This is a genomic window from Ruminococcus sp. HUN007 (genome assembly GCF_000712055.1).
GTDB lineage: Bacteria > Bacillota > Clostridia > Oscillospirales > Ruminococcaceae > HUN007.
Genome location: NZ_JOOA01000002.1, coordinates 2,018,507 through 2,249,192 on the forward strand (window position 1 = coordinate 2,018,507; position 230,686 = coordinate 2,249,192).

Below are 230,686 nucleotides of genomic sequence, written 5' to 3' on the forward strand. Positions count from 1 at the left end.
CCCAGGCTGATTTATGAATAAATCAGCCTATCCTTAACTGTTTCTCCGTTTATCATTACGAAATCAGGCGAACTCATTACGTCAAGCGGATCGGAACTGTAGAGCTGAATGTCTGCGTCCTTACCCTTTTCAATGCTTCCCACCCTGTCTGAAATGCCGCATATCTCAGCTGCGTTCACAGTGACCGCACGAAGCGCCTCGTCACGGTCGAGTCCGCCCTTTACAGCAAGTGCCGCGTTAAGAGCCAGATACTGTATCGGCACCACCGGATGATCGGTGCAGATGGCGACCTTCACTCCGTTTTTATGAAGCACACCGGCAGTTTTTATGTCCTGACCTGCAAGTTCCGGCTTTGACCGGTCCCCTATGACCGGACCGATGACCGCACATGCACCGTCTTCAGCAAGAAGATCAGCGATCTTATGCGCCTCGGTCGCATGTATGAGAACCGTGTCCAGTCCGTACTGCTTCGAAATGCGCACTGCCGTGAGAATGTCATCAGCACGGTGACAGTGGAAATGTGCCTTTATCTCCTTTTTCAGAAGCGGCACCGTTGCGTCAAGCTTGGCGTCGAACTCCGGAAGATCGTTGTTTTCGCTGTCCTTTTCGTAATCATTCAGATCGTCGAGATATTTTTTCGCCTTGACCAGATGCTCCCTTATAAGTCCGGCTGTGGCCATTCTTGTAACCGGAGTCTCGTCGCGGTCGTTGTATGCCGTTTTCGGATTTTCACCGAGCGCAAACTTCATACCGGCGTTTTTTATCATCATCTTCTCGATGCGCCTGCCGTTCGTCTTAAGCGCACATATAACGCCGCCGATGGCATTTGCGCTCCCCGGAGAGCTCAGAACCGTCGTCACGCCGGCCTCCCTGGCCTCCTCAAAACAGAAGTCAAAAGGATTGATACCGTCTGCCGCCAGAAGATTCGGTGTTACCGGATCAGTTTCCTCATTGCAGTCGTCAGCCTCGAAACCGAGCGCGTTTCCGACTATTCCGAGATGAGTGTGTGCGTCAATGAATCCCGGGACAAGAAGCCTTCCGCCTGCGTCGATATCAGATGAAGAAACTTTCGTCTCACCGGCACCCGTACCGGTTATTTTTCCGTTTTCAATGCTCACCCAGCCGTTTTCAATAACGGTGTGCTGCTTATCCATAGTGCATATTCTTGCGTTGTATATTATCAGTGGTATCACCCTGTTTCTTTACAATAACTTATGAAGACCCGGTCAGTCAGTGATCAGTACAGGGAACTTCACCCTGCGTTCCTGCCGTATCCTTTATTTATCAGATATACGGATTATCTCGTCACAGATAAGTTCCGGTGTCCTGTCAGCATCCACTCTGACTGATGCGTTTTTCAGATAAATATCATGTCTTTTATCAAAGATCTCATGAAGCTGATCCTTTGTGTTGTTTGCCACCAGCGGACGGTGCGGGTCGTCCTTTATTCTGTCATAGCATACTTCAAAAGGAATGTCGAGGAAGAAAACTGTTCCGTTCTCCCTTGCGATGCGCGCACTGTTGTCATTAATAATAGTACCGCCGCCGCAGGCAACCACTGAATTTTCAGCAGACAGATCCTTTACGGCTTTTGCTTCCTTTTCCCTGAAATATTCTTCACCCTTCGAAGCGAAGATCTCGGGAATGGACATCTTTTCAGTTTCCTCGATGTAGTCGTCAAGATCAGTAAACTTAAGATCTGTTTTCTGTGCGAAAAGCTTTCCTACAGTTGATTTTCCGCATCCCATAAACCCGCAGAGATAGATCGTCATTTAAACTCCCCCGCAATTATCTTATTGGTCTTTTCAATGATTTCCTGTACCTGTGCCTCGGTGTAGGATGAGCCGTTCCAGATCTCGTGAGCCTTTACTGCCTGGTAAACGAGCATTGCAGTACCGTTCACAGCAGTCTTGCCGAACGATTCAGCTATCTGAAGGAGCTTTGTCTTTACAGGATTGTAAACAGCGTCAAACACGCCGCCGCATCTGCCGATAAGTTCAGTAGAAACCGGGCATGCGTCCGTCTTAGGATACATTCCGACAGGAGTAGCGTTTACGATGAGATCAAAAGAGCCGTTGATGCTGTCGATGAGCTTTACGTAGATCTTGCTGTCAGGAGCGAGAAAATGGATCTCGTCGGTAAGAGCAGCTGCTGCCTGTGCAGCTTCCGGAATTATGCCGATAGTAAGCTCCGCACCGTGAAGTGCAGCCTCGATTGCCATCATTCTTCCGACACCGCCGCATCCTGCAAGAAGCACCCTTCCTGAAAGATTAAGGTTCTTCGCCTTTACTGAAAGAAGGAATCCGTCACAGTCAGTGTTGTAGCCGACAGCCTTTCCGTCCCTGTTGTGAACACAGTTTACTGAATTGTAACGCTTGGCTGAAGCATCAAGTTCATCAACGTAAGGAATGATATCTCTTTTATAAGGGATAGTAATGTTGTAGCCGTTGAGCTTCCTGAGATCATTCATTCTGTCCGCAAAGTTTTCAGCAGGGATATCAGTACAGTCGTACTCAGCCTCTATTCCGCTTATCTTAAAAAGTTCATCGTGAATAAAAGGCGACATTGAATGTCCGAGAGGATGGCCTATTAATGTGTATTTCTGCATTTTAAACGATCCTTTCAAATTTATTTTTTATGCAGGGACCGGAGAACTGTCATCACAGTTCCCGGCAATATGTTCAGACTATCAGAACTCAGCGTTTTCGATTGATTCGGCAGTGTCACAGTTGAATGCTGTCACGTCTTCAAGAGTCTTCTTTACAAGACCTGTAAGTGTTCTGCCAGGTCCGAGTTCGATGTATTTGTCAAAACCGGCTTCCTTTACAGCAGCGAGTTCATCGGTAAAGAGAACAGGGGAAACAACATGCTTTGCAAGAAGTGAAGGCATGTCAGAGAAATCAGTAAGTTCAGCACCGAGAAGGTTTGAGAAGAACTTAACTGAAGGAGCATTAAACTTAATATTCTTTATTTTCTCATGGAATTCTTCACTTGCAGGCTTCATGATCTCAGAATGGAAAGCTGATTCCGTCTTAAGCACAGCCACTCTTGCCTTGAGTTCGGCAAACTTTTCACAAGCCTTGTCAACTGCAGCGCTTTCACCGGCAATTACAGTCTGGGCAGGTGAGTTGTAGTTTACAGGAACTACATATCCGTCAACAGATTCGCACACTTCGCGTACTTTGTCAGCCGTGAGCTTGAGGATAGCTGCCATTTTTCCGTCAGTTGCGGATGCGACTCTGTCAAAAGCTTCAGCACGGGCCTTTATTACCCTGAAACCGTCTTCGGGGGAAAGCATGCCTGAAGCCACGAAAGCAGCGTATTCACCGAGTGAGTGACCTGCAACGGCGTCAAACTTAAGCCCGTTCTTCTTTGCAGCCTCAAAGCACATAAGCTCCATGGCCATGATAGCAGGCTGTGCGTATACAGTTCTTGAAAGTTCAGTAAAGCTTTCGTCGAAGCATACCTTTTCAAGATCGTAGCCGAGGATCTCTGATCCTGTCTTCATTACTGCAGCAGCTTCAGGATATTTTTCAAAAATATCCTTGCCCATTCCTGCGTACTGTGCACCCTGGCCTGCAAATAGAATTATGTTCATAAACAATATCCTTCCTTATAGTTATATTGCACTATTTTTTTTATGCTCCGTAAGTCAAATTTTACAGAACATTTAAACTTAATTGGTTTTAACAGCATTGCGTCGCTGTCCGGTTGCAAATATTTCAAAAATAGTATAAAATAGAAGTTGAGTAGTGTTTACTCTTGGAATATATTTGCAAAGGTTTGTTAATAACAAACTACATTAATTATCATAACACAAATCGATAGATAATACAATCTATAGAAAATGAAAATATTTTTCGTTTTCTGTCAGCCGGCAGACACAGAACACTCATATCGTCTGCACAGGTGCCGGCAGTAAATTATCAGTGAAACCAGAATACTTCTGATATTCACTGCATCACAGGAGGAAATTTTATTGCAGGGTATAAAAATTTCAGGCATTGCTTCATATATTCCTGAAACCGTCATTGAAAACAATGATTTTACATCATTCATTGAAACAAACGACGAATGGATCACAACACGCACAGGTATAAAGACCAGACACTGTGCAATGAACATGCCTACGTGGAAAATGGGCAGCCTCGCTGCCAGAAAGGCAATAGAAAGATCCGGTATTTCCGGCGACGAAATAGATCTCATAATCTGCTCGACTGTTACACCGGACACACTCATTCCTTCAACTGCCTGTCTTATTCAGAATGAACTCGGTCTTAACGGCTGTCAGGCTTTCGATATAAACAGTGCCTGTTCCGGTTTTGTTTATGCCGTTGACATGGCACATAAATATATTTCTGCCGGCTCCGCAAGAAACGTTCTTGTAGTCAGTGCCGAGTCTCTTTCCAGAGTCGCTGACTACACAGACCGTTCATCATGCATACTCTTCGGCGACGGATCAGCAGCTGCTGTAATTTCACCGTGCGAAGGAAAATTCAGCAGTGTTATCGGTGCTGACGGAAGCGGTGCAGGATTCCTCAGAGCTTCAAGTGTGCACCCGGTCACACATCCGCTTTTTGCAGTAAAAGGCATTGAACCTGAAACAGATGAAAACGACCACGGCCAGCTTTATCAGGACGGCAAGGAAGTATATAAATTCGCAGTGGCAACTCTGCCGAGAATAATCGGAGAAGTTCTTGAAAAAGCCGGACTTACTGCTGATGACATCGACAGCATAGTCCCTCATCAGGCAAATATCCGAATCATCCAGACAGCTGCATCAAAGCTCGGTCTGCCGATGGAAAAATTCTTTTTAAACATAGAAAAATACGGTAACACTTCAAGTGCAAGCATCCCGATAGCACTTACGGAAGCTGTTGAGACCGGATTTATAAAACGCGGTGACAAAATAGTTCTCGCAGGTTTCGGTGCAGGACTCACCTACGGCGCAATATGCATGGAATTCTGATCACAGATCACTGTTCCGCACATAATCACAAAATAAATACTGCCGTATGCACAGCGCATGACGGTATACGGTAAGGAAAATCAGATTTTTTATTACCGAATCACAAAGGAAAAACGGAGGATCAGACAATGGCACGTACAGCAATTATTACAGGTGCAGCCCAGGGTATCGGCGCTGCAATCGCAAGAAGACTCGCAAAGGACGGCATCAATATAGCTGTCAACTGCATCAATCAGGAACAGGTAGACACACAGGGAAATAAACTTGCAGAAGAACTCCGCAGCTACGGTGTTGAAGCTGAATGTTTCATTGCAGACGTATCTGACTACGATCAGTGCGGTAAAATGGTCGATGCTGTAAAGGAACGTTTCGGTACTATCGACTGCCTCGTAAACAACGCAGGTATCACACGCGACGGTCTTCTCGTAAGAATGTCAGAAGAAAACTACGACAGCGTTATCGCAGTAAACCAGAAGAGCGTTTACAACATGATGAAGCACGTAAGTGCTGTAATGATCAAGCAGAAAGGCGGCAGAGTAGTAAGCCTTTCATCAGTTGCCGGCGTACACGGCAACCCTGGTCAGTTCAACTATTCAGCTTCAAAGGCTGCTATAATCGGTATGACAATGTCAGCTGCAAAGGAACTCGGTTCAAGAAATATCAATGTAAATGCAGTTGCTCCGGGATTTATCGAAACACCAATGACTGACAAACTTACTGACGAACAGAAGAAGGGCATTTTAAGTGCAGTTGCAATGAGAAGATACGGCAAGGCTGAAGAAGTGGCAAACGTTGTTGCATTCCTTCTTTCTGACGATGCTTCATATGTAACAGGCCAGGTCATCGAGATCTCAGGCGGCCTTTCAATGTAACAGTCAGTGTTCCATTTAATTTTAGTTTTGTAAGGAGATGTTTTTTTGAGGCGGGTAGTAATCACAGGAATGGGTACAGTAAACTCTCTTGGAAAGAATAAAGATGAGTTCTGGGACAGTATCTCGCACGGTAAACTCGGATTTTCATATGTTGACAAATTCGATGTTTCAGATTTTGATGTAAAAATAGTAAGTCAGGTAAAGGACTTTGTACCTGATGAATGTATAGACAAGAAAGAACAGCGACGCACAGACCGTTTCACTCAGTTTGCAGTAACAGCTGCAATGGAAGCAATGCGCGACTGCGGTTCCGACCTTAAAGATCTTGATCCTTACAGAGTAGGCGTTATCATAGGATGCGGAATCGGCGGACTCGAACTGACAACTGAAGAACATAAAAAATATCTTGAAAAAGGTCCGGGCAAGATCTCAGTATTCTACGTTCCGATGATGATTGGCAACATGGCTGCAGGTACAATCGCCATGAAGACAGGCTTCAAGGGCGACAACTTCGCTACAGTAACAGCCTGTGCATCATCAACACATGCTATCGGCGAAGCTTTCAGAAAGATCAAGGACGGCTACATGGATGCTGCGCTCTGCGGCGGTACTGAAAGCTGCATAACAAAATTTGCCCTCGGTGGATTCAACAACATGAAGGCTCTTTCAAGATCAACAGACCTCGAAAGATGCTCTATTCCGTTTGACAAGGAAAGAAACGGCTTCGTACTCGGCGAAGGAAGCGCCGTACTTGTACTTGAAGAGTACGAACACGCAAAGGCAAGAGGCGCAGAAATCTACGCTGAGATTGCTGGATACGGCGCAACAGGCGATGCATACCACATGACCTCACCTTCACCGGAAGGCGATGCAGCCGCACGTGCAATGGTAAACGCATACACAGAAGCCGGTCTCAAGGCTGAGGATGTCGTATATGTCAATGCTCACGGTACATCAACAGGTCTTAACGACAAGTACGAAACAACAGCGATCAAAAAGGCTTTCGGCGACCATGCTGCAAACCTTAAGATAAATTCAACAAAATCAATGCTCGGTCACCTTCTCGGTGCTGCCGGAGCAGTTGAAGCCGTTGCTACAGCCCTCCAGATGCAGAACGGTCTCATACACCAGACAGTTGGCTACAAAGTGCCTGATGAAGAATGCGACCTTTTCTACTGCACTGAAGGCAATATAAAGACAGATATAAAGGCTGCCATTTCCAATTCACTCGGATTCGGCGGTCACAACGCGACCCTGTGCTTCAAGTCAGTAAAATAATCGTTGGAGGACGTTATGGCAGATAACAGAATTTGCAGTCTCACATTTGCTGAGATCAAAGAACTTGCGGAACTCGTTTCCGACAAAAAACTTGGTAGAATAGAAATCAAAAACGGTGACAGCTCGATCCTGATCGAAGACAAGAAGCTTCCTCCGGTTCCTCCTGTAATACCGTCCGCTTCACCGGTAACAGCTGCAGTGCAGACAGCAGCAGCTCCGGCAGTTCAGAACACTGAAACCAGACCGGCTGATGAAAAGATCACAGGCAACGTAGTAAAAGCACCTATCGTAGGTACATTCTACGCTTCACCTTCACCGGACAAGCCGGCATTTGTTAAAGTCGGAGACCACGTTAAGAAAGGCGATGTAATATTCATAGTTGAATCAATGAAGCTCATGAACGAGATTCAGAGCGAATTTGAAGGAACTGTTGAACAGATACTCGTTGAAAATGCATCAGCGGTCGAATACGATCAGCCGATCATGATCATAAAATAAAAAGGGGATAATGATATGAGCATACTTATGGATCAGGAACAGATCAAGGAAGTAATTCCTCACAGAGATCCGTTTCTTCTCATAGACGAAATAGTAGAAATGGAACCGGGCAAAAGAGTCGTAGCAAAGAAATACATCAAGGCTGACGATTTCTGGTTCCGCGGTCACTTTCCGGAAAAGCCTGTAGTACCGGGCGTTCTCATCATTGAAATGCTTGCACAGGCAGGAGCCGTTTCAATGCTTTCACTCGACGAGCACAAGGGCAAAATAGGCTTCCTCGGCGGAGTTGACAAGGCAAAGTTCAGAAGAATGGTAGTACCGGGCGATGTTCTTACACTTGAAGTTGAGATCATCAAGATAAAGGGACCTGTCGGTGTAGGCAAGGCTGTTGCCCACGTTGACGGCGAAAAAGCTGTTACTGCCGAGATCTCCTTTGTTTTAAAATAATTTTATGGAGCATAACAGAATGTTCAGAAAAATATTGATAGCAAACCGCGGCGAGATCGCTGTCAGGATCATAAGAGCCTGCCGTGAACTCGGCATCCGCACAGTTGCAGTATACTCAACAGCAGACAAAAGCTCGCTTCATGCACAGATCGCAGATGAAGCAGTGTGCATTGGTCCTGCTGATTCATCAAAGAGTTACCTGAATATTGAAGCTATAATCTCAGCCTGCATGATCACAGGTGCTGACGCTGTTCACCCGGGATTCGGCTTCCTTTCGGAAAATTCAAAGTTTGCAAGAATATGCGAAAAATGCGGCATAACATTTATCGGCCCTTCACCTGAATCCATCGACATGCTCGGTGACAAGGCAAATGCAAAAAAGACCATGGAAGATGCCGGCGTACCGGTAATTCCGGGATCAAAGGGCGAAATAAAAACACTTGACGAAGCACGTGAACTTGCCGAAAAGATCGGTTACCCGGTACTTATAAAAGCTGCTGCAGGCGGCGGCGGACGCGGTATCAGAATAGTTAACAATTCAGAGGAACTCGAAGCCCAGATAACCGCAGCAAAACAGGAATCACTGAATTTCTTCAGTGACGATGCAGTTTATCTCGAAAAATTCATCGAACGTCCGCGTCACGTTGAAATACAGATCGTTGCTGACAAAGCAGGTCACGTTGTACACCTCGGTGAACGTGACTGCTCTCTCCAGAGAAGACACCAGAAAGTTATCGAAGAGAGCCCGAGCCCTGTAATGACGGAAGAACTCCGTGCAAAGATGGGCAAAGCGGCAGTTACAGCTGCAAAGGTAAGCAATTACTACAATGTAGGTACAATAGAATTTCTTGTGGACAAGAACGGTGACTTCTACTTCATGGAAATGAACACAAGAATTCAGGTAGAGCATCCGATAACCGAATTCGTTACAGGTGTTGACCTTGTAAAGACACAGATAAAAATAGCAGCCGGAGAAGATCTTGGTTTCACACAGGACGACATAAAACTCAGAGGTCACGCTATCGAATGCCGTATCAACGCTGAGTGCCCTGAAAAGAACTTCAGGCCTTGTCCGGGCGTTATAACAGCACTCTACACACCGGGCGGTCCGGGCGTCAGAGTTGACAGTGCTGTCTACCAGGGTTATGCGATCACTCCTTACTATGATTCCATGATCTCAAAGCTTATCGTATACGGAAACACACGCGAGGAAGCTATAAAGAAAATGTCATGGGCACTTTCCGAATTCATAGTAGGCGGGATCGATACAAACATCGAATTCCAGCTTGATCTCATCAGAAATGAGACCTTCGGCAGCGGAGCCTACGATGTTGGTTTTATCGAAAAATTTCTTGAACAGAGATAAGTAAGCCACGGCTTGCAAAAAGGAGTCATAAAAGATGTTTGAAGATATCTTTCAGGTTGTAAAGACAAGATTTAACGGCAACAGGGAAAAAGAACAGGATGTCGTTTCAGATACGACTATTCCTGAAAACATCATTTTCAAGTGTCCGCGATGCAGGACAACACTTTTTGAAGATGACTATATCCGAAACAACAAGGTTTGTCCTTCATGCAACTATCACGGAAGACTTTCAGCGAGGGAAAGGATCAGGATCACGGCTGACAAAGGCAGTTTCACTGAATTTGACAAGGACATGATCAGCAAAAACCCTATCGAATTTCCGGGATATGAAAAGAAACAGGAAGCGCTGCGCTCCCAGACAGGCCTCAGTGATGCTGTTATAACAGGTGAATGCCGTATAAGAAAGATAAGGGTAGTTATTGCGGTAATGGATGCATCCTACATGATGGCTTCAATGGGAAGCGTTGTCGGTGAAAAGATAACACGCGCCATTGAATATGCGACCGAAAACAAACTTCCGTTTATAGCATTTACAGCATCAGGCGGTGCAAGAATGCAGGAAGGTATGGTCTCGCTCATGCAGATGGCCAAGACCTCAGGTGCCGTTGCAAGACACGGTGATGCAGGACAGCTTTACATAACAGTCCTCACAGACCCTACCACAGGCGGTGTTACAGCCTCTTTTGCATCGCTCGGCGACATTATCATTGCTGAGCCGAAGGTGCTTGTAGGATTCGCCGGCAGACGTGTTATCGAGGGAACTATAAAGCAGAGACTTCCTGACGATTTCCAGCTTGCTGAATTCCAGCTTGAAAAGGGATTTGTTGACATGATTGCTGAGAGAAAAAAGATGAGAAGCGTACTTTCACATCTTATGATACTCAATAATTACCGTCCTGAAGAGATATAATGCGGAGGTCTTTACAGAACATGAACGACTGCGAAAACACACTGACACCGTGGGAACGTCTCCAGCTTATAAGGCTCAAGGAACGCCCTACTATAAACGACTACATACCACATATTTTTGACGAGTTCTACGAACTTCACGGAGACCGCTGCTACGGTGATGACGCGGCAGTACTCTGCGGTCTTGCAATGCTTGAGGGAAAGCCCGTAACTGTTATTTCACACGTCAAGGGAAGAAACTTAAACGAAAACAAGAAAGTAAACTTCGCCATGCCTCATCCTGAAGGCTACAGAAAGGCTCTGAGACTTGCAAAGCAGGCTGAGAAATTCGGCAGACCGGTTATATGTTTCATAGATACCCCGGGCGCATTCTGCGGAATAGAAGCAGAGGAACGCGGCCAGGGTGAAGCAATAGCAAAAAGCATATGCGAATTCATGGAACTGAAAACTCCTGTTATTTCAGTGGTTCTCGGTGAAGGCGGAAGCGGCGGTGCCCTTGCCTTCGGCGTATGTGATGAGCTTGCCATGCTTTCAAATGCCATCTACTCAGTTATCTCTCCGAGAGGATTTGCAAGCATTCTCTGGAAAGATGCTTCAAGAGAAAAAGACGCATGCAATATGATGAAAATAACAGCTGAAGACATGCTCAGACTTGGTATTGCGGAACACATAATTGATGAACCGCTTGGCGGCGCACATATTGATTTGTGCAAAACTGCCGAAAACATTAAAGAATATTTGTTAAATGTTATAGCGGAAAAATCCCAAAAAAGTATTGACGTTTTACTGAATGAACGATATACTAAGTTTAGAAAAATCGGCGAGTTTGAAATCAGACAAAAAGAAGAATTACTCGGCAAGGAATAATAAAGCTTATTTTGGTGATTAACGCCATTATAATAAAACACTAAAAACACATACGGAGGACACAATAATGGTTTTTGACAAACTTAAGGAAATTATTGCAGACCAGTTAGATGCTGACGCAGAATCAATCACAATGGAATCTTCTATCACTGATGATCTCCATGCAGATTCACTCGACGTTGTTGATCTCATCATGACAATCGAAAGCGAATTCGATATTGAATTCCCTGACAGCGATGTTGAAGCTATCAAGACTGTAGGCGATATCGTAAATTACATCGAAGCAAACGCAGCAGAATAAAAAAATGTTCACCCGACATTTAAAACGTCGGGTGATATTGATTTTTAATCAGACTGCGGTCGCAATCTGAACGAAAGGATCTTCAATGAAGAAAGTAGAAGAAAAAGCATTGATCTTCAGTACTTTCACTTCTGTTCTTTTGTCGTTTGCAGTTGTAATAGGCGCTGTTGCTCTGATTACGCTGAGGACAAAACAGAATCGTGACTACGATGAGAAGTGGAAAGATTATGATGAATGCGGCGTATAAAAAAAGTTCACATACTCTGTAAAGAAGTATGTGAACTTTTTTGTTTATCTGCCGCGCTTTGTATTTCTGCGCTTTCCGTCCATATTCTTTTTGAGATCGCTCATTTTCTCTTCACTGCTCTGCTTGAAGCGTGAAAGCATATCTTCAAAAGAACTGTTTCCGCTCTCCTGCGGCCTTGCAGCCTGCTGAGGACGGAACTGCGGCGGTGGTGCCTGATCCTGCTGTGAAGCACTGCCTTCCCTGTTTTCCCTGAAGCCGCGCTGAGGCCCTCTGTTTTCAAAGTTTCTCTGAAAACCGTTTCTGTCATTTCTCTGACCCTGAGGTCTCGGTGATCTTGAAGCAGGAGCTTCTGAAGCCTTCTTTATTGAAAGGCTCATCTTACCGTTTTCATCTGTGCTGAGAACCTTTACCTTTACTTCCTGGCCCTCTGTGAGGTGATCCCTTATTTCTTTTACAAAAGTATTGGCAACCTCAGAAATGTGTACCATACCTACGTATACCTTACCTTCTTCGGTTATCTCAACAAAAGCACCGTACGCAGCAATATTGCGTACCTTGCCGTCATATATCTTTCCTGTTTCAAGCGACATAAAAAAATTTTATCCTCCTGGTTATATTTGAGCAGAACACTGATAAAGCCACTCTGTCTCTCACTCCGGATCTCCGGCCCTGATCAGCCTCTCCTTAGTTTCGTGAAGTGTCGTAAAATCTGATCTCGTTTGGATAAGCGTAGTTCATATTTTCAATAGCCAGTTTTTCCTTGTAGCTGTTGATATCATCAGCATTGAATAAACGCTGATATTCTTCGTTCTGGCTTTTTATTTCTTCCGTTTTCATTTCAAGTTCATGAAGTTCCTCGCGCTTTTCCGCAAGGGAAGCCTGTGTGGAAATTATAGAACCGAAACACGCAAGAACCGTTATGATCATGATGGCCAGTGTACAGCCTTTAAGAACGTTCTTTTCTTCTTTTTTCTTTTTTGTCACCGCCATCACTCTCCTTTACGATGATCTGTTTTCGCTTATTATAATATCTTATTATACTACAAATCCGTCTGTCATTCAAGGGTTTTACGAATATTTTCTGTTATTCGCTGTATACGATTCTTGCTATATCAACAGTCTGCTTTGCGTCACGGGAATAGAAATCCGCTCCTATCTTTTCAGCAAACTCAGGAGTAAGCACAGCTCCGCCGACTACGACCTTTATATCCGGTCTGCGTTCCTTCACAAGCTTTATCGTATCCTCCATTGATTTAAGCGTAGTGGTCATAAGTGCTGAAAGACCAACAAGCTTTACATCTTCAGGCGCTGCAGCTTCAGCAACAGCTTCGTATTCAACGTCACGTCCGAGATCGATAACGTCAAACCCGTAGTTTTCCAGCAGTACCTTGACGATATTCTTTCCTATGTCATGAATATCGCCCTTTACCGTGGCAAGAACAACTTTTCCCTTTGATACCTTTTCACTGTCCGCCGGCATTTTCGATTTGATTACCTCGAAAGCCGCCTGTGCGACACCGGCTGAAAGAATAAGCTGCGGAAGGAAGATAGCACCCTTTTCGAAATCCGCTCCCGCCTTGTCGAGTGCAGGTATCAGAACTTCATCGATGATCTTCATGGCATCAGTTGTTTCAAGAAGTTTTTCAGTAATACGTGCACCGTCCTGCTTAAGTCCGCTCTGGACCGCATACATAAGTCCCTCCGGCGTTGCCTCCATTGCATTCGACGGAGGCGGTGCTGCCTGCGGTGCAGCAGTATTGTATGCTGCAATGTATTCGCGCGAATCCTTGTCAATGTTGGCGAGCACCTTGTAGGCACGTACCGCACCTGCAATTACCGCAATATTCGGATTGATGATAGGAAGATCCAGTCCGTTTGCAAGACAGATCTGAAGGAACGAGCTTGTTATGAGCTCGCGGTTCGGCAGTCCGAATGATATGTTTGAAACGCCGAGTGCTGTTTTCAGTCCGAGTTCGTGCTTTACCCTGTGGACGGAGTTTACTGTTACCATCGCCGCTGCCTGTTCCGTCGAAGCTGTCATGGTGAGACAGTCGATAAAAACATCACGCTTTGGTATGCCGATGGCTGTCGCTCTGTCGAGTATCCTCTTCGCTATTGCAAAACGTTCCTCAACAGTTGCCGGAATACCGTTCTTGTCAAGTGTAAGTCCGAGCACACAGGCTCCGTACTTCTTGACTATCGGAAGGATCTTCTGAAGTGATTCCTCCTCACCGTTTACCGAGTTTACTATCGGCTTTCCGTTGTATACCCTTAATGCAGCCTCAAGCACCTCCGGAATGGTGGAGTCCACCTGAAGCGGAAGGTCAGTAACACCCTGAAGCGCCTTGACCGTGCGCACCATCATTGCCTTTTCATCTATGTCAGGAAGACCTACGTTTACGTCAAGAATGTCGGCACCCGCATTCACCTGCTCGATGGCCTGACCGAGAATGTAGTTTATGTCGTTGTTCACGAGGGCTTCCTTGAAACGCTTCTTGCCTGTCGGATTGATCCTTTCACCGATTATTCTCGGCTGGTCTATAACGACAGTTCTTGAAGCGGAGCAGATCGCTGTCGGTATCTCAGAACCGCCTGTCACTTCCTCTTTTCGCGGAACGAACTTCTTTCCTGCAAGCACCTTTTTAAGTTCAGCTATGTACGCCGGTGAAGTTCCGCAGCATCCGCCGAGGATCTTTACGCCAAGATCAGCAAACTTAACGACCGTGGCAGCGAAATCTTCCGCGTTTACATTGTAGCGTCCGGTGACCGGATCAGGAAGTCCGGCATTTGCCTTGGCTATAAGAGGAATATGGGTCCAGTGTGATATCTCCTCAACAATAGGGATGAGTTCGGCAGGACCGAGCGAGCAGTTTACACCGATTGCATCGGCACCGAGAGCTGTAAGCGAAAGCGCCATTGCTGAACATGAACATCCGGTAAATGTTCTTCCGTTAAGTTCAAAACTCATAGTACACATTACCGGCTTGTCGGAGTTTTCCTTTGCTGCAAGAAGAGCAGCACGCATCTCGGTAAGATCAGTCATCGTCTCGATAACGATAAGATCGGCGCCTTTTCCGGCACGGACTATTTCGGCAAAGACATCGTACGCTTCCTCGAACGAAAGATCTCCGCCGGGTTCCATGAGTCTTCCGAGAGGACCCACGTCAAGTGCGGCATAGGCTTCCTTTCCGCTCTTTTCTATAGCACGCTTAAGATTTGCGATTCCGGCTCCTACCACCTCGTCTACGGTATAGCCGCTTTCTTCAAGCTTGTATCTGTTTGCGCCGAAAGTATTGGAGTAGAGTATCATACTTCCGGCATCAAGAAACATACCGTGTATCTTTTCGAGAACTTCAGGTGAAGTCAGATTGAGCAGTTCCGGTATTTCACCCGTTTCAACACCAAGATCGAGAAATGTTGTTCCCATTCCTCCGTCAAGAAAGACAAATTCATTTTTATCAAGTAGTTTTCTGAAATCCACAGTGGAGCCCCTTTCTTCTGAGCGAACATCCTTCAAAGGAACGGCATTCAGCACATCCCATACGTTTTTTTTCAACCGGATCTTCCGAAATTCCGATCACGGCAGTGACCGATTTCATCGGAGACATCATATTTTCTTTCTGCAGCACTATTCCCGCAGTCTTTCCTGCATTCAGCACGTTCAGCAGTTTCGGCTGAACGGTAAGCGGAAGATCTCCGTATCCGGGCGAGTAACGCCACGTAAAGAATTTTCCGGGGAGACTCTTCCTTATTTCCTCTTCCGCAAGATCTGCAGCCTGTTCTGCTGCAGCACTGGCAAGAGCATCTGTCATCACGCTCTTTGCCATGTCAGTTATCTGAAGACGCCGTATGAGCATGTCAACATCAGCACCGACAGTAGCAGCAAACAGTGCAGCGTATCCGCATCCTTCAAGATGCTCCGAAAGATCTTTTCCCTCTAAAACGAGTCCGTTTTCAAGGGTCAGAGGAAAGAATCCGTTTATCTTAAAAACACGGTACACGCAAACCGGCCGTATTGTTTCAAGCAGCTTCCGTTCACACTCTTCAAGTTCCGTAAGTGCAGTATCGCTGATGGCGCCGCCCTTATATGACATATATCTGAGTGCCTGCTCTCTGTCGATCTGTTCAATTCTTATCATTACACATTACCATTTTCAAATATTTGTACGTTTTTCGTGCTGATTTATGCAGATCAGCGTTTCTGGTCACACATCTTTATTATACCATAACGGCAGGGCATTATCAATGCTGACAGGGTGACAGCAGCAGGGAATTTTAACGGCCGGCAGGCATCCTGAGCCCTTTCATATCAATTATTTGCCTTAATATAGCACTATGATAACCGTTATTATGTCTTTATTATGTTTTCATATTGACTTAGTACAGTTTTTTTCATATAATTTAGGTATAGTCGTGTATTTTATATAAAGTTGTATTTAATTGCGGTGACTTTAAAAATACACATTTGTTTGATTGTATTGTAAGTGTAAAGTTATTTGAAAATGGAGATGGATTGAATGAAAAGGAACAAACAGATTGCCTCGCTTCTGCTTGCATCTTCAATGATGCTCTGCAGCACTCCTGATGTGACACTTCCTGTAAAAGCAGCAGGAACCTCATCGGAAAACCTTGCGCCATGCATAAAAGCTGACGTAAACAAGCAGAAATTCTCACACAATGAATGGACCGGAAAAAACGGCGCTGAAGATGTCTTCGGCATAAACCGTGAAGAAGCAGCCGTTACCCTCATACCTTACCAGGATACTGCCGCCGCAGCTGCCGCAGTATGGGACTACAATGCCCGTGAGGATTCTACATATCTGCAGATGCTCACACGCGAAGCAGGCGGCAAGTGGGATCTCACTGTGGTACAGAACCAGCAGCAGGCTGATTCCTACCTGAAAGACGGCTTTATGAATCCTGACTACAACTCATCCGGCGGATCATGGAAGAGCGTTTCAATGCCTGACAGCTGGACCCGTCAGGGATTCGACTTCTCTATCTACACAAACGTAGGTGAACCGTGGCAGAGCAGATACGACGGCAACGTACCTGTTCCGAATGCTCCGACAAACTACAACCCGGTAGGTCTCTACAGAAAGAAATTCACCCTTGACCCTCAGATGACCGAAAACAACAGGAGGGTATGCATTCAGTTCGACGGCGTTGAATCAGCCTACTATGTATACGTAAACGGAAAAGAAGTAGGCTACAGTGAGGACACATTCAGCCCTCATAAATTCGATATCACCGATTATCTTACAAGCGGGGAGAACACACTCGCAGTCAAGGTGCACAAATTCTGCGACGGTACCTGGTTCGAGGATCAGGACATGATCTACGACGGCGGTATTTTCCGTGACGTATTCCTTACAAGTGAACCGCTCGTAAAAATATCTGACTATACGGTAAAGACTGATCTTGACGATTCATACACAAATGCGACCGTACAGATCTCGGCAGATATCCGCAACAACTCAAAAACAGACCAGTCCGGCTGGAGCGTAAAGGCTGAGATCCTTGATGAATCCGGCACAAACATCGTTCCTGATGCCGCAATTTCAGTTGACTCGGTCGCTTCAGGCAAAACAGGCACATTCAAAGGCGACATAAAAGTAAATTCGCCGAAGCTCTGGTCTGCTGAAAAACCGAACCTGTACGCTCTTGTTCTCACACTCACTGACGGACAGGGCAATGCGGTCGAAACTGTTTCAATGCAGCTCGGCTTCAGGGAAGTAAACTTCACACCGGTTCAGGTAGACGGTTCCTACAAGCGTACCACAAACAGCTTTGAACCGATCAGAATAAACGGCAAGCGTCTTCTTCTCAAGGGCGTAAACAGGCACGACACCGACCCGTTCCACGGCAAGGCTGTTACACAGGAGTGCCTCGAGGAAGATGTACGCCTGATGAAGAACTACAACGTAAATGCCATCAGAACGTCTCACTACAGCAACGACTCCTATCTCTACTGGCTGTGCAACAAGTACGGTCTGTACATGATGGCTGAGACAAACATGGAATCCCATGCCCTCATGAACAACAACAACGCCAAGGGTCTGTTCTACGAACTCGGTATGGACAGAACGAATACAACTTTTGAGCGTCTCAAGAACAATCCGTCCATCGTTGCGTGGTCTATAGGAAACGAAATGGTATACACGGGCGATGCAAACACATCAAACGGTATGTTTCGCGACATGATCTGGTACTTCAAGAAGAACGACGGATCACGTCCTGTACACAGTGAAGGTCAGGGCGACGCAATGGGCGTTGACATGGCAAGCAACATGTACCCGGGTCAGGACGGAATAAAGAACCGCGCCGGAAGAGGAAAAATGCCTTACGTTATGTGTGAATACGTTCATGCAATGGGCAACTCGGTAGGCGGACTCAAGGAGTACTGGGATGTTATAAGAAGCGCTGACAACATGCTCGGTGCCTTCGTATGGGACTGGGCTGACCAGAGCCGTGCAGTAAGTCTCGGAACCATTCCGAGCAGCACCGGTATAAACGACGCAACAGGCGTACACGGAAAGTGCTCCGGTGATATCTCTCGTGGTCTCGGCGAAGGTACACTCAACGGCGGTGCCGCAATAAAGGGCAATACCGTAATGGACAATAATGCAAAATACAATGCCGCACTTTCCGGAACAGGAAAGTCATTCACCTTTGAGGCTGTCGTAAACCCTGCTACTACTGACAAGAACAATGTCATTCTTGCCAAGGGCGATACACAGGTCGCACTCAAGACACAGAGCAACGGTACAGGCCTTGAATTCTTCGTTTACGACGGCAAGTGGAAATCAGTTTCGTGTGACTTCCCTTCAGGCTGGACAGGAAACTGGCATCAGGTAGCCGGCATTTACGACAAGGGTAATATTACTATCGCTGTAGACGGCAAGGTGCTCAAGACCGGATCAGTTGCAGACGGCATAAACGGAGGAAACACACCTGTCGGCATCGGTATCGACCCTGAAACAGGAAGAAAATTTGACGGTCAGATCTCACTTGCAAGGATCTACACAAAGGCACTTTCAATCGACGAACTCAACGGACAGCGTTCCGCAAATCCGAAGATCGGTGCAAACGATCCTTCCGTTCTCCTTTGGCTCGACTACAATACAGAAGACATCACAAGCGAGGGCGCATGGGACTACTATGCACAGGATAACGCCCACAAGAATCTCTACCAGGATCTCAGTGCAGGAAACTACTTCGGCTACGGCGGTGACTGGGGTGACAGACCTAACGACAACAGCTTCTGTGAAAACGGTCTCGTTACACCGGACAGAACACCTCAGCCTGAGCTTACAGAAATAAAGTACCAGTACCAGAGCGTATGGTTCTCAACTGACGACGGCGGAGTACAGGGCGGAAACGTCAATGTATACAACGAAAACAACTTTACCAACCTTAACGAATACGACATCAACTGGAAACTCCTTAAAAACGGTGTTCCGTGTGATGAAGGCACACTGACTGCAGACGTTGCACCGCTTTCACGCGGAAAGATAACCGTTCCGTATACAATGCCGGCAGACAGACAGAACACAGACGAATTCTGGCTTGATCTTTCCGTAACTGCCAAGAACACATCCGGCATGATCGAGGAAGGTCATGAGGTGGCATTCGGACAGTTCAAACTCAACAACGCTTCACAGCCGTCACATCCTGTTGACAGCAGCACTGTAAGCGTAAAGGATGAAGGCGGATCATATTCCGTAAAGGGCGGAAACTTCGAATTCTCTATAAATAAATCCACCGGAACGATGCAGATGTACAAGTACGAAGGAAAGACTCTGATTGAAAACGGTCCTGTGCCTAACTTCTGGAGAGGTTTCGTTGAAAACGACAATAACTCAGGCAACTACAAACTTTTTGACCGCAACTGGCAGAAGGCTGAAGGCAAGGCAAAGGTGTCAGGCGTAAAGGTGACTGACAACAGCAGCGGCCAGAAGGTGATCGAGGTTTCAATGTCATTCCCTGATACAGGAAATGCGACACAGAAGACCACATACACAGTAAACGGCAACGGCGAAGTTAAAGTATCGATAAGCGTTGACGCTACAAAGGCAAACATGGGCAACTTCCTGCGTGTAGGTTCACAGCTTACACTTCCTGCAGGATTTGAACAGCTTTCCTGGTACGGAAACGGTCCTGTCGAAACATTCAACGACAGAAAATCATGCGGAAGAAAGGGTGTATGGAACAGCACAGTTTCAGACATGTTCTTCCCGTACATGAAGACTGACGACTCAGGAAACCTTACTGATGTAAGATGGATCGAAGTAAGCAACGCAAAAACAGGTGCATCACTCAAGGTAGAAGCTACAAGTCCGCTTGAAGCACAGGCTCTCCACTTCACACCTGATGATATCAACTCAACCAACCACGTTTACGAGCTCACACCTCGCAACGAAACAATACTCGGCATCAACTACGGTTCAATGGGCACAGGTACAGCAACATGCGGTCCTGGTACTCTCGGTAAGTATCAGCTGCCTTCAAACAAGGTATACAACTGGGAATACACTCTCATGCCGTCAGTATCTGATCCTGTTGCAGATCCGGATCCGACATCGGAACCAACAGTTGAACCGACATCTTCACCTGATCCGGGAACAGATGAATACATGACCGGAGATGTAAACAACGACGGCAAGGTAGACATTACAGACTTAAGTACAATGGCTATCAACCTCGTTGACCGTAAAAAGTTCAGCGAAGCTGCAGCTGCAAAAGCTGCTGACGTAAACAAGGACGGTGCATTTGATCTTACAGACCTCGCAACATGCCGTCAGTTTATCTCAAAAGTTATTACAAGCTTCTGATCACTCCATTTAAATAAAACCACAGTAACACAGAAGAAAACCGAACCTTCGGGCTTTGTCCCGGTACGTGGACTTCCGTTCACTGTAATATCGCCGCAGTTTTCCGTAACAGGAATAACTGCGGCGATATACTTTTTACCGAAAATCGCACACGTTACCTTGTTGATTATTTTATGATTTTAATGTATAATAATTTTATAACTAAGAAAATACTGATTATATCGGAAATCCGGCGAAGCCGGATTTCCGGAGGTGGGATTTGCGGGGCTTCGCCCCGGAGCCCCACGCTGATTTATGAATAAATCAGCGTTTCCATAAGGAAAAGGAGATCACAATGGAACCGGAACTTGAAATAAAAAAAGACGTGAAAACAGAACTCAGACACGATTCTGCAGTCAATGCAGTTCTTCTGCTTGTCTTCTGGGCAATATATTTTGGTGCAGCATTTTCACTGCCGGTGTTACTTAAAAAACTCACCGGAACAGTGGACACAAATCTCGAGGCTCTTTTATTCTACATCGTTCTTTATCCGATAGGATTCTCGCTGATTTTTATCATCAACAAAATCTTATACAAGGGGAAACGGGAAGTGAAAATATTCGAATGCTTCCGGAAACCTGTAACTTCACCGGGATGGACTGCAAAATGGATATTTCTGACCATCGGTGCGACCTACTCTGCAGCTCTTCTCTCATCTCTTATATTCATGATAATAGAATTTGTCACGCACAGCAAACTGTCGGAAGCTGATATGAGTTCGGACAATTCTCTGCTCGGAAATCTTGTCGTTATGATCGCCGCACCGGTATTCGCGCCGATATTCGAAGAACTTTTCTTCCGCGGAACACTTTACAGAAATGTCCGCAGTCACAGCACCACAGGGATGATGGTCATATGCGGAATAACATTCGGCCTGTGGCACGGAAACTACCCGCAGTTTCTCTTTGCTTCGGTCATGGGATTCTTTTCATGCTTTCTTTTTGAAAAAACAAAATCTATCATCCCGTCAATGATCGTGCATTTTATAATCAACACGATCGGTTCATGCCTGACACTCCTTATAAGCAGCGTCGGACTTACACAGGCTGACATTACAACAGCAGACTCATACGACCTGATGTTTGAGCATCCTTTTGTATTCCTTATTCTTTTCGCAATGGGTATGTGTGTTATCGCTGCACTCGTAACATGGCTCATATTTTTTATTATCGAGATCGCATACTACAAAGACAGTTTCATTATCGAACAAAAGAATCCGGAAATATCAGAAAAGAAAAAAGTCTGGATATATCTTTCCTCACCTCTTATGGCACTGGTCATGCTCGGAATGCTTGGATATACAGTTTTCCGTGCCTTAGGCGGTAATGTCTGACCGGAAGGCATATTTCAAACTATTGAAAATCAATATATTTTCTCAAAATGCTGTTGACAAAATGGTGAAAATGAACTATAATATCAGTATATCGAGGAAATGGAGGAAGAACTGAAAATGGAGAAAATAAAGATCATCACTATTGGCAGAGAGTACGCAAGCGGCGGCAGAACGATCGGGAAACTGATCTCTGAAAAACTCGGCATCCCGTTTTACAACAAGGAAATACTGCACATGGCAGCTGAAAAATTAAACCTGTCAGCCGATGATGTTAAAAACGCAGATGAAACAGCAGCAAACAGCCTTCTGTACAGCATGTCGCTGATGAGCAATCTTAATTCTGCTTCATCACTTCCTATAAACGACAGAATTTTTATCGAAGAACGTGAAGTTATCAAGACTCTCGCTGAACAGGGACCGTGCGTTATAGTAGGAAGATGCGCAGACAGCATACTGAAGGAAATACGCGACGACGTACTCAATGTCTTTATCTACGCCGACTCTGACGCAAGAGCAAAAAGAGCAATAGATGAATACGGCGAGTCTCCTGACAGCGTATACTCTTCGCTCAGGAAACACGACAAGAAAAGATCCACCTACTACAATCTCAATACAGGACAGAAATGGGGAGCAAAAGACAATTACGATCTGTGTCTGAACAGTTCAAAGCTCGGCATCGAAATGTGTGCTGATCTTATAATACATACTGCAGCAAACATGTAATTTCTCTTGATCCATCCTAAAATATAATAATATACAGCAAAGAACCGGAGCTAACGTAGAAATAGGCCCCGGTTTTTTGCTGTATGGAAACGGAACAGCCCGCTTTTCTTAATAATGAAAAGCGGGCTGTATTTATTATATTGATTTATCAGACCTTTGCCTTTGCCTTTGCACGCATCTGGTTTGAAAGAATTCTCTTTCTGATTCTGATGTTCTTTGGTGTGATCTCGAGAAGCTCGTCGTCTGCGAGGAATTCAAGGCTTTCCTCAAGGCTTAACTTTCTGCACGGGATGAGTCTGAGTGCGTCATCGCTTCCGCTTGCACGTGTATTTGAAAGGTGCTTCTTCTTACATACGTTTACTACAAGGTCTTCTGACTTAGGTGATACACCTACGATCATGCCTTCGTATACCGGAGTACCTGCACCGATGAAGAGTGCGCCTCTTTCCTGTGCGTTGAAAAGGCCGTATGTAACTGCTTCGCCTGTTTCGAATGAGATGAGTGAGCCTGTCTTTCTTCTCGGAATGTCGCCCTTGTACGGTTCATATCCGTTGAACACGCTGCTCATGATGCCTTCGCCCTTTGTATCTGTAAGGAATTCGCTCTTGTATCCGAAAAGTCCTCTTGCAGGAACAGAGAATTCAAGACGCATTCTTGCTCCCTGCGGATGCATTGTGAGCATTTCTGCCTTTCTTGTACCCATCTTTTCCATTACTGCGCCGACGCTTTCTTCCGGTACGTCAACAACGAGGAGTTCCATTGGTTCGCACTTTACGCCGTCAATTTCCTTGAGGACAACTCTTGGAGTTGAAACTGAAAGTTCATATCCTTCACGGCGCATGTTTTCTATAAGAATTGAAAGGTGCATTTCACCGCGGCCGCATACTGAGAATGAATCAGCGTTTTCTGTTTCTTCAACACGGAGTGAAACGTCACGGAGAAGTTCCTTGAAAAGTCTGTCGCGGAGCTGACGTGATGTTACGAACTTGCCTTCACGTCCTGCGAACGGGCTGTCGTTTACTGAGAATGTCATTTCAACTGTAGGTTCACTGATCTTGGCAACAGGAAGAGCCTTGAATTCTGATGCTGCGTCGCAGATAGTATCACCGATAGTGATGTTTTCAATACCGCTTATCCATACAATGTCGCCTACAGTAGCTTCCTGAACAGGTACTCTCTGGAGTTCCTGGATCTGAAGAACGTTTACTACCTTTGCATTGTAAGGCTTCTTTGAGTCGAAGTGATCGCCGACTGTTACGTTCTGGCCTACCTTGACAGAGCCGCTCTCAATACGTCCGATACCGATACGGCCTACGTAGTCATTGTAGTCGATAGATGAGATGAGCATCTGGAGAGGAGCATTTTCGTCGCCTTCCGGAGCTGGAATGTAGTCAAGGATTGTTTCGAAGAGAGGAGTAAGATCCTTGCCCGGTTCGTACTGGCTGAGTGAAGCAGTGCCGCTTCTGCCTGAACAGAAGAGGATAGGGCTTTCGAGCTGTTCGTCGTTTGCGTCGAGGTCGATTAGGAGTTCGAGAACTTCGTCGCCGATCTCATCGAGTCTTGCGTCCGGCTTGTCGATCTTGTTTACTACGATGATGATCTTCTGTCCCATTTCAAGAGCCTTGGAAAGAACGAATCTTGTCTGAGGCATAGGACCTTCAGCTGCGTCTACGAGAAGGAGAACACCGTCAACCATGTTGAGTACACGTTCAACTTCGCCGCCGAAATCAGCATGGCCAGGAGTGTCGATGATGTTGATCTTTGTTCCGTTGTAACAGACTGATGTGTTCTTGGCAAGGATAGTGATACCGCGTTCCTTTTCAAGATCGTTGCTGTCCATTACTCGTTCAGCAACAGTCTGATTCTCACGGAAAGCACCGCCCTGCTTGAGCATTTCATCAACGAGTGTGGTTTTACCGTGGTCAACGTGAGCAATGATCGCGATGTTTCTTAAATCGTTTCTTACCATAAATAACTCCTCCTGAAAGTCGTCTTCGTAAACTTTACTAAAAAATCACTAATTCATTAGTGAAACTTGCCATAAACCTTTTCGATCTGTGAAAAGTACTAATTATATTGCCAAAAAATTTTTGCATAAAAAATTTCCTGCATGAAAATGCAGGAAATAATGTTGGTGGAAGAGGGTGGATTCGAACCACCGAAGCTGAAAGCAACAGATTTACAGTCTGCCCCCTTTGGCCACTCGGGAACTCTTCCATATTTAATTGAGAGCTGGTGAACGGACTTGAACCCCTGACCTGCTGATTACAAATCAGCTGCTCTACCAACTGAGCTACACCAGCACAGTATCAAACAATCATATTAAAAACATTCAGAAGCTGGTGAACGGACTCGAACCCCTGACCTGCTGATTACAAATCAGCTGCTCTACCAACTGAGCTACACCAGCATCTTATCGAGGCGACAGGAGTCGAACCTGCGGCATCTTGGTCCCAAACCAAGCACTCTACCAAACTGAGTTACGCCTCGTCGTTTTCTCTACTGCTCGTTTGACAGCTTCTTAATTATACACTATCCGAAGCCGTTTGTCAACACTTTTTTGAAAAAAATTTTCAAAACGGTTATTTACAGCTAATGCCCCTCCTGCAATATTGAATCTGCCTGGTTTATATGATATACTTAAGGAAACACTGATTAAAACGGACATCCGGCTTCGCCGGATGTCCGGAAGTGGGATTTGCGGGGCTTCGCCCCAGACCTCCACGCTGATTTATGAATAAATCAGCGTTTCCTTAAGGAAATACTGATCAAACCGGAAATGGCACGGAGAATAAAACATGAGACACTTGAAACTTTCAGATAAAAACGCAAAGATAACTGGCAGATATTCAGCTGACGGAGATATTCTCTGGCTTATACACAGCGGATCAGCCGCCGCATTTGAGCTCACGGCCTCAAAAGCTGAACTTACACTTAAGAGCGATAAGGATTCAGGCGCCTACAAGGACGGCAAACCCCGTTTTGCGGTATTTGTAAACGACGAACTTGTTTCAGACGATGTGACAGGCTCTGAGGGCGTAAAGATCACCGTTCTTGACAGTGACATTGAAAAAACTGCTTACGTAAAAATCATACATCTTTCCGAAGCACAGTCGGGAGCAGTCGGCATTGCGGCACTTGAAGCTGAATCGGAAGCTGCCGATCCGGTAAAACCGCTTCCGGACAAAAAATACAGCATCGAATTTATCGGTGATTCCATAACCTGTGCATACGGCGTTGAAAGTGAATGTGAACTTGATATGTTCACTACAAAGACTGAAAACTTCATGAAATCGTATGCTTATCTCACTGCGCAGAAACTTGACGCGGACTGCAGCGCAGTTTCATTCAGCGGATTCGGTGTCGTTTCAGCCTACACTGACACCGGAATAAAAGATGCTGCACGTCTTGTTCCGGACTTTTATCTTTACGCAGGTAATCTTCCTGAGTTCAGAATACTGTGGAATTTTGAAAGAAAGCATCACGACATAGTAGTTGTTTTTCTCGGAACAAACGATATCAACTACGTTGCCGCCGCCAGTGAACATGAGGATGAATTTAAGGAAGGCTATCTTTCATTCCTTAAAACAGTCAGGGAAAAGAATCCGGACTCCTTCATAGTCTGCACAATGGGCACGATGGGAACCGGGAATGTCTATAAGGAAATCGAAAAAGCCGTTGCAGAATTCAAGACATTTTCCGACGAAAGAATACTCTGCTTCCAGTCTGAAGAACAGAACGGGGCTGACGGATACGGTGCCGACTGGCATCCTTCCGCCATAACACAGCAGAAATGCGCTGACAGGCTCTCGGAAGTTCTGAGGGGAATTCTTCAGAACAGATAAGGAAACAAACACAAACGGGCGTACCGGTCACCGAACCGGTACGCCCTTCTTATTCTGAACGTGCTTATTTACGGGTGCTCTGTCCGACAGACGCCCGTTTTCAACGATCATTTATTTGTTCTCTTCAAAATAGTTGTAGCAAGGCATGAAGCTTAACTTAAAGAGGTTACGCTCGTGAAGTGTGTCTATTCTCTCCTTTGTAGCCGGATCAGGTTCGATGCCTTCGCGGATGTACTTGTCCAGTGTAAGGTAAGTAAATCCGAGATTGTCCTCATCTGTCTTGCCGCAGAGGCCGTCAATAGGCGGCTTTTCAACGAATTTTTCAGGGAGTCCGAGTTCACGTCCCATAGCCTTTACTTCCTGAACCGTAAAGAACGAAAGCGGGCTTACGTCACCGGCAGCATCGCCGTATCTTGTTGAATAGCCCACCCAGTCTTCAGAGAGGTTGCATGTATTGATAACACGGCCGTTGTTTGACTGTGAAACTGCGTACAGAACAGACATTCTGAGTCTCGGAGCAAGATTTGTTCTTGTCTGAGTGCTTATTTCAAGCTGTCCTTCCAGCGCGCCCATAACACCTTCAAATGCGTCCTTTATATTAACAGTGAAGTTCTTTATATCAAGATGCCTGCAAAGGTCGATAGAGTAGTCTATGTCGTGCTGTTCGCCGTTTGGCATCATTACACCGATAACTCTGTCTTTGCCGAGTGCCCTGCAGCAGAGAGCAGCAGCAACGGAACTGTCTTTGCCTCCGGATATTCCGATAACAGCATTGCATCCTTTTCCGTTTTTCTCAAACCAGTCTTTAAGCCATGCAGAACATTTTTCCACAGCATCGGCAGCATTAAAACTATACATACGATATCTTCCTCTCTGAAAAATAATTTATACTTAAATTATATTTTTTTCTGCGGTAAATGTCAACAGTAAATACCCCGTAACGGGACATCACCGGGACATGGTAATATTCATCACTTCGTGATGAATATTGCTATAGAAAAACGGGAAATGAATTTCGAAAATAACCGAAATCCATTTCCCGTTTATTTTTTAAGAGTATACATATCAGTAAAGATCAAGGGCATCAAAGAACTTCTATCTTCTTTGAAACATACTGTCTTAATCTTGCAAGATCAGCAATTGTAACTTTACCGTCACCATCCACATCAGCTGACTTCAGCTGATCATCATTAAGACTGATATCTCCTATCAATGCAATGGACAGCGCTGTCAAATCAGTAGTATCTACACTCTGATTCGATATTATATCGCCAGGAACTGATGATGTTTCCCCGTCTGAATATAAAATTTCTGAATTACTCACTGACTCAGAAGAATGATAAACACCCCATATAGGATGATAACCAAGTTCTTTGTGGACAGCTTCAGCAAGATCGATATAAGTTTTAATTTTAATATCTTCTTTATCCCTGATGGAAACCTTGCATATAATTGAATCAGATTCCTCATATTCAACAACGACATCCGCATCGATTTTGATCTCGGAAGCGATTTGTTTGATCTTACTTACATCACCCACATCAGAAATCCTGTAACGATCAAATGAAGAACTTAAGAGTTCACCGGCAAAGTAGCACTGTTTTCTGTAGTGAAATTCTCTTATGTATTCTTTCTCTGTAAGATAGGTACATAATTCATCAGCCAGATTTTTGGTTATAACATCGAGTTCAGGTGAGGTAATAAGAATATTTGGATATCCGCTGATTTCGATCTTTTCAGAAGATATTCCTTTGGCGGAGATAAAATCCGCTATTACTTCTTTCGTTTCCGGTTTTGCATCTCTGACAAGAATAATTGCAGGTTCTTTATTAAGCATAAACATCTGTCTATGTTCTTCATCATACAGAAGCACCAGATCACGATCTTTATTATATTGTTTAATGCGTTCTAGTGAAAAAACACCGTTTACATCTTCATACACCTGAAAAGACTTGAATTTTTCAGTATCAGTAAACGCTACAACATCTGAATAATCAACTGCGCTTACCACCGATATTGTGTTACCGCTAATCGCCAAAAGCGAGACCAGTAGCGTTAAAATTCTGTTCTTGTTCATTGAAAATCACCTCTATAATATCATTGTAAATACGGATTATTCAAATAAAACGTTAAATGAACCGGACCCGATTTTCATAAGTCAATAAATACACGGGTTAGTTCTTTTTTCTTGCGTAAATTATAACATTATCAACGTTATTTTTCAATAGTTCATCGAAAATTTATTTACTGACAATCATTTCCTTAATAGCCGCATTTCAACCACCTACTTCTTTATATCATGATTATGTTTTAAAGAACTATTACATAATTTTAATGAATCAAAGCTTTTTATGATGAATCATTTAAAGTATTTTTGTTCTCTGCTTATTATACACATGAAAGTCGGAATTATCTTACCTGATTTTTAAAGTTTTTTGGATATTCCGAAAGTTTGTTTATCATGTACATTTTCACGCTTGGTTAATATTAGATTTGCCGATAACCTATATTAAAACCGTGTGCCGTTGAACAAAAAAGCTGCACAAGTGCAGCTTTTTTCTATAGCAGTCTTCGGCCCGCACATTTACAATTTCTGAAAAAAACATTTCATTCTCATCGTTTTCATGGTATAATATAAGCAGAAACATATTTATCAGATATCCGATGAGGTGATTATCATGACATATATTCAGGAACAGGCAATCGAACTCATTCAGCAGTTACCAGATGAGAAAATACAAGCTTTCATCACACTTGCTTCCGATGAAATAAAATTAATGGATCTCAAACGACAGGAACAGATTTCAAAAAAGAAACAGGCTTTTGAAAAACTTGAATCCCTTCACCTTGATTTACCTGATGATTTTGATGCAGATACCGAACTTGCTGCAGCTATGGAGGCTAAGTATGGTACTATTGCTTGATATAAACATCATACTTGACTATCTTTTAAAACGTGAGGAATTCTATTACAATGCCAAAAGAATAATAGAAAAATGCAGCGACGAAAATATAAATGGTTGTATTGCTCTTCATACCATTACTACTATGTGGTATTTACTTCGTAAGGTTCCGGATGATCAGCGAAGATCTGCTCTTAAATCTATATGTGAATTATTACAGATAGTCGGAACAACACACGACGAAGTAATAAAAGCTCTCGACACTCCGGAATTCAAGGATTTTGAAGACTGTATTCAAACTAAATGCGCCAAAAACGCTAAAGCTGATTTTATTATATCAAGAAACAAACAAGATTTTTCTGAATCTGAAATTCCTGTGCTAACACCTCAGGAATGGTTAGAACTACAAAAATAATGCGCCTTCGGCGCAATTACAAACCGGGCTGCCGAAATGGCGGTCCGGTTTTTCTATAGCAGTCTTCGGCCCGCAGGGGTGAAGACTACCATTTACAAAACAGCGGGAGCATCGTTTTTTGATACTCCCGCTGTATTTATTTTTTATCAACTGCACAATGGCATCCGGCCTTGCCCGCATACGGGCAGCCCACGCATTTGCCTTTTTTCTTCTGTCTGCGGATGTATACAAGTGCTGCGCCGACAGCGGATATTACTATAGCTGTACAGATTACATTTACCATAACTTTATACCTCCGTAAATTCATATAACGCAGCCATGTGTGCACAGGAAAACATCCATGCACACGTAAGCTGCGTCTTAGTGTATCACATGAGAATTATGTCTGTATATATCTTACTTTGCTTTTGCAAGCTCGTATTCGGAATCGAAACGTTTGTTGTTTCTTATTATTATTCCGGCAATTATTGCTGCGAAGGCGATAACTGCAATAAGACCGCCTGCGAAACCTGCACCGAAGTGACCTTCCGTGAAGAGTGTGCCGAACTGGTAAACGAGGAATCCGATAGTGTAACCGGTTGCAAGCTGGAGGCAGATAGCTCCGGCAAGCCACTTGCCGCTCTTGAGTTCTGAATTGAGGGCACCGATAGCTGCAAAGCACGGCGGTGTGTAAAGGTTGAACATGAGGTATGCAAGAGCTGCGACCTTTGTAATACCCATTACAGCTGCAACTTCATTACCGCTTCCTACAAGTTCAAGTTCTTCTGTATCGATAAAGTTTGTTATTGCATAAACAGATGCTATTGTACCAACAACGTTTTCCTTTGCTATAAATCCTGTAACAGCCGCTGCTGCAAGCTGCCATGCTGCGATTCCGACAACTGGAATGAGTACATAGGCAAAAGGTGAAGCGATGGCTGCGAGGATAGATGTATCTTCCATGCCTTCCTCAACAGCTTCAAAGTGAGTATTGAATGACTGCATGATCTGAACAACCGTGTTGCACACGAGAATAATAGTACCGGCCTTGATGATGTATGCCTTGCCTCGTTCAAGCATTGAGCCAAGAGCAAACTTAAGGCTCGGAACCTTGTACTCAGGAAGTTCGATGATGAAGAATGACTTTCTGTACTTCATTCCTGTTATTGCCTTTACCAGAACGGCACCGAGGAAGATAAGACCTATGCCAACGAAGTACATAAGAGGTCCTACCCACTTTGCATCCGAGAAGAACGCACCTGCGAACAGCGCAATTACCGGAAGCTTAGCACCGCACGGCATGAATGTTGCAAGCATTGCGGAAGTTCTTCTTTCACGTTCGTTCTTTATAGTACGGCATGCCATAATTGCAGGAATACCGCATCCTGTACCGATTACCATCGGGATAACTGTTTTACCGGAAAGACCGACACGCTTGAAAAGCGGATCGAGTACGACTGTTGCACGTGACATGTATCCGCAGTCTTCAAGAAGAGCGATGAGGAAGTACATTACCATTACAAGAGGGAGGAATCCGACAACGGCACCTACACCGCCGATTATACCGTCAACGATAAGTGCATACAGAAGCGGATTCGCGTCTTCCATTTTACCTGCCACAAATTCCTGGAAGGTCTCTATCCAGCCGACAAGGATATCAGCAAGCCACGTTCCGACTGTTGACTGTGAAATGTAGAACACGAGGAACATTACTCCTGCAAATACCAGAAGTCCGAGAATAGGATGGGTGAGTACCGCATCGATTTTATCGCTTCCGTTCTTTTCCTTTGTAAGCACCTTTCTTGTTTCGACCTTGCCTACCATTTCCTTTACAAAGTCAAAACGCTTGCGGTCTGATCTTTCGACTTCAGCCTTGTCGTGAAGATTTATATTTCCTTCGGAATACGGAGCTTTCTGTTCAGTGCCATTGAGTTTTACAGCTGCTGAAACAACTTCCTTAAGTCCTGAATCATTTACTGATACCGTCTTGATGACCGGACAGCCCAGCATTTCCGAAAGCATTTTCTCATCTATTTTTGTGTCCTTCTTTTCGTTTACGTCACTCTTGTTGAGTGCAACAACGACCGGAATTCCGAGTTCCAGAAGCTGAGTTGTAAAGAAAAGACTTCTGCTTAAGTTCGTTGCATCCACAATGTTGATGATAGCATCAGGATGTTCATTTTTTACATAACCACTTGTAACACTTTCCTCGGAAGTGAACGGTGACATTGAATACGCACCCGGAAGATCGACTGCAATAAGTTCCTCCGAAGTATCCGAATAATTCTTTTTGATCGCAAACTCCTTGCGGTCAACTGTTACACCTGCCCAGTTACCTATTTTTTCATTTCGCCCTGTGAGTGCATTGAACATAGTGGTTTTACCGCTGTTCGGGTTACCTGCCAAAGCAATTCTCATGGTACTTATCCCTCCGTTAAATTAATATTTCCGCGCACTGATCAGCCGGTCAGTGTACAGCAAGAAAACTCAGACCAGTGATGTTTTCTCAAATAATTATAGCTTCAGCCAGCTCACTGTCGATGTTGTATCTTGCATCCTTGATGGATACAACGCAGTTTTTCTTTCTGCGTGATACTACTGTAACAGGTTCGCCGCTGTAACAGCCAAGTGAAAATAAAAATTTTCTCATTTCCTCGTCATCTGTCAGTATGTCACTTACGACATACTCCTTGCCTTCAACCGCACTGTTAAGGGTCATTATGATCATCCTTTCGTTATCTGAAGCTTATTATAGCCAAACTGTAAAATCCATTGATATATTATTGTAACAGGGTACGCAGTTATTTCATGCTAACCCTATATATATTATAGTTACCGAGCGGTAACTTGTCAATAGGATACGGTGAATATTTATTCCGTTATCTGTTATTTTCAAAATAATGCATAAATCGTCATTGATTTATGTAAGAAAGTATGGTAAAATATAAACAGATTATCTAAGTTTATAGACAAGGAGGATGTTATATGTCTATTCAGGAATCAGGCGAAATGTACCTCGAAACAATACTCATTCTCTCCAAGGAGAAAAACACTGTCCGTTCGATCGACATCGTAAACCACATGGGATTTTCAAAGCCGTCAGTAAGCCGTGCAATGGGAAAACTCCGTGAGGAAAAATACATTATAATGGATAAGGACGGATACATTGCCCTCACAGGAAAAGGCAGGGAAACTGCTGAAAAGATATATGAACGTCACATTCTTCTGACCGACTTCATAAAGCGTCTCGGCGTTGACGAGGAAACCGCTTCGGAAGATGCATGCAGAATAGAACACGTTATAAGTGACAAGACCTTTGCAGCAATGAAAAAACATGCAGCGGAAGGGAAGCTTCCGAAAACAGATTAAAACATGCATTTAAAAACAAAACCAGCATATCCGGCCCGCGTAAGTACGCGGTTTGTCCGGATATGCTGGTTTGTTTTTACGGAGCAGCCGATTTAATCAAATCAGCTCAGGGCACGGGGCGGAGCCCCGCATTCTCCCCGTCTTAACTTTTTTATTTATAGTAAATATTCTCTTTTCCGCAGAATTCGCAGAAACGCTGTGCTGAAGTTATTTTCTTTCCGCAGTTTGCGCAGAAAATATCCTTTTCAAAAATCGTGCCGACTATGTTCTGGGGTTTTCTGTCAACCTTTCTGCGTCCGTCAGTATTGTACACTCTTGCGTAGTCGCCGTTGTCGTACCAGGACTTCAGTTCCTTGGCACGCATTACCGTCCACGGATGTGTCTTGTAAAGCACACTGAAAAGCTTAAGAAGCTTATCGAAAGCGTTCTTGTCAAAGTTTTCAAATTCAACAGCCTGGTCGAGGAAAAGATCATTGTCGATCTCATCGTAGCGTGACGGCGGGTAACCCGAAAGCTTTGCCATTACGGAAACAGCCGCATCAATATTCTGGCACGCAAGAAGGCCTGCGCGGTCAGCTGTTATCTCGGACATTCTGTACCACTGATACAGAAGAATGAGAACACCCTTTACCGCGATCTCACCGATGCCAAGAGTAAGGTTTCCTATCACACCCGCAATGTACGGAATGAAATTGCCTATTGAATGATAGAGAACATGCTGGCTCTTGATGTGACCCACTTCGTGACCGAGAATGAAAAGAAGCTCGTCGTAAGAAAGAAGGCTGAGCGCAATGCTCGAGATCACGATTATCGGCTTCGAGGAACCGACCGTCATTGCATTGAGCGAACCCGGAGCAACGTAAAGCGGCGGCATATCCTTCACATCAAGCACTTCGCACACTGTCTTCAGTGCATTGTAGAGATAAGGTATGTTTTTCGGTGTTACACGGATGTTCGAACCAGTGTACTGCACCAGAAGTATTCTTTCAAAATTATATTCGGAATAGAGCTTTATAAGCTTTTCGATCACAACATTGGTGTTGAGCTTGTTGAGATAGGACCTGTCAGTAGGGTGCTCATACTCAAAAGACGACAGATTTTCAAGTATCTTTCTGTCTTCAGGCATTTCATCTGTTACTGCCTCAACAAGCATTTTTTCTATATATGACTCATTATCACTGAATACATCGGCGAAACTCTTTCCCGATGATTTAAATTCCTCACGGATAAAATCGACCCGTTTTTTTTCCGATGTGTTTAAGGCTGTTCATGTAAACCGACTTCGGAAGGCCAAGTTTCTTTCTCACGCCTGCAAGACTGTTTCCCGTTCTGCCTGCCAGAGCAAAGTAAAGATAGCAGCAGTGATAGATAAGTGCTGCCTGATTTCTGGAATATTCTTTTCCGGAAAGTACTGTGTCAAAATGTGTTTCTGACATTTCCCCGAAATAGTTATAGTATTCTGCGATACCGTTAAGTTCGTCCTTTGTCACGATCAGCGAAGCTGCTGCAAGGATCACCGGTACTGTATTCATTTTATCCCTCTTTTCATTCGTCATCATCGTCGCAGCTTTTTACATAAAGCTCGTCCGGAGTTTCTTCTCTCATATTGAAAATTTCTCTCTTTTTCTTTTCATATCTTTCTTTTTCAACGATACTATCAATGTTATCCAGCAATTCGTTAAATTTCACTATTATTCTCCCCTTCTTACCTGTTTTTTTGAAATAACAGACTGTGATCCGCCCGGATCTGTAATCAGCGATCACCGGTGGTGTTGTCATATTATATAAAAATTATAGTATTTCACGGCTGTTTTGTCAACTTATTAATTAGAATTATTTCAGTACGGTTACATAACAGTAATAACCCGACTACAATCAAATACAATACAAATACAGCTGATAATTTGTGAAAAATCACACTTGATTTTTCATGATAATAATACTATAATAAAGACACAGACAGAAAAAGATCTGAAAAATAAAATAGATTATAAAAAATCCAGTTCCGGAATCAAAGCCTCCGAAACTGGTGTTTTTTTTATATATACGCACCACGCTGATTTATGAATAAATCAGCGTTTCCTTAGAAGACCGGTATATGTTCCCGTAAACCCGTTCCCATAAATTTTTTTAAAAAAACTCAGAAATCGTGTAACCTTTTCTCTCCGCTCTCTGTCATTATTAGTGAAAGGGCTTTTTCATCATTAAAACTTTACAGACCGGGAGATCGTTAAGGAAGACAAAACAGGGTGATAGTTATGGAAGATAAAGCAATTATATCTCTGTATATAAACAGATCAGAACAGGCTATTTCCGAGACCGACAGAAAATACGGAAATTATCTGAGGACCATCGTCGGAAACATTCTTGGTGACAAAGGTGAAACAGAGGAATGTCTGAATGACACATATCTTAAGGTGTGGAATGCAATTCCTCCTCATGTTCCCATTATCTTCAGAGCTTTCACAGCAAAAATCGCAAGAAACACAGCACTTAACATCTATGAAAAAAAGAAAGCTTCCAGAAGATTCAGCGGTCAGCTCGATTTGTCACTGGACGAACTCGCTGAATGTTTTGAGGACGGTGAAGACATTGAAGCCTGTGCCGAGAGTAAAGAAACCATAAGTGCACTCAATGAATTTCTTGAAGGTCTCGATAAGAAAAAGAGAATATGCTTTATGCAGAGATATTTCTACATGGAATCAATAAAGAATATTGCCGCCATGAACAATATTTCCGAAAGCGCACTTAAAACCATGCTCTGCAGAATACGGACAGATCTGAAAGAATTTATACAAGAACGAGGACTATACTGACGGGAGGACGATTACGATGAGTGATAAAATGAATAAAAACAGAAAGCTTATGCATGACTTAAGCGGAGTTTCAGATAAGTTTATAACAGAAGCTGCTCCGAAAAAGAAAGCCGTAAACATAAGATTACCGTGGGGATATATCGGCAGCGCTGCCTGTGCAGCTGCAGTACTGATACTTTTCGGAATGAATCTGCCTGAACGTTCCGATAATGAAATATTCTCACCTGCAGCAACTGACATTACAACGGTGGCTCAGACTGAAAGCATCACAGATTTTACTGTAACTGAAAAACCGGTCACAGCACAGAAGGTCGTTGTTACAGTTCCTGTAACAGGAACTGCAGGCGATATTCTTCAGAGCGTAACTGCTGAAACATCATCGGCAGTCTCAGAAACTGCAAAACAGAATGCAGAAACACAGAAGAAGCAGGAGAATAAGCCGGCTGAAACTGAAAAGAAACCGGAAGTAACTGAAAAAGCTGAAACTACAGCATCAACTGAATACGAGCACATGGAAGATATAAATGATGCCGCCGTAACATCAGTTACCAAAAACCCTGACGGCTCAATCCGTATCGTTATCAGAGACGGTCAGTTTGCCGTAACACTGCCTGCAAGCTGGAACGGCCATTTTGTATTAAACGGACACAACGGCAATGACTACACCGAATTTCCGGACGAACTTGCACTTGTCGAAATCAACAGTAAACTTGCCTATCAGACTGAAGACTACTACGATTCAAGTGTTCTGGGTTTAACTGTAGCTTCTGAAGTAGACTTTGATTATCCGATCCACTACGATACAGTCGGCTATTCACGAGGAGAATACATGCGTCAGTTCTCAAGCATGCCGGTTGACCGCTGCAGCTGTACTGAAGAAGCATATCAGGAAAAACTTGCACTTCTTGATACGAGAGATCAGATCATATACGAAAGCTATTCCGAGAAAACCGGAAAACTTGAAAGAACATTTACCGTCCCTGAATGTCCTATTGAAGCTGTATCAGGCGAATGCGGAAATACCACAAAATGGGAATATGACAGTGAAAGCAAAACTCTGACAATACTTGCAAAGAGCGATGATGAAACTGACTGGATGCTGAGAACCCAGGGTTATTCAGTTACCCGTGCACCATGGAAAGAAATGAGCTGGTACAAGGAAATTGAAAATGTTGTCGTTAAAGATGGTGTACAGCATATCGGAATCGACGCTTTCACAGACTGTACATCTCTTAAGTCAATAACCACTCCTGATGATATAGCGGGCGTAACATACTTTACAAACTGTACATCACTCACTTCAATAACTGTACCTGAAAATACTGAATGTATCGGAAACGATGTTTTCTCAGGCTGTACAAACCTTAAGGAAGTAAAGATCGGCAGCAAACTTACTGAGATCATGCACGGTTCATTCCAGGGATGCACAGCACTCGAAACTCTCGATCTTCCTGAGACCGTAACGAAGATCAGCGACTATGCATTCAAGAACTGCAGCCCTGACCTCGTACTCAGATGTAAGGAAGGCTCTTACGTTCAGCAGTATGCAGAAGCTCACGGCATAAAGTTTGAAGCTGTTGCAGAATAACCGAAACGACCATAAAACAATTAATCTCTATAAAATACCTGAAGCCGGACATCAGATCTTTATTCCGATGTCCGGCTGTTTTTTTAAGTGTTCCCTGTAAAATAAAAAGGAGTGCAGAACGGGATCCTGCACTCCTTTTAATGTTTCACCGTAACTCCGGTCCGTGATATTTCAGTTCACTACAGCTGGGCTGTAAATTCAGAAACGGTGTATTTTCTGCTTACCGCGTCAAGTATCTCATCAGGCATAAGTTTATGCGGTGCACGTACAGTCATGTTGATCAGTACTGTTCCGTCCTTTTTCTTCTTGATGCTCAGTCTCAGGACCTTGACGTGAAGCTCATGCATGTACTCGTTCACATCGGAAATAATACCCTGCTTGTATTCCGTACGGAAAGATATTTCCGAGACCATCATGTTTTCAGAGCTCGGAAGAGACCAGTGAAGAATGAGCTGCAGTATTATTATCATAGCCGTGGCTACGATCCCGACGACATACATTCCGGCTCCGATCGCACATCCTACGCCGCAGGTGGACCATATGCCGGCGGCAGTGGTAAGACCTTTAACGTATCCTCCGCGGAGGAATATAACACCGGCACCAAGAAAGCTGACTCCGGTTATTACATTGGCCGCTATTCTCGAAACATCGACGTTTATGCCGGGCGTTCCGACAATGTCGATAAAACCGTACTTGGATACTATTACAAGAAGAGAGGCTCCGAGTGTGACCATTATATGAGTTCTTATACCGGCCTCCTTCTGTCTCTGGCTTCGTTCAAAACCAATTGCCGCACCGCATGCGGCAGCAATTACTATTCGCAAAACAAGGGTCAGTTCATTTGTCATAGACCTGATACCTCCTTCCGGTGAATACTGATTTCATATTTTACCAGTACTTTCATGAGTTATACTTTATATAAATTATACCATATTCTGTGCTTTCAATCAATATACCGCTGATAAATACGCAATAATGCAAATCCAACTTTGGATTATATTCTGAAAACTGCCATAACAAAGCCATAAAATTTAATTTTTCTTTGTATGTACTTACCAAACCTTGTTTACATGGTTGATTTAGCTAATTTCAAATGATATAATTGTATGAGTGACTAAATTTGAAAAGGAGCTTATTAAATGGCAAAACTAGTAAAGTACGATGTCGGTACAAACTTTGACAACAAGTTATTCGACATAATCAAAGAATGTGACAAAGATCACAGAATCAAAAACCTCTATGGTAAACTCAAGCAGGACGGTCTTCCGGGTGGTCGTGCTACTTCAATAATCCCTGAACTTTCTGATGATCAGTTCGTTCAGTACATCAAGGACTGCAACAGCCTTGGCATCACTTTCAACTATCTTATCAACCCTCTCTGCATGGGTCAGGCTGAATATGATCCTGTAGAAGGAAAGAACATCAGAAACACACTTCACAAGCTTTATGACATGGGTGTACGCTACTTCACTATCAACTCACCTTCACTCATCAAGTACGTAAAGAGCGAGTTCAAGGATGTACAGGTAACACTTGGTCTCTATGCTTATCCTGTTTCCATCCAGCAGATCGAATACTGGAGAAACTGGGGCGTTGACGAACTCACTCTCGACCACGCATTCAACAGAAACTTTGAAAACCTCAGAAACGTAATGAAGACATACAAGGACAGCGACTTTGGTATGCGTATCATCGCTAACAACTTCTGTCTTAAGGAATGTCCTTACCGTCTCAGCCACGGTTCTTTCGTTGGTCATTCAGATCCGACTGCTATTTCAATGGACTTCAGCCTTATCAACTGTACATACAGAAAGATCTCAAATCCAAAGGCTATGCTCACAGCTGAATGGGTAAGACCTGAAGATATCCATTACTATGAAGAACTTGCTGAAGAAACAGGTTACAAGAACTTCTCAATCAAGCTCGTTGACAGAACAAGAGCTACTGCATTTATCGAACGGGTAATAAGAGCTTATCTTGCTGAATCATACGACGGAAACCTTCTCGACATCATTAACTGGCCGGAAACAAGAAATATGTTTGGTGTCAAGGGTGCTCCGGCTGGTATGCCTGCTGGTGGTCCTCCGGCTGGTATGCCTCCTGTAGGCGGTCCTCCGGCTGGTATGCCTCCTGTTGGCGGTCCTCCGGCTGGCATGCCTCCTGTAGGCGGTCCTCCGGCTGGTATGCCTCCTGTTGGCGGTCCTCCGGCTGGTGCTCCGAAGATCAGATACATGGATAAGATGAACATGACATTCGCACCTATCTACGGAAGAGTAATGAACTTCCCTAAGATCTATATCGACAACAAGAAGCTCGACGGATTTATGGATCACTTCATCAAGCACAACAACTGTGCTAACTCACTCTGTGCCGGAACTATCATCGAAGACGGCATGAAATGTGACCACGCATGTGACCGCTGCGGCGCATGGGTAGATAAAGTAATCTCATACGACAAGGCTGAGGTTGAAGCATGGAAGCAGGTTGCTGAACAGCTTCTCAACGGTCTCCCGGCTGGTGCTCAGTACGAAAAGTAATTAACTGACCGAAACTGATCAGTTCCGTCAGAAAAAGGCTGCAGATTTTGTCTGCAGCCTTTTTTATATGTTAATGACAATTCTCCTTAAAAAACAGATCAGCATATTCTGATCCGCGTACATCATACGCGGACAGAATATGCTGAATCTTTTGTACTGTTATTTTAAAGAAACCGCTGATCTATGAATAACCCGGTTTTATGATCTTTTCCTTATTCAGCTGAATCAATGAATGCGCTGTAGATGCATCTGATAGCATCTTCAAAATCACTTTCGCCGATACCAACGATGATGTTAAGTTCGCTTGAACCCTGGTCGATCATCTTGATATTGATACGTGCGTGTGAGAGCGCTGCGAATACTCTTGCAGCTGTACCTCTTGTCTTGTACATTCCGTGACCAACGACTGCGAGGAGAGCGATGTTATGTTCGATCTCAAGGTGATCAGGATCAACTTCCTTTCTGATCTGTGAAAGGACTGCTTCTTCCTTGCCTTCAAGCGAAGCAGCACTGAGCACGATACTCATTGTGTCGATACCTGAAGGAATGTGTTCGAATGAAAGGTCGTTCTTGTAGAGGATGTCGAGGATCTTCTTTACGAAACCGACCTCGCTGTTCATCATTGACTTTTCAATGTTTATTGCGCAGAAGCCCTTCTTGCCGGCGATACCTGTAATTGTGTTTCTGCTTGTTTCTTCTGAATTGTCCTCAGCAACAATCATTGTACCCGGAGCAGAAGGATCGTTTGTGTTTCTGATATTTATCGGAATACCTGCTGTTCTTACAGGGAAAATAGCATCTTCGTGAAGAACTGTCGCACCCATGTATGAAAGCTCGCGGAGTTCCTTGTATGTGATAGTCTTGATGACCTTAGGATCTTCAACTATTCTCGGGTCAGCGATAAGGAAACCTGAAACGTCTGTCCAGTTTTCATATATCTCAGCGCGTACTGCACGTGCGATGATGGAACCTGTAACGTCAGAACCGCCGCGTGAGAAAGTCTTGATAGTGTCGTTGAGTGTGATTCCGTAGAAACCAGGGATAACAGCACATTCAACATTCTTTATTCTTTCACGTACAGCTTCGATCGTCTTGTCGAGCATGAATGAACCGTTGTCGTCAAAGTAGATAACTTCAGCAGCATCGATGAATTCGTAGCCAAGGTATGCAGCAAGGATGATACCGTTTAAGTATTCACCGCGGCTTGCAGCGTAGTCACGTCCGCTCTTGGCCTTAAGGCAGTATTCGATCTCTTCGAATTCCTTGTCGAGGCTTAAGTCAAGTCCGAGGTCGCTTATGATACCATTGTAGCGTTCTCTGATCTTTCCGAACTGATCCTTTATGTCTTTTCCGCTCTTTACAAGCTCGTAGCAGCTGTAGAGCATATCAGTTACCTTTGTATCTTCCCTGAATCTCTTGCCCGGTGCTGAAGGAACAACGAATTTTCTCTTTTCATCAGACTTTATGATATCAGCAACTTTTCTGAACTGGTTAGCATCAGCAAGGCTGCTTCCGCCGAATTTTACTACTTTAACGCCCATTGTAAAAACTTCCTTTATATAATCAGATTATAGTCATTAAACCACTATATTATTATATTAAAACCAGTGTTTAAAATCAATAGATATATAATATGAATTTCCAAAAATTATAACCTGTATTTTTGTCAAATACGACTGTTCTTTTCAGAAAAACAACAATAAAATAAAAAGGGCATGCGGTCACGCGGCCGCACACCCTTGTTTCTATTCTTCATAAATTCTCGGAACTCTCTTTGAGATCCCGCATACGACCTCATATCCGATGGTTCCGTACCATGAAGCAAGCTCGTCTGCTGTTATCATGTCATCGCCGTCCCTGCCAATGAGTGTGACCGTGTCTCCCGGCTTTGCATCAATGCCTGTGACATCTATCATAAGCTGGTCCATGCACACGCGTCCGGCTATCGGGCAGCGCTTCCCCTTGAGGAGTACCTTTCCCTTCGAGGAAAGAAGTCTTGAATATCCGTCAGCGTAGCCGACCGTTACTGTTGCTATCTTTCGTTCTTCAGAAGCCGTGTATGTTCTTCCGTAGCTTATGCAGTCGCCCGGTTCAACTGTCTTGACATATGAAATGACAGCCTTGAGTTCCATTACAGGTTCAACCTTATAAGGCAGCGGCAGCGGATAGTTAGGAAGAAGTCCGTACATCGTGATGCCTATTCTTGCAAGTGTGCTTGCACCGTCAAAATGATAGGCAGCTCCGGCACTGTTGAGGAAATGTACATGCGGAAGGCTGATCCCGCGGTTTTTCAGTTCACAGTAAACACCCTTTATAAACTCAGCCTGTTTTTCAGTATACTTCACGTTTTCAGGATCGTCACTGTCTGCAACTGCAAAGTGTGTGAACAGACCCTCTGCGGCAATGTTTTCAAGTGAAGCTATCCTTTCAGCGCAGTCTGCACACTCTGAAACAGTTTTAAACTTAAGTCCTATTCTGCCCATTCCGGTGTCAAGTTTAATGTGGCATCTTACCGGAGAAGGCGCAAGTCTGTTAAGTTCCTTTGCGTAATCTTCCGAAACCACACACTGAATGATATTGTACTTTATAAGCTCATCAGCATATTCCGGAGGAGTATAACCGAGAATGAGTATTCCGCAGTCAGAAACAATTTCTCTTACACTTATAGCCTCGTCAAGGTTGGAAACCGCAAAGTAACGTATGCCGGTGTTATAAAGTTTCTTTATAACTTCATTTTCACCGTGACCGTATGCGTCAGCCTTTACAACTGCCATTATTTCAGTTGATTCAGCAAGATGTTCCTTTATAGTATTTATATTTCTTTCCAGTGCGGACAGATCTATTCTTGCCCACGCTCTTTTATGATTTTTCAAAAGAATGCGCTCCTTGTCTTGATATTTGTGCCTGATTGTGATAAAATAGTGTATTGAGAGATACTATTCTGAATTTTATTTCATGGAGAAAATGATTTGACAGAAAAAGCAGTTTGTTTTTCAGGACACCGTCCGGAAAAACTTCCGGGCAGAGGCATAGCAGACAGATCTGAAACACTGTTTATAAAAGAACTGCTGCGCACCAAAATTGAACAGAGCATCCGTGAGGGATACACCAGATTCTATTCAGGTGTTGCCAGAGGAATCGATCTGTGGGCAGCACTGGCTGTACTTGATCTCAGAAAAGTATATCCTGATATTAAACTCATCTGTGTTAAGCCTGTCGAAAACCAGGGATGTAATTTTCCTGAAAACGACAGACTGTTATATGAATCTGTTATAGAACGGGCTGATTCTGTAGTATGCACATCAGCCGGCTACAGCAAAAACTGCTACGCTGTACGCAACCGCTACATGGTTGAAAACTCTGACAAGCTCATTGCTTTTGTAAGCAACTACAGAAGCGGAACAGGTCAGACAATAGGTTATGCCAGAAAAACAGGTATCATAACTGACATAACTGATCTGTCCGATATTACATTCAGCATGAAGTATGAACAGCTGGAGTTTTAATAAAACGCTTTACAGTATATTATACTACTTTGAATCAGCTTTGTAAAGAAAGCTGCCGCCAAAGTTTTAAACATTATTCTTTCAACTTCTCAACAAAGTTTTCAACTGTGTGTTGAAAGTGAGTAAACAATAATGTTGATTTATAGAAAAACAGTATTACCGCATTTGCAGTGAAACTGAAAAAAAGTTACCGGAGGACTCAACAATGGCATTGTTTAAAAAAAGAAAAAAAGAAAGTGTGGCAATACCTTTTCTTATAAGCATGGTGATAACGCTTCTTGTTATCGGTATACCGGTTTTCACTCTCTACAACCAGAAGGTAAACAAGAGCAGCGCAAACAACGGTGAGATTACAGATACAGTCTTCATGCCTACCGAAGACAATGACACGACCATTCTTTTCTCATATACACCGGATGACAAGTCACTTCGTCCGTCATTTATGATTCTGCGTACATCAGCAATGAGCAGAACGTTTACATTCATCCCTGTTTCAAACGATCTTCTCTGCGGAAGCGAAAAGATGATCAACATATTCAAAAAAGGCGGTATCATTGAACTTACCAAGGCTGTCAACAAGACATTTGACACTAAGATCGACAGGTATGTAAACTTCGATGACAAATCTCTTTCGATCCTGTGCGATACTCTCGGCGGTATCAACTTCAACGTACCGGAAGGACTAAAGGGTCTTAACGCAGGAACCCAGTTCCTTGACTCAACATTCATCATTAAACTCATTACCAACCCTAAGTATGCTGAAGACGCACGTACAGTTGCAACGGGAAACCTTTTTGCAGACATGCTCGGCGGTACTTCGACAAAGATATCAGCAGACATGATCGAATATGCATACACCAAGGACATAGACCTGGTTGAAACAGATATAACTGCACTTGACTACGACAATCAGAAAAGTGCAATTGAATACATGTTCAGTTCAACACAGTACGTTTCAACATACCGTGTACCTGCTGCCAAGGGAAATGCCGAACAGGGACTTACCCTCGACAAGGATACGCTCAAACAGCTCAAGGCTGATTCAGGATTAAAGTAATATCAAAAGGCTGCCGGCACGGCAGCCTTTTTAATGGAAGGATAATAACATGTACTCAGACATTTTCGATACTCATTCACACTATACTGACCACGCTTTTGACGAAGACAGAATGGAAGTTATAAAAAACATCCATGAAAACGGTGTAAAATACATCATGCTTGCAGTTTCAAGCTATGAAGACTCGGTACGTTCCCTTGAACTTAGCCGTAATTTTGATTTCATGTACTGTGCAGCAGGTATCCACCCTGAATGCGTCGACACAGCAGAAGGCGACTACATAGGAAAACTTGAAAAACTCATAACGGAAAACCGCGGCAAAATCAAAGCTGTCGGTGAAATAGGCCTTGACTACCACTACGAAGGCTTTGACCGCGAAAAACAGATCGAAATCTATTCACGTCAGCTCGAACTTGCGAATAAACTCAGCCTTCCTGTCATAATACATGCGCGCGAAGCAACAAAGGACAACCTGTACATTCTGAAAAAATACCGTCCTGCAAAAGGCGTTGTACACTGCTTCTCCGGTTCTGCGGAAACAGCAAGGGAAGTTATCGCCCTCGGTCTTCACATAAGCTTCACAGGTGTACTCACATTCAAAAACGCAAAGAAAGCACTTGAAGCGCTTAAGGAAGTACCGGCAGACAGGCTTATGCTCGAAACGGACTGTCCGTACATGGCACCTGTACCGTTCCGCGGTAAGCGCTGTGACAGCTCAATGATCGCATACACAGCAGAAAAAGCAGCTGAAGTTCTGGGCTGCGATACGCAGGAACTAATAAACAGGACCTGTGAAAACGGAAAAAAATTTTTCGGAATATAATCGGAATATAAGAAATGCTGATTCATGAATAAATCAGCGCGGGGCACGGGCGAAGCTGTATTTCCGGCTTCAGTGTTCCGGAAAAGCAAAAGAGTGAACTGTTCATCATAAAATGAAACAGTTCACTCTTTTTATATCTCATTTCTGTTTTCAATAGCACGGAACAGCGTGATCTCATCTGCATACTCAAGTACTCCGCCGACAGGAAGTCCGAATGCAAGTCTCGTGACTTTTATCCCCGCAGGTTTTATAAGCCTTGAAATATACATTGCTGTCGCATCACCCTCAACTGTAGGGTTAGTGGCCATTATTACTTCAGATATCTCAGGATCAGCCTGTAATCTGGCTACAAGTTCCTTTATACGCAGCTTGTCCGGTGTAATACCGTCAATCGGAGAAATGAGCCCGTGAAGTACGTGATAAAGTCCGTTATACTCACCGGTCCTCTCGATCGCAGTAACATCCTTCGGTCCTTCGACAACACAAATGATATTTTTGTTTCTTCGTGTATCGCTGCACAGCGGACATACCTCACGGTCTGTCATGTTCTGACACACGGAACAAAGCCTTACTTTTTTCTTTACATTGACAAGAGCTTCAGCAAAATCATTTACATCGCTCTCACTCATTGATGTAACGTGGTATGCAAGGCGCTGAGCAGTCTTCATACCTATACCCGGAAGACGTGCAAACTGCTCTGCCAGAAGTACTATCGGCAGTGCATTCGATTCAGCCATTTATCAGAATAAGCCAGGGAGTGAAACTCCGCCAGTGATCTTGGACATTTCTTCTTCAGTTGTTTCTTCGATCTGCTGGATAGCTGCATTTACTGCAGAAATAACGAGATCCTGAAGATCTTCAATTGATCCTTCCTTTACAACATCCGGCTTGATATTGAGTGACTTTATAGTCTTCTTGCCGTAGAGAACAACTTCAACAGCTCCGCCGCCTGATGTAGCAGAGAATTCACGTTCTTCAATGTCATCCTGAAGCTTTGTGATCTCATCCTGCATCTTCTGAGCCTGCTTGATCATTGCGTTCATGTTCTGGGCTCCGCCGCCCATGTTCTGCTTTGGTACTCTTGCTTTCATCTTTTCGTAAACTCCTTTATTATAATTTGGTTTATGTTTTTGCTGATCATTATAGACTATACTTCCGGATGGTTTTCCAGATTCATTTTGTTTGCCTTTTCAATCAGCCTGATAGCATTTATTTCTTCTTTCTTTGTCTGAGCATCGCACTTTACCTTTATGGCATAACGCCTTCCAAGTACGCTTTCTATAGCATCACCCAGCATAGCTGCGTTTTCCTTACTGCGGAACAGAGAAAGAAAGAAAGGATTATGTGCTATTATAAACAATCCGTCGCCGCTCACAAAAGCCTTTGAATCAATAAGACTTGCTGAAACAGCAGGATTTGTCTCTGAAAATTTTGCTAATACTTCAGTCCAGTTTGCAACCGGTTTTACAGTACTTTGATCGATTTTTGAAAAGTCCACCTGAGGATCAGAATGTTTCTCATAGTATTCATGACGCTTTGGTTCTTCTGAAACTGAAACTCCGCCTGAAGCGACCTTTCTTTCAAGCTCACTTATTCTTGCCGCAAGATCCGGTGACGGTCCGGAGGTTACCGGTGCCGCCGTCTGAATTCCTGAAGCCAGACGAATGATGCACATTTCGATCTCGACTCTCTTGTTTACTGCACGGAGCATTTTCTCGCTGCAGTCCTGAAGAGCAGAAAGTCTTGTAAATATCTCCTGAAGTTCCGTCTTCTCAGCAAGACTTTTCAGTCTTTCGAGTTCATCCGGCATGCAGGCGATAATTCCTGTATCTTTCTGACCGATTTTTATAAGCATTAAATTTCTGAACTGAAATATGAGTTCCTCACAAAGTCTGGACATATCCTTGGAACCTGCATAAAGCTCATCGATGAATGCGACGGCCTTTGCCGGATCCTTTTCCGATATTGACTCCATTATGCCGAAGATCTGATCGCGGCCAGCTATACCTGCGGCCATCGAAACAGTTTCTGCAGTTACGCTGTCCGAAAAAGCTATGCACTGGTCAAGCAGGGAAAGCGCATCTCGCATACCTCCGTCTGCTATCTTGGCGATAAGGAAAGCCGCCTCGTCATCAAGTGCAATTTTTTCCTGTGAGGCAATATATAAAAGACGCTTTGCTATGTCTTCCGGAAGAATTCTTCTGAAATCGTAACGCTGACACCTGGAAGCGATCGTTGCCGGTACCTTGTGTATCTCGGTAGTTGCGAGAATGAACTTGACGTACTCAGGAGGCTCTTCCATTATTTTCAGAAGTGCATTGAATGCATTGACTGAAAGCATGTGTACTTCGTCGATTATATATACTTTGTATTTACAGCGTTCAGGTGTAAACACCGCACCTTCACGAAGATCACGTATGTCATCAACACCGTTGTTCGACGCAGCGTCGATCTCGATGATGTCGGAAAGAGCAAAATTGTCAGCATCACGGCAGATGTCACACTCAAGACAAGGTGCCCCGCCTGAATTATGCTCACAGTTTATAGCCTTCGCAAAGATTCGTGCGCAGGTAGTTTTACCCGTACCTCTTGAACCTGTAAACAGATAGGCATGTGCCGTTTTACCGTTAATGATCTGATTGCGCAGGGTAGTAGTGATATGCGGCTGGGATACCACGTCATCAAATGTCAGCGGTCTCCACTTTCTGTATAAAGCAGTATACATCTACATTCCTTCCCTTCGGATCATTTACGTAAGACGACAGAGTCTGCCGTCTTTAGTACAGCTGAAGATCCCGGAGTTTATCATTACGAAGCAGATGCTTTCAATATAATAAAATCCGGAACATAGGTGTGCAGGCTTGCTGCGGCACACAAAACGATCCGCTTAATGCTGCTCGGTTCCCCGCCTGACATGGTTCACGGTGTCTCATTGCACAGGGCCCACACACCTATATTCCGGATAATAACTCTGTTATTGATCAGCTGTCAGAAACTTTTACTGCAGTAAAAGTCTCAAAAACTTTTATAATTATAGCACATATATTCTGAAAAATCAAGGCTTTTGAATAAAATTATGGCGAACACACAAGCACTGTTAATTTCCGGAAAATCATATCCGTAATTTTTTAAATAAAAAAGTCTTTACAAACCGAATCAAGTGTGGTATAATCCCGACTTTAACACTTCAAGAAAACAATCGAGGCGTAACTAACGCAAATGCGTTGATTACGCCTCTTTTTTCGTTTTTCAAAAATGTTGTATGAGCAATTATTTGGAAATTAATTTTATTTTTCCATTCAAAGTCTTTGGCAGATAGTATTGTTTGTCTAACTCAAGTCCCGTAATTTCGTTCAAAGCAGTACACACCTGAGAGCAAGTATAATTGGACATGTAGCACATATCCTGGATATTTGAAACGTTCATATTCCGGATTGTTTCAATGATATTGTATACTGAAAAATGATATCCTTTTTCTTCAAGCAGTTTTTCAAGAATACGATAAATCAAAAGCGCAGTATAGCATATCATAAAATGAGCAATAATTCTGTTCAGGGTACTATGGTAAACAGGTCTTGCGTCAAAATTGGTTTTCATGATTCGAAAACAGTCCTCTATTTTGTAGCGGTTCATGCTGATTTCAAGAATAGATTTTGCGTCATCATCAAGATTGGTTGCTACGGCATAAAAGCCATCGTATTTTTCTTCTTTTTCAATTGCTTCTTTGTCAAGAATGTAGGTGTCGGAACCGTTCTCTTCAGCTTTGGACTTAGAGATTCTTTTGATGAATCTGGTAACATCATGCGGCCCCTTTTTGTAAGTTTCAGGATCGATATTTTCAAGCAGCTTTTTCGCTCTTTCAATTTGCCTGTTGCGTATGTAACGCTGATATTCCATCATTTTTCTTGAAAATGAGATAATGATTTTCTGTTTAAGCGTTGCTTTGGATTTAACTTTTTTTACCTTTCCGTTTTTGCAGATTTTTTCTTCGTAAAGTCCTACATCGAACGCTTTATCCGCGTCAATTATTTTGTAGGCATGATCGTTGTAAAGACTCAGATTATCAGGATTTTTTCTGTCGAATGTCTTCATATAGTTTAGTGAAATATGCTTATTGCTGGAAAGCAGCTTGTAATCACAATCGTTAAAAACCGCCTCCTGTAACATTGAGGAAAGTTTCTTTACGGACTGTGTAACGATAAACGCACGACCACCCATAGAATTGAAATTACGGATATTCAAAGATCCAAGACCTGCATCGGCACAGTATATGAACTTTTTCCCCTGGAGCATTTTAGTAAGTTTCTTTTCCAGCGGAATAGCAGTAGTCTGCTCATTATCAGAACCTGATGAAATACACATGGATAAAGGGATACCTTCTGCATCCATGAACAGTCCCATTTCGCAGATAGGATTTGGACGATGTTCTTTTGAAGGACCATATTTACGAAGCCCTTTGATGAATTCTCCTGTTACTTCATCAACATAGTCTTCGTCTTCACATTCGGTTTCAAAGTAATAATTTGTACAGTCGTAATAGCACACCGATGTATTCCTTTTGATAATACTGCAGCTTTTTTCATACAGGTAGCTGATATATTCGTCGTAATGGTCTTTCATCAGATCCATGGTACGCATTATATGCATGTAATCAAAATCAGGCTGTTCGTAATAGTTACTCATTTTCTGGAAAGAACCGAGTTTTGAATCCGGATCAATAATTCTTGAAAACGTAATAAATCTGTTTACAAGATTAGGGTTGAATTCAATTTTTCTGTCTTCAGTGATGTTTTTGAAAAATGAACTTATTTCAAGTTTTCCGTAGATATACTGAAGAAAGAAATAGCCTATATTTTTGTCTGTGGATAATGAAGTAACAGCATCGGTAGCTTTGATCTTCTCATTAAAGTCGATTTTCAGATCAAGTGCAAGTGTTTTATTTTTCTTATGCTCCTCGTTATATATTCTGACCTGTTCTTTCGCATATGAAAGAGGATCGTCTGTAATCTTAAGAAGTTCTGAATGCTTACCGATACGAGCTACATTTTTGGTTGTTGTCTTTTTACCGTTTCTGATTCCCATCTGGATAAAATAGGTGGGATCTTTGGATTTTTTATCGTAATTAAGCTTCATATTTATATTATACCATATTTGAAATAAAAATACAACACCATACAACGAAAAAATTCAGAAAATTTGACACAAAAAAAGCCGCAATTATGCGGTTTGAATTGGTTATATTGATTTGGAAGTGTTAAAGTGCCGTCTCAAAAACTTTTATAATTATAGCACATATATTCTGAAAAATCAAGGCTTTTGAATAAAATTATGGCGAACACACAAGCACTGTTAATTTCCGGAAAATCATATCCGTAATTTTTTAAATAAAAAAGTCTTTACAAACCGAATCAAGTGTGGTATAATATTAACTGTTGTAAACAACGAGGTGTGGCTCAGTTTGGTAGAGCGCTACGTTCGGGACGTAGAGGCCGCAAGTTCGAATCTTGTCACCTCGACTTAATAATCCGATAAAACGACTCAGTGAAACAAATGTTTTACTGAGTCGTTTTTTATTATTCACTTGTATTTTCAGCGCTTTCTTCTGAAACAGGGATCTCAATTTCTGCCGATATTATATCTGCTACTTTCCTGAGAATATCATCAGGTATTTTTTCTACAAATACACAGGGTCTTGAATTAAGATCCAGTGCCCGGATATGCTCACACAAAACCACGCCAGTTGTTGCTGTTCGTTCATCAAGAGAAACGTGCAGCGGAAACTGATTGTCTGTGTTGGTAATCGGGCAGACAATAGCTAACTTTGCGTATTTATTAAAAGTATCATTACTGACTACCAGCGCAGGACGATATCCTGCCTGCTCATGTCCGCGCTGCGGATTAAGATTTACTTTAATGATATCGCCCTGACTTACCATATTTCTCCTCCAACAGGATCACCCCAATCTATTTCTTCAGGGACATAATTTCCGTTGTATCCGTCAAAAAGCTCATCTATAGTCTTTCTTTTTTTTGGTTCTGCCTGTTTGATAATAATTTTATTATCCTGAGCGATTATAACTATTTTTTCGTTGCTCGACCATTTTAAAACTTCAAGCATATGCTTCGGTAAACGAACACCCTGACTGTTGCCCCATTTCTGAATAGTTGTTGTCATAATGATCACTCCTTTTATCTTATCCACACATCTTAGTATATACATAGTATATACCAAAAATGCTGTTTTGTCAAGTCATAATAAATCAGTGTTTCAGCACAAAGAAGAAACAAGCTTCAGACTGATTTTTGCAGGATAATAAAATAGTATATTATTTTAACACGCAACTCTTAAAAGTTGTTTGCTATTTTTTATACAATAATCAGATATTGCTATAAAGAGAAAACGTTTTCCCGTCATTATTATGTGACGCATTTGTACTGATTTTTGCAAAGTTAAAATGTATGTACGGTGTGAATGTTTTATTTACTTCATATCATAATATGAGCAGGTCTGCATTGTATTATAATTACTGTCTTATACATTCAGAAGTAATCTGACCACGATTCAGAAAAATATTTGTATGATCTGATAATAATTTTAATTTCGAAAATCCTTGAATCAGAGATAATAAAATGATATAATTTATTCAGACAATTTTTTAATTTATTTATTCAGAATAATACTCTGCACATTCGTTTCTCAGACTCACTCAAATCTCATGATAATGTTTCAAAAAAATTGTCGTTATGATGATATTCGGGAACACTATTTATCTATAATCGATTTAAGGAGTTTATGATGAAACGATTCAGTAAAGTACTTGCAGCATTGCTGGCAGCACAGTTTACATTATCAGTATGCGGTGTGCTTTCAGTCAGTGCATCCTACCCTTCAGATTACTATTACGATTCCGATGATGTAAACAGCGTTCCTGCACTTTCTGTACAGGAATACGACGAACTTTGTTCTGAAATGGAGTTTTCAGCAGATCTCGCCTACGCTTCAGCTGATACCCTTCCGGAAAGCGTCGACCTGAGTGAAAGCCCGTTCTTCCCGCCGATAGGTGACCAGGGTGGACTCGGAAGCTGCAGTGCCTGGGCGACCACCTATTATCAGTTCACTTATGAAATGCATAAGTTAAACTACATCAAAAGCACAAAAAAGAATTCATATTCTCCTAGCTGGACCTGGAATTTCAGCAATCATAATCTTAATGAGGGTATTTCCATACAGACAGCCTACAGGACGCTCAGTCTTCTCGGGGCAGAAACAATGAACGAAATGCCTTATAATGCCGCTGATTATGACTACAGATGGTCCGACAACGAGGACGCAATGCTGAAAGCTCTGAAATACAGAGTAAAAAATGTAAACGTATTTGGTATAAGCGGAAAGGGTACGGCTGTGTCAAACAGTTTTTGATTCAGACCTGAACGCCTTAAAGTCAGTACTTGCAAATGAAAAAGTTGTAGTTGCGTCACTGAACAACCGCAGCTACAGCGATTCTATGAAGCATGTGATCGTGCGCGGCAATAACAGCGGTGCAAAGGCGGGTACTCATGCTGTTGCCATAGTAGGATACGACGATAATTTCACTTACGACATAAATCACGACGGTGATATAGAACCGTTTGAGAAAGGTGCACTTAAAATAGCTGATTCAAACGGAACATTCTGGGGCTATGACGGATTCATGTATGTCATGTACGATGCTCTCAACGGTGAAAGCGCCTCTTCTGATGACTGGGAAGCTGATGAAAAATACGAAAGAAAGGCTGTTTTCAATGTTATCCCGACAGATGAAGAAAATACTGAAGGATTCAATATATTCTACTGTATCGACGTGGAAAACAGAGATGTAAATTTTGTCGGAAAAATAGATATTGACACGGACCGCAGAGAAAACATGTTTGTTTCTGTACAGCATAAGAGCAGACTGGCGGCCGATCATTACACACAAATCTATCCTGTGACTGACATTTACAGCTACGTTGGATCATTCATACCTTACAGCGGAAAGCTTCTTCTCGATTTCAGCAACTGCTATAATTCAGATGATCCGTATCTTTCGCAGAACTTTGCTTCAAACCATGAGTGGAGCATAAAACTCGGAAGCGGCAACAAGGGATTCAGTGCGGAAAAGTGGATCGAAAACGAAAAGGTTTCCTGTTCAGTAGTTGATTCTGAAGGAAATCTGATCTCCGATCTCGGTAATGTAAATATTTCAGCCGGTGACAATGAAATTACAATGAAAACTGTCATTAACATGAAACCGGGCGACATCAATTTCGACGGATATGTAAACTCTCTTGATTACGTAACTGTACATCAGTACATCAAAGGAATGATACGTCTTTCAAATGTACAGCTCAGAATTGCCGATATGGACTCTGACGGAGATGTTGACGAAGAAGACAAGCAGGCTGTAGTCGAACAGTATATCAGCTGATAACCTTATCATAAACAATTACAGCATATCATGCTCACTTAACACGCTGGTGAGTGAGTATGATATGCTGTTTCTTTTTATCTTCTTGCGTTTGCAAGCATGAGTTTTATTCTGTTTTCCTGGTTTACCTTTGTGGCACCCGGGTCATAGTCTATGGCAACTATGTTTGCATTCGGGAATCCCTGCTTTATAACTCGTGCCATACCCTTTGCAACAATATGGTTCGGCAGGCATCCGAACGGCTGGGTACAGATAATGTTTTCAGTACCGGAAGATGCAAGAGCCGCCATTTCAGCAGGAATGAGCCATCCTTCGCCCATCTTCACACCCTGATTGATGTACTTGTCACATTCGCTTCTTAAATGTTCGAAGTCATGCGGCGGTTCGAAAACGCCGTGCTTCTTTATTATGTTTATCATCTGCTTCTGCTTTGCGTAAATAACGTCGTAACCTATTTTGAAAGCAAATGTTGTTTTGTTCTTAAAGCCGTAGATCTTACCGTCATTTACGTTGTTTATCGCACAGTAGAGCACGAAGTCAATGAGTGAAGGAACTACAGGTTCACATCCTTCGCTTAAAAGAAAATCTTCAAGGTGGTTGTTTGCAAGCGGTGAATATTTTACGTAGATCTCACCGACGATGCCGACCTTTATCTTCTTCTGCTTGCTTCGCTTTATCTTCGCAAAGTCGTCAAGTATCATTTTATAGTTCTTCGCAGTACCGAAAAACTGATTTTTCGAGAACTTTTCCTCGAGTATTTTCTCCCACTTGTTAAGCACCTTTTCCGATTCACCCGGAACGAGTTCATACGGACGGCACTGATTGTAGAGAAGCATGAGTATGTCGCCGTAGAGAACAGCATACAGAAGCTTCATAATTACAGGAACGGTGAGCTTGAATCCGCCTTCCTTTTCAAGTCCGCTGAAGTTGAGTGAGATCACAGGCACCTGCGGATATTTTTCCTTAAGTGCCTTTCTGAGAAGATGAATATAGTTTGACGCTCTGCATCCGCCGCCTGTCTGGGTAAGCATGAGAGCAGTTTTATCAGGGTCGTATTTTCCGCTGTTAAGTGCCTCCATAAACTGACCTATAACGAGAAGAGCCGGATAGCAGGTATCGTTGTGTACGTTTTTTAATCCCTCGTCAATAACAGTCTGAGTGGATGTACGAAGAAGCTCCATCTTGTATCCGCAGTTTCTGAGAATACTGATTATAAGATTAAAATGAATAGGGAGCATATCCGGAACGAGGATGGTATGCGTTGATTTCATATTATCCGTAAATACAGGAAATTTCGCCAATTGATATTCACTCCTTAGTCTGTTTCCGCAGCTGCCATAAGGCTTCGCAGTCTTATCTTCGCAGCTCCGAGGTTGCTTATCTCATCTATTTTCAGCTGTGTGTACAGCTTGCCTTTTGATTCGAGTATCGATCTTATTTCATCCGTTGTGATAGCATCTATTCCGCATCCGAAAGATACGAGCTGTACAAGCTGCATGTCCTTGTTCTTTGTTACGTAGTCAGCCGCTCTGTACATTCTCGAATGATAGGTCCACTGGTTAAGTACGTCAAGGTCAGGCATGTCGCCGTGTCCGCTTACGCTGTCCTCGGTGACAACAGCCATTCCGAGGCTGGTGATCAGCTTGTTGATACCGTGGTTTATTTCCTTGTCAAGATGATAAGGTCTTCCGGCAAGGACGATTATCATTTTTCCTTCCTTGCGTGCTTTTTCGATTATATCATTCGCCTTTATCTCAACTTCCTTACGGAACATTTCAAGGTCGTCAAATCCTTTTTCAAGAGCCTCGAGGGCCTGTTTTTTATTAATGCCGTATTTTCCGAGCACACCTGCCATTACATCGGCTACGTGCTCTTTTCTGTTAAGGTCAAGATAAGGATTTTTGAAATTGTCTTCGTTAAGTTCCGGAATATTTGCCTTCAGAAGTTCCGGATAGTAGGCAACAACAGGACAGTTGTAGTGATTGTCCGTGTCAGGCTCCTCAAGATTGTAGCTCATGCACGGATAGAAAATGAAGTCAACGCCCTTTTCGAGAAGATCAGCCACATGACCGTGTACAAGCTTTGCCGGATAGCATACCGTATCGGAAGGGATGGTCTGCTGACCCTTGTAGTACATGTCGCGTGAGCTTTCGTCAGAAAGGACGATCTCGAATCCGAGGTCGCGGAAGAATCTGCTCCATAACGGAAGCTGATCGAAGTAACTGAGTACCATCGGTATACCTATCTTCGCCTTCGGTGTGCCTTCCGGCTTGAGTTCAGTCTTCATAAGCAGGTCGTACTTGTACTCGTAAAGGCAGAAGCCCTCGGCAGTACGCTTCTTTCCGGCACCGCGTTCGCACTTGTTTCCTGAAATGAATTTTTCACCGTCAGCAAAGGTGATCATGTTGAGGTTGCACTTTGCAGTACATCCGCCGCACTGGAAAGCCTTTGATGTGTATGAGAAATCCTTTAAGTCTTCGCGGCTTATAAGTGAGGAATGTCCGGCCGAGTTTTCCTTCGCGTAAAGCGCCGCACCGAAAGCACCCATGAGTCCTGCGATAGCCGGACGGGTAACGTTTCTTCCGAGTTCCATTTCGAAGGAACGGAGAACGGCATCATTAAGGAAGGTACCGCCCTGAACGACAATATTCTGTCCGAGGTCGGAAGGAGACTTCGCTCTTATTACCTTGTAGATGGCATTCTTGATTATTGAAGATGAAAGACCGGCTGAAATGTCCTCGACTGTTGCGCCGTCCTTCTGAGCCTGTTTTACCGAGCTGTTCATGAAAACGGTACATCTTGAACCGAGGTCAACCGGATGCTCGGCAAAAAGTCCGAGGTTTGAGAATCTTGCAATATCGTATCCGAGGGCCTGTGCAAATGTCTGGATGAAAGATCCGCATCCTGAAGAACAGGCTTCGTTGAGCATGATGCTGTCGATAGCACCGTTCTTTATCTTGAAGCACTTGATATCCTGCCCGCCGATGTCGATGATGAAGTCAACGTCCGGGCAGAAGAAGGCAGCAGCCTTGTAGTGTGCAACCGTTTCAACTATACCGTGGTCGATGTGGAGGCCGGCCTTTATGAGGTCTTCGCCGTATCCTGTAACGGCAGAACCTGCAATGTTTACGTGATCACCGGCAAGTTCATATATCTCTTTGAGTTTCTTTGAAATTCTGTCAAGAGGCTGTCCCTTATTGGAAGCGTAGAACTGGTAAAGAAGCTTTCCGTCCGGTGTGATGAGAGCCATCTTGGTAGTGGTCGAACCTGCATCTATACCAAGGAAAGCGTCACCTGTGTATGTTTCGATATTTTCGTATTTAAGGTCGTTTTCGCTGTGCCTCTTTATGAAAGCTTCGTATTCGGAACGGTCCTTGAATAGTCTTTCTCCGGTCACAACATTGTCAGTAGTCTTTGCCTCCTTAACACGCTTTACGATCTCATCTGCTGTCATAAGGTCGCTTTCACTGTTTCCGGCAAAAAGTGCTGAACCGTATGCCACGAAAACAGGAGCTTCATCCGGAAAACGTGCACTTTTGTCGTCGAGTTTAAGTGTATTTACAAACGCCTTTCTGAGTCCCTGCTGGAAAAACAGCGGACCGCCCAGGAAAAGAACGTTTCCTTCTATTTTACGGCCTTGTGAAAGACCTGCAACGGTCTGGTCAACTACGGCCTGGAATATACTTGCGGAAATATCCTCACGCTTTGCACCCTGATTGAGAAGCGGCTGAATATCTGACTTGGCAAATACACCGCAGCGTGAAGCGATAGGGTAGATCTTTTCAGCTTCGAGAGCAAGTCTGTCAAGCTCATCGGTAGTGATGCCGAGAAGGGTAGCCATCTGGTCGATGAATGCACCTGTACCGCCGGCACATGAACCGTTCATACGCTGTTCAACACCGCCGGTGAAAAAGATTATCTTTGCATCCTCACCGCCGAGTTCGATAACGACGTCAGTATCAGGATAACTTTCCTTAACTGCGATAAATGCTGCATTTACCTCCTGAACAAAAGGAAGCTCAGCTGCATTTGCCAGACCAAGTCCGGCAGAACCAGTAACAGCAAGTCTGAATGAAGCATCCGGATATTCATTTTTGATTATCTCCATCTGCTCAGCGACAGTTTCCCTTACCTTTGAGAAATGGCGCTGGTATTTTGAATATATTATCTTTTTGTTGTCATCGGTAATAACTGTCTTGACAGTCGTAGAACCTACATCTATTCCTAAACAGTAATTCATTGATCTACCTCATCTGAAAAAATTATAGTTATAATCAGCCAAATTATATTATAACATTTATTCGGCGTGTTTAAAAGGGTTTTCAGCAAATTTTCACCTGAATGAAAATGTGGCGCCTTCGGCGCAATTACAAAACGAGCTGACCAGCTCGTTTTTTCTATAGCAGTCTTCGGCCCGCAGGGGTGAAGACTACATTTGCTACCGCTGATTATCTTTCTTATGATACCGCTCATTTTCATGCAAAGCAGTAGATTTTTAAATCAGAATATAGTATAATTTAATTGACAAAGAAATCACCGTCAGTCTTATAAAAAAGGAGGAAGTGCTATGAACTATGTTTATCCTACCGATACACCATTTACTTTACATTCTGAATTGATGACAAGAAAGCAAGCATCAGATCAGTCAAAAGCAATTGAACATTTTATTGATACTCATAATTTTTCAGTTTTAATAGACTCCAATACTGGCGAACCTATAGTAAAGGTTCTTGAAAAGGATAACAATGACTAAACTTAACATACAAATTTATACTAAAGAGCTTCAGAAAAGATTAGCTGGTGACTTTGACTGTGGTAATCCATATATAAACGAATTTATAAAATCACCTGTTTCCCTTGATAACAGCTATGGAAAAACATACGTCTATCTCTCAGACGATAACAATTTCCTGATAGGTTTTTATAACCTGGGCGTTGGTTACATAGATTATCTTAAAGATAATCAACGGTATAAAGCAGGAGGAGCGATCCATATAAATGAATTTGCTCTACATTCTAAATTTCACAGTACTTTGATTACTTATGACAATAATGGACAGAAGATTAATTTATCTGATATTTTACTTTATGATTGTCTGCATCGAATCAAAGAAATCAGAGAAAATTTCCTTGGATATGCATTTGTAACCTTATGTTCTACAGAAGAAGGGTACAGTTTATATTCAAGAAGAGATTTTCAGGAAATTGGTGACGACTATGGATTTAGCGTAGAACTGAGCGAGAAAAAATGCAAAAAAATGTACTTGTGGCTTGATGAAAATGACATAGTATGATATTTTCAAATGTTATATGAATCAAAATGTGGCGCCTTCGGCGCAATTATACAAACCGAGCTGAGCTCGGTTTTTCTATAGCAGTCTTCGGCCCGCAGGGGTGAAGACTACCATTTTACAGAAGCAAACGGGAGCACCGGATTTTTTACCGGTACTCCCGCTGTTTTTATTTATTCAGAGTAATCCTTAAGGATGAAAATTGCTGAATATCAGAATGATGCTATATCACAAATCGGTGAGCTGCCTTTGGCAGCTTATTATAGTATCATGCAGCGTCGCTGCATGATACCTTTTACTGTAACTAACTCATTATCACAGTTTATCAATCTTCTTTGAAAGATACTGCTGAAGTCTTGCAAGATCGGCAAGAGTTACTGATCCGTCACCATCGATATCAGCTGCTTTCTGCTGAACTGCTGTAAGCTCCTTGTCACCAATAAGAGCAAGTGATAATTCTGTTAAATCACTAATATCAATTATGTCATTAAGATCAATATCTCCTGTAACTATGTTATCGGAATAAAGTACTTCTATTTCTGACGGAAGCGTTACCGATGATCCGTCTGCAAAAGCTGATACTGCTGACTGCAAGCCAGTAGCTGAATAAATAAGTTCAATTGCTTTGAAAACATCCTCATACGAATTCATTATTACCACATGACAGTATTCCGATGATTCTTCTGATGTTTTTTACTTCAGATTCTATGTTGTTCTTTTTCAAAATTTCAGAGATTGTCTTACCATATTCCAAAGGATAATAAGTGCTTACTTCTATCTGTGCAGAATTATAAAATGATGGTCTATAGTATACCTTTGAAGCCATAACATTCTTTTCAAGACTTGCACATACAGACTCTGCCACATTTTCATCCAGGTAATACTCATCATTGAAACTCACAGACACTTCATCTACAATTTTACTGATATTTCCTTCTGAAACTGTAGTCTGAAAAATCTGAACTTTAAATTCTTTTTCAGAAATATCACAATCTTTTGAGATTACAGCCGATATTTCTTTGGTATTGACCGGCTTTCCAGAAACAGGTTCAAATTTCAAAACTGCTGGCATACGATATAACAGATAAAGAAAACCTTTTTTATCTTTAGCCGCCATTATCTTTATGCTTTTCGGGTTATCCGGAATGATCAAAGCGTCTTTTAGCTCCTCGCTTATTTCTATCTCATTATAATTTTCATAATAAGATTCATCTATCCAGCGTACAGGAGCTTCTTCTGTTATTGCTGCATTTACATTTGAATACAGACCCGTGCATAAAATACAAGACAGAAAACTAACTATCAATCTATTCTTCTTTTTCATAGAATACCATCCTCTCGTTCAAGTAATCAATATGAAATATGTGAATTACTCAAATAAAATTTAAGCATATCTTCGTTGATTCGTAAACCGACATTAGCATAACCTTTTTGAGCAGTACAAATTGCTACTACATCAAAATACACTTTCGAATTATATGTTTCAGTATAATAAACAGGACTTCCACTATTTCCACTTGATATATCTGTATCATAAAACATAAGTCTTCCATATGGATTTTCACCCTGATAATTCATATTAGTATAAGGCAAAGTAACTCCTGTCCCTGTATAAAGATTATGAGTTGTCTTATTATTTTTTAATACTCCATTAATATACTGTGGAAAACCCGTTACACTAACCGAAGCATTATCCGATGGATTGGTATCATTAGATGCAGGATAGAAATCATCCAAAGCAATTGAAAGATTACACTTTTTATATGAATGCAAATTTTGTTCTACGGTTATAAGTGCGTAATCATAGTTCCAATGATAATACTCATTATTTGTATGAAATGTACTGTTTGGATTCTGAAGAAATTCCATCCAATTATATGGAACATGTATTTTTACTGGTGTTACATATGTACTAACAATATTATTATTCGAATCTAAAGTCTGGATTAAAATACTATCAACTATTTTAGACGTAGCTGATGAAGTTGTTACACAATGAGCTGCAGTTGCTATAACATGATCATCAACGATAAAACCTGTGCCAAGATAATCATTTGTACCTATTAGCTTTACAACTCCTTTTTTTGAATAATCCAGCACCCTGTCATCTCCGCCAAAAACTGTACGAGACTGTTCCTGGCAATCTGCAGGTAACATCAAAGGAGTATTTGCATATATTGTATATGATCCTTCATATGAAGCATTTGATGCATTATAAATAAAATAAGTCATATTACTATTAGCCGCATCAGTAACATTTATATCATAAGGTGTAAATGTTAAAGCAAAAGCTACAACCATTATTATGACCATGGTTCTTTTAAAAAAAGACTTTGTAAAATTTCTCATGTTCTTTCACCCCTTTGTAACTCAATTTGCAAGATACGCCTGAAAAGCTGCACGATCAGCCTGACTTATAATGTTATTACCATTAACATCGAAAATACTTGGATCATAAACATAAATATCGCCTTCAAGATACAACGACAATATTGTAAGATCTGTAACATCAACCACACCATTTGAATCATAATCAAGTGCCGGATCATAAACTACTGCATTAACCTTTACCATTGGTATAAACAGCATCAAACACGCCAAACTTGTTATTCCTATTTTCAATATATTTTTCATAAAAACCTCCATTAATCTCTTTTTTCCTCATATAATTTTGTTTAGCTATCTTTATCAGCTTATTATAGTATCATGCAGCTTAGCTGCATGATACCTTTTATTTTGCTGTAACTAACTCATTATCAAAGTTTATCAATCTTCTTTGAAAGATACTGCTGAAGTCTTGCAAGGTCAGCGAGTGTAACAGCTCCGTCACCGTCAACGTCGGCTGCTTTCTGTTGATTAGCTGAAAGTTCTTTATCGCCTATTAGCACAAGTGAAAGCTCAGTAAGGTCTGTTACATCGATTGAGCCATTAAAATTAATATCACCTGTAGTTACAGAAGAAGTTGCTGCAGTTGCAGCTGCAAGAAACGAAACAGTAAATTTGTTGGAAATGAAAGATGAATCTACGTTATTCTCTTCTAAATATTCAGCCATATTCCAGTAAATGATCTCACCGTCGAACTCTTCTTCACCGATAGCTGTCTTTCGGAATATCACATCCAGACTGCTATCTTTGTCATTAATTGCTACTGTCGCATCTCCCGGATGGTTTTCATCTATATAATTTTTTAAGAGACCGGCTATCTGTTCAAGGTCGGTTATCTTATTGGTATCAGAGGATAATGCTGTGTCATATATCTTTTCAGGCTCTGTGCTAGGTTCTGTTTCCGCACTTACAGGTAGTATGAATGAAGAAAGCAGCATTGACACACCAGTCACTAATGAAATTACTTTTTTCATAAAATCATCCTTTCAAATTATGTGTTTTAATTAACGCTGTTTATGTACTCATTATCCATATAAAATCTAAGTACTGGAGTTGTAATTCTAACGCCTTCACTATATCTTACACCAGAATCATAGTTATAATAACCACATATTCCAATAGCAGATCGAAATGTATCATTACCAAGAGTATATTCAATATACATCGGACCACCGCTATCTCCGCCACTTGCGTAAGCGGTTGTTTTTAATAAATCGTCTGTTGATGTTGATAATACACTACCGGTTTCAAAATATCTTACAATTCCAACTGGCGATCCAGACACTTCTCCAGGAAAACCGCTTATTGATACATCAGAAGAAGTGGTCATAAAATAATCTGTTGCGGTTCCTAATGCAATATTACCATAGCTTGACAGACTGGAATCAACATAAATCAAACCATAATCATTAGATTTAGATGGGTTTGATATATAAGCACTTGGAACATGAAGCTCCTTGGCATAAAGTGTATTTAAAAGTGTTGTTCCATTAGAATCATAGATTTTGATTGTATAATTGTCGAAAAACGAAGTACCATTATAAATACAATGCGCACACGTAGCAATTATGTGCTTATCTATAATGAAGCCTGATCCTCGCCATCCTTGACCATTATTATCTTCGAACTCTAAATGCACAACACTTTTAGCATTAGCGGAAGAATCTATTTGTCTTCCGTCGTAGTTTCCAGTACGAGGCATATAATTAGGTAACGCATTTAAAGGATATGTTGATGTTGTTCCTGTAGAGCATTTATATTTTGTATAGTATCTTAGAGAATCACTCGGAAATACATAATTGTTACAATTACTATAAGTGTTGCCACTCTCGCTGTAAGGCAGGTATGAAAGTGAATGGTTAATGTATGCTTTTAAAGTTTTTAAATCACATACATCTAAGGAAACGCTGATTTAATCGACGTTAGTATTGACAAATTGTCGTATATATGATATAATGTAGTTAATAAAATATATTATGCGAGGTATTTTGATATGAACGGACAGTTAAGTTTCAGCGATATGGAATATTCCCTTAGAAAGCGTCAGGGAAAAAAAGAAGCGTTTCTTAATAGAATGGAAGAGATAATTCCATGGGATTCATGGATTCAGATAATCGCTCCTTACTATCCGTCAGGTAATCATGGCAGACCTGTAAAAGGTATCGAGACCATGCTTAGAATGTATCTTCTTCAGGATTGGTTCAATCTATCAGATGAAGGTGTCGAAGATGCTATTTATGATAGCTATGCAATGAGAAAATTCATGAAAATAAATTTTATGCATGAACAAGTTCCGGATGCAACAACATTACTGAAGTTTCGACATCTTCTTGAAGAACATAATATCGGCGACGCTATTTTCAAGGACGTTAATGATCGACTTGAAAAGGCAGGACTTATCATGCATGGTGGTACAATTGTTGACGCAACAATAATTGCAGCACCAAGTTCAACAAAGAATGCCAAGGGAGAACGTGATCCTGAAATGCATCAGACTAAGAAAGGCAATCAGTGGTATCATGGAATGAAGGTACATGCTGGAGTAGATGCTGGAACAGGATATGTGCATACAATAACCGGAACAGCGGCAAATGTGCATGATTCCACTGAAGCATCTAAGCTTATTCGCAATGATGATGAAATAATGTACGGCGATTCTGGTTATCTTGGTGTTCCGGCACAGAATGCCATAAAACAGGATGAGCATCATAAAAACATGAAGTTTGAAATCAATAAAAGACCGTCAAGTTTAAAAACCTCAGATGACTATAACGGTATTAACTGGGATAAAAAGATGGAGCATGATAAGTCATCAGTAAGATGCAAAGTGGAACATGCTTTCCTCATTGTAAAGAATACATTTGGATACTCAAAAGTAGCATACAAAGGAATAAAAAAGAACATGAATAGATTCAATTTTCTATTCGCATCAGCAAATTTGCTGATGTGTTCTCGTGCAGGAAGAACTGCAGAATTTTGCAAGGGGTAAGTGTACCCTAATGCGGATTAATTCCGCAAAAAATAATAAAAAAATGAGGTAAATGCTCGAATAGCGATTCGCATTTCAATATTATTCCAATATTACAAGGATATTTTATTATATCACGACTTATTCAGCGTTTCCCTAAAACAGTATTCTGATCAACATCAGCATATTTTTTGTTGATGCTTGAAGCAGAAACCGAGCCTTCTAAATACAAATTCAGTAAACTTACATCAGTCAAATCTACGGTGCCGCTATTGTTTACGTCTCCGTAAATTGTTGTTGCACTTACTTTTACACTTGGCATTGTACAAACATTGCCAATGCTGTAAACATCGATAACATCCCTTTAAAAATCTTCATGATAAATTCCCCCGTTTAATTTTTTCTAATCCAATTTCTTTTCTCACAAAATTTGCATACTAACAGATTTTTACTCCACTGGTATCATCTCCTTTTTCTACTCAATACATCAACTTATCCTAATAACATTTGATATATTTGGTATAGTTTGCGTTGTTCCTGAACCATTATTTGCATAATGATTCAATTGTACTCGATAATAACGGTTACCAACAACAGAAACCGGAAATCCCGCTAAAGTCTTACCTGTACTGTTATAGTTCAACTTATCAGAAACATGTACTTCTTCTGTCCAGTTTATACAGTCTGAGCTATACTGCACTGAAATATTTTTAAATCCAATAACAGCCATAACGCTGTTGGATTTTGTCTGTGCTGTTATTGATACATCACCGTTATCATTATCAATCGAAAGATAATACTTTGAAATTAGTCCTTCTGCTTTTTCAAATTCGCTTTCTTCATACTGCAGCCCCGTATTCAATTCACTTGCAAATACGTTCAATGGCTGAGTTCCAGCCATTACCGCCATAATAAACGCTGTACCTAAAGATAAAATTTTCTTTTTCATTTCCTTTTCCTCCATATCATTTTATTGATTCAATTATTTTATCACATTCCTCGTAAGGAACATTGACCGTAAATATACTCAGCAATACATTATCCTTTGCATATGATAATGTACACTGATCATCTTCTTTTGAAACTACAGCCGGATATCCGTTTATTTCTATTTCAATTATATTTAAATCATCGCTCGGATATTTGATTTTCTTTATTTCTTCTGGATTATCAAATACATCATAATAAATACCTATTGTCATATCATCTTTATAATATAAAAAATCCAGAGTTTTCTCCTTTCCAAGATCTTCATGATTGATTTCCAATACCTCGAATCCTTCCGGTATATACTTTGGATATTCCGGATAAATTTCATATTTTGCACATTCAGCTTTTATACCATACGGATCTTCGAGTTTTTCATCGGTTGTATATTCTATGAAAAATCCTTTTTCTTCTTTATGAACTATAGCCTTAAATATATTTACACCAAAAGCCGCAGTAGAAACAACATTTGCAGATAATACTACAGCTACTGATGCTGCTATCGCAGTCAAAGTTTTTCTTGTACGATGCTTTCTTTTCTGTTTTACCTTTGAAGCTTCGCTAATAATTTTGTTTATATTTTCCGCTTTTCTCTGCTTTATTATTTCATTAACACCGGTAATGCTGCAGTATAACTCTGAAAGATGGTCTATTTTATCATAATCCGGAGATTTTTCTGACATTTCTTTCTCGATAAGTTCGGAAATGAAAACTGAAAATTTATTTTTAAAATCCGGATCTTTTTTTAGCATTTCCATGATCTCTTCATCCGTCATATAGAACTCCTCCTTAATTATAGTGAACGTGTAAATTTTTATGCGTTCACTATATATATCCCGAATTTTCTTCAGAATCTGTCGCCAGTGAAAAAAGTTTATATACATTTACAAATTCACTCTATGGTTTATGTTTATTTTCACCCTGGTTCTGTGATTCTTTCAGTCTTTTTTTAATTCGTTTTACTTTGCTGTAAAGAGCATTAACTGATAATCCATTCTGAGAAGCAAGTTTCTCCTTATCTGCTCCGTAATAATATTTTTTGAGCAGATCAAGTTCTGAATCTGACAGCAGCTCAAAGATGTTATCTTCAGGTTCTGTGATTTCCTGTTCCGGCAGGTCAACTATCTCTGTGATGTCTTCGAACCATGGATTTTTACTCAGATATTTCATGATCTTGTAATTTGCGGTTTTATACAGCCATGATTTAATATTATCATTAAGATTTATATTCTCTTTAAGACTAAGGGCAAGGAAAACTTCCTGTACAACATCTTCAGCTTCCGTATAACCGCGATGCATTCGTGCCATACAATATCTTATCAGAACTTCATAATAATCAGCCATAATTCTTTCTAAAAAAGTTTCTTCGATCATCTGATTCCTCCTCTATATATTAATCCCGTTTTTTCATGCTTTTCTGTCGCTGAAATAAAAAGTTTGTATGAGTGTACAATTTTATGATTGAATCATCATGCAAGTTGTCAGTGACTTTATATTGTGCTGCCGAAGGCAGCTTATAAAACAGTACCGGTCATCCAGAGGATGACCGGTACATTTTCACTGTGATGTTGTTACAAATACATTATCAGGTGTTCATTCACCTATAAGCACACGGTTTCCTTCAAATGCAAAGCCGTACTTTCGGATCCTGTCTTTCTTAATGCCCTTGTCAAGCAGTACCTGCTCGTACTTCTTGTCTTCTATCTGCTTTAGCGCAGCTGCAACGGTATCTTCAAGATCATTTTCACCTTTTCTTTTGTTTATGACCTTGAATTCAAATATCATTGCATCATCTTTTTCCTTATCAAGTGGTTCAAGAAGTACATCATATCTTCCGAATCCGCTTTCACGGTTGGATGTTACCGAATATCTTTCACGCAGGTCAACCAGAAGTCCGAGAACAAAACCATGATAGAAACGCTCAGGTTCTGCCTCATCTGACGGCTTCTTTCCAGTATCGAATGAACTAAACATTGATACCGTCAGGTCATTCATGAATTTGTTCATATAATCAAGGTCATTCTGAAGAAGCGCTTTTATGAAATTACTGTATCTGTCGCCTTTTGCAAACCAGTTAGAAATCATTCCTTCAAACATTTCCTTTGTTTCATGATTTACAAGTTCCAGCTCATAATTTTTTCCTTTTATGCTGTTTATCCTGAGGTATCCGCTCATTGTAAGCAGACTCCATACTGAATCGCGTGTTTTGTCAAGCTGACTGTAAACAAGTTCTTCATTTATCTGTTTCGTAACCGTTCCGCCTGTGAGCAGATACTCAAAATCACTTTTCAGTTCCGCATCGCCTTCACGCAACAGATCACTTACAAGTTTATTTGAACTTGTATTTGCCCAGTACGGTTCATATTTTCCTTCATCCAGAAAATTAATTATCGACCACGGATTATAAATATCTTTCTGTGTTCCAATGGTAAATCCGTCATACCAGTATTTTACCTTTTCCTTATCTGTATATCCATATTCATCAAGTGCATTAAATACTTCTTCTTCTGTAAAGCCGAAATACTCCTGATATTTCTGACTTGATAAAGAATAAACTTTCAGGTTATTAAAATCCGAAAACAATGATTCCTTGCTTACTCGTGTGATACCTGTAAGTATACTGCGATACATATACGGATTGCTTTTAAATGTAGTATTAAAGAACTTTCTCATGAAAGCGACTACTTCATCCCAGTATTTCTTTACGTACGATTCAACCATTGGAGTATCGTATTCATCGAGAAGAATAATGACTTTCTTTCCGTAATGGATAGAAAGAAGTTCTGAGAGAAACGCTATACTCTTTGTAAGTAAAGTTGTATTGACTTTTTTTTCAGAATCATCCTGTTCAGCAACCATTGTTTGGATCATAGTCCTGTTAAAAAGATTAAATTTTTCTTTTTTTGCATCCGAGATCTTATCACTGTTATTTATAAACTCTTCATAACGTGAATATACTGACTGCATTTCTGCATTCATCTGTTCAAGAAAATCCTTATGATCAACGCCTTTTATTGCTGCCATTGTAACGAAGATGACCGGCCAGTTTCCCTGCAGTTCTCTCATTTCAGCGTTGTTCCAGACATCAAGGCCTTCAAAAAGATCAGCCCTTCCTGCATATTCCGGACTAAAAAAGCATTCGAGCATACTCATATTGAGCGTTTTTCCGAAACGTCGCGGTCTGGTGATAAGGGTAACTGCTTCTTTGCTTTTCCACCATTCCTTAATAAAATTAGTTTTATCAATAAAAAAACACTTATCTTCTATGAGCTGGCTGAAACTCTGTACTCCCGTTCCTAATTCACGAGGCATATTATCCGCTCCTTTCCGGTACTCCCGTTCGTTTATTACCACTCCGGTGTTATACTCTCAATAACACATTCATGGTGCTTATCCTTATTGTAATTTATCCCCACAAGCAGGATCTCATTTTTATAACCTTTAAGGGCTCCGCTGTAGCGTTTTTCCTTTATCTGTTTTATTGCGGCATCCGCATCCTTATCATACTTAAGTTCTATTATCATCGCAGGTTTGTTTCCGGCTTCCGGACGCGGCAGCATCACTATATCTGCAAAACCTTTGCCTGATGGTAATTCTCGTATCACCTGATAATACGCCGGTGCTGTAAAGTATGCCATTGTTATTGCACAGCTCATGGCGTTTTCATCGTTGTACTTCAGTATCGATGAATAGGTCTCATGAGCAATTTCTATGATCTCGGCTACTTTATCTGCTTCTCCGTCAATTGTCGCCCAAAGAAGATCTTCACATCTCGAAAGTGTATCAGCAATATCTTTCCATGATCCTGTCTCCAGTGCCGACTGAAACGCAGTCTTTACTTCATAATTTGGTATAAACGCTTTTCTTCTTTCGGCGTCATACCCAAGATATCCGAGGTGAATAAGTGCTGTAAGCGCATCATCTTTTGAATTTATCATTGACAGATCGTTTTGGAATGTATTTACATTCACACGAATCTTCTGATCATTAAGCATTGCAATAACTGCTTCCTTAAGTCCGTCAAAATTCAGCGTTATATAAGTATTTATTGTATCAAACGCAGATGTATTTTTCCAGTATGAATCAAGTCGTCCGGCATGCATAGCTTCCGTTACCGAATTCGGATTATACATATGCTCTTCATTTATAAGATAGCCATTGTACCATGCCTTTACTGACTCCTTATTAATATTGTACTTTTCGCAAAGTCCGTCAACTTCACTCTGTGTAAATCCAAAATATTTTGTTACTGCTCCAGAGTCAGTCATTGTGTACTCTCTGAAATTATTAAGCGCCGATTCATCCTTTATCTTCTTTATCGGAAGAATTCCGGTTATATAACCGAAGCCAAGAAATGACTTTGATTCCTTGCTTTTAAACAGAGCATGAAGGAACTTCATATAATTGTGTACAAGTTCAGGAGAGTCTGAATAATTCCTTATTATGCAGTCCCACTCATCGATTATTATAACAAACTTTATACCATACGGCATTTCATCACTTACTGTTTTAAGATAAACATTATTCAATACTGAAGCTGTAGACGCACTGTAATCCACGTCCGGATAAACGGCTTTTATTTCAGCAAACAGATGCTCCTTTATTTTTTCAATAATGTTTTCCTTATAATCATCCTCAAATGAAGCTATATCAAGATGTATTGTATTGTACTTATTCAGATGTGTTTCGAAGTTTTCTGATTTTGATATTTCAAGCTCCGAAAACAGTCCCTTTGAATCACATCCGCGGCTGTAATATGCTTCAAGCATTTCTGCCGCCTGCGATTTCCCGAAACGGCGGGCGTGGCTTACTGAAATGCAGTTTTTTTCTTCATTAAGAAGTTTGTTTGTTACGTTTATAAGTCCGGTTTTGTCGATATATATCTCGCTTTCAGCAGCCTTTCGAAATCCTTCATTGCCCGGATTAAAATAGATTCCCATTTTCCATTCTCCCTTCTGTCTGATTTTTCACGTAGTCTTTCCTTTAAATTATACTATATTTTCACGTTTATGACAACAGAAAAACGGAATCGGTTTTTCCGGTACTCCCACAAAAGGATCCTTAAAATCCTTGCTTTTCCTCTCGTTTATATGTTATACTTTTTACTGTAAAACCAAAAGCACAGGGGGAAAAATGAAAACTACCTATTATACGATAAATACAAAGAAGAAAGTTTCATTCAGAACAGTCGTACTTTCCGATCTGCACAAGAAAGTTTTCGGACCGGGGAACAGTGCACTTATAAAAGCGGCGACGGATCTTAAGCCGGATGCATTTTTTATCACCGGTGACATGGTCAGCCGTTCGGTGAAGAATTTTGACACACTGAAGCCGCTCATTATCGAACTTAACAAAACCGCTCCGGTATACTATTCACTCGGTAACCATGAAACTGATATGGAAAATGTAAATCTTAAACTGTATAAGGAGCTCATCGCTTTTTTAAAGGAAAACTGCACTCTGCTCGACAATGCCACGGCAATTATAGAGAAAGATGATGTAAAAATAAGAGTCTCCGGACTTACAATATACCAGGAATGCTATAAAAACAACGGAAGCTATCGTAATCTCAGAGGACTGTCAGATGAGGAGATACATAATCTTCTCGGTGAAAAACCGGATCCGGAATGTGTGAACATTCTTCTTGCTCATAATCCGAATTTTCTCGATGCCTATGCAAAGTACGGCTGTGATCTCGTTCTGTCCGGACACGTCCACGGCGGATGCGTCCGTCTTCCGCTCATAGGCGGCGTACTTTCACCGGAAAGAAAATTCTTTCCGAAGTACAGTCTCGGTAAATACACTGAAAAAAACACCACTATGATAGTTACCAGCGGTCTCGGAAAATTCCGTCTTTTCAATCCGCCGGAGATCGTAGTTATCGACCTTATAAATTAAAATACTTACGAAAAAAGCTGCGCGAATAATTTTCACGCAGCTTTTCATTTACTTAAACGTTGATTTATAACATCGTATGGAACGGGGCGAAGCCCCGCACACTCCCACTATAAATCCGGCAAAGCCGGATTTACTTATTATTCATCTTCGTTTTCATTTTCTGTTTCAGTTTCTTCGTCATCAGGTTCTGTGTTTTCATCTATGACTTCGTTCTTTTCTTCTTCCAGAGCCTTCTGTTCCTCAGCGAGGAGTTCTTCATCCGACGGACTTTCTACAGCCTCGATCTCAGCTGAATCGTCGTGTTCTGCACGGGTAAATGTAACTACGCGGTCATCGCCGTCAACTCTCATTACCTTTACACCTGTTGCATAACGGCTCATTATTCTTACGTCGCTTGTTCTTATTCTGATAACTACACCGTCGAGTGAGATAAGGATGATATCATCTGTTTCGTCAACGACCTTGATTCCGCAGACATGACCCTTTTCTTCCGAAACCTTGTAGTTGAGAAGACCGTAACCGCCTCTGTTCTGGATACGGTAACTGTCGAGCTCAGCTCTTCTTCCGAGACCCTTGTCCGATACAGTAAGAACCGTAGCACCTTCACGTACTCTTGCGATGGAAACAACGTAGTCACCTTCACGGAGTCTGATAGCCTTAACACCGTGAGCAGATCTTGAAAGCGGACGTACAGTGGTTTCGTCAATACGGATAGCCATACCGTTTCTTGTAGCGATAAGAAGATCAGCATTGCCTTCTGTCATACGAACGCCAGCGATCTCATCGCCTTCGTCAAGACCGATAGCGATAAGTCCGTTCTTACGTACATTCTTGTATGCTGAAAGATTTGTACGCTTGATCTTACCGTTCTTTGTAACGAGAATAAGGAACTTGCCCTCGTCAAAGTCGGAAGTCTTGATCATGGCGGCTATCTTTTCATCATCTTCAAGCGGAAGCAGATTAACGGCATTGAGGCCTCTTGAAGCCTTTGAACCCTCAGGGATCTCGTAGCACTTGAGCTTGTACATGATACCCTTTGTCGTGATGAACAGAACATTGTCGTGTGTGGATGCGATGAACATCTCGTTTACAACGTCCTCTTCACGCTGCTTCATGCCGAGCACGCCCTTGCCGCCGCGCTTCTGTGTCTTGTACGCATCAAGAGCCATACGCTTGATGTAGCCGATGTTTGTATATGTGAGTACGCAGTCTTCCTCAGGGATAAGATCTTCAATATCGACCTCACCGCTTACGTTTTCGATTGCAGTACGTCTTTCATCACTGTATTTCTTTCTGATAACAGCAAGTTCTTCCCTGATGATCTCCTTGACCTTGCTTTCATCAGCAAGTATTGCATTGTACTCAGCTATCTTAATATTGAGCGCAGCGAGTTCATCGATGATCTTCTGTCTTTCCATGTTGGAGAGCTGGTAAAGCTGCATTCTTGCGATAGCTTCAGCCTGAATGTCAGTCAGAGCAAATCTTTCGCAGAGTCTTTCCTTGATCTCAGTCATGTTTCGTGAACTGCGGCATATCTTGATAACTTCATCGATGTTGTCAGCAGCAATAACGAGACCTTCGAGAATGTGAGCTCTTTCCTGAGCCTTGCGCAGATCGAAAATAGTTCTCTTTGTAATTACCTCGACCTGGAATTCAAGATATTTTTCAAGCAGCTGCTTGAGAGTGAGTATCTTCGGTTCGCCGTTTACAAGGGCGAGCAGTATAACGCCTATTGTATCCTGAAGCTGTGTGTATGAGAAAAGCTTGTTGAGAACTATCTGCGGTACAGCGTCCTTCTTGAGCTCGATAACAATTCTCATACCGTCACGGTCAGATTCATCACGGATAGTGTGAATACCTTCGATACGCTTGTCCTTTACAAGGTTTGCAATGTTTTCGATGAGCCTTGCCTTGTTTACCATGTAAGGGATCTCAGTAACTATGATGCAGTTTCTGCCCTTGATCTCCTCAATGTCCGTTCTTGCCCTGAGGGTGATCTTGCCGCGGCCTGTAGCGTAGGCAGCTCTCATTCCGGCACGGCCCATGATGATACCGCCGGTAGGGAAGTCAGGAGCCTTGATACACTCCATGATCTCGTCGAGAGTACACTCAGGATTGTCAATGAGAAGATCGATACCGTCAATAACTTCACCGAGGTTGTGCGGAGGAATGTTGGTAGCCATACCAACGGCGATACCAACCGATCCGTTTACGAGCAGGTTAGGGAATCTTGAAGGAAGTACAACAGGTTCCTTAAGTCTGTCATCGTAGTTTGATGTATACGGAATTGTTTCCTTGTTGATGTCTGTGAGCATTTCCACAGCCATCTTTGTCATTTTTGCTTCTGTATAACGGTAAGCAGCCGGCGGGTCACCGTCGACACTACCGAAGTTTCCGTGACCGTCAACGAGAGGGTAGCGCAGTGAGAACTTCTGGGCAAGTCTTACGAGTGCGTCATAAACAGAAGAGTCACCATGAGGATGGTAACGGCCGAGCACGGCACCTACAGTATCGGCACACTTTCTGTATGCCTTGTCCGGTGTAAGTCCGTTTTCATGAAGGGTGTACAGAATTCTTCTGTGAACCGGCTTCAGACCGTCTCTGACATCAGGCAGCGCACGGGATACAATTACAGACATTGAATAGTCAAGAAACGATTTTTCCATTTCTTTTTCAATGTTTCTCTGAATCAATTTTGCATTGCTGTTGGCAATTTCAAAATCCACCTTTTATCATTTCCTTTCCTCTATGAATTTAGCTTTTCTGAAGCTTTCGGTTATTATCTTCTTTTCATCTTCGTCAAAGATATTTTTCGGCAGTACGTAAAACATCCTTTTTACAAGATAAATGATGTAGTAGTCCTGTTTTTCGAGTATTTTTACATTGTCGAGACCAAAGTCTATAACTGTTTTTACAGTTCCCGCCGGAGCGTCTGTTTCAGTCTCGGCAAAGAAGTCCTCGTCTTCAGTGCTTTCGTTTTTCTCATCAGATACAGGCTTTTCGTCCTCCGGTTCTTCAGCCTTTTCCTTTTCACCGGCAAATTCCTTCGTGAAAATACTCATGCTGCTTTCGAATATATCCACCGAATACCTGTCTCCCTGGATTCCTTCGATGGAATTCATGAGATTCTTTCTGATCATCGCAGTATTCAGCCAGATACCTGCTGTGAGAAAAATGCACACGATAACGATCAGAATACAGGTCGAATTTCCCGGATCCTTAAAAAGATAGGGAATGTAGGAAAGCCCGATAAGGGAAAAAGCACAGGTCATAAGAATATTTTTCGGGTATGTAAACTTTTTCTGAAAATCCTTAAAAGCATTTCCGAACATTTCGAGACTTATGCTGTAATCCTTTGAAACTAATGGTTTCTCATTCATTTTATATTCCTTTTCGCAAAATTATCAGATATCAAGATTCTGAACATACTTTGCGTTCTTTTCAATAAATTCTCTTCTCGGAGCGACCTTGTCACCCATGAGAATGGTAAATATCTCGTCTGCTTTTGCAGCGTCCTCCATGTCGATCCTGATCATCGTTCTTGTTTCCGGATTCATGGTCGTTTCCCAAAGCTGCTCAGAGTCCATTTCACCAAGACCTTTGTAACGCTGTACATCAGCCTTTGCTCCGCCTTCTGCTTCAAACTCAGCTATATAGCGGTCTCTTTCCTCATCGGAGAATGCATACTTGAATTTCTTGCCCTTTGAGATCTTGAAAAGAGGAGGCTGTGCGATGTAGATGTTTCCGTTTGTTATAAGCGGACGCATGAAACGGAAGAAGAAGGTGAGCAGGAGAGTTCTGATGTGTGAACCGTCGACATCGGCATCGGCCATGATGATGACCTTGCCGTAACGGAGTTTGGTAATGTCGAAGTCCTCACCAATGCTTGTTCCGAGTGCTGTAACAACAGGCATGAGCTTTTCGTTGCCGTACACCTTGTCGATACGTGCCTTTTCAACGTTGAGCATCTTGCCCCACAGAGGAAGGATAGCCTGGTATCTTCTGTCACGGCCTTCCTTTGCGGAACCGCCGGCAGAGTCTCCCTCGACGATGTATATTTCAGTAAATTCGATATCACGTTCAGAACAGTCAGCAAGCTTGCCAGGAAGTGAGCTGCCGTTAAGTGCAGTCTTTCTTCTTGCAAGTTCCTTGGCCTTCTTGGCAGCCTCACGCGCATTGAGTGCAGCCACGCTCTTGTCGAAAATAGTTCTTGCAACTACCGGATTTGCCTCAAGGTAATCCATGAGCTTTTCGTTTACGAGCTTTTCTATAAACGGCTTTACAAAAGGATTTCCGAGTCTTCCCTTTGTCTGGCCTTCAAATTCACATTCCCTGAGTCTTACTGAAATGATGGCTGTAAGGCCTTCACGGACGTCATCGCCGAGAAGACGGTCGCCTTCCTTCAGAAGACCGAATTTTTTTCCGTAGTCGTTTATTACCTTGACGAGGGCATTCTTGAAACCTGTTTCATGAGTACCGCCGTCTACTGTGTGAATGTTGTTTGCAAATGAGAGGATAACTGCGTTATAGCTGTCATTGTACTGAAGAGCGATCTCGGCAGTAACGTTTTCATCGGCTCCTGAAATGTAGATAACATCATCGGAAAGAACTTCAAGACCCTTTGTCTTGTGGATATGTTCAACGAACTGTCTGATACCGCCTTCGTAGTGAAGAACTTCAGAAACAACGTTCTCTTCGTCACGAAGATCTGAGATGATGATCTTTACACCGGCATTGAGAAATGACTGTTCACGGAGTCTCTTGAGAAGGATCTCGTAGTCGTATTCGGTTGTTTCAGTGAATATCTCACTGTCAGCCTTGAAAACGACAGTAGTACCTGTTTCAGTAGTCTCACCGATGATCTCGAGTTCCTTTTCATAATTACCCCTGTCAAAGTGCTGGAAGAAAATATTCTTTCCGTTCTTTACAGTGAGTTCGAGCCATTCGGAAAGTGCGTTAACAACTGACGCACCAACGCCGTGAAGACCGCCTGATACGGAATATCCGCCGCCGCCGAACTTACCGCCGGCATGAAGAACAGTATAAACTACAGTTGCCGCTGAAATACCTTCAGTCGGATGGATACCTGTAGGGATTCCTCGTCCGTTGTCAGATACTCTGATGACATTGTCTGGAAGTATATCAACTTTTATCTCGCTGCAGAAACCGGCAAGTGCCTCGTCTATTGAGTTGTCAACGATCTCGTAAACAAGGTGATGAAGACCTCTCGGCCCTGTCGAGCCGATGTACATGCCCGGTCTTTTTCTTACAGCCTCCAGACCTTCGAGAACCTGTATTTCATTTTCAGTATATTCTTCTGATTCAGGTCTTACTATTGACTCAACTTCAATGTTTTCATTTTCAGCCAACTTATTATCCTCCTTCTGCTATATACTCTTTAACGCCCGTCTGTGCAGTGAAGATGCCGCTATCTGCGAAATATAAACGGTCTCTCCTGTTTTTTTGTCACTGCATACGATGAAGCTCTTCGGCATTTCATAGGAAACGTTGACTACGTTTCCTTCCTTTTCCGAACGCTTCAGAAATTCTCGTGTGTCATTTCCGAGCGAAGTATTTTCTATATCAAATATACCGATAATCCCTTTCTCATTTACGGAAACATCGTTTCCAAGATGAACATACATAGGCTAACTCTCTTTTCCCGTATTTACGATGCGGCCTTCATGCATTTCAAAAATATTGTCGCATTCTGCGATAACTGCCCTGTGGTTGCAAGTGGTTATAAAGACCTGCATGTCTGCAATTATGCTGCATACGAATTTCTGCCTTCTCTCATCAAGTTCCCCCATCACATCATCGAGAAGGATGACAGGCGACTCACGCTTTTCATCGCGGTAGATCTGAGCCTGTGCAAGACGCATAACAAGGGCTGTACTTTTCTGCTGCCCCTGTGATCCGTAATCCTTTACGCTAAGTCCGTTTATTTTTAAGGATATGTCATCACGTCCGGCTCCGGTATGAGTATACCCAAGCCTTAAGTCATCACTTACACTGTTTCTCAGTCTGCTGTAGTACACTTCTGTCATCGATGTGTCAGGTGCCGCAGGATATTCAAAGTCAGAAGAAAAAATATTCGACTGATAGGAAACTGAAAGCTCCTCGCCTTCACCGGCGATCCTGCTGTAAAGTTCCTTACAGTACCTGTTAAGTATCGCAACATACTGATTACGCATAAAAGTGATGTATGAGCCGACCGCCGCAAGCTGTCTGTCCCATATTTCAAGACTTTCCTCAGTGTCCCTTCCGAGGATTATATTTTTTATCACAGCATTACGCTGTGCTGTAAGCTGGTCATATTTTCTTATAAAACTCATGGACTTCGGTTTCAGCTGTGAGTAACACAGATCAACGAAACTCCTTCTTTTTTCAGGAGTTCCCCTGATAAGTTCTATGTCATCCGGAAGAAATGCGATGCACTTGAAGTTCTCAAACAACCTGCTGCTGTTCTTCTGAACGACTCCGTTGAGTGTTATAAGCTTGTTTTTCATGTTTTTTCTTACCATGCGGTAAGATATTTCCTGAGTTCTCTGTTCGTCCTCGAACTGTATTTTTATATCAAATTCATCTTCGTCAAAGGCAAGATAATCCTTTTCCTTCGAGCCTCTGAAACTTCTGCAGCCTGTTGAGATCCAGACTGCTTCAAGAAGATTTGTCTTTCCCTGGGCATTCTGCCCGTAGATTATGTTGAAGTCCCTGCCGGGAATCAGGTCTATTTCCTTAAGATTCTTGAATCCCGATACCGTGATCCTTGTTATGTACATGCAGAACCTACCTGACGGTTATCTGGATATCGCCGTAGGTAACTGTATCGCCCGGACGTACTTTTTTCCCTCTCATTGTGCATACTTCACCGTTGTATAGAACTTCACCGTTCTGAACGGCTTCCTTGGCCTCACCGCCTGTTTCAGCAGCGCCGGCAAATTTAAGAAGAGAATCGAGTTTAATGAACTCCGTTGTTATAGCTGTTTCTATCTTTTTCATTTAAGAAAACCTTCTTTAATTTCTGAGCTGTATCGGCATGAGAAGATACATAAAGCTGTCACCAGTAACCGGAACGATCTTTACAGGTCTGTTAGGCGCAGTCATCTGGATCTTGATCCTGTCTGCCTCACATGCTCTGAGAGCATCCATAAGATATCTGTTATTAAGTCCGATAGTCAGCGCTTCGCCGTTAACCTCAGCTGAGATGATGTCGTTCACCTTGCCTATAGTGGTTTTGCAGTCAATGTGTACAGAACCGTCTTCAAAAGCACAGCGTACAGGGCATTTGTTCTTTTCACTTATGAGCAACGAGCATCTTTCGATACTTTCAGCGAATTCTCTTGTTTTTACGATAACTTCAGTTTTGAATTCTGTCGGAAGACTTGATTTGTAGTTATGGAATTCTCCTGAGAGAAGACGGGAAACCACATAATATCCGGAAATTTCGAAAGTGATATTCTTTTCACCGGCGTAGATCTGACACAGTTCGCTTTTGCTGATTTTCTCAGGAGTCTGCTCTCCGTCACTTTCTTCCTGGGAAGCTTCTCCTTTTGCAAGCAGTTTTGATATTTCATTGAGAGTTCTGGAAGGAACGACAAAACTGATTTTTTCACTGATCGGAGTATGTTCCGTTCTTATTGCCATACGGAATCCGTCGATAGCAACCAATCTGAAAATATTATCCTCAAGATCAAAAAGTTCGCCTGTAAGTATAGGCTTGGTATCAGTTACAGCAACCGCATGATTTGTATGTTCGATCATGTTTCTGAGAATATACTGAGGAATACTCAGGCTGTTTTCACTGCCTATGGACGGAAAATCAGGATATTCAATAGCAGGCATTGCTGAAATATCATATTCAGCAGCACCACCGAGAATGTTAACATTCAGTTTTTTCATCGATCGTTATTTCGATATCATCAGATGACATTCTTCTGATCGTTTCAGCAAAAAGGCGCGCGTTAACCACCAGTTCACCGGAATCTTCAGACTCGACATTAATGGATGATCTGATTCCGAATGCAAGATCATAGCCTGTAACCTCAAGCGTATCACCTGAGAGACTGAGCTTTATACCTTCCAGCGCAGCTATATTTGATTTTGCAGGAACTGCTCTGGAAACATTCGTTATTACCTCATGAAGCTTATTTCTGTTACATTTGAATTTCATGTTTTTAACATTACCTTTCTGATTAAACGCGGTTAACTGTACAGCGTTATTAAAAAAATAATAAATATAAAAAAGAAAGTTAACAGCCGTAGCAGCAGGGAGTGTTGATTTGTGTAAAAGTGCGTTAACTGACGCAGAATCCGTACAACCCGGGTCAACACTGCTCTTTTGAATGAATGTTAACTGAAGGGGAGAACATTTTTCCATGTGAAAATGTTCGAATTCTGTGGAGTTGAATCTAAAAAACTTGTGGATAATATTTTTGAAAATCTGATTTCTCAACAGTTAACTTTTCACAGTATCCAAAAACAATTTCACGTTAACCTTCAAATCCGGTTGAAATTTGGTGGGTTAACTCGCACGTAAAACCGTTAACGCAGTGTTCCGGAACAGTTGAATTTTTCAACCGACTTTTCCACATTGTGTTGAAACTGTTGTGGAAAAGCTATTGAATAGCTGTTTATTTTCCTTTGTCACGGATATTTTTTATGATGTCATCTACCATTTCACGGAGATTTGAATCGGTTTTAAGGTTATGTTCAACACTGTTTATGGCATATACTATTGTAGAATGGTCACGGCCGCCGAATTCCGTTCCGATTGAAGCAAGTGACATCTGTGTTATTTCCCTGACTACGTAAATAGCGACTTTACGGGCTGTCGAGATCTGTGATGAACGTTTCTGGGAACGTATATCTTCAGGTGTGACGTTGTATACATTAGCAACTTCACCGATTATCTTTTCCACTGTAATAGGTATAGGCTGATCGTCGTTGAGAATGTCTCTTATAACGCTCTGAGCCATGGCGATCGTCGGAGGACTGCCTGCAAGATGCTTAAGTGCCTTGAGTTTTTTTACTGCTCCCTCGAGCTGCCTTATATTTGTTTTGAGTCTGTTTGCAATGAATTCTGAGACTTCGTCAGGAAGATTCAGTTCCAGAAGTTCTGCTTTTCTTCTGATAATGGCGATTCTTGTTTCGAAATCAGGAGTGGAGATATCTGCAATGAGTCCCCATTCAAATCTGTTTCTGATCCTGTCTTCGAGTGTTTTGATGTCCTTAGGAGGCTTATCTGATGTAAGGACGATCTGGCGGCCGTCTTTGTGGAGCTCATTGAATGTATGGAAAAATTCTTCCTGGGTACTTTCCTTGCCTGCAATGAACTGTACATCATCGACCAGAAGTACGTCAGCCTTGCGGTATTTTTCGTGGAAAGTGGTGGTTTCCTTTTTCATCTTTATTGCTTCAATAAGTTCATTTGAGAAAGTTTCGCCTGTTACATATACAATGTTTATATCAGGCTTGCGGCTTTTCATTTCATTTGAGATGGCTGTAAGAAGATGTGTTTTGCCAAGTCCGCTCGGACCGTAAATGAAAAGAGGGTTATAGGTTCTGCCGTTATTGTCGTTGTTGCCTTTTGCAACTGCTGTACATGCAGCGTAGGCGAACTGATTTGAACTGCCTACTATAAAAGTATCAAATGTGTAGTCGTATTCAGCTCCCTCGAAATTTTCCTCAAGCTGTCTGCTTATGATGTCAATCTGCGTGGTATCGAATTTTTTTACGCTGCTCTGCGGATCCTGTGTTGTGATAACTATGTCAGGCTCGATGCCTGTTACCTCGAGAAAAGCTTTTTTAAAAGTTGCTTCATAGTTTGATACGAATGTGTTTTTCTGAAAATCTGTTGCAAAAAAGAGTGTTACCTGTTTCCCGTCGAAGTCACGTGCTTCGAGAGGAACGATCCAGAGTTTATACGCTGTTTCCTGTACTGCTCCTGAATCAAGACAATGTTTTTTGACTTTCTCAAAAAGCTCATCAAAAGAGTTAAAGGAATAGCCTTCCGGCATTGTTTTCATCCTCCTGTATAATATTTTCCGGATCGTTTCGTTAACTGTCTCCCACTGCTCCGGATCTGTTGGTCGTGACCTTAAAAAGGACACAATTACAATTATTATCATTATAACACAGCCAAAAGATTTTTTCAAGTTAACTATTCAGATGCAGAAAAATCAGATTTAGTGTCTTTTCCCCGAAAAAACGGGGTGCCTGCGTTAACTTTCCGTTAACCGCAGCTCGTTAACGAAATATATTTATGCAGGTTACGTTATATAGTATAGATTTTAAGCCTTGTAATTGTGGGATTGATACATTATTTTTTTTATTTCCGAAAAACACTTGACACAGCTGTTTATGTTGGGATATAATTTATTATTGCAGGGTTATGTTATTTATTCATTATTCATTTTTTCATGAATATTTAAGCTGCTATTATCAGCTTACAGCACGAATAAAACTGTAGGGCACACTACCGGGTGCCTTGTATATTAAATTAAGACACTGGAGGTAATAGTAATGAAAAGAACTTATCAGCCAAAGAAGATCCACAGAAAGAAGGAGCACGGCTTCAGAAAGAGAATGTCTACAGCTAACGGACGCAAGGTTCTTGCAAGAAGACGTTCAAAGGGCAGAGCAAGACTCACTCACTAATTTGTTTTCAGCTGGTCAGTGACGGTATCCCGTTGCTGACAGCAACAATTTATTTACTATGTCATGAAGGCCACAATTTGTTTTGATTTTGTGGTCTATTTAATTAATAAGAAAACATTTTTATGGTTTATACTGAGGTATTAAATAAAAATAAAGATTTTCTGGATCTGTACAGGCATGGAAAGTCAATAGTCTCAAAGACTGTTGTTATCTACTTCAAACCAAACGGACTTCCGTGCAACAGATTCGGCATAACAGCCGGAAAAAAAGTCGGCAATGCTGTTATGAGAAACCGTGCAAAACGAATAATAAGACAGGCTTATCGTGATAATGAACTTTTGTTTCCTGTCGGCATTGACATTGTTTTTGTTGCCAGAAGGTCTGCTGCAGAGGTAAAGGAAGATGTGCTCGACAGCTACATAAAGAAATATGCTGCCGGTCAGATAAATGCATATCTGTCACAGACGGAGGAAAACAATCAATGAGATCGTTCATGATCAGACTGTATCTGCTTCCTGTCAGGCTTTACAGGAGATTCATATCTCCTCTTTTTCCACCCTGCTGTCGTTTTACTCCTACATGTTCTGCATACGCCGTAACTGCAATAGAAAGATTCGGTATCATAAAAGGAACAGTACTTTCCGCATGGCGTATACTCAGATGCAATCCGTTCTGCAAAGGCGGTATCGACAATGTTCCGGAGGAATTCATTTTATTCAAGAAAAGAAGACAAGATGGAGGAGATAATACTTGAAAATTTTAGGTTATCCGCTTGGCTGGATAATGTACGGCATTTATAATTTCTGCAAGAGCTACGGACTGTCGCTTATCATATTTGCCATACTGACAAAGGCTATTCTGCTTCCGCTCAATATCAAGAGTCAGCAGAGTGCAGCAAAGATGCGTGCACTGAATCCTAAGCTCGAAAAAATCAAAAAAAGTTTTTCAAATAATCCGCAGCGAATTCAGGAAGAGCAGATGAAACTTCAGACTGAGGAAGGCGTAAACCCGATGGCAGGATGTCTGCCGGCGCTTATTCAGTTTCCTATACTTTTTGGTATCGTAGACGTTGTTTACAAGCCTCTGACACATATTCTGCGTTTCAGCAGGGAAACTCTTTCAGCTGCTCACGATATACTTGAAAAAATTCCTGATATCTCAAAAACAGATCTTTCTCCGAACTATCAGGAACTTGCTATTATCAAATATGCCACTAATCCTTCATACAGCAGCTATTTTTCGGAAATGGGCAGTGATTTTGTAACAAAGATCAATGACTTTCAGGAGCACAACATGTTCCTCGGATATATCAACCTTGCTACAAAGGCTGATCTTCATCCGCAGGCGTGGACAGCAGGTGCGATTGCACTTATTGTCATTCCGGTCCTTTCAGGTCTTGTAAATCTTGCTACTACATTTATTTCACAGCTCCACCAGAAGAAGACCAATCCGGCAGCTGCAACAATGGGAAGCATGAATCTTATGATGTACGGTATGTCAGTATTCTACATCTGGTTCTCATTTTCGATCCCTTCAGGTGCGGCATTCTACTGGACAGTTTCAGGACTTCTCGGTCTTATCCAGATGATCGCTTTCAATCAGTACTACACACAGGAAAGATGTGAAGCACTTCTGGCAGCTGACAAGGAAAAGAACAAAAACAAAAAGCCGGGATTTATGGCAAAGCTTATGGAGCAGCAGCAGGAAATGCTGGCTCAGCAGAACGGTACTTCTGATGTTTATTCAGGTTCTGCCGCAAAGGCAAGAGGCGGACTTTCAAAGTCTGAGTACAATGAAAAAACAAGAAATGCTTTAAACGAAGCAAGAAAGATAATTGATGTTAAATACACCGATGAGGGTACGGACGATGATGCACTTGAGGCGGCAAGAAGACGTATGGCTCAGAAATACGGTGATGACACAGAATAAATTTTTAGTTCTAATCAGTAAAAAGGAGTGATTGAATGAAAAACGTATTTATCGGCAAAACAGTTGAAGAAGCTAAAATGAAAGCAGCAGAAGAGTTTGGTGTATCAGTATCAGAGATCAGTTTTACTGTTCTTGAAGAACCAAAGAAGGGTCTTTTCGGACTCATCAAGGGCGATGCAAGAGTAGAAGCTGTATATGATCCTGCTGAACCGGCGGCAGCAGGTGCAGTACCGGTTGCTGAGGTAACTGTTAGTGAAACAGCAGTTCCTGCAGAATCACCTGCAGAGACAGAAGCACCTAAGCCTGCAAAGAAATTTGACGGCAGCAAGGCTGAAGCAGCAGTTGAGTATATTCTCAATATTTTCGATAAGATGGGTGTTAAAGCAGAGTATACTTATGAAGAAACTGAGGACGGCGTAATAATCAACCTCAGCAGTGATGACACAAGCTTTATTATCGGCAGAAGAGGCGAGAACCTTGATGCTATCCAGTACTTAGCTTCAATGTTCTGCAACAGAATAGATGATGAGTACTACAGAGTTGTTCTTGACAGCAACGGATACAGGGAAAAGAGAAAGAAGACTCTTGAAGATCTTGCAAAGAAGATCGCAAAGAATGTACTCAGATCAGGACGTTCCACAGTTCTTGAACCGATGAATCCTTACGAAAGAAGGATCATTCATTCAATGATCTCAGAAATAGAAGGCGTTTCTTCACGTTCTGTAGGTGAGGAACCATACAGAAAGATCATCATTTCATCACTTGTGAAGAAAGAACGCAGACACGGTGACAAACGCGGCGGCAAGGGCGGCGGACGCAGAGGCGGTGACAGAAAGAACAGAAACTTCGAGCCAAAGTCACTTGATCTTAAGACAAGCTTTGAAAAGGACTATAAAAAACCAAAGCCGGAGGATGACCTCAAGGCTGGTCTTTACGGAAAAATCGAAATATGATCATTGTTTCCCCGGTGAAATTATCTTTCATCGGGGAAATGTTTAGTTATATAGTATCAGAGGACGGTGCGGAAAATTTATGTCTACAGTTGCAGCAATATCAACACCTAATGCGGTCGGAGGAATCGCAGTTATAAGGATATCCGGCGAAGATGCATTTGCGGTATCTGACAGGGTGTTCAAGGCTTACAGTGGAAAAAAGGTTTCTGAAATGGAGGGTTACACCTGTGCCTACGGTGAAGTTTCGGAAAAAGGTGAAAAACTTGATGATGTTGTTCTGACGGTTTTCCGTGCACCGAAAAGCTATACAGGCGAGGACGTTGCCGAGATCTCATGTCACGGAGGTCTTTTTATAACCAGACAGATACTCAGACTCGTGCTTGCTTCGGGAGCAGAGCTTGCTGAACCGGGTGAGTTTACGAAAAGGGCATTTTTAAACGGAAAAATGTCACTTACACAGGCTGAAGCGGTAATGGACGTAATTTCGTCGACAGGAAAGAATGAACTTAAGTTTGCCGTTGCTCTGAAGGACGGAGCGATGTTCAGAAGAATTACTTCGGTAAGGGAAAAGCTTGTGAAGATCCTTGGTGATCTTGCGGCCTGGGCCGATTATCCGGAGGAAGAAGACATTCCGTTTGTCGAGCCGGATAAGCTTGAAGCAGATCTTGTGGATATCAGATCAGATCTTATGAAACTTTCTGCTACCTACGACTACGGAAAGATAATACGCGAGGGTATAAATACCGTTATTGTCGGCAGACCGAATGTGGGCAAGTCAACGCTCATGAACTGTCTGAGCGGATATGAGCGAAGTATCGTTACGAATATTGCCGGAACGACAAGAGATGTTGTAGAGGAGTATGTAAAGATAGGCGAGCTTACCATCCGTCTTTCCGATACTGCCGGCATAAGAAACACTGATGACCAGATAGAACAGCGCGGTGTCGAGATAGCCTACGGAAAAATAAAGGAAGCTGACCTTATACTTGCTGTTTTTGACTCATCGGAGCATCTTTCAGATGATGACAGAAAGATCATCGATTCACTTAAGGAAAGAAATGCGATAGCTCTTCTTAACAAATCGGACAAGGAGAGGGTCGCTGATATAGAATATCTGCGTGAGCATTTTAAATATGTTATAGAAATATCCGCCAAGACTTCCGGCGGTATCGAGGGACTTGAAGAGGTACTTGAAAAGATGTTCATAAACGAGGAGATCGATTCGAACGACGGTATCATCGCAAATGAACGTCAGAAGCTATGCCTTGAAATGTCACTTGATTCAGTGAATGAAGCTCTTGCTGCACTGAAGGCGGGCGAGAGCCTTGATGCGGTAACTGTTGTTATAGACGAAGCTCTTGCAGCTCTTCTGAAGCTTACAGGTGAAAAAGTTACGGACAGTGTGGTAGATGAAGTATTCTCACGCTTCTGCGTCGGAAAGTAGGAAAGGAAAGTTTTAATGGAATATACAATGGGAAGTTATGATGTTATTGTTGTCGGTGCGGGACATGCCGGAGTTGAAGCAGCACTTGCAGCTGCAAGACTGGGATGCAGTACAGCTCTTTTTACCATTTCTCTCGACCAGATCAGCAATATGCCGTGTAATCCTTCCATAGGCGGCACAGCAAAGGGTCACCTTGTACGTGAGATCGATGCACTGGGCGGACAGATGGGAAAGAGTGCCGACAAGTGCTTTATCCAGAGCAGAATGCTCAACCGCGGACGCGGTCCGGCTGTTCACAGCCTCAGAGTTCAGGCTGACAGAAAACTCTATCACCGTTACATGAAGCATGTCTGTGAGTCGGAAAAGAATCTTGACATAAAGCAGGCTGAAGTTGCAGCAATTCTTACCGAAGACGGAAAGATAACGGGTATAAGAACACTTCTCGGTGCGGAATATTCGGCGAAGGCGGTTATTATTTCAACCGGTACCTATCTCAGAGGCAAGATACATGTAGGTGAATCATCATACAACGGCGGACCGGATGCTACTATCGCTCCGATGAAACTGACTGATTCACTTAAGGAAAACGGCATTGAACTGAGAAGATTCAAGACAGGTACTCCGTGCCGTGTTCATAAGAGAAGCATCAATTTTGACGTTCTTGAAAGACAGGACGGCGATGAGGATATCGTTCCGTTCTCATTTGAAACTGACAAGAGCACACTGAAGAATCAGGTAAGCTGTTATGTTTCCTATACAAATGCTGAAACACACAGGGTAATAAAGGAAAACCTTCACCGTTCACCGCTTTACGGCGGACTTATCGAAGGTGTTGGACCGAGATACTGCCCGTCCATCGAGGACAAGGTGGTACGTTTTGCCGACAAGGAAAGACATCAGCTCTTCATTGAACCGATGGGTCTTGATACGGATGAATATTATCTGCAGGGCATGTCATCATCGCTTCCTGAGGATGTTCAGCTTGCATTTTTAAGAACGATAAAGGGACTTGAAAATGTTGAGATCATGCGTCCTGCCTATGCGATAGAATATGACTGCTGCGATCCTACACAGCTGCTTCCTACACTTGAATTCAGAAAATTAAGTGGACTTTACGGAGCAGGACAGTTCAACGGCACCAGCGGATATGAGGAGGCTGCTGCCCAGGGACTTGTTGCAGGTATCAACGCTGCACTTAAGATTCAGGGCAGGGAACCGATGATACTTGACCGTGCAAGTTCATACACAGGTACGCTCATCGATGACCTTGTAACAAAGGGATGTTCCGATCCGTACAGAATGATGACTTCAAGAAGTGAGTACAGGCTTCTGTTAAGACAGGACAACTGTGACCAGCGTCTTACTCCGATCGGACATAAAATAGGCCTTATAAGCGACGAAAGATATGAAAAGCTTCTTGAAAAGCAGAGACTTATAGCTGAGGAGTTTGAGAGAATAAGTGTTCTCAATGTACGTCCGACAGCGGAACTCAACGCATTCCTCGAAGCAAACGGCACATCTGCCATGACTACAGGATGCAAGATGATCGACCTTATGAGAAGACCTCAGCTCAACTATTTCATGCTGAAGGACTTTGACAAACACAGACCGGAGCTTGACTACGAAGTATGTGAACAGGTCGATCTTAAGATAAAATACGACGGATACATCCAGAAGCAGATAGCTCAGGTAGAGCAGATGAGAAAGCTCGATGGCAAGCGTCTGCCTGAGGATATCGACTACCACGAGATCAAGGGACTTCGCCTTGAAGCAGTGGAAAAGCTTTCAAAGTTTCGTCCGTTCAGCATAGGCCACGCATCAAGAATTTCCGGTGTTTCCCCGGCGGATATTTCAGTTCTTCTCATCTGGCTTGATCAGGACAGAAGAAACAGAAAGTCTGAGGTGTGACATGCTTCCAGAATTTGAATTCTGCCGGAAGGCGTTTGAAGAAAACGGACTTTCGCTTACGGCGGAAGTTTATGAAAAGCTTGATATTTATGCAGAAATGCTCGTTGAGACGAATAAGGTGATGAATCTTACGGCGATAACTGAGCCGGAGGAAGTACTGATAAAGCACTTTATCGACAGCATAGCGATAACGAGGTTTGCAAAGTTCGAAGACGGAATGAAGGTCATCGACGTCGGTACGGGAGCGGGATTTCCGCTGCTTCCGGTGAAGATATACATTCCGGGACTTAAGATAACCCTTCTTGACGGACTTAACAAGAGAATAAAGTTTCTGTCAGATGTATGTGAAAAGACCGGCATAGAAGCCGAATGTATACACGAACGTGCTGAGCTTCTTGCAAAGAAGGAAGAGTACCGTGAAAAGTACGACATTGCAACGGCAAGGGCGGTTTCGGCAATGCCGGAGCTTTCGGAATACTGTCTGCCGTTTGTAAAAAAGGGCGGTATTTTCTGTGCGATGAAGGGGCCTTCCGAAGACATAAGGACTGCCGGAAATGCGCTTAAGCTTCTCGGCGGAAAGATCGAAAAGGACGAGCACTACGAAATAAACGGTGAACAGAGAAGACTGGTTGTAGTAAAGAAAGCCGCAGTATGTCCGCCGAAATATCCGCGTGCATCCGGAAAGATAAAATCGAAGCCGTTGTAATGAAAAATATCAGGAGTATGAATTTGAAAAACATTATGACAAAACCAGCCGGAGTTACGGACAAAGTCCGCAGCTCCGGCTGGCTGTTTTTTACTTTATTTCATTCAGATAAAGTGATACTTTATTTTGTATCTGTTCCGCTGCTTCCTTTGAAGTCATCGAACCGTTAAAATATTCGCCGACTGATTCATCGATTATTGACTTAATCCTGCTGTCGGATGAATATGCTTCGTTTACGGACTTTACGATATTTACGAACTCATTTACATCTTCATCGCTCAGCGGATTTGTTTCGTAAAAATTACCGTCTGCTCTGTAGCCGAAACCTTTGCGGCGTGAGTTTTTCATAGCATTTTCAAAAACTGATGTTCTGACAGGTAAGGAAGCAGTTGACGTCACTTTTGTCTGATAGTCCTCTGAAAGCAGCTTTTTAACAAGTTTCCATGCGGCTTCCTTATGCTCTGATGATGAACTTATTCCGGCAGTTATTCTTGAATAAACAAGCGGACCGCTTTTATCATCGGACGGAACACCCTTAAGGACGATATTTTCGCCGTTAAGATCACCGTTTTTAAATCCCGCAAGAGTGCTTAAAGCCGATATTCCGGCATATTCAGTAAGACAGAGACCATCGGAAAATCTTCTGTAGTAATCTTTATACTCCGTACTGCCCTGCGGATAGGAATCATATCCTTTATAGTTTTCATCCGGAATGCCGTTTTCATATATATATTCCAGGATCTTTTCAAATCTTCCGTCATTAAAACTGCATTTTTTATTTTTCCGGTCCACAAAACCACTTAAATCAGCATAAACCAGTGAACGGAGCATAACGCCTCTGGATGTGTTAAAGAACATATTCTTTTTTTCTGCAAGGTCAAGGAATTCATCTGTCGTCCAGCCGTTTCCGGAACCAAGATCAGATTCTTTTCCGTAAAATGCGTAAATATCAAAACATACCGGAACGTACATCTGACTGCCTTCAGTTACATAACAGTCAAAAATGTTTTCAAGAAAATCAGAACGGTTTACCTCCGCATCTGACTCCATAAATTCATTAAGATCACAGAACAGTCCGCGTTCAGCATAGAACTCAAGGTCAAGTTCATAATTCCCGATAAGTACATCCGGTACTTTTCCGGAAACTACATCAAGATTAAGTTTGTCTGTGCATTCCTGCGGATCGGAGGCGGAATATTTCTGATAATCACTGACGCATAATCTGTATTCCTTGTTTTCATTTCTGAATTCTTCAAAAAGTTCCGTAAGATCTCCTCTGCCTATACCCACACCGCCTACGGTAAGTACTTTCTGATTTCTTAATTTTCCGGCAAGTTCATCATCTGCGCGTTCAAGTACCGTAAAAGATAATCCGTTTCCTGAAGTCAGACAAACGATACAGTCATCATTCATAACACCCATTGCACCTACAAGGTGGATAATGCCGCAGTCATTCCAGTTAATAAATTTACGCCCTGAAAATCCATTCGCATCAGTTCTATAAACGCTGTCTGCATCGAAATAACACACACTTCCGTCAGACAGCGAAAATACTTTTTGGGTGCCGTACTCAGGATAAACGAAATCATCAAAAGCGATCTTTTCATCGGTACAGATAATACGTTTCTCCCAGTCTGCATTTTCGTAAAGTATAAAATCAGAACCGTTCATGAAGAACATTTCTTTTATACGTCCGTCAGGACAATTGCCTGAACCTTCACGTATCTTTACAGCATTACTGTCAAAGACCATGTATGAATAGTCATCATCAGTACAGCCGAGAACATAAAGTTCAGAGTTATTTCCCGCCCAAATATCGGCTTTTTCGGTTTCTGTGTTTTCAAAAACATCGGTCTGATTTATGATTTTCCCGTCTTTATCAGTCCACGAAACAGCATAGCCGCCGTTTTCATTTTCCGAGAGAAAAACAGCATTCCCGTCCGAAAGCACATCTGCCTGCAATACTGTCATCTGATCACCTGACTCAGGTGCGTTTATGATACCGGTCTGGTTTCCGTCACGGTCGTACTTATATATAACAGGTGTTTCCGAGCTTCCGTATACCGTGGAACAGAAAAGGAGTTTGTTATCGTTTCCGGAAACATAGGCAAGCCTTCCGTTTTTTTCATCCAGCGAAAAAAACTGTCTTCTTGCTTTCATCTGCGGAGTATCTGTAAAGAATATCACCGTCAGCAAAGAAAAAATCAGAATTCTTACTTACTCTTTCCGGTGTGATAATGTTTTCATCGCCGAAATCATCATCATAACGGTTTACAATGCTGCCGTCGGTAAGTCTGATCTCATCTATGCACCGGTGCAGCATATTCGTATTATCACGCACCGATATGCAGAGATTTCCCCGTGAATTAAAGTAAGAAGCTTCATAGATTCCGTTCGTATCAGCCATGACATCTGCAAAAGATCTGACAACGTTTCCGTCTTCCGAAACAACGAACACGCTTATCTTCTGACCATCCGCCGAATTTTCAGAAGTCAGCACATAATAATATCCGGAATCAAAGAGCAGATCTGAAATGATCGTATTTCCATCCGGTATATTTTCAAAAACCGGTACCGGTTCCGTGGTGCTGTAATCATCACTGTATGAAACAATCTCCGGTCTTCCTGTATTTCCGGTAAATTGGGCAATGAGTCTGCCGTTTTCATCTTCAAAGAAAGATGTTATTCTTTTACCGGGTTCCGTCTCGATTTTCTTTATTTCTTCTCCGGTTTCCGCATCACAGACCACAAAGTACGATTCATTTTCTTTTATGTATGCGGCACATATCCTGCTTTTGCCGAGATATGCTGTCGTCACATCGCCTTTGTAGTTCCTGAATCTGTCCAGGTGTTTAAAGGTTTCAGTTTCAGCATCGTAAACCGAAAACGCATAATCTATATCCGCAGTTCCCGAATATCCGCCGATATATATCGTATTTTCCGTACAGCGTATGTTATCCGACCAGGAGATCTCATACGGCAGTGTGACTTCATTTTTTATAACATAAAAATCATCCGGTTCCGCCACCACCGGTTTTTCAGTGTTATCTTTTCTGGTGCATGAAGCCAGTAAGCAGCAGAATATTACTGCGATCAGTAACTGTATTGCTTTTTTCATAATGAAATCATCCCCCATTATTTTGCTGTGATTAACGTTCTATATTTATTATACACACTAACCTCTTAAATATCTTTCTTCTTTTTTCAAATTTGTAATAATCGTAAATTGGCGAGGCCATAAACCGTGCATTTTATACAGCAGAACCCCCAAAAAATACCGCGGATATTCTGATAAAGTATATTCGCGGCAGTTATTCCAGAAAAGGAGGCGCCTCCGGCGCAATTCTACAAAACGAGCTGACCAGCTCGTTTTTTCTATAGCAGTCTTCGGCCCGCAGGGGTGAAGACTACCATTATACAGAGCAAACGGGAGCACCGGATTTTTATTACCGGTACTCCCGCTGATTTTGTTTACATCAGTTTTTCAAATTCTTCAGTACTCATACCTGCATATTTTGCAGCTTCGGGAACTGATAACTTTCCGTCTTTAGCAAGTCTGACAAAACCATTTAAAGCTGTTTCAAACTGCTTGTCCTTTTCCGCAATGATTTTGTCCTTACGCTCACTTTCTTCTTTCAGTTGATTTTTATCTTCTTTCAACTGACTGTTATCTTTTTCAAGCTGACTAATTTTTTCGTTTTTCCTGTCATCTTCGATTTTACGCACATAATCTGAATGTTCTTTTGTATATTCTTCAATACACAATTTTACCACCTCCGCACGTCTGGATTCCAGTATTGCTTTTATTTCTGAATCTTCCGGCAGCGAATCTATTGCATTATTTATCGCATCTGCTAGTTTTTCACTTTCAATTTCTGCATCTGCGTCATATATCGCTCCGTATTTTCTTACCTGCTCCACAAACATCGCATAATCCTTAAGCGGTCTGCATGAATTCAGCAGTTTCTCATTTCTTCCGTTATTGATGTTTATCATTTTTACGGTTACTTCAATATCCGATCCGCCATCTGTCTTACCGATGTTTTTCTTAAAAGAATCACTGAGACGTAAATAAGATACATCTTCCTTATCGGCAATGCCGTTATAGAAACATAACAGTTTCGGTGTCGGTAGTTCAAGCTGCGTCGAACTGTAAATATCCAGCTGATTATCATGTATATACTTGTTGATAAGTTTACAGCTGTAAATGAACATCCTGACCGGTATATTCGGATTAAATGTTGACTGATGTTCATAGAGATTCATTACATCCTTTAACACAAAAGATATATCATTTCGTACATTAATAAACAGCACATCTTTCAGAGTGTTGATAGTCACATCATTGACATCAGTATAATCCGAACCGTTGACTGCATTGTAAAGAGCAAGTGAAAAATGCTTGTATTCTTCACTTCCGAAAATAAAGCAGAAAAGCGAATCTTTGTAATCACGCTTTCCCTTTACCACATCATCGATAATTCTGTCTGAAGTTCCAGCGTAAATGCCGTTCTCCTCCGGCTTGTTACTGTTAGTGTTTTTCTTCATCTTTATCCTCTCTTAAATTATAAAATATTTTTGCATTTAATGCAACACCAATATCTTATCATAATTATCTTATTTTGCAATAGTGTATTTTAATGTTATAGCATACCAGAACATTTATGGCTATACAGTTTAAGTATATATGTGTAAATCCTTTTTTTGTGCCATAAAACAGATAAGCTGCACCGGAAGTATGAATCAAAATACGCGACAGATAAGCTGATTTGAAAATGTGGCGCCTCCGGCGCAATTCTACAAAACGAGCTGACCAGCTCGTTTTTTCCATAGCAGTCTTAGACCCGCAGTGGTGAAGACTACCATTATACAACAGGATGGCCATATATGCATCGATTTAAAAGTTAATATTATACATCCATTCAAATTCCTTAGAAATAGTTGACATATAGTTCCGTTTGTGGTATTATAATAATGATGATAAATTTATCCATTCTATCTAAAAATTCTTATTGCCCATAGACCCGGGTCATGGTATAATAAAAAAGGAGATACCATGAAAAAAATCAAAGGTATAAACAGAAAAGCAAGTAAAAACAAACGTTACAAGAGGCGAATCGGCTACAGGGAATTCATTAGTTCCATTGAAGCACGAAAAGCACTTGTAAAAAGCATGAATCTCATGGACGACACGTTCTTTGCAGCGGTCATGGAAGATACGGAAGTGTGTACATACGTTCTCAGAGAAATAACCGGCATCGATACGCTTATCGTTAAAGCATGCAAAGTCCAGTACCATATCCGCAATCTCATATCCCATTCGGTAATACTGGATATTCTCGCTGAAGATGATACAGGACGTGTATACAATATCGAAGTTCAGAAATCAAATGAAGGAAATCACGCGAAGCGTATCAGAGCCTATCAGGCTAATCTCGATTCCGTAATGCTTGAAAAAGGATGGGATTATGATCTGCTTCCGGAAGCGTATTTCATCTTCATTTCGAGTTTTGATCCTTTCGGTCTTGGCGATAACTACTATGAAGTCGAACGAAAACTCAAAGGCCGCAGAAACAGAGTTCCAAACGGAGTTCACGAGATTTATCTGAATACAAAGATAACAACCGACAGAGACATTACGAAACTTTTGCAGTACTTCAAAAACAGCGATGCATCCTGCGAAGATTTCGGTCCGCTCTCTGATAAAGTACGATTCTATAAAAACAACGAGAAAGGTGGAGTTACTATGTGTGAGAAAGTTCAGAGACTTATTGATGAATCAAATGAAGAAATTCGTATTAAATACGAAAAAGCTCTTAAAAAAGAACGAGCTGAACATGAAAAAGATAAAGCTGAAATCGCTCGCCTGAAAGCGGAACTTGCCGCAGCCAAAAAATCATAGATAAATTGATAATAGTTTAAATTCGAACTCAAAAAGGTGGATCTAAAATTCCGATAAGCAAAGCGAAGTTCTTTCAACGGTCGTCCGGTCTGTCAAGGCGACCGTTTTCTATAGTACGCCGAAGGCGTTCATTTATACAGAACAAACGGGAGCACCGGATTTTGATTTACCGGTACTCCCGTTGATTTTATTTTATGCGGTGAGCTGCCTCCGGCAGCTTATTATAGTATCATGCAGCAACGCTGCATGATACCTTTTATTTTTGCTGCGATTAAATAACGTCATTATCAAAATTTATCGATTTTCTTTGAAAGATACTGCTGAAGTCTTGCAAGGTCTGCGATAGTTACATCACCGTCGCCGTCAACATCTGCAGCTTTCAGCCATTCTTCAGGTAAAGGCTTATCTCCTAAAAGATAAAGTGACAGATACGACAGATCTCCGACTTCTATTATTTTGTCTCCGTTGACATCACCTTTTTTATGGCCGTCATCTTCTGCATGTAACTTTGAGCTGTCATATGATCCTTCAGGTTTCTCTGAAAGTGCCAGCCTGTAGCCGAACTCTTCTGAAACCGGGAAGTTGTTTATCTGATCTGCTGTAAGCACTGCGAATATATAGGTCGAATAAGCCGTTTCAGGTGTTTCCTGAATTATGTCTGCATCTACGCCTGCATTACGTAATCTGTCCAGTTCTTTAAGTGTTGCTTCGCTTTCCGGTTCGCTGAGCATCTTTGATCCGTCATCCGCTCTGAAACGCACCGCAAACTTTCCTTCCGGATAAGTTGCACTCAGCGCCTGAAGCCTTAAGCTTGCATAATACTCTCCCGGCGGGATTTCAACCTCAGCTCTGTATTCATCTGCGCCCTTTATTGGTTTTCCGAATTCATTTGTGGTCTGTTTAAGGTAATACACACCATCTTCAAGATAATAACCTTTAAATCCGCTCATTACATATGCAATACCGTCCTTATCCAGTACTTCATTAGGTGCGGCTGAGCAAACCGCAGCTGTCGCATTAAATAACACTGATAAACATAAACCTAAAGTAAACATTTTCTTTTTCATATTATTACGCCTCCATCCATGCAACGCCATACTGTACTGAACCAGTATAGCTATTCGGTATCTTTTTTACATAAATTGTATAATTTCCAGTTTGAGTTGCTGTAAACTCAATGTTCTCAACATTATTATACCACGTCTGCGATTTCCAAACAACTGTATTATCAGGAGCAACTACCCACAAATCAAGATCCTGTAACGCATGTTCTATTACTGTACTTGACGGAGTATGCGAAGTGCTATTAATTGAGTTGTACTGATAAAAGTTTACTCTTTTTCATTTGAAATACCCCCATTATTATTCATCATCTCTGAATTTTTTAAATCTGCCTCATAAGCTTTTTCAAGATTATCATAAAATTCTTTTATGCTCATCTTTGAATAAACATCCGCCATTTCTTTAAGATACTGCTGCTTGTCCATGTTATGCTGTTCAAGTTGTTCATCGCTCATAAATCCGTAGGTTGTACCGTGTGATTTATTGAATTCATCAAACGCTGTTCTGTAAGGTTCAAGCAAAGCATCATAGTCGATTGCATTTTCGTCTGTTTCGATATAACTGTCTGCAGGAATATGATCTCCGACACTCGAATATTCTTCAGTTATATTATCCGGAATTGCAGTAACTTCTTCAGCTTTTTCTTCAAATCTGATATTGTCCGTATGCATGAAATCACGTAATTTTCCGTTCTCATCATATCCGTCATAACGCATTAAAACACCTGTAGCTGTATCCACTAAAAATTCAAAAGATGAAACATTCATCTGACCACCATATGACTCAGATGCTGTTCCTTTGATAACATAGCATTTTCTGTCCTGATAATTTGTTATTTGTTCTACTTCCCATAGCGACCGATCATGTAAGAAACCGAAAGCATATTCCTGAGGAAAAAGACATACATCTGACATCATAACGTTAGTCGGATCAATTTCATATGCATAACCTACAATACCATTTTTTTCAGTAATTCTGTCCTGATCAGGTACATGTACAACTTTAGTAAGGGGAATAATTTCGTTGTTTATATATTCCCATGTTTTATCTTTTGGATAAACGCTTATAAAACTTTCTCCGTCGCAATATCTTGCGTTTTCTGATTCACATTCAGCTGTTCCGGCGATGATCTTTTCTTCATTCACATTGTTCCTGTAAATTCTGTAATCAGTATACGAACTTGTCTCAGAAAGACATGTCTGAAATACCACTTCGTCATAGTATTCGCTTCTGTATGATTTATGAATAAATCTTCCTGATACTTTATCATAGTAATCAACGCTGTTTAACATCATATAAAAGATATCGTCTTTGGTCGCCTTTTCAGGATCAATGGCTTTTTTCAGTTTCCTTGTTTCCGGATCGACTGTATCTTTTTCTTTGTTCTCTGATGATGCAGCCGGTACAATTGAATGATCGCTGTCTCCTGTTTTCAGGATCCTGTTTACATTACCAGTTACCCAGAACGCAAAACAAACTCCGAGAACAGCTGCAGGAACCAAAATTATTCTGGTTGTATTTTTGCGTTTATTATCCTTATAATCCTCCCATCTTGAAAGCAGACTCTGATACATTTCATCATCAGTTTTCATATTTAAATCCGCTCCTTTCAAGCTCGGTTTTTAAAGCTTTCTTCGCGTTATAGATCAGTGATCGTATCTGCCTGTCAGTCTTTTTCATAATAAGTGCCGCCTCGGAATTGCTGAATCCTTCAAGGCTGGTCAGATACAGTATCTGCCGGTATTCAGGCTTAAGACTGTGCAGAGCACGGTGAAGCATACGTTTGTCTTCACTTCTGATATAACTGCGTTCAATATCTTCTTCATCCGCAAGATTTTCCTGTATTTCAAGCGGTACGATATTCATTTTGGAATGTTTTTTTAAATACTTCATCGTAATATTCCGCCCGACAGAATACAGCCAGGTTTTAAAGGAACTCTTTCCTGAAAATACAGGGCGTTTGCACATCAGTTCCCAGAATGTATCTTCTGCGAGTTCTTCGGCAATATGAATATTCTGTACAAAACTGTTGATATACAGGATAAGTCCCTGTCTGTAAAGATGTATGATCTCACGGAGACCTTCGTTATCACCTGACAGAAAACGGCGGTAGCTACTTTCACCGTTATCCATAGGAGATCTCCTCCTTCCAGAAGGATCGTCCTGATCCTTTCACTTATTAGTACCTTTTTTTCTGAAAAAGTCAAAGTGGTTTTGAAAAAAATTTTTTCGTTAATCAGCAAATTTGCTCAAGTATAAATGACTGATTTTCGATTGACTAAGGAAACACTGATTAAATCGGAAATCCGGCTTCGCCGGATTTCCGGAGGTGGGATTTGCGGGGCTTCGCCCCGGAGTCCCACGCTGATTTATGAATAAATCAGTGTTTTCCTAAATTTTGCTGCTGTAATATAACAAATGGGAGTACCTTTTTTTACCGGTACTCCCGCTGATTTTATTTCAAATATTTATTCACCTATAAGCACACGGCTGCCTTCGAATGCAAAGCCGTACTTGCGGATCCTGTCTTTCTTTATGCCCTTGGCAAGAAGTATCTGCTCGTACTTTCTGTCTTCTATCTGTCCCAGTGCGGCCGCTACTGTATCTTCAAGATCTTTTTCGCCTTTTCTTTTGTTAAGCACCTTGAATTCAAATATCATTGCATCATCTTTTTCTTTATCCAGTGGTTCAAGGAGTACGTCATATCTTCCGAATCCACTTTCACGGTTGGATGTTACAGCATATCTGTCACGAAGATCCACCAGCAGTCCGAGAACAAAACCATGATAGAAACGTTCCGGTTCTGCTTCTTCTGACGGCTTCTTTCCGGTGATTCGTCATTTGTAGTGGGTAAGGCCTATCTTCAGGTACGCATTTATTCCACGATCCACTTGACAATGAGCCTCTGTCAGCATGATATTCTGTCCGCCGAGGCAGGCGCCGCCTAAAGGCTGTGCTGCCTGGCAAACAGCCTATCACACTGCCTTCTCATTATCAAGTGGCTTTCGCGGCATAAAAGCTCAGTTATACCAAAGCGAATGTTTTAATAGCATTATTAACAGCAGTGTCAATATCAAGCTTTCCGCAGTTCAGATATATCATTGTTTTGAAATACTCCATATTTCTAAAACCACGTGCTCTGCACTTAACATTTTGTATTATGCAGTTTACGCCTTCAAGAATAGCATTTGTATATCTGTAATCAAAGTAGTTAAGTATTTCAGTCCAGTGACTTTTAACGAGTTTGCAGAACCCTTTAATGTCATCAAGGCGTGAATGCATCATCCAGGAACATAGCTTTTTTAGTCTTGGTTCTGCACTTTGTCTATCTATGCACTGCTCATAAATATCCTGTAGTTCCACTCTGATAGCATATGCTCTTGCAGTCTTTAAATGCTTTGCAGACTTAAGGATTTTCTGTTTCCATTCGAGTTGTTTGTCTGTCAGATTGCCTTCGTTTTTCAGCCAAAGATATTTGCTTCCTTTAAGCTCTGACTCATACTTACTCTCTTTTTTCCGTACTTTATCAACTGCTTCATTAGCGTGTTTAATTACATGAAATTTGTCAGCTACTGTTTTGCTGTTTTTAAAGTTTTCAGTTATTCCTTTCTTGAATCCAAGGGACATATCACATGTAACAATATCTATATTGTCAGGAACTCCTTTGTGTTCCTTGAAGTCAGTTACAAACTTATCTACTGTTGTATGATCTTTTCCTTCTGTTGTATAGATTACTTTGCGTTCGTCCAGATCAACCATGACACTTATGTAGTTATGTCCTTTACGGCTTGTTTCATCAATTCCTAAGTTTCTGACTGATGAATAGTCTTCAAGCTTACGTGCGTCATCAACGTAATGCTTGATTACTCGCCAAAGTCTTTTATCGTTCACTTCCAGAAGCTTAGCAATTGATGATACGGACATATGTTTTGCATATTCCATCACCATAGCTTCAAACAGCAGCGTGAATCCTGAATTCTTTCTTGCCCACGGTACACGAGCTGTTGGACAATGGCCTTCTCCGTCACTTACTTTAGGCACTCTGGCGTGTATATATGTTTTGTACTGAAAGAAATTCAGATGTTGCCATGTTCTTTTTACGGTGTCGTGGGCGCTCTTCTCAATTGGTTTTCCATCTGCATCTACCCACTGCTTTCCATCATCAAAATAGAATATGAACCTTGCTCCTCGTTCAAAGTCTACGTCTATATGAAGTTCCATTTTCGATGAACCTTCTTTTTCTGGTTTAAGTTCTACCTTGGTGACTTTCCATGGATATTCGAGCTGAAGTGCTGCTGTGAATAAAGCTGTATTATCAAACAATTGTATGTACCTTCCTTTATTTACTGGTACTTTAAATGATACTCCATTATATGAATTTTAGCAAGTGGCTTTCATGGTCTACCCACTATAAACGACGAAAGGCCTTCTTTCCTGTAGCGAATGAACTGAACATTGATACTGTCAGGTCGTTCATGAATTTATTCATGTAATCAAGGTCATTCTGAAGCAGCGCTTTTATGAAATTGCTGTAGCTGTTTCCTTTTTTAAACCACTTTGAAATAAGGTTTCGGAACATTTTTACCGTTTCAAAATTCACTATTTTCAGCTCATATTCTTCATTCTCCTCATCACGTGATTCAATTTTCAGGTATCCGCTCATCGTAAGCAGGCTCCAGGCAGAATTATCATCTGCGCTAAGATCGCTGTACACAAGCTCTTCATTTATCTGCTTTATCACTGTTCCACCGCAGAGAAGATGCTCAAAATCACTTTTCATTTCCGCATCGCCTTCGCGCAGAAGGTCACTTACAAGTTTATTGGAACTGGTATTTGCCCAGTAAGGTGAATATACCCCTTCATCAAGGAAATTAATTATCGACCACGGATTATAGATATCTTTCTGTGTTCCGATGGTAAACCCGTCATACCAGTATTTTATCTTTTCCCTGTCCGTATAACCATATTCATCAAGGGCTGCAAATACTTCTTCTTCAGTAAATCCAAAAGAAAAGCAACCCCCTGTGTAAGCATCTCCTTGTCTGGCTTTTCATCATCTTTCTTAACAAGTACATGAATCATTTTCCTGTACATCATAGTGAACTGTTCTTTTTTTATAGATGGTATTATTTCGCTTTCATTCACTAATTTCTCGTAATATGAATACAGCGATAACATCGAAGAATTCATCTGATTCAGAAAATCATCATAGTTAGTTCCTTTTATTTTTGCCATAGTGATGAAAAGCACAGGCCAGTTCCCCTGCAACTCTCTCATTTCTGCATCATTCCAGACACTTAAGCCTTCAAAAAGGTCGCTTCGTCCTGCATATTCCGGACTGAAAAAACATTCGAGCATACTCATGTTAAGTGTTTTACCGAAACGGCGAGGACGCGTAATAAGAGTGACTTCATCCCCGGCACTCCACCAGTCTTTAATAAAATTAGTCTTATCAATAAAAAAACACTTGTCTTCTCTCAGCTGACTGTAGCTCTGTACTCCCGTTCCTATTTTTCGCGGCATGTTTTCTGCTCCTTTCCGGTTGGTTTCTTTTCAAATTTTACGGTCTGTTCTTTTTTAGTATAACATTTTTACGGGTTTTAAGCAACAGTGAACAATGCACTTTACACATCAGAAAACAAAAAATACCGCGAACATACGGAGTACATTCACGGTATTGCTTTCAAAAATGGTGCTGCCGGAGGCAGACAAAAACAGGCAGCACCGAAAGCAGGTCCTTTTGAATGCTTCGGTGCTGCGTTAAGGAGTAATTGATAATTGCGTAATAATATTATTGAATCATCAGTAAACAGTATTCTTGGCCACTTCGATCAGAATGATCCAGTAAGCTTGGTTCATTCAAGAGAAGTCTTTTTAAGAATGCTTATATTTAAAGCTCTGATCTGCGCAGGATAGCTGGTCATCACCATTCCGTCATATTCAATATTTACTGTGTCGCCGACGTCAATGCTGAGATCTGTGATCATCTGTTTGCAGTGAATGAAAACCTTATCCTCAGTAATATTCTTGTCTTCCGGTATTACAAGCATACCGTCATCGTATATTTCGGATACTCTGGCTTTAAGTTCGTACTTTTCTTTTGGCTTTTTGAAGTAGCTTATGCCGTATTTATCAAGATCGGATATTGATACCACACCTTCTGCCAGTGCTTCTCTGACATTCATCACGGTTCCGTCAGAAAAAGTACATTCAATGAGGTCTGATTCTATTGAAGGGAATTCATAAATGTAAGCGATGTCTTCATAAAACTTTTCTATTGCGGAAGAGGTCGGAAGGTTATCTCTTATCGCTGTATTCACTATATCTGTGAGGGTTATGCCGCAAAATTCATGTCTGTTTATCTTCTTTGAAATAAACTGTCTGATTCTTGCGAGGTCTGCAAGTGTAACATTTCCGTCACCGTCAGTGTCGGCTGCCTTCTGCTGAGCGTTTGTGAATTCTGCGTCTTTTAAAAGGAAAAGTGAAATGAAGGACAGGTCTGTAATGTCCACATTACTGTCAGAATTGACATCGCCGATAAGAATTTCGGCTGCGGGTGTTTCATCAGCAAAAACTGTGAGCGAACCTGACATAATCATTCCGAGAGCCGTAAGAGCGGCAATTGCTTTTTTGAGTTTTACCATAATTATCATCCTTTCATATTACCTGTATTAAGGAAACGCTGATTTCCGATTTGATCAGTGTTTCCTTAAAGAGATTTTGATGCCGATGTGTCAGGCTGCAGATCAGCCTGCATCGTATTTGGTTGTACCTATTATACACATCTCCGGAGCGATTATCTTAGTAATTTTAAAAATATTTTTTCAGAAAATGAAACTTTGTAAAAGTATACAAACTGATAATCTGAAATATGTGCACTGTTCACGGACATTATAAAGATGTTATCTCATTTTTTGATCAGAATTACTGTTTTGTGTCTTGCAAAATAATAATTTTTCGGATATAATATAAAATGTCTACAGGCGCTGAAGGGTACAGATATGCGTCTGAAAAATGGTACGAAAAAAATTTTTAAAAATACTAAGATATCCGGAGATCTCCGGTGTATAATATACAGAAGCGGAAAGCGAGAGGTGTCCTATGGGCAGAGATGCGGATTGCTATCGCCGTTATCTTGACGGGGACGATGATGGTCTGAGAGAGATCATTGACATTTACTATAACGGACTTATACTGTTTATAAATGGTATTGTAAAAGATCAGTCGGCTGCTGAGGATATCATTGAGGATACCTTTGTAAAACTTGCTGTAAGAAAATATGAATACAACGGCAAAGCGAGCTTTAAGACCTGGCTGTATACCATAGCAAGAAATTCGGCAATTAACTATTTAAAAAGAAACAGAAACAGGATTTCAGATCAGCCGGTGGAAGAATATATAATGCTTTCGGACGGAACTGATGTGGAAAAGGAATACCTTCGTACAGAACAGAACACTGAACTGCGAAGGGCGATGGAAAAGCTTAAACCTGATTACTATCAGGTGCTGTATCTTGCATATTTTGAGGATATGGACATCGAAAATACCGCAAGAATAATGGGCAGAACAAAAAGACAGATAAGTAATTTACTGTACAGTGCTAAATCATCATTAAGATCCATAATGGAGAAGGCAGGTTTTCAGTATGAGAACATCTAAAGAAATGGCAGACGCCGTGCTTAAAGCGCGGGATGCATACGAAGAAAAAAAGAGAAAAAGAATAGTACTAATTAAAAATACAGCCGGTATCGCTGCAGTTGCATGTTCATTCTTTATCATGGCAGGATCGCTGATCTACTTTAATGTGAACAAACCGGAGAATCCGGACAAATCCACTCTGGAAGTGCCGGAGGTTACTGAGACTACACTGGTTTCTGAGGATGAACCTGCAGAAACTCCTGAAGGTAATGAAGCAGTTACGGAAAAGAAAGACAGAGTGACAGAAGAAAGCAGCAACGTCACTGAGGCAGTTTCCGGAGCTTTAAGTACGGAACCGGTCACAGATGTTTCAGAGACGGTAAAGCCGGAAAGTACAGAAAGATCAGGAGCGAAAGAAAGTCCGAAACCATCTGCCGACAGCGGGAAAAAACAGGATCAGGCAGTAACGGAGAGACAGCATGTACATGAAACGGCTAAAGCTCCGGTGACTGAAAAGGAAAAGGTGCCTGAATCGACCAGAGCCGCAGTAACCAGAGCTGAAGTGACAAGAGCGGCAGTAACGGAAAAGCAGGTGCCGCGTGAGACCGCAGTTGCTGTTCTGGCGCCTGTAGAAAAGGTGACTTCCAGAGCAGTCGAAAAGGCTGAAGAAGATGCTGTAGCCGAGAACGTGAAGCCGACAAATTCTTCGCCAAAACCGATGATCACGCCTAAATCGTCAGCAGCCCCTGTGCCTGTAGCTGAAAGAGTTTCTCCGCAGCCTGTGAGTCCGCAGGAGAGACCAGTTGACATACCTGATGAAGTGGCTGCAGAAAGTCCGAAACCGGTAGCAAAACCGGAATCGTCATCAGCTCCGGCATCAATGAAACCGATATCACCGTCACCACATGGAGCCGAAGCAGAAATACTGATACCTTCTGAAGCTAAAGTAGAGGAAACTGAAAGTTCTTCGAATGTTCCTGACAGTCAGGCTGCTTTTGATGATGTTATTAATTTTACAGTTGTAAACAACACAGACTGTTATCTTTACTTCAAGGACAACGATCAGATACTGGTAATACTTTGCCAGAATGATGAGGACGTTCAGAAGATAAATGATATGATAGCTGAAAAAAGATATGATCCGGCAAAATTCGAATGCAGGATCAACGATATAGTAATTGATCTTCCTGCACAGAAGACAGATGACATGGAATTACAGCGAAAACTGATCAGCCGGTTTATGACGCAGAATAATATTTACGGCTATGCCAAAATAGAAGAAACTGACGGTGAAGAAAAAATATCAGTAAAACTCAACGATTCATCCAGCGAAAACGCAGCGAAGATCAGATACTTCCTGTCAATGTATTCAATAAGCTTTAACTCTGTAAAAATTGATTCGATTTAAGGCAGAGAAACTTGATAAGCGTCTGCCGGAGGCAGACCACACCTTTGAAAGGTGCTTTCGCTGAAAGGTAGTCTTCATCCCTGCGGGCTGAAGACTGCTATAGAAAAACCGGGCTGTTTTCACAGCCCGGTTTATAAACATAACCACTTATTATGCTAAAAAAGGTGCCGGTAATCCAGCAGGATTACCGGCGCTATATTATTGTCTGCCGCCGGCAGACCACCTTATTAAAAATTCATCCGGAGTTATTGCGGGAACAGGACTATGTTCGAAGTCTTTAATGTTTCTCGTAATAATGTAGTCTGCTGAAAACTGTTTTGCACATTCTGTCTGAAGACAGTCTTCAACATCGGAAAATTCACTGTTACTAAGTGCTGAAATAAGTTTATGACTGTCAATACCGATTACTTCAATTATCATGCATAAATCTTTGAGCGTATTACGACGAATTTCAAGAGGAATATCTTTGCGGAGAATATAGAATGCGTTTGTAACAGAATGAGCTGCTATACATCCAGTTATATTTTGCTTAGTGCAAAGTTCAATTATTTTTTCTGCAGCATCATAATATTCAGGTCTCTTTCCGTAGAAATCAATTAAGATGTTAGTATCTATCAGTACCCTCATTTTCCGTATTTCTCCTCGCGATACTCATCAAGCTCTGATTTTTCATCAAGATCAGGAATGTAGCGGCATACGTTTTTCATTCTTTCGAAAGCTGCGCAGCGTTCGTCTGTTGTATCGGTATCAGTTTTCGGAGGAAAAACTCTGTGGAAAAGAGCAATAAAACCGAGTAATTCTTCTTCGCCAAGCTGATCGATAATGCTGTATGCAATTTCTTTTGTACTCATAGAGCTCACTCCTTAGTTTGTAATTAAAATTTGTGCGTTTTTTTGTATATTCTTTATATATATTATAATATATATTTCTTAAAAAATCAATTGATTTATTTACTATAAATAGTATATAAGTATAACGGAAATGTGCCGGTAATCCTGCTGGATTACCGGCGCTATATTATTGTCTGCCTCCGGCAGACCACCATTAAAACCGGCTGATAATACAGTCGGTAATTTTTTTGAAAAAATACTGTTACCTTTAAGATCTTTTTTACACTATAAGTGTTACCGACCACCCATAATGTCGTCCAATAGGCACTGTATCTTGTCACGCAGGCAACAGTTCTGTCAAGGGAAATGTACAAGATTCTGGAAAGTCAGTCCTGCAACTGCGGCCCAGACACGGAATGCTCACGGGAAAACCAACGCGATAAACCCATCCTTCGGGCACGCGGTAACAAATAATAGAAAACGGCATCGTTCCGATTCGAATTTCGGGATGATGCCGTCTGTGTTTTTATCTATAAAAATGATATAATAATTGTATTAACCTTTAGAAAGGAATAAACGATAGCTGTTTTGATCGTCATAACTCGCAATTATGACACAGCTATCGTCCCTCAACAATGAAAAGTATATCATTTTTTCGTGAAAAAGTCAAGGACGGAATCGTCGAAATTACAGGAACAAATTCACCTGTTTGTCCAATTTGCGGCAAACCAATGAAGTCACACGGAAGGTGCAGACGGTATCTGCGCGTATCCGGCGAAGAGCGAATCACTCTGTCTCTCAGAGTTTTCTACTGCCCGGAATGCGACCGTTATCACCGCGAGCTTCCGGATTACGTTGCTCCTTACAAACATCTCAGTACTGAAATAATAGCTGAAATATATGATGGTCTTGACAACTATGATGTTGATGACAGCACGATAATACGCATCCGAAACTGGGTAAGAAAGTTCCTGAATTTTGGTTCTGCGACTGTCAGAAGACTTAAAATTGAGCATCCTGCACTGGTCGTCAGAAGCAGTTTTGAATCAACATTTGACACGCTCACCTATTTTGTCAGAATAGTCGTAAATTCCAATGAATGGAAGTTCATTAGTTCGCCTGTCATTTCAGTCTGACCTGTACTATGATAGAGATATCAACTACAAGGAGGTACCTCTATGGACATGAAAAATCAGAAACTGGCAAAAGAGATAGCTGAACAGCGTGTGATCATGATAGCGCCACTGCTTGATACCACTCTGTCTCAGGATGAGTATTACGGCAAGCGCCGGGAATTAGCTGATACGTTTGAAGTATCAACAAGAACACTCCAGCGCTATGTGGATGCGTATAACGGAAATGGAATCGACGGATTAAAACCCAAAGGGAAAGTACCGGAACAGAATACCGTGATCACTAAGGAGATCCTGGAAGAGGCAATCCGTCTGCGCCGTGAAGTTCCGTCACGAAGCGTCCCTACCATCATCCAGATACTTGAACTTGAAAACAAGGTCGAAGTTGGCATGCTGAAACGAACGACGCTTCAGCGTGCACTATCAAGGGCGGGTTATTCATCTCAGATGATGAAGACCTATCAGGATCATGGATACGGTTCACAGCGTTTTGCCAGAGTTCATCGCTGTGACTTGTGGCAGGGAGACCTGAAATACGGACCAACGCTGACTATCGACGGAAAGCCGCAGCCAACGTACATGTCGTGTCTGATTGACGATGCAACACGTTACATTGTTCATGCTGAGTTTTTATGGAGATATGGAGCAGAGCATTGTTGAGGATACACTGAAGAAAGGCATTCAGAAATTTGGACTTCCCCGTCGTATCTACTTCGACAACGGTTCACAGTATCGTACCCAATGGATGAAGCGTGCATGCAGTCTTCTGAGTATTAAACTGCTGTATGCTAAACCGCGTAATCCTCAGGGTAAAGGAAAACAGGAACGCTTCAACCATACCGTTGACTCGTTCATTGAAGAGGTAAACCTGAACCGTCCTGACAGCATAGAAGAACTGAACAGACTGTTTAACGCCTGGCTCTCTGAATGTTACCACAGTAAAATACACAGTGCACTCGGAATAACCCCGGAACAGGCATTCAAATGCGATTCCATGCCATTACGCTATCCGGATGATGCAATACTCTCAACTGCTTTCCTGCACTGTGAAACCCGTAAAGTTAACAAGTCAGGATGTATCAGCTTCATGGGTAAAGATTATGATGTTGGCGTTCTTTATGCCGGACAGCAGGTGGATGTTGTTTATGATCCTCAGAATATTGCACGTGTAAGGATTGAAGCAAAGAATCATGAACCGTTTTACGCTGAACCGGCTAAGGTAGGTACACACGTTGCTAAAAAACCGAAACGTGCTGAAATTGAAAGTATCCCAGCGGATTCTTCAAGACTTCTTGATGCTGTTACAAAGAGCGCCGGGGAAAAGGAACGTCGAGCTATTATTTCGTATTCACAGGTATTGGAGGGTGCTGAAAATGTTTGAAATGTTTTATGGTATGCAGCATACACCGTTTACGCGCGGTATTCCATCTGATCAGCTGCACAGAACACATCAGAATACTGAAGTTTTCAGTCGTCTGATCATCACTGCACAGAAACAGTCATTCGCACTGCTGATTGGTGAACCAGGTACCGGCAAGACAAGTACACTTCGTCGTTTAAAGGATGAACTTCCTGAATCAGAGTACATGGTTCTGTACGTTTCTGATTCAAAACTGACTCCGCGAAGCTTCTACAACTATCTCCTGAACCAGCTCGGATGCAAATCCGAATTTCATCGCAATGCAGCGAGAAACGCTTTGCATAAGCAGATTGAAATAATGAGGAATATGCAGAAACGTAAAGTGGTCGTGATTCTTGACGAAGCACATCTGTTGCCAAAAGAAATGCTTGAAGAGGCCCGCTTTCTTCTGAATTACAAAATGGATTCCGAAAATCCAATGGCACTAATACTTTCGGGTCAGACTGAACTCTGGGACAAACTCCGTCTTTCCGCATACAGAGCCATTCTTGAAAGAGTAGATGTTGAATGCTTTCTTACTCCTATGGATTTTTCAGAAACCAAGCAGTACATTGAATCACAGCTTCATTATGCCGGACAGGAAAATCCTGTCTTCACTGAAGATGCAATGAAATCTATTTTTACTTTTTCAGGCGGAAATCCACGACTCGTAAACCGTGCCTGCAGTCAGTCACTTATCTATGGTGCACAGATGAAACAGACCTGTATCGACAGCAAATCTGTAGATATTGTACTTGAAAACGAAGTAACCGGAGCCGGTCACTGATTATCTGATGTTGCGGTTCAACTTGATTAACGGGCTTTTGCCCACAATGGAGGATAGGGCAACGCTGGGGAGCGACCTGAGCGCCATGTGGGATTTTGCCGAGAGCATAGCTCTCTAGATTGAAATTGACACCTCCGTGCTGGGGGTGTCAGTTTGTTTTTCCAATTCAGTTGACAAAATACTGTCCCTGCCCTGACAAAATACATTCACTTTTGGATGACAGGATAGGTGGGCGCTAACATATAAGGACAGAGGGGAAAAACAGTATATAAAACCCCTTTGAGAACCGAAAGAAAGTTTTATAAAGATGAAAAATGAAAGGACTGGTTAAAATGAGAAAAAATAAGATAGTGGCTCTGATATCCGCATTTACTTTAGCTGCAGGATGCTATATATCGTTTGGCGGTTTTGATTCGGGTAATATAAAAACGGCGCAGGCTTCGGATTCATTACTGATTCCGGGTGATGTGGATCTTGACGGAAATGTTAATGTTACAGATCTGTCTACAATATCACTTGGCCTTGTGGAGAAGAAAACATTTACCGGCGACAGGCTGATCTGTGCGGATGTGACCTATGACGGAAAAGTTCAGCTTGATGACCTTGCAACGTTAAAAATGTTTCTTGCAAAGAAAATAACAGATCTGAGCAGGGAGGCTTATTTCAGTAATCTGCCTTCTCCGAAACCGCCTGCATCTCCGGAGCCGGGTTATAACTGTGATCCGACAGTTCCTCCGACTGAGCCTGCAGCTGTTCCGTCAGCAGTGCCTGATATTCAGAACCTGAAAGAAACTGGAGAGAAGATAGGTGCGGACGGATACATGGAGTTTGTATATGACTCTACGCCGCTTATTCTTCTTGAAACAGATGATGAAAAGGGAGAAATAAATAAGGTTTACTCACCGTTAAGTTATTATACAGCACTCTCTATGGCGGCAGAATGTGCAGATACTACCACCAGGGAAGAAATAGTAAATGCGCTTCGTGCAGATGACATGGAAGATCTGCGTACAGAGAACAATAATCTTCTGTCACTGTATTTTAAAGATGATAACAGCTACTGCCGCAGTACAAATTCAGTCTGGCTGAATGACCGGTATATATTTGAATATACTGGAATTAACGAGCTTAACAAACGCTATAAGGCAGCGTCGTTTAAAAAGGATTATTCCCAAAAAGAGCAGACTGAAAAAGATATACAAGACTGGATATATAAATACACTGACAATAAGATAAAGCCGCTGATCGAATTAGGAGATCCGGATAAAGAGTATCTGAGGCTTATTAATACCGTAGTTTATAAAAATTCATGGAAAGAGAGCTGCTATGACATAAAAGATGATACTTTCCGCAGAAATGACGGAACAGATGTGACATGTAAATATATGAGAAGCCTTGAAAACAGCACTGTTGGTTTTGGCGACAGATACAAGGTATGCAGCAAGAAAATGCTTCATGGGTTCAGTATGTATTTTGTAGTTCCGGATGAAAAAACTGATATTAATGATATCGTATCCGACAATGCAGCTATGGCAGATATTTACGGAAAAAACTACGATACTGCAGAATGTAAGCTGAATATGTATTTCCCTGAATTTGAAGCTGTTTCAAAATTCGATCTTCGTGACGCTTCGAAAAAAACTGGGCATTAAAGAGGCATTTGGAAAGGGCGATTTTTCAAATATTATTGACTGCGAAAAAAATGCTATAGATGGAGTGAGAATCAGTAAGATCGACCATGAAGCTGTATTAAAAACAGATAAAGACGGCTGCGAAGGTGCAGCATATACACAGATAGTTTTGGTCTCAACAGCACCGGCACCACGACCTTTAAGCTCGCTTGAAGTTACAATTGACAGACCGTTCTTCTACTACATTGCCGACAAAAACAATGTTCCGGTTTTTGCAGGCATAATCGGTGATCCGACTGCGAAAGGTGAGCAATAAACAATATAAAATGTTCCACGTGGAACATTTTAAATAGCAGCGGATGTATTTTATAAAGAAATTCTCTTCTGTATTGATTACTCTGAATAAATAAAACCAGCGGGAGTACCGGTAATAAAAATCCGGTGCTTCCGTTGCTTTGTATAATGGTAGTCTTCACCCCTGCGGGCCGAAGACTGCTATGGAAAAACCGAGCTCGCTCGGTTTATAATTGCGCCGGAGGCGCCACATTTTCATTCGGACGGCTGCAACATGGCGATATTTGCAAAAAAACTATTTTGTTTGGCTGTTGTCATAAACGTGAGAATATAGTATAATTTAAGATAACAATTACAGAAGACTAATAAACACTTTAAAATAAAAGGTATCGGGCATCATTTGAAACTGACGTTCGGTACCTTTTGTGAAAATAAAACAAACTGATAATGTTTGATTTATGACTTTCTACAAACTTAATTTTTATTTGTCACAAACGCGTGTTACAGGAAACTATATTAGTAGAGGCCTTAATAGAGTGAAAGCCGGGAGGCAAACACTCGCAACCAGAATGGAGGTGTGTGGTTCTGGAAGACGAAAAAATAATAGATCTTTACTGGGAACGTTCGGAAAGTGCGATCACGGAAACTGATAAAAAGTACAGAAGCAGATGTATGTATATCGCAAATCAGATACTGAACGACTATTCAGATGCAGAGGAATGTCTCAACGATACTTATCTGACAGCGTGGAATCTGATGCCACCGGAAAGACCAAAATTTCTTGCGTCTTTTCTGTATAAGATCATAAGGAACCATTCACTCACCAGATTCAAATATTATAACAACAGCAAGCGGAAAAAGGACGTATGCATTTCCACTGAGGAACTGGAAGAATGTATCGACAGAAGCGGCAGCACGGAAGAAAAGTACGATGAAAATGAAGTGGTGGTTGCCATCAACGAGTTTCTTGATTCGCTTAAAAAGGACCGGAGGTTCATATTTGTCAGAAGGTACTGGTACTTTGACAGTATCACTGACATATCTGAGAAGTGTTCCATGACCGAGGAAAATGTCAGGGCGATACTTTCAAGGGTACGGAAACAGCTTAAAGAACATCTTAAAAGAAGGGTGGGAGTATAATGAATGCAGAGCAGCTGAGAGATGCTATCGGTAAGATCGATGACAGATTTATAGAAGAAGCCGAGCACTATGAGCCGGAAATAAAAAGCCGAAAACTGATATGGATAATTACATCGGCATCAGCTGCGGTAATTGCTTTATGTACCTGCGTTCATTTTCATAATGCTACCGAGCATGCTCTCAGGCCAGAGATAGATAACAGCGTTGTGATCACAACGAGTGTTTCTGAAACTGAAACGTATGAGACAGATGTCGTTAAAACTGAAAAGCATGTTCAGATATCGGAGCCGGTCACAGAAAATACGGAAGCGACCGGAATGAAATCCGGAGAAGAAAGCAGTATCCCGTATGAGGTGACAGTACCGGAAAAGACAGAGGCAACGTCCGAAAACGTTGGAAGCTTAGGTGAAAAAAATGTACCAGACTTAAAACCTCCGGAAATGACAGATATTACGGCAATAGAACCGAGAGAAGTCACTCGTGAAGTTCAGACAGTAGCTCCTGTTACTGAACCTACCGTTTTCCCGCTGACCGATGTCTCAACCGTAACACCGGTCAGCATAGAAACAGTTCCTGTTCCGGTGCCGTCGCAAACATCATACCCGTCTCCGAGTCCGAAATCAACTTCGTCTCCGGTATCAACGTCTGCACCACCTGCTGAAGTTACGGATATAACCTCTTTATCGGAACCGTCGGTTTCACAGACAGGTTCTCACATTCACAATCATTCAAAAGAAGATTTTCCTGTTTATTTAAAAACTTCGGATGGAGTTAAGTATGAGCGAAATTTATTAATAACCAAAGGACATGCCGGGAAATTCATAAAAAATATTTTTCTTTCGGATGATGAGGGGAATGATTATGAAGTAAGTGAATATTCATTGAGATATGATGTAAGTGAATATCCATTGAAAAGTGTATCTGATGATCAGGTTAGTATTTTTTATTTTAAAAGCGAAGATGAGTATTTGATATATGTTAAAGAAACAGAAAATGATTCATAAAAGGAGGAATTTCTTATGAAAAAAAGAATTATAAGTGCTGTTTTAACAGCAGCAATGCTCGGAACATCAGTTTATTCAGTACCTTTTGTAAGCGCTTTAACCTCTGAAGGAACACGCACACCTGGAATAGAAATGTGGTCGAATCCGTCAGGAACGTTCAGACGTATAGAAGGTGTCAGCTTTGATGATTTGATTACTTCGTTCGGTGAAGGTGCATTTGTTTACAGATACAGCAACAATAAAAAAGCAATAGTGGTAACACCAGAAGGAATGACTTATCATTTTTCCAACTCAAATGTATGGGGGTTATCATATTCAGTTGTTACCATGCGTGAAGGAACAGAGCCGCCGGTAAGTGAGATCAATGAAAAGATCGGTGCCGGTGATGATCTTAAAGTTAAGTTTTACAAGTATGCTGACAGTAATGAATACAGGTTCTATATCTCAGGTGAGGAATATGCAGACACTGTCCTTGATATTCTGAAAAATGATAAGGATGTTCTGTCAATAGAAAACCGTCAGGAAATTACAGAAGATGAGTTCAGACTTGAAGATCTTTATGTTTCGACGGAACTTACTGAAGATGAGTTCAAAAAACAGTATCCTTCATTTGCTTTGAGTTCATTTGAAGAATTTGGTGGTTCGCTTGACGATGATAAAAAAGAACAGGGTTATACTCTTGGATTTACATTTAATGACTATAAGCATACTCCGGAACTGTATGAAGAATTGTTAAAACTTGATAACAGTGGCGTTAAATACGAAATAACTCCACTTATAGCTATGAGTTCAGGTGGATACACAGTTGCTGAAATGGCAGAGACTGTTTATAAATCCAGCAGCTCGGATGAAGCTGATGTTTTAGTTGGAGATGTTGATGAGAGCAGTACTATAGATGTAACATATATCACAGATCTTTCTTTAGCAATAATAGGTGATAAAGACCTTACAGCAAACCAGAAAAAAAGCAGCTGATGTTGACGGTGACGGTGCAGTTACCATCGCCGATCTTGCAAGACTTCAGCAGTATCTTTCAAAGAAAATCGATAAATTCTGATAATAACGTTATTTAATCGCAGCAAAATAAAAGGTATCATGCAGCGTTGCTGCATGATACTATAATAAGCTGGCGGAGGCAGCTCACCGATTCGTACTTTCGGTGCATTATATCAGGAAATACAGAAATTTAATATCTTTTTCAAATGTCCAAATGGTGCTTGCAGATTATAACAATGACGGAACAGTTGATCTTACTGATGTAACTGCATTAAAGTTATATTTATCAAGTAAAGGAATTGATGTTTCTTCTCTTGAGTCAAAACTTAATGAATACATTCAGCAGGGCCTTATATCACAGGAGGTGCTTTGATATGAAAACAAAGAGAATAATAGCTACAATTTTAAGTATAGCAATGGTGTTCACCGGAACTGCTGCCAATATGCTGCATGCATCTGCAGCTTCAGAGAATATCTTCATGTCAGAATTTTTTGAAAAGTCTCTTTCCGAGATAGAAACTGTTTTACAAGAGAAGGGTTTAGCTAAAGAACCTGCCAATCACGATATTGTGATACGCTTAACTTCAAAACAGATTAAACAAATAATTACTGAGCTTGAACCTTACAAAGAAGAGCTGACTCCAAAGAATCCAGAAGAAACTTATGAAATAAACGTTAAGCGAAAAAAAGCGTTTATTGATCTTTTGTTTGATAAACTTCATTTGAAAGGTGTTTACAGTTATATTGATCCGGAATATCAGTACGTAAGTTTGCCGTGGAATGCTGAAGATTTGTTTGATCTTGACTTAACGACAAAAACGGCGGATGTAGACGGAAGCACTGTGGAAATACCTAACGGCTACAGTATAACCATTACGATTCCCGATAATCCGGAAGGATATGGATTCAATAATGGCGATAGCAAGTCACTGACTAATTATGAAGTTGGTCAGAGAATGCTGTATGTAATAAATACATATGGAGATAAAGACTATTATGATGAAGTATATGCGCCATTACCTTGTAAAGCTACGAGATTTGCATTAGGAGATGTTGATCTTAATGACATAATTGATGTTAGCGATTTGACAGAACTATCACTTGCGCTTATCGGCGACAAGGAGCTTACAGCAGATCAGCAGAAATATTCCGACATCGACGGTGACGGAGCAGTTACACTTGCTGATCTGGCAAGACTTCAGCAGTATCTTTCAAAGAAGATCGATTCGCTTGGATAATAACGAAAATACTCTATCAATTACTCTGAAAAAAGGTGCAGGACATTTCACGGAATGTCCTGCGCTGTTTTTATTGTCTGCCTCCGGCAGACCACCGTTATTAATGCTGAATTTTCAAAGTATAACTACTTGAAAATTCTTTAAATTTGATATATAATACAATATAGAAGAATAATTCTGCTAAAATGTATTGAGAGGAGGTTGAAATAATGACAAAGATAGATGAAGTTTATGAATACCTTACTGGAATTTATAAACCAGATGAGCCGATCTTTTTATCAGAAATAAGTATTCCTGATATGGATGCTGCGGTTATGAGGCAGCAATTAAAAAAACTTACATTGGACGGAAGGATTAAAAGATTTGATACAGGTATTTATTTTATTCCGAGAAAATCTATTTTTAAGTCTGGTTCAACGCTTTCACTTGATGCGGTGATCCGAAAAAAATATCTTATGAACGGAACAGAACGTTGTGGTTATATGAGCGGAATGTGGTTCGCAAATCAGCTTGGTTTAACTACTCAGGTTTCAGCTGTATACGAGATCTATACTAACAAGGCAACAAAAGATTATCGTGAAACAAATGTGGCAAATATAAAAGTGATACTCCGTAAACCATATGTAAAGGTCGATGACCAGAATGTTTCAGTCTTACAGTTTCTCGATCTTCTTAAAGAAGTTACAATCGTATCTGAAATTGAAGGTGAGGAATTAACTCTTGCTCTGGTGAGATATATGAAGAAAAAGGAGATAAAATTCGATGACTTACGTCGTTTTCTTCCATATTATCCGGAGAAAATTTATAAAAATATGTACGAGGCAGGGTTGTTAAATGGCATATCTGCATGAAGATAAAGATGAATTTTACTTTATTCAATTACTCTGAAAAGGTGCCGGACATTCCGCGGAATGTCCGGCATTTAATTTGTCTGCCATCGGCAGACCACCACTTCGTGATTGCCGATTTTTATTGAAATCATTGATTTATAGATTAAAATACGGTATACTTTAATTAGATACAGAAATATAACAGCTATAAATACAGTGATCACAAAATTTGAATGTTAAAGAATAATCAAAATTCAGTATAAATACGTTAATTATCAGTTATCTATGAATATCGGAAGGAGGAATCAGCATGAATGGTTATGATAATGCAAAAGTCAGAGCTGTCATAGTGCCAATAGCTCAGAAATATGGTGTGGAACGAATTTTGCTATTCGGTTCAATGGCAAGAGGAGATGCCGACGAAAGCAGTGATTACGATTTTCTTATAAGCAAAGGTAATCTTAAAAGTCTGATTCAGTATATGTCTTTTGTAAGTGAACTGGAAAGTGCTTTAAATCGTCATGTTGATGTGGTTTCCGATACTTCTTCTGATGACATAATAATTGAAAATGCACGAAGGGAAGGTATTTTACTTTATGAAAGATAAAAAAAGGGATGCTGTCATAGTCGAAAAAGTTTTGCGGTATTGTGATGAGATATCGAAAACACATGAGGCATTTCATAATGACAAGGATTTGTTTTTCAATAAAGAAGATGGCTTTATATACCGTAATTCAATTACGATGCCTATTCTCCAGATAGGCGAACTTATCAAGAATCTTTCAGAAGAGTTCACATCAAAATATAATGCTATGCCGTGGAAAGCCATTGCTGGAATGAGGGATATATTTGCACATCACTATGGATCGATTGATTATGAAATGACATGGAATACTTCTAAAGAAGATATCGCTATGCTGAAAAATTATTTATTGGAAGTAAAAACAGAAGAAGCATTTTGATTTATCAGCTAAAATAAAATTCACATAAGGTGCCGGACATTCCGCGGAATGTCCGGCATTATAATTGTCTGCCGCAGCAGACCACCTTTGCTATTTTATTTAGGATTCTGTATTACTGTAGGTTTGGTCTGAAATTACGATTTTTCAGTGTTATTAATAATATATTCAATATCTCTGCCGGAATAAATAATTCTCACAATTGTAACAGATAGTTCAGAGGAATCCACCTTGTAAAATACTGTATAGTTGCTTACAGGAATTTTTCTCATATTAATACTTTTCCATGGTTCCCAATCAACAAGAGAATATCTTTCAGGTAAAGTGTTCAGTGCTTTTATTCTTTCCCTTATTTTTTTTACTTGTTTAGCTGCAGTATCTGGTGATTTTAATTCAAATGAAATATACGAATAAATATTTCTGAGATCATCTAAAGCTAATGGGGAATAAATTATTTTATAATTCATATATTGAATTCCTCAGCAAGGATTTTATCCACCTCATCAGCAGAATATCCCTGACCGTTATTAAGTGAGTCTATTCCTTTTGCAAGTTCAGAGTCCAACTCCTCTCTTGTCATTTTACCGAGTTCGAGTGGTTTTTCAGCAGGTAACTGCAGTTCAAACGGAATACCTCTTTTAATTACTATTTGACTATACATCATTTGTATAGCACTTGCCGGAGTAATTCCGAGCTGACGCAGAATATCTTCAGCTTTTTCTTTTAAATTGGAATCTATACGTGCATATACAGGTGTTGTTACTGGCATAATTATCACACTCCCTAATTATTATTATAATCTTTTTACCTGAAAAGTGCAAGCATTTGCAAGCAATTATTAATATAAAATTGATACGGAAGTATAAACGTATTGAAACATATCCTGAAATCCTTTATAATATCCATATGGAAATAAACCACAGTGAAACCGGAAATTCTGTTTATCATATGCAGATTGAATTGTAAAAGATGAATAATTCTACAACACATAATTTGTGAATAATTACAAACTTAAATTTATTTTGTCAGAAACGTATTCGGATTTACACTATATTTATAGAAGCGAAAATATAAACGAGAGGAGTGAATGATTATTGGAAGATACAGAAATAATCGATTTATACTGGGAACGATCAGAAAGAGCAATATCTGAAACGGATCAAAAATACAGAGACAGATGTTTGTATGTAGCCCGTTCAGTTCTTAATGATATTTCAGATGCGGAAGAATGTCTGAACGACACATATCTGACAGTCTGGAACCGGATACCTGAAGAAAGACCAAAATTCTTTTCTGCTTTCCTGTATAAAATTATCCGAAATCATTCACTCAACAGATTAAGATACATTAACGGCAAGCAAAGAAAACGGGATATAAGTTTTTCCATTGAAGAACTTGAAGAATGTGTTTCGGGCTCTGAGGATGTTGAAGATAAATTTGATGAGTCAGAGCTTGTAAATGCCATAAATGATTTCCTCGAAAATCTCAGAACAGACAGACGATATATATTTGTAAGAAGATACTGGTACCTTGACAGTATCGCAGATATTGCAGAAAACTGTTCGATGAGTGAAGATAATGTAATGGCTGTACTTTCAAGAACGAGAAAAAAAACTTAAGGAGCATTTAAAAAGAAAGGTAGGTGAATAATAATGAAAGCGGAGCGGCTGAGAGATGCTATCTGGAAGATCGATGATAAGTTTATAAAAGAAGCAGAGATATATGTACCTAAGAAAAGAAGCGGAAATACGATATGGATAATTACATCGGCATCAGCTGCGGTAATTGCATTATGTACCTGCATTCATTATCACAATGCAGTAAACAAAGCGCTTCGTCCGGAGATAGATAACACAGTTGCCATTGTAACGACTGTTACTGAGACTGAACTGTATGAAACAGATGTCCTTAAAACCGAAAAGCCGGTGCAGGCGTCAGATACGGTCAGAGAAAATACGGAAGTGACTGAAACGGAAACCGGATATGAAAGCAGTATTTCGTATGCGGAGACAGTTCCGGCAAAAACAGAAGCATCATCCGAAAACGGCGGAAGTTCAGGCGAAAAAACTGCACTGACTGAGCGACAGAATGAAGAGACTAAAGTTCCGGAGACAGAACCGGCTGTAGTCACCCGTGAAGTTCATACAGTAGTTCCGGTGACTGAACCGGCGGTAACTGATAAACCAGCTGAAACGGAAATGACTTATCTGACGAATCCTCAGGGTACGGCAATTGCGATGACCGAAAATATCATTACTGAGCCGCAATTTATACCGAATCCTGCAGGGGTTCAGGTAACTACAACGGAATATAAACCTGTTCCGGTGCCTGAATGGGAAAATGAAGAAAAAACAGAGACCGTGACTCAGGTATCTGCCGATGTAACTGTTATGTGTGAGACAGAACATTCTGAAGTAAGCCTGGAAGATTTTCCGCAGTATCTTATTGATCCGGACGGTGTGTATTATAAGCGTGCTGAGATCATACCTTCAGATAAAATCGGCAGATTAATTACACTGGAAGTTATGAAAGATGTTTATGGCAACACTTATACCGTTGAAGTGTATTACTTAAAGAATTTTTATGGAGATACAATACGGGTAATGTATTTTAATACGAAAAACTGTTTTGTATCGTATACAACGAGTGAAAACAACTGATAATAGAATATATTATGAAAGGATTGATTTTTATGAAAAAAATCAGAAAAACATTAGCGGGGATCATAGCACTAAGTATGCTTGCATCAAATTCAGTTTATATTTTTGCTGCAGAAGAATCTAAAAGCGAGGATAACAGCCCATCTGTTATCTCTGCCTCTAAGAAAGATGCGCCTAAACTAAATGAACGTATAAAACGGCTTGAAGACAGTGGCCTCAGTATTTCAGAAATACTTGACTGTCTTGCTGCAGATGGTACATGGGGACAGGTTGCTGTAATGTTTAAAGTTAAACCAGGTGCGGAAATTCCTAAACTTAAAGAATATCACTACATTCAGCAGTACTGGGAAGATGATGCTTATATTATTGAGACTCTTCCGGAAGATTTAAAAGAATACGTTGAACTTGATATAGTAGAAAAGGCAGAGTTCTGGTTTCCACCGACTTCCGGTGCTGCAGCCAGAGCAGAGAGAGCAAAGGAATACAGATGGCTCTTTAAAAATGGAGGATATACAGAAGATACATATATATTTCTTGAATTTTCGGATGGCTTCGATATAAACGAAGTTCTTCTCCCTGATTCGGAAATGTATAATACTTATACTATGGCTAACGATGTTGTTTATTACATTCATGCCTCGGAAGAAGTAATGAATCAGTATATTGACTGGTATGAAAACTATGAAGGTGAAGATTTAAAGGCGTTCTTCATTGATCGTCCGACTGTTCCGGAAAATGAAACTGATGATCCTGCAGAACCGGCTGTACCTGTCAATAATGATAAAGATAATGTTAAAGCCGGGGATATTTTCGCCGATGACAAGATAGATGTAACTGACCTTACCGAACTTTCACTCGCACTTTTAGGTGACAGAAATCTTTCTGAAGACCAGAAGAAAGCAGCAGATGTTGACAGTGACGGAGATGTTACACTCGCAGATCTTGCGATGCTCAGACAGTATCTTTCAAAGAAAATAGATTCACTTGGAAAAACACCGAATGCATCGGTTCCATCTCCGGCTGTTACAAGTGATATAACCGATATCAGCGACAGCTGCGAAACTGTAACAGTAGGTGTAGATGTAGATAAATGGAACTCTGATCTTAAGTCGATAATGATATCTTCGATGGAGGATTATGATGAATATATCGGCATAAACAGTGAAGAAAACAAGAAACTTGCAAAGAAAGGCATCGAAGCAAACGAGGAATTCTTTAAGACTAACAGACTTGCAGTCATGGTCGATAACTCGGAAGGATGCAACGGAGTTAAATATACTCTGACCGGAGTGAAGCTTGATAAGGATGGCAATGTTCATCTTTACTACGACAAGGAGATCCCTGAATTTATGACGGCTCTGGCGAGTGTTTTTCACTACATTACAGTAGTGCCGGCATCTGAAAACAGTGAAAGTGAAACTATTGTTCATTTCAATGAAATCAGGGAACGTACTTATATTACTGACAAGTGTACGATAGTGAACTCTACTAACGTAGGATTTAAAGGCGGAAGTTATCCTGTAGTTTCAGGAATGATAACATCGATGGAACAGTTTGAAGAAGAAATGAGCAAAAACGGTATCGAGCCTTCAGGTGTAATAAACAGACTTGATATTTCAAAGGAATTCTTCGATGATAACTTCCTCGTTTATCAGACTTTATATTCCGGCAACACCAATCCGAAAAGCTGGATATACAGGCTGAGTTTCGATAAAGAGAATAATCTGAGAATGGACTATATTACTTATACCACTGTGCATTATTATGAAGACGGTACTAAGGTATCTGTCGGAGGAGAACAGATGGTTTATAGGATGCTCGCTGCTGCAGTTCCTAAGAGCGTCATAGATCCGTCAGATGTTGCTTCCTTTGTAAGCAACGGCCATTCTCAGGAGGGTGAAAACGGATACAGGATCATTAATCAGATCAATGAAAAATCAGTAAAGTCTGCTTCGAAAACGGAAGTTGAATCAAAGGGTAACACAGTAAATATAAGTCTGATCGATTCAATGGAAGATTTTGACCGTATCAATGATCTTTACGACGGAAAATACACTCATATAAAGGACGAGTTACTGAAAGATAATTTCTTCAAGGACAATGTTCTTTACATTGCAGATCAGCCGTCTGTGAAGAAAAATATCGAATACAGGATTGAAGATCTGATGGTAAAGAGCAACGGTGTGCTTGAAGTGACTGTAGGAACAAGCATAAACAATGACGAGCCGGATGAAGATGACAATACAGAATGGCATCTGGCTGCAGCTATTCCGAGAAGTGAGCTTGTATTTGACAACATTAATGCGAATATGAAAATTCAGTAATTTTCATCCTTAAGGATTACTCTGAATAAATAAAGACAGCGGGAGTACCGGTAAATTGAGATCCGGTGCTCCCGTTCGCTCTGTATAAAGGTAGTCTTCACCCCTGCGGGCCGAAGACTGCTATAGAAAAAACGAGCTGACCAGCTCGTTTTATAACTGCGCCGAAGGCGCCACATTTTCATTCGGACGGCTAAAGTATGTCGATTTAAGAAAAAGCTATTCCGTTTTTCTGTTGTCATAAACGTGAAAATATAGTATAATTTAAAGGAAAGACTACGTTAAAAATCAGACAGAAGGGAGAATGAAAAAATGGGAATCTATTTTAATCCGGGAAATGAAGCTTTTCGCAAGGATGCTAAAAGTGAAATATATATCGACAAAACCGGACTTATAAACGTAACAAACAAACTTCTTAATGAAGAAAAAAACTGCATTTCAGTAAGCCATGCCCGCCGTTTCGGAAAATCGCAGGCGGCACGTATGCTGAAATCCTATTACAGCCGCGGATGTGATTCAAAGGAACTGTTTTCAAATCTTGAAATATCAAAATCAGAAAATTTTGAAACACATCTGAATAAGTATAATACAATACATCTTGATATATCTTCATTTGAGGATGATTACAAGGAAAACATTATTGAAAAAATAAAGGAACATCTGTTTGCTGAAATAAAAGCCGTTTATCCGGATGTTGATTACAGTGCATCTACAGCTTCAGTATTGAATAATGTTTATCTTAAAACAGTAAGTGATGAAATGCCGTATGGTATAAAGTTTGTTATAATAATCGATGAGTGGGACTGCATAATAAGGAATTATTCCGATTCTCCTGAACTTGTACACAAATATATGAAATTTCTTCATGCACTTTTTAAAAGCGAAGAATCAAAGTCATTTCTCGGCTTTGGATATATAACCGGTATTATGCCGATAAAGAAGATAAAGAACGAATCGGCACTTAATAATTTTATGGAATACACTATGATTAGTTCAAGAGATATCACGGAATATTACGGATTTACAGAGAAAGAAGTGGATGATCTCTGTGAAAGGTATGATATGTCATCGGAATCAGTAAAAGCATGGTATAACGGATATCTTATAAACGGAAAACATATGTACAATCCGAATTCAGTAGTATCTGCAGTAAAATGGCACAGTCTTGAATCATACTGGAAAAACACATCTTCATTTGAAAGCATCAACACATTCATAACACTGAACTTCGACGGACTTAAGGAAGCAGTTATTGCAATGCTAAATGATCAGAAAGTCCGTGTAAATGTGACTAAATTCCAAAATGATCTTTCCATGATAAATTCAAAAGATGATGCTCTTACGGCACTTATCCATCTCGGATATCTTGGATATGACGCCGAAAGAGGAAAAGCGTTTATACCAAATTATGAAGTAAAGACTGCATTCCAGTCGGCTCTGGAGACAGGATCATGGAAAGATATTGCTGATACACTTTCGAGATGTGAAGATCTTCTTTGGGCGACAATTGACGGAGAAGCAGATAAAGTAGCCGAGATCATAGAAATTGCTCATGAGACCTATTCATCGATACTGAAGTACAATGATGAAAACGCCATGAGCTGTGCAATAACAATGGCATACTTTACAGCACCGGCATATTATCAGGTCATCAGAGAATTACCATCCGGCAAAGGTTTTGCAGACATAGTAATGATTCCTCGTGCAGAAGCCGGAAACAAACCTGCGATGATAATAGAGCTGAAATACGATAAGGACGCAGATGCAGCGATAAATCAGATAAAGGAAAAACGCTACAGCGGAGCCCTTAAAGGATATAAAAATGAGATCCTGCTTGTGGGGATAAATTATAATAAAGACAAGCACCATGAATGTGTTATCGAAAGTATAACGCCGGAGTGGTGATGAAAAGGTGCCGGACAATCCGCGGAATGTCCGGCATTAAATTTGTCTGCCTTCGGCAGACCACCATGACAATACGTATAGGAATTCAGGTCGAAATATTGTAATAGAGTGTAACGTATATATGTACAAATACTGAAGGCGAGGAATATACACTATTCACAAACTTTAATGTTACTCAGAAAAATTTAAAAATTTACGGAGATAATCTGAGTGTTCGTGTGTATAATAAACAGAAGGGGATAAACCTTTGGTAAATTAGTCGTAAAGTTTGCTTTGATAATTATGCTTTTATCAGAGTGAGGATAGGGAGGAATTTCGATGAAAAAAAGAATTATAAGTGCAGTTTTAACTGCAGCATTACTTGGAAGTTCGGTGTCGTCCTTAACCTGTGTATCTGCAGTCGAAAGTGATTTAACACCAGGAATAGAGTCCTGGCAAGAATACAGCGGAACACGTAAAAGAATATCCGGGACAGTTGAGGATGTTATAGAATCTCTAAAATCCGGAACGGTAGTTATAGACTGTCAGGGTGCTTACGGAGATGGCTTCCTCGCATTTACACCGGACGAACGTCACAGTTACTATACTAAAGGCTCAAAATACTCCATAGTAACAATGGCTGAAGGAACGGAACCACCTGTTAAAGAGATCAATGAGAAAATCGGTGCATCAGATAACTACGAAGTTAAGTTCTACAGAATAGATGACAGCGATGAATACGGATTTTTCGTACTTGATAAAGAATATAAAGATACTGTTTATGATCTTTTAAAACATGACAGTAATGTGGTGAAAATAGAGGAATGTCAGAATATTCTTGAATGTGAATCTGCGCTTACAAATTTCTGTATAAAAACTGATCTTTCCATCGATGAGGTTTATGAGGAATATCCGGGTCTTTTACTTGAAAACGGACGTGCGCTTCGTGAATCAGATAAAGACTGGTGTGATGCTCCGGAAGACTGGAGTTATGTATTTTCATGCAAGGTAAGAAAAGATACCGAGACATATCCTTCGTTCTACAGTTCAATAAAGAAACTTCATGATAATAATGTTCCGTTCAGATATGACGTTCTTATCGCTACAGAATATGGGCGTCAGCAGTTTGCAACAAGTTCAGAACTGATTTATAACGCAGCTGATACATCCAATACTGTTATGTTAGGAGACATTTACTCTGACGGAATAATTGACTTGTCCGACCTTTCAACCTTATCGCTTTTCCTTGTTGGCGATACTGACCTTGAAGGCAGTCAGAAGAAGGCAGCTGACGTGGACGGTGACAGCGAAATAACTCTCGCTGACCTTGCAAGACTACGACAGTATCTTTCAAAGGTTATACTGTCACTAGATGAGCCACCGGCATCTAATACTTTTTTGTTTGACTCATACGATGATCTTTATGAAGCATTAACAGAACAGGATTCTTCTAAAGTATTTGGTACAGATAATAATGGGGAATTATTTGACAAGACCATAGCTGCATTTAAGAATAATACTGTTGATCTTTATGTTCCTGCCATTGATGAAGATGTAGATGTATCAAATATCGCATTAATGACAACAGATCTGTATAAATTACCGTGGATATGGTATCATTGCAAGGCGAGCGATAACGATGTTAGTGTAAGAATTGCCTATCCTGGTGTTATTGAAAACCCTGACCTCAGTTCAGCGAAAACATATTATGAAGTTCTGAAAATGATTGCTCCGGATGCACCAAATCCTGATAATTACGCAAACTATGAGTCCTATCAGAAAATATATGAATCTGAGATATGCCTTGCAAATGATAAAAAAGTTGGTGCAATGATATCAGAACTAAAAGATAATAGCAAAGTATATGTTATGTTTAATTATGAAGGTGTTCTGGTTAATGTTTATGCTGATAAGAGTGTTTTAACTGAGTCGTTCTGGAGCAGTTTTACTTTAGCTAAATATTGATTCAAATCAAAATATCAAATTTGGATCAATCAGATATCGTATCCGTGAGAGATGCTTTGCAGATGCGACAACATCAATAATAAAGGTGCCGGACATTCCGCGGAATGTCCGGCACTATCTATAGTCTGCCTCCGGCAGACCACCATGACAATACGTATAGGAATTCAGGTCGAAATATTGTAATAGAGTGTAACGTATATATGTACAAATACTGAAGGCGAGAAATATACACTATTCACAAACTTTAATGTTACTCAGAAAAATTTAAAAATTTACGGAGATAATCTGAGTGTTCGTGTGTATAATATATAGAAACAAATCAAAGCTCTGCCTGACAGGGTTGAGTGATTTTTGTATGGTTCTTATTTAATAGATCGCCGGTCTGCACGCTGACGTATGCTCCGGGCGGACCGGTGAAAACAGATTTTGACCGAAAGGATGATAAAACATGAGAAAGCGTATAACAGCAGCATTATTATCCCTGGCGATGGTATCGTCACTATTCTGTACCGTACCTTATGCATGTGCTGCAGATAACAGTGTAGCTTTTACTGCCGGAATAGAACAGTGGGATTATCCTGTCGGAGCACCTAAGCATATTGAAGGCACGACAATGGATGATTTCATTGCGGGTTTTGAGCCGGATGCATTTGTGTACAAGATAAACAATGGCAGAAAAGCTTTTGCAGTTACTCCGTCCGGTGACACTCACTATTTTGAGATCGGACAGGTTGCAAATCCGAATTCAGCACTGTATTCAGTTGTTAAAATGCGTGAAGGAACGGAGCCTCCTGTAAAGGAAATCAATGAAAAGATCGGTGCGTCTGATAAATACAAGGTCACATTCTATAAATATGATGACAGTGATGAATACAGGTTTTACATTGCAGGTGAAGAATATGAGACTGCTGTCCTTGATATGCTTAAAAATGACAGTAATGTTCTCAGCATAGAAAACAGACGTGATGTTACTGAAGCAGGTTTTAATCTTAAGTATCTGTATGTTTCAACTGAAATGGAAACTGAAGAATTTATAGAAAGCTATCCGCAGTTTTGCCTTGAAAACGTTTCTTATCAGTCTTCAGGAGATGAATTCTACAATCACTGGTTCATTTTCAGAAATAAAACAACATCACCTGAATATTATGAAGATTTTATGAAACTTAAACAGAGCGGAGAACAGTTTGAACTAAGATTTATGGTTAATGCTTTAGCAGCCATGAATCCGCACTATGTACTGACGGAAACTCTTTATACTGCAGATGGAACAGATACTCCTCCTATGCCATTACCGGCTGAATTTGTTAAAGGTGATGTCACAGCGGATGGGGTAATTGATGTGACAGATGTTTCATGTCTCTCACTGTATCTCATCGGAGATATTGAACTTTCAGGTTTTCAGAAAAAGAGTGCGGACGTAGATAATGACGGAGAGGTAAAACTCACTGACCTTGCAAAACTGCGTCAGTATCTTTCAAAAAAGATCGATACACTGGATACTGTGTTAAATGATGTTCCGAATACAGCAAGCAAAGAGGCACTTGCTCTGCCGGTATACAGGACATCGCGTATAGTTGCTGACAGGAAGAAAGCGGACAGTTATTCAGCGTTTGCAGCAAGCTTCTCTGATGATATTCTGCTTAATACGGACGATGAGAATGAAGGCGTCAACAGAGTTTATTCACCGATAAGCATCTACATGGCGACATCAATGCTGGCTGAATGCTGTGATGGCGAAAGCCTTGATGAACTTCTTGGTCTGCTTGAAGTTTCCGATAAGGAAGAACTTGCAGCTATCAATAAGAATGTATTCGATTCTCTTTATTTTGATAATGACAGCTACTGTAAGATAAACAATTCCATATGGATAGACCGTCGTTTTACCCCGGCGGAAGACGCTATAAAAAATCTTGCGGATAAATACTATGCAGCATCATTCCTGCGAGATCTTAGTTCACAGAATGACTGTAAGGAGATCACGAAATGGATAAGTGACAACACAGCCGGAAAATTTGAACCGGAAATACTTCCGAGTACGGAAGCCGTTCTTAAGATAATTAACACGGTAATTTTTAAGGACAGCTGGAATATGAAATTTACGGATACGGAAACCGGAATATTCAAAGGTGCTGACAGCGACATAGAGTGTCAGTTCATGAAGGGTTATGACCGTGCGGATATTGCTCTGGATGAAGATTTTGCGACATACATCAAGAGTTTTATTAACGGATATGAAATGAATTTTGTTCTTCCGGCAGAAGGAAAGACTGTCGCAGATCTTGTTTCAGATGAAACTGTAATGCAGAGGATCTTTGAAAGAAAAGACAGAAGTGAGTATGATGTTACTGCTTCAGTACCGAAGTTTTCATCAAAATCGAAGTTTAACATTATCGATACTTTAACTGATATTGGAGTTACAAGTATATTTGACAAAGCAGACCTCGGACCTCTTTTAGGAAATCAGACATCTGCTCCTGTTGACGAATTTGTTCATGAGGCAGTTATTGATGTAAGTGAAAACGGATGCGAAGCAGCAGCCTACACACTGATCAACTGTGATGAATGTGCGTGTCCGCAATATGAATTCAATGCAGACAGACCGTTTATCTACTTCATATCAGACGCTGCCGGCACACCAGTCTTCATCGGCATTGTTAATGATCCTACACAGAAATAAATATTATAGTGAACGCAAAAAAAGAATTTTACGTTCACGATAATTAATTCAATACAGATGATCAGCAGAAGGCAGCCGATGTTGACGCTGATGGTGCAGTTACACTTGCAGACCTTGCAAGACTTCAGCAGTATCTTTCAAAGAAGATAACATCATTCTGATATTCAGCAATTTTCATCCTTAAGGATTACTCTGAATAAATAAAAACAGCGGGAGTACCGGTAAAAAATCCGGTGCTCCCGTTTGCTTCTGTATAATGGTAGTCTTCACCCCTGCGGGCCGAAGACTGCTATAGAAAAACCGAGCTGGTCAGCTCGGTTTGTAAAATTGCGCCGGAGACGCCACATTTTCATTCGGGCGGCTGCAACATGGCGATATTTGCAAAAAAAACTATTTTGTTTTGCTGTTGTCATAAACGTGAGAATATAGTATAATTTAAGATAACAATTACAGAAGACTAATAAACACTTTAAAATAAAAGGTATCGGGCATCATTTGAAACTGACGTTCGGTACCTTTTGTGAAAATAAAACAAACTGGCAATGCTTGTTTTATAACTTTCTACAAACTTAAAAAATAGTGTCACAAACGAAATGCGTAAGGGTACTTAGTATATGAAGGGACATTTAGAAGCTTTGAAGATTCTGAAAATCAGAACAGGCTTTTGGGCATTTCTCTTTATATCCGGAATAACAGAGAGGTGAAACTGCAGGACATGGAAGATGAAAAGATAATCGAGCTCTACTGGCTCCGTTCTGAATCTGCCATTACGGAAACCGATAAAAAATACAGGGAACACTGTATGTATATCGCAAGGAATATCCTAAACGATATTTCCGATTCAGAAGAATGTCTTAATGATACGTATCTTGCAGCTTGGAACAGCATGCCTCCTGAAAGGCCGTCTCACCTTTCGGCATTTCTCGCAAAGATCACAAAGAACATTGCACTTAAACGCTTCCGCTACTATACGGCGGATAAGCGAAAGAAAAGCGCACAGGTTCCGATCGATGAGATATCCGAAAGCGCGGTCGGCACATTTGATGTGGAAGACACATCTGATTTAAAGGAGCTTGCGGGGCTTATAAGTGATTTCCTCAGAAAACACAGCAAGGAAAAAAGAGTTGTTTTTCTAAGACGTTATTTCTTCTTTGATTCCTTTGAACAGATATCCGACCTTACAGGACTTAGCGAAGACAATATCAGAAAGATCCTGTCAAGAATGCGGAAACAGCTTAAGGAGTATCTGACGAAAAGAGGTGTTAAGGTATGACAGGAGATGATCTTATCGATGCTGTCTCGATGGTCGATGATGATCTTATCGAAGAGGCGGCGGAGTATAAAAAAGAAGGAAAAGGTCATATCGTACTGATAGTTTCCGCTTTCGCCGCATCGGCAGCGGCCATCGCAGTTGTAAATAATCTGCCGGGATACACCAGTGATCCGCATGATTTTGAAGTGGATAACAGCGTGCAGACGGTGGTAACAACCGAAGCTACGACAGCCGGAACATCAGGTACAGATGCTGTTTCAGATGTATCTGCCGGTACCGTACCAGCACCTTTTACAGAACCGTCCATTCCGGAAACATCAAAGTCTTCAGATACTTCTGATTCAGTTACCGATGAAGCGACAGAAGCCAATCAGAAAACAGCATCACCTTCGTCACCAACACCTTCTGCACCCCGCCGCACAGAAGTTTATCCGGTAACAGAACCGCATTCGGTGACAGAATCATATCTTATTACTGAAGCATCGCCTGCTGCGGATACATCTGTCGTTACCGAAACAGCTGTCGAAGAAACACCTGTAACCGAAGAGCCGCATCCGGAACAAATTCCGCCCCCACGACCCGTTCCGTCACCGGATCCTCCGGTAACTGTGCCGGAAAGACCAACGCCAATGCCGACTCCGATGCCGGAAACGGCAGTTACTGTACCGCAAAGACCGACATCGGTAGGTGGTGGAGAAATCTTGACATTACCACCTGAACCGTCGTCACCAGATCCTGTATTGCCGGTCAACAGAGAAAATAACAGTTATGATCATGCTGTATTATCTGAAAAATCATACAGTAAACGCTGTGTTTATATTTTTTCAGAAGATCATATAGGTGAAAATATCGTACTTCCGTTTTTTTATTGAAGATGTATCGACCGGATCAGGATGCAGGGCAATTGCAAAAACTGTGAATGAGTTTAGCAGTGATGAAATATTCCTGCTAAAATGCGGTGCAACCGAAGGCAAATATTATGTGTTCTTAAATGACAGTCTTTCTGCTGAAGAGGAAGACAAGATTTTTAAAACTTTAGGAATAACTAAATTTAATTAGAATAACGAATATCAGGATAATTATTTGAGAAAGGATGATTTATATGAAAAAAGCAATAGCAGCAATGTGTAGCATTATCGCCTGCGCATCATTTATGACATCTGCAGTAGTCAGCGCAAAATCCGAAACACTTGATCAGATCAGTAAGAATATGCCTGAGGGAACGATGATTCTTATAGGAGATATCGATGGTTCTGAAGTAATAGATGTGACAGACTTAACACTTTGCTCACTCTGGCTTTTAGGAGATGTCGAACTGGAAGACAGCCAGAAAATATGTGCCGATACAAATATGGATGCCGCTCTTAATATCAGTGATCTGGCTAATTTCGGAGCGTACTGTGCGAAGAAAGTTCCGGAAGGTTCGGCAAATATGATCGGCGTAAAAAGAAGCTTTTCGAATAAGCAGATCGAAAGAGAACCGTTCCCGGAAGGTTATATTATGCCGGTGAACAGAGAAGACAACACTTATGACTATGCAACGTATAAAGAAAATACATACACCAAGAGATGTGTTCACGTCTTTGATGAAACTCAGTTTGATGAGAAAAAAGTGAATCCGTTTGTTCGCAGTAATAACGGAGGCGTCATGGAATTTGCAAGCACCGTAAAAGGAATAAGCAGTGATAATATGTTCCTTGTAAAATGCGGAACTGAAGAAGGAAAATACTTTGTGTTCTTAAACGAAAGCCTTACCGAAGAAGAAGCAAAGCAGATCTATGACCAGTTTGGAATAACAGAATACACAACTCCGGAACCTAAAACTTTCCCTGAACCGGAACAGCCGATTCCAACACCGGCACCTACAGCCGCTCCGAATGACGGAACAGATTACAGTAAGGTTGAACGTGATCCGGAAGCAATAGAAAACGGTTTTAGCGGAGCTAGAGAAGCAACTGAAGAACAGATTGCTGCAAGCAAAAACCAGCCGGATAAGGATAAGATGGCAGTACCGACAGCCGTACCGAATGACGAATCAGATTACAGCAAAGTTGAACGTGATTCGGAAGCAATAGAAAACGGTTTTAGCGGAGCCAGAGAAGCGACTGAAGAGCAGATTGCAGCAAGCAAAAATCAGCCGGACAAGGATAAGATGCCTGTACCGACAGCCGTACCGAATGACGAATCAGATTACAGCAAAGTTGAACGTGATCCGGAAGCAATAGAAAACGGTTTTAGCGGAGCCAGAGAAGCGACTGAAGAGCAGATTGCAGCAAGCAAAAATCAGCCGGACAAGGATAAGATGCCTGTACCGACAGCCGTACCGAATGACGGAACAGATTACAGTAAGGTTGAACGTGATCCGGAAGCAATAGAAAACGGTTTTAGCGGAGCTAGAGAAGCGACTGAAGAGCAGATTGCCGTAAGCAAAAATCAGCCGGATAAGGACTAGGGAAACACTGATTAAATCGGAAATCCGGCTTCGCCGGATTTCCGGAGGTGGGATTTGCGGGGCTTCGCCCCGGAGTCCCACGCTGATTTATGAATAAATCAGTGTTTTCCTAGATTCCTGCATCAAAAGCCGTACCGACAGAAGGATAAGTTGTTTCAATAATATCGAAATACTCATCAATTACTCTGAATAAATGCAGCGGGAGTACCGGTAAATCAAAATCCGTTGCTCCCGCTGATTGCTGTATTGTTCAGTATATCTGAGATTATTACAGTTAAGGTTACTGTTCACGGGCTAGCCACAAATACAGAATAGCAAAGATGGCGAATATTCTGACAGCTATCTGACTCCGGAAGAATATTACGCTCAAAGAGTATAAAAGCCAACTATTAGTTCGTTGGCTAAATCAACATTAACAGAACGTGAAAATGTACATGATAAACAAACTTTCGGAATATCCATAAGATAATTCCGACTTTAATGTGTATAATAAGCAGAGAACAAAAATAGTTTAAATGATTCATTGTAAAAAAGCTTTGATTCATTAAAATTATGTAATAGTTCTTTAAAACATAATCATAATCAAATCCGAACACACATTTTAAATTTTATGAAAGGATGTTCTCTATGAAAAAAACAAAAAAGATCTGTGCTTTACTGTTATCATCACTCATAGTATCAGCTTGGTCTGTTTCTACTGTTTCAGCCGAAGCTTTAAAAGAACCTGAGATAAAAGATTTGCTGGATAATGGAACAGATATCTGGCAGGTTATTGATCGCATTACCGGAGAACAAGGTACAATCTCATGCGACATTACGGTCAAACCAGGTACGGATCTTCCAAAACTAAAAGAAACTCACAGAATAGATTTCACTTCTGTGAAAGACGTGTACAATGTTGTCGCACCTCCCGAAGATTTCAAAGCATATTCTGAACTTGAGTGTTTTGAGTCTATGTCCTATCATTTTTATTCATCGTCTGTAGATACCTCGTCACAGCCTCAACTGGGTTCGCCGCAGTATTACAGGAACAAACTCGATAAAGGATTGTACAACGATAAAATGTACATTATGATTATTCCGGAAGAAAGTGCTGATATAAATGATATTTTAGTTCCTGGTTCGGCAATGTTTTATCCGAAAAACTCCGGATATGATATTCGTAAAGCAATATTTATAAATCCTACGGAAGAAGAAGTATATAAGTATCTTGACATAATAGAAGAACATCCGGATTTGATTGAATATTACATCATAAGCTTCAATGAATATCGTGGACTTGTACCAGATGGTGCCAGAGTAGATATCAAAGGTGACCTTGACGGGAACAAAACCATTGATACTACAGATCTAACGCTTCTTTCTCTTGCACTTATCGGAGATAATACTCTTTCTGATGCTCAGTTGATAACAGCAGATATTGACGGTGACGGAGCTGTTACCCTCGCTGATCTCGCAAGACTTCAGCAGTATCTTTCAAAGAAGATAGAGTCACTTGATTCCGGTTCATCTCCAGCACCGACACCGGAACCGACAGTTGCACCAACATCAACTCCTACTACTATCGACAGACCACAGATACCAGATGACTATATCTGGCCGATAAACAGGGAGAACCACACATTTGATTATGCAACCCTTAGTGGAAAAGCATATACCAAGAGATGCGTTCATACTTTTGATGAAAGTACACTGGATGAGAAAACACGGAATGCATTCTTTGAAAGTACAGTCGAAAGAACAGGACTTATGGCGTCAGTAAAAAACAGTAAGCGGAATAAGCAGTGAAGATATGTTCTTACTGAAATGCGGAAATGAAGAAGGCAATTATTATGTGTTCTTAAATGAAAGCCTTACTGATGAAGAAGCAAAGAAGATCTATGACCAGTTTGGAATAACAGAATACACAACTCCGGAACCTAAAACTTTCCCTGAACCGGAACAGCCGATTCCAACACCGGTACCAACAGCCGTTCCGATTGACGGAACAGATTACAGCAAAGTTGAACGTGATCCGGAAGCAATAGAAAACGGTTTTAGCGGAGCCAGAGAAGCGACTGAAGAGCAGATTGCAGCAAGCAAAAATCAGCCGAATAAGGATAAGATGGCAGTACCGACTGAAAGTCCGGTTGACGGAACAGATGATTGATTTGTAATGTTCCACGTGGAACATTTTTGAGGCTGATAAAGCGATATGAATACAATAATCTTCATCTATATGGATTACTCTGAATAAATAAAGCCAGCGGGAGTACCGGTAAATCAAAATCCGTTGCTCCCGCTGATTGCTGTATTGTTCAGTATATCTGAGATCATTACAGTTAAGTCCAAAAAAATCAGAAAATTCATATTTTTATTGACTTAACGTTCATAGCGGTATATAATTTAATCAGCAAAGCTCTCGGAAAACGCAGCCAGCGTCATCTGAGAGCTTTATTATTTGTTGTTATTATTCACAATTAGCGAGTGGATTACTTGTGACATCATACAAACTTAAAATTTGATTGTCACAAACGTTTCTGAATGAACACTTTATTATTAGAAGGCCTTCAAAGGAGCTGACAAGGAGGTGAGTGGCTCTGGAAGATGAAAAAATAATTGAACTTTACTGGGAACGATCCGAAAATGCAATAGCTGAAACGGATAAAAAATACAGAGAACGTTGTTTGTATGTGGCAAGGTCTATTCTGAATGATATTTCAGATGCTGAAGAATGTCTGAATGATACTTATCTTACAGCGTGGAACCTCATGCCGCCTGAAAGACCGAAAATACTTTCTTCATTTCTGTTCAGAATAATTCGTAACCATTCACTTAACAGGTTAAGGTTCCTTAACAGCAGCAAGAGAAAAAGAGACTTGAGTTTTTCCATTGATGAACTTGGTGAATGTGTTGACGGAAAAAATGATACTGAAGAAAAGTTTGATGAGACCGAGGTCTTGAATGCGCTCAATGAATTTCTTCGTTCTCTTAATAAAGACAAGCGTTTTATTCTCGTCAGAAGATACTGGTTTTTTGACAGTATCGCTGAAATTGCGGAGCGTTCTTCAATGACTGAGGAAAATGTCAGAGCCACACTTTCAAGACTGAGAAAGCAGCTTAAAAAGTATCTAAAAAGAAAGGTGGGGGTATAATGACTGGTGAACAGCTAAGAGAAGTTTTTGGCAAGATAGACGATGAATTTATAGAAGAAGCAGAAAACTATGTACCGGAACATAAATGCAGAAAACCGATATATATAATTGCACCGGCTTCAGCTGCAGCTATCGCAATATGTGCCGGTGTCAGTTATTATAATTCTGCCGGAGCTCCTCACAGAACTGAAATAAGTAACAGTTATACGGTTACAACGACATTTACAGAAAGTAAGGTGTTTGAAGAAATTCCTGAAAAAACAAATGAGCCGGATATAATTGCCGATGGCATTAATTTAACCGAATCAGAAGTTGTAAACACAGAAATAACAGCAACCGGAAATAACGGCGTTACACAACCGGACAGTGATTTTTATGAAACAACAAAAATTCCGCATGAAGCAGAAATAAGCTCAGATGAGAGTGCTGTTCAGAACGCTGAAACCGCAGCAATACTCCATAGTTATACAGAACCTGTTGAATCGAATATACCTGATGTCGGAACTGTTCCTGATACGCTAAACATTTCAGAAACAGAGGCCTATCCGAACTATCCTGTTGTTCAGGTGCAGGTAGTTACAGGTCATCCTGTATCAGATATTACAGAAATTTCAGACTCTGTGACATTATCAGAATCTGAAATCAGTATAGAGAAATTCCCGCTAATTCTGAAAACATCTGATGGAGTGATTTATACGCGTTTCTGTACAGCAGACAAAGATCAGGTTGGAAGATTCATTAAGAAAGAAACTTTTTCAGCTGATGACGGCAGTACTTATGAACTCAGTGAATATGCATTAAAAGATGCTTTGGAACAAATGATAGTGCTGTTGTATTTCGAAGAATATAACAGTTTTGTAGGGTACATGAATGATAGTTACAAACCTTCGAGACATTAAGTCAGTCATAAATGGTATCAAGGAGTGAATTACTTATGAAAAAGAGATCGTTGATTATTTCAGGTATAACAGCTGCACTGATGATTTTCCAGACAGCAGCTGTAATATATGCAGATGAAAATACAGCAAATAAGTGGAACGGTACGGAACTTGATATAAATAATCCGACGGGTCCCTGGGCACCGTATAAGTTTGTTTATGAACTTCTGAATGAAGTAACTGAACTAATGAGAAACAATCATGATATCGATATACGTGAAGCAAGTGATAAGCTTGATCTTGAAAATCCGGAGAATAGTAAGGTAGCAGTAAAAGTCGGATCAGAACAGGCGAAACAGCAGTTAGAAGAGTGTATTACTGAAAAAGGTTATAGCAAAGATTTACTTGAAATTACGGTTGCTCCGAATTTTTTACCAACGCCAGACATCCTGATAAATATTTTTGGTGATGTTGACCTTAATGGTTCAATCGATGTTACAGACCTTACAGGACTCTCACTTGCACTTTTAGGTGATAAGGAACTTACAGAAGATCAGCAGAAAGCTGCTGACGTTGACGGCGACGGAGCGGTGACACTTGCCGACCTTGCAAGGCTTCAGCAGTATCTTTCAAAGAAAGTAGATTCTCTAAGATAAAAGCATAACTTATAATTAGACAAATGGTGTATAATAAAAGTTAATAATCAAAGGCGGAAGTCTCCGATGAAGAGATTTCCGCCTTTTCGGCATATAAAAGGTATCAGGCATTGCGATGCCTGATACTATCAAATAGCTGCCTTTGGCAGCTCACCATTCATTTTCTTTCGGACGGCTGTTGCAGGATGATTTTAGGAAGAACCGATTCCGTTTTTCTGTTGTCATAAATGTGAAAATACAGTATAATCTAAAGTAAAGACTACGGAGAATAATCATTTAGAAATGATAATGTATGATTTTAAAATTGAGCCACAGCGATATCACTAATTAACTAGTGCGCGTTTTGTAAGTTGTTACAAACTTGAATTTTTTCTGTCAGAAATCTGTGCGGGAAGACACTGTATTTATAGAGGCCTTTAAAGGAAGTTTTACAGACTTCGAGTGATTCTGAATAAATACAAATCTTAGGGGGTATTTTGGCCTTTCGTCGTTTATAGTGGGTAGACCATGAAAGCCACTTGCTAAAATTCATATAATGGAGTATCATTTAAAGTACCAGTAAATAAAGGAAGGTACATACAATTGTTTGATAATACAGCTTTATTCACAGCAGCACTTCAGCTCGAATATCCATGGAAAGTCACCAAGGTAGAACTTAAACCAGAAAAAGAAGGTTCATCGAAAATGGAACTTCATATAGACGTAGACTTTGAACGAGGAGCAAGGTTCATATTCTATTTTGATGATGGAAAGCAGTGGGTAGATGCAGATGGAAAACCAATTGAGAAGAGCGCCCACGACACCGTAAAAAGAACATGGCAACATCTGAATTTCTTTCAGTACAAAACATATATACACGCCAGAGTGCCTAAAGTAAGTGACGGAGAAGGCCATTGTCCAACAGCTCGTGTACCGTGGGCAAGAAAGAATTCAGGATTCACGCTGCTGTTTGAAGCTATGGTGATGGAATATGCAAAACATATGTCCGTATCATCAATTGCTAAGCTTCTGGAAGTGAACGATAAAAGACTTTGGCGAGTAATCAAGCATTACGTTGATGACGCACGTAAGCTTGAAGACTATTCATCAGTCAGAAACTTAGGAATTGATGAAACAAGCCGTAAAGGACATAACTACATAAGTGTCATGGTTGATCTGGACGAACGCAAAGTAATCTATACAACAGAAGGAAAAGATCATACAACAGTAGATAAGTTTGTAACTGACTTCAAGGAACACAAAGGAGTTCCTGACAATATAGATATTGTTACATGTGATATGTCCCTTGGATTCAAGAAAGGAATAACTGAAAACTTTAAAAACAGCAAAACAGTAGCTGACAAATTTCATGTAATTAAACACGCTAATGAAGCAGTTGATAAAGTACGGAAAAAAGAGAGTAAGTATGAGTCAGAGCTTAAAGGAAGCAAATATCTTTGGCTGAAAAACGAAGGCAATCTGACAGACAAACAACTCGAATGGAAACAGAAAATCCTTAAGTCTGCAAAGCATTTAAAGACTGCAAGAGCATATGCTATCAGAGTGGAACTACAGGATATTTATGAGCAGTGCATAGATAGACAAAGTGCAGAACCAAGACTAAAAAAGCTATGTTCCTGGATGATGCATTCACGCCTTGATGACATTAAAGGGTTCTGCAAACTCGTTAAAAGTCACTGGACTGAAATACTTAACTACTTTGATTACAGATATACAAATGCTATTCTTGAAGGCGTAAACTGCATAATACAAAATGTTAAGTGCAGAGCACGTGGTTTTAGAAATATGGAGTATTTCAAAACAATGATATATCTGAACTGCGGAAAGCTTGATATTGACACTGCTGTTAATAATGCTATTAAAACATTCGCTTTGGTATAACTGAGCTTTTATGCCGCGAAAGCCACTTGATAATGAGAAGGCAGTGTGATAGGCTGTTTGCCAGGCAGCACAGCCTTTAGGCGGCGCCTGCCTCGGCGGACAGAATATCATGCTGACAGAGGCTCATTGTCAAGTGGATCGTGGAATAAATGCGTACCTGAAGATAGGCCTTACCCACTACAAATGACGAATCACCGGTATTTTTATGAAAAAGAAAACTTTAACTGCTGTTTTATTATCATCATTGCTTTTATCATCTGTCTGTGCAGTACCTTTTGCCGGTGCAGCTGAACAGAACAACACTGATGTTAATGAGAAACAGAACTCCGGTATATCTACGGAAAAAAGTGAATCAAAACCTTTTATGGTTACGCTTGTTGTGTACGGAAAAAACGGTGAGGAAAATCAGTATTATACCGTTACTCCGCCGTCACGTGAAAATGCAGAAAAAATGTCAGAAGAGCTTGGGCTTTCTGAAGGCGAATACGAAATCGATGAAAAATGGGGTGGCGGAGCTCCTACTGATGAAGTCACAGATACTGAAACTGTTGAATGTTACGTATTATACAGAGTCAGTGATGTGTATACTGCTCATTTTCTGAATGAATATCAGGCTTCACTTGAAAAAAGCGGAATAAGCGCTGAAGAAGCCAAAACCATGACAGGAAAGCTCAGAAAACAGATAAATGAAAACGGTGCTATAACTGATCCTGAAATTGAAAAACAGCGTCAGGAATACTATACTCAGAAAATTGATGAGGAAATGGATAAAGCGTGCCAGACAATTGGTGTCGATCGCAAAGATGTTACCATAGTCAGAAATGAAATGAGTCATTGTATTAAAGGCGAAATGACTTCTAAGCAGATCACTGCTGCTGAAACACTCACCAGAAACTATGCGATTGTAACTGTTGGTGATGAAGTAGGCAAATACAAAGGAAAGATAGCAAACAAGCTGCTTCTGGACAAAATCAGAGAAGGTGAAGAAAATATAGAAGTCTCTGTAAGGATAAAATCTGCTTCCGGAGAATTAGGAACAGTGACTGATAAAGAGCGTACCAGCTATGTAAAGGATATTTTTGATGCAGCCGGTATAGATTCTTTTGGAAGCATTAATCAGACTATGTTTAAATATCTTCAGATTGATGATGAATTTATTTACCTTCTTGAAACAGAAACTACGCTGAATGCTGAACAGCTTGAGAAACTTTGCGAAGCTGATGAAGTTCTTGAAGTAACTGCTTTACCACCTTGGCATCAGGCGAAACCAACAGTAGAACCAACAGAGCCGGTTGTAGCTCCGCCTTTAGAATCTGTCACCGGAGATCTTAATGGCGATGGCATAATCGACGTAAGTGATCTTACTATGCTTTCACTTGCACTGTTAGGAGACAATGAGCTGTCAGACAGTCAGAAGAAAAATGCAGATGTAGACAGTGATTCTGAAATAACTGTTGCTGACCTTGCAAGACTCAGACAGTATCTTTCAAAGAAGATCGTTTCATTTGATGATAAAACTCCGTCAGAACCAGTGAAAGATCCTTCTGCCGACGGATATGAGTTCAGCGTAAATTACTGTACGGCAAGTAATCATATCATCGGTCCGCAGACTGAGGTTTTCACTTCAGAGAAAGAGCTTAATGAATATCTTGAACAGAATCAGGATAAAATGATAAGGCTTAATGATGAAGCAAACTATGATGCGGAATGGTTTGAAAATCATAATCTTGTTATGGTTCTTCTGAAGGAGCCATATCTGGAGTTTGGCCATGAGATTACTCATGTCGATAGTCAGAAAATAAAAATAACACGTTTAAAACAGCGTAATGTATCACCTATGGAAAAAGGCTGGGCTATCTTTATTGAACTGGACAAAGACTCAGAAATGAGCAGTGAAAAGATAAACGTTGTGATCACAGATAAAGAAGTGGACAGCGTAAGTGCGTATTTACAGGGAAAAAGGTAATAAACGGCGGTACAGAGTTTTTTGATGTAAAGCAGATACAGGTGTGGTTTTGACGCACCTGTATCACCGAAAACGCGCCGGATATACAGAAATAAGGGAGGTGAATGGTTCTGGAAGATGAAAAAATAATTGACCTGTACTGGGAACGTTCAGAAAGTGCAATAACGGAAACTGATAAAAAATACAGAAGCAGATGCATATATGTGGCGAGATCTGTTCTGAACGATATCTCAGATGCAGAAGAATGCCTGAACGATACATATCTGACAGCATGGAATCTGATGCCTCCGGAAAGACCGAAATTTCTATCTTCTTTTCTGTTCAAGATCGTAAGGAATCATTCACTTAACAAATTAAGATTCAATAATAACAGCAGAAGAAAGAAGGATATCAGTTTTTCCACTGAAGAACTGGAAGAATGTGTTGACGGAAACAGCAGTGTTGAAGATAAATTTGATGAATCGGAAGTTGTAAATGCTATCAATGAATTCCTTGAATCGCTGAAAAAAGACAGACGGTACATATTTGTCAGAAGATACTGGTATCTTGACAGCATAGCAGATATTGCCGGACACTGTTCAATGACCGAGGATAATGTAATGAAAATACTTTCACGAACAAGAATGCAGCTGAAGGAATATCTTAAAGGAAGGGTGGGATAACAATGAATGCGGAGCAGCTGAGAAATGCTATATGGAAGATCGACGATAAATTCATAGCAGAAGCGGAGACATATGAACCGGAAACCAGAAGCATAAAGCCTGTATATATAATTGCGCCGGCATCAGCTGCCGTCATTGCTTTGTGTACCTGCCTGCATTTTCACAATTCAGTAAATCAGATGCTTGATCCTGAGATAGATAACGGTGTAATTGTTACTGATACAGTTACTGAAACCGAATCTTGTGAAACCGATGCTTCAATAACAGAAATACAAACGGAAACCTCATATTCAGCGGAAACAGGTTCAGCTGTTATGAATACGGAAACATCTTATACGGAATCCGGATATGAAAGCAGTACTCCGTATGCAGTGACAGTTCCTGCAAAAACAGAAACACCATCAGGAGGCAGCAGTTCCGTGGAAAAGACTGTGATCACTCAGGGCAGATCTGAGATCACATTACAGCCGGTAACAGAAGAAACTGATGTTCAGACGATTGTGCCTGTTACTGAGCCTGTCGTTACAGTTCCTGCAGATACAGAAAAGGTAACTACCGAAAATGCCGGTGAATTTCCAACTCCTACACTGTGGCCGACTGTAGAACCGACCCGTCCACCGACGGTAGAACCAACAATTGCCCCAACCCGTTGGCCGACAGTAAATCCGACACAGATACCGACAACTGACCCAACTCGTCTGCCGACGGTGGAACCGACAATGGTGCGCCCGACGGACGAACCAACACTTCCTCCTACGGTAAGTCCAACAGATTCGACTGTATGTCCTACTATAGCACCGCAGTGGCTTTACGGCGATGTAAACACAGATGGCGTAATCGATGTAAGTGATTTTACTATGCTTTCACTTGCACTGGTAGGAGATGTAGAGTTATCAGAACGTCAGAAGGTAAATGCAGATGTAGATAATGACTCTGAAATATCTGTCGCCGATCTTGCAAGTCTCAGACAGTATCTTTCAAAGAAGATAACATCATTCTGATATACAGCAATTTTCATCCATATGGATTACTCTGAATAAATAAAACAAGCGGGAGCACCGGTGAAGATCCGGTGCTCCCGTTTGCTCTGTATAAAGGTAGTCTTCACCCCTGCGGGCCGAATAATAATACCTTACATTTATTTTATTCTGTAATATGATGTTGCCTTTCCTTGTCCTTCTTTTTTTAACTCGCCCGCCTCAACTAATTTTCTTAAAGATCCTTCTATTGAACTTAAACTAAGAGAAGGACATAATTCACGGATATCCTGTTTTGAGAATCTTCCTATCTTCATTTGGCTGGCGTTTCTGACGATTTCAAGTGCGGATAATTTTCTTTCAATTAAAGAGAATCTTTCTTCAAAATCTTTGTAAGCACTTAATATGGTTCCAAGTATATATTTTATGAACGGGAGTATATCTTCATTTCCTTCACGCCATCCGTATTGTGACTGATTTAAAGCATCATAATATAAATCCTTATTCTTAGCGATTTTAGCTTCAAGTGAAATATATTTTCCTACATAAAATCCGTTTCGGTATAGCAGCAAAGTAGTCAGTAGTCTGCTCATTCGACCATTTCCATCGTTAAACGGATGTATACATAAAAAATCATGTATGAAAACAGTAATTGCTATAAGCGGTTCCAGTTTCATATTTCCGATAACGATATTATACTCCTCGCATATTCTGTTCAATGCGTCCGGTGTTTCATAAGGTTCAAGTGGTGTAAAGAGAATCTCAGTATGTCCGTCAGGATAAGAAGCACTTATATAATTCTGAACATTCTTGGTTTGACCAGCCATCGGATTATTCATATGACTATACATAATTTTATGTAATTGAAGAATATAGTTCTGCGTAATAGGAATGGCGTCAAAACTTTCATGGATTATGTTAAGAGCATCACGGTATCCTGCTATCTCCTGCTCATCTCTGTTTCTTGGAGTTGTTTTTTCTTCAACAAGCTGTTTTATACGAGTATTTGTAGTTACAATTCCCTCAATAGCATTAGATGCTTCTGTACTTTGAATCTTTGCAATTTCTACAAGCTTTTCAAGTTCTTCCGGACGCTGCTTCAAATATAATTCCTGTTTTCCTGTTTCCTTATATATGGCTGCAATCAACCCTAATACTTCTGAATCCCATTTATAATAGCTGTATTTTGAATAATTAAAAACTCTCATGCCCTTACCTCCTCAGGTTTTCCCTTAAATAATAGCATATTTTAAGGGAATGTTCAAGCTTGTAAGGGTAAAATCCTTATTCTTTTAAACTTTCCCTTAAATAGCGACATGTTTTAAGGGAAAGCTTGACCTCTTAATCCGGAACGTTCGTTATCTCTGCTGCTATGTCACTGTATGTCACGAGAGTAACGTTTCCGGTTTCAGCGGCTTTTGTTATACAGCCATCTGTAAAACCTGAACGGGAAAAAACATAATAGTGAACGTTGCTGTAATGAAACAGTCTGCTTCTTTTAATAAGCAGTTCAAGGACACCGGTATCAGTTTTTTCATTTGTCCATTTGCATTCACCGAAAAGAGCAGTGTTTTTGTCCTGCTCACCCATAATGTCGATCTCTGTCTGTGATCTGCTTTCAGGATCTGTACCCCACCATCTTCCGAGAGATGAAAATTCCACAGGACATCTTCCTTCAATAAGGAGTTTCCAGAGATACTGCCTGCAGATATCTTCAAAAATACTTCCCATATATTCAGAAAGATGCGGCTCGATTCTCTTATATACAAGTTCATCAGCGCCTCTGGATATCAGTGAAATATTATTCAGAACAAACCGGTACCAGAAGCGGAACATATTATCTTCCAGTCTGTACAGCGTTCTCCGGGAACGATCTTCACCGTAAGGTGTTTCTTTTACTATAATACCGAGATTGATTAGGTTTGTAAGATAAGCGGAGCAGACATTTGTGTTTTCTCCGACTTTTACCGAAATTTCTGACATCTTTGAAGCACCGCTGGCTATTGCGGATATTACAGCGGTATAGATCGCTGGTTCACGTATTTCCTGCTTGATAAGATTTACCGGTTCTTCATAGAGAAATGAAACCGGATCAAGGAAACATCTTTTTATATTTTCCTCTATGCTGGCGTTGTCGCTGAACTGCAGAAGATACTGAGGTGTTCCGCCTACAATACCGTATGCAAGCGCCTTGTCCGTATCACTCATATTTTTTAAATAAGTTCCGGCTTCAAAGAAATCGAAAGGTTCTATTTTCATCTGTGCGGTACGACGACCGTAAAGAGGAGATTTGTATGCAAGTACGTTATCAACCATATATGACATGGATGAACCGCAGAGTATCAGCATAAGTTTCGAAGAATCCTTATATTTATCTATGATCATCTGAAGTGTTGAGGACAGACTCTTGGAGGATCTGGCGACATAAGGATATTCGTCAATGACAAGTATCGTTCTTTCTTTTTTGGATAATTCAAAGACAGTTTCCAGTGCTGTCTGAAAAGATGAAAATTTGCTCTCAGTTTCAATGCCGCTGGTATATTCATTTATCTGTCGGCTCAGATTTATAAGATTCTGAGTTTCATTGCTTTCGACTCCCATAAAGTATATGGCTTTTTTTTCGCTTAAAAAATGATTGATCAGAGCGGTTTTTCCCACACGTCTTCTTCCGTATATAACGCAGAATTCAAATCTGCCGCTGCGATACATTTTTTCAAGTGAAGCAAGTTCTTTTTTTCGTCCGATAAACATGATCATCCCTCCTTATTATTACTATAACACAGCAATGAAATTTAGTCAATCGTAAATTAGTCATTTATATCTGAGCAAAATTATATTACTATGCAGCGGGACCACCGGTGAAGATTCGGTGCTCCCGTTTGCTCTGTATAAATGAACGCCTTCGGCAGACCACCATTAAAACCGGCTGATAATACAGTCGGTATTTTTTTTAAAAAGTGTGTTACCTTAGAGATTTTTTTTACACTGTATAGACAGAGATGAAAAAACAGAAACTATGATCAGGCTGAAATATCTTGTCGCAGCATCTGCGGATAAGGTGCTGCGACGGGGAGGGATGATCTGATCATCAGTTCTGCAGGCATTTCAAAAACATATTATTCTATTTTCATAAGACAAACATAAAGAATAAAGAGAAGAAAGAAAAAAGTTTGAAAAGGCGGGGATAAGCTATGAAACAGAAATTTAAAAAGATAACAGCAGCAACAGCAGCGCTGGTGCTGACATGCGGATGTGTGGTGTCGGGACTTTGCCGTCCGTCGACTTTAAGTTTCGCTGAAGGCGGCAGCGCCAAATACACTGGTACTGTTGACGAAGACAGCAAGGTGGTATTTTATGCAGGTAAAAGTGCGAATTATACTGTAATGAGTAGTATAAAATCAGATGACAGACCTGATACGTTTGTAGTACCGTCTGTCTGCATGTATGGTGAGCCGGTTAGTAATTATGAAAAAGGAGATCAGAGATTAAGAAACATATTTGCTCTTGGTTATAAATCTGTTGATCTGACCGGTTCAGAAAACGTAATAGTTTCGGACGGTATTTACGAGCTGCAGGATGTGGCGTTTAAGAATACTGATAATCTGAAAACAGTTACTCTGAGTGATACGGTTACAGTCATCGGAGATCTTGAGCTTGACAAGGACACTGTGTTCAGAGGACACCGTGGTGCCTTTGCGGAAAGATATGCGGTCAGTGCAGGCTATACCTACGAATATACCGGAGATATAAGCGGTGACGGCAAAATTGACGCTGCGGATATTCTCACGATGTCACAGTATTTTGACGGAGCGGGTGAATTAAAGGAGGACGAAGCCGCAAGAGCCGATGAAAACTTTGACGCGAAATTAAATGTTGCCGATTTTGTTCTTCTGAAAAATGAAATAATCGAGCCGAGAGTATCAGCTTTCGGAGCATCATTTGCGGGTGCTCTTGCATCACCTGATCTGAAGAATATCAGTAGCATAAGCGATAAGATCGATGCAGAAGGATACATGAAATTTGCTGCCGCTTCAGCAAAAAATGTTCTCGTTGACACCGTAGATTCGAAGGGTGAGGAAAATCCGGTATATTCACCTCTCAGCTATTATATGGCTCTGTCCATGACAGCTGAATGTGCTGAGGGCAATACAAGAGACGAGATAGTAAAGGCACTGGGCGCTGAGGATATCGAAAGTGTCCGTAAGGAAAATGACGTTCTTTTCCGTTCAATTAATTTTGATGATTTTCAGGCTTACTGTCTGCTTGCAAATTCACTCTGGTTAAATGACAAGTGGGAGTTTAAGCAGGATACACTTGACCTGATAGCAAAGGATTATTATGCTGTTTCTTTTGCGAAAGATTTCAGAAATAATACAAAGCAGACTGAAAAAGAGATATCGGAATGGATCTGTACAAACACAAGCGGAAAGATAAAGCCTGAAATTAAGATCGAGGATCCGGAATCAGAGATCATGAAGATAATCAACACTGTTTCCTTTAAAGAGACCTGGGACGAAGAGTTCAGTGAAACTAAAACGAGTGCTTTCCATAAACCGGACGGTGAAGATGAAGACTGTAAATTTATGGAGAAACGTGAAAACGGAAAAGTAGGATTTGCAGATAATTTCATGTTTTATGCTGAAGATCTTCGTGACGGATATAAAATGAACTTTGTTCTTCCTGATGAAGGCACTGATATAAAGAATATCATTTCTGACAGTGAAACTTTAGCAGGTATTTATGCAGGAGAGCTTGACTTTGCGAACTGTTCCGTTACCCTTACAGTACCTGAGTTTGAAGTTGCATCAAAGTTTGATCTCATAGACGCGACAAAGCAGATGGGTGTTTCAGATGCTTTTGATGATTTAAAAGCTGATTTCAACGCAGTTGTTGACTACGATAAAAACGGTATCCCTGGTGCCAAGGTGAGCATGATCGACCATGAAGCAAGGATCAGAGTCGATGAAAAGGGCTGCGAGGGCGCTGCATATACAGTTGTAGCAATAGCAACAACTTGTCCTGCACCTCCGGACAAACAAGTTGGATTCACACTTGACAGGCCATTCTTCTACTATGTTACTGACAAAAACAACATACCAGTATTCGCAGGTATCGTTGACAATCCGAATGAATCGCCTGAATGATCAGGGATAGCATTATGGAAATGTTCCACGTGGAACATTTCCATCGCTCCCTCTTGAAATAAAACTGAAAATCACTTATACTTATGAAAGGCAAAAAGTATGTGACAGTCAAGGAGGAAGTATGCTGGAAGACAACGAAATAATCGATCTTTACTGGGCAAGATCGCAGCGGGCGATAAGTGAAACGGACATAAAATACCGCAGCCGCTGCCTCAGTATAGCGAAAAAGATACTTAATGATAACTCGGATTCGGAAGAATGCCTTAACGATACATATCTTACTGCATGGAACAGGATGCCGTCTGAGCGTCCGGATTTTCTCAATGCATTTCTGTTCCGCATTATAAAAAATCACTGCATGAACAGACTTAGATATCTTACAGGAGCAAAAAGGAAGGCTGATGCGGTGTTGTCTATCGATGAACTTGAAGAATGTATCAGCGGAAGATCTGATACCGAGGGTGAATTTGATGAGAATGAGCTTGTAAAAGCTCTTAATGAATTTGTCGAGAGCCTTGACAGCGGAAAGAGATTTATTTTCATGAGACGCTACTGGTACCTTGATTCACAGGCACAGATAGCGGAAAAATGCTCCGTTACGGAGGCAAACGTGAAAACAATTCTTGCACGACTGCGTAAAAACCTCAGAAGTTTTCTGGACGAGAGGGGGTTCAATGCGTGAATAAGGAACAGCTTTTTGATGCGATCGACAAAATCGATGACAAGTATGTAAGTGAGACCGAAAACTACGATCCGGAAACGATGAAAATAAGAGCGTTTCCGTTTATACACATTTTGCCGGCGGTACTGGTAACAGCATCTGCGGCATCGGTATTTTTTAGCTGTTTACCTTGGTTCACAGGTGAAGCCGCCTGGAGATTTTGAAATTGATAATTCTGTAACGGAAACCACGACAAGCGTTTCAGAACAGTATACCAGTGAGGTATCTGATTCTATTAAACCGGTAACAGAACCGGAAAATGTAACGGATGCAGCGGTGAGCGGGAGTGATGGTTCTTCTCCTGCAGATACCGGCAGTTCAGTAACGGAAGTTTCTGCCGGTGCATCCGCTGATCCGAACGTTGTTATCGTGTCCGGAAATACTGCTGTAAGTCCGAAACCGTCAGCTTCGCCTTCAGGCGGAACAGGTCCTTCCGGTACCCCGTCAGCTGCGCAGACTGAAAGGTCGACATCGTCACCGACAAAGACAGCATCCCCAACAAGAACGTCTTCACCGACAATGAATCCGACAAGAACATCTGCGCCAACAATGAGTCCGACAGGAACTTCGGCACCGACGATGAGTCCGACAAGGTCGCCGAGACCAACGTCCACACCAACGATGTATCCGACGGGATCTTCGGAACCAAGTATGGATCCAACTTCGGCACCGACGATGGCACCTACAGGAACTTCGGCGCCAACGATGTCTCCGACAAGATCACCGCATCCGACATCACAGCCGACAGAGAGCAGAACAGGTGCTCCGTATCCGACATCACAGCCGACAGAGAGCAGAACAGGTGCTCCGGATCCGACATCACAACCAACAGACAGCGGAACATATGGTCCGAAACCAACAATGACTCCTACATCAGCACCAACGATGTCTCCAACCGGAACATCAGCGCCAACATCAATGCCGACAGGATCTTATCCAACATCTGCACCGACAATGTCACCGGTTGAACCGTCACTGAGTCCTACTGCAATGCCGATGGATGAACCGTGGCCGGATGCTGTGTTACCAAATTACAGCAGACTTAAGAGCCTTATAGACAGCGGCGACTACGAACAGGAAAAATACAGCAATAAGGGCCGCGAGGCATTTGAAAGAATCAAGTCGGACGGATATTTCTATGTTCCGGACGGATTTGAAAACAGCGAAGTTACTGTTGTTTCAGGTTCTGATTCTGAAGATATGTGTACGGCATACTATGCATACTGCAACAGCCGCCTGTGCAGAATTGGTATTTATACTGTTGATAAGGATATTGCCGCAGAGTCCGGCAGCAAGAGAGATTACATAAGAAACCGCTACGGTGCTTCTGACGGAAACACATATAAACTTGACAGCAGCGATGTATGGTACAACAATGACGGCGCGTTCTTCTTCATTGATGACACGCACTACTGCTATATCAGATCATCGCTTGAAGACACCGAACTTAAGAAAATTATAAATGATCTGTCATTTACAAAGATTGATGTAAATTCATGAGATGATGATTATATTGGGAGATGATCAAAGTTATGAAAAAAACGAAAAAGACCATGTTTACAGCAGCGCTTCTTTCAGCAGCATGTGCACTGAGTACGGGACTAAAGGCAAATGAAAGCCTTAAAGCTGACGGCGCTTCTGATCAGGGCAATGACGAAACTGCATTTTCGGCTGACAGACTTTCTGCTGCAGTAGCCGAAACACCGTCACCTCAGGCTATGTATGCCCCTCCACAGGCAAAGGGCGATATGGATCATAATTATGATCTGAATATCGCTGATCTTATTATAATGAAGGATTCGACCATTGACTTCCAGAGCGGCAACGTGAATGAGAGCGTGGTGTGGAGCGGTGATCTTAACGGTGATTATGGTCTGGACGGATATGACATACTGATGATGCAGCGATATTTAATGGGCGACGCAGAAAATCCTGGAGAGCCTCTTCCACCGGGCTCTCACCTTCCGGTGTATAAAGAACCCGAATCGATAGCAACAGTGTACGGACCATACCCGGCATACTGGGATAAAAACTAAACGTTCCACGTGGAACATTTAAAAATCCTCTGTGAAATTTCACGGAGGATTTTTTCATAGGATCTAACTGAAACCACAGGCAGGTACATGATGAACATTGTGCCTGCCTGTTGAAGGTACAGCCGCAGGCGTACCATTTAAATGGTGGTGCCTTCGGCACAATTGAAAAAACAGCTGCACTTTGCGTGCAACTGTTTTTGAAAAAGAGGTTTTTTCAAAATCATTTTCACTTAAAAACGTAAAATACGTTTTTAAAGTTGAAATTTAACAGATAAAGTGCTATAATCATATTATAAAATCAGTTTTTCTGTTGATATGGAGTGAAAGCTAATGAAACTTTTAAAAATATGTGCAAGTGGTTTACCTCATTTTTATGGTAACTGTGAATTTGATTTTGCTGCTTTGCAGAGAGTCAGTAAAGATGATGCTGAAGATATGAAATGTTTGTTTACAGTTGGCAGTAAAAGTTATTATCAGAACAATGTTATTTCATTTATAGGTGTAAATGCATCCGGTAAAACTACAATACTGAAACTATTGACTCTGGTGTGCCGTATGCTGAATAATGAAGCACTAAATACTATAAGCTGTTCAGAGATTCTTTCGAATCTTTCTCCGGAAAGTGAAGTGGTACTGGATATATATTTCTATGCAGATAATAATACAGTTAATTTGCTCCATACGGTTATTTCAAAGAAAGAGGAAAGACTGTATATTAAAGATGAATATCTGAAATCCAAACCGACAGCCAAAGTAAAAAGCAAGAAGAACTTATATGACTTTGATGATATTGAAACTGAAATACAAAGAGATACGGACGAAGCATTTCTTCTTGAGGATGTAAGTATTTGTGTTGCTTTTAATAAGAAAACCGGCGACAGGATCTCTTTAACAGATACCCTTCAGTTTACAAATCTTAATGAACTTAGCATACTTGATGATTGTCCTGCTGAACTGATAGAGTTCTTTGATCCGTCAGTTGAATATCTGAAAATAAAGAAAGAAGGAAAATCTTCAGATATAAGACTCAAATTTAAAAATGAAGAAGAGATTATTATGACAAAACCTCTGGAACTTAACCGTTATCTTTCATCAGGTACAATAAAGGGAATCAACATTTATATTTATGCTATGAGATCTTTCAGAACAGGTGGTTATGTAATAGTTGATGAACTTGAAAATCATTTTAATCATGAGATCATTTCGACGCTTATAGGTTTTTACAGGGATAATAAAATAAATCCGAAAGGAGCAGTGCTGATATTTTCAACTCATTATGCAGAACTGCTTGATGAATTTGATAGAAATGATAATATCTATATCGTTAGAAATACAGATGGTATTAATTCGAAAAATCTCTCTTATATTCTTGACAGAAATGATCTGAAAAAGAGCGAAGTATATCAGAGTGATTATCTTGAAGGAACATCGCCGAAATATGAATCATATATGAAACTAAAGAAAAGACTTATACGTTCTCAGAAGGAGGATGAATAGTGTCTTATATAGCATGTATTTGTGAAGGAGCAGCTGAACAGGCTGTAATTGAGATTCTTCTTGATAATGATTTGCTGATATTTACGAGAGATGATATGCTCGAAGGTGAGCCTTTACGTTGTCGAAATGCAGCAAAGTTTGAAGAGAAATATTTAAGAAAAGGTTTTTCAGAGAAAATAACAGTTTACAGGATTCTCGATTCCCGAAGAGAAAAATTCTCGCTTGGAAAAGCGTATGCAAAGAAAGTAGACGTAATTAACGTTATTACTGCACCGGAGATAGAAATGCTTGTAATATTCAATGAGAATAAATATAAAGATTACAAGAAATCCGGAAAAAAGCCGAGCGATTACTGCAAAATAAATCTGAAATATCCGGATGTAAAAAATAAAGTGTTTATCCGGAATTATTTTGCCGATGTTTCTTTACTTGTATCAGCGATAATTGAGTATAAGCGAGTTTCAAATGTACAGCCGGATGAAATTACACTTGCTGATCTGTTAAAAAAATAATAACATTAAAGAGTTCTTGTTAAAGAATCGATTCCAACGGCCGCCGAACGGTGGCCGTTTTCAAAAGCACGCCGCAGGCGTACCATGTTCCACGTGGAACATTTAAAAATCCTCTGTGAAATTTCACAGAGGATTTTTTCTTTACACTACTAATAATATATGCTATAATAATAGGTAGACTATTATTCGGAACAGGAGGAATATGAAGTGGGTAAGGTGATCGCTGTAGCCAATCAGAAGGGCGGTGTGGGCAAGTCCACTACTGTAATTAACCTTGCGGCTTTTATCGGAAGCAGGGGCAGGAAAGTGCTTTGTATCGACCTTGATGCTCAGGGAAATGTTACGAGCGGATATGGTATCAGAAAGAAAACGGTACAATATTCATCCTACGATCTGCTCATTGGAAGAGCGGGTATCGGTGAAGCTGTAATTGCTACAGAGTTCGAAAATGTATCCATTGTTCCTTCAACTTCGGCCCTTGCGGGTGCCGAGATCGAGATCGCAGACCTTGATGACCGTCTGAAGCGTCTCAAGATGCAGATACTCATGTGCCGTGACAGCTACGACTATATTTTCATCGACTGTCCTCCTTCGCTCAGTCTTGTCACACTCAACGGACTTGTTGCGGCAGACAGCCTTATAATCCCTCTTCAGTGCGAATTTTTCTCCCTCGAAGGACTTTCTCAGCTTGACCAGATAATCAGGCATGTTCGTTCAAATGAAAATCCTTCACTCACTATAGAGGGAATTTTATTCACTATGTTCGACCCGCGTCTGAACGTTACGAACCAGGTGGTAAATGAAGTGAAAAAGGTATTTCCGGATCAGGTGTTCGAAACGACGATACCGCGTAATGTTCGCCTTTCGGAAGCACCGAGCTACGGAATGCCGGTAATGTACTACGACAAAAGTTCGAAGGGAACCGAGGCATATGCGCGCCTCGGATGCGAACTTCTCGGTGAGAAATACACTGAGAAGCCGAAGAAGAAACTCACGGACATTCTGAAATCAAAGAAGAAAAACAAATCTGAAAGGAAGTGATGCGCTTGGCACCAAAGAAAGGCGGACTCGGCATGGGTCTCGGAGCGCTGTTAAATGACAATGCTTCAGAGGTACAGGGAAAGAGTACACTGAGAATATCCGAGATCGAACCGAACAGACTTCAGCCAAGAAAAGACTTCGATGAGGAAGCCATCGCTTCGCTTGCAGATTCGATAAAGGATCACGGTCTGCTTCAGCCGATCGTTGTACGGCCTTACGGAAGGGCATACCAGATAGTGGCCGGTGAAAGACGATGGAGAGCGGCAAGAGTCGCAGGTCTCGGGGAAGTTCCGGTGGTTATAAAGGAATTTTCCGATTCAGAGGCAATGCAGATAGCACTCATTGAAAACCTCCAGCGTGAAAACCTGAATCCGGTCGAAGAAGCACTGGGATACAGGGAGCTTTCCGAAAAGTATGACATGACTCAGGAGAGCATAGCCGAAATGACAGGACGATCCCGTTCGGCAGTTACCAATGCGATACGCATACTCGGCCTTCCTGATGAAGTTCTTGAAATGATCAGAAACGGTCAGGTATCTACCGGTCATGCAAAAGTTCTTCTCGCACTCGATGATGAGAAAACAATAAAGGAACTCGCTTCACAGGTCGCTGACGGTGTTCTTACGGTAAGAGCACTTGAAAATGCGGTAAAGTCCCTTAAGTCAGAAAAGAAGGGAAAGACTACTCCTAAAAAAACGGACACCTATTTCCGCGAGATGGAACTGAGCCTTAAGGAACGTCTAGGCAGAAAAGTTCTTATAAAAAACAAAAGCAATGACAAGGGCACGCTTGTTCTTGAATTCTACAACAAGGATGATCTGCGCGAGATTGCAGACAGACTTGCTGACACTATAAATACCAATAAATGAAAGAGAGTAATATATCATGTTAGACATTAAATTTGTCAGAGAAAACCCTGACATCGTAAAGCAGAACATTAAAAACAAGTTCCAGGATGAAAAGCTTCCTCTTGTTGATGAAGTAATCGCACTCGACAAGAAGAACCGCGACATCAAGCAGGAAGTTGAAGCACTCCGTGCTAACAGAAACAAGCTTTCAAAGCAGATCGGCGGTCTCATGGCTCAGGGCAAAAAGGATGAAGCCGAAGAAGTAAAGGCTCAGGTAAATGCTCAGGCTGCAAGACTTGAAGAACTCAACGCTGAAGAGAGAACAGTTGAGGAAGAACTCCGCACAAAGATGATGACTATTCCGAACATCATCGATCCTTCAGTTCCGATAGGCAAGGACGACTCAGAAAACGTTGAAGTTGAAAAGTTTGGTGAACCTGCCGTTCCTGACTTCGAAGTTCCTTACCACGTTGATATTATGGAGAAGCTCAAGGGTATCGATATCGACAGCTCAAGAAGAACAAGCGGTAATGGTTTCTACTATCTCTGCGGTGACGTTGCTCAGCTCCAGTCATGTATCCTTTCATATGCAAGAGACTTCATGATCGACAAAGGATTTACTTACTACATTCCTCCGTTCATGATCAGAAGCTCAGTAGTTACAGGTGTTATGAGCTTTGACGACATGGCTGACATGATGTACAAGATAGAAGGCGAAGATCTTTACCTTATCGGTACTTCAGAACACTCAATGATCGGTAAGTTCATTGATACTATAGTACCTGAAAGTGATCTTCCTCAGACACTTACAAGCTATTCACCATGTTTCCGTAAGGAAGTTGGTTCAAAGGGTATCGAGGAACGCGGTGTTTACCGTATACACCAGTTTGAAAAGCAGGAAATGGTTGTAGTCTGCAAGCCTGAAGAATCAATGGAATGGTTCCGCAAGCTCTACAGTTACACAGTTGAATTCTTCCGCACACTTGATATTCCTGTTCGTACGCTCGAATGCTGTTCAGGCGACCTCGCTGATCTTAAGGTTAAGTCAATCGACGTTGAAGCATGGTCACCAAGACAGAAGAAGTACTTCGAAGTAGGAAGCTGCTCAAATCTCGGCGATGCACAGGCAAGAAGACTCAGCATCAGAGTTAAGGATGAGAACGGAAACAAGTATTTCCCTCATACTCTCAACAACACAGTTGTTGCTCCTCCGAGAATGCTCATCGCATTCCTTGAAAACAACCTCAATGCAGACGGTTCAGTAAATATCCCTAAGGCTCTTGTTCCTTACATGAGAAAAGAAAAACTTTTACCTAAAGTTTAAGAAAGCGCTGATTTATTCATAAATCAGAGGGGGACACGGGGCGAAGCCCCGAAGTCGCCTAAAACAGGCAATCCGGCTTCGCAGGATTGCCGACTTAAATGAAATTTACAGCCTGTACACATTCAGGGAAAAATACGGACGTGTACAGGTAAAATCACATAAGAACGGGGTTACTTCCGGGGATATTTTTTACTTGACAAAAGTCGCAAAATAGAGTATTCTAATAGAAATACATTTTTTTAAGGGAGAGTGTTTTTATGCTTAGTGATTTCAACAATAAGTTCGTAAAAGAAGGTCTTACATTCGATGATGTGCTTCTGATCCCTGCAAAATCAGACGTAACACCGAATATGATCAAACTCGGTACTAATCTTACAAAGACAATTAAACTCAACACACCTGTAATGGCTTCTGCCATGGATACTGTAACAGAATCCAAAATGGCTATTGCTATCGCTCGTGAAGGCGGTATAGGAATTATTCATAAGAACATGTCAATTGAAAAGCAGGTTGACGAAGTAGACAAGGTAAAGCGTTCAGAAAACGGCGTTATCGTAAATCCATTCTCTCTTACAGAAGATCACATTGTCCGTGATGCTGATGAACTCATGGGCAAGTACAAGATCTCAGGTGTCCCGATCGTAGATGAAAAGGGCAAGCTCGTTGGTATCATCACAAACCGTGATATGAGATTCATGGTTGATCTTAACTCAAAGATCGGCGACGTAATGACAAAGGACAACCTTGTTACCGGTTCAGTAGGAACAACACTCGAACAGGCACAGGAGATCCTTCGTAAGCATAAGATCGAAAAACTCCCTCTCGTTGATGATGAAGGCTATCTCAAGGGTCTCATCACTATCAAGGATATTGAAAAAGCTGTTGAGTTCCCTAACTCAGCAAGAGACGCAAAGGGCAGACTCCTCTGCGGTGCTGCTATCGGCGTAACAAATGACGTTCTCGAAAGAGCTGCTGCTCTTATCGAAGCTCAGGTCGATGTACTCGTACTCGACTCAGCTCACGGCCACAGCGCAAACATCATCAGATGCTTAAAGACAGTTAAGGAACACTTCCCTGACATTCCTGTAATTGCAGGTAACATTGCTACAGCAGCTGCTGCCGAAGAACTTATCAAGGCCGGTGCAGACGCACTTAAGGTTGGTATCGGACCTGGTTCTATCTGTACAACACGAGTTGTTGCAGGTATCGGTGTTCCGCAGATCACAGCAGTTTACGACGTTGCTGAAGTTGCTCAGAAGTACGGCGTTCCGGTTATTGCAGACGGCGGTATCAAGTACTCAGGCGATATCGTTAAGGCTCTTGCAGCCGGTGCAAGCGTTGTAATGCTCGGTTCACTTCTCGCAGGATGCGAGGAAGCTCCTGGTGCTACTGAAATATTCCAGGGCCGTTCATTCAAGGTATACAGAGGCATGGGCAGTATGGGTGCCATGGAATGCGGTTCAAAGGACAGATACTTCCAGGACGGCAAGGATACAAAGAAGCTCGTTCCTGAAGGCGTTGAAGGTCGTGTACCTTACAAGGGACCTCTCTGCGATACAATTTATCAGCTTGTCGGCGGTATCCGTTCAGGTATGGGTTACTGCGGCTGTGAAACAATTCCTGAACTTCACGAAAGAGCTCAGTTTGTACGCATCACAGGTGCAGGTCTTAAGGAAAGCCATCCGCACGATATCTACATCACAAAGGAAGCTCCTAACTATTCAGTTCAGATCTGATGATCGTGCAGAAACTATAACAACAATATCTCCGAAGATCACAATGGTTTTCGGAGATTTTTGATTTACAGTCTGATAAGCATTATTTAATGAAATCTTTATTTCCTGAAAAGTGTAATTTTAAATTCCGGATGTTGTCTGTATAAGTAGAGGAAAACAGCGTTACCAGTGTGGTCAGCGTCTCATCTGTACAGACTTAAAACCAGAGAATCAGAGGTGATCACCATTACTGATAACGAAACTATAATCTCAATGTTCAATAAGCGTGATGAACGGGTGCTTGAACAGATATCCGAAAATTACGGATACACCTGCCGCAGGGTAGCAGGGAGTATCCTTGAAAATGAAGAAGAAGCCAAGGAATGTTTTAACGATGCGCTGTTATCGGTATGGAACTCGATACCTCCGGCACAGCCAGACAATTTCTACGGGTATCTTCTGAAAACGGTACGAAATATTTCACTGAATATCCTGAAGGGAAAGAAGAGATTAAAACGCGGTGAGGGAAAGAACGGACTTGTTCTTGATGAAATTGCGGAATTTCTTCCTTCAGGTGAAAACATTGAGGCGCAGCTCGAAACAAAAGAAAGGGAAAATGAGATAAAGGAAGCACTGACTGCCTTTCTGAGAAAACAGAAGCAGGATCACCGTGACATTTTCATACTCCGTTACTGGCGTTTTTCCACAACGGCAGAAATAGCTGAGGAATTCGGTATTACCGAAAATCATGTAAATGTCATACTGTCGCGGTTACGTAAAAAGCTTGGCGATTTTCTTGAAAAGGAGGGATTGATGTGACACCATTAAAGTTTACTGAACTGATGAATGAACTGCCGGATGATATGATAGAAGCGGCAAACCGTCCTCATCAGAAGAAACAAAAACGTATTATATATATAATACCGGCAGCTGCCGCCTGTTTCTCCCTGGTAGTTGCATTATCCTTTTTCCTGAAAGGAAAACAGATGACCAGTGATCCGGACTTTACAGTATCTGTAGATCCTGAAATATCGGCCGTGACCATGACGGAAACTGTTCCGTATACGGAAATACAACAGGAGGATGTGCCGGTAACTGAAGCACCGGTAAGCGGAGATGCTCTGATTATTTCAGATCAGGTAACAGATACAGCAACAGGCGCGCAGATTGAAGCAGGTACCGAAGAAAGAAAACCTGATAAAGTAACGGAAAAAAGTGCTGAAAACAGAAAAGATGATAAGGAACATACTGCCGCAAAAACAGAAAGCGTCAGAGAAACTGCCGCAGAACGGACGGAAAGAGTGACAGAAAATTACGGTGACAGGCCCGTTCCGCTGAAACCGGGAAATTCTCCGCATACAGAAGGATCTGATAACAGTAATGTAACGGAGGCTCCCGTGACCGCGCCGGATACGGCTGACGAACCGTCACCTGTAATGGCAAACCAGAATACAAAACCGGCAGACCAGAATACACAACCTGCGGTGAACGTGCCTGGCTATGAGCCAGAACCTGCCGCACCCCAGGAAACAGAACCGGCTCCCGGAGCAGCATGTCAGCCTGCATGTCCTCCGGATGCACAGTCTGATCCGCCCGGTGCCGCAGATCCGAATCTTCCGGATTACTCGCCGACCGTACAGGCTGATAATGAGAAAAAGCCCGGTGACGTAAATCTGGACGGTAAAGTCGATAAATCCGATCTGACAAAACTCTCGGAATATCTTTCTGATAAAAGAAATCCTGAAGGACAGGCGTTCCGTAATGCAGACATTAACGCTGACGGGAATGTCGATCTGACAGACCTTTCACTGTTAAGAAAACTCATTTCCGAAAATGAGACGTAATGCTCTTTAATAAAGGAACTATGAATTATGAAAAAAATTAGAATTTCGCCGGTGCATTTTATTCCGCTCAGCTTTGTGGCAGCGATAGTGCTCGGTACACTGCTGCTCATGATACCGGCAGCGACCGCACCCGGAAACAGTACTGATCTGCTTACGGCTTTGTTTACAGCGACAACGTCAGTATGTGTTACCGGTCTTGTGGTTGTTGACACATATGCGCACTGGAGCCTTCTCGGGCAGATCATCATGCTTCTGCTCGTTCAGATAGGCGGACTTGGTGTAGTAGCTGTTGCATCAATGATAATGATTCTGGGAAAGAGAAAGTTTTCACTGGGAGATCGTATTCTTCTTGAAAATTCCCTGAATGTCGAGAAAAATACCGGACTGCTTGCATTCCTTAAGCGCGTTTTCAAAAGCGTCTTTATTACGGAAGGTATCGGTGCGGTACTGTATGCAGTAAAATTTGTGCCTCTTCTCGGTCCGGCAAAGGGAATATGGGCTTCGGTTTTTCAGTCTGTATCAGCATTCTGCAATGCCGGTATGGACGTGATCGGGCCTGACAGTATGATAATATTCAACGATTCTCCGTATCTTATGATCCTCACTATGATCCTGATCACACTCGGAGGACTTGGATTCGTAGTCTGGTTTGATGTGGCTGAAGTGATCAGAAATTCGATCCGTCACAGATTCAGTCCGCGTGTCATGATCTCGAGACTTTCCGAACACAGCAAGCTGGTACTTGTGGTATCTGCAGTTCTTGTTGTTTCAGGAGCTGCTGTTGTATTCTTTGCGGAATACAGCAATCCGGATACGATGGGAAGTATGACGCTGCCGGACAAGATAATGAACAGCTTTTTTCAGTCAGTCACATTCAGAACAGCAGGTTTCGCTTCTGTTCCGCAGGACGGACTTACGGAGGAAACCTGCTTTACCGGTTTTGTTCTGATGTTTATCGGCGGATCTCCTGTAGGTACTGCCGGCGGTGTAAAAACGGTAACTGCTGTGCTGTTTCTGTTCAATGCCCTTTCGTACATGCAGGGAAAAGACGAAACAACCGTTTTCCGACGCAGGGTCACAGAAGAAATGATGAGAAAGGCTTCAGCAATAGTGTTTGTCAGTATGTCTGCCGTATTTATTATGATTTCGCTTCTTATGGCAGGAGGCGGTATTGCTCTTACTGATGCAGCGTATGAAATAGTAAGTGCTCTCAGCACGGTAGGCCTTTCAAGAAATCTGACCTCACATCTGGATACTTACGGGAGGATCATTGTGATAGTTTCGATGTATCTCGGAAGAATAGGTCCGATTTCCATGGCGGTCTTCTTCTCAAGTGACAGGAGGACCAATAATATGATCAGACATTCTGAAGGTGAATTTTACGTAGGATAAATATCAGGAGGAAAAACAATGAAATCTGTAGCTGTTCTGGGACTGGGAAAATACGGAAGAAGCCTTGCGAAGAATCTGTACAGCATGGGGGCTGATGTTCTTGCAGTTGACAAGGACGAAGTTATTATTGAAGAAATATCACACCAGTGTACATCTGCGATATGTGCGAATCTGGAGAACGAAGATGAAGTAACTGCACTTGGACTTAAGAATATGGATATAGTTGTAACGGCGATGGGAACAAGTATGGGTGCGAGTATAATGGCTGTATCAGTGGCTAAGGAACAGGGAGTTCCTTTCGTTGTATCAAAGGCTGCATCGGAACGTATGTCATCCATTCTGAAAAAAGTCGGCGCCGACAAGATAATCAATCCGGAGGGTGAAGGCGGACTTCGTTCGGCAAGTATACTTATATCCTCTTCATTTACGGACTTTTTTGAGATTGACTCAAATATGTATATGATCGAGATGAAACCGAGAAAGGAATGGATCGGTAAAAATCTGATGGAGCTGGAACTGCGCAGGAAAATGAATCTGAATGTCGTTGCAATCAGGGAAAGCGGAAAACTTTGGACTCATGCCAATCCGAAATTCAGTCTTACGGAAAACTGTGTTCTGCTGATTGTCGTTGAAAAGAAGGATATGAAAAACGTTCAGGACTGAGTTAAGAATAACAATTGAAAATATGAGGTTTATAAAGGGGAAAAATTCATGTTTTACAGATTTATTATTCTTGCGTTCATATTTTCATCAGGATGCATTTCCGGATGGATACTTGAACTTTTTTACCGTCGTTTCAAAATAACGAACAAGGAGCATATATGGGTCAATCCGGGATTTCTGACCGGACCGTATCTTCCGCTTTACGGATTCGGCCTGACGCTGCTTTATCTGCTTGCCGGACTCGAAGACTACATTCCCGTGCAGGAAACATACATGAGGCGGGGAGTGCTGTTCCTCGTAATGTCAGTCGCGATGACACTTATTGAACTGATTGCCGGTGAGATATTTATTGTGCGGATGAACCTCAAACTCTGGGATTATTCGCAGATGAAGTTTAACTACAAGGGAATCATCTGTCTGCGTTTTTCATTTTTCTGGACTCTGCTCGGCGCAGTCTACTACTTCCTGATCCATCCGCATATACTGAATGCTCTCGAATGGTTTGCACACAATCTGCTGTTCTCGTTCTTTATAGGTATATTTTACGGAGTATTTTTCATCGACCTTGCAGAAACCTTCCAGATGGTCGGACGTATAAAGAAGTTTGCAAAGGAAAACGAGATGATCATCCGCTACGAGGAACTGAAGAATCAGATAAAGCTCTATGCGATGGAGAAGAGCGAAAATTATCGTTTCCTTCATGCGCTGTATACAGAGGAGACTTCTCTTCCGGAACATCTGAAACGATATTTTGAGATACAGGCCGCTTTCCTTGAAGATGATCTGAAGAATGACTTTATTGATGATAAGATCGATAAGGTGAAAGAGAAGATAGAACGAATAAAAGAGAAGATATGATATGACATGACATGACAGAACACCCTTATCCGTGGATGATGCGGATAAGGGTGTCCTTTATGAAAATGTACGCCTTCGGCGTGCTATAGAAAACGGCCGCCCTGGCGGACGACCGTTAAAATAAATCTGGTTTGAACAGCTGAATTTAATAATGAAGTTTTTAACTTCCCTGCATTTCAGCAATCTGAGCTTTGAGGCGAGATATTTCAGCAGCCTGAGCGAAATTGATATCCTTTTCCCTTTCAAGTGCTTTGTCCTTTATTTCAAGTTCTTTGGCATATTTAATACGTAATTCTTCATTTGATTCATCAATAAGTCTCTGAACTTTTTCACACATAGAAACTCCACCTTTCTCATTGTTTTTATAAAACCGTACTTTATCAGACAGCGGACCGAAATCATCACGGGATGCATCGCTGTTTTTGAAATACTGAAGAAGTTTTGTGATGTTGCGGTCGGTCGTTATTTTTGTATTCAGATAGATCTCATGTACTCCGTTCGGAACGGTGTTGTCACGACCTTTTAGTTTTCGTTCGACTTCGTAATAGTTGTCACCAAGATCAAACGGATCAAAAGCCGATATGAAGATGAAATACGCTTCCGGAAGTGAGTCATAATCACATCCTTTTCCGAGCAGGACAGAATCAAGATTAGCCTGATAGGATCTGATACGTTTAGGATGATTGCCTTCGTTTGATTTCTGAACTTCGATATTGTATACCCGCCCTGAATCATCTTCAGCAAGGATATCAAGTATTACTGAATGAGATATAAGGTTGCGGATATGGTACTGAACTTTGCACGCTTTAACGGTAAGTGTATCAATGCCGGTTATTTCTCTGAGAACATAAGTGCACACTTCCGTATCTTCCATGACGGCAGCGAAGAATGTGTCGTCCATTAGATTCAAACTCTTTACAAGTGCTTTTCTGGCTTCGATGGAACTGATGAACTCCCTGTAGCCGATGCGCCGCCTGTATCTTTTGTTTTTACTTGCTTTTCTGTTTATACCTTTGATTTTTTTCATGGTATCTCCTTTAATTATACCATGACCCGGGTCGATGGGCAATAAAAAAATTGTTACTATTCACGACCTAATTTTCCCAGTACAAAAGAAAACAACACCACTGGACCGGTTTTATTACCGGCCTGGTGGTGCTGTATTTTTTATTATTCACATTCAGCAAATATTTCTTCGACAGTATATGGGTTACCATCACATAATCTTGTTAATGCATCATATTCGTTGATTCCATTTCTTCGGCATGTTTCAATGTATGTACGAATCATTGCATAGTTATTTGCTGTTTTTGAAGATGCGAACTGACCTGACACCTTCATTTTTGTTTTCGTCCCACGTAGTGCTCGTTCTGAGAGATTATTTGTTGTAGGCAGACTGAAATCATATACCCAGGCGAAGTAATTGCTGCGATATTTTATGATTCTGCGTATCAGAGCGCGTTCCGGACCGCCTGAATATTTTGATGTATTCGCTTCTGCCAGCGTTTCTGCTCTTTGCAGAAGTTCTGTAAGCTTGCTTTCAAAATTTTCAAGATATCCATCATCAAATCGTGTTGTTCCTGCTTGTATCAGATTCTTTCGGTCTTTTATCGTTGCTGATATCAATGCTTTTATTTCAAGCAGTACTTCATGATTGGTTTCATCTGCAAGTTTCTGAAGATCGCGCTGCAAATGTGCATTACACTCAATATTTATGAACACAAAACGTTCATTGTAATTGATGCTGTTATGATCATGCATAACAGATGTTTCAGCAGAAAGATTTTCAAGTATTCCATCCAGAAGAATTCCGTTCATATCTTTGTTTTCATGGGCTGCAAAGAACGCGATTCTTTCGTCTCCGTAAAATCTCAGGCAGATTCTTTTGGTATCGGCGTAAACCACGGTATCATCCCAGTAAATGAGCAGTCTTTTAAGTAACTCCCTTCGCAAATCATTATGAAAAACTGCCAGTGCTTTGGCGGCTCTGGCCTGTACTTTAGCTACATACCCTTCACTCGGACTGATCTCTCCGTTTGTTATGCCCTGAAAGAATACAGGAACCTTATTTATTGACGAATTCATAATATTCAGCAAAACAAGTATCATTGCCTGTACGTTTGCTCCATATCTTACTTTCGTTCTTTTTTCAGGTGCCGTTCTGCTGATCACCAGGGTCCCGCAATTCTTACATTTGTAGACGTAATACTTATGCTTCACCCTCTTTACTTTAACTTCTACTTCTATTTCATAGCGATTTTCTGTTTTTCCGGTATATTCAAACTCATCTTTTTTGCATTTCGGACAACAGTCATCTTCAGTTAAACAATGTTCCGTTATATCAGTTATTGCTTCTTCTGCAGGTGGTTCAAGCTCTGATCTTTTATGCCCTGTTTGGCCTCCTTTGGAATTATCGGTTTCTTCTCTGCTGTTTGGTCTTGCTTTTGATTTCCCGATTGGTGTCTGCGATGTAGGCAGAGATGTATTGGTTCCATCTCTGTCCTGTACCGCTTTCATATGCCGGATCTCGGCTTTAAGTGTTTCTATTATGGTGTCTTTCTCGTCAAGTGCTTTTTGATATTCTTCGTCCTTCTTAGCAAGCTTTTTTTGATACTCACAGAACAAATCATAGTTTTCCTGTCTTAATTTACAGATTGTATCTATCTTTTCATCAAGCTCTTTGGTGTGATTTTCGCATTCAATTACAAGCTGTTCATACCAGATATCGCGTACTTTCTTCACTGCATTTTTTGATGACCGAACTTGTCTGCAAAGCTGTTTTATCCGCCTCTGATATCCAAGATATATGAGATGATGATTATGCTGCAGTTTTTTATATCTCTCACCATTTTCAAATTCTTTTACCAGACGTTTAAGTCTTTTATTTTCATATTGTAATGATGTATTGATAAAAAACTGCCTGTTCATAGCTTGCTTCCTGTTCTGTTTTATTTCTGTTCCAGCGCTCTTTCTGCTGATTCCTTTATGTTCAGTAAGTGATTTTTAAGAATAGCATTTTGTTTTTCAAGTTCGCTGATTCTTTTATCTTTCTGTATACTTTCTTCTTTTAGTTTTTTTATGATTTCCTTGTAATCCGGTTCTGCTGTTACCTTCGTTTCAACAGTATTGCTATTTGATTCTGATTTAGCCTTTCGTCCCGGCTTTCCTGTAGACGGTATCAGTTCTCCCGTTACCGGATCTTCCACTCCAAGATACTTGCGTATTGGTCTTGATTGTTTGGTTACAGGGTCGTAGTGTGATGTTGATTCATAAAGAACCACTCTTCCGGTTTTCTTATCTGTGTAGCGTACAATCGACATGATTTCAGCTTCCTTTCTACACTTGGTACTTATTATTATATCACATACCAACGAAAATGTCAATAGTTTTATTGGTATCTATTTAAACAAATACCACTATGCTTTTTTGTACTTTTTTTACGTAAAAAAACAGTGCTGAAAACATCGCATTTTCAATGTTTTCAGCACCATTATCATTTTTCTATTTTACATTATTTGGCCGTGAATAGTAACAAAAAATTATAGTCTAATTGGATAAATTTATCTGCAATTCAATAATACCATAAACAGGATTACTTGTCAACCATTTTTGAGGAAGAAAATAAAATAATTAGCATTTTACCATCTGGAGATATAAACCTTTATCTGTGGATGATGCGGATAAGGGTGTTCTGCCTGAAAATGAACGCCTTCGGCGTGCTATAGAAAACGGTCTCCCTGATATCAGGACGACCGTTGAATTTGTTTTTGCTATACTTAAGGTTAATTACAATTGTTTTAGCTTAATCTTGATAAAGAATTTACTAAAAGCAATAAATGATATTTGTGATTGCAAACAAAAAAGTATCATCTTTATTGACGAGTAATGCTTTTTGCGTTATAATATACATGCTTGTTTGAAGGATACTTGTATCCTTTGAATCACGTCCACATGATGTTGGTAGCATCATGTGGATTTTTTTTGCTATGACATCAGTCTTTACCTAAAATCTCAGTTGCATCATCCATGATGATATCTTTGAATTTGCGGTTACCAATAACCGAACTTTCCAACAAATCATTCATATCTGCGTACTCGCCAAGCAAAATATACGCATTGGCATTGCTGTTATCTGTAGCCTGATATAGACCATATATCGCTGTTCTGCCATCTATAAGAATAGTATTTGTAGCGTTATACATAGAACCAGTATGCAAGCGATATACTGTATCGTTATACTTGAAATCAAGCCCGTACCAATGACCTTCTGATGGATTCCATATGCCTATGTATTCGTTGGTGAACTCGTCCAGTGTATTATATTCATTAACTCTCATAACAGATGAAACTCCTTTTTGATTTTCTTTATAAGTTCTTTCTGCTCAGTTGTCGGTGAAACACCAGGTGAATTTGGATCATGATTAAGATAAACATGAATATGTGGTTGTACGCCTTTATGAGGATGAAGAAGGTCAATACTTATATGCTGTTTGTGTTCCTGATCATAATAGGAAAGGTGTTTCAGCTTTCCGTCTTGAACAATTGCATACACTCTTCCTTCTGTGTGAGAAAACTCAGGCGCTTTAACAGATCCCTTATTTTGAATAAGAACCTTAACATTAGGGTCACTTGATAGTGTTCCAAGTGAATAATAATTCTGACCACCATCTTTAAATGTGAAATCACCCATATTTACATCTACAAATGCACCTCTTGAACCCATTTAAATCGCCTCCTTGATTTCAAAAACAGCGGAAATGCCATCAAGTTTCATTTGAACAAAATCCGCAGCGAAACTATCTGTGTATCTGAAATTGATAAATCGACCTGTCATTCCTTGTATCATGTCACCTACGACTATAATAATAGGAGGATTTAGTCTTTTCTTCATTTCATTGAAGCCTAATAAAAACTCTTCCTGCCGATTCTGACAGCCGATAGTTGAAATAATAACAGGTGTTTCTTCTTCTACTGCGCAGAAACTAATATCAAATGTTTCTTCTCCCGCCCAGCCCAGTGTTGGCAACACAATGTTTCCGTAATTCTGCCATGTACAGCCGAGCCAACGGCTTTTGTATACATTGTGACGTATATCGTTGTAATTCATAGACGGATAGATGCTGAAATCAGGTGTAGCTATTGCTGCGCAAGTACGGAAAAGAGCAATCTTTTTCAATGGATTATTCCAAAGAGCCAACAGTTTATAATCATCTATAAACATATGTACTAAGGAATTATGATTGTCACGTTTCTTTGAAAGATTCTGTATGCCCTGTATGTTCAGGTTTTCCCAATCAATGCGACTAACATCTGTTTTTCTTATAATCGGTATATGATAGGTATCGAAACTGCAGCCGCCAATTATTGGCCTTATTACTTTATACTTTTCATATTCGGATATACCTTTGATCATTTAATCCTCACTTTCCGAGGATACAAAGCGTTATGCTTGCTTGAAGGACACTTGTATCCTCTAAATTATTATGTTTTATATCAATTAAAAGATAACCCTGCATTGGTAGTACAGACCTATCTTTATAATGCAATCATAAGCATTCCTCCTTAGAAGTGTCAGGAAACAATAAATCAATGAGTGGTTGTTCGTAATCAAATATCTTATCGCCGTACGTTGCTCTGCGGTTACGTACATTTTTGATTGCATTTTCAGCAGCATCACCGCTAGCACCGTGATCAGTTATCAAGGTCAGCTCGTCATTGATATTGGCTTTAATGAGATATGGAATAGGACACATGATATATCTTGAGAAATAATTAGCCATATCATCGTTGAATTCGCTTTCTTCAGTATCATTATTCACATAATGCTTGATCTCATGAAATATGGAATACCGCTGCCTTCCGTAAGATTCAACTTTGTCATTATAGAATATAGTAGGGGGTGTATCATGTGTCGCCGGAGAATAAAAAGCATCGGGAGACCTTTTTCTGAGTAATTCCTGAGTTTCTTCAGGATACGCAGAATATGGTACTAACTTTAAACCGAGTTTTTTGCATAGCTCTTTCTCATCAACGGGAAATGATGTGATATTGTAATCAATATAAATATCAATTACCAATCGAGCCATTCTCTCATAATCGTTGCCGTTTCGATACATTTAGTCTCCGTTTCCGAGAATTAACTCAATCAGCTTATACTTTTCTTCTGCTGTCAAAGAGTTTCCGTTTCTTGCAATCGCCGTTGCTATCTCTGTATAAGGTTTTATATATGTTTGATCATCATCATTCAGCAAATACGCTGTTGTTACATCAAGAGCTTTTGCAAAATTTATGATAATATCCAAGCGAGCTGTCCTGTCACCCTTTAGATAGCGAGAGACCGATGCTTCTGTTATTCCGCTGAGCTGTGATAACTTCTTCTGTGTTATTCCTTTTGCGTCCATAAGCTGTTTAACTTTCTCTTGCCATGTCATAAGATCAACTCCTTTCTTTTATCATTATAAATTACCGTTTTGCAATTGTCAATAGCCAATTTGAAATAACGGTGAATTAGAGTTGGATAATGTGCACCGGCGGTGCACTATCAACAGCATCGGCACGTCTTTGACGTGCCGATACCTTTTCTATGGAAAGAGATTGCAATTGATGTTCCACGTGGAACATTAATTGATGTGTTCCTGCAAAAAAAATGTACGCCTTCGGCGTGCTATGGAAAAACGGCCGCCCTGGCGGACGACCGTTAAAATAAATCTGGTTTGAACAGCTGAATTTAATAATGAAGTTTTTAACTTCCCTGCATTGCAGCAATCTGAGCTTTGAGGCGAGATATTTCAGCAGCCTGAGCGAAATTGAGATCTTTTTCCCTTTCGAGTGCCTTGTCTTTTATTTCAAGAGCCTTGTCTTTCACTTCAAGAGCTCTGTCTCTTTTTTCAAGTTCTTTAGTATATTTAATACGTAACTCTTCATTTGATTCATCAATAAGTCTCTGAACTTTCTCACACATAGAAACTCCACCTTTCTCATTGTTTTTATAAAACCGTACTTTATCAGACAGCGGACCGAAATCTTCACTGGATGCATCACTGTTTTTGAAATACTGAAGAAGCTTTGTGATGTCGCGGTCGGTCGTTATAATTATACCATGACCCAGGTTTATAGGCAATATGAATTTTAAGATAAAATGGATTATATGCCGGTAAAGGTGTTCTGCCTGAAAATGAACGCCTTCGGCGTGCTATAGAAAAACGGCCGTCCTGTCGGACGACCGTATTTTTCTAAAAGTTGATCATCATTAATTATCGTATTTTAGGTTTCTTCCACGTATTCTTTGATCCGCCACAACAAATATAAAGGCAGGCTATAGACCATTGTATCATTAACCTGATTATCGCCTATATTTTTCATTGAAACTTTGAATCCATATTGCGGTTTATACTTCGATATAAAGTTACTGAAACTTTTTGCATGTGTATTTTCAGCTGATTTAACTTCAACAGGAATCATATAGCCTTTATATTCAGTCAGAAAATCGACCTCAGCCTGATTTCCCGATCTCCAGTAATAATACGGAAGATCGTTTTTTATTAGTTCTGTCAGCACATAGTTTTCGGCTATAGCCCATTTAAATCTTACATATCTGTCGTCGCCATCCAGAATGGTTCTGTAATACACGTTTGCCTTGAACCTAAGCAATCCCACGTCAGACATAAAGATTTTGAATGATGTATCATCCGACATATATGAGAGAGGTAATTCAGGCTTTTCAATCAGTTTTTGTTTATATACTAAGCCGGCATCAATCAGCCATTCAAGGGCATCTTCAAGTTCTCTTGCTCTGCCGCCTTCTTTAACATGTGAAAAAACAAACTTGTTATTTTCACGTGCTAACTGTTCCGGAATCGAGTGCCATATCTGCCTGATTTTCGCGACTTCGTTTATTGGTGCATATTTTGCAAAATCATTTTCGTAATCCTCTATGAGCTCTGCCTGAACAGCTTCGACCTCTTCGTAGCTGTGCGAATTGATCCACGTCTCTACTACAGCCGGCATTCCGCCTATGATGTAATAATTAAGCAGGTGTTTACGAAGTGATTCCGTATAAAGTGTCGGTAACTCATGAAGCTTATCTCTTAATTCAATTCCTTCAAAAAGTTTTTCGTCCCCATTGGCTGCAACAAACTCTCTGAAACTCAGAGGATACATTGTTATTCTTTCGACTTTGCCGACAGGGAAAGACAACCCGCCTCTTTTAAGTGACACTCCCAGAAGAGATCCGGCAGCTATAACATGCAGCTTCTGCATATTTTCACAAAAATATTTTAAGGATGTGATCGCCTTGGGCGATGCCTGAATTTCGTCTAATATCAGAAGTGTTTTTCCCGGAACTATTTTGCAGCTGGAAATCACCGTACTTAATTCATGGACGATTCTTTTAACATCCATGTCGTATTCAAAAACAGAATTTAAAGCTTCATTTCCTTCAAAATTAAAGTATGCAACATTATCAAACTGTTCTTCACCGAATTTTTTTGCTATATATGTTTTTCCGCATTGTCTGACACCGAGAATCATCAGCGGTTTACGATTTTTCTTGTTCTTCCATTTGATTAAATCGTTCATTACTGATCTTTCCATATGAAACTCCTTTTCTTAAGCCTGGTCAGCAATATTGTCAAGATTATTATATCATTATTACGATGCTTTTTCAAGGAAAAATCACATTATTCATATGAAAAAGTGGCACGCTCGCCAGTTATTCATATGAATTTCTGGCATGATCGCGTATTTGCGTGGTGTGGAAATATTTAGAGTGGCACTGTGGTGAGAGTATTTCACTGTAAAATGAACGCCTTCGGCGTGCTATGGAAAACGGCCGCCCTAGACTGACCGTTGAAATGGAATCTATTATCTCACGTGTTTTGACATGAGTTGATATGTTGATTTTATTATATTCCAATTACAGCCTTTGTTATAAACCTGAATTAAGGAAAATCTTTTGGAATGCTTATTTCTAAAGTCGTATATGCTGAAACGGAAAGTTTGTTTTATAATTAGCGTTCAATCAACCAAAGTACTCTTCAAAATGTAACTGACTAATCATACATCCATTGTTTCGTAAAGGAATAATAACATTTTGAAAATACCAGGAGAAATCTGTTGTTTTGTTTGATAATTCTTTTCTATATAGATTCAGCCCAAGAGTTATTTCTTGTGTTGATGATGCTAAAACAGATAATCCGGCTTTAATATTACCTTTAAAAAATAAATTAATGCCTATTATTTCGTTATTTTTCTGCTTGTGGTTGATAATATTTATAAGTGTATCTTTAGATAATTGTTCGGTTTTCCAGTTGAATTCATCTTTATCTTCAACAGGAAGATATTCGGTAAAACCATTGTAGTTATATGATTCCCAATTTAGCTTACTAAGCAATAAAATAAAATCGGAGATTTTGTTTGAAAAATCTTCACAATTTAGTGTTATAGATGCTTCATAGCTCATATGTTACACCTCGCTTGTAGAATAGAATTTCAGTGAATGGAATGCCTTTTTTAGTAAGCCATTGTTTAATTTTATCTGGTATAGGCGAATTAGAAAAAAGTTCGTATGAAGCTCCATTTTCTTTTGCTATTCGCAATCTATCTCCCATATCGGATTGAAATTTAGTATATTTTAACTTTTGATTTTATTTTGTTGTTGCGCTTTGGTTTCATAAAAAAGTTGCCTTTCTGATAAAAAATAACTTTAAACATGATTGGAGTGGTTTAACAAGTCTGCTGTAACACTCTACAATTTAATATAACATAAATGCTACTATATAATCAAGACATATTGAAATTAGAATGTGATGGATTTTGTGTCTGAAATATATAGTATAAACCACGTGGAACATTTTTATAGAGCTGGTTTGAAGTGTTTTTTTATAAAAATATGAGTTATAATAAGAATTGACCGTAAGATTTAAGACGAAATCCCGTCAGTATAAGTGAAGGGAGGAAAAATTATTGGATGATAAAACGATAATCAGACATTACTGGGACAGAAACGAGATCGCTCTTAAGGAAACGGATGAAAAATACGGACCGTTCTGTACTTCCATTGCAATGAATATTCTGAATGACAGGGAAGACTCAAAGGAATGTGTGAACGATACATATCTGAAAACATGGAATGCAATACCTCCGGCACGCCCTGCGGTTTTTCCGGCGTTTATCGGAAGGATAACGAGAAATCTTGCTTTTGACAGATATAACATGCGGAAAACGGCTAAACGAGGCGGCGGAGAGATGAACGTAGTTCTTGAGGAAATGGAGGAACTTCTGCCGGACAGAACAGCAGATCCGGAAAGTGATGAGAAAGAACTGGCGGAAGCCCTGAACGAATTTCTGGCCTCGCTGCCGGATAAAAACAGGAATATTTTTGTGCTGAGATACTGGCATGCGGAGAGTGTCACAAATATTGCAAAGATCTTTGATATGACGGAAAACAGCGTTTCAGCACTTCTGAGCCGCCTGCGTCATAAACTTCATAAATATCTGACGGAAAGGGGATTCGAGCCATGACCAGAGAAGATATGTTCAGAGTATTCGGAAATATCGATGACAGTTTAATTGTTTCTGCTGAGATAAAAAGAAGCGGAAAAGCGTTCGGATTATCTGAAACGGATAAAGGTACGGCAGAATCAAATCTGTCAGCTATAATACCACCGCAGAGTTCAGCAATGGAGAGCACTTCTGATAAAAAAGATCCAGTCGTTTCAGGTTCCGGAACAGAAAGGACGATAGTTATGGATGTTGTCAGAAAGAAAAGCAGGAAAATAAAGATCGTAGTCGTTGCTGCCCTGATCGCTGTTACGGCTGCTGCAGCGGCGGTATATCTCGGAACAAAGAAAGATAAGAATGAGAATAAAGAGAAGATAATAACCAATTATTTTAAGGAAGATGATAATTTTAAGTTATCTCTGAAAAATGCTTATCCGGAAACCTTTACAGTAAATGAAAACGGTTTTTATTTCGGCGGATATATGATGTTCGACGGTGAAGTGAATTATTTCTTAAAATTATACGACGCTTCGGAAAATAAGAAATATGAAGCAGATCTTTCCGGATATGACGGAGAATATTTTACTCCTCTTGGTGTTACAGATGACGACATATGGGTGTATGGAACAGACAGTTCCGGGGAACATGATCTTCTGAGAATAAGCCGTGATGAAATGAAAATATCCGGCAGAATCCATTTTTCTGAAAAAGAATGGATCTATCAGATAGGTGAAGATGATGAGGGAAACTTTATTGCAGAAAAATATATACTCGAAGGGACAGAAATTACTGACTGGACTGTAAGAAAGTATAATAATGAACTTCAGTCTGTATCGGAAAAATCAGTTGTTGATAAAGAAATACTTAGTGAAGAAAACACTCTTTTCAGAGGATATACGAGCTGTGATGACGGAAGGTATTTCACTGTCTACAGTAACGGATCAGATGAGTACACTTTGTATGCATATTCTCCGGACGGAGAACTTCTGTATTCAAAAGAAAATATTGAATCTGATATGGAAGGAAACTTCAGCGGAATAATGACTGACAGAAACGGAGAACCAGTAATATATTCTGATCCGAAGTCTTCTAAAGTTCAGTTTGAAAAAAACACAGTCCGGTAGTTTATATCTGTTTGATAAACTTGATCCGGATACAGGTAATGTTACCGGAAGATACGAAACAGCTATCAACAATTATATGCTGTCGGGATGGGCGAATATTTCAAGAGGTAAGGCGCCTGATGGTTTTGATTTTACATATTTTGATCAGAATTGTTTGTACGGTTGCAGTATCGAGGATGAAAAAACGAAACTGATAGTTGATTTTACCAAAATCGAAAAGGAGGGAAACGTTCCTTCTTCTGTTGCAATATCAGGTGATCTGATATTGTATTCCGGACAGAATACAAATGAAATCGAAGCAGGAATGTACATTTGCAGAACTGATCTTTCCGGAAATATTACTGCAAAGAAAAAAACAGATGATTTCGGATGCGGACCAGATGCTACTATAAGAAAAATAAGAAGTCTTGATAACGGTGATCTATGGATACTATGCAGTCTTTATGATGAAGACAGTAATGGTGAAACTTTTTTCATGGTAAACACCGATCCGGAATTTAATGTTAAGGCGACTGTGAATATTGAGAAGAAGAATGATCATTGTTACTATCAGGATTTTATTGCAGATAGTACCGGCAGAATTGCAATAATGGATAACGGGAATAATGAACTGCTATTCTGTAATAGTGACGGAACAACAAGAAAATCCGGTATTACGGCATCATCATTGTTTTTCTTTACGAGTGGTGATACATGCTGTTTCTGTGAAGGCATCAATAAAAAATCGGGGACTGAGATCAGCAGTATCGACTTCGATTCGGACAGTATTACAGTAATCGGAAATGTTGATTATAATATATCAGATATAGTTGAGTCTGACGGAAAATATGATGTATGCTTTGTAGTCAGTGATGGTATTTACGGATATAACTTAAAAGATAACAAAAGCGAAGAACTGATTAATTGGCTTGATTCGGATTTTGACTATGTACCGTATGAAAATGCAGTTCTGGATGAAAATACTATAATAGTCGGATCACATGATTTTGGTGATAACAGCAATTACAGTTATGGTATGGGGGTCAGACTCCTCAGAAGAGTTGATGAGGAAACTCTGAAAAAAATACAGGAACGACGGGTTATCAGTATAGCAGTTAGTTCATTAAGTTTTGGAATTAAAGAACTGGTAACGGAATTCAATAAAAACAATGAAGAATATCGGATCCATTTGGACGATTACGGTAAGTATATTCAGTATGATTCGTATTTTTCTGAATCAGGTATTTCAGCACTTGAACATGAGGTGATCATAGGAAACGTTCCTGATATGGTTTATTTCAATGCTGATTTTGATTACACGAGATATGTCGGATTTGATGCGTTTACAGATATTAACACGTTGCTTTCCGAAGCGGATCTTAACAGAGATGATTATTTTGAAAATGTACTTGATTCTATGAAGGTAAATGGCAGACAGTATGCTTTGCCGCTTACGTTCGCTCTTAATGGACTTGCCGGTAACAAAGAAATAATCGGTGATATCGGTGACATAAAACTCAGTGAACTTGCAGAATTACAGAGTGAAAGACCGTTGTTTTACGGTGAACCGTACAGACGGATTATTGATTCACTCATTTGTAAAAATATTTTTGAATTTGTTGATACAGAAAACTATTCTTGTGATTTCGACAATCAGAATTTTAAAAATGTACTCGAAATAATAAAAGAGTGCGGAGTTACTGAGGAAGAATATTTTAATATGGACCATGAACCACAGGAAGACGGCAGACGTTCAGATTATGAAACGAGAATAAATAAAGGAAAATGTATGTTTGAACCATTTGATTTAGCCTCGTTCAGTTCCTATGCGTCTGAAAGACAACGATATGCTCTGAAAGAAATGACATTTACCGGACTTCCTTCAGGAAGAAAAAGCGGACCTGTTATTCAACCCGTGTGTTCTCTGGCTGTATTTGACACTTCTGATAAAAAAGACGGAGTGGCTGATTTTCTGAAATTTATGCTGTCAGATGATGCGCAGATCAAAATGAACAGTTCTGATGATCTGATGTTCTTTATGTATTCACTTCCGATAAAGAGATCAGTCTACGAGCAACTCTGGGAACGTGATGTCAGAGATAAAAACACCACTTCAACTGACTGCTACGGAAAAAATTATAAAGTTAAAAGTCCTGATATCCATGTCCGTGAACTTTTTGATGATATGATCGCATCAGCCACAGTAACTTCACTTTCAGACAGCAATATAAGAAAGATCATTTATGAACAGGTGGAACTTTATCTTGAAGGAGGTCAGACGACCGAAGAAACGGCAGCAAATATTCAGAAGAAAGTAACAATGTATTTAAAAGAAATAAAGTGATATGAATAAGAGAACACCCTTACCCGTGCAGATGCGGATAAGGGTGTTCTTTTTGAAAATGTACGCCTTCGGCGTGCTATGGAAAACGGCCGCCCTGGCGGGACGGCCGTTAAAATAAATCTGGTTTGAACAGCTGAATTTAATAATGAAGTTTTTAACTTCCCTGCATTGCAGCAATCTGAGCTTTGAGGCGAGATATTTCAGCAGCCTGAGCGAAATTGAGATCTTTTTCCCTTTCGAGTGCCTTGTCTTTTATTTCAAGAGCCTTGTCTTTCACTTCAAGAGCCCTGTCTTTCACTTCAAGAGCTCTGTCTCTTTTTTCAAGTTCTTTAGTATATTTAATACGTAACTCTTCATTTGATTCATCAATAAGTCTCTGAACTTTTTCACACATAGAAACTCCACCTTTCTCATTGCTTTTATAAAACCGTACTTTATCAGACAGCGGACCGAAATCATCGCGGGATGCATCACTGTTTTTGAAATACTGAAGAAGCTTTGTGATGTCGCGGTCGGTCGTTATTTTTGTATTCAGATAGATCTCATGTACTCCGTTCGGAACGGTGTTGTCACGACCTTTTAGTTTTCGTTCGACTTCGTAATAATTGTCACCAAGATCAAACGGATCAAAAGCCGATATGAAGATGAAATACGCTTCCGGAAGTGAGTCATAATCACATCCTTTTCCGAGCAGGACAGAATCAAGATTAGCTTGATAGGATCTGATACGTTTAGGATGATTGCCTTCGTTTGATTTCTGAACTTCGATATTGTATACCCGCCCTGAATCATCTTCAGCAAGGATATCAAGTATTACTGAATGAGATATAAGGTTGCGGATATGGTACTGAACTTTGCACGCCTTAACGGTAAGTGTATCAATGCCGGTTATTTCTCTGAGAACATAAGTGCACACTTCCGTATCTTCCATGACGGCAGCGAAGAATGTGTCGTCCATTAGATTCAAACTCTTTACAAGTGCTTTTCTGGCTTCGATGGAACTGATGAACTCCCTGTAGCCGATGCGCCGCCTGTATCTTTTGTTTTTACTTGCTTTTCTGTTTATACCTTTGATTTTTTTCATGGTATCTCCTTTAATTATACCATGACCCGGGTCGATGGGCAATATTATTTTTTAGATATAATGGATAAATTTATCATCGCTATTATAATACCATAAACAGGATTACTTGTCAACCATTTTTGAGGGATAAAATAAAATAATTAGCATTTTACCATTTCGAGATATAAACCTTTATCTGTGAATGATGCGGATAAGGGTGTTCTGTTTGAAAATGAACGCCTTCGGCGTGCTATAGAAAACGGCCACCCTGGTGACCCGTTCGAATCGAATTTTTATCTTTGAAATAAAAACACTGCCAGAATGCCGAGAAGCAGCAGGGCAGCGGAGAGTATTATGATCAGTGTCCTGTTGTCGGAACTGCTCCGGGGATCATTTCTGTCTGCTCCGACAATTTTGTTGTATGCTTCGTCACGGTCGCTTTCGGATTTAAGTGGTTTTTTCTCATCGTTATGAGCGTTTGATTCTTCTTCGCCCAGCATGTGTCCGCATCGTTCACAGAAGAAGAAATCGTTATATGGTGCGCCGCATTTTTCACAGTGTATGATCATAGCTATACATCTCCTTTGTAAGAGTGTTTTACTGATAAGGCTGTTCCAGCATTTTTCTTAATTCGGTCTCAAAGATCCTGTTCTGATCAGGATCACGTTTCGGTATGTGCGGGATACGATGGCGCGTCATGCGGCTTTTTTTATTTACCGCACGTATTTCGAGAAGTCCGCCGATGTTTTCTTCAGTGTAAAGCCTGCCGTCCTGGTTTATGACGAAAGCCCCTTTTGCAAGGCACATGGCAGCAAGGCCGTAGTCCTGGGTAATTACTATATCGCCCTTCTTAAGAAGATTTACAATTCTGAAGTCGGCACTGTCCGCACCTTTTTCCACGGTTATCACCTTTGCTTCCGGAATATCGAAAACATGTGAAGTATCGCAGACTATTGTGCACGGAATGTTTTTCTCTTTCGCTATGCTGACGGTCAGTCTGGTTACCGGACATCCGTCGGCGTCAATTACTATCTTCCTCATATAATTGAATATTCAAGGTTTTCCCATTTGAGACGGCTGCCGGTGTCGGTCCCGAACGGAAGAAGTGCCATAGCGATGAGCATTGTGTCATCAGTCTCGATGTCCGTTCTTTTCAGTGTGGCATAGTCGCCGTCGATTTTGATCACTTCATAATAGTATGGTCCCATGATTTTACCTCCGTAAGTATTTCTGGCTTTTATTGTATCACAGCCACCCTGCACTGTCAATGCCGGAATGTTCCACGTGGAACAATTCAGCGGGGACACTTTGCAGTAAAATGAACGCCTTCGGCGTGCTATGGAAAGCAAGATGAATTGAAGACAGAATGAGGTGGATTTTTTATCTGAAATATAGTATAATTTATTTGACACTAAACGAAAAACATGAGGTGATATCATGCTTAAAATAATATTTGGCGATGCTCAGAATTCTGTTTACCATCCGCCGACGTATTTTGACAACACCTATGAAGATGAATGGATAACAGATCCGCTTTCTGTTGAAATGATAAAGGATATCGATAAATCTGATGTTATCAGTCCGAGAGCTATTGACAGTCCGGTACTCGGTTCGATTTCAGTAAAGGAACTTTCCGGTGGTGTCAAAACGCTTATGCTGATGCAGTTCGATGATTCCGGAAAGATATTCAATGCTTCAGCTTGCGGAGATAACTGTGCCAAATGGATAGTTGAGATAAGCAGAAAAAAAGATCTGACAATTAATCTTCATCACATAATGGATTTCAGTGACTGTGATGATTTCAGTGCATACATCGTCAATACAGGAAAAACTGTGAACAGTAACAAAGAATATATTGATGAAGCTTTCAGAATAGAGGAAAGATGACCTATGAAAGGCAAGCACCATATTATCGTTCAGAACAAGCGAGTAAAATTCGAATTTGATATAAAGAGGAATATCACAATAGTACGCGGTGACAGTGGGACAGGAAAAACGACTCTGGTATCCATGGTAGATACATATGACAGACTGGGCACAGATTCAGGTATTGATATTTCATGTGACAAAAGATGTCTTACGCTGAACAACTCGAACTGGGAAGCTGTTCTTGATGGCGTAAAGGACAGCATTATTTTCATCGATGAAGAAAACACGATGATCAAGACTGATGCTTTTGCTAAAAAGATTCGCAGTACAGACAATTACTATGTGATCGTTACAAGAGAAAGCCTGCCGAATCTTCCGTATTCCGTACAGGAGATCTACGGTATTCATAAATCCGGTAAGTATGCCGATATGAGGCAGACATATAATTCGTTTTACAGACTTTATACCTCTGACGATATGATAAGTGAAGAGCCTGCTGAACTTATAGTAGTGGAAGATTCAAATTCCGGTTATGAGTTTTTCAAAGCTGTAACTAATGAAAAAAGTGAGTGTATCAGTGCAGGAGGCAAAACGAATATACGACGCAGTATTACAGATAACGAGGGAAAAAATATACTTGTTATTGCTGATGGTGCAGCATTTGGATCTGAGATGAATGAGATTTTCAAGTATATTCAGAACCATCCGGAAGTAAGTCTTTATCTGCCTGAATCTTTTGAATGGCTCATTTTGAAATCCGGACTTATAGATGGAAAGAGAGTAGCTGATATTTTACAGCATACCGAAGACTTTGCTGAGAGTTCAGAATATTTTAGCTGGGAACGTTTTTTCACAAAGCTGTTAGTTTCAGAAACAAAGGATTCGTATCTTCAGTATACCAAATCAAAGCTGAATGAATGCTATCTGAATTCAAATGAAAAGGAAGCAATTCTTTCGGCAGCAGAGGTAATCAGAAAGTATCTGTAATATAGATTCCGTCAGGATGAAAAGGATAAACCGTGCTTCAGCACGGTTTCATTAATAGCAATTCAGAATTCGGAGAATTCTGAATTACCGATTTTATGAGAGCGATAGATAGCGTAATTGTGATTACATAAATCTATAAAATATTGAACGAATAATTGTAAAAAACTTATCTGAAAGTCAATCAGCATATCTTACGTATTTATTACTGATCGGAGATATGCTGATTTTATTTTGCTTTATAACAGAACATGGTTCTTCATCATCAAAGTTTTATTGATTTCAGATAGACGGATAATAATTCTAGTGCCGTTTCTCTTTCATGTATTGAGCAATTTGAAAGTTGATCAAAGAGTTCGTTTTGTTTTACAGTAATATTAGGGAAACACTGATTAAATCGGAAATCCGGCTTTACCGGATTTGCGAAGGCGGGATTTGCGGGGCTTCTCCCCGGACCCCACGCTGATTTATGAATAAATCAGCCTTTCCTTAGGTATATCTTCGGTTAAAACAGCATCTGGAGTAATTTTAAGCGCAGAACATATTTTTAAAATAGTTTCAATTCGCATATTAACGGTTCCACGTTCAATATCTGCATATGTTCTATCTGAAAGATTTGCTGCTTCAGCAACTTCACTTTGAGTTAAACCAGCTTTCTTCCTGATGTTATATAATTTGCACCCAATAGTTTTAAAATCAAAAATAAGCATTATTCTTCCTCCTGACAAGCATATATATGAATGATACTTCCTATTTTGCTTGACGAACAGGAACTATTGTGGTATAATCATAGGTAGAAAAGTTCCTAAATTATTCGATTATTTAGGAGAGAATTCGGTACAAAGGCACAATTTGATTGATGTAAGGGAAGATTATTGACTGTGGGGTAAGTCAATTTATAATTTTTTGCCACAGTTATTGTATTATAAAACTGTGGTATTTTTTATAAGGGGGATTAAATTATGAAAAAAATAGCGGTTTTATTTTTGACATTTTTACTTTGTACTATGTGTTGCGCTTGTAATAACGATAATAGTACAAAACAATCGGAAACAAGTATAAGTGATTCTGAAAATAATGAATATGTAAACTTAACTGTTTCTAATGAGGATTGTGTAGGTAAGGATTATGAGAGAATTAAAAGTGATTTAGTGAAACTGGGGTTAAATAACATAGAGTGTATTGCTGTATCAGAATTGGATCTGATAGATAAAAATCGAGTTAATGAAGTAGAAAAGATAACACTAAACGGAATGGAATCGTTTAGTAATGGAGAGCAGGTAAAAAGAGATTCTGAGGTTATAATATATTATTATGATTTAAAAAATATTATATATCCATATGCATCAGATGAATTTGAGCATGTGACACCAGAAGAAGTAAAAGATAAGCTTAAAGAGATTGGCTTTGAAAACATTGAAATAAAAGAAATATCTGATTTGAATCCGGATGAATTTAAAGATGAATACTATAATCAGGTTGTATTGCAGGATAATACAGTTATAAATAAAGGTGATTCGATAAAAATAGATAGTAAAATAACGATAAACAGTCATTCTACATACTTACTTTATAATGTGAATTTTGATATTGAGTTTATTGCAAATTGGTTTTTTGACAAATATAACGTTAATGTCATAATTGATGATGAAGAATATTGTACGTTAAATCATGGACAGAATGCAAATTGGACATTAAAGTTTCAAGAAGGAAAGCATAAACTTGTATTCAAGAGTTCTTCAGATGAATCAATTAATAACACTCTTTCGATAGATGTAGATGCGGATATAGATATAGGATATAAATTGTCTTGCCATACAGATAGTATAGAATTAACTGAAAAATATTTTGATCGTAAAGAAGAATTAGAACCTAATCAGGTTAAAATAAAAAATACAAACAGTAGTTTTTATGACAAAAACTATAAAGACGTAATTGCAACTTTAAAAGATGCTGGTTTTACGAATATTAAAGAAAATCCGTTATATGATATTATATGGGGAATAACGGCAGAAGGCAGTGTGGAAACAGTTTCTATTAATAATAAAACAGATTATAAGTATGGAGCTGTATTTGATAAGTCCAGTGAAGTTGTAGTTACGTATCATTTAAAACAAGAAAATGATCCGAATAAAAAGCAAGATACGAGTACTTCATCAAATACTAATAATAATGATGATAATGTTATAAAAGAAACTTCTTATGAGATGGCTAAAAGAGCGGTTATAGTAGCTATGACTAATTGTCAGGCAACAGATGTTTTTGAAAGCGATGGCTATACTTATGATGTTTCTAAATTCCATAGTTATGACGATCTAAGTAGCTTTTATTTAGAATTAGTCAGTGAAGGTAACTGGAATACACAATCGGAAAGTTCATGGCAGGTTAAAGATATGAAATTGTGTATTTCAGGCAGTGATACTTATATTAAAGTTTCAGCTAATGTGAGCCTGAACGAAGATGTATATACTGTTGATGATGTTGATCAATTTATAGGAAATAAAAATTATATTGATTCAAATGATGATGCCAGAATTAATAAAGAACATTTTAGCGTTTCTGATAATAATCCGTTTTTAAATGTACCGCTTGAATTAATGTCAAATAATAGAGGAAAAGTTCAGGATAATAATGGTGATTCATCACCGGAAGATGACCACACAAAGTGGATAGAAAATCAGATGGATTTATGGGATGGCAGTCATAAAGAATTAGCTAAATTGGTAAAAGAAAAACTTAGCGGAGGCAAATCATTTAGATTTGAAAAATTTGAATTCATTGATGTTGATAATGAAGAAAAAGCTGAAGTCGTAGATAATGTTTTGACCAAAGTTGATTCGGAATACAAATCAGAAATTGGAGATCTTTATGTTATTCAGAAGTTTACAGTAAAGGTTAATAATAAGACTGTAAGTATGACAGCGTACGGATGGGTAAAGAAATCCGATAATTCAACAACCTTGCTTTTCTTAGAATAAGCAACTTATATTTTTAAGATTTTGAAATAGGAAGGTTCAAATTTATATGACTATAGAATGAGGGGATGACATGAGGGCGTTAATATGTGAAAAGTGTGGTGCCAACTTATCCATTAATGACGATAATAGAGATTTTGCGTTTTGTCAGTATTGTGGTACAAAGATAATGCTTGATGATTACAGAAGTTCACATACACAAAGAATAATCGATGAAGCTAGAGTTATTGAAGCAGTAACAGAAAGACAAATTCGATTAAGAGAGATGGAGCTTCAAGAACGAGAACAAAATCAGAGGGAACAGGTTCAGGCAGAAGAATTAAAGCGTCAAAAAAAGATCGAGAGAAAAATCAAAAATTGGAGACGTTTTAATAAAATTTTGATAATTATATGGATTATTGTTTCACTGATATTATTGATTACTGCATTATATGTTGGTATACCGGTGATTTTGGTGGGTGGATATATTACACTTATAAGAATTCCTCACTTTATAGATAACAAAAGAATGATTATGGAGACCGGTGGTATTAGAATTCCTACTTCACTATTTCCGTGCGAAGACAGAAACTTTAATGAGGTTTTGTTAACTTTAGAAGGTTTGGGCTTCACTAATGTTAGTTGTGTAAATCTCCATGATGTAATGATTGGAATAATAAAGAGACAAGGTTCAGTAGAAAAAATTACGGTAAATGGTATAGAAGTTCAGTTCGGCGGCAGAATGTATCCGAAAAACGCAGCAATAGTAATCACATATCATGGAAGATGAAATAACAAGTAATAGATTATTTAGTTGTTTTGACTTTTAAGTGTAAAAAAATGATAAACCGTGCTTTAGCGCGGTTTCATTAATAGCAATTCAGAATTCGAAGAATTCTGAATTACCTTTTTTAAAGAGTGAGCCACAACGCGGTTCGCTCTTTTATTTATCACAGGGTGGATTTTGTGTTTGAAATATAGTATAATTTATTTATTCACAAACGAAAAAACATGAGGTGATATCATGCTGAAAATATATTTTGGAGAAACGGAAGGCGAAATTTATAATCCTCGGCTGTATTTCGCAAATCAATACGAGGATGAATGGATAACTTCTGATCTTTCAAAAGAAATGATAAAGGATGTTGACAGGTCTGAAGTCGTATCAGCTCATGTAATTGAAAGTCCTGTTCTTGGTGCTATTACTCCGCTTCACCTTTCAGATGGAGTGAAAACCCTTATTTTAATGGCTCACGATAACACTGGTTGGTTTTTCAACGCAACTGCAGGCGGTGACAACTGTGCGAAGTGGATACTTAAGATTGCGGAAGAAAAAGATCTTACCATAACGCTTCATAATATTATGAGTTTTCAGGATCTCGATATTAAGGCTGAGATACTGAACGACGGAAGATTTGTTAATAATTATACTGAGTACCTTGATGCTGCAGTTGATTTTTTTAAATGTAAGTAACGGAAGGAGAAATAAAATTTGCAGGGAAATATACTGAAATCAAAGTTTACGTGGATAATAACTACTGCAGTTATTCTTGGAGTAGCCTTAATACTGCTTTTACGTTCATTTAATTCGATCAAACTGAAGACGACAGATGATGTGCGGGCGTTTCTTGTCAGTTCAGGTTATTGTGAAAGTTCGGAAGTGCAGCAGGGAAATGGTGCTGGTATGCATACACTTGCCGGATCTTCAAAAAATAATTCGAATATAGATATGATCGTATTTTATCGCTATGATAAAGGTGAGAAATCAGCGAAAGATACTTTTGAGCTGTGTTATGATTCATTTCATGATCCGTCTATAATCACTTCGGAAAAACACGGTGCGAACTACACTATAAGTGAAGTTGACCGTGCGGATAAGAATTATATGCTGATAGTAAAAGCTGATAATACAATGATTTCAGTATCAGGACCGAGACAGGGTAAGGAAGATGTTAAGAAACTTGTTTCGGAGCTTGGATATTATAAGGAGTAAAATAATCAAACCGAGGAATGTTCCACGTGGAACATTCCTTTTTTCATCCTTAAGAAAAACTTAAGGATTATCACCGAGGGAATTTAAGAATCGTATTTTATAATATAATCATAGAGAAAAAAGCGCGCATGAAAACGCTGATTTATGAATAAATCAGCGTGGGGCACGGGGCGAAGCCCCGCAACCCCCTCACTCAGGCAATCCGGCGAAGCCGGATTGCCTGCTTAACAAAGAACAAAGGAAAGAACAGCAAAGGGGATGAAATGATGAAAACGGAGTTTGAATTTATCTGGTGTTTGTGTTACAATAAACTGGAAAGGTCCGAAAGATTACTGGAATAGCAAAGGAGATTTTCATGGACACATTAGAAGGATCAACTATACTTGTGGTCGACGATGACCACGACATAGTAAACGCAATATCCAGATTACTGGAGATGGAAGGATTTAAGACAGTAAAGGCATATGACGGGTTTGAAGCCCTTGACTGTCTGATGCAGAACGAGATACAGCTTATACTTATAGATATAATGATGCCGAAACTTGACGGACTGTCAGCTATGATGAGGATAAGAGAAAAAAAGAACATACCTATCATAGTGCTTTCGGCAAAATCAGAAGACAGTGACAAGATACTCGGACTTTCCATGGGAGCCGATGATTACATAACCAAACCTTACAATCCTATGGAACTTACCGCGAGAGTACGTTCAAACCTGAGAAGATACCTGATGCTCGGTTCGGCAGGAACAGCACAGACTCAGGACAGTAACGTGCTGAAAAACGGCGGACTTTCACTTGACAGAAACGCGAGACAGTTTTACGCTGACGGGGAGCCTGTAAAACTGACCGCAACGGAATACAAAATAGCTGAACTTCTGATGGAAAACGCAGGACGGGTGTTCTCAGCGGAAGAGATATATTCAAAAGTGTGGAACGAAACATCATACTCAGTCGAAAATACTGTAATGGTGCATATAAGGCATATAAGAGAAAAGATAGAAATAGATCCGGGCAACCCGAGATATCTTAAGGTGGTCTGGGGAATAGGTTATAAAATAGAAAAAATTCCTGGAGGGTAGGAAATGAACTTCTTAAAAAAGAAGATAACAAGGGAAATAGCTGTCATAGCAGCGATGGTGCTGGCATTTTTGTCGGCATATAACGCAGTTGACGGGTTGTTCAACTATATGAAATATGAAGACATGAAGGAAAGCTCAGGCTACGGATACGGTGTTTCGGACCGTTATGCTGATACGGCCGATCTTTCCGGAAAGCTGTGGCTAATACTTCATATGTATGAAGCAAATATCGACGCGAACGGAGAAATAAAGGGAAATGAATATTTTAAGTCGTCTCTGCAGTCGGAAATGTACAATGCAGGAATAGTAGACAGAAACGGTAAGCTTGTCGCACCTGAATCGGAAAATTACAGATATGTGATGAAGTCGGGCGGAAAGACTGTTGCGGCGAACGGCGGGGAAACAGCTGATGTAAACAGTAAATATATGTACGAGATGACCCTTGAACGCGACGGCGAAAACCATTCGTACAATGAATACGCCACATCGCTGATCCCGGGCCTCAGTTTTACGGACTGCCGTGGTTATACCAATACGAAGGGCATGTATTACTACTACAGCAACGGCAGGGGATATGCAGTGTATGACTATGACACATCAGGGCTTAAGTACTACTACGATGACCTTGGTGCGAGAATCTACATAAACCGTGACGGCACTGTCCCTATACCGCAGATGTACAATGACAGTGATTATCCGAGCTTTGATGCTGACGAACCGATCGACATGCAGAATACGGAGCTGAAAAATTCGGGTATTGCGAGTGTAAAGATCTATCCGGTCCAGAAACTTGTGGATGAGTACGAGGAATATCTTGTTGAATCGGAAAAGTGTGAAGCGGAATGGTTCCGGAAGCTGATGACATCATTTGCAGTTCTTGCACTGTCGGGCATGCTTGGTATTTACATAATCGCATCAGGCGGATATGATGAAAAAACCGGAAAGTTCGTGATGAGAACAAGGGATACTATTTACGGTGAGCTGTTTCTAATCACGGGATTCGTTATACCGTTCATGTTTGTGGTCATGGCACCGGGATTTGCATATGAATCTGTCAGCAGTTTTGACCATTACGGGATGAACAATATTTTAGTAAAGAGTGTTGCAAGTATCGGACTTACGGCTCTTTTTATGGTAGCAGTTGCTTCTGTTGATACGGTTGTCAACAGGTTTAAATGCAGAAAAGTGACCGATACGTTTCTTGTGACCGGTATGATCAAAAAGATGTGGGCGAAGGCAAAGAATGTTATGGGCAGCGTCTGGATGTCAAGAAACGAAGCTTTCACAATACGCTTTTTTATAAGAGTTGCAGAAGCAGTTGCAGCCGGTATCGTAGCAGTGGCCGCAGCTCTGCTCACGAATATTTTTCTGATAATACCTGTGGCAGCGATCCTGATACTCATATTCTATATTTACGAGAGCATGAAGGACTTAAAGGAGCTCAATGATCTGAGCCGGCAGATAACCGGCATAAGTTCGGGTGACTACACACCGAAGATCACATCAAAAACGTCAGTCACATACGGTATGGCGACACGATTAAACTGCATTTCAGACGGTATACAGACTGCAGTCGAGGAACAGATACGTTCGGAGCGAATGAAGATAGAGCTTGTTACCAACGTTTCGCACGACCTGAAAACACCGCTGACCTCAATAATCAGCTATGTTGATCTGCTGTCAAGGGAGGAACTTCCGCCGGCTGCCATGGATTATGTTGCAGTGCTTGAGCAGAAGACGGACAGATTACGCACCATAGTTTCCGATGTGTTTGACCTTGCCAAGGCGACAAGCAGTACAGACGTGAACATAGAACGTCTCGATGCAGTTATACTCATGAACCAGGTGCTGGCTGACATGAGCGACAAACAGGAACGCTACGGACGCGAGATAAAGACTGAAATAAAAGCAGATTCAGCATTTATCGATGCTGAAGGAAAGAAAATGTACCGTGTGCTCCAGAACATTCTTGACAATGCGCTGAAGTATTCCATGAACGGCACGAGAGTGTTTGCAAAGCTTGAAAAGGCAAACGGAAGTGTTAGGATCACGGTGAAAAACACTTCTTCCTACGAAATGAATTTTTCACCGGAAGAGATCACCGAACGATTCGCAAGAGGTGACAAGGCGAGAACTACTGAGGGAAGCGGCCTTGGACTTTCAATAGCCAAGAGCTTCACGGAAGCCTGCGGAGGCCGTTTTGATATAAAGATCGACGGAGATCTTTTCATCGCTGAAGTCGAATTCCCGGAGGTACAGACCGAACCGGAAGTTTCCTCAGAAAAGATCGCTGTTCCGCAGATGGTATGATATATTCAGAGAAAGTGACCTCAATTACCTCATTTAAAAACTACAGAGCAAAAAAATCTGTCCCGATGGTAGTGTCGGGACAGATTTTTTTGTTTATGGAAATGCTGATTTGTGTATAAATCAGCGTGGGATACGGGGCGTAGCCCCGCATCCCCGCCCGTAAATACGGCTTCGCCGCATTTACGATCTGATCAGTGGTTACAGATAAAAATCAAAACCGTCATTTTAACCGTTTGAGACTCCACATGGTTTTCAACTCTGTTGAAAACTCGGTTGAAAGTGTGGAAAAGGATGTTTGAAACTGTTTTTTGAAGTGCAGTTTTCATATAATTTTATAAGTTTTCGGTATGAAAACTATTAAAACATCAGTTAAACAGTTAACAAACTGTTGAAAACTATATTGAAAGTCTGAGAAGTTCAACAGCGTTTTTGTGGAAAATCAGTTCCTTTTCTTCGTCGGAAAGAGGAAGATCGTTTATCATTTTTATCTCGTTCTGCGGAGTATCCCAAGGACAGTCGCTGCCGAAAAGAATGCGGTCTGCTCCGTGCGCCTTTATTATTCTGTAAAGCTGTTCACCGGAGATTTCCTTTGCTATAACAGAAACATCGAAGTAGAGTTTTCCGGGTTTGCCCGCAAGATATTTTTCAACGTCATCCCACAGCCTCATTCCGCCGCCGTGGGCGAGGATCATTGTAAGTTCCGGAACTTTATCAAAGACTTCTGCAGCCGCTTCAGGTGTGCAGTGAGTAACATCTGGTGAAATAGGATCGTATCCTGCGTGGAAGACCACCGGAAGACCGAGCTCAGCACATTTTCTGTATATCGGGTACATGAAGTCATCGTTTACGAAAAAATCCTGATAGTCCGGGTGGAATTTGACACCGTAGAGACCGAGTGACTTTATCCTTTCAAGTTCCTCGGACCAGTCCTCCGCCATCGGATGGATGCTTCCGAAAGGACAGAAGAAGTCGTCCTTTATCTCGTGTGCCCAGTTGTTTATAATGGTCTGCTGTGTAGGTTTTGTAGCTATCGGCAGGATAACCGCCTTGTCAATGCCCTGTTCTGTAAGGACTTTTCTAAGATCTGCCACTGTTCCGTTGGTAAGCGGTTTGTAACCGCAGTCAGTGGCATTTTCAGTAAGTGCAGCTATTGCCCGTTCTGCGATCTTGTCAGCAAATGCATGGGTGTGAAAATCTATGTACATAAAATCATTCCTTTCCAACAAATATTATATCAAAAATAAATTTAAAAATCTATTGCATTTTTTTTTAACCTCTGATAGAATAATATTAGAAGAACGTCAGAGGGATGTTCTTAATTTCAATGGAGGTAACTGAATATGGCATACAAAATTTCTGACGAATGTATTTCATGCGGCGCTTGTGAAGCAGAATGTCCTGTTTCAGCAATCACAGCTGGCGATGACAAGTACGTTATCGATGCTGACGCTTGTGTTGAATGCGGTGCTTGTGCAGGTGTCTGTCCTGTAGGCGCTCCAAACGCTGAATAATATTTAAAAGAAACATATTATTTCAAATTAAAGACCGTAAGTGATGAAAATCGCAGAAGGTCTTTAATTTTTTGCTCAAATACTATTGAATACAAATCAAAAAAATGATACAATTATAATGCACGACTGCAATGCCGGAAAAAATCGTGTACCATATGAATTACGGAGGTAATACAATGAAAAATAGATTTTCAGCTCTTCTTGCTGCAGGCATACTTGCGGTGGCTTGCTTTACGGGCTGCGGCGAAAAATCAACTACAAGCGTTGTAAACAACGGAACACCTGCCCAGACAGAAGCTCCGCTTCCGCCGGGAAAAGAATATACTGCAAACAAGGGTGAGGATTACAGTTATGAAGACCTTGGCCTTAAGGTAAGCTTTGATGAACTTGCACTTACATCTGACGAACCTGATTCAAAGGGCAGATATTCATATGCAATGGTATTTACTGCTGTGAACAACGGTAATCAGACAGTTGACGTTCGTATGCTTGACGATTTTGAGATATCCATCGACGGCAGAAAATACGAGGATAATATATTCACTGCTGTGTCAGCGGCCAACGGTGCAAACGCATACAACGGCAATGAAAGATATGATGCGCAGCTTGAACCGGGACAGACAGTTTCAGGATTTATTCCGTTTGCAATAGATACAAAGGACTGGAAAGAGCTCACAGTAACATATTATCCGGACCGTACAAAGACAAACGACACTATTGTATATACAGTTGACAGTTCAGAACTCGTAAACAAATTCTGATATACACGGATCAGACCGGTCACGGTCTGCATGCAGGACCCATACAGCGACGGCATATGATACGGCCATCCGACAGAAAGGAAGTTTAAAATGGTAGTAATTGAAATGGAAAACGGAAAGAAAATCAAGATAGAACTTTATCCGGAGATTGCTCCGATCACAGTTGCAAACTTTGAAAAGCTTGTTAATCAGGGCTTCTACAACGGACTTATTTTCCACAGAGTAATTCCTGGTTTCATGATCCAGGGCGGCTGTCCTGAAGGTACAGGCATGGGCGGCCCGGGCTGGAACATCAAGGGTGAGTTCTCATCCAACGGTGTAAAGAACGACCTTAAGCATACAAGAGGCGTTATTTCAATGGCAAGATCAATGAGACCTGACTCAGCCGGTTCACAGTTCTTCATCATGCACGAAGACGCTCCTCATCTTGACGGTCAGTACGCTGCATTCGGCAAGGTAGTTGACGGTATTGAAGTGGTTGACGAGATCGCAGAAACTGAAACAGACTACGCTGACAAGCCGCTTACACCACAGGTAATGAAGTCAGTTACTATTGAGTGACCGGTTTTAAGCAGTTACTTTTCATAGTAAAAATTCCGCACGGCATAAAAACGGATATACAGACTGCGGATAAATTATAGTGAACGCAAAAAAGATTTTTACGTTCACTATAATTAATTTATTTATATTGCCTTGCAGATCCGCAAACTACGTTTGCTCCCTGCATATCGGCTAATAGTAAACGAAAAATGAATTTTTCGTTTACTATAAAATCAGATACAGTGAAAGCCGGACCTGCTCTGGCATTCACTTAAAACAAGCAAAGCCCGCCGGAGAATATCGCCCCGCCGGGCTTTGTATCGGTATGGCTTTTCTGCCTGCCGTGTCTGCTGTAAAGCGGACGGAACCAATATGAAGAAACTACCCGAATAACAAAGAATAGAAAGCTATGAAGATGAAAAAGAAAAAAAGAAGATCTCTTAAACTAAGAAATCTGCTGATCCTTCTTGCTCCGATAGCAATAGTGGTCCTGTTTGTTTTTGCCTTCAACAAGGAGAAAGTTCACACCTATAAGGCTGTTGTTACAAAACAGGGAGACTGCTCCAATCCGGGACTGAGGACTTTTACATGTGTCAGATGCGGTTACACCTGTACGGAACCTATTGTAAAGAATCACGATTACGATGAGACTCTGGTCATACCGGCTGATGCTAAAAAGTATATTTCATGCAGATGCAGGGTGTGCGGCAGCGAAAAGACGTTAAAGAACGTAGATGAGTCTGAAGGAATGAAAAATCCGTACAGTCTTATTTCAGCCAGCATAACCGGTATAGAGGAATCATATCAGTTTACCGGCAGTGGGATCACACCGGTACCGGTAATTACAGACATTAATAAAAACAAGCTTACGGAAAATGCTGATTATACCGTTACCTATGAGCACAACACCGAGGCCGGGATCGGTACGGTGAAAATTTCGGGAATGGGTATTTACAGAGATTCCTGCGAAGTGCAGTTCGCTATATCACAGGCACACTGGGATGAGGATGAAGGTCAGAAGTTCTATTACGAGGACGGAAAGGTGACCGGAGTCAAGGAAATCGACGGCGAGCAGTATTACTTTGACGAGGAAGGCGTAATGCAGACCGGATGGCAGCAGATAGATGACAGATACTACTGCTTTGACCGTCTGACCGGCGTACTTGCAAAGAATACGATGGTTGACGGTATAAAAGTTGATGCTGACGGTAAGGCAGAAGAATCTGACTATAATACCTACAAGATAGAAACTATGATGAAGGCTCATAAGATAGTTCTGGAACAGACTTCGCCGAAGGACAGCATGGAGGACAAGCGCCTTAAGCTGTTTAACTGGGAGATGAAGGAACACGGATATCACAGATGGAGAATACTCAAGAACATCTATCAGACATCTCCGGACTGGGAGATAACCTTTGCAAACGATATTTTTGACAACGGATCAGGATGCTGCGTATCGGATTCATGCGCGACGGCATTCCTCTTCCGTGAGCTCGGATACACCGACATTTATGTATGCCATGACACATCGCACTGCTGGTTTACAGTGGGTGGAAAACTTTTCGATCCGCTGTTTGCTGAAGGAAAGTCATTCTATGACAACTACGATGCGAATTTCACGGACTACAGGGAACATCCTGTCGGAAGGCGCCGTATAGACGGTGTCAGCACAGAAGACGAAGATCAGGAGGATTGACGCATGACATTTAGTTCACTTGCATTTTTATTTATATTTTTCCCTTTGACCTTCATTCTTTATGCACTCACAAAGAGCATTAAGGTAAGAAATATTATACTGGCTGCCGCGAGCATTGTGTTTTATGCTTTCGGTGAGCCTTCCGCAGTTGTACTGCTGCTTCTGTCAGTTGCATGCAATTACATTCTCGGAATACTTGTCACAAAAGGCGACGCAAAAACCAGAAAGATGTATGTGGTCACTGCAGCTGTTATAAACATCGGACTGCTTATCGGTTTCAAGTATCTCGGATTTTTCGGATCAGTTATCGGCGGACTAACGAACAGCGAACTGAATGTGCCGTACATCAGGCTTCCTATAGGCATTTCATTTTTCACGTTCCAGGGATTAAGCTATGTTATCGATGTTTACAGAAACAAAAAGCTTCTTCAGCGCAATCCTTTTTACGTGCTTCTGTACATATCATTCTTCCCTCAGCTCATTGCGGGACCTATAGTACGCTACGAAGATATCTCATATCAGCTTCGTCACCGTGAGTTCAGTTCGGACAGAGTGAGCCGCGGTATACTCCGCTTTATTTTCGGACTCGGAAAGAAAGTACTCGTTGCCAACCAGATGGGCCTCGTTGCAGACAAGGTTTTCTCGTGCAGTACAGACAGCCTTGGTACAGCTCCGGCATGGATCGGTGCTTTAAGCTACACACTTCAGATATTTTTTGACTTCTCCGGATACAGCGATATGGCCATCGGCCTCGGATGCATTTTCGGATTTGACTTCAAGGAAAACTTCAACTATCCGTTTATTTCATCAAGCATCCAGGATTTCTGGAGAAGATGGCATATTTCACTTTCCACATGGTTTAAGGAATATGTTTATATCCCGCTTGGCGGAAACAGAAAGGGAAAGCTCCGCACAGACTTCAACAAGCTTTTCGTATTCTTCCTCACGGGACTCTGGCACGGCGCAAACTTCACATTTATCGTGTGGGGCCTGATACACGGTGTATGCCAGTTCCTTGAAAACCATGACATTATACCTGTAAAGAAAAAATGGTTCAAACCGTTCAGCCACATCTATGTGCTTCTGGTCACAGTAACGGCATTCGTTGTTTTCCGTGCTGATTCCATGGCCCATGCCGCAGGTGTGCTGACAGATATGTTCAACATAAAGGCCGGCAATGCCGCTGTAAACAACGAGGTGTTTGCACTTATCTCACCTCTGTTCGTCGTATCGTTCATGTTTGCCGTACTGCTTTCAGCACCGGTATTCAGAAAGATCGAGGCGAAAATGGCGGATTCAGATTACTCTGAGGGCTGCATGATAGCGGAATATGCCTGCTCGTTACTTATCTACGTGCTCTGTATCCTTTCACTGAGCTCAGGCAGTTACAACCCGTTTATTTATTTCCGATTCTGAGAGAAGGTGTATCATGAAGAAAAAATACAAAAGGATATACGTTGCGGTATTTCTTGCTATGTGTACCGTTCCGATGCTCTTCTATCCGTTCTCGAAGTCCGGAGCTGCGCTTGAAAAACGCGAGCCGGTGAAGACACCTTCACTTACTGCAGACGGAATGGTCAACACTGATTTTTCCGAAGAATGTGAAGATTTTCTTGCAGACCGTCTTCCTTTCCGTTCGGCTGTTCTTACGGCTGCAAATGCTGTAAAGAGCGGCGTGTTCAAAAGCGATGCCGCCAATGTTATAACAGGAAGGGACGGCTGGATATTCTGTGAAGCTTCAGTGGCTGATTACATGAACACCAATGCTCTTTCAGATGAGCGTCTGCGTTCGATAACCGTTTCGCTTTCTCTTCTCGAAGAGAATGTCACTGAAAAAGGCGGTAAGTTCCTGTTCGTTCCTATGCCGAACAAGGCATCTGTTTACAGCGAGTTTATGCCGGCAAGATACAGAAAGGCAGATACGAACAATCTTGCAAGACTGCAGAAGATGCTTTTCACGAACAACGTCAGCTACATTGATATGCTCAGCGTTATGAGCGAGAAGAAATCATTCGGGCTTTACCATAAGCGTGACACCCACTGGAATTACTACGGTGCTCTGCTCGGATACTACGGAATAACCGATGCAATGGGCAAGAAACACAAGGTGTATGACAATACTGACTATATTCCGAAAAAGGTTTGGCGCGGTGATATTGACAAGATGCTTTACCCGTTCATCGGAACAAGAGATTATCAGTTTGATCTGAATATAAGCTTTGAGCCGTTTGAGTTCGTTATCCCTTCGGGAGTTACGGACATAGCCTCACAGCTTGAAAATTTCATGAGCGATAAGGAGGAAAACGACAAGAGGATCGCTACAAGGAAGATATCCAGTCTTGGAAACGGAAGCCTGTACATGGTACGTGACTCATTCGGAAGAGCTCTTCTGCCGTTCTTTATCGATAATTATGACCAGACGATGTTTGTCCGTGCCGACTATCCTGACATGTCAAACGTCACGGAAGGTACAGATATGATCTACGAAATAGTAGAACGAAACATAAACGATCTGTTCCGCACGGCTCCGCTTATGCCGGCACCGGTAAGAACGGATATCGGTGAGATCGCTGAAAGCGGTGCATCGGTCGGATTCAGCTTCAGCGAGGAGTCCTACGGTACAAGGATATACGGCGAAATGAGCCGCGAAATGCTCTCGCCGGACGGCAAAGTATATGTACGGCTTTCAAATGCTGATACGTCCGTTATCTACGAAGCATTCCCGGTTTATGAGGAAAAGCTTCTGGGCGGAACGAATAAATTCGGATTCTCGCTGATCGCTGACGCATCAGTTCTGACAGAAGGCGAGTACAGCCTTGAAGTTATTTCAGCCGGAAGATCATATACCGGTATCGCAGACAGACCGCTTTATTTCTCTGAAGCTGCTGTAAATGAGGCGAAGAGTGCAAAGACCGCTTCATCATCTGACAGCAAAACGGAGAGCGATACGGATGAAAAGGTACCGGAAGAAAATGAGAAGATCGTTTCAGAGGCAAAGTTCATCGAAGGAACGATAGCCGACAGAGCGAAGGTCATCTACAACGGAACAGAGATCACGGTCGGTGCCAATATAAACGACCTCCTTGAAGGCTTAGGCCCGCAGGCGGCTCCGTCATCGAGTGCGGAAAGCTGTCTTACGGGAAAACCAATCCTCGAATACTACTACGCCGGAATGACGATCCAGGCAGATGAGGACGGAACGATCGCATCCATTGAGATAAGCGAAAGCCTTTATCCGGGAACGGAAGCCGGAACCGCCGGCGGACTTCACTGCGGAAGCAGCAGGGAAGACGCATTTGCCGCCTTCGGCGAGCCTGCATCACCGGATTCCGGAAGCATCATTTATGAAGAGGATGGTGCTGAAGTCAAAGTACAGGTCATCTTTAAAGAAGATACTGTAAGTGTGATACTTATAACCGGTCCGGGGGCGTAAGAATAAATACAAAAATATTAAATCAGCGGGAGTACCGGTAAATCAAAATCCGGTGCTCCCGTTTGTTCTGTATAAAGGTAGTCTTCACCCCTGCGGGCCGAAGACTGCTATAGAAAAAACGAGTCCCTTCAGCTCGTTTTGTAAAATCGCGCCGAAGGCGCCACATTTTCAAATCAGCTTATCTGTCGCGTATTTTGATTCATACTTCCGGTGCAGCTTATCTGTTTTATGGCACAAAAAAGGATTTACACATATATACTTCAACCGCATAACCATAAATGTTCTTATCTCCCATAACATTAAAATACACTATTGACAAAATAAGATAATTATGATAAGATATTGGTGTTGCATTAAATGCAAAAATATTTTATAATTTAAGAGAGGACAATTATGAAGAAAAACACTAACAGTAACATGCCGGAGGAGAACGGCATTTACGCAGGAACTTCAGATAGAATTATCATAACGGAAGAAATGAAAACCTGCTGAATTCATGCAGACCGCTTAAGGATTATGCGATGTTTGTGGAGCAGGTAAGAAGATACGGAGCGATATATGACGCAGATGCAGAAATTGAAAGTGAAAAACTAGCAGATGCGATAAATAATGCAATAGAATCGTTGCCGGAAGATTCAGAAATAAAAGCAATACTGGAATCCAGACGTGCGGAGGTGGTCAAGTTGTGTATCGAAGAATATACCAAAGAACATTCAGATTATGTGCGTAAAATCGAAGATGACAGGAAAAACGAAAAAATCAGTCAGCTTGAAAAAGAAAGTGAACGCAAGGACAAAATCATTGCGGAAAAGGACAAACAGTTTGAAACAGCTGTAAATGGTTTTGTCAGACTTGCTAAAGACGGAAAGTTATCAGTTCCCGAAGCTGCAAAATATGCAGGTATGAGTACTGAAGAATTTGAAAAACTGATGTAAACAAAACAGCGGGAGTACCGGTAAATCAAAATCCGGTGCTCCCGTTTGTTCTGTATAATGGTAGTCTTCACCCCTGCGGGCCGAAGACTGCTATAGAAAAAACGAGTCCCTTCAGCTCGTTTTGTAAAATTGCGCCGAAGGCGCCACATTTTCATTCGGATGGCCGATGCACAGCATAGTGCACAAAACAGAAATGCGTCTTTTATTTATGTATACAAAGTTTCGAATCGAGTGACAGATTTTGCTCTGAAATCGTCATTACTATATAGAGGTCAATCAAAGGAGTACTCATAATGATTGAATTAATAGTTCAGAGATATCGAAAAGAACTGACAAGGTATGTTCTTTTGCATATGCACCGCGGAAAAGCAGATGCAGAAGACATTGTGCAGGAGGTGTTTTTTGCCCTTTATAAAAAGCAAAATATAAGTGTTGATGAAAATATCAGAGCGTGGCTGTATGAAACAGCGCGATATAAAATAATGGAGTATAACCGGAACAATCCTCAGTTCGATGAAGTAACTGATGAAATATCTGCACCGGATGATGGTTTTCCGGATAATATCAGCGGAAGTATTTTTGAGGGCGTTTCGGATGAAGAATATGCTCTTCTTAAAAGTTATTTTATGGGCGAAGAGAAGAATGAACTCGCAGCTCGTAATGGTATGACGGTCAACGCTTTATACTGTAAAGTTATGAGAATAAAAAAGAAAATCGAGGATCCGAGATAATGAGAAAGGATAATAATGATGATGAATATTTTAGAAGGGTGCTCTGTAAAAAAAATGGTAACTTCAAACAGCGCAGTATATAGATCCTGTAAGGAAGGTGGTTCTGATCATGACTGACAGAGAACTTCTTATTAAAATTCTGAGTGATACAGAAACAGAAAAAAAGGCAATTGAAGGGTTGAGAGCAGAGGTAGACGCTGAACTTTCAAAGGAAAATCCTGATTATGATAAGATAGCGGATCTGACCAAACTGTTTTGTGAAGTTACAGGTGCAGAAGAATATGTGCGCAACACTTCAGATGAAAAAATACTTAAAGCCATCGCAAATCTTAAAAAGACTAAACCTAAAAGAAATATTTTCAGAAAAATCGTCACAACAGCTGCCTGTACAGCTATCTTACTGCTTTCAGCAAATGTTGTGTCTGTAAAGGCATTAAATAAAAACTTATTTGAAGTCATTGTTAATTATACAAACCAGGGCTTTTCAGTCAGTTATAATGATGCAGTAGATGACGATGATAAATATGGAATAAAAAAAGAATGTGCTGAGCACGGCATTTCCGCTGAAGTACCTGCGTATATTCCAGAAGGATTTGAACTTGTTAATCAAGAGTATGCTTCATTGTACTATGTAAAAAAAGTTGATTTTGTATTTCACAATGGCGATAAGAGCCTTGCACTTGATTATATGTTGTTCAATAATAAAGAAGATTTTTCTAAAGTCGTTTATCCAAGTGATCATTATAATATCTCGGAGATCAGTTTAAACGGTGTTACTGCAAAGGTATCTAAAGAAGACGGACAATATACTTTGGTGTACGGAAAAGGAAATTTATTAACGACTGTATATGTAGCGAATGTACCTTACGATGAATGTGATAAAATTGTATTTTCAATGAAGTAAAAGGAGCATTCCTTTTTTATGAAAAAAGGGATAATTGGATTATGTATAATCTCTATGCTGTTTAACAGCAAATGCTGTAAATTATGATAATTATTATTATGGAACGGTTTCATCAACTAATACGGAAGATTCATATACTTTTAATGTTCCGACAGCGGGACTCGATGTACGAGTATCTCTTGCTTTTCATAAGTACAACTCAATTAATAGCACTTCGCATACTCCGTCAAGTACAGTAATAGAACATGCGTTACAGGATCTTGATTTGTGGGTAGTTGCTCCTGATAATACAGTTGTTTGGAAATCGCAGACGTGGTATAATAATGTTGAGAACATTGAGTTTACAGCAACTCAAACTGGAGATTATACAATTTATGTAAAAAAGATACCGAATAGCTATACTGGTTCAGTACAGTATGGCGTTGCATGGATGGAGGCGTAATAATATGAAAAAGAAAATGTTTACTTTAGGTTTGTGTTTATCAGTGTTATTTAATGCGACAGCTGCGGTTTGCTCAGCCGCACCTAATGAGGTACTGGATAAGGACGGTATTGCATATGTAATGAGCGGATTTAAAGGTTATTATCTCGAAGACGGCGTCTATTATCTTAAACAGACTACCGATGAATTAGGCAATCCGATAAAGGGAGCAGATGAATACAGAGCTACGGTTGAAATCCCGCCGGGAGAGTATTATGCAAGCTTAAAGCTTCAGGCGCTGAGTGCAACTTATCCGGAAGGAAAGTTTGCGGTGCGTTTCAGAGCGGATGACGGATCAAAGATGCTCAGTGAACCGGAAAGCGAAGCAACGCTTAAAGAACTGGACAGATTACGTAATGCAGGCGTAGATGCAGACATAATACAGGAAACACCTGAAACGGCTTATTCGACCTATATTTTTGCGGTACTTACAGCAGATCAGATAAACAACTTTCCTGTTTCAGAAGAATTCGGCTACAGACTTGCACTTTCAGAGAAACCTGAAGGATCATATGACAGCTCAAAGTTACATGCAGAAGATGACAGTCAGAAAAAAGGGGATGTCAACGGAGACAAAGTGATAGACGTCGGAGACCTGTCGTATCTGTCACTTTATCTTTTAGGAGACAAGCCTTTACCTGAAGAATGGTTGAAAGCTGCAGATGTTGACGGCGACGGTGATGTAACTATCGCAGACCTTGCAAGACTTCAGCAGTATCTTTCAAAGAAGATAACATCATTCTGATATTCAGCAATTTTCATCCTTAAGGATTACTCTGAATAAATAAAAACAGCGGGAGTACCGGTGAATCAAAATCCGGTGCTCCCGTTTGCTCTGTATAAATGGTGGTCTTCACCCCTTCGGGCCGAAGACTGCTATGGAAAAACCGAGTCCCTTCAGCTCGGTTTGTAGAATTGCGCCGAAGGCGCCACATTTTCCAGAATAACTGCCGTGGATATACTTTATCAGAATATCCGCGGTATTTTTTTAATTTATGCTGTTGTACAGACTGTACTGATTATTGGACTGAAAATATACGATTGCTACAAATCTGAAAAAAGAGGAGAGATATTTAAAGGTTTCGAGTGTATAATAAATAGAAAGCATGAAAAGAAGAAATGATATGACGGAAAAAGAAGTTTCAGGTGTTACCTGTGACTTGTTTTTTACACTGTATAGATAGAAAATCAAACATGCAACGTGCAATTTTTGCAGGGAGGAATCTTTATGAAAAATGATCAGAGAATTATCGCAGCAGTTTTAAGCTTTGCAATGTTAATTCAACCAGGCAGCATGGGTTTTGTTATGGCAGAAAATCAGGAAGGAACAGAGACAGTTTCAGAAGAGAAGGTAATGAATTCTTCAAAACTTTCTGCTGAGCTTCGTGAATTGGTGAATTCTGAAGCTGATAATATCAGAATCATTATTGAGGGAGCATCAATTGATGAGGATGAATTATCCGTTCGTATTGAGGAAAAAATCGGTGATGCTTATGAAAAAATCGAAGCAGAATATGTTCCGCCGTCACAGGAAATACTTGATGAACTGGAAGCAGCTAATGCCAGATCAGCCGAGGAATACCATGATTTACTTTTAAAGTATCACATGGATCTGACTGCAGGTTCCAGAGAGATCGAACGTAAGAAAACGCAGTTATCATCAGCAGCAAGAAGAGAAGCAATACAAGAATATTTAAATGACTGGCGTGAGGAGATATTCAAAACAGCAGGTATCGATGAAGAAACCGCAGATGTATCTGCAAGCAAGCTGATTTCTTCGATATCATGTGTTGTAAATGCTGAACAGGTAAGAAAGTTATCTATGATCGACAGTATTCAGCAGATTTCTGTTCCGGATATGACAGCAGCACCTCGTCCTACTGTTTCACCGACTGAACCTGTAAACAAAGCAACTTCGGAGCCGATAATCTTTGATCCAAGCACACCAATGCCGACACATACCACTGCACCTGCTTCACCTCTGCCGACTAATCATAACGGAGCTGTATACGGAGATATAAACGACGATAAAGTAGTGGATATAAGTGATCTTACAATGTTGTCTCTTGTACTGATAGGTGATGTAGATTTAACAGATTATATGAAGTCAGTAGCTGATTTTGACGGTGATGGTGCAGTTGCCATCGCTGATCTCGCAAGACTCAGACAGTATCTTTCAAAGAAGATAGATTCTCTTACTGACGATAAAAATGCTGAGAATGTGGTGCAGGAAAAGGAAGTAAAATACAGCGCAGCAATATCTGTCCGTGTAACAGACAATAAACTCGACGAATACCCGCAGTACAGCATTATAGAAGACCGTGCCGGATTTGAAGCCCTGTACAATGAAAAACAGAGCCTTGAAATAGAGAAAACCGGTTTCTACAGCGGCGGTATTTTTCCGATATTAAACGAGAAATATACTGATGAATGGTTTGAAACACATAAACTGTATGTAGCCTATCCGGGAAAAGGCGGTCCGACAGATCACAGATATAAGGTGGAAAGTGTAACAAATAAAGCAGTAACGATCTACCGGGATCTTCTTGGAGAAAGTCAGTCCAGAACCGAAAATAGTGCAGACTGGATCATATTTATCGAAGTTAGCAAAGATGCTGATGTAACAGATGCTACAGAGATAAAGTTCAATACAGTTTTCTAAAAGATTATAACGAAATTACCATATCAATTACTCTGAAAAGGTGCCGGACATTCTGCGGAATGTCCGGCATTTAATTTGTCTGCAACAGGCAGACCACAATTTATGAAAAAGAGAAGGTAACAGCGTTTAGTAACTTAATTAAAAATCAGAATTTCATTTATGGTATTTACTATATCTTCGAAACTTATATTTTCGGAATATGAAAATTCTTTTCGATATTTATCCCACATAACTTTAAGTTCTCTGCTTTCTGAAATATTCAAAATGATGCCGTCGATATCTGATATCTGTTCGGTAGTTCCTCTGTGTTCTGCAGTTGCATTAAGAGCATCTCTGAAAGTTTCTTTATCATATGTTTTTGTAGTTGCCAGAATATATGCATCATAAAAATCTCTTGGTCTTGTATTGAACACGGATCTTCGGAGTATAGTTTCTATTTTTTCAGCCATTATTGTTTCCACGTTATATGCCCATAAACTATATGTTTCATCACCGAATATTTCACTGAAATCATATTTTACCGCATGTGGCGTAATAACATCTCCGGTTGTAACATCAATTGACATAGGAACCAGTATGGTATCATATCTGGCGTTCAGACTGACACGGTATCCGCCATAAATGTCATCATCACGAATAGGATTTATACTGTTTATTTCAAAAATAATTTCATCGTCAGTATTAACTGAACATATTTCAGTAAGAGCAACTCTGATCTTTTCAGGTTCAAGCGGAAGACCTTTTAATGTAGTATCAAGATCCATAGTTGCCCTGTTATCGAGTCCTACTAAAGCTGCTACCAGCATACCACCTTTAATAACAAATTTATCTTTGTATGAGGAATTTGATAATCTGAATAACAGCTTTTCAAACATATAATTCTGAAGTATGACCTGTGCAGGGATTCTTTTTTCTTTAGCAATATTACGTATTCTGGCTTTTAAACTCATTGCCTTGTTCATAAAAGTACCTCTAAATAATTATTAATAATTTTCTGTATCCGGAGTTCTTTTGCATATAAATATAATTTATTAAAATCTTTATCTTTCCTTTTAACATACATTTTCATAGCAGCGTGGAAAGTTTCTGTACCTACTTTGTTTCTGCTGCGAACTATATCACAAATGGTTCTTTCAAGGTCATAGCCGATTACCTGGTTCCCCATCGGAGTAGTGAGTTCTGTTTTCCCCATGTCAAAAAGTTCAGGTTTGACAAAATAAATTTTACAAACATCACGTAAAGCTTGTGACGGCACTTTTCCGGAAGGATAGGTTATAGTGTGCTCAAACGGAGTGCGATCCGAAATCCCGTGGAGAAAAAGAGCTGTTTCGTGCGAGAATATAATATTTTTTGATCTCATGGAAACAGAAAGCATTTCGTCCTGTATTTCATTTGCAAGGATATACTGGCCATGTGCTATATGTACGATTATTCCGTTTTTACAAAGATTTAAAAGCATCATTCTTGAAATTCCGCTTTCTGATGCATTATTAGTACTGATTATACCACCGTTGTTATCTGAAATCATTTTTAATTTAACTTCATTCTCCATGTAATCATCTCCTTCAGATACTTTGATATAAATATTGTATCTTATATTTATATCATTGTCAAGATGCTGCGAAAAAAATGTGCCGGTAATCCTGCGATTACCGGCATTATTTATAGTCTGCCGTAGGCAGACCACCGATTCATTTGGACGGTTGTAATTAAAAATTATATGTAATGCTTTTGGAAAACTATTAGTTAGTGTATAATTATTGTGGGCGAAAAAACTGGAAATTTTCAAGTGAATAAAAAAAAGATGGCAAAAATAACTTGCCATCTTAGCTACAATGCTTTAATATTAAGATTGCAACAAATAAACATGAAAGTAGTGTAGCCAATATGAGTATAACATATAATATCGAATTAAACAAGGATAAAATTGAAAATTTTCACGATATAATAACTGAAGGTTACTATTCACGACCTAATTTTCCCAGTACAAAAGAAAACAACACCACTGGACCGGTTTTATTACCGGCCTGGTGGTGCTGTATTTTTTATTATTCACATTCAGCAAATATTTCTTCGACAGTATATGGGTTACCATCACATAATCTTGTTAATGCATCATATTCGTTGATTCCATTTCTTCGGCATGTTTCAATGTATGTACGAATCATTGCATAGTTATTTGCTGTTTTTGAAGATGCGAACTGACCTGACACCTTCATTTTTGTTTTCGTCCCACGTAGTGCTCGTTCTGAGAGATTATTTGTTGTAGGCAGACTGAAATCATATACCCAGGCGAAGTAATTGCTGCGATATTTTATGATTCTGCGTATCAGAGCGCGTTCCGGACCGCCTGAATATTTTGATGTATTCGCTTCTGCCAGCGTTTCTGCTCTTTGCAGAAGTTCTGTAAGCTTGCTTTCAAAATTTTCAAGATATCCATCATCAAATCGTGTTGTTCCTGCTTGTATCAGATTCTTTCGGTCTTTTATCGTTGCTGATATCAATGCTTTTATTTCAAGCAGTACTTCATGATTGGTTTCATCTGCAAGTTTCTGAAGATCGCGCTGCAAATGTGCATTACACTCAATATTTATGAACACAAAACGTTCATTGTAATTGATGCTGTTATGATCATGCATAACAGATGTTTCAGCAGAAAGATTTTCAAGTATTCCATCCAGAAGAATTCCGTTCATATCTTTGTTTTCATGGGCTGCAAAGAACGCGATTCTTTCGTCTCCGTAAAATCTCAGGCAGATTCTTTTGGTATCGGCGTAAACCACGGTATCATCCCAGTAAATGAGCAGTCTTTTAAGTAACTCCCTTCGCAAATCATTATGAAAAACTGCCAGTGCTTTGGCGGCTCTGGCCTGTACTTTAGCTACATACCCTTCACTCGGACTGATCTCTCCGTTTGTTATGCCCTGAAAGAATACAGGAACCTTATTTATTGACGAATTCATAATATTCAGCAAAACAAGTATCATTGCCTGTACGTTTGCTCCATATCTTACTTTCGTTCTTTTTTCAGGTGCCGTTCTGCTGATCACCAGGGTCCCGCAATTCTTACATTTGTAGACGTAATACTTATGCTTCACCCTCTTTACTTTAACTTCTACTTCTATTTCATAGCGATTTTCTGTTTTTCCGGTATATTCAAACTCATCTTTTTTGCATTTCGGACAACAGTCATCTTCAGTTAAACAATGTTCCGTTATATCAGTTATTGCTTCTTCTGCAGGTGGTTCAAGCTCTGATCTTTTATGCCCTGTTTGGCCTCCTTTGGAATTATCGGTTTCTTCTCTGCTGTTTGGTCTTGCTTTTGATTTCCCGATTGGTGTCTGCGATGTAGGCAGAGATGTATTGGTTCCATCTCTGTCCTGTACCGCTTTCATATGCCGGATCTCGGCTTTAAGTGTTTCTATTATGGTGTCTTTCTCGTCAAGTGCTTTTTGATATTCTTCGTCCTTCTTAGCAAGCTTTTTTTGATACTCACAGAACAAATCATAGTTTTCCTGTCTTAATTTACAGATTGTATCTATCTTTTCATCAAGCTCTTTGGTGTGATTTTCGCATTCAATTACAAGCTGTTCATACCAGATATCGCGTACTTTCTTCACTGCATTTTTTGATGACCGAACTTGTCTGCAAAGCTGTTTTATCCGCCTCTGATATCCAAGATATATGAGATGATGATTATGCTGCAGTTTTTTATATCTCTCACCATTTTCAAATTCTTTTACCAGACGTTTAAGTCTTTTATTTTCATATTGTAATGATGTATTGATAAAAAACTGCCTGTTCATAGCTTGCTTCCTGTTCTGTTTTATTTCTGTTCCAGCGCTCTTTCTGCTGATTCCTTTATGTTCAGTAAGTGATTTTTAAGAATAGCATTTTGTTTTTCAAGTTCGCTGATTCTTTTATCTTTCTGTATACTTTCTTCTTTTAGTTTTTTTATGATTTCCTTGTAATCCGGTTCTGCTGTTACCTTCGTTTCAACAGTATTGCTATTTGATTCTGATTTAGCCTTTCGTCCCGGCTTTCCTGTAGACGGTATCAGTTCTCCCGTTACCGGATCTTCCACTCCAAGATACTTGCGTATTGGTCTTGATTGTTTGGTTACAGGGTCGTAGTGTGATGTTGATTCATAAAGAACCACTCTTCCGGTTTTCTTATCTGTGTAGCGTACAATCGACATGATTTCAGCTTCCTTTCTACACTTGGTACTTATTATTATATCACATACCAACGAAAATGTCAATAGTTTTATTGGTATCTATTTAAACAAATACCACTATGCTTTTTTGTACTTTTTTTACGTAAAAAAACAGTGCTGAAAACATCGCATTTTCAATGTTTTCAGCACCATTATCATTTTTCTATTTTACATTATTTGGCCGTGAATAGTAACAACTGAAGTGATTGAATCGCTCTTTAAAACAGGAATCCAAATCATTTCAGACTTACTTGAAAGACTTGATTCGTACATAAGAGAATCCATTGATACAAGCCGATACCGAAATAAAGGTAAGAGAAAAAGCTCCGTAAAAACACGTATAGGAATAGTTGAATACAGCAGAACCGTGTATAAGGATTTAAAAGCCAAAACATATGTTTGTCCTCTTGACGATTGCATAGAAAGTAATATGATTGGAATGATCGATGAAGATGTTGTATCACTCATAGAAGATCAGATATGTGTCATGTCATACCGTGAAACTGCAAAATGCATAAGTAAACTGACAGGAATGAGTATGAGTCATCAGGCTGTATGGAACGTCGTACAGGAAGCAGGCAAACGACGTATTCAGAAAAATGAAGAACTTACAAAACTGAATCAGAGTGGCCAGCTTTGCGGGTCTGTGGAAACAGAAATTCTATACGAAGAAGCAGATGGTAACTGGCTCAGTCTGCAGGGAAAAGACAGAAAAACATATGGCTCATCAAAAGAAATGAAGATAATGATAGCATACGATGGTGTGGAATATACAGGACTTCCAAACAAGAAAGTTCGAAGAAAACTTGATAATAAGGTTGCCTACGCAAGTTTCGAACCTGCAGCTTCGTTCAGAAAACACAAGAATGCAGTCATTGCAAGTAAATACGATATGGACGTAGTTAACCTCAGAATGAAAAACGGAGACGGAGCACAGTGGATACAGAACGAGTCGGATTGCCGGACACTCTGTGTTCTTGATAAGTTCCACAGAAACAAGAAAATCAAAGAATGCATTCACGATACAGACATGGTAAAAACACTTACAGATCTTGTGAATAAGGAAAAGTTCGACGATGCCATTAACTGTATTGAGGCTTACGTAAACTCGATAACTGATGAGAAAGAAACAGCAAGTGCTAAAGAACTGTACAGATATTATACAGAAAACAGAGAAGCTCTAAGCGATTACTTTAACAGAGGTGTTACTATACCGCCAACGCGTGATCCTGAACATATACATCACGCAAGACTGGGAAGTATGGAAAGCAATGTGTTCACTCTGATAGGAAACAGAATGAAAGGAAGAAGAGCCTGCTGGAGCATTGAAGGCGGAAATAATCTTGCAATCATTTTATGTGCAAGAAACACAGATACACTTGATCAAACGGATGATTACAAAGTAACCGAACCTTTCGTAAATGAAGATATGAAATTCTCTGTATCTATGGTTCCTAAAAGCGAAGGTAAAGGATATGAATGTCCTCATAACATAAGCATACCGGCCAACCTTCAGTGGATGTCAAAGATAGCGAAGATTCCTAATATACTAAACTGAATAGCCTCAGTATACCCAAGCGTTTATGCCTCGAAAGCCGCTTTACAATGAGAAGGCAATATGATAGGCTGGTCAGCCATGCAGCACAGCCTTTAGGCTCTGTCTGCTTCTGCTGCAGAAAATCATATTGCCAGAGGCTCGTTGTCAAGCGGACCGTGGAATAAATGCGTCTGTTGTGGGATTACCAATCGGATAATCGCAGGTGAAGTATACCCTGTCGCAATAAAACGGAGCGTGCTATTAACGATATATTCCAAGCAATGTAGCTAATTTGGAAATTACAGTAAAATGCCAACGAACACTTGACACATACAAACTATTACCAATCCTTGACGGGTATTAAGTAATGAGGTATAATTAAGGTAATAAATACGTTCGTCTAACGTGAAATAACAGTCGAGAGGAAGTGAATTTATGTGTACACAAAGCGAAGCTATTGCTATTCTTGGTGAAGCATTTGAACGTTCGAAGGCGGTTTTTGGAAACAGTCTTGTAAATGCATATCTTTACGGATCTTTTGCGCGAGGTGATTACGACGACGAATCAGATGTTGATATTCTGCTGACTGTTGATAAAAGTGATAGCGATATTCGTTTGTACAATAAATCACTTGCAAAGATAGACAGTGATCTTAGTCTTGATCATAATATAACAGTGACAGTAACGGTTAAGCCTGTTGAACAGTTTAATCTTTTTGCTGAGATATCACCGTTTTACAGAAACGTGATAAATGAGGGAATATGCTATGCAGGACGTTAAAGAAATTGTTCCGAAGCTTGAAATCGAGAAAGCTAAGAATTCACTTGAAGAAGCGAAAATACTTTTTAATTCTGAAAAGTATTATGGCGCTGCGAACCGTTCGTATTATGCAGCTTTTCATGCTATGAGTGCTTTGCTGATCAAAGATGGATACAGTATGAAAAAGCATAGCGGAGTTATTTCAAAATTCAGAGAGGTTTATATTAAGACAGGTGTTTTTGGTACAGAAATGTCTGAAAAAATCGCAGAACTTTTTAAACTCAGGACGGAATGTGATTATGATTCTTTTTATGTTGTTTCAAAAACAGACGTTGAAGAACAAATCGCTAATGCCGAAGGTATTATATCTGAGGTTGATAAAATTCTTTGAATAATAAAATCAGCGGGAGTACCGGTAATAAAAATCCGGTGCTCCCGTTTGATTCTGTATAATGGTAGTCTTCTCCCTTGCGGGCCGAAGACTGCTATGGAAAAACCGAGTCCCTTCAGCTCGTTTTGTAAAATTGCGCCGAAGGCGCCACATTTTCATTCGGATGGCTGCCGGACGATGTTTTTGAGAAAAAACAATCACGTTTTTCTGTTGTCATAAAGGTAAAAATATAGTATAATTTAAAGGAAAGATTTCGAAAAAATAAAACAGAAAGGAGCTGATAATATGCCTCGAAAAATAGCGACAGGAGTACAGAGTTTCAGTAAAATCAGAGAACGCGGCAGTTTTCTGGTGGATAAAACAGAATTCATAAATGACTGGTGGAATGCAGACGATGACGTTACTTTGATTACTCGTCCGCGCCGTTTCGGTAAAACACTGAATATGAGTATGCTCGAATGCTTCTTCAGTCCGGAATATGCAGGACGAAATGATCTTTTTGAAGGTCTGAGTGTCTGGAACGATGCAGAAATGAGAGAAATTCAGGGAAGCCAGCCTGTAATCTTTATTACTTTTGCTAAAATCAAGGGGATTACTTATGAAGATTTTCTGAGACAAATGAATACGACGATGATGTCGGTGTATTCCAGTTATGAGGATTTTGTTAGTAAAAGTGAAAAAATATCAGCCGATAAAAAAGAAATATTCCGTTTTATGTATAAGGAAATGGCTGAGACTATGCTAAAAAAGACGGAGAAAAAAGTAAATACTGATCTTCTTACACAAAGCATAGCATTCCTTTCAGAATTGATGTCGATCCATTACGGAAAGAAAGTAATCATTCTTCTCGATGAATATGATACGCCGATGGTCGAATCCTATGTGAAAAAATACTGGGATGAAGTTGCTGCGTTTATGCGTACATTTTTCAATACTACATTCAAAAGTAATCCGTATATGTATCGCAGTGTACTTACAGGTATCACAAGAGTAAGCAAGGAGTCGTTATTTTCTGATTTCAATAATCTTAAGATCTGCTCTTTATCGGCAAAAAAATATCAGGAGTATTTTGGCTTTACTGAAGAAGAGGTGTTTAATGCACTTGATGAATATGGATATACAGATAAGGAAAAGGTTAAATACTGGTATGACGGGTTCATCATTGGTGATCTTAAGGACGTCTATAATCCATGGTCGATAATTAATTTTCTGGATGAAGGAAAATATGCACCTTACTGGGCAAATACCAGTTCAAATTCACTTGTGAGTGATCTGCTGCGCGAAGGTGATGCGGAACTTAAGAGTGATTTTGAGTATCTCCTTTGCGGAGGAACAGTAACAAAGCAGATAAATGAGGAACTTGTCTACAGTCAGCTTGGAAAGACCCGTGATTCAGTATGGAGTCTGCTTACAATGAGCGGATATCTTAAAATAAACAGCATAAACGGGAAAAAGTATGAGTTAGCAATTGTAAATCATGAAACGCTGGAAATGTTTGAAGACCTGATCTCTGACTGGTTCGCTGAAGGCGACAGATACAGTAATTTTCTCAAAGCCCTTCTTCAGAATGACCTTGACTATATGAATAAATTCATGAACGACCTGACAGTATCGATGTTCAGCTCATTCGATACAGGAAAGAAGCCGTCAGAAGAAGCAGAACCGGAACGTTTTTATCATGGCTTTGTACTCGGACTTCTTGTAGACCTGCGTGACAGATATGCGGTAACATCCAACCGTGAAAGCGGATTCGGAAGATATGATGTGCTTCTTGAACCACTGGATAAGGAAAAAGATGATGCAATGATTTTCGAATTCAAGGTGATCAATAAAAGAAAAGGCGAAAACAGTCTTGAAGATACAGTGGCGGCAGCACTGAAGCAGATAGAAGACAGAAAATACGAGCAGATACTGCTTGATAAGGGTATTAAGAAAGAAAGGATCCGTAAGTACGGCTTTGCATTTGAAGGAAGTCGTGTGCTTATAGGGGAATGAAGAAACAAGTACAGTAATGTTTATCCTTAAGGATTACTCTGAATAAATAAAGCAAACGGGAGTACCGGTAAATCAAAATCCGGTACTCCCGTTTGCTCTGTATAATGGTAGTCTTCACCCCCCCCGCGGGCCGAAGACTGCTATGGAAAAACCGAGTCCCTTCAGCTCGGTTTGTAGAATTGCGCCGGAGGCGCCATATTATCAGAAAAGGCACCCAGCGGGTGCCTTTTGAACATATAAGTTGATATTACTCAGTTATCAGTATGCCTTGCCCCAGTAAACCATGTGCTTAGCCGGCTTGCCGCAGCATACGCATACGTCGGAGATGTGTTCCTGCTTGAGCGGGATGCATCTTGAACCAACGCCTGTCTTTTCCTTTACTTCATCTTCACATGCTTCTTCTCCGCACCACATAGCTTTAACGAAACCGTCGCCCTTTTCTTCGAGAGCCTTGATGATCTCGTCCATTGTCTTACATGCGTAAGTTCTCTTTTCGCGGTTTTCGAGAGCCTTTGCGTAGAGACCGTCATGAACTTCGGTAAGCTTCTTCTGAACTTCTTCTGCGAGATTGTCGAGGCTTACTACAGTCTTTTCACGGTTGTGACGTGTTACGAGAACGCACTGGTTGTTTTCGATGTCCTTAGGACCGATCTCAAGTCTTACCGGAACGCCCTTCATTTCGTATTCGGCAAACTTCCAGCCTGCTGAGTTGTCTGAGTCGTCGAGTTTAACTCTGATGCCTGCAGCCCTGAGTTCATCTGCGAGAGCATTTGCCTTGTCGAGAACGCCTTCCTTGTGCATTGCGATTGGGATGATAGCGAGCTGGACAGGTGCAACTGCCGGCGGGAGAACGAGACCGTTGTCGTCACCGTGAGTCATGATGATGGCACCGATAAGACGTGTTGTAACACCCCATGATGTCTGGTGAGGATTTACCTTCTTGTTTTCCTTGTCTGTGTATTCAATGCCGAAAGCCTTGGCAAAACCGTCGCCGAAGTAGTGTGAAGTACCGGCCTGGAGTGCCTTGCCGTCGTGCATGAGCGCTTCGATAGCGTATGTTGAAACGGCACCTGCAAACTTGTCGCTTTCAGTCTTCTTACCCTGGATAACAGGCATTGCGAGATACTTTTCGCAGAATTCTGTATAAACATTGAGCATCTTTTCTGTTTCTTCGATAGCCTCTTCAGCAGTAGCGTGGATAGTGTGACCTTCCTGCCAGAGGAATTCTCTTGAACGGAGGAAAGGACGTGTTGTCTTTTCCCATCTTACAACGCTTACCCACTGGTTGTAGAGCTTAGGAAGATCGCGGTATGAGTGAACGATGTTTGCGTAGTGTTCGCAGAAGAGAGTTTCTGATGTAGGACGTACACAGAGTCTGTCCTCGAGCTTTTCGTTACCGCCCATTGTTACCCATGCAACTTCCGGAGCGAAGCCTTCAACGTGATCCTTTTCCTTCTGGAGAAGGCTTTCCGGGATGAACATCGGCATGCAGACATTTTCGTGACCTGTAGCCTTGAACATTCCGTCGAGTATCTTCTGGATGTTTTCCCAGATAGCGTAGCCGTAAGGACGGATCACCATACATCCCTTTACGCTTGTGTATTCGATAAGTTCAGCTTTCTTTACGATGTCGGTATACCATTTTGCGAAGTCTTCATCCATTGAAGTGATGGCTTCGACCATTTTCTGATTGTTATTATTCTTTGCCATTTATTCGTCCTCATTTCTGGTGGTTTTATTGTGTTCCTGAACCTCAGGAAACAGAGTTTTTAATGGTTTTTCGTCGTCAGGAGCGGGTTCGAATGCACTTCGCACCTGATAAAGTCTTTCGTCCTCACCGGGTCGTTCCTTTCTGCCGCGGTGCCGGTCGATGAAAGCAGCAAGCTTTGGTGTAAGAAGCGTCACCAGAAAGATAAGGAAGAGTATGAGCAGCAGTTTTCCGAGAAAGACAAAGGAAACTGCAATTGAAAGTCCCTCGGTTGTTTCCAGTTCAGACACCTCATTTCCGGTAAATTCTTTTTTGCATACATTATAATTATACCATAATATACGCGAAAATCAAGTGAAACACTGATTAAATCGGAAATCCGGCTTTGCCGGATTTCCGGAGGTGGGATTTGCGGGGCTTCGCCCCGAACCCCTACGCTGATTTATGAATAAATCAGCGTTTTCCAAGGGAAAAAAGCTTAACAAGGTGAAAAGCCGGTACTCTTTCGAGCACCGGCTTTTCGGGTTAGGATTGTATGTGTAAAGTTAAATGAAAATGTCATATTTAATAGAAGATTATTTTTTACTGAATCTTTGTATCTGTTTTTATCTTCTGTTATTATGATACCATAGCATATGGGTTATGTCAAATAGATAAAATGGAATATCATATATAGACAAATCAGTATAGCCGTACAGAGATACAGCAAAAGACCAGTATTTGCATGTCAGAAAAGCAATTGTGCACATGATATTTAACAAAAACTATCGCGAAATCCATAAAATCTTATATTCTTCCATAAAAATTTGTATGTTTTTTCTGTGACATTTCAGGAAGAACTGCATTAAAAACAGCTATTGAAAACATAGTAAACCTATGGTATAATAATATTATCATTTCATGAACGGAGGAGATACTGTGAAGATCTCAACAAAGGGAAGATATGCGCTAAGGCTTGTAATAGATCTTGCAATGCACGCTGATGAAGGTTTCGTAACGCTGAAGGACATTGCTGCAAGACAGAATATTTCAAAGAAATATCTCGAACAGATCGTTCCGATGCTGAACAGGTCGGGGATACTTAAGACGAACAGAGGCTATCAGGGCGGCTACAAACTGGCCCGTTCTCCTGAAAGCTGCACCGTAGGTGAGATACTCATGGTCACCGAAGGAAATCTTGCTCCGGTAAGCTGTCTTGAAAATGAGATAAACGAATGTCCGAGAGCAGGCGAATGCATGACTCTTTTCATCTGGGAGGAGCTCCATAAAAGAACTACGGATTATCTCAACAGTATAACCGTTAAGGATGTTATAGACCGTGCGAACAATAACAATGACTATGTGATCTGACCGCAGATTTTCTGAAAAATAAAGACCGTATCGCTGTTTCAAAGGGATACGGTCTTTTTGCATGTTATGTTATTTATCAGTCTTTGTAGTTCATGTCATCTGCAGTAACGTTCTTAAGTGCTTCGTTGTATTCCGCAGCATCAGCCTTTGCAGCATCGAGATCATGTTCGAGATAGTTACCGCATTCCGCCTTTGATGAACCAGGGATGGTTCCGGTAAAGTCTGCGATAAATACGAATGCTTTCTTTACAAGTTCAAGAACTTCTGCTCTGGATACGCTGTCTCGTACTATAAGATAGAAGCCGCTGCGGCAGCCCATAGGTCCGGCGTAGATGATCTGGTCGGAATATTCCGAGTTGCGGACATAAGTTGCAAGAAGGTGTTCTATAGTATGGAGTGACTTCGGTGAAATGAAGCTTCCTGCATTAGGCTTCTTCATTCTGAGGTCGTATGTAACGGCATCGCCGTCTACTCTTGAAATGTAAACACCTTTTTCAAGTGTGTCATGGTTTACTGTGAAGCTCGCGATTTTTTTCATGTATAGGATCCTCTTTTCTGTTGTCGTCAGTGCAGTGAATTCGTCAGTCAAGCTCTTCACCTTCGACTATTTCGAAAGTGTTCCCCGTTATCTTTGCAATGCTGTCGAATATCATATAGTGTTTATGCGTACACTGCATGTTGCGGTGGTAGTGCCCTGAAAACCACAGATCAAAATCAAGATTGTGATTGACTTTCTGAAAAAAGTCAGTCAGCCGGTTTGGATGATAGATATCTGTCATTTCCAGTTCCCTGAGAATAAACGTCGGAAGTGAATGTGAGATAACAATGTCAACTTTCCAGTCGTTTTTTTCAAGATTCTCGGCCCCGAGTGTCATCTCACGAAGTGACGGCATCTCCTGAGGCCAGTATGAAATGCCGGGTATACGGAACTGCTTGTCGTGACTTTCCGCCCCGCCGAATGCAAATATTTTTTTGTCATCGATGGTGAATACGCTTCCCCTGCACAGGTGATAGATGCTGTCGGTGATCTTCTGGATCTTTCCGCCCTTCCAGTCCTCTATGCGGTACCGGCCGAGAAGTGAGTAGTTTTCGTGATTACCGTCGATCCACAGCGTGGTCCACGGCTTGCGCTCCAGCCACTTCAGCCAGTAGCGTTCAGTCCGGGATTCATCCCACAGAAATCCGAAATCACCGCAGATTATCATGTAATCCTTTCGGGTGAGCCCGGACTGTGCAGGAAACTCGTCCTTGCCGAACTTGCGGAGATCGTATTCGCCGTGTACATCTCCGGTAATAAAAATCATGTTTATTAGTCCCCTCTCACTAATAATCTCTATACTAAAATTTTATCATTTTTTGCACATCAAGTCAATATAAAAATAGTGTTTACAGTAGAAATTGCGGGACTTAAGATTGTTTTTTTACGGTTCGCCCACAGATAATACAAACTGCTTTGACAAGAAATATGTTGAAAAAAGTACTTCGGATATGGTATAATTGAAAATGCGTATATAAAAATAATTACATACTGTTCATAAGTTATTATTTAACAGTATAATAATCAGGAGGTATAAATTATGGCTGTTTGTGAAAAGTGCGGACGTGAAATTCCGGAAGGCAGCGTTTGTGAGTGTGAAAATGAAATCTGCGATGCGCTTATACCGGCAGATGATAATGATATTGCAGAAAATGTGACAGGAAGTACAATATCACTTGCGAAAGAAAGTGACAAAGAAAGCGTTTCGGCTGACAGTGTTTCTCCGGAAGTTACTGCAGATGCCGAAGAGGCACAGGCTGACATTGAAAATGAGATCAGTGAAGAAGCTGCTGAAACCGCAGAAGAACCTGTTTCTGAAGTGAAAACTGAAGCAGAAACAGAAGAAGTAAAAGCAGAAGAAGCACCTGTTTCTGAGGCAGTAACAGAGGAAGTGAAAGCAGAAGAAACTCCTGCTCCTGAAGTTAAGGAAGAACCTGCAAAGAGTGCGGAACCTGCGGTGAAGGAAGAGAAAAAGGAACCCGTTAAGGCTGAAACTGCAGCGCAGACAGCTGTAACACCGGCAGCAGAATCAGGCGCTCCGGTACAGAAACAGGGCTTTATAAAGAAGAATCTTAAGGTAATAATCCCGGTTGCGGCAGCTCTTGCAGCGGTTATCGGAGTTACCGGATATGTTTCAGCCAACGCTTACAAGAAACCTGTAAACCAGTTTGTAAAGGCGTACAACAGCGGAAAAGCTGATCATGTCATTACAGCAATGCTTCCGAAGGATTCCGTCAAGGAGATCAAGAGTGCACTCAAGGAGGAAGATACTTCATGGAAAGAATTAGTGAAGGAAATGAACGACAAATTTGAGGAAGCCAAGGAAGACAAATACGGAAAGAACGCTAAAATGGAGGTCACTTTTGTAAACAAGTACAAAGCCAAAAAGGATGAGATCACCAAGAACAGTTCGTTCTACAGCATGTTAAGAACAGATGAAGAGATAGACAAGGCTTACAGAGTAAAGCTTCGTGCAAAGATCGAAGGAAAAGATGATTCGGAATCAGAGAGACATGAATTATATGTCGTTCACTTTGAAAAAAGCGGATGGAAACTCTCACCTTACATGAATGATATTGATGATTCATTATCAATCAGTAATATGTTTTATTAATGAAACGCTGATTTATGAATAAATCAGCGGGGGATTACGGTGCGAAGTCCTGTAATCTCCGCTTTCCGGGGATCCGGCGAAGGCGGATTTCCGGTTTGATCAGTTTTGGCTTAATAATAATGATATAATTATAATCCGGAGGATAAAACCATGAAGAACAGAAAAATCGTTTCAGGAATAGTTGCACTGGGTCTCGCACTCAGTCTTACAGGATGCGGTGAAGTAAACAAGATACTTGAACAGGTTGACAACAAGGATTTTGACGCTGCTCTTGATATTTTTGATTCAAAGACACTCAAGGACAAGGATCTTGATACTCTTGCAGAAGGTCTGAGAACACGTATCAACACATATGTAGACAGCTATGCAAAGAATGAGATCACTTATGAAGAACTTGAAAAGCTCATCGATTTCGCTGAACTTCTCAAGGTAAATGAGATAACATCATTCATCACAGATATTACTGACGATATCAATTCGCTCAAGACTTCAAAGACAAACTACGAAAACGCCAAGAAGAGCTACGAAGAAAATGATTATATGCAGGCTCTTGAATATCTCGGTAAGGTCATTGAAAAGGACGGCTATTACTCGGATGCTCAGCTTATGAAGGACAAGGTAATTACTTCATTCAAGGACGAGATCACTTCAAAGGTCGATGAATTACTCGGCAAGAATGACTATATGGGTGCTGTAAGCTATGCCCGTTCACAGAAGGACAGACTCGGATTCTCTGAAGAACTTACTTCAGTTGCAGAAAAGATGGAAAGCAAGGCTGTTACAGCAATGGCTATCTCCAAAGCCACTGACTACGTAAGCAAGGGAGATATTATCGGTGCTCTTGATCAGATCGCCGGAGTAACAAAGAATTATGATATCAAGGATAAGACAGACCTTACAAGCTATATCAAGACAATGGCAATGGATGAAGTCAAGGCAGCAAGCGATGAGGAAAACTATATCTATGCTCTCAAGATCCTGAACAAGGCTGACGAGATAATTGATGATGACGAGATCACAAAGGAAATCAAGGATATCGAAGCGATCAAGCCAATATATCTCTACGATCTTACATGCACAACAAAGAATCAGTTTGAGATCGTTGATTCCGGCGAAGACCTTAAGGACAGCTTAGGAAACAAGTACAAGGCAGGAAACCTCTTCACATTCACTTCAGACAGCGGATGGAGCTCAAAGAATGTTGCAAGTGCTGACTATAACCTCGGCAAGAAGTACGGCGTGATGAGCGGTACTATCGCATGCCAGGATACATCTGCAAATGACGCAAAGGCTATCTTCAGGATCGAAGGCGACGGCGAAGTTGTATTTGAGCAGGAAGTAAACAGAAAGACTATTCCTGTACAGTTCAGCGTAGACATGTCAAAGTACGAATGGCTCAAGCTTTCTCTTTCAAATCCGGAAGGCGGCGAATGCAATGTCATTCTTGCTAACTGTAAGTTTGCCAAGCCGGGTGAAGCAACAGCCGAAACTCCTGCAGTAACAGCAGCTGAGACAACCGAAGCTCCTGCTGAAACAACAGCTGCTGAATCAGAAGAAAAAGCAGCCGAAACTGAAGAAGTTACAACAGCAGGTGAATTAGTAGAAAAAACAGAAGAAACAAAGGCTGCTGAAGAAACAGAAGCTGCAGAATAATTTACGAAGTTATGCACGAATTTGCTGTTTCATCAGCGCTGAAATACGGCCATAAGGGTACAGATACACTTGAATATATCGGTCTTACGCTGAAGAACGGATGCTTTGAACGCTCCAAACTCTATCATTTTGCGAAGAATGATTTTGAAGTCCATGAGGGATGGCGTAAAGAGATATTCGAAAGATGGCTTAAGCGCATCTGCGAAAACTACGAAGCGAAGATATGTGATTTTTCTGAAGCCGGTACTTCCGATGCACCGGCTTACAGAATGATACTTCAGTTCCGGAATTTTTTCAGCATGGAAACTGCGGAAAAGCTGATTTCAGAAGAATTTCCGGATGTGCCGTGCGAAATCAGGGACAGATGCATCAGATGTATGAGAGCCCTGAAAGAAGGACTCGGACTGAAAGAATCACCACTTATGCAGGTTGGTATCGAACTTGATTCTGATATGAATTTTAAAAGTTTCAAGTATTACTTATGCGTCGAGTGGACAGAGCTGCCGAATGATAAACTGGCGGAGGCTATGAACGGATCTGCGGATGCTCTGGGAGTATGCCGCGATACTGAACGCCTGGACAGACTCATACGGGATATCTGCACATGCTGGTACAGACCGACTTTTATAGGCATCAATGACGGTACAGAAGAGACGGAGGCAAAGCTCTACTTTATCTCAGAGATATTCGGACGCGCTCTTAAAACAAAGCCTGCCGAACAGACAGAACGCATAAGCGAGGTTCTGAATCTCGATAAAGGACTTGCAGAAGAGCTCATGACCGCATGGGAACAGGCACATTTATACTCGCAGGGCATTGCAGTGACCTTCGGTGAACCATCAGTACTGAGACTGTACCTGAGAGAACTGCAGGAAGCGTATTTCAGATAGTGGTTAATAACATAATGCAGGGCCCTCACAGCAAGAGAAAAAAGCTGTGAGGGCCTTGATATGTGTATGCGATCTCATCCTGTTTTTCACTAAGTTTTTGCAGCCTTAGCGGACAAACAACGGACAAACTCATTTTTTTATGCAAAAAGAAAAGCTCAGAAACAGCGTAAAAGCAGTGTTTCTGAGCTTTTTGATTTGGTGACCCGTACGGGAATTGAACCCATGATTCCGCCGTGAAAGGGCAGCGTCTTAACCTCTTGACCAACGGGCCATATAATAGCGGCAGTGGGATTCGAACCTACGACCAATCGGGTATGAACCGAGTACTCTAGCCAACTGAGCTATGCCGCCATTTTGTGCGCTGTGCATCACACAGCTTTTTTATTATACTATATTTCCGGGCGATTGTCAAGAGAAAATTGAAATTTTTTTAAATTTCTCGTAAAATCAATAATGTGAAATGAAAGCAATATGATGTGGAAAAATATGTATGGTCTAACCGTTTTTTTTTAATAATATAATGATACTATTTGATGTTTTTGTGATATGATTTTTATATCCGTTCGTTTTTACGCGGATTGTGAATGTTAATATTTTAACCTTTTCTGTATATACAAACGGACCTCTGATTTTTTAAGAATCAGAGGTCCGTTTGCCATTGTATTGCTATACTAAAGAAAGGAGTACCAATCAATAGATAATATCATTAATTAAGCGAGAATATAGTCTTCTGCTATTTCTTTTACGAAATCCGGCTCTACTATGTTTCTTACCAGTGTTTCGATGAAGTCGATTGCCTGATCACGTCTTGCTGTGAAGCTGTGAAGTATGGTCTCACGGTGTGTGTTTGTGTCCTTTACCATGATTCCGTATACGTTCTGCTTTGTTTCTTCATCTGTTTCGCTGAAAGCTGTGTAGATGAGTTCTGTGTTACCAAGGCATTCATTATAAATTGTTTTCATAGTTTTTTCCTCCTGAAATTACGTTTTCTTTTTGATTTTTAGTTTTTATTGATTGTTTTTTTATTTGATTTTGTTTTGCTGTTTTCTATGCTTTTATTATAAAATATATTTCGGATGATTTCAAGGGTTTCGCCCTAAGAGGTAGTCTTTTCGCCCTAAGAGGTATTTTTTCTCCTAATGGTTTCCATTTGCCAGTTATATATTATGACAAACAGTCGCATAAATATTCAAAATAACACGGTAAAGTTTTACTGTGGGATTATTTTACTGCTGGATTTTGCTCTTACTTATATGTATAAGAGGGGAAAGAAATACTATAATATAAAGAAAGAATCTGAAAAAACAGTGGTTTACAACCACATTTTAAACCATTAAGCCTTTGCAACCAACTATGTTGCAACCACAAACCGGCAAACTTGAAACCACGCGGGTTGCTCGCACAGAGAGAGTTTAAAGGTTTACAGAGCTACCTTTAAACCTCATTAAACCTCGGAAATGCGCGCCGCGGGAGATGCGAAAATAATATTGTAAACTGCAAAAATCTATTGACAACCCAAACGAAAAGAGATATAATTAAACTACAGTATAATAAAGTCAGCCGCTGAGTTGACAACAGATCGTGATCCGCGGGAGGAAAATATATGGAACAAACAGAACAGCAGTATGTTACTATAAAAGAATTTGCAACGCTTGCAAATGTAACAACTCAGGCAGTTTACAAACGACTCAACCAGACAGACAGTTCATTAAACAAGTTTGTAAAGTATAACGGAAAGATGAAACTTATAAGCAAGGAAGCTCTTGAGCTTTTTGCAGATGCACCGGTAAACCAGCAGGCGGAAGGCGACGGAGTTTATGAAGATCTTTCACTTCAGGCACAGACGAACCTGTTTTCATCCTATTTTGATGCAACTTTAAAGGTTCTGTCAGAACAGATAAACTCAAAAGACCAGCAGATAAAGCAGCTTATGGACACTAATACCGACCAGCACCTTAAGATGCAGCAGCAGCTCGAAATGAAGGACAAACAGCTTCAGGAACAGCTTTCAGCCAAGGACAGACAGATAGCAGACCTTCAGAAGCTCCTTGATCAGCAGCAGAGGCTTCACCGTGCAGAACAGGAACAGTTCAGACTGATCGCAGCTGATACAACCAAGGACAAGGAAATGAAAAAAGGCTTTTTCAAGAGACTGTTTCATAAAAAAGAAGAGGAAACAACTGAAGCCTGATTTAAACGTTTAAACTGAAATTAAACACAAAAACAAGCCGTTAACCAACTGTGATGCTGGTTGACGGCTTTTGTATTATAGTTTAAAACATTGTAGAACCGTTGTAAACACCGGATACAACTCGTATAACACCGCACAGATCAGGATATGTCTGAACGTTTGTAAACCCGTTGTCAGTAAGTATCTGTGATACGTCGTCCTCCTGGTGTATACCGATCTCATAATAAATTCTTCCGCCGGGTTTAAGGCAGTGTTTCCAGAAAGTTGTTATTACTTTGTAAAACATTAAACCGTCGGAGCCGCCTGCGAGAGCCATTTCCGGCTCGTATGCAACTTCTTTCTGAAGGTTTGCCATGTCTTCGTCTGTGAGATAGGGCGGGTTGGATGTTATGATGTCAATATCACTGAAGTTTAAAAAGTATTCCGGATCAAGAACATCACCGTTGTAAACCTTAACGGATGAGCTGTTCAGGCTGATGTTCATGTTAAGATAGTCAAGTGCTGCTGAAGAAAACTCTACAGCGGCTATGTCAGCATTTTTAAGGTGCTTGTCAAGGGCGACCGGGATACAGCCGCTGCCGCTGCACAGATCGAGAATACGCGGACAGGAAAGATTTGCAGCATCGTTTAAAACACATTCAACCAGAGTTTCAGTGTCCTGCCGGGGGATAAGAACCCCTTCACCAACAAAAAACGAAAGTCCGAAGAACTCCCATTTTCCTATTATATACTGCAGAGGATAACCTTCAAGACGTCGGTTTGCCATCGTACAGATAAGAGCTTCGTCTTCGTCTGCAACCGGTTTGTCCGGGTTTGCCAGAAGCGATGCATGGGAAATGTTCAATGCACTTTCAACTATGCATCTGCTTTCGAAAGTATAGTTTTCAATTCCGGCATTTTTAAACCTGTTTTTGATTTCGTTTAATACAGAACCTGCGGTTACCAAACGTCTTCCTCCTGGTTTTCAGGTATACAAGGTTTTATTGCTGCGATTGCAACTTCTATCTGTGAGTCATCAGGTTCACGGGTAGTCAGTCTCTGGATCTGTAAACCCGGTGCAGATATTATTTTAGTGAATAAATTGGTCTTCTTACCTGCAAGTCTGATGAGTTCGTATGCGATTCCTATTATAAAAGGAAGAAGAGCGAGCTGGATCCCGAGCCTCAGGAATATACGTGCTGCTTTTCCGAATTCAGCAAAGGAAGGAATGAAGCAGAATACGAATATACTTGTAAAGAGAGTGATGAAAATAAAGCTTGTGCCGCATCTCGGATGGAAACGAACCTGTTTTTTGACGTTTGCAACTGTCAGCTCTTCGTGCGCTTCAAGGCAGGCGATAGTTTTATGTTCTGCGCCGTGATATTCATATGTACGTTTAATGTCCTTTGACATTCCTGTGACGGCAAGATAACCAATGAAAATAGCTATTTTAAGAATACCTTCCGCTGCTGTTCTGAGTACCGTTACGTTTTCAAGCGGTTTGGTGCAGAAAGTTGGAATGAACTTGAAAAGGAACAAACTGATTGCCACACCTAAAACCATTGCGATACCGGAAAGAATACTCATAAGGTTCTCTCCAAGTTTCTCAGTGAGCCATTTCTCGAACTTTGTCATTTCTTCTTCTGAATCTTCTTCAGTCATTTGTTTTTCAGCAGATTTCATAAGGCATCTGTAGCCGGTAACAAGTGATGAAACGAAGTTGAAACTTCCTCTTATAAACGGTGTTTTCTTGTACCAGGGTGCACTGCTTCCGTTGTTTTCATCCCATGTTTCCAGATCAATAGTTCCGTCCGGCAGACGGCATGCCATTGCCCCTTTGTAAACCCCTTTCATCATAACCCCTTCAATCAGCGCCTGACCGCCGATTTTTGATTTGTAAACTTCTTTGCCCATGGTTACCTCTTTTCTGATTTTTGCAGATTCGCTGATTCGGATGAAAAACGTTAATAAACTCTGTAAACCAGCATGTTTATCGTTTCATTGTTTAATTACAGTCCGGTGAGTTCTGAGGGTTCTGTCGGAAGAATTATCTGAACAGTTGTGCCTACGTTTTCTTCACTTGTAATGTTAAGGCTGCCGTGATGCATTGTAATGATCTCATCTGCAACTGCTAAACCTATTCCGGAACCGCGTTTGGTATGGTTGGCTTTGTAAAACTTTGTCTTGATCTTCGGAAGATCGGCAGCGGGGATTCCGCATCCGTTGTCTTTTATGGTGATGGACAGGTGATTCTCATCAAGGTTGGTTGCATTTATCTCGATAAAGCTTTCGTGATCAGGACTGCTGGAATACTTGATCGCGTTGTCAATTATGTTGATGAATACCTGACGCAGACGGTTTTTATCACCGTAAATAAACGGAAGCATTTCCGGTGAGTTGTAGCTTATTCGTGTGTTGTCGTGACGAGCTTTTTCGGTGTAGATAAGTATGGCGTCCTCAAGTTCGGCAAGTATGTCGATCTTGGAGATCTGAAGAGTGAATTTTCCGTTCTGTATTCGTGAAAAATCAAGCAGTTCCTCGACCATCTGTGAGAGACGTTCTGTTTCACTTACTATAACACGGATCCCTTTACGGGTCGTTTCCTCGTCATTTTCCGAGTCGATAGTTTCGGCCCAGCCCTTGATGGCGGTAAGAGGCGTTCTAAGTTCGTGTGAAACTGAGGAAATAAACTCATTTTTCATTGCTTCAGCGGTTGACAACTCATCTGCCATATGGTTGATAGAACCGCAGAGCTGACCCAGTTCATCGTTTGTTTCAATCGGTATTCTGTCTGTAAAATCACCCATTGCAAACTTCTTTGCAGCGTTGTTTACTTTCTGAACAGGACGTACGATGGAACCGACGAAGTATATGCCCGAGAACACAAGCGGAAGAAGAACAAGCATGCAGCAGGCTATTATAAGAAGAATAAGCGATGTAATGGTGCTGTCGACTTCTGACATGGATACTACGACCCTCATAGCAGAATAGTCTGAGTTTTTGGCGGAAACCGGATGGGATACAGCCATTATCTTTTCGTTGTTTTCGGAACGGCCTTTCCAGTATCCGAAACCACCGGCAGCGATAGCGTCATCGTAGTCGTTCATTGAAACTGAGTCGTCCGGAGAAAACCCTGATGAAGTCAGAACAACTTTTCCCTTTGAATTTATCGCCATAAGTTCTATCTTATCCTTGTCGGAAAAGGTTTCAACCATGTTGCGTACTTCAGCCGAGAAATTCTTTGTCGGGTCGGTTGAGTATCTGCTAAGAACACTGGTGATGGAATTAAGCTTTCCTTCGAGATACTGCCTGGTTGCACCGTAGTAGTAGTCCTGTATAACATAGATCATGATGGCTGCAATTACAAACAGAATCAGTATCAGTACTGCGAAGTTGTTGAACACCCATCTGTAAACTATGGAATTCTTTGCGAGTCGTTTTTTCCTTAGCTTTTTCTGTGACTGCAAAAGTGGTTTAAAACTTACTTTTCGGTCCATTTATAGCCGTATCCCCACATTGTTATGATGTACTGCGGACTAGAAGGTTCATCTTCGATCTTCATTCTGATTCGTCTTATGTTTACGTCCACTATTTTTTCATCTCCGACATATGATTCGCCCCAGATATGGTTCAGAATACTTGTTCTGTCGAGAGCTGTGTTCTTGTTGTTCATGAAATATTCGAGTATCTGATACTCAACCTGTGTCAGGTCTATAAGTTTACCGTTTTTGGATACCGTACGGCTTTTGAGATTAAGCTGGAACGGACCTGATTCGATTACAGGAGGTTCGTCAGACTTTGTATAGCTCATAAGAACACGTCTGTAGATAGCATCTACTCTTGCTGTCAGTTCTGAAGGCGAGAACGGTTTTGTCATATAGTCATCGGCACCGATCATGAGGCCGCTGACTTTATCCATCTCCTGGGTTTTGGCCGAAAGCATGATTATTCCGAGAGTGGAACTCTTTTCGCGAAGCTTTTTACAAACTGTAAACCCGTCGATACCCGGCATCATAATGTCAAGAAGTGCAACGTCGAAATTTCCGTGTTCACTTTCAAATACACGGAGTGCCTCCTCGCCGCAGTTTACATCAGTTACGTCATAGCCGGCGCGTTTGAGATTGATAACGACGAAGTCGCGGATAACGTCTTCGTCTTCGCATACGAGTATCTTTTTCATATTCTTCTCCTTTTCAAGTGATTATTTTGAAATTGAACTGTATCTCACTTGCCGAAAGTTCAAGAGGTCCGCTGTAAACCGGCCGGCATACAAGATATACGGTGTCGCCGTTTGAGCTTATTCTGACATAGTCGGCATATTCCTTTTCATTGATTATACGCTGTGCTTCCTCAGAGCTGGTAACGCATATACGCATGAGAGGAGTCTGATTTTCAGGTTTTTCGTCGTATTTGCAGAAAATTATATCATCATTTGCTGTTTGAACAGTTACCTTGTCCTCCCATTTTTCAGGTATCATAAATGCATATCCGTCAGTAATGCTGTAATATCCGGAATATTTTCTGATAAACATATTGTTTTCAAGAATGTACCAGTTGGTCATATTGATCTGCTCGGTTTCCGGTTTATCTTCGTATCCTTTGAATACGGTATTTACAGGGATCTCAACTATTCCGTCCCCGTCGATATCTCTTGAAATGAGAGAAGAGTTTCTGACAGTTCCGTTTACAGGAGCGGAATCAGCGTTGTCAGCGGTAACGGATTCGAGTCTTATTGTTTCTTCATTCACTACAGGGCGGAGGATCTCGGTTATTATTGTGTTGGTGTTGATGTAGGAATCGAGATATATCGCTGTAGTGTTTTCACTGAGTTTTCCGTAGATCATCTGAAGTACGTCAGTTGTATTTTCGGCCAGCGTAAGTGCCGGGTTGGAGACAAGCTGGCCGTTTTCGTCGAACCATTTAAGCTGAGCTGTGTTACCTTCAGGAGTGCGGTTTATCATGAGCAGTTCGTTCATGGAGTCATTGTTGATATCGGTTATATCCATTGCCGCATATGTGCCCAGAGACATTGATTCTGTTTTCTGTTCATTGTTGCAGAAGAAGATACGTGCGTTTTTTTCACCCTGAAAACCTGTACCGATTATTACGTTTTTCATGTCAGACGCACCGAGCTTTGAGATAAATACACGTTCAACTTCGCTGCCGTCATCGGCAAAATCGTACATGGAGTCCCAGTGGCCGTCCTTCTGGTCGAGAAAGTTTATACGGAGCGCGGAATGATCGTTTCCGGTGTAGTTTGCTTTTTCGTAGAAAACTATAGCTTCCTCTGTAGGTTCGTCATCTATATCTGCCACAACGAATGCAGAAAGATAGGAGCCGGATTTCGGATATTTCAGACTGATCTTTGAGCCTTCAGTATTAATAAGTGCGTTATATATCTGTTCGTGCTGTTCGCTCAGTTTAGGGGGCTTCAGATAGGTTTCTATGCCGGATACTATTGTGCATCCGGTCAGGGATGCTGTCAGGAGCAAAGCAGCGAGCAGCGGAATAAGTTGCCGCTTGATACAGACTCCTCCTTTCTGTAAAAATAATGTGTAAAATATGTGATGGTCAGAACTGTTCCGACACACAATTTTATTATATCACAACGTAAACCCAAAGGCAAATGTTTTATAGAGAGATGCAGGATACAGCGTGCCGTTTTTGTGACAGGCAAATTATGATTTTTGTATGTTACTATTGTGATTATTATTGACAAAGGTGGGCTTAGTGCGTATAATATCTATAGATAAGCGTAAGAGTGTTGACTCAGGCAGGACCGGATCTGCGGACTGCACTTTAATAATGGTACGGAAGGAGGATACCAGTTGATATATTCATATCCAGGGTGTTTTTTTCAGCGGCCGGATGGTAAATACTGCGTGGTGTTTTCTGATCTGAACAATCTTGCAGCTTTCGGAAGCAGCTTTGATCAGGCACTTTCGAATGCAGTAAATCTTCTTGCAGGATATATTTACAATCTGATCATGAAAAAGGAACGGATCCCTGAACCGTCAGATATCCAGACTCTCAAGCCGTATGTGGGTGACGGATATTCAAGAGCTTTTTTTCAGACAGTGAACGTGGATGTGGACGAGTATGCAAAGTACTATTACAACAGTAAAACAGAAACAACAGTCACTCTTCCAAGGTGGCTTGAAGAATATGCCAGAAGAGAACAGATTGACATTTCAGCAGTGATCCAGGCATATCTGACAGAACGATATAATAAACAGCATACTGTATAATGGACTGATTAAAGATCCTTTTGTTCCGGAGACCGGAACGGAAGGATCTTTCTTTTACTTAAACGGCTTAAATTAAATTGCTTAAATTAAGTACGAATTCTCTAAATTGCTTATAGCAATTTGTGTGAAATTGCATAATTGAATTGCGAGTTTTTATGTGATATAATAAAATTCAGAAGAACGACCGCAGCTTGATCATATTTGATCAACCGGGCGGTCCTGATGATAGTGAATTGTAGTATTTATTTCAGGAGGAATTTAAGTTGAATTCAAAAGATTTAAGAAGATTCTGCAGCATGACAGCTGCGCTTGCACTTACCGCTTCAGTTTTCAGCATTTATCCGCAGGCAGAACAAGCTTCCGTTCAGGCGGCTTCCGCAAAGTACGAGTTTGAAGATGCTGAATTTACAGGCACGGTCAAAGTTGACAAGGATTCTGCAGCAAGCGGCGGATCAGTTCTCTACATGACAGAGGACGGAACTATAACAGTTAAGGTAAATGCTGATGCAGACGGTATGTACGACATCATTATGGCTGCAGACGGCGTCGGCGGCGGAAAACAGCAGAACCTTTACGTAAACGATACATCGGCCGGAAACATTTCAATAGCTGAGGGTTCAGGAGACTACAAACCTTTCACTGCAGCTACCGTAAAGCTTAACAAGGGAGAGAACACAATAAAGATCTCCAAGTCGTGGGGATGGACAAAGTTCGATTACCTTGAGGTAAAGGAAAGAGTTTATGAAACTGTTTCAGGAAGTGCTGTGCTTTCGAACAAAAAAGCAACAAAGGAAACTCAGTCACTCATGAACTATCTTGCATCCGTTTACGGTGAACATACCGTTTCCGGTCAGCAGGAGATCTACAAGTACGGTCCGCATGATTTTGAGACAGAATTCAAGTACATCAAGGATACAACAGGGGTTTATCCTGCAATAAGAGGTTTTGACTTCCTTAACACCAACCCTCTATACGGATCTGATGACGGTACAACTGACAGGATCATTGAATGGTGCACTAAGAATCAGTACGGAAACAACGGAATTGCAACTGCATCATGGCACATTACAGTTCCGAATGATTTTACTTCATATAAGATCGGTGATAAGGTAGACTGGGCTCAGTCAACTTACAAGCCGGATGAAACTGACTTTGACGCTTCAAAGGTATGCACTGAAGGCACAAAGGAATATGAATACTACCAGCTCTGCCTTAAGATGCTTGCTGAACAGCTTACAAAGCTTCAGGATGCCAAAGTACCGCTTATTTTCAGGCCTCTTCACGAAGCTGAAGGCGGCGGCGGAGAAACAGGCTCATGGTTCTGGTGGGGCAAGAGCGGTTCAAAGGCCTACAAGGATATCTGGAAGCTTACATACAAAACTCTTACGGAAACATACGGACTCAACAATATCATCTGGGAATGGAACGGCTATGACTATGCAACATCCGGAGACTGGTATCCGGGAGATGAATTCGTTGATCTCGTTGCATACGACAAGTACAGCTGCACAAAGTATCTTGCTGAAAACAACTGGCAGCCTTCAGTTCAGCACGATGATACGGCTGCAGGCAGCACATTCTGGAGCCTTGTAAACCTTACAGGCAAGACCAAGATGGTTGCAATGGCAGAATGCGACTGTATTTCAACTCTTTCGAACATTGAAACTGAACATGCTAACTGGCTTTATTTCTGCCCTTGGTATGACGGTGGTTCAGACAATATAAACTTCCTTTCAAACCCTGTATTCAACAAGAAGGAAGATTTAAAGGAAATGTACACAAGTGACTACTGCATTTCACTTGATGAGCTTCCGAAGGACCTATATACTGCCGGCGGCGCTCCGGCTCCGACTGCAGCGCCTGCAGAGTCAGCTTCGCCCTCTCCGACGGCTTCTCCGCTTCCTTCTGAAACTGCTTCACCGACAGTGAAACCGGATCCTGATGCTGTTACAGGCGATATTGATGCCGACGGAAAAATTGATATTACTGATCTTTCGTTACTTTCACTCTATCTCATAGGCGACAAGGATCTTAATGAAAAGGAGCAGAAAGCTGCTGATACAGATCATGACGGAAAGGTACAGCTTACTGACCTGGCAAGACTTCGTCAGTTCGTTTCAAAAGTGATAGCAGCACTTGACTGATAAACATTACGATAAACTACAGCAGAAGCCGCATCCTGTGGAAATATCCGCAGGGTGTGGCTTCTGCTTTTTGACTTTATCCGTATTGCTTTGACATGCCTGATGTGATATACTGAAAAAACAGAGAAAACCGGGAAAAGGAGAAAATGCTTATGGATGATATCAGAAAACCGGAATGAATACAGTTTAAACAGGTTGTTTAAGGTTGCAAATATACGTCCGGAATACCCGTGCACCAAAGTGGTAACACGGTTTTTCGACAGTGTTTCTTGTTTTCGGCGTTATGAGCGGATATAATAAAGATATCTTCGAAGATCGCACAAAAGACACAAACGAAAAACGTATTAAAAGGAAGGTAAATGATATGGAATTCGGAACAAAACTGAAAACTGTGAGAGAACAGAAAGGTATAACGCAGCAGACGCTGGCTGATCATCTTTATGTAACAAGACAGGCAGTATCACGCTGGGAATGCGGGGCGCGTTATCCGGACCTTATGACGGCAAAGAAGATATCGGAATACTTTGATATCTCAATGGACGAGCTTATAACGGGAGATGACTGGAGAAGCTATCCTGAAAAGCAGCCGGTCATAGAGAGCGGCAGGGCCGGAAGACTGCAGACAGCCGTGTATGCGGTGAGTGCAGTGCTTATGCTTATGTCAGTTATCGTAAGACCTTTTGTTGCCAGCGCAGCCACGGGAGAAAGAATGAGCGCGATAATATCGTCTGTTTTTACAGGAGGTGGCAGCTCTTCAATTATGGTCATAAGCACTCTGGCGGTGCTGGTAA

221 protein-coding genes, 7 tRNA genes and 1 other RNA gene (1 of these 229 only partly in view) are annotated in these 230,686 nt (G+C 40.9%); 125 read left to right on the plus strand and 104 right to left on the minus strand.

Annotated elements, in window-relative coordinates:
* Positions 1-11: 11 nt before the first annotated feature.
* The 4 genes from CC97_RS12970 to CC97_RS12985 all read right to left on the minus strand — a co-directional run bounded on the left by CC97_RS12970 (position 12) and on the right by CC97_RS12985 (position 3,598).
* Positions 12-1,154, minus strand: a complete 1,143-nt coding sequence (locus CC97_RS12970) for an amidohydrolase (RefSeq protein ID WP_197021867.1) — start codon at positions 1,152-1,154, stop codon at positions 12-14.
* Between the two features lie 123 nt (positions 1,155-1,277).
* Positions 1,278-1,772 carry a shikimate kinase gene (locus tag CC97_RS12975; RefSeq protein ID WP_081850115.1) on the minus strand — a complete coding sequence of 165 codons (495 nt, stop codon included), beginning with the start codon at positions 1,770-1,772 and terminating at the stop codon, positions 1,278-1,280.
* Complete coding sequence (locus CC97_RS12980; protein ID WP_044975372.1) at positions 1,769-2,608, minus strand: shikimate dehydrogenase; 840 nt, start codon at positions 2,606-2,608, stop codon at positions 1,769-1,771. Before CC97_RS12980 ends, CC97_RS12975 begins: the two co-directional genes overlap by 4 nt.
* 81 nt (positions 2,609-2,689) lie before the next feature.
* Entirely contained in the window at positions 2,690-3,598 is a 909-nt protein-coding gene (locus CC97_RS12985) for an ACP S-malonyltransferase (RefSeq protein ID WP_044975374.1), read from the minus strand.
* 381 nt (positions 3,599-3,979) lie between these two features.
* Here CC97_RS12985 and CC97_RS12990 point away from each other — a divergent pair, with 381 nt between their 5' ends.
* The 10 genes from CC97_RS12990 (at position 3,980) to CC97_RS20250 (ending at position 11,754) form a co-directional block, all read left to right on the plus strand.
* A complete protein-coding gene (locus tag CC97_RS12990) occupies positions 3,980-4,969 on the plus strand; it encodes a beta-ketoacyl-ACP synthase III (RefSeq protein ID WP_049962896.1) in 990 nt (329 codons plus the stop codon).
* A gap of 128 nt (positions 4,970-5,097) precedes the next feature.
* Positions 5,098-5,841, plus strand: a complete 744-nt coding sequence (gene fabG / locus CC97_RS12995) for a 3-oxoacyl-[acyl-carrier-protein] reductase (RefSeq protein ID WP_044975377.1) — start codon at positions 5,098-5,100, stop codon at positions 5,839-5,841.
* A 45-nt stretch (positions 5,842-5,886) separates the two neighbouring features.
* Positions 5,887-7,119 (plus strand): beta-ketoacyl-ACP synthase II, encoded by a 1,233-nt coding sequence (gene fabF / locus CC97_RS13000; RefSeq protein WP_044975379.1) that lies wholly within the window; start codon positions 5,887-5,889, stop codon positions 7,117-7,119.
* Positions 7,120-7,134: 15 nt separating this feature from the next.
* Positions 7,135-7,617 carry an acetyl-CoA carboxylase biotin carboxyl carrier protein gene (accB, locus tag CC97_RS13005; RefSeq protein ID WP_044975380.1) on the plus strand — a complete coding sequence of 161 codons (483 nt, stop codon included), beginning with the start codon at positions 7,135-7,137 and terminating at the stop codon, positions 7,615-7,617.
* 15 nt (positions 7,618-7,632) lie between these two features.
* Entirely contained in the window at positions 7,633-8,064 is a 432-nt protein-coding gene (gene fabZ, locus CC97_RS13010) for a 3-hydroxyacyl-ACP dehydratase FabZ (protein WP_044975382.1), read from the plus strand.
* 19 nt (positions 8,065-8,083) lie between these two features.
* Positions 8,084-9,430, plus strand: coding sequence for an acetyl-CoA carboxylase biotin carboxylase subunit (locus tag CC97_RS13015; protein ID WP_044975383.1), 1,347 nt, complete (start codon positions 8,084-8,086; stop codon positions 9,428-9,430).
* A gap of 34 nt (positions 9,431-9,464) precedes the next feature.
* Positions 9,465-10,340, plus strand: coding sequence for an acetyl-CoA carboxylase, carboxyltransferase subunit beta (accD, locus tag CC97_RS13020; RefSeq protein ID WP_044975384.1), 876 nt, complete (start codon positions 9,465-9,467; stop codon positions 10,338-10,340).
* Positions 10,340-11,206: an acetyl-CoA carboxylase carboxyltransferase subunit alpha gene (locus CC97_RS13025; RefSeq protein ID WP_081850117.1), complete on the plus strand. Its 867-nt coding sequence runs from the start codon at positions 10,340-10,342 to the stop codon at positions 11,204-11,206. The genes accD and CC97_RS13025 overlap by 1 nt, the downstream gene beginning before the upstream one ends.
* Before the next feature lie 67 nt (positions 11,207-11,273).
* On the plus strand, positions 11,274-11,507 hold the full coding sequence (gene acpP / locus CC97_RS13030; protein WP_044975387.1) for an acyl carrier protein: 234 nt from the start codon (positions 11,274-11,276) through the stop codon (positions 11,505-11,507).
* 85 nt (positions 11,508-11,592) lie between these two features.
* Positions 11,593-11,754 (plus strand): hypothetical protein, encoded by a 162-nt coding sequence (locus tag CC97_RS20250; protein ID WP_156036901.1) that lies wholly within the window; start codon positions 11,593-11,595, stop codon positions 11,752-11,754.
* Between the two features lie 44 nt (positions 11,755-11,798).
* On the opposite strand, the gene CC97_RS13035 is transcribed toward CC97_RS20250, so the two are convergent.
* The 4 genes from CC97_RS13035 to CC97_RS13050 form a co-directional block, all read right to left on the minus strand.
* Entirely contained in the window at positions 11,799-12,344 is a 546-nt protein-coding gene (locus CC97_RS13035; RefSeq protein WP_044975389.1) for a S1 RNA-binding domain-containing protein, read from the minus strand.
* Between the two features lie 94 nt (positions 12,345-12,438).
* Positions 12,439-12,738, minus strand: a complete 300-nt coding sequence (locus CC97_RS13040; protein WP_156036902.1) for a hypothetical protein — start codon at positions 12,736-12,738, stop codon at positions 12,439-12,441.
* 100 nt (positions 12,739-12,838) lie between these two features.
* Positions 12,839-15,235 (minus strand): homocysteine S-methyltransferase family protein, encoded by a 2,397-nt coding sequence (locus CC97_RS13045; protein ID WP_044975393.1) that lies wholly within the window; start codon positions 15,233-15,235, stop codon positions 12,839-12,841.
* Entirely contained in the window at positions 15,213-15,893 is a 681-nt protein-coding gene (locus CC97_RS13050; protein ID WP_049962897.1) for a vitamin B12 dependent-methionine synthase activation domain-containing protein, read from the minus strand. The genes CC97_RS13045 and CC97_RS13050 overlap by 23 nt, the downstream gene beginning before the upstream one ends.
* A gap of 378 nt (positions 15,894-16,271) precedes the next feature.
* Between CC97_RS13050 and CC97_RS13055 the strand changes: the two genes are divergently transcribed.
* The 3 genes from CC97_RS13055 (at position 16,272) to CC97_RS13065 (ending at position 22,683) form a co-directional block, all read left to right on the plus strand.
* Positions 16,272-20,588, plus strand: a complete 4,317-nt coding sequence (locus tag CC97_RS13055; protein ID WP_049962898.1) for a glycoside hydrolase family 2 TIM barrel-domain containing protein — start codon at positions 16,272-16,274, stop codon at positions 20,586-20,588.
* Between the two features lie 334 nt (positions 20,589-20,922).
* Positions 20,923-21,960: a type II CAAX endopeptidase family protein gene (locus CC97_RS13060; protein WP_044975395.1), complete on the plus strand. Its 1,038-nt coding sequence runs from the start codon at positions 20,923-20,925 to the stop codon at positions 21,958-21,960.
* Positions 21,961-22,077: 117 nt separating this feature from the next.
* On the plus strand, positions 22,078-22,683 hold the full coding sequence (locus tag CC97_RS13065) for a cytidylate kinase-like family protein (protein ID WP_044975397.1): 606 nt from the start codon (positions 22,078-22,080) through the stop codon (positions 22,681-22,683).
* 148 nt (positions 22,684-22,831) lie between these two features.
* On the opposite strand, the gene typA is transcribed toward CC97_RS13065, so the two are convergent.
* The 5 genes from typA to CC97_RS13090 form a co-directional block, all read right to left on the minus strand.
* The gene (gene typA, locus CC97_RS13070; RefSeq protein ID WP_044975398.1) at positions 22,832-24,652 is read right to left on the minus strand and encodes a translational GTPase TypA; all 1,821 of its coding nucleotides are present in this window, start codon (positions 24,650-24,652) and stop codon (positions 22,832-22,834) included.
* A 163-nt stretch (positions 24,653-24,815) separates the two neighbouring features.
* A tRNA-Tyr gene (locus CC97_RS13075) sits at positions 24,816-24,900 on the minus strand.
* Between the two features lie 13 nt (positions 24,901-24,913).
* Positions 24,914-24,986 (minus strand) — tRNA-Thr (locus CC97_RS13080).
* Between the two features lie 34 nt (positions 24,987-25,020).
* Positions 25,021-25,093: transfer RNA gene (locus tag CC97_RS13085), tRNA-Thr, on the minus strand.
* Positions 25,094-25,099: 6 nt separating this feature from the next.
* Positions 25,100-25,173, minus strand: a tRNA-Pro gene (locus CC97_RS13090).
* Between the two features lie 308 nt (positions 25,174-25,481).
* Here CC97_RS13090 and CC97_RS13095 point away from each other — a divergent pair.
* Positions 25,482-26,528: an SGNH/GDSL hydrolase family protein gene (locus CC97_RS13095; RefSeq protein ID WP_044975399.1), complete on the plus strand. Its 1,047-nt coding sequence runs from the start codon at positions 25,482-25,484 to the stop codon at positions 26,526-26,528.
* A 111-nt stretch (positions 26,529-26,639) separates the two neighbouring features.
* On the opposite strand, the gene nadE is transcribed toward CC97_RS13095, so the two are convergent.
* Positions 26,640-27,386 carry an NAD(+) synthase gene (gene nadE, locus CC97_RS13100; RefSeq protein ID WP_044975400.1) on the minus strand — a complete coding sequence of 249 codons (747 nt, stop codon included), beginning with the start codon at positions 27,384-27,386 and terminating at the stop codon, positions 26,640-26,642.
* Positions 27,387-27,612: 226 nt separating this feature from the next.
* The gene (locus tag CC97_RS13105) at positions 27,613-28,605 is read right to left on the minus strand and encodes a dockerin type I repeat-containing protein (RefSeq protein WP_081850118.1); all 993 of its coding nucleotides are present in this window, start codon (positions 28,603-28,605) and stop codon (positions 27,613-27,615) included.
* 601 nt (positions 28,606-29,206) lie between these two features.
* Here CC97_RS13105 and CC97_RS13110 point away from each other — a divergent pair.
* The gene (locus CC97_RS13110; RefSeq protein WP_044975404.1) at positions 29,207-29,452 is read left to right on the plus strand and encodes a hypothetical protein; all 246 of its coding nucleotides are present in this window, start codon (positions 29,207-29,209) and stop codon (positions 29,450-29,452) included.
* Positions 29,436-29,846, plus strand: a complete 411-nt coding sequence (locus tag CC97_RS13115; protein WP_049962899.1) for a PIN domain-containing protein — start codon at positions 29,436-29,438, stop codon at positions 29,844-29,846. Before CC97_RS13110 ends, CC97_RS13115 begins: the two co-directional genes overlap by 17 nt.
* 136 nt (positions 29,847-29,982) lie before the next feature.
* Here the strand turns inward: CC97_RS13115 and CC97_RS20255 are convergent, their stop codons facing one another.
* The 3 genes from CC97_RS20255 to CC97_RS13125 all read right to left on the minus strand — a co-directional run bounded on the left by CC97_RS20255 (position 29,983) and on the right by CC97_RS13125 (position 32,544).
* Complete coding sequence (locus CC97_RS20255; RefSeq protein WP_156036903.1) at positions 29,983-30,129, minus strand: FeoB-associated Cys-rich membrane protein; 147 nt, start codon at positions 30,127-30,129, stop codon at positions 29,983-29,985.
* 113 nt (positions 30,130-30,242) lie between these two features.
* On the minus strand, positions 30,243-32,243 hold the full coding sequence (locus CC97_RS13120) for a ferrous iron transporter B (protein WP_044975406.1): 2,001 nt from the start codon (positions 32,241-32,243) through the stop codon (positions 30,243-30,245).
* An 88-nt stretch (positions 32,244-32,331) separates the two neighbouring features.
* Entirely contained in the window at positions 32,332-32,544 is a 213-nt protein-coding gene (locus CC97_RS13125; protein ID WP_044975408.1) for a FeoA family protein, read from the minus strand.
* Positions 32,545-32,810: 266 nt separating this feature from the next.
* On the opposite strand from CC97_RS13125, the gene CC97_RS13130 reads away from it, so the two are divergent.
* On the plus strand, positions 32,811-33,194 hold the full coding sequence (locus tag CC97_RS13130; RefSeq protein WP_044975409.1) for a metal-dependent transcriptional regulator: 384 nt from the start codon (positions 32,811-32,813) through the stop codon (positions 33,192-33,194).
* Between the two features lie 151 nt (positions 33,195-33,345).
* On the opposite strand, the gene CC97_RS13135 is transcribed toward CC97_RS13130, so the two are convergent.
* From CC97_RS13135 to CC97_RS20260, 3 genes are all read right to left on the minus strand, one after another.
* Complete coding sequence (locus CC97_RS13135) at positions 33,346-34,347, minus strand: M48 family metallopeptidase (protein ID WP_049962900.1); 1,002 nt, start codon at positions 34,345-34,347, stop codon at positions 33,346-33,348.
* 67 nt (positions 34,348-34,414) lie between these two features.
* Positions 34,415-34,726, minus strand: a complete 312-nt coding sequence (locus CC97_RS13140) for a hypothetical protein (protein ID WP_044975411.1) — start codon at positions 34,724-34,726, stop codon at positions 34,415-34,417.
* 13 nt (positions 34,727-34,739) lie between these two features.
* A complete protein-coding gene (locus tag CC97_RS20260) occupies positions 34,740-34,883 on the minus strand; it encodes a hypothetical protein (RefSeq protein WP_156036904.1) in 144 nt (47 codons plus the stop codon).
* 569 nt (positions 34,884-35,452) lie between these two features.
* Between CC97_RS20260 and CC97_RS13145 the strand changes: the two genes are divergently transcribed.
* Both CC97_RS13145 and CC97_RS13150 read left to right on the plus strand, forming a co-directional pair.
* Entirely contained in the window at positions 35,453-36,010 is a 558-nt protein-coding gene (locus tag CC97_RS13145) for a sigma-70 family RNA polymerase sigma factor (RefSeq protein ID WP_044977047.1), read from the plus strand.
* Positions 36,011-36,026: 16 nt separating this feature from the next.
* Positions 36,027-37,598 carry a leucine-rich repeat domain-containing protein gene (locus tag CC97_RS13150; protein ID WP_044975413.1) on the plus strand — a complete coding sequence of 524 codons (1,572 nt, stop codon included), beginning with the start codon at positions 36,027-36,029 and terminating at the stop codon, positions 37,596-37,598.
* Positions 37,599-37,777: 179 nt separating this feature from the next.
* Here the strand turns inward: CC97_RS13150 and CC97_RS13155 are convergent, their stop codons facing one another.
* The gene (locus tag CC97_RS13155) at positions 37,778-38,446 is read right to left on the minus strand and encodes an MgtC/SapB family protein (protein ID WP_044975414.1); all 669 of its coding nucleotides are present in this window, start codon (positions 38,444-38,446) and stop codon (positions 37,778-37,780) included.
* A gap of 291 nt (positions 38,447-38,737) precedes the next feature.
* Between CC97_RS13155 and CC97_RS20595 the strand changes: the two genes are divergently transcribed.
* Positions 38,738-40,135, plus strand: a complete 1,398-nt coding sequence (locus tag CC97_RS20595) for a hypothetical protein (protein WP_044975415.1) — start codon at positions 38,738-38,740, stop codon at positions 40,133-40,135.
* 212 nt (positions 40,136-40,347) lie between these two features.
* Here CC97_RS20595 and CC97_RS13165 read toward each other — a convergent pair whose 3' ends face one another.
* Both CC97_RS13165 and alr read right to left on the minus strand, forming a co-directional pair.
* Entirely contained in the window at positions 40,348-41,676 is a 1,329-nt protein-coding gene (locus CC97_RS13165) for an aspartate kinase (protein ID WP_044975416.1), read from the minus strand.
* Between the two features lie 204 nt (positions 41,677-41,880).
* Positions 41,881-43,008 (minus strand): alanine racemase, encoded by a 1,128-nt coding sequence (gene alr / locus CC97_RS13170; RefSeq protein WP_044975417.1) that lies wholly within the window; start codon positions 43,006-43,008, stop codon positions 41,881-41,883.
* Between the two features lie 96 nt (positions 43,009-43,104).
* Between alr and CC97_RS13175 the strand changes: the two genes are divergently transcribed.
* From CC97_RS13175 to CC97_RS13185, 3 genes are all read left to right on the plus strand, one after another.
* A complete protein-coding gene (locus CC97_RS13175) occupies positions 43,105-43,641 on the plus strand; it encodes an SLOG family protein (RefSeq protein ID WP_049962901.1) in 537 nt (178 codons plus the stop codon).
* A gap of 205 nt (positions 43,642-43,846) precedes the next feature.
* Positions 43,847-44,698, plus strand: a complete 852-nt coding sequence (locus CC97_RS13180) for an LCP family protein (protein ID WP_044975418.1) — start codon at positions 43,847-43,849, stop codon at positions 44,696-44,698.
* Positions 44,699-44,747: 49 nt separating this feature from the next.
* Complete coding sequence (locus CC97_RS13185; protein ID WP_044975420.1) at positions 44,748-45,521, plus strand: TatD family hydrolase; 774 nt, start codon at positions 44,748-44,750, stop codon at positions 45,519-45,521.
* A gap of 131 nt (positions 45,522-45,652) precedes the next feature.
* On the opposite strand, the gene recR is transcribed toward CC97_RS13185, so the two are convergent.
* From recR to CC97_RS13205, 5 genes are all read right to left on the minus strand, one after another.
* A complete protein-coding gene (gene recR, locus CC97_RS13190) occupies positions 45,653-46,258 on the minus strand; it encodes a recombination mediator RecR (protein ID WP_044975421.1) in 606 nt (201 codons plus the stop codon).
* Positions 46,259-46,261: 3 nt separating this feature from the next.
* Positions 46,262-46,612, minus strand: coding sequence for a YbaB/EbfC family nucleoid-associated protein (locus tag CC97_RS13195; RefSeq protein WP_044975423.1), 351 nt, complete (start codon positions 46,610-46,612; stop codon positions 46,262-46,264).
* Positions 46,613-46,668: 56 nt separating this feature from the next.
* Complete coding sequence (gene dnaX / locus CC97_RS13200; protein WP_044975425.1) at positions 46,669-48,246, minus strand: DNA polymerase III subunit gamma/tau; 1,578 nt, start codon at positions 48,244-48,246, stop codon at positions 46,669-46,671.
* 125 nt (positions 48,247-48,371) lie between these two features.
* Positions 48,372-48,470: signal recognition particle sRNA small type (gene ffs, locus CC97_RS19700), an RNA gene on the minus strand.
* 321 nt (positions 48,471-48,791) lie between these two features.
* On the minus strand, positions 48,792-50,654 hold the full coding sequence (locus tag CC97_RS13205) for an IS1634 family transposase (protein WP_156036793.1): 1,863 nt from the start codon (positions 50,652-50,654) through the stop codon (positions 48,792-48,794).
* 309 nt (positions 50,655-50,963) lie between these two features.
* Between CC97_RS13205 and CC97_RS13210 the strand changes: the two genes are divergently transcribed.
* A tRNA-Pro gene (locus tag CC97_RS13210) sits at positions 50,964-51,037 on the plus strand.
* A gap of 57 nt (positions 51,038-51,094) precedes the next feature.
* On the opposite strand, the gene CC97_RS13215 is transcribed toward CC97_RS13210, so the two are convergent.
* The gene (locus tag CC97_RS13215) at positions 51,095-51,457 is read right to left on the minus strand and encodes a type II toxin-antitoxin system PemK/MazF family toxin (RefSeq protein ID WP_044975427.1); all 363 of its coding nucleotides are present in this window, start codon (positions 51,455-51,457) and stop codon (positions 51,095-51,097) included.
* Entirely contained in the window at positions 51,451-51,696 is a 246-nt protein-coding gene (locus tag CC97_RS13220) for an AbrB/MazE/SpoVT family DNA-binding domain-containing protein (protein ID WP_044975428.1), read from the minus strand. Before CC97_RS13220 ends, CC97_RS13215 begins: the two co-directional genes overlap by 7 nt.
* Positions 51,697-52,317: 621 nt before the next feature.
* Between CC97_RS13220 and CC97_RS13225 the strand changes: the two genes are divergently transcribed.
* Positions 52,318-52,941, plus strand: coding sequence for a hypothetical protein (locus tag CC97_RS13225; protein WP_044975429.1), 624 nt, complete (start codon positions 52,318-52,320; stop codon positions 52,939-52,941).
* A gap of 85 nt (positions 52,942-53,026) precedes the next feature.
* The gene (locus tag CC97_RS13230) at positions 53,027-53,968 is read left to right on the plus strand and encodes a dockerin type I domain-containing protein (RefSeq protein WP_156036905.1); all 942 of its coding nucleotides are present in this window, start codon (positions 53,027-53,029) and stop codon (positions 53,966-53,968) included.
* 77 nt (positions 53,969-54,045) lie between these two features.
* On the opposite strand, the gene CC97_RS13235 is transcribed toward CC97_RS13230, so the two are convergent.
* Both CC97_RS13235 and CC97_RS13240 read right to left on the minus strand, forming a co-directional pair.
* The gene (locus CC97_RS13235) at positions 54,046-55,269 is read right to left on the minus strand and encodes a 2-hydroxyacyl-CoA dehydratase (RefSeq protein WP_278245333.1); all 1,224 of its coding nucleotides are present in this window, start codon (positions 55,267-55,269) and stop codon (positions 54,046-54,048) included.
* A gap of 14 nt (positions 55,270-55,283) precedes the next feature.
* Complete coding sequence (locus CC97_RS13240; RefSeq protein ID WP_044975432.1) at positions 55,284-58,208, minus strand: acyl-CoA dehydratase activase-related protein; 2,925 nt, start codon at positions 58,206-58,208, stop codon at positions 55,284-55,286.
* Positions 58,209-58,535: 327 nt separating this feature from the next.
* On the opposite strand from CC97_RS13240, the gene CC97_RS13245 reads away from it, so the two are divergent.
* Both CC97_RS13245 and CC97_RS13250 read left to right on the plus strand, forming a co-directional pair.
* On the plus strand, positions 58,536-58,721 hold the full coding sequence (locus tag CC97_RS13245) for a hypothetical protein (protein ID WP_044975433.1): 186 nt from the start codon (positions 58,536-58,538) through the stop codon (positions 58,719-58,721).
* A complete protein-coding gene (locus tag CC97_RS13250; RefSeq protein ID WP_044975434.1) occupies positions 58,714-59,262 on the plus strand; it encodes a hypothetical protein in 549 nt (182 codons plus the stop codon). Before CC97_RS13245 ends, CC97_RS13250 begins: the two co-directional genes overlap by 8 nt.
* 312 nt (positions 59,263-59,574) lie before the next feature.
* Here CC97_RS13250 and CC97_RS13255 read toward each other — a convergent pair whose 3' ends face one another.
* From CC97_RS13255 to CC97_RS13280, 6 genes are all read right to left on the minus strand, one after another.
* Positions 59,575-59,910: a dockerin type I domain-containing protein gene (locus CC97_RS13255; protein ID WP_156036906.1), complete on the minus strand. Its 336-nt coding sequence runs from the start codon at positions 59,908-59,910 to the stop codon at positions 59,575-59,577.
* Complete coding sequence (locus CC97_RS13260; protein WP_044975438.1) at positions 59,897-60,583, minus strand: hypothetical protein; 687 nt, start codon at positions 60,581-60,583, stop codon at positions 59,897-59,899. Before CC97_RS13260 ends, CC97_RS13255 begins: the two co-directional genes overlap by 14 nt.
* A gap of 26 nt (positions 60,584-60,609) precedes the next feature.
* Positions 60,610-61,608 (minus strand): serine protease, encoded by a 999-nt coding sequence (locus CC97_RS13265; protein ID WP_044975439.1) that lies wholly within the window; start codon positions 61,606-61,608, stop codon positions 60,610-60,612.
* Positions 61,609-61,629: 21 nt separating this feature from the next.
* The gene (locus tag CC97_RS13270; RefSeq protein WP_156036907.1) at positions 61,630-61,860 is read right to left on the minus strand and encodes a dockerin type I domain-containing protein; all 231 of its coding nucleotides are present in this window, start codon (positions 61,858-61,860) and stop codon (positions 61,630-61,632) included.
* 155 nt (positions 61,861-62,015) lie between these two features.
* Positions 62,016-62,618: a dockerin type I repeat-containing protein gene (locus CC97_RS13275; RefSeq protein WP_044975443.1), complete on the minus strand. Its 603-nt coding sequence runs from the start codon at positions 62,616-62,618 to the stop codon at positions 62,016-62,018.
* Between the two features lie 26 nt (positions 62,619-62,644).
* Entirely contained in the window at positions 62,645-63,346 is a 702-nt protein-coding gene (locus CC97_RS13280; RefSeq protein WP_044975444.1) for a trypsin-like peptidase domain-containing protein, read from the minus strand.
* 291 nt (positions 63,347-63,637) lie between these two features.
* On the opposite strand from CC97_RS13280, the gene CC97_RS13285 reads away from it, so the two are divergent.
* Positions 63,638-64,633 (plus strand): IS5 family transposase, encoded by a 996-nt coding sequence (locus tag CC97_RS13285; protein WP_044973980.1) that lies wholly within the window; start codon positions 63,638-63,640, stop codon positions 64,631-64,633.
* A gap of 466 nt (positions 64,634-65,099) precedes the next feature.
* On the opposite strand, the gene CC97_RS13290 is transcribed toward CC97_RS13285, so the two are convergent.
* From CC97_RS13290 to CC97_RS13310, 5 genes are all read right to left on the minus strand, one after another.
* The gene (locus CC97_RS13290) at positions 65,100-65,561 is read right to left on the minus strand and encodes a hypothetical protein (protein ID WP_156036908.1); all 462 of its coding nucleotides are present in this window, start codon (positions 65,559-65,561) and stop codon (positions 65,100-65,102) included.
* 16 nt (positions 65,562-65,577) lie between these two features.
* Entirely contained in the window at positions 65,578-66,375 is a 798-nt protein-coding gene (locus CC97_RS13295) for a DUF4367 domain-containing protein (RefSeq protein WP_044975447.1), read from the minus strand.
* A 121-nt stretch (positions 66,376-66,496) separates the two neighbouring features.
* Entirely contained in the window at positions 66,497-66,973 is a 477-nt protein-coding gene (locus CC97_RS18985) for a sigma-70 family RNA polymerase sigma factor (RefSeq protein ID WP_049962902.1), read from the minus strand.
* A gap of 219 nt (positions 66,974-67,192) precedes the next feature.
* Entirely contained in the window at positions 67,193-68,911 is a 1,719-nt protein-coding gene (locus CC97_RS13305) for an AAA family ATPase (protein WP_044975449.1), read from the minus strand.
* 35 nt (positions 68,912-68,946) lie between these two features.
* Positions 68,947-70,539 carry an AAA family ATPase gene (locus CC97_RS13310; protein WP_044975450.1) on the minus strand — a complete coding sequence of 531 codons (1,593 nt, stop codon included), beginning with the start codon at positions 70,537-70,539 and terminating at the stop codon, positions 68,947-68,949.
* A gap of 193 nt (positions 70,540-70,732) precedes the next feature.
* On the opposite strand from CC97_RS13310, the gene CC97_RS13315 reads away from it, so the two are divergent.
* Complete coding sequence (locus CC97_RS13315; protein WP_049962903.1) at positions 70,733-71,497, plus strand: metallophosphoesterase; 765 nt, start codon at positions 70,733-70,735, stop codon at positions 71,495-71,497.
* A 137-nt stretch (positions 71,498-71,634) separates the two neighbouring features.
* Here the strand turns inward: CC97_RS13315 and gyrA are convergent, their stop codons facing one another.
* From gyrA to dnaA, 9 genes are all read right to left on the minus strand, one after another.
* Positions 71,635-74,223, minus strand: a complete 2,589-nt coding sequence (gene gyrA, locus CC97_RS13320) for a DNA gyrase subunit A (protein WP_044975451.1) — start codon at positions 74,221-74,223, stop codon at positions 71,635-71,637.
* A gap of 6 nt (positions 74,224-74,229) precedes the next feature.
* The gene (locus tag CC97_RS13325) at positions 74,230-74,877 is read right to left on the minus strand and encodes a YcxB family protein (protein ID WP_044975452.1); all 648 of its coding nucleotides are present in this window, start codon (positions 74,875-74,877) and stop codon (positions 74,230-74,232) included.
* 24 nt (positions 74,878-74,901) lie between these two features.
* The gene (gene gyrB, locus CC97_RS13330) at positions 74,902-76,848 is read right to left on the minus strand and encodes a DNA topoisomerase (ATP-hydrolyzing) subunit B (protein WP_044977052.1); all 1,947 of its coding nucleotides are present in this window, start codon (positions 76,846-76,848) and stop codon (positions 74,902-74,904) included.
* A 36-nt stretch (positions 76,849-76,884) separates the two neighbouring features.
* Positions 76,885-77,142 carry an extracellular matrix/biofilm biosynthesis regulator RemA family protein gene (locus CC97_RS13335; RefSeq protein WP_044975454.1) on the minus strand — a complete coding sequence of 86 codons (258 nt, stop codon included), beginning with the start codon at positions 77,140-77,142 and terminating at the stop codon, positions 76,885-76,887.
* A 3-nt stretch (positions 77,143-77,145) separates the two neighbouring features.
* Positions 77,146-78,279: a DNA replication and repair protein RecF gene (gene recF, locus CC97_RS13340; protein WP_044975456.1), complete on the minus strand. Its 1,134-nt coding sequence runs from the start codon at positions 78,277-78,279 to the stop codon at positions 77,146-77,148.
* Positions 78,280-78,286: 7 nt separating this feature from the next.
* A complete protein-coding gene (locus CC97_RS13345) occupies positions 78,287-78,499 on the minus strand; it encodes an RNA-binding S4 domain-containing protein (RefSeq protein ID WP_044975458.1) in 213 nt (70 codons plus the stop codon).
* A gap of 15 nt (positions 78,500-78,514) precedes the next feature.
* Complete coding sequence (gene dnaN / locus CC97_RS13350; RefSeq protein ID WP_049962904.1) at positions 78,515-79,399, minus strand: DNA polymerase III subunit beta; 885 nt, start codon at positions 79,397-79,399, stop codon at positions 78,515-78,517.
* Complete coding sequence (locus CC97_RS21080) at positions 79,380-79,670, minus strand: hypothetical protein (RefSeq protein ID WP_242848176.1); 291 nt, start codon at positions 79,668-79,670, stop codon at positions 79,380-79,382. The genes dnaN and CC97_RS21080 overlap by 20 nt, the downstream gene beginning before the upstream one ends.
* 460 nt (positions 79,671-80,130) lie before the next feature.
* Entirely contained in the window at positions 80,131-81,516 is a 1,386-nt protein-coding gene (dnaA, locus tag CC97_RS13355; RefSeq protein WP_044975460.1) for a chromosomal replication initiator protein DnaA, read from the minus strand.
* A gap of 505 nt (positions 81,517-82,021) precedes the next feature.
* On the opposite strand from dnaA, the gene rpmH reads away from it, so the two are divergent.
* From rpmH to rsmG, 8 genes are all read left to right on the plus strand, one after another.
* Complete coding sequence (rpmH, locus tag CC97_RS13360; RefSeq protein ID WP_044975461.1) at positions 82,022-82,156, plus strand: 50S ribosomal protein L34; 135 nt, start codon at positions 82,022-82,024, stop codon at positions 82,154-82,156.
* Between the two features lie 122 nt (positions 82,157-82,278).
* A complete protein-coding gene (gene rnpA / locus CC97_RS13365) occupies positions 82,279-82,641 on the plus strand; it encodes a ribonuclease P protein component (RefSeq protein WP_044975463.1) in 363 nt (120 codons plus the stop codon).
* A gap of 8 nt (positions 82,642-82,649) precedes the next feature.
* Positions 82,650-82,910, plus strand: a complete 261-nt coding sequence (gene yidD, locus CC97_RS13370; protein ID WP_207641352.1) for a membrane protein insertion efficiency factor YidD — start codon at positions 82,650-82,652, stop codon at positions 82,908-82,910.
* Complete coding sequence (locus tag CC97_RS13375) at positions 82,907-84,085, plus strand: YidC/Oxa1 family membrane protein insertase (RefSeq protein ID WP_049962906.1); 1,179 nt, start codon at positions 82,907-82,909, stop codon at positions 84,083-84,085. Before yidD ends, CC97_RS13375 begins: the two co-directional genes overlap by 4 nt.
* Before the next feature lie 35 nt (positions 84,086-84,120).
* Positions 84,121-85,038, plus strand: coding sequence for an RNA-binding cell elongation regulator Jag/EloR (gene jag / locus CC97_RS13380; protein WP_044975467.1), 918 nt, complete (start codon positions 84,121-84,123; stop codon positions 85,036-85,038).
* Between the two features lie 79 nt (positions 85,039-85,117).
* Positions 85,118-86,482, plus strand: a complete 1,365-nt coding sequence (mnmE, locus tag CC97_RS13385; protein ID WP_044975469.1) for a tRNA uridine-5-carboxymethylaminomethyl(34) synthesis GTPase MnmE — start codon at positions 85,118-85,120, stop codon at positions 86,480-86,482.
* A gap of 15 nt (positions 86,483-86,497) precedes the next feature.
* On the plus strand, positions 86,498-88,390 hold the full coding sequence (gene mnmG / locus CC97_RS13390) for a tRNA uridine-5-carboxymethylaminomethyl(34) synthesis enzyme MnmG (RefSeq protein WP_044975470.1): 1,893 nt from the start codon (positions 86,498-86,500) through the stop codon (positions 88,388-88,390).
* A gap of 1 nt (position 88,391) precedes the next feature.
* Positions 88,392-89,096: a 16S rRNA (guanine(527)-N(7))-methyltransferase RsmG gene (gene rsmG, locus CC97_RS13395; protein WP_049962907.1), complete on the plus strand. Its 705-nt coding sequence runs from the start codon at positions 88,392-88,394 to the stop codon at positions 89,094-89,096.
* 90 nt (positions 89,097-89,186) lie between these two features.
* On the opposite strand, the gene CC97_RS13400 is transcribed toward rsmG, so the two are convergent.
* From CC97_RS13400 to CC97_RS13410, 3 genes are all read right to left on the minus strand, one after another.
* Positions 89,187-91,256 carry an extracellular solute-binding protein gene (locus CC97_RS13400; RefSeq protein WP_044975472.1) on the minus strand — a complete coding sequence of 690 codons (2,070 nt, stop codon included), beginning with the start codon at positions 91,254-91,256 and terminating at the stop codon, positions 89,187-89,189.
* Entirely contained in the window at positions 91,222-92,214 is a 993-nt protein-coding gene (locus CC97_RS13405) for a hypothetical protein (protein WP_044975474.1), read from the minus strand. Before CC97_RS13405 ends, CC97_RS13400 begins: the two co-directional genes overlap by 35 nt.
* A gap of 353 nt (positions 92,215-92,567) precedes the next feature.
* Positions 92,568-93,644, minus strand: a complete 1,077-nt coding sequence (locus tag CC97_RS13410) for a hypothetical protein (protein WP_049962908.1) — start codon at positions 93,642-93,644, stop codon at positions 92,568-92,570.
* A gap of 508 nt (positions 93,645-94,152) precedes the next feature.
* Here CC97_RS13410 and CC97_RS18995 point away from each other — a divergent pair.
* Complete coding sequence (locus tag CC97_RS18995) at positions 94,153-94,998, plus strand: Rpn family recombination-promoting nuclease/putative transposase (protein WP_049962909.1); 846 nt, start codon at positions 94,153-94,155, stop codon at positions 94,996-94,998.
* A gap of 287 nt (positions 94,999-95,285) precedes the next feature.
* Here CC97_RS18995 and CC97_RS13420 read toward each other — a convergent pair whose 3' ends face one another.
* The 7 genes from CC97_RS13420 to CC97_RS13450 all read right to left on the minus strand — a co-directional run bounded on the left by CC97_RS13420 (position 95,286) and on the right by CC97_RS13450 (position 101,583).
* Positions 95,286-96,065, minus strand: coding sequence for a dockerin type I repeat-containing protein (locus tag CC97_RS13420; protein WP_044975475.1), 780 nt, complete (start codon positions 96,063-96,065; stop codon positions 95,286-95,288).
* A gap of 264 nt (positions 96,066-96,329) precedes the next feature.
* Positions 96,330-97,652: a hypothetical protein gene (locus tag CC97_RS13425; protein ID WP_044975476.1), complete on the minus strand. Its 1,323-nt coding sequence runs from the start codon at positions 97,650-97,652 to the stop codon at positions 96,330-96,332.
* A complete protein-coding gene (locus CC97_RS13430) occupies positions 97,642-98,193 on the minus strand; it encodes a sigma-70 family RNA polymerase sigma factor (RefSeq protein ID WP_044975478.1) in 552 nt (183 codons plus the stop codon). The genes CC97_RS13425 and CC97_RS13430 overlap by 11 nt, the downstream gene beginning before the upstream one ends.
* Before the next feature lie 335 nt (positions 98,194-98,528).
* A complete protein-coding gene (locus CC97_RS13435; protein WP_044977057.1) occupies positions 98,529-98,894 on the minus strand; it encodes a PD-(D/E)XK nuclease domain-containing protein in 366 nt (121 codons plus the stop codon).
* Between the two features lie 190 nt (positions 98,895-99,084).
* Positions 99,085-100,383 carry an ISL3 family transposase gene (locus CC97_RS13440; RefSeq protein ID WP_081850056.1) on the minus strand — a complete coding sequence of 433 codons (1,299 nt, stop codon included), beginning with the start codon at positions 100,381-100,383 and terminating at the stop codon, positions 99,085-99,087.
* A gap of 85 nt (positions 100,384-100,468) precedes the next feature.
* Positions 100,469-100,840, minus strand: coding sequence for a hypothetical protein (locus CC97_RS19000; RefSeq protein WP_049962911.1), 372 nt, complete (start codon positions 100,838-100,840; stop codon positions 100,469-100,471).
* Between the two features lie 158 nt (positions 100,841-100,998).
* Positions 100,999-101,583: an AAA family ATPase gene (locus CC97_RS13450; protein WP_044975480.1), complete on the minus strand. Its 585-nt coding sequence runs from the start codon at positions 101,581-101,583 to the stop codon at positions 100,999-101,001.
* A gap of 87 nt (positions 101,584-101,670) precedes the next feature.
* Here CC97_RS13450 and CC97_RS20270 point away from each other — a divergent pair, with 87 nt between their 5' ends.
* Complete coding sequence (locus tag CC97_RS20270; RefSeq protein ID WP_156036911.1) at positions 101,671-101,835, plus strand: hypothetical protein; 165 nt, start codon at positions 101,671-101,673, stop codon at positions 101,833-101,835.
* An 80-nt stretch (positions 101,836-101,915) separates the two neighbouring features.
* Here CC97_RS20270 and CC97_RS13455 read toward each other — a convergent pair whose 3' ends face one another.
* The gene (locus CC97_RS13455; RefSeq protein WP_044975481.1) at positions 101,916-102,704 is read right to left on the minus strand and encodes a dockerin type I repeat-containing protein; all 789 of its coding nucleotides are present in this window, start codon (positions 102,702-102,704) and stop codon (positions 101,916-101,918) included.
* Between the two features lie 457 nt (positions 102,705-103,161).
* On the opposite strand from CC97_RS13455, the gene CC97_RS13460 reads away from it, so the two are divergent.
* Together CC97_RS13460 and CC97_RS13465 are read left to right on the plus strand one after the other, a co-directional pair.
* Positions 103,162-103,719, plus strand: a complete 558-nt coding sequence (locus CC97_RS13460) for a sigma-70 family RNA polymerase sigma factor (RefSeq protein WP_044975483.1) — start codon at positions 103,162-103,164, stop codon at positions 103,717-103,719.
* The gene (locus CC97_RS13465) at positions 103,706-105,106 is read left to right on the plus strand and encodes a hypothetical protein (protein ID WP_044975484.1); all 1,401 of its coding nucleotides are present in this window, start codon (positions 103,706-103,708) and stop codon (positions 105,104-105,106) included. The genes CC97_RS13460 and CC97_RS13465 overlap by 14 nt, the downstream gene beginning before the upstream one ends.
* Before the next feature lie 198 nt (positions 105,107-105,304).
* Here CC97_RS13465 and CC97_RS13470 read toward each other — a convergent pair whose 3' ends face one another.
* On the minus strand, positions 105,305-105,733 hold the full coding sequence (locus tag CC97_RS13470; protein ID WP_044975486.1) for a PIN domain-containing protein: 429 nt from the start codon (positions 105,731-105,733) through the stop codon (positions 105,305-105,307).
* Positions 105,730-105,957, minus strand: coding sequence for a hypothetical protein (locus tag CC97_RS13475; RefSeq protein WP_044975488.1), 228 nt, complete (start codon positions 105,955-105,957; stop codon positions 105,730-105,732). The genes CC97_RS13470 and CC97_RS13475 overlap by 4 nt, the downstream gene beginning before the upstream one ends.
* A 614-nt stretch (positions 105,958-106,571) precedes the next feature.
* Here CC97_RS13475 and CC97_RS13480 point away from each other — a divergent pair.
* The 15 genes from CC97_RS13480 to CC97_RS13535 all read left to right on the plus strand — a co-directional run bounded on the left by CC97_RS13480 (position 106,572) and on the right by CC97_RS13535 (position 117,350).
* A complete protein-coding gene (locus CC97_RS13480; protein ID WP_197021841.1) occupies positions 106,572-107,072 on the plus strand; it encodes a DUF6431 domain-containing protein in 501 nt (166 codons plus the stop codon).
* Positions 107,073-107,114: 42 nt separating this feature from the next.
* Positions 107,115-107,729: a hypothetical protein gene (locus CC97_RS19705; RefSeq protein ID WP_081850028.1), complete on the plus strand. Its 615-nt coding sequence runs from the start codon at positions 107,115-107,117 to the stop codon at positions 107,727-107,729.
* Entirely contained in the window at positions 107,710-108,450 is a 741-nt protein-coding gene (locus CC97_RS19710; RefSeq protein ID WP_197021842.1) for a Mu transposase C-terminal domain-containing protein, read from the plus strand. Before CC97_RS19705 ends, CC97_RS19710 begins: the two co-directional genes overlap by 20 nt.
* Positions 108,443-109,255, plus strand: a complete 813-nt coding sequence (locus tag CC97_RS13490; protein ID WP_044974499.1) for an AAA family ATPase — start codon at positions 108,443-108,445, stop codon at positions 109,253-109,255. The genes CC97_RS19710 and CC97_RS13490 overlap by 8 nt, the downstream gene beginning before the upstream one ends.
* 332 nt (positions 109,256-109,587) lie before the next feature.
* Positions 109,588-110,907 (plus strand): serpin family protein, encoded by a 1,320-nt coding sequence (locus tag CC97_RS13495; RefSeq protein WP_044975489.1) that lies wholly within the window; start codon positions 109,588-109,590, stop codon positions 110,905-110,907.
* Positions 110,879-111,202, plus strand: a complete 324-nt coding sequence (locus tag CC97_RS13500; protein WP_044975491.1) for a serpin family protein — start codon at positions 110,879-110,881, stop codon at positions 111,200-111,202. Before CC97_RS13495 ends, CC97_RS13500 begins: the two co-directional genes overlap by 29 nt.
* Positions 111,203-111,759: 557 nt before the next feature.
* Positions 111,760-112,320 (plus strand): sigma-70 family RNA polymerase sigma factor, encoded by a 561-nt coding sequence (locus CC97_RS13505; protein WP_049962912.1) that lies wholly within the window; start codon positions 111,760-111,762, stop codon positions 112,318-112,320.
* Positions 112,320-113,324 (plus strand): hypothetical protein, encoded by a 1,005-nt coding sequence (locus tag CC97_RS13510; protein ID WP_044975493.1) that lies wholly within the window; start codon positions 112,320-112,322, stop codon positions 113,322-113,324. The genes CC97_RS13505 and CC97_RS13510 overlap by 1 nt, the downstream gene beginning before the upstream one ends.
* A 15-nt stretch (positions 113,325-113,339) precedes the next feature.
* Complete coding sequence (locus CC97_RS13515) at positions 113,340-114,299, plus strand: hypothetical protein (RefSeq protein ID WP_044975495.1); 960 nt, start codon at positions 113,340-113,342, stop codon at positions 114,297-114,299.
* Positions 114,259-114,381: a dockerin type I domain-containing protein gene (locus tag CC97_RS19715; RefSeq protein WP_081850124.1), complete on the plus strand. Its 123-nt coding sequence runs from the start codon at positions 114,259-114,261 to the stop codon at positions 114,379-114,381. The genes CC97_RS13515 and CC97_RS19715 overlap by 41 nt, the downstream gene beginning before the upstream one ends.
* 153 nt (positions 114,382-114,534) lie before the next feature.
* Positions 114,535-114,693 (plus strand): dockerin type I domain-containing protein, encoded by a 159-nt coding sequence (locus CC97_RS20275; RefSeq protein ID WP_156036912.1) that lies wholly within the window; start codon positions 114,535-114,537, stop codon positions 114,691-114,693.
* Position 114,694: 1 nt separating this feature from the next.
* Entirely contained in the window at positions 114,695-115,558 is an 864-nt protein-coding gene (locus tag CC97_RS13520) for a dockerin type I repeat-containing protein (protein ID WP_044975497.1), read from the plus strand.
* 209 nt (positions 115,559-115,767) lie between these two features.
* The gene (locus tag CC97_RS13525) at positions 115,768-116,409 is read left to right on the plus strand and encodes a hypothetical protein (RefSeq protein WP_044975499.1); all 642 of its coding nucleotides are present in this window, start codon (positions 115,768-115,770) and stop codon (positions 116,407-116,409) included.
* A gap of 289 nt (positions 116,410-116,698) precedes the next feature.
* On the plus strand, positions 116,699-116,995 hold the full coding sequence (locus tag CC97_RS13530; protein WP_044975500.1) for a nucleotidyltransferase domain-containing protein: 297 nt from the start codon (positions 116,699-116,701) through the stop codon (positions 116,993-116,995).
* Positions 116,985-117,350, plus strand: coding sequence for a HepT-like ribonuclease domain-containing protein (locus CC97_RS13535; RefSeq protein ID WP_044975502.1), 366 nt, complete (start codon positions 116,985-116,987; stop codon positions 117,348-117,350). Before CC97_RS13530 ends, CC97_RS13535 begins: the two co-directional genes overlap by 11 nt.
* A gap of 134 nt (positions 117,351-117,484) precedes the next feature.
* Here the strand turns inward: CC97_RS13535 and CC97_RS13540 are convergent, their stop codons facing one another.
* Complete coding sequence (locus CC97_RS13540) at positions 117,485-117,814, minus strand: type II toxin-antitoxin system RelE/ParE family toxin (protein WP_044975503.1); 330 nt, start codon at positions 117,812-117,814, stop codon at positions 117,485-117,487.
* Positions 117,811-118,116 (minus strand): type II toxin-antitoxin system RelB/DinJ family antitoxin, encoded by a 306-nt coding sequence (locus tag CC97_RS13545; RefSeq protein WP_044975505.1) that lies wholly within the window; start codon positions 118,114-118,116, stop codon positions 117,811-117,813. The genes CC97_RS13540 and CC97_RS13545 overlap by 4 nt, the downstream gene beginning before the upstream one ends.
* Positions 118,117-118,441: 325 nt before the next feature.
* Between CC97_RS13545 and CC97_RS13550 the strand changes: the two genes are divergently transcribed.
* From CC97_RS13550 to CC97_RS20285, 18 genes are all read left to right on the plus strand, one after another.
* Positions 118,442-118,966 (plus strand): sigma-70 family RNA polymerase sigma factor, encoded by a 525-nt coding sequence (locus CC97_RS13550; RefSeq protein ID WP_044975506.1) that lies wholly within the window; start codon positions 118,442-118,444, stop codon positions 118,964-118,966.
* Between the two features lie 33 nt (positions 118,967-118,999).
* Positions 119,000-120,007 carry a hypothetical protein gene (locus CC97_RS13555; protein WP_044975508.1) on the plus strand — a complete coding sequence of 336 codons (1,008 nt, stop codon included), beginning with the start codon at positions 119,000-119,002 and terminating at the stop codon, positions 120,005-120,007.
* A 32-nt stretch (positions 120,008-120,039) separates the two neighbouring features.
* Positions 120,040-122,331, plus strand: coding sequence for a dockerin type I repeat-containing protein (locus CC97_RS13560; protein WP_044975509.1), 2,292 nt, complete (start codon positions 120,040-120,042; stop codon positions 122,329-122,331).
* A 309-nt stretch (positions 122,332-122,640) separates the two neighbouring features.
* The gene (locus CC97_RS13565; protein ID WP_044975510.1) at positions 122,641-124,233 is read left to right on the plus strand and encodes an AAA family ATPase; all 1,593 of its coding nucleotides are present in this window, start codon (positions 122,641-122,643) and stop codon (positions 124,231-124,233) included.
* A 318-nt stretch (positions 124,234-124,551) separates the two neighbouring features.
* Positions 124,552-126,177, plus strand: coding sequence for a dockerin type I repeat-containing protein (locus CC97_RS13570; RefSeq protein ID WP_044975512.1), 1,626 nt, complete (start codon positions 124,552-124,554; stop codon positions 126,175-126,177).
* A gap of 448 nt (positions 126,178-126,625) precedes the next feature.
* Positions 126,626-128,854, plus strand: a complete 2,229-nt coding sequence (locus tag CC97_RS13575; RefSeq protein WP_044975513.1) for a serpin family protein — start codon at positions 126,626-126,628, stop codon at positions 128,852-128,854.
* Between the two features lie 700 nt (positions 128,855-129,554).
* A complete protein-coding gene (locus tag CC97_RS13580; RefSeq protein WP_049962913.1) occupies positions 129,555-130,127 on the plus strand; it encodes a sigma-70 family RNA polymerase sigma factor in 573 nt (190 codons plus the stop codon).
* Positions 130,124-130,999 carry a hypothetical protein gene (locus CC97_RS13585; protein WP_044975515.1) on the plus strand — a complete coding sequence of 292 codons (876 nt, stop codon included), beginning with the start codon at positions 130,124-130,126 and terminating at the stop codon, positions 130,997-130,999. Before CC97_RS13580 ends, CC97_RS13585 begins: the two co-directional genes overlap by 4 nt.
* 230 nt (positions 131,000-131,229) lie before the next feature.
* Positions 131,230-132,579, plus strand: a complete 1,350-nt coding sequence (locus tag CC97_RS13595; protein WP_044975518.1) for a dockerin type I repeat-containing protein — start codon at positions 131,230-131,232, stop codon at positions 132,577-132,579.
* A 627-nt stretch (positions 132,580-133,206) separates the two neighbouring features.
* Positions 133,207-134,367 carry a dockerin type I repeat-containing protein gene (locus CC97_RS13600; protein ID WP_044975520.1) on the plus strand — a complete coding sequence of 387 codons (1,161 nt, stop codon included), beginning with the start codon at positions 133,207-133,209 and terminating at the stop codon, positions 134,365-134,367.
* Between the two features lie 4 nt (positions 134,368-134,371).
* Positions 134,372-134,728, plus strand: coding sequence for a hypothetical protein (locus tag CC97_RS13605; protein ID WP_044975521.1), 357 nt, complete (start codon positions 134,372-134,374; stop codon positions 134,726-134,728).
* A gap of 424 nt (positions 134,729-135,152) precedes the next feature.
* Positions 135,153-135,713, plus strand: a complete 561-nt coding sequence (locus tag CC97_RS13610) for a sigma-70 family RNA polymerase sigma factor (RefSeq protein ID WP_156036914.1) — start codon at positions 135,153-135,155, stop codon at positions 135,711-135,713.
* Positions 135,713-136,612 carry a hypothetical protein gene (locus CC97_RS13615; RefSeq protein ID WP_044975523.1) on the plus strand — a complete coding sequence of 300 codons (900 nt, stop codon included), beginning with the start codon at positions 135,713-135,715 and terminating at the stop codon, positions 136,610-136,612. Before CC97_RS13610 ends, CC97_RS13615 begins: the two co-directional genes overlap by 1 nt.
* Before the next feature lie 35 nt (positions 136,613-136,647).
* A complete protein-coding gene (locus tag CC97_RS13620; protein ID WP_044975525.1) occupies positions 136,648-137,247 on the plus strand; it encodes a dockerin type I repeat-containing protein in 600 nt (199 codons plus the stop codon).
* A gap of 582 nt (positions 137,248-137,829) precedes the next feature.
* A complete protein-coding gene (locus CC97_RS13625) occupies positions 137,830-139,128 on the plus strand; it encodes an ISL3 family transposase (RefSeq protein ID WP_081850056.1) in 1,299 nt (432 codons plus the stop codon).
* 205 nt (positions 139,129-139,333) lie between these two features.
* Complete coding sequence (locus tag CC97_RS13630; RefSeq protein ID WP_044975526.1) at positions 139,334-141,094, plus strand: dockerin type I repeat-containing protein; 1,761 nt, start codon at positions 139,334-139,336, stop codon at positions 141,092-141,094.
* 104 nt (positions 141,095-141,198) lie between these two features.
* On the plus strand, positions 141,199-141,756 hold the full coding sequence (locus tag CC97_RS13635) for an RNA polymerase sigma factor (RefSeq protein ID WP_049962914.1): 558 nt from the start codon (positions 141,199-141,201) through the stop codon (positions 141,754-141,756).
* Positions 141,757-141,758: 2 nt separating this feature from the next.
* On the plus strand, positions 141,759-142,757 hold the full coding sequence (locus CC97_RS20285; protein ID WP_044975527.1) for a dockerin type I domain-containing protein: 999 nt from the start codon (positions 141,759-141,761) through the stop codon (positions 142,755-142,757).
* 137 nt (positions 142,758-142,894) lie between these two features.
* Here the strand turns inward: CC97_RS20285 and CC97_RS13645 are convergent, their stop codons facing one another.
* Positions 142,895-143,941 (minus strand): Fic family protein, encoded by a 1,047-nt coding sequence (locus CC97_RS13645; RefSeq protein WP_044975528.1) that lies wholly within the window; start codon positions 143,939-143,941, stop codon positions 142,895-142,897.
* A 133-nt stretch (positions 143,942-144,074) separates the two neighbouring features.
* Positions 144,075-145,484 (minus strand): ATP-binding protein, encoded by a 1,410-nt coding sequence (locus CC97_RS13650; RefSeq protein ID WP_044975531.1) that lies wholly within the window; start codon positions 145,482-145,484, stop codon positions 144,075-144,077.
* Between the two features lie 440 nt (positions 145,485-145,924).
* On the opposite strand from CC97_RS13650, the gene CC97_RS13655 reads away from it, so the two are divergent.
* From CC97_RS13655 to CC97_RS13665, 3 genes are all read left to right on the plus strand, one after another.
* A complete protein-coding gene (locus CC97_RS13655) occupies positions 145,925-147,877 on the plus strand; it encodes a serpin family protein (RefSeq protein ID WP_044975533.1) in 1,953 nt (650 codons plus the stop codon).
* A 121-nt stretch (positions 147,878-147,998) separates the two neighbouring features.
* A complete protein-coding gene (locus CC97_RS13660; protein WP_049962915.1) occupies positions 147,999-148,559 on the plus strand; it encodes a sigma-70 family RNA polymerase sigma factor in 561 nt (186 codons plus the stop codon).
* Positions 148,556-148,762, plus strand: coding sequence for a hypothetical protein (locus CC97_RS13665; RefSeq protein WP_044975534.1), 207 nt, complete (start codon positions 148,556-148,558; stop codon positions 148,760-148,762). Before CC97_RS13660 ends, CC97_RS13665 begins: the two co-directional genes overlap by 4 nt.
* Here the strand turns inward: CC97_RS13665 and CC97_RS13670 are convergent.
* Complete coding sequence (locus CC97_RS13670; protein ID WP_044975535.1) at positions 148,724-149,212, minus strand: hypothetical protein; 489 nt, start codon at positions 149,210-149,212, stop codon at positions 148,724-148,726. The two genes, CC97_RS13665 and CC97_RS13670, sit on opposite strands and share 39 nt — an antisense overlap.
* A 37-nt stretch (positions 149,213-149,249) precedes the next feature.
* Here CC97_RS13670 and CC97_RS13675 point away from each other — a divergent pair, with 37 nt between their 5' ends.
* From CC97_RS13675 to CC97_RS13735, 13 genes are all read left to right on the plus strand, one after another.
* Positions 149,250-150,098, plus strand: coding sequence for a hypothetical protein (locus CC97_RS13675; RefSeq protein ID WP_156036915.1), 849 nt, complete (start codon positions 149,250-149,252; stop codon positions 150,096-150,098).
* 32 nt (positions 150,099-150,130) lie between these two features.
* Entirely contained in the window at positions 150,131-150,634 is a 504-nt protein-coding gene (locus tag CC97_RS13680) for a hypothetical protein (protein WP_044975537.1), read from the plus strand.
* A gap of 330 nt (positions 150,635-150,964) precedes the next feature.
* Positions 150,965-152,131, plus strand: a complete 1,167-nt coding sequence (locus CC97_RS13685; protein ID WP_044975539.1) for an AAA family ATPase — start codon at positions 150,965-150,967, stop codon at positions 152,129-152,131.
* Positions 152,131-152,643, plus strand: coding sequence for a hypothetical protein (locus CC97_RS13690; protein ID WP_347493684.1), 513 nt, complete (start codon positions 152,131-152,133; stop codon positions 152,641-152,643). The genes CC97_RS13685 and CC97_RS13690 overlap by 1 nt, the downstream gene beginning before the upstream one ends.
* Before the next feature lie 207 nt (positions 152,644-152,850).
* Positions 152,851-153,684, plus strand: coding sequence for an AAA family ATPase (locus tag CC97_RS13695; protein WP_044975541.1), 834 nt, complete (start codon positions 152,851-152,853; stop codon positions 153,682-153,684).
* Positions 153,685-153,689: 5 nt separating this feature from the next.
* The gene (locus CC97_RS13700) at positions 153,690-154,553 is read left to right on the plus strand and encodes a ParB/RepB/Spo0J family partition protein (RefSeq protein ID WP_044975542.1); all 864 of its coding nucleotides are present in this window, start codon (positions 153,690-153,692) and stop codon (positions 154,551-154,553) included.
* 16 nt (positions 154,554-154,569) lie between these two features.
* Positions 154,570-155,856, plus strand: a complete 1,287-nt coding sequence (gene serS, locus CC97_RS13705; protein ID WP_044975543.1) for a serine--tRNA ligase — start codon at positions 154,570-154,572, stop codon at positions 155,854-155,856.
* 257 nt (positions 155,857-156,113) lie between these two features.
* A complete protein-coding gene (gene guaB / locus CC97_RS13710; protein WP_044975545.1) occupies positions 156,114-157,592 on the plus strand; it encodes an IMP dehydrogenase in 1,479 nt (492 codons plus the stop codon).
* Between the two features lie 168 nt (positions 157,593-157,760).
* Entirely contained in the window at positions 157,761-158,390 is a 630-nt protein-coding gene (locus CC97_RS13715) for a sigma-70 family RNA polymerase sigma factor (RefSeq protein WP_049962917.1), read from the plus strand.
* Complete coding sequence (locus CC97_RS13720; protein WP_044975546.1) at positions 158,387-159,415, plus strand: dockerin type I domain-containing protein; 1,029 nt, start codon at positions 158,387-158,389, stop codon at positions 159,413-159,415. Before CC97_RS13715 ends, CC97_RS13720 begins: the two co-directional genes overlap by 4 nt.
* A 27-nt stretch (positions 159,416-159,442) precedes the next feature.
* The gene (locus CC97_RS13725) at positions 159,443-160,807 is read left to right on the plus strand and encodes a potassium transporter TrkG (protein ID WP_044975548.1); all 1,365 of its coding nucleotides are present in this window, start codon (positions 159,443-159,445) and stop codon (positions 160,805-160,807) included.
* An 18-nt stretch (positions 160,808-160,825) separates the two neighbouring features.
* Positions 160,826-161,470: a TrkA family potassium uptake protein gene (locus CC97_RS13730; protein WP_044975549.1), complete on the plus strand. Its 645-nt coding sequence runs from the start codon at positions 160,826-160,828 to the stop codon at positions 161,468-161,470.
* A 48-nt stretch (positions 161,471-161,518) separates the two neighbouring features.
* A complete protein-coding gene (locus CC97_RS13735; RefSeq protein WP_044975551.1) occupies positions 161,519-162,328 on the plus strand; it encodes a putative ABC transporter permease in 810 nt (269 codons plus the stop codon).
* A gap of 160 nt (positions 162,329-162,488) precedes the next feature.
* Here CC97_RS13735 and CC97_RS13740 read toward each other — a convergent pair whose 3' ends face one another.
* The 11 genes from CC97_RS13740 to CC97_RS13795 form a co-directional block, all read right to left on the minus strand.
* Complete coding sequence (locus CC97_RS13740; RefSeq protein ID WP_044975553.1) at positions 162,489-163,355, minus strand: Rpn family recombination-promoting nuclease/putative transposase; 867 nt, start codon at positions 163,353-163,355, stop codon at positions 162,489-162,491.
* Positions 163,356-163,498: 143 nt separating this feature from the next.
* Positions 163,499-165,256, minus strand: a complete 1,758-nt coding sequence (locus CC97_RS13745) for a transposase (protein ID WP_044973470.1) — start codon at positions 165,254-165,256, stop codon at positions 163,499-163,501.
* A 20-nt stretch (positions 165,257-165,276) separates the two neighbouring features.
* Positions 165,277-165,648: a hypothetical protein gene (locus tag CC97_RS13750; RefSeq protein WP_044973469.1), complete on the minus strand. Its 372-nt coding sequence runs from the start codon at positions 165,646-165,648 to the stop codon at positions 165,277-165,279.
* Between the two features lie 672 nt (positions 165,649-166,320).
* Complete coding sequence (locus CC97_RS13760; RefSeq protein ID WP_044975556.1) at positions 166,321-166,665, minus strand: hypothetical protein; 345 nt, start codon at positions 166,663-166,665, stop codon at positions 166,321-166,323.
* Positions 166,662-167,051, minus strand: a complete 390-nt coding sequence (locus CC97_RS13765) for a hypothetical protein (RefSeq protein ID WP_044975557.1) — start codon at positions 167,049-167,051, stop codon at positions 166,662-166,664. The genes CC97_RS13760 and CC97_RS13765 overlap by 4 nt, the downstream gene beginning before the upstream one ends.
* Positions 167,052-167,741: a DUF4417 domain-containing protein gene (locus CC97_RS13770; RefSeq protein WP_044975559.1), complete on the minus strand. Its 690-nt coding sequence runs from the start codon at positions 167,739-167,741 to the stop codon at positions 167,052-167,054.
* 133 nt (positions 167,742-167,874) lie between these two features.
* Positions 167,875-168,444 (minus strand): ImmA/IrrE family metallo-endopeptidase, encoded by a 570-nt coding sequence (locus tag CC97_RS13775; RefSeq protein WP_044975560.1) that lies wholly within the window; start codon positions 168,442-168,444, stop codon positions 167,875-167,877.
* Positions 168,445-168,759 (minus strand): helix-turn-helix transcriptional regulator, encoded by a 315-nt coding sequence (locus CC97_RS13780; protein WP_044975562.1) that lies wholly within the window; start codon positions 168,757-168,759, stop codon positions 168,445-168,447.
* Positions 168,760-169,070: 311 nt separating this feature from the next.
* Complete coding sequence (locus tag CC97_RS20290) at positions 169,071-169,289, minus strand: hypothetical protein (RefSeq protein WP_156036916.1); 219 nt, start codon at positions 169,287-169,289, stop codon at positions 169,071-169,073.
* A gap of 302 nt (positions 169,290-169,591) precedes the next feature.
* Positions 169,592-170,920 carry an AAA family ATPase gene (locus tag CC97_RS13790; protein ID WP_044975565.1) on the minus strand — a complete coding sequence of 443 codons (1,329 nt, stop codon included), beginning with the start codon at positions 170,918-170,920 and terminating at the stop codon, positions 169,592-169,594.
* Positions 170,921-171,347: 427 nt separating this feature from the next.
* Positions 171,348-171,788, minus strand: a complete 441-nt coding sequence (locus tag CC97_RS13795; protein ID WP_044975567.1) for a hypothetical protein — start codon at positions 171,786-171,788, stop codon at positions 171,348-171,350.
* A gap of 503 nt (positions 171,789-172,291) precedes the next feature.
* Here CC97_RS13795 and CC97_RS13800 point away from each other — a divergent pair.
* From CC97_RS13800 to CC97_RS13810, 3 genes are read left to right on the plus strand one after another with little or no spacing between them, the layout of a single operon-like run.
* On the plus strand, positions 172,292-172,849 hold the full coding sequence (locus CC97_RS13800; protein WP_044975569.1) for a sigma-70 family RNA polymerase sigma factor: 558 nt from the start codon (positions 172,292-172,294) through the stop codon (positions 172,847-172,849).
* On the plus strand, positions 172,846-173,952 hold the full coding sequence (locus tag CC97_RS13805) for a hypothetical protein (RefSeq protein ID WP_044975571.1): 1,107 nt from the start codon (positions 172,846-172,848) through the stop codon (positions 173,950-173,952). The genes CC97_RS13800 and CC97_RS13805 overlap by 4 nt, the downstream gene beginning before the upstream one ends.
* Positions 173,930-176,275, plus strand: a complete 2,346-nt coding sequence (locus tag CC97_RS13810) for an extracellular solute-binding protein (protein ID WP_044975573.1) — start codon at positions 173,930-173,932, stop codon at positions 176,273-176,275. The genes CC97_RS13805 and CC97_RS13810 overlap by 23 nt, the downstream gene beginning before the upstream one ends.
* 154 nt (positions 176,276-176,429) lie before the next feature.
* Here the strand turns inward: CC97_RS13810 and CC97_RS13815 are convergent, their stop codons facing one another.
* The 4 genes from CC97_RS13815 to CC97_RS13830 form a co-directional block, all read right to left on the minus strand.
* Positions 176,430-177,359, minus strand: a complete 930-nt coding sequence (locus CC97_RS13815; RefSeq protein ID WP_044975574.1) for an Rpn family recombination-promoting nuclease/putative transposase — start codon at positions 177,357-177,359, stop codon at positions 176,430-176,432.
* A gap of 272 nt (positions 177,360-177,631) precedes the next feature.
* Complete coding sequence (locus tag CC97_RS13820; RefSeq protein WP_044975575.1) at positions 177,632-177,907, minus strand: hypothetical protein; 276 nt, start codon at positions 177,905-177,907, stop codon at positions 177,632-177,634.
* 28 nt (positions 177,908-177,935) lie between these two features.
* Positions 177,936-178,379, minus strand: coding sequence for a DUF188 domain-containing protein (locus tag CC97_RS13825; protein ID WP_044975577.1), 444 nt, complete (start codon positions 178,377-178,379; stop codon positions 177,936-177,938).
* Complete coding sequence (locus CC97_RS13830; RefSeq protein ID WP_044975578.1) at positions 178,376-178,546, minus strand: hypothetical protein; 171 nt, start codon at positions 178,544-178,546, stop codon at positions 178,376-178,378. Before CC97_RS13830 ends, CC97_RS13825 begins: the two co-directional genes overlap by 4 nt.
* Before the next feature lie 229 nt (positions 178,547-178,775).
* On the opposite strand from CC97_RS13830, the gene CC97_RS13835 reads away from it, so the two are divergent.
* Together CC97_RS13835 and CC97_RS13840 are read left to right on the plus strand one after the other, a co-directional pair.
* Positions 178,776-179,225 (plus strand): DUF4869 domain-containing protein, encoded by a 450-nt coding sequence (locus tag CC97_RS13835; RefSeq protein ID WP_044975579.1) that lies wholly within the window; start codon positions 178,776-178,778, stop codon positions 179,223-179,225.
* A gap of 3 nt (positions 179,226-179,228) precedes the next feature.
* Positions 179,229-180,194 (plus strand): hypothetical protein, encoded by a 966-nt coding sequence (locus CC97_RS13840; RefSeq protein ID WP_044975581.1) that lies wholly within the window; start codon positions 179,229-179,231, stop codon positions 180,192-180,194.
* A 464-nt stretch (positions 180,195-180,658) separates the two neighbouring features.
* On the opposite strand, the gene CC97_RS13845 is transcribed toward CC97_RS13840, so the two are convergent.
* Positions 180,659-180,901 carry a helix-turn-helix transcriptional regulator gene (locus CC97_RS13845; RefSeq protein WP_049962918.1) on the minus strand — a complete coding sequence of 81 codons (243 nt, stop codon included), beginning with the start codon at positions 180,899-180,901 and terminating at the stop codon, positions 180,659-180,661.
* A 252-nt stretch (positions 180,902-181,153) separates the two neighbouring features.
* Between CC97_RS13845 and CC97_RS13850 the strand changes: the two genes are divergently transcribed.
* The 6 genes from CC97_RS13850 (at position 181,154) to CC97_RS19005 (ending at position 188,529) form a co-directional block, all read left to right on the plus strand.
* Entirely contained in the window at positions 181,154-183,169 is a 2,016-nt protein-coding gene (locus CC97_RS13850) for a hypothetical protein (protein ID WP_044975583.1), read from the plus strand.
* Between the two features lie 70 nt (positions 183,170-183,239).
* Positions 183,240-183,935 carry a hypothetical protein gene (locus CC97_RS13855; RefSeq protein ID WP_044975584.1) on the plus strand — a complete coding sequence of 232 codons (696 nt, stop codon included), beginning with the start codon at positions 183,240-183,242 and terminating at the stop codon, positions 183,933-183,935.
* A gap of 234 nt (positions 183,936-184,169) precedes the next feature.
* Positions 184,170-184,619 (plus strand): DUF4869 domain-containing protein, encoded by a 450-nt coding sequence (locus tag CC97_RS13860; protein ID WP_044975586.1) that lies wholly within the window; start codon positions 184,170-184,172, stop codon positions 184,617-184,619.
* A gap of 18 nt (positions 184,620-184,637) precedes the next feature.
* The gene (locus CC97_RS13865; protein WP_044975588.1) at positions 184,638-185,138 is read left to right on the plus strand and encodes a hypothetical protein; all 501 of its coding nucleotides are present in this window, start codon (positions 184,638-184,640) and stop codon (positions 185,136-185,138) included.
* 355 nt (positions 185,139-185,493) lie between these two features.
* The gene (locus tag CC97_RS13870; protein WP_044975589.1) at positions 185,494-186,219 is read left to right on the plus strand and encodes a response regulator transcription factor; all 726 of its coding nucleotides are present in this window, start codon (positions 185,494-185,496) and stop codon (positions 186,217-186,219) included.
* Positions 186,220-186,222: 3 nt separating this feature from the next.
* Positions 186,223-188,529, plus strand: coding sequence for a HAMP domain-containing sensor histidine kinase (locus CC97_RS19005; protein WP_049962919.1), 2,307 nt, complete (start codon positions 186,223-186,225; stop codon positions 188,527-188,529).
* 395 nt (positions 188,530-188,924) lie between these two features.
* Here CC97_RS19005 and CC97_RS13880 read toward each other — a convergent pair whose 3' ends face one another.
* Complete coding sequence (locus tag CC97_RS13880; RefSeq protein WP_044975591.1) at positions 188,925-189,734, minus strand: amidohydrolase family protein; 810 nt, start codon at positions 189,732-189,734, stop codon at positions 188,925-188,927.
* 135 nt (positions 189,735-189,869) lie between these two features.
* On the opposite strand from CC97_RS13880, the gene CC97_RS13885 reads away from it, so the two are divergent.
* The 11 genes from CC97_RS13885 to CC97_RS13935 all read left to right on the plus strand — a co-directional run bounded on the left by CC97_RS13885 (position 189,870) and on the right by CC97_RS13935 (position 202,183).
* Positions 189,870-190,040, plus strand: coding sequence for a 4Fe-4S binding protein (locus tag CC97_RS13885; protein ID WP_044975592.1), 171 nt, complete (start codon positions 189,870-189,872; stop codon positions 190,038-190,040).
* 176 nt (positions 190,041-190,216) lie between these two features.
* Complete coding sequence (locus tag CC97_RS13890; protein WP_044975594.1) at positions 190,217-190,801, plus strand: hypothetical protein; 585 nt, start codon at positions 190,217-190,219, stop codon at positions 190,799-190,801.
* Positions 190,802-190,891: 90 nt separating this feature from the next.
* Positions 190,892-191,362: a peptidylprolyl isomerase gene (locus CC97_RS13895; protein WP_044975596.1), complete on the plus strand. Its 471-nt coding sequence runs from the start codon at positions 190,892-190,894 to the stop codon at positions 191,360-191,362.
* Positions 191,363-191,756: 394 nt separating this feature from the next.
* Entirely contained in the window at positions 191,757-193,037 is a 1,281-nt protein-coding gene (locus CC97_RS21370) for a hypothetical protein (protein WP_156036917.1), read from the plus strand.
* A 3-nt stretch (positions 193,038-193,040) separates the two neighbouring features.
* The gene (locus CC97_RS13905; RefSeq protein ID WP_044975599.1) at positions 193,041-194,453 is read left to right on the plus strand and encodes an MBOAT family O-acyltransferase; all 1,413 of its coding nucleotides are present in this window, start codon (positions 193,041-193,043) and stop codon (positions 194,451-194,453) included.
* Between the two features lie 13 nt (positions 194,454-194,466).
* Positions 194,467-196,470: a hypothetical protein gene (locus CC97_RS13910; RefSeq protein WP_044975600.1), complete on the plus strand. Its 2,004-nt coding sequence runs from the start codon at positions 194,467-194,469 to the stop codon at positions 196,468-196,470.
* A 521-nt stretch (positions 196,471-196,991) separates the two neighbouring features.
* Complete coding sequence (locus CC97_RS13915) at positions 196,992-197,405, plus strand: hypothetical protein (RefSeq protein WP_044975601.1); 414 nt, start codon at positions 196,992-196,994, stop codon at positions 197,403-197,405.
* Between the two features lie 293 nt (positions 197,406-197,698).
* Positions 197,699-198,136 (plus strand): sigma-70 family RNA polymerase sigma factor, encoded by a 438-nt coding sequence (locus CC97_RS13920; protein ID WP_044975603.1) that lies wholly within the window; start codon positions 197,699-197,701, stop codon positions 198,134-198,136.
* Positions 198,137-198,245: 109 nt separating this feature from the next.
* A complete protein-coding gene (locus tag CC97_RS13925) occupies positions 198,246-199,040 on the plus strand; it encodes a DUF4367 domain-containing protein (RefSeq protein ID WP_044975604.1) in 795 nt (264 codons plus the stop codon).
* Positions 199,041-199,486: 446 nt separating this feature from the next.
* Positions 199,487-200,266: a dockerin type I repeat-containing protein gene (locus tag CC97_RS13930; protein WP_044975605.1), complete on the plus strand. Its 780-nt coding sequence runs from the start codon at positions 199,487-199,489 to the stop codon at positions 200,264-200,266.
* Between the two features lie 483 nt (positions 200,267-200,749).
* Positions 200,750-202,183: a dockerin type I repeat-containing protein gene (locus CC97_RS13935; protein ID WP_044975607.1), complete on the plus strand. Its 1,434-nt coding sequence runs from the start codon at positions 200,750-200,752 to the stop codon at positions 202,181-202,183.
* A 134-nt stretch (positions 202,184-202,317) separates the two neighbouring features.
* On the opposite strand, the gene CC97_RS13940 is transcribed toward CC97_RS13935, so the two are convergent.
* The 4 genes from CC97_RS13940 to CC97_RS13955 form a co-directional block, all read right to left on the minus strand.
* The gene (locus CC97_RS13940; RefSeq protein WP_044975608.1) at positions 202,318-203,145 is read right to left on the minus strand and encodes a nucleotidyl transferase AbiEii/AbiGii toxin family protein; all 828 of its coding nucleotides are present in this window, start codon (positions 203,143-203,145) and stop codon (positions 202,318-202,320) included.
* Positions 203,142-203,735, minus strand: coding sequence for a type IV toxin-antitoxin system AbiEi family antitoxin domain-containing protein (locus CC97_RS13945; RefSeq protein WP_049962920.1), 594 nt, complete (start codon positions 203,733-203,735; stop codon positions 203,142-203,144). The genes CC97_RS13940 and CC97_RS13945 overlap by 4 nt, the downstream gene beginning before the upstream one ends.
* A gap of 496 nt (positions 203,736-204,231) precedes the next feature.
* Entirely contained in the window at positions 204,232-205,989 is a 1,758-nt protein-coding gene (locus CC97_RS13950; RefSeq protein WP_044973470.1) for a transposase, read from the minus strand.
* A gap of 20 nt (positions 205,990-206,009) precedes the next feature.
* Positions 206,010-206,381 (minus strand): hypothetical protein, encoded by a 372-nt coding sequence (locus CC97_RS13955; protein ID WP_044973469.1) that lies wholly within the window; start codon positions 206,379-206,381, stop codon positions 206,010-206,012.
* A gap of 220 nt (positions 206,382-206,601) precedes the next feature.
* Between CC97_RS13955 and CC97_RS13960 the strand changes: the two genes are divergently transcribed.
* The 4 genes from CC97_RS13960 to CC97_RS13975 all read left to right on the plus strand — a co-directional run bounded on the left by CC97_RS13960 (position 206,602) and on the right by CC97_RS13975 (position 211,081).
* Positions 206,602-207,957, plus strand: coding sequence for a UPF0236 family protein (locus CC97_RS13960; RefSeq protein ID WP_044975609.1), 1,356 nt, complete (start codon positions 206,602-206,604; stop codon positions 207,955-207,957).
* Between the two features lie 414 nt (positions 207,958-208,371).
* Positions 208,372-208,716 (plus strand): nucleotidyltransferase domain-containing protein, encoded by a 345-nt coding sequence (locus CC97_RS13965; RefSeq protein WP_044975611.1) that lies wholly within the window; start codon positions 208,372-208,374, stop codon positions 208,714-208,716.
* The gene (locus tag CC97_RS13970; RefSeq protein WP_044975612.1) at positions 208,703-209,086 is read left to right on the plus strand and encodes a HEPN domain-containing protein; all 384 of its coding nucleotides are present in this window, start codon (positions 208,703-208,705) and stop codon (positions 209,084-209,086) included. Before CC97_RS13965 ends, CC97_RS13970 begins: the two co-directional genes overlap by 14 nt.
* A 285-nt stretch (positions 209,087-209,371) precedes the next feature.
* Entirely contained in the window at positions 209,372-211,081 is a 1,710-nt protein-coding gene (locus CC97_RS13975; RefSeq protein WP_044975614.1) for an AAA family ATPase, read from the plus strand.
* Positions 211,082-211,339: 258 nt separating this feature from the next.
* On the opposite strand, the gene proS is transcribed toward CC97_RS13975, so the two are convergent.
* The gene (gene proS / locus CC97_RS13980) at positions 211,340-212,791 is read right to left on the minus strand and encodes a proline--tRNA ligase (protein ID WP_044975615.1); all 1,452 of its coding nucleotides are present in this window, start codon (positions 212,789-212,791) and stop codon (positions 211,340-211,342) included.
* A complete protein-coding gene (locus CC97_RS13985) occupies positions 212,792-213,079 on the minus strand; it encodes a hypothetical protein (RefSeq protein WP_044975616.1) in 288 nt (95 codons plus the stop codon). It abuts the gene before it with no gap.
* A gap of 628 nt (positions 213,080-213,707) precedes the next feature.
* Here CC97_RS13985 and CC97_RS13990 point away from each other — a divergent pair.
* On the plus strand, positions 213,708-214,139 hold the full coding sequence (locus CC97_RS13990) for an Rrf2 family transcriptional regulator (protein ID WP_044975618.1): 432 nt from the start codon (positions 213,708-213,710) through the stop codon (positions 214,137-214,139).
* Between the two features lie 76 nt (positions 214,140-214,215).
* Here the strand turns inward: CC97_RS13990 and CC97_RS13995 are convergent, their stop codons facing one another.
* Entirely contained in the window at positions 214,216-214,677 is a 462-nt protein-coding gene (locus tag CC97_RS13995) for an S-ribosylhomocysteine lyase (protein ID WP_044977068.1), read from the minus strand.
* 43 nt (positions 214,678-214,720) lie between these two features.
* The gene (locus tag CC97_RS14000) at positions 214,721-215,443 is read right to left on the minus strand and encodes a metallophosphoesterase (protein WP_044975619.1); all 723 of its coding nucleotides are present in this window, start codon (positions 215,441-215,443) and stop codon (positions 214,721-214,723) included.
* Between the two features lie 273 nt (positions 215,444-215,716).
* Between CC97_RS14000 and CC97_RS19010 the strand changes: the two genes are divergently transcribed.
* The 3 genes from CC97_RS19010 (at position 215,717) to CC97_RS14015 (ending at position 219,333) form a co-directional block, all read left to right on the plus strand.
* Positions 215,717-216,790 carry a hypothetical protein gene (locus tag CC97_RS19010; protein ID WP_049962921.1) on the plus strand — a complete coding sequence of 358 codons (1,074 nt, stop codon included), beginning with the start codon at positions 215,717-215,719 and terminating at the stop codon, positions 216,788-216,790.
* Between the two features lie 150 nt (positions 216,791-216,940).
* Positions 216,941-218,443: an NPCBM/NEW2 domain-containing protein gene (locus CC97_RS14010; protein WP_044975621.1), complete on the plus strand. Its 1,503-nt coding sequence runs from the start codon at positions 216,941-216,943 to the stop codon at positions 218,441-218,443.
* 11 nt (positions 218,444-218,454) lie between these two features.
* A complete protein-coding gene (locus CC97_RS14015) occupies positions 218,455-219,333 on the plus strand; it encodes a hypothetical protein (protein ID WP_044975623.1) in 879 nt (292 codons plus the stop codon).
* A gap of 196 nt (positions 219,334-219,529) precedes the next feature.
* On the opposite strand, the gene CC97_RS14020 is transcribed toward CC97_RS14015, so the two are convergent.
* The 3 genes from CC97_RS14020 to CC97_RS14030 form a co-directional block, all read right to left on the minus strand.
* A tRNA-Glu gene (locus CC97_RS14020) sits at positions 219,530-219,604 on the minus strand.
* Between the two features lie 6 nt (positions 219,605-219,610).
* Positions 219,611-219,684, minus strand: a tRNA-Met gene (locus tag CC97_RS14025).
* A 359-nt stretch (positions 219,685-220,043) separates the two neighbouring features.
* Positions 220,044-220,295 (minus strand): DUF6514 family protein, encoded by a 252-nt coding sequence (locus tag CC97_RS14030; protein ID WP_044975624.1) that lies wholly within the window; start codon positions 220,293-220,295, stop codon positions 220,044-220,046.
* 641 nt (positions 220,296-220,936) lie between these two features.
* Between CC97_RS14030 and CC97_RS19015 the strand changes: the two genes are divergently transcribed.
* Complete coding sequence (locus tag CC97_RS19015) at positions 220,937-221,524, plus strand: DUF536 domain-containing protein (protein WP_049962922.1); 588 nt, start codon at positions 220,937-220,939, stop codon at positions 221,522-221,524.
* A gap of 82 nt (positions 221,525-221,606) precedes the next feature.
* Here CC97_RS19015 and prmC read toward each other — a convergent pair whose 3' ends face one another.
* From prmC to CC97_RS14060, 5 genes are all read right to left on the minus strand, one after another.
* Positions 221,607-222,470, minus strand: a complete 864-nt coding sequence (gene prmC / locus CC97_RS14040; protein WP_044975626.1) for a peptide chain release factor N(5)-glutamine methyltransferase — start codon at positions 222,468-222,470, stop codon at positions 221,607-221,609.
* Complete coding sequence (locus CC97_RS14045; protein WP_044975627.1) at positions 222,464-223,417, minus strand: DUF1385 domain-containing protein; 954 nt, start codon at positions 223,415-223,417, stop codon at positions 222,464-222,466. Before CC97_RS14045 ends, prmC begins: the two co-directional genes overlap by 7 nt.
* A gap of 95 nt (positions 223,418-223,512) precedes the next feature.
* Positions 223,513-225,000: a HAMP domain-containing sensor histidine kinase gene (locus CC97_RS14050; RefSeq protein ID WP_081850129.1), complete on the minus strand. Its 1,488-nt coding sequence runs from the start codon at positions 224,998-225,000 to the stop codon at positions 223,513-223,515.
* Complete coding sequence (locus tag CC97_RS14055; protein WP_044975629.1) at positions 224,985-225,683, minus strand: response regulator transcription factor; 699 nt, start codon at positions 225,681-225,683, stop codon at positions 224,985-224,987. The genes CC97_RS14050 and CC97_RS14055 overlap by 16 nt, the downstream gene beginning before the upstream one ends.
* A gap of 13 nt (positions 225,684-225,696) precedes the next feature.
* On the minus strand, positions 225,697-226,995 hold the full coding sequence (locus tag CC97_RS14060) for a hypothetical protein (protein ID WP_044975631.1): 1,299 nt from the start codon (positions 226,993-226,995) through the stop codon (positions 225,697-225,699).
* A gap of 336 nt (positions 226,996-227,331) precedes the next feature.
* On the opposite strand from CC97_RS14060, the gene CC97_RS14065 reads away from it, so the two are divergent.
* The 3 genes from CC97_RS14065 to CC97_RS19020 all read left to right on the plus strand — a co-directional run.
* Positions 227,332-227,751, plus strand: a complete 420-nt coding sequence (locus CC97_RS14065; protein WP_044975632.1) for a type II toxin-antitoxin system HicB family antitoxin — start codon at positions 227,332-227,334, stop codon at positions 227,749-227,751.
* A 263-nt stretch (positions 227,752-228,014) separates the two neighbouring features.
* Positions 228,015-229,895 carry a glycosyl hydrolase gene (locus tag CC97_RS14070; RefSeq protein WP_049962923.1) on the plus strand — a complete coding sequence of 627 codons (1,881 nt, stop codon included), beginning with the start codon at positions 228,015-228,017 and terminating at the stop codon, positions 229,893-229,895.
* A gap of 364 nt (positions 229,896-230,259) precedes the next feature.
* Positions 230,260-230,686: the beginning of a helix-turn-helix domain-containing protein gene (locus CC97_RS19020; protein WP_156036919.1), read on the plus strand. It continues 500 nt past the right edge of the window; only the first 427 of its 927 coding nucleotides appear in the window; the start codon lies at positions 230,260-230,262; its stop codon lies off the right edge, out of view.

Coding starts and splice junctions, on each gene's coding strand:
- CC97_RS13750 (WP_044973469.1), bottom strand. CDS start 165,648: ATGTCGATTGTACGCTACACAGATAAGAAAACCGGAAGAGTGGTTCTT.
- CC97_RS19000 (WP_049962911.1), bottom strand. CDS start 100,840: ATGAAAAGTGATTTTGAGCATCTTCTCTGCGGTGGAACAGTGATAAAG.
- CC97_RS13995 (WP_044977068.1), bottom strand. CDS start 214,677: ATGAAAAAAATCGCGAGCTTCACAGTAAACCATGACACACTTGAAAAA.
- CC97_RS13480 (WP_197021841.1), top strand. CDS start 106,572: ATGAAAAGTATATCATTTTTTCGTGAAAAAGTCAAGGACGGAATCGTC.
- CC97_RS13940 (WP_044975608.1), bottom strand. CDS start 203,145: ATGAACAAGGCAATGAGTTTAAAAGCCAGAATACGTAATATTGCTAAA.
- fabZ (WP_044975382.1), top strand. CDS start 7,633: ATGAGCATACTTATGGATCAGGAACAGATCAAGGAAGTAATTCCTCAC.
- rsmG (WP_049962907.1), top strand. CDS start 88,392: ATGCTTCCAGAATTTGAATTCTGCCGGAAGGCGTTTGAAGAAAACGGA.
- CC97_RS19710 (WP_197021842.1), top strand. CDS start 107,710: ATGGAGCAGAGCATTGTTGAGGATACACTGAAGAAAGGCATTCAGAAA.
- rpmH (WP_044975461.1), top strand. CDS start 82,022: ATGAAAAGAACTTATCAGCCAAAGAAGATCCACAGAAAGAAGGAGCAC.
- CC97_RS12975 (WP_081850115.1), bottom strand. CDS start 1,772: ATGACGATCTATCTCTGCGGGTTTATGGGATGCGGAAAATCAACTGTA.
- CC97_RS13205 (WP_156036793.1), bottom strand. CDS start 50,654: ATGAAGCTTAATTACGATAAAAAATCCAAAGATCCCACCTATTTTATC.
- CC97_RS13420 (WP_044975475.1), bottom strand. CDS start 96,065: ATGAAAAAGAAAATGTTTACTTTAGGTTTATGTTTATCAGTGTTATTT.
- CC97_RS13400 (WP_044975472.1), bottom strand. CDS start 91,256: ATGAAAGCAAGAAGACAGTTTTTTTCGCTGGATGAAAAAAACGGAAGG.
- CC97_RS13150 (WP_044975413.1), top strand. CDS start 36,027: ATGAGTGATAAAATGAATAAAAACAGAAAGCTTATGCATGACTTAAGC.
- CC97_RS13215 (WP_044975427.1), bottom strand. CDS start 51,457: ATGGTAAGTCAGGGCGATATCATTAAAGTAAATCTTAATCCGCAGCGC.
- CC97_RS13935 (WP_044975607.1), top strand. CDS start 200,750: ATGAAAAATGATCAGAGAATTATCGCAGCAGTTTTAAGCTTTGCAATG.
- CC97_RS13460 (WP_044975483.1), top strand. CDS start 103,162: ATGGGCAGAGATGCGGATTGCTATCGCCGTTATCTTGACGGGGACGAT.
- CC97_RS13765 (WP_044975557.1), bottom strand. CDS start 167,051: ATGGGTTCAAGAGGTGCATTTGTAGATGTAAATATGGGTGATTTCACA.
- CC97_RS12985 (WP_044975374.1), bottom strand. CDS start 3,598: ATGAACATAATTCTATTTGCAGGCCAGGGTGCACAGTACGCAGGAATG.
- dnaA (WP_044975460.1), bottom strand. CDS start 81,516: ATGCCGGAAGGCTATTCCTTTAACTCTTTTGATGAGCTTTTTGAGAAA.
- CC97_RS13815 (WP_044975574.1), bottom strand. CDS start 177,359: ATGAAAAAAATCAAAGGTATAAACAGAAAAGCAAGTAAAAACAAAAGA.
- CC97_RS13820 (WP_044975575.1), bottom strand. CDS start 177,907: ATGATCATACACTGTGAAAAATGCGGCGCACCATATAACGATTTCTTC.
- CC97_RS13555 (WP_044975508.1), top strand. CDS start 119,000: ATGAAAGCGGAGCGGCTGAGAGATGCTATCTGGAAGATCGATGATAAG.
- CC97_RS13185 (WP_044975420.1), top strand. CDS start 44,748: ATGTACTCAGACATTTTCGATACTCATTCACACTATACTGACCACGCT.
- serS (WP_044975543.1), top strand. CDS start 154,570: ATGTTAGACATTAAATTTGTCAGAGAAAACCCTGACATCGTAAAGCAG.
- CC97_RS19015 (WP_049962922.1), top strand. CDS start 220,937: ATGGAACAAACAGAACAGCAGTATGTTACTATAAAAGAATTTGCAACG.
- dnaN (WP_049962904.1), bottom strand. CDS start 79,399: ATGAAAAAACTGAATGTTAACATTCTCGGTGGTGCTGCTGAATATGAT.
- CC97_RS13275 (WP_044975443.1), bottom strand. CDS start 62,618: ATGAAAAAAGTAATTTCATTAGTGACTGGTGTGTCAATGCTGCTTTCT.
- CC97_RS13345 (WP_044975458.1), bottom strand. CDS start 78,499: ATGAAAAAGATAGAAACAGCTATAACAACGGAGTTCATTAAACTCGAT.
- CC97_RS13915 (WP_044975601.1), top strand. CDS start 196,992: ATGTTTGTGGAGCAGGTAAGAAGATACGGAGCGATATATGACGCAGAT.
- CC97_RS13095 (WP_044975399.1), top strand. CDS start 25,482: ATGAGACACTTGAAACTTTCAGATAAAAACGCAAAGATAACTGGCAGA.
- CC97_RS21080 (WP_242848176.1), bottom strand. CDS start 79,670: ATGAAATTCAAATGTAACAGAAATAAGCTTCATGAGGTAATAACGAAT.
- CC97_RS13645 (WP_044975528.1), bottom strand. CDS start 143,941: ATGAGAGTTTTTAATTATTCAAAATACAGCTATTATAAATGGGATTCA.
- recR (WP_044975421.1), bottom strand. CDS start 46,258: ATGGCTGAATCGAATGCACTGCCGATAGTACTTCTGGCAGAGCAGTTT.
- CC97_RS13180 (WP_044975418.1), top strand. CDS start 43,847: ATGGCATTGTTTAAAAAAAGAAAAAAAGAAAGTGTGGCAATACCTTTT.
- acpP (WP_044975387.1), top strand. CDS start 11,274: ATGGTTTTTGACAAACTTAAGGAAATTATTGCAGACCAGTTAGATGCT.
- CC97_RS13860 (WP_044975586.1), top strand. CDS start 184,170: ATGCTGAAAATATATTTTGGAGAAACGGAAGGCGAAATTTATAATCCT.
- CC97_RS13530 (WP_044975500.1), top strand. CDS start 116,699: ATGAATGGTTATGATAATGCAAAAGTCAGAGCTGTCATAGTGCCAATA.
- CC97_RS13410 (WP_049962908.1), bottom strand. CDS start 93,644: ATGAAGAAAAACACTAACAGTAACAAGCCGGAGGAGAACGGCATTTAC.
- CC97_RS19705 (WP_081850028.1), top strand. CDS start 107,115: ATGGACATGAAAAATCAGAAACTGGCAAAAGAGATAGCTGAACAGCGT.
- CC97_RS13845 (WP_049962918.1), bottom strand. CDS start 180,901: ATGCTTATTTTTGATTTTAAAACTATTGGGTGCAAATTATATAACATC.
- CC97_RS13905 (WP_044975599.1), top strand. CDS start 193,041: ATGACATTTAGTTCACTTGCATTTTTATTTATATTTTTCCCTTTGACC.
- CC97_RS13490 (WP_044974499.1), top strand. CDS start 108,443: ATGTTTGAAATGTTTTATGGTATGCAGCATACACCGTTTACGCGCGGT.
- jag (WP_044975467.1), top strand. CDS start 84,121: ATGAAAAACGTATTTATCGGCAAAACAGTTGAAGAAGCTAAAATGAAA.
- CC97_RS13570 (WP_044975512.1), top strand. CDS start 124,552: ATGAAAAAAAGAATTATAAGTGCAGTTTTAACTGCAGCATTACTTGGA.
- CC97_RS13495 (WP_044975489.1), top strand. CDS start 109,588: ATGAGAAAAAATAAGATAGTGGCTCTGATATCCGCATTTACTTTAGCT.
- CC97_RS13145 (WP_044977047.1), top strand. CDS start 35,453: ATGGAAGATAAAGCAATTATATCTCTGTATATAAACAGATCAGAACAG.
- CC97_RS13885 (WP_044975592.1), top strand. CDS start 189,870: ATGGCATACAAAATTTCTGACGAATGTATTTCATGCGGCGCTTGTGAA.
- CC97_RS13855 (WP_044975584.1), top strand. CDS start 183,240: ATGAGGGCGTTAATATGTGAAAAGTGTGGTGCCAACTTATCCATTAAT.
- CC97_RS13775 (WP_044975560.1), bottom strand. CDS start 168,444: ATGTATCGAAACGGCAACGATTATGAGAGAATGGCTCGATTGGTAATT.
- CC97_RS13545 (WP_044975505.1), bottom strand. CDS start 118,116: ATGCCAGTAACAACACCTGTATATGCACGTATAGATTCCAATTTAAAA.
- CC97_RS13125 (WP_044975408.1), bottom strand. CDS start 32,544: ATGACCCTTAACAGTGCGGTTGAAGGCAAGGAGTATGTCGTAAGTGAC.
- CC97_RS13805 (WP_044975571.1), top strand. CDS start 172,846: ATGACCAGAGAAGATATGTTCAGAGTATTCGGAAATATCGATGACAGT.
- CC97_RS12970 (WP_197021867.1), bottom strand. CDS start 1,154: ATGGATAAGCAGCACACCGTTATTGAAAACGGCTGGGTGAGCATTGAA.
- CC97_RS13285 (WP_044973980.1), top strand. CDS start 63,638: ATGAACGGACAGTTAAGTTTCAGCGATATGGAATATTCCCTTAGAAAG.
- CC97_RS14000 (WP_044975619.1), bottom strand. CDS start 215,443: ATGATTTTTATTACCGGAGATGTACACGGCGAATACGATCTCCGCAAG.
- CC97_RS14030 (WP_044975624.1), bottom strand. CDS start 220,295: ATGAAAACAATTTATAATGAATGCCTTGGTAACACAGAACTCATCTAC.
- CC97_RS12980 (WP_044975372.1), bottom strand. CDS start 2,608: ATGCAGAAATACACATTAATAGGCCATCCTCTCGGACATTCAATGTCG.
- CC97_RS13260 (WP_044975438.1), bottom strand. CDS start 60,583: ATGAAAAAGAAGAATAGATTGATAGTTAGTTTTCTGTCTTGTATTTTA.
- CC97_RS13825 (WP_044975577.1), bottom strand. CDS start 178,379: ATGAGGAAGATAGTAATTGACGCCGACGGATGTCCGGTAACCAGACTG.
- CC97_RS20285 (WP_044975527.1), top strand. CDS start 141,759: ATGAATGCGGAGCAGCTGAGAAATGCTATATGGAAGATCGACGATAAA.
- CC97_RS13050 (WP_049962897.1), bottom strand. CDS start 15,893: ATGATAAGAATTGAACAGATCGACAGAGAGCAGGCACTCAGATATATG.
- CC97_RS13890 (WP_044975594.1), top strand. CDS start 190,217: ATGAAAAATAGATTTTCAGCTCTTCTTGCTGCAGGCATACTTGCGGTG.
- CC97_RS19005 (WP_049962919.1), top strand. CDS start 186,223: ATGAACTTCTTAAAAAAGAAGATAACAAGGGAAATAGCTGTCATAGCA.
- CC97_RS13930 (WP_044975605.1), top strand. CDS start 199,487: ATGAAAAAGAAAATGTTTACTTTAGGTTTGTGTTTATCAGTGTTATTT.
- CC97_RS13850 (WP_044975583.1), top strand. CDS start 181,154: ATGAAAAAAATAGCGGTTTTATTTTTGACATTTTTACTTTGTACTATG.
- CC97_RS13245 (WP_044975433.1), top strand. CDS start 58,536: ATGAACTATGTTTATCCTACCGATACACCATTTACTTTACATTCTGAA.
- CC97_RS13405 (WP_044975474.1), bottom strand. CDS start 92,214: ATGAAAAAAGCAATACAGTTACTGATCGCAGTAATATTCTGCTGCTTA.
- CC97_RS13925 (WP_044975604.1), top strand. CDS start 198,246: ATGACTGACAGAGAACTTCTTATTAAAATTCTGAGTGATACAGAAACA.
- CC97_RS13105 (WP_081850118.1), bottom strand. CDS start 28,605: ATGAACAAGAACAGAATTTTAACGCTACTGGTCTCGCTTTTGGCGATT.
- CC97_RS13615 (WP_044975523.1), top strand. CDS start 135,713: ATGACTGGTGAACAGCTAAGAGAAGTTTTTGGCAAGATAGACGATGAA.
- CC97_RS13955 (WP_044973469.1), bottom strand. CDS start 206,381: ATGTCGATTGTACGCTACACAGATAAGAAAACCGGAAGAGTGGTTCTT.
- CC97_RS13585 (WP_044975515.1), top strand. CDS start 130,124: ATGACAGGAGATGATCTTATCGATGCTGTCTCGATGGTCGATGATGAT.
- CC97_RS13535 (WP_044975502.1), top strand. CDS start 116,985: ATGAAAGATAAAAAAAGGGATGCTGTCATAGTCGAAAAAGTTTTGCGG.
- CC97_RS13240 (WP_044975432.1), bottom strand. CDS start 58,208: ATGAATTACTGTTTAGGAATAGATGTAGGTTCTACGACTGTCAAGACA.
- mnmE (WP_044975469.1), top strand. CDS start 85,118: ATGTCTACAGTTGCAGCAATATCAACACCTAATGCGGTCGGAGGAATC.
- CC97_RS13520 (WP_044975497.1), top strand. CDS start 114,695: ATGAAAACAAAGAGAATAATAGCTACAATTTTAAGTATAGCAATGGTG.
- CC97_RS20250 (WP_156036901.1), top strand. CDS start 11,593: ATGAAGAAAGTAGAAGAAAAAGCATTGATCTTCAGTACTTTCACTTCT.
- CC97_RS13835 (WP_044975579.1), top strand. CDS start 178,776: ATGCTTAAAATAATATTTGGCGATGCTCAGAATTCTGTTTACCATCCG.
- CC97_RS13655 (WP_044975533.1), top strand. CDS start 145,925: ATGAAACAGAAATTTAAAAAGATAACAGCAGCAACAGCAGCGCTGGTG.
- CC97_RS13310 (WP_044975450.1), bottom strand. CDS start 70,539: ATGGGAATCTATTTTAATCCGGGCAATGAAGGATTTCGAAAGGCTGCT.
- CC97_RS13220 (WP_044975428.1), bottom strand. CDS start 51,696: ATGACAACAACTATTCAGAAATGGGGCAACAGTCAGGGTGTTCGTTTA.
- CC97_RS13680 (WP_044975537.1), top strand. CDS start 150,131: ATGAAAAAAACGAAAAAGACCATGTTTACAGCAGCGCTTCTTTCAGCA.
- CC97_RS13015 (WP_044975383.1), top strand. CDS start 8,084: ATGTTCAGAAAAATATTGATAGCAAACCGCGGCGAGATCGCTGTCAGG.
- CC97_RS13945 (WP_049962920.1), bottom strand. CDS start 203,735: ATGGAGAATGAAGTTAAATTAAAAATGATTTCAGATAACAACGGTGGT.
- CC97_RS13605 (WP_044975521.1), top strand. CDS start 134,372: ATGTTCTTACTGAAATGCGGAAATGAAGAAGGCAATTATTATGTGTTC.
- CC97_RS13250 (WP_044975434.1), top strand. CDS start 58,714: ATGACTAAACTTAACATACAAATTTATACTAAAGAGCTTCAGAAAAGA.
- CC97_RS13630 (WP_044975526.1), top strand. CDS start 139,334: ATGAAAAAGAAAACTTTAACTGCTGTTTTATTATCATCATTGCTTTTA.
- CC97_RS13965 (WP_044975611.1), top strand. CDS start 208,372: ATGTGTACACAAAGCGAAGCTATTGCTATTCTTGGTGAAGCATTTGAA.
- CC97_RS13165 (WP_044975416.1), bottom strand. CDS start 41,676: ATGGGCGTTAAAGTAGTAAAATTCGGCGGAAGCAGCCTTGCTGATGCT.
- CC97_RS13515 (WP_044975495.1), top strand. CDS start 113,340: ATGAAAAAAAGAATTATAAGTGCTGTTTTAACAGCAGCAATGCTCGGA.
- CC97_RS13970 (WP_044975612.1), top strand. CDS start 208,703: ATGCAGGACGTTAAAGAAATTGTTCCGAAGCTTGAAATCGAGAAAGCT.
- CC97_RS13055 (WP_049962898.1), top strand. CDS start 16,272: ATGAAAAGGAACAAACAGATTGCCTCGCTTCTGCTTGCATCTTCAATG.
- CC97_RS13450 (WP_044975480.1), bottom strand. CDS start 101,583: ATGCCGCGAAAAATAGGAACGGGAGTACAGAGCTACAGTCAGCTGAGA.
- CC97_RS13635 (WP_049962914.1), top strand. CDS start 141,199: ATGGTTCTGGAAGATGAAAAAATAATTGACCTGTACTGGGAACGTTCA.
- CC97_RS13475 (WP_044975488.1), bottom strand. CDS start 105,957: ATGAGTACAAAAGAAATTGCATACAGCATTATCGATCAGCTTGGCGAA.
- CC97_RS13830 (WP_044975578.1), bottom strand. CDS start 178,546: ATGGGACCATACTATTATGAAGTGATCAAAATCGACGGCGACTATGCC.
- CC97_RS13465 (WP_044975484.1), top strand. CDS start 103,706: ATGAGAACATCTAAAGAAATGGCAGACGCCGTGCTTAAAGCGCGGGAT.
- CC97_RS13740 (WP_044975553.1), bottom strand. CDS start 163,355: ATGAAAAAAATCAAAGGTATAAACAGAAAAGCAAGTAAAAACAAAAGA.
- CC97_RS13975 (WP_044975614.1), top strand. CDS start 209,372: ATGCCTCGAAAAATAGCGACAGGAGTACAGAGTTTCAGTAAAATCAGA.
- CC97_RS13650 (WP_044975531.1), bottom strand. CDS start 145,484: ATGTTTATCGGACGAAAAAAAGAACTTGCTTCACTTGAAAAAATGTAT.
- CC97_RS13795 (WP_044975567.1), bottom strand. CDS start 171,788: ATGAGCTATGAAGCATCTATAACACTAAATTGTGAAGATTTTTCAAAC.
- CC97_RS13880 (WP_044975591.1), bottom strand. CDS start 189,734: ATGTACATAGATTTTCACACCCATGCATTTGCTGACAAGATCGCAGAA.
- CC97_RS13920 (WP_044975603.1), top strand. CDS start 197,699: ATGATTGAATTAATAGTTCAGAGATATCGAAAAGAACTGACAAGGTAT.
- accB (WP_044975380.1), top strand. CDS start 7,135: ATGGCAGATAACAGAATTTGCAGTCTCACATTTGCTGAGATCAAAGAA.
- recF (WP_044975456.1), bottom strand. CDS start 78,279: ATGTACATAACAAGGATCACGGTATCGGGATTCAAGAATCTTAAGGAA.
- CC97_RS13735 (WP_044975551.1), top strand. CDS start 161,519: ATGTTTTACAGATTTATTATTCTTGCGTTCATATTTTCATCAGGATGC.
- CC97_RS13620 (WP_044975525.1), top strand. CDS start 136,648: ATGAAAAAGAGATCGTTGATTATTTCAGGTATAACAGCTGCACTGATG.
- CC97_RS13305 (WP_044975449.1), bottom strand. CDS start 68,911: ATGCCTCGTGAATTAGGAACGGGAGTACAGAGTTTCAGCCAGCTCATA.
- CC97_RS13745 (WP_044973470.1), bottom strand. CDS start 165,256: ATGAACAGGCAGTTTTTTATCAATACATCATTACAATATGAAAATAAA.
- CC97_RS20290 (WP_156036916.1), bottom strand. CDS start 169,289: ATGTGTGAGAAAGTTCAGAGACTTATTGATGAATCAAATGAAGAGTTA.
- CC97_RS13255 (WP_156036906.1), bottom strand. CDS start 59,910: ATGAATTCGTATGAGGATGTTTTCAAAGCAATTGAACTTATTTATTCA.
- CC97_RS20275 (WP_156036912.1), top strand. CDS start 114,535: ATGGTGCTTGCAGATTATAACAATGACGGAACAGTTGATCTTACTGAT.
- CC97_RS13540 (WP_044975503.1), bottom strand. CDS start 117,814: ATGAATTATAAAATAATTTATTCCCCATTAGCTTTAGATGATCTCAGA.
- CC97_RS13525 (WP_044975499.1), top strand. CDS start 115,768: ATGACAAAGATAGATGAAGTTTATGAATACCTTACTGGAATTTATAAA.
- CC97_RS14045 (WP_044975627.1), bottom strand. CDS start 223,417: ATGGGCAAAGAAGTTTACAAATCAAAAATCGGCGGTCAGGCGCTGATT.
- CC97_RS13895 (WP_044975596.1), top strand. CDS start 190,892: ATGGTAGTAATTGAAATGGAAAACGGAAAGAAAATCAAGATAGAACTT.
- CC97_RS18985 (WP_049962902.1), bottom strand. CDS start 66,973: ATGATCGAAGAAACTTTTTTAGAAAGAATTATGGCTGATTATTATGAA.
- CC97_RS13455 (WP_044975481.1), bottom strand. CDS start 102,704: ATGGTAAAACTCAAAAAAGCAATTGCCGCTCTTACGGCTCTCGGAATG.
- CC97_RS13510 (WP_044975493.1), top strand. CDS start 112,320: ATGAATGCAGAGCAGCTGAGAGATGCTATCGGTAAGATCGATGACAGA.
- CC97_RS13560 (WP_044975509.1), top strand. CDS start 120,040: ATGAAAAAAATCAGAAAAACATTAGCGGGGATCATAGCACTAAGTATG.
- CC97_RS14010 (WP_044975621.1), top strand. CDS start 216,941: ATGAAGAACAGAAAAATCGTTTCAGGAATAGTTGCACTGGGTCTCGCA.
- fabG (WP_044975377.1), top strand. CDS start 5,098: ATGGCACGTACAGCAATTATTACAGGTGCAGCCCAGGGTATCGGCGCT.
- CC97_RS13115 (WP_049962899.1), top strand. CDS start 29,436: ATGGTACTATTGCTTGATATAAACATCATACTTGACTATCTTTTAAAA.
- CC97_RS20595 (WP_044975415.1), top strand. CDS start 38,738: ATGGCAAAACTAGTAAAGTACGATGTCGGTACAAACTTTGACAACAAG.
- CC97_RS13770 (WP_044975559.1), bottom strand. CDS start 167,741: ATGATCAAAGGTATATCCGAATATGAAAAGTATAAAGTAATAAGGCCA.
- CC97_RS13470 (WP_044975486.1), bottom strand. CDS start 105,733: ATGAGGGTACTGATAGATACTAACATCTTAATTGATTTCTACGGAAAG.
- CC97_RS13335 (WP_044975454.1), bottom strand. CDS start 77,142: ATGTATGTTCATCTTGGAAACGATGTTTCCGTAAATGAGAAAGGGATT.
- CC97_RS14015 (WP_044975623.1), top strand. CDS start 218,455: ATGCACGAATTTGCTGTTTCATCAGCGCTGAAATACGGCCATAAGGGT.
- CC97_RS13730 (WP_044975549.1), top strand. CDS start 160,826: ATGAAATCTGTAGCTGTTCTGGGACTGGGAAAATACGGAAGAAGCCTT.
- CC97_RS13265 (WP_044975439.1), bottom strand. CDS start 61,608: ATGAGAAATTTTACAAAGTCTTTTTTTAAAAGAACCATGGTCATAATA.
- CC97_RS13780 (WP_044975562.1), bottom strand. CDS start 168,759: ATGACATGGCAAGAGAAAGTTAAACAGCTTATGGACGCAAAAGGAATA.
- CC97_RS13790 (WP_044975565.1), bottom strand. CDS start 170,920: ATGGAAAGATCAGTAATGAACGATTTAATCAAATGGAAGAACAAGAAA.
- CC97_RS14055 (WP_044975629.1), bottom strand. CDS start 225,683: ATGAAAAAGATACTCGTATGCGAAGACGAAGACGTTATCCGCGACTTC.
- rnpA (WP_044975463.1), top strand. CDS start 82,279: ATGGTTTATACTGAGGTATTAAATAAAAATAAAGATTTTCTGGATCTG.
- typA (WP_044975398.1), bottom strand. CDS start 24,652: ATGGTAAGAAACGATTTAAGAAACATCGCGATCATTGCTCACGTTGAC.
- yidD (WP_207641352.1), top strand. CDS start 82,650: ATGATCAGACTGTATCTGCTTCCTGTCAGGCTTTACAGGAGATTCATA.
- CC97_RS13685 (WP_044975539.1), top strand. CDS start 150,965: ATGAAACTTTTAAAAATATGTGCAAGTGGTTTACCTCATTTTTATGGT.
- CC97_RS13135 (WP_049962900.1), bottom strand. CDS start 34,347: ATGCTTGTTGAGGCAGTAACAGATGAAATGCCTGAAGACAGAAAGATA.
- CC97_RS13675 (WP_156036915.1), top strand. CDS start 149,250: ATGGATCCAACTTCGGCACCGACGATGGCACCTACAGGAACTTCGGCG.
- CC97_RS13575 (WP_044975513.1), top strand. CDS start 126,626: ATGAGAAAGCGTATAACAGCAGCATTATTATCCCTGGCGATGGTATCG.
- CC97_RS13870 (WP_044975589.1), top strand. CDS start 185,494: ATGGACACATTAGAAGGATCAACTATACTTGTGGTCGACGATGACCAC.
- CC97_RS13425 (WP_044975476.1), bottom strand. CDS start 97,652: ATGAAAACTGATGATGAAATGTATCAGAGTCTGCTTTCAAGATGGGAG.
- CC97_RS13295 (WP_044975447.1), bottom strand. CDS start 66,375: ATGACGGATGAAGAGATCATGGAAATGCTAAAAAAAGATCCGGATTTT.
- CC97_RS18995 (WP_049962909.1), top strand. CDS start 94,153: ATGAAAAAAATCAAAGGTATAAACAGAAAAGCAAGTAAAAACAAACGT.
- CC97_RS14050 (WP_081850129.1), bottom strand. CDS start 225,000: ATGGACCGAAAAGTAAGTTTTAAACCACTTTTGCAGTCACAGAAAAAG.
- proS (WP_044975615.1), bottom strand. CDS start 212,791: ATGGCAAAGAATAATAACAATCAGAAAATGGTCGAAGCCATCACTTCA.
- CC97_RS13120 (WP_044975406.1), bottom strand. CDS start 32,243: ATGAGAATTGCTTTGGCAGGTAACCCGAACAGCGGTAAAACCACTATG.
- CC97_RS13065 (WP_044975397.1), top strand. CDS start 22,078: ATGGAGAAAATAAAGATCATCACTATTGGCAGAGAGTACGCAAGCGGC.
- CC97_RS13600 (WP_044975520.1), top strand. CDS start 133,207: ATGAAAAAAACAAAAAAGATCTGTGCTTTACTGTTATCATCACTCATA.
- CC97_RS13110 (WP_044975404.1), top strand. CDS start 29,207: ATGACATATATTCAGGAACAGGCAATCGAACTCATTCAGCAGTTACCA.
- CC97_RS13660 (WP_049962915.1), top strand. CDS start 147,999: ATGCTGGAAGACAACGAAATAATCGATCTTTACTGGGCAAGATCGCAG.
- CC97_RS13725 (WP_044975548.1), top strand. CDS start 159,443: ATGAAAAAAATTAGAATTTCGCCGGTGCATTTTATTCCGCTCAGCTTT.
- CC97_RS13565 (WP_044975510.1), top strand. CDS start 122,641: ATGGGAATCTATTTTAATCCGGGAAATGAAGCTTTTCGCAAGGATGCT.
- CC97_RS13760 (WP_044975556.1), bottom strand. CDS start 166,665: ATGAGAGTTAATGAATATAATACACTGGACGAGTTCACCAACGAATAC.
- CC97_RS13155 (WP_044975414.1), bottom strand. CDS start 38,446: ATGACAAATGAACTGACCCTTGTTTTGCGAATAGTAATTGCTGCCGCA.
- CC97_RS13315 (WP_049962903.1), top strand. CDS start 70,733: ATGAAAACTACCTATTATACGATAAATACAAAGAAGAAAGTTTCATTC.
- CC97_RS20255 (WP_156036903.1), bottom strand. CDS start 30,129: ATGGTAAATGTAATCTGTACAGCTATAGTAATATCCGCTGTCGGCGCA.
- CC97_RS13290 (WP_156036908.1), bottom strand. CDS start 65,561: ATGAAAAAGAAAATTTTATCTTTAGGTACAGCGTTTATTATGGCGGTA.
- CC97_RS19010 (WP_049962921.1), top strand. CDS start 215,717: ATGGCTGTTTGTGAAAAGTGCGGACGTGAAATTCCGGAAGGCAGCGTT.
- CC97_RS13910 (WP_044975600.1), top strand. CDS start 194,467: ATGAAGAAAAAATACAAAAGGATATACGTTGCGGTATTTCTTGCTATG.
- CC97_RS13325 (WP_044975452.1), bottom strand. CDS start 74,877: ATGAATGAGAAACCATTAGTTTCAAAGGATTACAGCATAAGTCTCGAA.
- CC97_RS13140 (WP_044975411.1), bottom strand. CDS start 34,726: ATGAATACAGTACCGGTGATCCTTGCAGCAGCTTCGCTGATCGTGACA.
- CC97_RS13950 (WP_044973470.1), bottom strand. CDS start 205,989: ATGAACAGGCAGTTTTTTATCAATACATCATTACAATATGAAAATAAA.
- CC97_RS13430 (WP_044975478.1), bottom strand. CDS start 98,193: ATGGATAACGGTGAAAGTAGCTACCGCCGTTTTCTGTCAGGTGATAAC.
- CC97_RS13595 (WP_044975518.1), top strand. CDS start 131,230: ATGAAAAAAGCAATAGCAGCAATGTGTAGCATTATCGCCTGCGCATCA.
- dnaX (WP_044975425.1), bottom strand. CDS start 48,246: ATGTATACTGCTTTATACAGAAAGTGGAGACCGCTGACATTTGATGAC.
- mnmG (WP_044975470.1), top strand. CDS start 86,498: ATGGAATATACAATGGGAAGTTATGATGTTATTGTTGTCGGTGCGGGA.
- CC97_RS13840 (WP_044975581.1), top strand. CDS start 179,229: ATGAAAGGCAAGCACCATATTATCGTTCAGAACAAGCGAGTAAAATTC.
- CC97_RS13230 (WP_156036905.1), top strand. CDS start 53,027: ATGAAGCATGTGATCGTGCGCGGCAATAACAGCGGTGCAAAGGCGGGT.
- CC97_RS13060 (WP_044975395.1), top strand. CDS start 20,923: ATGGAACCGGAACTTGAAATAAAAAAAGACGTGAAAACAGAACTCAGA.
- CC97_RS13195 (WP_044975423.1), bottom strand. CDS start 46,612: ATGAAAGCAAGAGTACCAAAGCAGAACATGGGCGGCGGAGCCCAGAAC.
- guaB (WP_044975545.1), top strand. CDS start 156,114: ATGCTTAGTGATTTCAACAATAAGTTCGTAAAAGAAGGTCTTACATTC.
- accD (WP_044975384.1), top strand. CDS start 9,465: ATGTTTGAAGATATCTTTCAGGTTGTAAAGACAAGATTTAACGGCAAC.
- CC97_RS13130 (WP_044975409.1), top strand. CDS start 32,811: ATGTCTATTCAGGAATCAGGCGAAATGTACCTCGAAACAATACTCATT.
- CC97_RS21370 (WP_156036917.1), top strand. CDS start 191,757: ATGAAAAAGAAAAAAAGAAGATCTCTTAAACTAAGAAATCTGCTGATC.
- CC97_RS13025 (WP_081850117.1), top strand. CDS start 10,340: ATGCGGAGGTCTTTACAGAACATGAACGACTGCGAAAACACACTGACA.
- CC97_RS13280 (WP_044975444.1), bottom strand. CDS start 63,346: ATGCCTCGTACTGGAAACTACGACGGAAGACAAATAGATTCTTCCGCT.
- nadE (WP_044975400.1), bottom strand. CDS start 27,386: ATGTATAGTTTTAATGCTGCCGATGCTGTGGAAAAATGTTCTGCATGG.
- CC97_RS13035 (WP_044975389.1), bottom strand. CDS start 12,344: ATGTCGCTTGAAACAGGAAAGATATATGACGGCAAGGTACGCAATATT.
- CC97_RS13225 (WP_044975429.1), top strand. CDS start 52,318: ATGAAACGATTCAGTAAAGTACTTGCAGCATTGCTGGCAGCACAGTTT.